This window comes from Microbacterium sp. Y547 (assembly GCF_057669785.1).
The window spans coordinates 1-225117 of the sequence record NZ_JBYHFN010000001.1 but is presented as its reverse complement, the minus strand read 5'-3'; the positions used below and the strand labels follow the sequence as shown (position 1 = coordinate 225117).

Sequence of the window (225117 nt, the reverse complement as noted above, 5' to 3'; positions counted from 1 at the left end):
CCGCGCCGCAGAACGCCGTCGACCTCGGTGCGCAGCGACGTCACGGTTTCGGGATCCAACGGCGACGGATTCTCGCGGACGAGCTCGCCCGCCGCATCGAACAGCCCCACCCACGTGCCGAGTTGTCGTGCGAGCTCGGCGAGCGTCGCGCCGAGCCCGTCGGGCCGCAGCGCCGCGAGCGAGATGGCGCGCTGCGCTGCGAGCGCCCAGCTGCGCCGCGCATAGGCCTGCGCCGCGATCGCCTCGGCGCCAGCGCGCGCGATCGCGAGGAACGGCGTGCGATAGGGCACTTCGAACAGCGGCATGCCCGTGCGCCGACACGCATCGACGAGGTCGGGCGGGATCCCCTCGCGCACGACCTCGGTGCCGAACCCGAGCGCTGCGACGCCCTGCGCATACAGGCGGTCGACGTACGCGTCGGCGGGCGTAGCCGACTCGCCCTGGAACTGCGTGCCCGTCGTGAGCAGCACGAGTCCCTCCGAGAGGAACGGTGTCGGGTCGGCGAGATCGCTCGAATGCACCCACCGGATCTCTCGGTCGAGCGTTTCGGGGTTCAGGCCTTCGCTCTCGAGTCGCAGGCGCAGATCGCGGCGCGCGAGAAGGGCGCGCAGGGTCGGCGCGGGGGCGGCGGTGGCGATGAGTTCTCCTCGTGTACCGGTCGTACAGGCCAGGCTTCAGAATGTACACGCAGGTGGGTGCGCCCGTCCGGGGGCCACCGTACGCTCGCGAGCATGATCGACACGTCCACCCTGCCTCTCGGCGGTCCCTCCCTCGCCCAGGAGCGCCGGCTCGTCACCAGCATCCCGGGTCCGCGCTCGCAGCAGCTGCTCGAACGCAAGGCGGCCGCCGTCGCAGCAGGGGTCGGTCACACCGTGCCGATCGAAGCCGTCGCGGCGGGCGGGGGCGTCGTCGTCGACGCCGACGGCAACTCGCTCATCGATCTCGGATCGGGCATCGCCGTCACGACCGTGGGCAACGCGCATCCGAAGATCGTCGCCGCCGTGCAGGAGCAGATCGCCCGGTTCAGTCACACGTGCTTCATGATTTCGCCGTACGACTCGTACGTCTCGGTCGCCGAGGCGCTCAACCGCGTCACGCCCGGTGACCACGAGAAGAAGAGCGCCCTGTTCAACTCGGGCGCCGAAGCCGTCGAGAACGCCGTCAAGATCGCCCGCAAGCACACCAACAAGACTGCCGTCGTCGCGTTCGATCACGGCTACCACGGCCGCACCAACCTCACGATGGCGCTCACCGCCAAGTCGATGCCATACAAGAGCGGGTTCGGCCCGTTCGCCGGCGAGGTGTACCGCGCGCCCATGTCGTACCCGTACCGTGACGGGCTCTCCGGCATCGACGCCGCTGAGCGTGCCATCACGCTCATCGAGAAGCAGATCGGCGCCGAGAACCTCGCCGCCGTCATCATCGAGCCCATCCAGGGCGAGGGCGGGTTCATCGTTCCCGCCGACGGGTTCTTGCAGGCGATCGTCGAGTGGTGTCACGCCAACGACGTCGTCTTCATCGCCGACGAGATCCAGACCGGCTTCGCGCGCACGGGGGAGATGTTCGCGTGTGACCGGTTCGGGGTCGTGCCCGACCTGATCACAACGGCGAAGGGGATTGCCGGTGGGCTGCCCCTGGCCGCTGTGACAGGCCGGGCCACGATCATGGACGCCGCCCACGCGGGCGGTCTCGGCGGAACGTACGGCGGCAATCCCGTCGCGTGCGCGGCCGCACTCGCCGCGATCGACGTCTTCGAGTCCGATGACATGCCCGGCCGCGCCCGCGAGATCGAGACGATCCTCACGCGCCGGCTGCGCGACCTGCAGGCCGCCGACCCGCGGATCGGTGATGTGCGCGGCTTCGGAGCGATGATCGCCGCCGAGTTCGTCGACCCCGTGACCGGTGCTCCGGACGCCGCCCTCACAGCAGCGGTCGCGAAGGCGTGCATCGCCGACGGCGTCATCGTGCTGACGTGCGGCACCTACGGCAACGTCATCCGCTTCCTTCCGCCGCTGTCCATCCCCGATGATCTGTTGAACGAGGGAATCGACGTGCTGGCCGCGGCGCTCGCCGCAGCCTGATCGTCCCGAGGCGAACCCTCACCCGCTGAAGGAGCGAGATGACTGAGATCACGCGAGATGTCGTCGTCGTCGGAGCCGGCGCAGCCGGCCTCACCGCGGCGAACGACCTGCGCAGGGCGGGGCTTTCGGTGATGGTGCTCGAGGCGCGAGACCGTGTCGGCGGGCGGCTGTGGACCGACGTCGTCGACGGGGCGACGCTCGAGATCGGCGGGCAGTGGGTGTCGCCAGACCAAGAGGCGCTGAAACAGACGATCGCCGAACTCGGCCTCCAGACGTATCCGCGCTACCGCGAGGGCGACTCGGTCTACGTCAACGCCGACGGTGAGCTCACACGGTTCACGGGCGAGATCTTCCCCGTGCCTCCTGAGACCGAGCGCGAGATGATCCGCCTCATCGACGAACTCGACGCGCTCACAGCCCAGATCGATCCGGATGCGCCGTGGCAGCACCCTGACGCGGATGCCCTCGACCGGATCTCGTTCGAGGCCTGGCTCGAACGTGCGACCCCCGATCAGGAGGCCCGCGACAACATCGGGCTCTTCATCGCGGGGGCGATGCTCACCAAGCCCGCGTATGCGTTCTCGGCGCTGCAGGCGCTGCTGATGGCCGCCAGCGCGGGCAGCTTCACCCACCTGGTCGACGCTGACTACATCCTCGACGAGCGGGTCGTCGGCGGCCTCCAGCAGGTGCCGATCCTGCTCGCCGAGCGACTCGGCGACGACGTCCGGCTCGGGCAGCCGGTGACCGAGATCCACACGAGCGACGAGGGCGTGACGGTCGTCACCGACACGGGGCTGCGGGTACGCGCACGTTACGTCGTTCTCGCGCACGCGCCGATCCTCTACCCGTGGATCGAGTTCGACCCACCTCTGCCTCGGCTCAAGCAGCAGCTTCACCAGCACCTGTCGATGGGTTTCGTCATCAAGGTGCACGCCGTCTACGACCGTCCGTTCTGGCGCGAGCAGGGGCTGTCGGGCACGGCATTCAGCCCCTACGAGTTGTCCCACGAGGCATACGACAACACCAACCACGGCGACGAGCGAGGCACGCTCGTCGGCTTCGTCTCAGACCGCAACGCCGACGACCTCTTCCGCGTCTCGGCCGACGAGCGTCGCGAGCGCATCCTCGAGTCGCTGTCGCACTATTTCGGGCCCGAGGCGAAAAACCCGCTCGTGTACTTCGAGAGCGACTGGGGCGCCGAAGAGTGGACGCGCGGTGCGTATGCCGCCAGCTTCGACCTGGGCGGACTCTCGCGCTACGGGCCCGATCTGCGGACACCGGTCGGGCGCATCTTCTTCGCGTGCTCGGATATGGCCGGCGCCGGCTATCAGCACGTGGACGGGGCGATCCGGATGGGTCACCTCGTGGCATCGGAGATCATCGAGGAGGCCCGCGCATGAGCCGGATCGTCGTCGGGTACACCGCCACGAACGCGGGCGCAGACGCCCTCGCGCTCGGCGCGCGCTTCGCGGCGGCGACGGGGGCGAGGCTCGACCTCGTCGTCGTGCTCCCCGACGAGAGTCGCAGCGTCATCACGCCCCCCGCCGCCAGTTACAGCCGTCACCTGCAGAAACAGGCCGAGGAGTGGCTTTCGGCGGCATCCGAGCGGGTTCCCGCGGGGGTGGAGCACGCGGGCCACGTGCGTTTCGCCGAGTCGTTCGCCGCCGGACTGGTCGAGGCGGCTCATGAGCTCGGGGCCGGGCAGATCGTCGTCGGCGCCGCCAATGGCGGGCGGCGCGGCCGGCACCGCCTCGGAAGCGTCGCGACCGAACTGCTTCACTTCGCCGACGTCCCGGTCATGCTCGCACCCGAGGGTGCCCGGCGCGTCGACCACGCGCTCGGGATCTCGCGAATCACGGCGGCCATCGGGCTGCGTCCCGGTGCCGACGTCCTCCTCGAGGAGAGCCTCGCGCTCGCGGCGGCGACGAGGTCCGAGCTTCGTCTGGTCTCGCTCGTTGCGATCGACCTGCCTGCCGGGATCGCCGGCAACGAATCAGCCGCGTACCACGCGGACGAAGTGCTCGTCCACGCTCGCGGCACACTGCCCAAGGGGGTCGTCGCCGAAGCCGTCGTGGGCCTCGGCGACAGCATCGAAGAGGCGGTCGCTCATCTCAGCTGGGAGCCCGGAGAACTCGCCGTCGTCGGCTCCAGCCGCCTCGCGAGGCCGCGACGGCTCTTCCTCGGGTCCACGGCGGCCAAGATGCTGCGCGAGCTGCCGGTGCCGATGGTGGTCGTTCCCCGCACGCGCAAGAAGAACAAGGACTAGGGGGCAGGAATGAGCACACCCAGCGGTGACAACGGAGTCACCACGAGGCCGGCGAAAGACACCGGGCTGTCGGCCAAAGGGCTCAGTGCGGGAACAGTGGGCCTGATCGGCGCCGTCGTCATCGGGATCTCCTGCATCGCACCGGCCTACACGCTGACCGCCGCACTCGGACCGACCGTCTCGGAGGCCGGGTTCCACGTGCCGGGGATCATCCTGCTCGGTTTCATCCCCATGCTGCTCGTCGCGTTCGGCTATCGCGAGCTGAACCGGCGGATGCCCGACTCGGGCACGTCGTTTACGTGGGCTGCCCGGGCGTTCGGCCCTTACGTGGGGTGGATGGCGGGGTGGGGGCTCGTTGCGGCGACGATCCTCGTGCTGTCAAACCTCGCCGGGATCGCGGTCGAGTTCCTCTTCCTGCTCATCGACCAGATAGCCGGCGGCTCGGGAACGATCGCCGAATGGGCCTTCAATCCGTTCATCAACGTCGCCGTCTGCCTCGTGTTCATGCTCGGAGCCACCCTGGTGTCGTACCGGGACATGCAGACGACGCAGAAGCTGCAGTACGTCCTCGTGACCTTCCAGGTGCTCGTGCTCCTGGTGTTCTCCATCACGGCGTTCGTGCATGTCGCCGGCGGAACCGCGTTCGATGCCAGCGCGGTCGACCTGTCCTGGTTCAACCCGTTCGCCGTCACACCGGCGATCGCGATCGTCGCGGGTCTGTCGCTGTCGATCTTCATCTTCTGGGGGTGGGATGTCACCCTCACCATGAACGAGGAGACGAAAGACCCCGAACGCACGCCGGGGCGGGCCGCGACCGTCACGGTGATCACGATCGTGGTGCTGTACCTGCTCATCTCGGTCGCGCTGCTCGCGTTCGCCGGAACCGGCTCCGAGGGTCTCGGGCTGGGCAACCCCGAGATCCAGGCCAACGTCTTCTTCTATCTGTCGGGGCCGATCCTCGGCCCGCTCGCCTTCCTCGTCTCGCTCGCCGTGCTCACCAGTTCGGCGTCGTCGCTGCAGTCGACCTTCGTCGGGCCGGCCCGCACGCTGCTCGCGATGGGCCACTACGGTGCGCTGCCGCCTGCGTTCGCCAAAGTGTCGCCCCGGTTCTTCACGCCCGGTTACGCCACGATCGTCTCTGCCGTGGTGGCATCCGTCTTCTACGCCATCATGCGATTCGTCAACGAGAACGTGCTGTGGGACACCATCACGACGCTCGGCATGATGATCTGCTTCTACTACGGCATCACGGCGTTCGCGTGCGTCTGGTACTTCCGCAAGCAGTGGGTCGACTCGGTGCGCAGCTTCTTCTTCACGCTGCTCTTCCCGCTCGTGGGCGGCATCGTGCTGCTGGTGCTGTTCGTCATCACGCTCGTCGAGAGCCTCGACCCCGACTACGGCAGCGGAACGGCATGGTTCGGCGTCGGCAGCGTCTTCGTGCTCGGCGTCGTGATCATCGGCCTGGGCCTGGTCGTCATGATCTGGCAGCGCGTGCGGCGACCCGCCTTCTTCCGCGGAGAGACCCTCAGTCTCGACGCTCCCGCAAGCCTTCGCCGTTCGCGCCGCTGACCGGCAGACTGTGACCACCCACCCGATCGGAGAGAGCCATGACCGACTACGCCGTCGTCAACCCCGCAACCGGTGAGACCCTCGCCACCTACCCGACGATCACCGATGATGCGTTGGATGCCGCCATCGCGCAGGCGGACGCGGCCTACCGCGCCTGGCGAGAGGTTCCCGTCGCCGAGCGAGCTGCGCGCATCCGTCGTGTCGCCGAACTTCACCGCGAACGCCGTGACGAACTCGCCGCGATCATCGTGCGTGAGATGGGCAAGCCGCTCGCCGCAGCCGAGGGCGAGGTCGACTTCGCCGCCGACATCACCGAGTACTACGCCGACCACATCGACGAGATCACGGGTGACCAGCCGATCGACATCGAGGGCGAGGGCACCGCCGTCATCCGCCGTACGCCCCTCGGAGTCCTGCTGGGCATCATGCCGTGGAACTTCCCCTACTACCAGGTGGCCCGCTTCGCGGCGCCGAACATCGCCGTGGGCAACACGATCATCCTCAAGCACGCGTCGCAGTGCCCCGAGTCGGCCGCTGCGATCGCGCAGATCTATGCGGATGCGGGCATGGGCGAGGGCGTGTACACCAACATCTACGCGACGAACGATCAGGCGGCGACCGTGATCGCCGACCGCCGCGTGCAGGGCGTCTCGGTGACCGGCTCGGAGCGCGCCGGCTCGGCCGTCGCCGAGATCGCGGGGCGCAACCTCAAGAAGGTCGCGCTGGAACTCGGCGGCTCCGATCCGTTCATCGTGCTCTCGACCGACGATCTCGACGCGACGGTCGATGCCGCCGTCCAAGCGCGCTTGGACAACACCGGCCAGTCCTGCAACGCGGCGAAGCGGTTCATCGTCGACCACGAGCTCTACGACGCGTTCCTCGAGAAGTTCGTCGAGCGGATGAGCAGCGCGACCGTCGGCGATCCTTTCGCGGAGGACACCGTCCTCGGCCCCCTCTCGTCGCGCACGGCAGCCGAGCGGCTTGCCGAGCAGGTGGATCGGGCCGTCGCGCAGGGCGCGACGCTCGTGACGGGTGGCACGCGCGACGGCGCGTACTATCCCGGCACCGTTCTGACCGGCGTCACTCCCGAGATGGACGCGTACCGCGAGGAGTTCTTCGGCCCGGTCGGCATCGTCTACAAGGTCTCGGGCGAAGACGAGGCCGTCACCCTCGCGAACGACACCCCGTACGGGCTCGGCTCGTATGTTTTCACGACCGACCGCGAGCAGGCGGAACGCATCGCCGACAAGATCGAGGCGGGCATGGTCTACGTCAACCTCGTGCTGGCCGACGAAGCCGGACTGCCGTTCGGCGGTGTCAAGCGGTCCGGAACGTCGCGCGAAATGGGCCTGCTCGCCGCCGACGAGTTCGTGAACAAGAAGCTCATCCGCGTCGGCCCCTGACCGCCGCGGCACCTCTGCCCCGCGCTGGGCGAGGCAGAGGTGTCGCAGGGCGCGAGAAAGGGGCAGGATGGGTGCATGGATGCACCGCGGGACCCCGTCGTCCGCCTGAGCGATGAACAGTGCTGGGAGCGCCTGCGCGGACAGGAGCTCGGGCGGCTCGTCACCCGCGTGGGACAGGTCATCGACATCTTTCCGGTCAACTACGTCGTCGACGGCGACGCCGTGCTGTTCCGCACGGCCGAGGGCAGCAAGCTGTTCGAGCTGACGGCCAACGACGAGGTGCTGTTCGAGGTCGACGACCACACCGAGACCGACGCGTGGAGCGTCGTGCTGCGCGGCCGCGCGCACGTGCTCGACACCTCGGCCGAGGTCGAACGGGCCGATGGGCTGGGACTCGTGCCCTGGATCCCGACGCTCAAGTACGCCTACGTGCGCGTGCAGGCGACGTCCCTCACGGGGCGCGCGTTCGAGCGCGACGAAGAACCGGACCGGTACGGCATCCAGCAGTACTGAGCCGGTTCGCAGGCGTCGAAGGCATGCCGTACACTGGTCAGTGCAGTTGAAGTCTGCATTCTTTCGCCGTGCCCGCGCTTTGGGTTCTTCTTGAAACACGGTCGCGGCGAGCGAGTGCAGCATCCTGGGATCCGAAGGATCTCTAGGGCGGTAGCTCAATTGGCAGAGCAGCGGTCTCCAAAACCGCAGGTTGCAGGTTCGATTCCTGTCCGCCCTGCGCGTCAGGGCCGTCGGCACTCACGCCGACACGCACTGATCCACGGAAGGTAAATCAGGTGACATCGATGATGCAGGACGAGCCGGGCGGCGACGTCGTCGCTTCGAGCGGCGCAACGCGCGAGAAGAAGCTCAACCCCTTCGCTCGCATCGTGCTGTTCATCCGCCAGGTCTTCGCCGAACTTCGCAAGGTCGTCACGCCGACGCGCCAGGAGCTGGTGAAGTACACCGCGGTGGTGCTCGGCTTCGTCGTCGTCATGATGGCGATCGTCTACGGCCTCGACCTGCTGTTCGTGTGGGTCACGACGGTCGTCTTCGGTATCCCCGCCTGAGCTGATTCACGACGCGGGCGGATCGTTTCCGCCCACGAATGGAAGTTAACGAAGTGTCTGAGAGATTTAACGACGACGTGGACTGGGCGACAGCCGCAGAGCAGTCCTCAGAGGACGACGAAGCCCAGGAGGGCAACATCCTTGCCGCGGAGGAGCGCTCGGTCGAGCCGGCCGAGCACGCTGCGTTGCATATCGTCGACGACGCGAACACCCAGAACCTCTCCGACAACGACGAGATCGACATCGACGACCCGGAGGCTGACGCGATCGTGAACGACGCCCTGAACATCGACGAGGCCGCAGAGGCCGAGGCTGCCGCAGAGGTCCTCAACGAGTCCATCGCCGACGAGGTTGCGGAGTTCGAGGCCGACCTCGCCGATGACGTGGAGCCCTACGACGGCCCCGACGTCAACGGCGAAGAGGACGCGCCCGAGGCCGCCGACGAGGTCGAGGCCACTGAGGCCGCGGACGAGTCCGACGACGACGAAGTCGAAGACGAAGACCCGTACGAGGCATTCCGCGCCGAGCTGCGCAGCCTGCCGGGCAAGTGGTACGTCATCCACTCCTACGCCGGCTTCGAGCGCAAGGTGAAGGCCAACATCGAGCAGCGCAAGTCGACGCTCGAGGTCGAGGACGACATCTTCCAGATCGAGGTCCCCATGGAGGACGTCGTCGAGATCAAGAACGGCCAGCGCAAGATGGTCACGCGCGTCCGGATCCCGGGCTACGTGCTCGTGCGCATGGACCTCAACGAAGACACCTGGTCGGTCGTGCGTCACACGCCCGGCGTCACAGGCTTCGTGGGCAACGCGCACAACCCGACGCCGCTGCGCTTCGAAGAGGCCTTCAACATGCTGAAGAGCCTCGTCGAGATCAAGGAGGTCGCCCCCTCGAAGGGCGGAGCCGCCTCCAAGCAGGGTTCCGTCGCCGCGTCGCGCGTCATCCCCGCCGAGATCGACTTCGAGGTCGGCGAGACGATCACGATCAAGGAGGGCTCGTTCGCGGGTCTTCCCGGCACGATCAGCGAGATCAAGCCCGAGAGCGGCAAGCTCACGGTCCTCGTCTCGCTCTTCGAGCGCGAGACCCCCGTCGAGCTGTCGTTCGACCAGGTCACCAAGCTGTAATCAGACTTCCCCGCGGTCGCTGAGCTCGTCGAAGCACCGAGGGGGAAACCGCGATCCGGAAATGCCGGATGCGCGGGAGAACCGGATGCACTCGCATCCGATTCGATGAAAGGAAAAAGGAATGGCACCGAAGAAGAAGGTGACCGGCCTGATCAAGCTTCAGATCAAGGCCGGTGCAGCCAACCCGGCGCCGCCGATCGGGCCCGCGCTCGGTCAGCATGGCGTCAACATCATGGAGTTCTGCAAGGCGTACAACGCCGCGACCGAGTCGCAGCGCGGCAACGTCATCCCCGTGGAGATCACCGTCTACGAGGACCGCAGCTTCACGTTCATCCTGAAGACCCCGCCCGCCGCCGAGCTGATCAAGAAGGCCGCCGGAGTGGGCAAGGGATCGGCCACGCCGCACACCACCAAGGTGGGCAAGCTCACGAAGGATCAGGTTCGCCAGATCGCCGAGACCAAGCAGCCTGACCTGAACGCGAACGACATCGACGCTGCGGCGAAGATCATCGCCGGCACGGCCCGCTCCATGGGCATCACGGTCGAGGGCTGAGGGGAATAGACATGGCACACAAGTCCAAGGCCTACAAGGCCGCTGCGGCGAAGATCGCCGCCGACACGTTCTACACGCCGACCGAGGCCGTCGCCCTGGCGAAGGAGACCGGTTCGTCGAAGTTCGACTCGACCGTCGAGGTCGCGCTCAAGCTCGCCGTCGACCCGCGTAAGGCCGACCAGATGGTGCGTGGCACCGTCATGCTGCCGCACGGCACGGGCAAGACCGCCCGCGTCATCGTGTTCGCGACGGGTCCGGCTGCTGAAGCCGCCATCGCCGCGGGCGCCGATGAGGTCGGCGGCGCCGAGCTCATCGCCAAGGTCGCCGACGGCTGGACCGACTTCGACGCAGCCGTGTCGACCCCCGAGCTCATGGGCCAGGTCGGTCGTCTCGGTAAGGTCCTCGGTCCCCGCGGCCTCATGCCGAACCCGAAGACCGGCACTGTCACCCCCAACGCGGCCAAGGCCGTCGAGGAGATCAAGGGCGGCAAGATCGAGTTCCGCGTCGACAAGCACGCCAACGTGCACTTCATCGTCGGCAAGGCCTCGTTTACGGCCGAGCAGCTCGATGAGAACCTCAACGCTGCTCTCGAAGAGATCGTGCGTCTGAAGCCGTCGAGTGCAAAGGGTCGCTACATCCAGAAGGGTGCCGTGTCGACCACGTTCGGCCCCGGCATCCCGCTGGACGTCAACGTCATCTGAGCCACACCACGAAGGACCTCACCTACGGGTGGGGTCCTTCGTCGTTGACGGGGGGAGGGCACTCCGTCGCACGAACCTCGAACCCGTAGGAGTCCGTGGGGGCGGCATCGGTCACGATCACCTCGTCGACCCGTGAGCCGGGCGGGCCCTCGGCCATCCATGCCAGCACCCGGTCGACCTGGGCCCCGGTTCCCTCGATCTCGGCCTCGACGCTGCCGTCGCGGCGGTTGCGGACCCAGCCCGACACGCCGGCATCGTCGGCGATGCTGCGCATCGTGTAGCGGTAGCCGACGCCCTGCACAGCGCCGCGGACGACGACATGCACGCGCTTCATCTCCCCATCGTGGCGCGGACCGGGGGCAGACTCAACCGGTCTCAGCGCATCAGCACGAGCGAGAGGCCCAGTCCGATCATGACGACGGCGATGACGGCGTCGAGCACGCGCCACGCCCTCGGTGTGGCCAGCCACCGGCTGAGGAACCGGGCGCCGAGGGCGAGCCCGAAGAACCACACGAAGCTCGCGGTGACGGCGCCAGCGGCGAACCACCAGCGCGTGTCGCCGTGCGTGCTGGCCACCGAGCCGAGAAGGAACACCGTGTCGAGGTACACGTGCGGATTGAGCCACGTGAGTGCGAGCGTCGTGAGAAGCACCGGCGCGAGCCGCGTGCGCGTGGCGGCCCCGGCGGCGGGGGCCTCGGGCTCACCCGTCGCACGGAGTGTCTCGCCGCCGGGGCGCCATGCCCGCTTGGCGGCGAGGAGCCCGTACCCGACGAGGAAGGCCGCGCCCGCCCAGCGAACGACGTCGACGAGCCACGGAACGGCCTGCAGGACGAGCCCGATGCCCGAGACGCCCAGCACGATGAGTGTCGCATCCGAGACGGCGCACACGGCCGCGACGGCGACGACGTGCTCGCGACGCAGGCCCTGTCGCAGCACGAAGAGATTCTGCGCGCCGATCGCGATGATGAGTGAGAGGCCGAGACCGAGGCCGGCGAGAAGAGAGACGAGCACGATTCGAGGCTAGAGTCTGCCGTCGGTCCATTCCAGCTCATGATTCTTCATGCCCATTAGCATGGCTGATGATGCGCATCCCGTTCGAACTCGCCGAGACCGTCGCCGTCGTCGTCGACGAGGGCACCCTCGATGCCGCGGCGCGACACCTGCACATCACCCCCTCGGCGGTGAGTCAACGCGTCAAGACCCTCGAAGAGCTGCTCGGGCGCACCGTGCTCGTGCGGTCGAAGCCGGTGCGGACAACCGCAGCCGGCGCGGCCGTGGTGCGCTTGGCGCGTCAGGCGGCGCTCCTCGAGCACGACACTCTCGCCGAGCTCGGTGCTGATCCCGACGGGGGACTGCGCACCTCGGTCGCACTCGCCGTCAACGCCGATTCGCTCGCGACGTGGTTCCTCGAACCGCTCGCACGGCTCGCCCATCGGCATCCCGTCGTGTTCGATCTGCACCGCGACGATCAGGATTTCACGGCTGGCCTGCTCGAATCGGGCACCGTCATGGGCGCCGTCACGTCGCGCGCGGAGCCCGTCGCGGGATGCCGCGTCTCGACGCTCGGAGCGATGCGGTATACGGCGGTCGCGACTCCGGCCTACGTCGCGCGGTGGTTTCCCCGCGGTCCGGATGCCGCGGCCCTGGCCGCCGCACCACGCATCGACTTCGACCGCCGAGACGATCTGCAGGGGCAATGGCTCTCCGCTCAGAGCGTCGCCGCCACCGCGCCGCCTCGTCACTACGTACCGGCGTCGAACGACTTCGCGTCGGCGACGCTGCTCGGACTCGGGTGGGCCCTGCTGCCCACGTTCCAGTCGCAAGGCCCCCTGGCCGCCGGCGACCTCGTGCCGCTCGGTGGGCCGCCCGTCGATGTGACGTTGCACTGGCAGCAGTGGAACCTGCGCTCTCCGCTCCTCGGGGCGATCGCCGATGAGATCGTCGCTGAGGGGCGCAGGGTCCTCGCCAGCGTGTGATAGGGCCCCAACATTCCGTTCGCGACATGTGGGCCGCGTAGCGTATAGACCAGCGATCGGCGGACGCCGTTGGCTCCGCGGCCCCATGGTCCCCGATCGGAAGCGCAGGTGCGTTATGACCGCTACCACCCTCGAGCCTCGGCTCGGTCCCGTCCGGCAGACCTACGCGTCTACGGAGGACTTTCCGCCCATGGCGCGGGCCTACACGGATGTGGCTCAGGTGGTGCGCGAAAGCGGCCTGCTGCGCCGGGCACCGTGGTTCTACGCCTTCGTCGGCGTCATGATCGCACTCGGCTTCGGCGGCGCCATCACCGGATTCATCCTGCTCGGCGATAGCTGGTTCCAGCTGCTGATCGCGGCTGCTCTCGGCATCCTGTTCACGCAGGTCGCCTTCCTGGCGCACGAAGCGGCCCACCGCCAGATCCTGTCATCGGGCCCGGCCAACGACCGGCTCGCCCGCCTGCTCGCGAACGGCATCGTCGGCATCAGCCTGTCGTGGTGGACGACGAAGCACACGCGTCACCACGCGAACCCCAACCGGGTCGGCAAGGACCCGGACATCGAGATCGACACGATCTCGTTCATCGAAGAGGACGCGGCCTCGGCGCGCGGTCTGCGTCGCCTGATCACCCGCAAGCAGGGCTGGCTGTTCTTCCCGCTCTTGACGCTCGAGGGCCTCAACCTGCATTACCTCGGCATGAAGCACCTGCTGAGCCGTGGCCCCGTCAAGCACCGCTGGCGCGAGCTCACCCTCGTCCTCCTGCGTTTCGCGGTCTTCGTCGGTCCCGTCTTCGTCTTCCTCCCGCTCGGAATGGCGTTCGCCTTCCTCGGTGTGCAGCTCGCCGTCTTCGGCGTCTACATGGGTGCGTCGTTCGCTCCCAACCACAAGGGAATGCCCGTCATCGCGCCGGACGCGAAGCTCGACTTCTTCACGAAGCAGGTACGCACCTCGCGCAACGTCTCGGGCGGCTGGTGGGCGACGTGGCTCATGGGCGGACTCAACTACCAGATCGAGCACCACCTGTTCCCGAGCATGCCTCGCACGCACCTCGCCAAGACGCGCGAGATCGTCATGGAGCAGTGTCGGACGCTCAACGTCCCGTACACCGAGACGACGATCCTGCAGTCCTACGGCATCGTGATCGACTACCTCAACCGGGTGGGACTGGCCGCACGCGACCCGTTCGACTGCCCGATGGTCTCGGCCTACCGCCCGTCCTGACGCCGGGTCAGTCGTCGCTGACGCGAAGGACGATCTTGCCGCGCGTGTGCCCCTGCTCCAGGAGTGCGTGTGCCGCGGGGGCATCTGACAGGTCGAAGACCTCGTCGACGTGGATCCTCAGCGCACCGGTGTCGATCAGATCGGCCATCGCCGCGAGTGCACGCCCGTCGGGGATGACCTTGTACGACGTCGCACGCACCCCCGCCGCCTGGGCCGCTGCGGCGTAGCCGGGCCAGGACCCTGTCGCGACGGGGATGTAGAGGCCGTCGGGGCGCAGGACGCCCAGCGAACGCGTGCCGGTGTCGTCGTGCACGTTGCCGATGGGGTCGATCACGACATCGACGTCGCTCACGATGTCTTCGAAGCGCGTCCTGCGGTAGTCGATGACCTCGGATGCACCCAGATCGCGCAGCCACGCGAGATTGCGCTCCGAGCCTGTCGCCGTCACGTGCGCCCCGAAGTGCGCGGCCAGCTGCACGGCGAAATGGCCCACGCCGCCCGCGCCGGCGTGGATGAGGATGCGCTGACCTTCGTTCGCCCGGGCGGCGTCGACGACGAGCCCCCACGCCGTGAGTGCCGCGAGCGGAACACCGGCGGCCTCGGCGTGCGACAGCGACGCGGGCTTGCGGGCAGCGGACAGCGAGGGGAGCACGACGTACTCGGCGTACGTGCCGCCCGAGCGCGGGAAGGGCACCATTCCGAAGACGGGCGTGCCCGGCTGCAGGGGGTGCGACTCGTACGGCGCGCGTACGACGATGCCGCTGACGTCGTAGCCGAGCGTCGAGGGGAACGACCCGATGAGCCCGGAGACGCCTGTGCCGCCGCGCGTCTTCGCGTCGATCGGGTTGATTCCGGCGGCGACGACACGCACGAGCAGCTCGCTGAGTGCGGGCGCCGGCAGGGGGAGCGTCGCCTCGCGCAGGACGGAGGGGTCACCCGGCCTATCGAACACGATCGCCCGCATGTGCTCGGGCGGGGCGGGAACAGGGGTGACGGTCATGACGGGATCCTTTCGGGCGTGAGTGAGGCGCAGCATCCAGTCAACCGGATTCCGTCGCGAGCGGGCGCGTCAGGTGCTCGGTGTCGCGCCATCCCGGAGCGTGTGAAGCAGATGCGTCAGGCGACGGATGTCGTCGAGGTCCCAGCCGCCGAGGGTCTCGGCCAGACCGGTCTCGTGCGGTGCCCGGGCCACCGCGAGGCGCTCGAGACCGAGCGCGGTCGGTGCGATGAGGCTCGAGCGGCCGTCGTCGGGGTCGCGGGTGCGGTCGACGAACCCCAGCTGTTCCAGCTCGCGGACAGTCCGGCTGACCTGGCCCTTGTCGGCGGCGAGCGCCTCGGCGAGCTCTGAGGGCGTCACACGCTCGCGCCGAACGATGGTCGTGAAGACCTTGTAGGCGCCGGGGAGCATGCCCGGGCTCATCCGCTCGGCATTGACGGCGAACTGGCGGCGCACGAGGTCGAACAGCTCGCTGAACTCGGCTTCCAACGCGCGCACGGCGTCCTTGTGCTCGGCGCTGTGCCCGGTCATCGGGGTCGTCATGACCGGCCCCCGCGACGGCGGCGCCGGGGGGCGGCATCGGACTCGACCGTCGGAATCGGCCCGGTGGCGGTGATGGCGGCCATGCCCGCTTCCGAGCCGATCGTGGCGAGATCCGCTTCACCGGCCTCGAGGCGCTCCCGCGTCGTCATACGCGTGAGCGGCACGTTCGGCAGGAAGATGATGGCGATCAGGCTCAGCACCGCGAACGGTGCGGCGATGAGGAAGGCCTGTGAGATGCCCTGCGCGTAGATGTCCTCGACGATGAGTCGGATGCTCTCGGGCAGCGTGTACACGGCGGGCATCGTGCCGGCGAACAGCTGCTGCGTGATGGCGGCACCCTCGGCTCCCAGGCCTGCCGCCGCCGCGCCGATGGCCTCTTTGCTCGACACGAACAGATCGGTGACGCTCGCAGCCAGCGCGGCGCCCATGACCGAGACGCCGATCGTGCCGCCCACGCTGCGGAAGAAGGTCACTCCCGATGAGGCGGCGCCCATCTCATCGGGGCGCGCGGTGTTCTGCACGACGAGCACGAGGTTCTGCATGGTCATGCCGACGCCTGCACCCATCAGGAACATGTAGATCGAGACGAGCACGAAGTTGGTGTCGTAGCGCAGCGTCGTGAGCATGCCCAGGCCGGCGATGAGCAGGATCGAGCCCACGACGAGGTAGCTCTTCCATGCGCCGAAGCGGCTGATCAGCTGGCCGACGACGATCGACGAGACCAGCAGTCCACCGATCATCGGCAGCGTCATGAGCCCGGCTTCGGTCGGCGTCGCGCCCCGCGCCATCTGCATGTACTGGCTGAGGAAGACCGACGACCCGAACATGGCGATGCCCGTGGCGATCGAAGCGAGCACAGAGAGGGTGAACGTGCGGTTGCGGAACATGCGCAGCGGAATGAGCGGTTCGCGCGAGCGCAGCTCGACGACGATGAACAGCGCCGTCGCGAGGGCAGAACCGCCGGCCATCAACAGGGTCTCGAGGCTCCACCAGTCATACGTCGTTCCGGCGCCGGTGATCCAGATGAGCAGCAGCGAGACGGCGGCTGTCAGCAGCACGATGCCGAGATAGTCGATGCTCGCCTTGCGCGTGCGGTTCGAGATGCCCAGCGTCCGCTGCAGCAGGAAGAGCGCGGCGATCGCGAAGGGAATCGCGATGAAGAAGTTCCAGCGCCAGCCGAAGGCGTCGGTGATGACACCGCCCAGCAGCGGACCGCCGATGGTCGCGAGCGCCATGACGGCGCCGAACAGGCCCATGTAGCGTCCGCGTTCGCGGGGGCTGATGATGTCGGCCATGATGATCTGGCTGAGAGCGGCGAGGCCACCGGCGCCCACTCCCTGTGCGGCGCGGAAGGCGATGAGCGTGCCGGGATCCTGGGCGAACCCGGCCGCGGCGGTTGCGAGCACGAAGAGCACCAGGGCGATCTGGATCAGCAGCTTGCGGTTGAACAGATCGGCGAGCTTGCCCCAGATGGGCGTCGAGATCGCCGTCGTGAGCAGCGTCGCGGTGATGACCCAGGTGAATGCCGACTGGTCCCCGCCGAGGTCGTGCACGATGACCGGGAGCGATGTCGAGACGACGGTCGAAGCGAGCATCGACACGAACATGCCGAGCAGCAGCCCGGAGAGGGCCTCGAGGACCTGCCGACGGGTCATGCCGGATTCGGTGAGAGGGGCAGCGGACGATGCCATGGCTTCCTTACAGGATCGGGTACCGCGACGCCCTCGGCGCGAAAGTTGACAAGGGTCAACTATAGGTCGTTAGTTGATGTGCGTCAACCATCCCATGGCGACGAGGCACGACGGCAGGCGTCGAGTCCCGCGAGGGGCCGGGTCGAGGTCAGTCGGCGAGCGCGAGGGCGCGGAAGGGAGCGCGTACGGGCGGGGGAGTCTGCTCGGCAGGACGCACGGCGCGCAGGTGCCGGCGGTGCAGTTCGTCGATGAGTGACGTCGCGAGGTGCACGAGCTTGGCGATCTCGGCTTCGTCGCGGTCGACCCACGCGCAGCGCGGCTCGTCGCCCACGGGCACGAAGTCGTCGTGCTGCTCCCACGCCACGAGTGTGCGCTCGGCGCCGAGCACGTGCTGCTGCCAGAAGATCTGCCGAAGGTACGTGCGCGGGATGCTGCGCCAGGCCTTGTTCGTCGTCTTGATCTCGGCGAGGGTCACGCGCCCCTGGCTGTCGACGGTGACGCCGTCGGGGGTGGCCAGATGGCGCTTCTCGACCGTCGCGTGGAACAGCGCGGACGAGGGCTGGATGCCGTGCGTCGCGGCGACCCACGCGGCGATCTCGGGTTCGCGGCGCCGGCCGTGCGCCGTGTAGGCATTGCCTGAAAAGCCGGAGCCCAGCAGCTTGGCGTCTGCGGCACGAGGGATCGCCCGCTCCGAGGTGAGCGAGGCGACGTCCGTCGCCGTGATCCCCCGTGAGCGTGCCCGCACCCACGCCACCCGGTCGCGGGAGTCCGCGACGATTCGCGCAGCGAGTTCGGGTGTCACGGCTTCGACCCTACGCCGCCCCACCGGACGGCACGGCGCGGCACGCGCGGTTCGTGATGGTTATAACCGCGCGCCCTCGATCTGTAGCCTTTGCCCGCGCCCCTAGGTACACACTGGAGAATGCCCTCCAAGAACACCGACCCCCGAGTCGAACTCGGTCGTCGTCTTGCGGCCCAGCGGTTGGCGCGGAAGCTGACCGCAGAGGGGCTCGCGGCCGTCGCCGACCTCGACGTGTCGAACATCCGAAAGATCGAGGCCGGGTCGAACCCGCAACTGGTGACGGTTCTGAAGATCGCCGGCGTGCTCGAGGTCGACATGGGTGAGCTGTTCCGCGGTATCGACCCGTATGGGCTCACCGGAGAGGATCGGCCCACGCGCGTCTCCGAGGTCGACCCGCGGTTCTGGCGGCCCCGTGACCGGATCGCCTGACGGCCGGACGGGCGCTGCGACACGGCGTGCGTTCCGAGGGGCGCGCGATTTGGTGCGCAGCGCGGTGTGACGTACCCTGGGTGAAGCCAAAGACCGCCGGTCATCGGCGTGCGTGTGAGCGCACATCGATCGAAGCTCTGCGACATGCAGGGGCCCGCGCAGGTGTCACGAACTTCTTCCAAAGCTCCGTGCGCTTGCGCCGGAGCTTTTTTGATGTCCAGACGGAAGAACCGGATGCCTGCGGCTGACGCTCCGCCATCGCGGAGCATCTCACACACATAAGGAGTGACCATGGCGCAGAAGGATGCATCGGTCGCCGAGCTCACGAAGAACTTCGAGGACTCGACTGCCGTTCTGCTGACCGAGTACCGCGGTCTGACGGTTGCTCAGCTCAAGGAGCTGCGCAACAACATCCGTCAGGACGCGGAATACGCCGTGGTGAAGAACACGCTGACCAAGATCGCCGCGAACAACGCGGGGATCACCTCGATGGACGAGGGCCTCAAGGGCCCGTCGGCCATCGCATTCGTGCACGGCGACTTCGTCGCCACTGCGAAGGCTCTGCGTGACTTCGCCAAGGCCAACCCGATGCTCGTGATCAAGGGTGGCGTTTTCGAGGGAAACCCCCTCACCGCCGACGAGGTCAACAAGTACGCCGCGCTCGAGAGCCGTGAGGTTCTGCTTGCAAAGGCTGCGGGCATGATGAAGGCGACGATGGGCAAGGCTGCCGCGACCATCGACGCGCTTCGCGAAAAGCTGGAGACCGCCGAAGCCGCGTAAGCGACTGGCGATCTCGTCTCACAAACCCCATCAATCTAGGAGATACATCATGGCCAAGCTCAACACTGAGGAACTGCTGCAGCAGTTCGCCGATCTGACCCTCGTCGAGCTCAGCGAGTTCGTCAAGGCGTTCGAGGAGAAGTTCGACGTCACCGCTGCTGCTCCCGTCGCCGTTGCCGGCGCCGCTGGCGCGGGTGGCGAGGCCGCTGCCGAGGAGGAGAAGGACTCGTTCGACGTCATCCTCGAGGCTGCCGGCGACAAGAAGATCCAGGTCATCAAGACCGTCCGCGAGCTCACCTCGCTCGGTCTCGGCGAGGCCAAGGCCGTCGTCGACGGTGCACCCAAGGCCGTCCTCGAGGGCGCGAGCAAGGAAGCCGCCGAGAAGGCCAAGGCTGCGCTCGAAGAGGCCGGCGCGACCGTCACCCTCAAGTAATCGCGATCAGCGATCTCCACGTCTTCTGACGTGACGCCGAAGACCCCCGGGTTCACCCGGGGGTCTTCGTGCATTCCGCGGTCGGGAGCGGGCGAGTATACCGATGCGGTCGCACGGCAGAAGGGGGGTTGCCGCGCGGGACGTGGGGTCCTACGGTGACCAACGTGGAAGCGATTCCGCATCGCTCCCACGACACAGCGCGCACGTACACCGTGCACCGCAACACCGAAGGGGATCGCAATGAACGCACGCACTCATAGGCGCAGTGCCGCTTCCATCGCTGCACTCGGAGCCGCCGGTCTGCTCATCGCCGGATGCGCCGGCGGTGGGGGAGACGGCGGCGGAGAGACCGTCGAGGGAGACTTCTCAGGCCAGACCCTCAAGGTCGCCGCGGCCTGGTCAGGAGCCGAACAGTCCAACTTCGAAGCGGTGCTGCAGAAGTTCTCGGAGGACACCGGCGCCCAGGTCGACTACACGAGCTTCGGTGACAACGGACCGACGTTCCTGCAGGGACAGCTCGAAGGAGGCTCGCCGCCCAACGTCGCGGTCATCGGGCAGCCGGCGCTCATGCAGTCGCTCGCTGCCGCCGGTGACCTCATTCCGCTGAGCGACGCGACCCGCAGCGCCGTCGAAGAGAACTACTCCGACAGCTGGATCGATCTCGGTTCGGTCGATGGTGAGCTGTACGGCGTGTGGTTCAAGGCCGCCAACAAGTCGACGGTCTGGTACAACGCCGACATCTACGACGAAGCGGGAGCGTCCGCCCCCGAGGACTGGGACGGCTTCCTCGAGCAGCTGCAGCTGGTTCAGGACTCCGGCTACTCCGGCATCTCGGTCGGCGCCGACGTCGGCTGGCCGCTCACCGACTGGTTCGAGAACGTCTACCTCCGCACGGCGGGGGCCGAGAAGTACGACCAGCTCACAAAACACGAGATCCCCTGGACGGATCCCTCGGTCGCCGAGGCGCTCGAGGTCATGGCGACGCTGTGGTCGAGCGATGTGCTGCAGCCCGGAGGTGCGCAGCGCACGTTCCCCGAGAGCGTCACGGCCGTGTTCGGCGCAGACCCGCAAGCGGGCACCGTGTACGAGGGGGACTTCGTCGCCGGCAACATCACCGACGACGGCAACTCCGTCGTCGGCGAGAACGCGCTGTTCTATGACTTCCCGTCGATCAACGGCTCGGCGCCCGCCGTCGTCGGCGGCGGCGACGTCGCGATCCAGTTCGTCGACGACGAGGCGACCGATGCGCTCATGCAGTACCTCGCATCGCCCGCGGCGGCCGAGATCTGGGTGCCCAACGGTGGCCTGACCTCGCCGAACCGCAATGTCGACACGTCGCTGTACCCCGATGACACGGCACGAAAGATCGCCGAGGCGCTGACGGGTGCCGAGACGTTCCGATTCGACATGTCCGACCTCACGCCGAGCGCTTTCGGAGGCACGGCCGGGACCGGGTTCTGGCAGATCATGATCGACTTCTACGCCGATCCCACCGACATCCAGGGCACGATGGAAGCCCTGGAAGCGGCAGCCGTTTCGGCGTACTGACACTCCGCCACTCAGGATCGGACACACCGTGACCGCTCTCGTCGAGACCGCAGCGGACCCGAACCGGGGGGCCGAGCCGACCGCTCGGCCCCCCGGCAAGGGCCGCCTGCGCCGCGCCCTCATCGTCGCGTCGTTCCTCGGGCCCGCACTCGTCGTCCTCGGCGCGCTCGTGGTGTATCCGATCGTCTACACCCTCATCCGGTCGTTCTACAACCAGCGCGGCGATGCGTTCGTCGGCTGGGAAAACTACGTGACGATGTTCACGAACGAGAGCACGTTCACCGCGATCCGCAACAACGTCATGTGGGTGATCGTGGCGCCGCTGGCCTGCACGATCCTCGGCCTGATCTTCGCCGTCCTCCTCGAGAAGCTGAAGTGGAAGACGGCGTTCAAGCTCATCATCTTCATGCCGATGGCGATCTCGATGCTCGCCGCCGGGGTCATCTTTCGCGGCATGTTCCAGGAGGACCCCAACCTCGGCGTCGTGAACGCGGTCATCGTGGGTGTCGACAAGGCGTTCTCGAACGAGGCGGGGTATCCCGGGGCTACCCCGCGCGAGGGCTTCGGCATCATCGCCGACCGCGGCACGATCGCATCCGAGGACGAACTCGCACCCGGCAGCGTCCAGGACTTCCCGCTCGCCGGCATCCGTCAGTCGAACCTGCCGCCCGATGCGACCCAAGCCGCCGAGGCCTCGACGCCGGGTGCCACCGAGATCGCCGGGACGGTGTTCCTCGACGTCGTCTCAGGCGGTGGGGGAGTCAACGGTGAGATCGAGGACGGCAAGAGCGGGCTGCCCGGCGTGCGGGTGGATGCCGTAGCACCGGACGGCTCGATTCGCGGATATGCCACGACCGGCGCCGACGGCACCTACCTCATCGAGGGACTCACGGAGGGCGAGACCTATCGTGTCGCCCTGCCCGCGACGAACTTCGACGAGGGCTTCCAGGGCGTCTCGTGGCTCGGCCCGTCGCTCATCAACGCCGTCATCATCCTGTCCTACATCTGGATCTGGGCGGGGTTCGCGATGGTCATGATCGCCTCGGGGCTGTCGGCGATGGACCGATCGCTCCAAGAGGCCTCGCGCATGGACGGGGCCAATGAGTGGCAGGTGTTCACGAGGATCACCGCGCCGCTTCTGGCCCCCGTGCTCGTCGTGGTGATCGTCACCCTCATCATCAACGTGCTGAAGATCTTCGACCTCGTCTACGTCATACCGCCGGGAGTCTCGAAACCGGCGGCGAACGTGATCGCCGTCGAGATGTGGACCGTCTCGTTCGGCGGGGGAAGCAACCAGGGCCTCGGCTCGGCACTGGCGCTCCTGCTGCTCATCCTCGTGCTGCCGTCGATGATCATCAACGTGCGCCGCTTCCGCGAGGAGCGCAGCCGATGAGCGCGGCGTCAGCGGACCTCAGCATCGTCCGCGGAAAGAAGACCGTCGCGCAGAGGATCGTCGGTGTCTTCACCTCGAGCATCGTCAACATCATCCTCGCGATCGTCGCGGTCTTCTGGCTCGTTCCGACGGTCGGGCTGTTCCTCACGTCGCTGCGCAGTGCGGGCGACAACGCAGGGTCGGGCTGGTGGACGGTCTTCACGAAGCCCGCCGAGCTGACGATCGAGAACTACGCCAACCTGCTCTCGAACCCCACGATCACCGGCTCGTTCTGGAACACGATCGTGATCGCGGTGCCCACGACCGTGCTGGTCGTGCTGCTCGGCGCGTGCGCCGCGTATGCGTTCGCGTGGATGCAGTTCCCCGGCCGCGACTGGCTGCTCATCGTCGTCATCATCCTGCTCGCCGTACCGCTGCAGGTGGCGCTGATCCCGCTCGCACGTCTGTTCGGCACGCTCGGGATCTTCGGCAGCGTGCTGGGAGTCATCCTCTTCCACGTGGCGTTCGGGCTGCCGTTCGCGATCTTCCTGCTGCGCAACTTCTTCACGCAGGTGCCCGCGGAACTGCTCGAGGCCGCGCGCATCGACGGTGCGGGGGACTGGCGGATCTTCTTCCAGCTCATCCTGCCGCTGGGCCTGCCCGCGATCGCCTCGCTCGCGATCTTTCAGTTCCTGTGGACGTGGAACGACATGCTCGTCGCCCTCATCTTCACGAACTCCCAGTCGCAGCCGCTGACGGTCGCGATTCAGTCCCAGCTGCGTCAGTTCGGTGCGAACATCGACGTGCTGAGCTCGGGGGCGTTCCTGTCGATGATCGTGCCGCTCATCGTCTTCTTCGCCTTCCAGCGCTACTTCGTGCAGGCGCTCCTCGCCGGCTCGCAGAAGTAAGAGAAGGAGTGCGTCAGGAAGAGCAGCCCAAGCGCGTCTGGATCGAGCGCATGGCGTCGAGTTCGGCGGTCTGGCCGTCCTTCATGCTCTGTGCGACGGCGAGGGCGCGTGGTTCGGAGCCGAGGTCGAGGAGTGCCTGTGCCATCGGTATGGCGCCCTCGTGGTGGCGGATCATCAGCTCGAGGAAGAGGCAGTCGGCCTCGCGGCCGGTCGCGTCACGCAGGGCTGAGAGCTGCTCGGGCGTCGCCATCCCCATGGCGGCCTCGGCTTCTTGCGGGGTGAGCGGCGACCCGTCGCCGTGAGCGTGGCCCTCGCCGAGGGGCGCCATCCAGGCCATCATCGTGCCGTCGGATTGCGGCAGGCCCCACTTCACGAGCCAGTCGTACATCTCGCCACGCTGGCCCGACTGCGTCGTCGCGATGTCGTACGAGAGGATGCGCACCTCGTCGTCGTCGGTCTTGCGATAGATCTCCATCGCCATCTCGATCGCCTGCGTGTGATGAGCCTGCATGTCGCGGGCGAAGCCCGCCTCGGGCGAGGTGGTGCCGGGAAGCGCGACGGACGCTGACTGCCCGAAGGTCGAGAATCGACCGATCGCGAAGGCGAGGGCCGCGATCGCGAGAGCGGCGAGCGCGATGAGCGCCCAGCGCCTTGCTCCCGAGGCGGACCCCGCCGGCTCTGTCACGACTACTGCTTGCCGGGGCCGTCAATCGCGCCGGAGCACAGGGCGCCCGGCTCGGGGACGAGGTCGGAGCGCCAGTACTCCTCGAGGAACTCCTCGATGCGGGGGTCGGCTGCATCATCGACCTTGAGCTGCTGGTTCCACGCGCTGAGCGCGATGGGCGTGTCGAGCCCCTCGAACGGCGAAAGGATCACGTAGCTCGACGGCAGCTTGCTCTTGAGCAGGTCGAGGTCCTCGCTCTGCACGGCGTCGGCGTCGTACGTGATCCACACGGCGCCGTGTTCGAGCGAGTGCACCGCGTTCTCGTTCTGCTGCGGCTCGCTGTAGATGCCGCAGTTCAGCCAGACAGAGTTGTGCGGCCCGCCGGTCGGCGGGGTCTGCTCGTACTCGACGACACCCTCGACGTGGGTCGTGGTGTTCGTGAAGGTCTCGACGCCCTCGATCTCAACGCCCTCGCTGCCGGCCGTGTACGACGCGGGGGGCGCGGGAGCGAACACGAAGGAAGCCACGATCGCACCGATCACGACGATCGCGCCGACGGAGCCGACCGTCCACCACACGAGCTTGCCGCGCTTGCGCTTGGCGAGCTGCTTCTGGTACTCGGCGAGCTTCTCCTGCCGCTTCTGCTCACGCTGCTGCTTGATCGTCAGATCGAGCTTCGCCTGCGTCGCGGGGTTGCCGCTTGTGCGCTTGTCGGAGGGGGACGGAGGAGTCGGGGACATTCGGGTGCTCTCGGCTCGGCGCCGAATCGGGCGCGGGGTGCGGACGGGTCAATACTATGCGGGTGCATGCGATGGATGTCCTGGGAACCGGCCGCGCATCCCCTGAACTCGGGTCACGCCTGCCGTGCGGCACACGGCCCGTGAGCAGCATCCGATAACATAGCTTCTCGAATCGATTCGATCGACGTCGTCCCCATTGGTGGGACGGTCGACCGCCGACTTCTTCACGCCCTGTCGGCCTTTCCGGCAGTTGCGCGCCGCCGCCTCTGAAACGAACACAATCTTGCGCGATACCGCTTCCGTCCCGGTCGTCCCCTCGACCTCGGCGCCCTCGACCGGGGCCATCCGCACGCTCGGAGCCAACCCGGCCACCGCACCGATCGTCCTGCACCCGGGCGATGCGCTCTCGACGCGCCGCCGCGTGCTCTACATCATCCTGCTCGGCGCCCTCACCGCGCTCGGCCCGTTCACCATCGACCTGTACCTGCCGGCGTTCCCCGCGCTCGAGGCCGATTTCCAGACGACGTCGACCGCCATCCAGCTCACCCTCACGGGAACGATGATCGGCTTCGCGCTGGGCCAGCTCATCGTCGGGCCGCTCAGCGACAAGGTGGGGCGCCGGATCCCGCTGCTGGCCGTCACCGCCCTCCACGTCGTCGCCAGCTCGGCGGCCGCCTTCGCCCCCACGCTCGAGCTGCTCTCGGTGACGCGCGTGCTGATGGGTGCGGGCGCTGCGGCGGGCGGCGTCGTCGCCGCCGCTGTCGTGCGTGACCTGTTCGGCGGACGCCGCCTCGTCGTCATGCTGTCCCGCCTCGCGCTCGTTTCGGGCGTCGCGCCGGTGCTCGCGCCGCTTGTCGGTTCCGCGCTGCTGCTCGTGATGCCCTGGCGCGGTATCTTCATCGTGCTCGCCGTCTACGGCGCGCTCATGCTGATCTCGGCGGTCGTGTTCATCCCCGAGACGCTCCCTCCCGCTCGGCGCAGCGAACAGGGCACGACGACCGTGTGGCAGCGCTACCGGAGCGTGCTGGGCGACCGGGTGTTCCTCGGCGTCCTCGTGATCGGCGGCATGACCTTCAGCGGGCTCTTCTCGTACCTGTCGGCGTCGTCCTTCCTGTTCCAGGGGACGTACGGCTTCGACCCGCAGCAGTACGGCCTGCTCTTCGCCGCCAACTCGATCGGCGTCGTGGTGGGCGTGCAGGCGGCCTCACGTCTCGCCGCGCGCTTCGGCCCGCAGTGGGTCATGGCGTGGTCGACCGTCGTGCTCGTCGTATCGGCATCGGCCATCGTGATCACCGATCAGCTCGGACTCGGGCTCTGGGGCACGGTCGTGCCGCTGTTCGTCTTCATGACCGCGTGCGGCTTCACCTTTCCCTGCGTGCAGGTGCTCGCACTGGACCGGCACGGCAAGGCCGCCGGAACGGCGCAGTCGATCATCGGGGCGACCAACTTCGGTGTGGCCGGACTCGTCTCGCCGCTCGTGGGGTGGATCGCCAGTGACGCCGGCATCACCGCCACGACGATGGCAGGTGTCATGGTCGGCTGCTCGGTGATCGCCGTGCTCGCGCTGTGGTTCATCGTGCGCCCGCGCACGGTCGGTCCGCTCGCGCCGTAGCGCCCCGCAGCACGCTCACCCCTCGGCCCTGACCGTGATGGCGGCGGCCGGATGAATGAGCGGTGGCTCGTGCGCGCCGACGCCGAGGGTGCAGCGCCTGCGGGCACAATGGGGGGATGCCGCAACGGAAGCTCGTCGTCCCAGGCACGGTGCCGCTCCTCGTCTGGGGTTTCGTGCTCGTGGCTCTTGCGTGCGCGCTCGGGGGGTGGGTGCTCGCGCAGGGCAACGGCCCCTTCGCCGTGGACACGTGGTGGAACGGCGTGCTGGCTGACCTCGGGGGCTCGACGCTGTCGGGGTTTTCGCTCGTGATGGCGTTTCTCGGTGGGGGGTGGTTCGGGATCTTCGTCGTGCCGCTCGGCGGCGCGCTGGTGCTCGTGCTGGTGCGACGACCGTGGTCGGCGGCGTACTTCCTCTTCGCTCAAGCCGTGTCGGCGGGGATCGTGCAGGTGCTCAAACGGACGTTCGGTCGCGCGCGGCCCGAGGACATCATCATCATCACCGACTTCGGCTCGTTCCCGTCGGGCCACGTGGCCGGTGCCGCGACGCTCGCGACGGTGCTCGTCGTGATCTTCCCGCGGGTGGCTGTTCTGGTTCTCGGCGTGGTGTGGGTGCTGCTCATGGCGCTCAGCCGGACGGTGCTGCACGCGCACTGGCTCAGTGACACCGCCGGCGGTGCGCTCATCGGCGTAGGAGCGGCGCTCCTGGTCGCCGGCGCGATGAGTCGGGTCCTCGCTCGCGAAAGGCCCGAGCAGCGCCTCGCCTCCGGTCTGTAGAGGCTGCGGGGGCGTCGCTAGGCTGTGCGCATGACCGAGCCGGACGCCGTCGCCGAAGCCGAACTCGCACGTCTGCGGGCCGAGGCAGAAGCCGCCGAAGCCCAGCTCAAGGTCGCCCAGGCCAAAGCCGCGCTCGCCGCGGCTGAGGCCCAGGCGGCGAAGGCGCGAGCGGGCATTCCCGCCCCGCCGCCCGCGCGCGGCGATCAGGAAGGAGCGGCGACGAACGAGCCCGAGGTGCCGACCGCCTCGCCCGAGTCTTCCGCCGCCGTCGACGGTGAGTCGCCGCAACCGACAGGCACCGGTCCCCTCGATGAGGCCGCCGTCGCCGCGATCGTGAAGGGCTACACCTTCGACGCCGAGACGCTCGACCTCGGCGCGCTCGTCAACACCGATCCCGTCGCGTCGGCGCAGATCCGGATCCCGATCGCCATGACGAACCGCCACGGCCTCGTCGCCGGCGCGACCGGCACGGGCAAGACCCGCACGCTCCAGGTGCTCGCCGAACAGCTCGCGGCGAAGGGGGTTCCCGTCTTCGCCGCAGACATCAAAGGCGACCTGTCGGGAGTCGCGACGCCGGGCGAGGCGAACGACAATCTCCTCGAGCGCACGCGCGCGATCGGTCAGGACTGGACGCCCGCGGCCTCGGTCACGGAGTACTTCGCGCTCGGCGGCATCGGCAAGGGCGTGCCGGTGCGCGCGACCGTGAGCGGATTCGGTCCCCTGCTGCTGAGCAAGGTACTCGGTCTCAACCAGACCCAGGAGTCCAGCCTCGGCCTCGTCTTCCACTACGCGGACCACAACGGCCTCGCCCTGGTCGACCTGTCGGATCTGAGGGCTGTGCTCACCTACCTCACGAGCGACGAGGGCAAGGCCGAGCTCAAGGAGCTCGGCGGTCTGTCTGCGGCGACGGCGGGTGTCATCCTGCGCGAGCTCATCACGTTCGCGGACGACGGCGCCGACGTCTTCTTCGGCGAGCCCGAGTTCGATGTGCGCGACTTCCTGCGCACCGCTGCCGACGGACGCGGCGTGATCAGCCTGCTCGAGGTGCCCGGCGTCATCGACAAGCCCGCTCTGTTCTCGACGTTCCTGATGTACCTGCTCGCCGAGCTCTTCGAGATTCTCCCCGAGGTCGGCGACCTCGATAAGCCGAAGCTCGTGTTCTTCTTCGACGAGGCTCATCTGCTCTTCACGGGTGCGTCGAAGGATTTCGTCGCCGCGATCACCCAGACCGTCCGGCTCATCCGATCGAAGGGCGTCGGCGTCTTCTTCGTGACGCAGACCCCCAAGGATGTGCCGGCCGCCGTGCTCGCACAACTGGGCTCGCGCATCCAGCACGCCCTGCGGGCCTTCACGCCCGATGACGCCAAGGCGCTCCGCGCCACCGTCGGCACCTACCCGAAGTCCGGCTACGACCTCGAACGCGTGCTGCAGGAGCTCGGCACGGGCGAGGCGATCGTGACGGTGATGAGTGAGAAGGGCGCGCCGACCCCCGTCGCCTGGACCCGGCTGCGCGCACCGCAGGGACTCATGTCCCCGACATCCGATCCCGCGATCGAGGCGACCGTGAAAGCCTCGCCCCTGCTGGCGGCCTACGGCACCCCGATCGACCGCGAATCGGCGCGCGAGATCCTCACCGCCAAGATGCGCGCCGCCGACGAGGCCCAGGCCGCCCGGCAGGCCGAACTCGACCGGGCGAAGATCGCCGCCGAGCTCGCCACGCAGCAGGCCGCGATCGACAAGGCACAGGCGGATGCCGACCGCAAAGCCCAGAAGGAGTACGAGCGGCTCCTCAAGAAGACGAGCGGTTCGTCGCGCACATCCAGCCGTGCACCGAAGTCCGGGCTCGAGCAGATCCTCGGATCGACGTCGACGCGGACCGTGCTGAACGGCGTCATCCGCGGGATCTTCGGCACAGGCCGCCGCTGACCCTCGCAGGTCATAGCCTGGGGGCATGGCGACGAAGCCCCCGGCATCCGATATCGACGAATCGCACCTGCGTGTCACGGAGCCCAAGCGCGCGGCCGCCGGCATTCCCGCGGTGTTGCACGCGCTGCAGGTCTCGGTCGACCAGATGGGTCTCGTGCGGTCGGCGCAAACGCTTCTGCGGATGAATCAGAAGGACGGCTTCGACTGCCCCGGCTGTGCGTGGCCCGAGGAGGACAAGCGTCACGTCGCGGAGTTCTGCGAGAACGGCGCGAAGGCCGTCGCCGAAGAGGCGACTCTGCGCCGCGCGGGGCCGGAGTTCTTCGCGGCGCACTCGATCGACGAGCTCGCGGGGCACGACGACTGGTGGCTCGGGCAGCAGGGACGGCTGACGCATCCGATGATCCTCGACGAGGGTGCGACGCACTATCGGCCGATCGAGTGGGATGACGCGCTGCGCGAGATCGCCGCTGCGATCTCGGCGCTCGACGACCCTGACGAGGCGGCGTTCTACACGTCGGGCCGGACGTCGAACGAGGCGGCGTTCCTGTATCAGCTGCTCGTGCGCGGAATCGGGACGAACAACCTGCCGGACTGCTCGAACATGTGCCACGAGTCGTCGGGCTCGGCTCTCACCGAGACGATCGGCATCGGCAAGGGCACGGTCTCGATCGAGGACATCCACGAAGCCGACCTGCTGATCGTCGCGGGGCAGAACCCGGGCACGAACCACCCGCGCATGCTCTCGGCGCTCGAGAAGGCCAAGAAGCACGGGGCGAGGATCCTCGCGGTCAACCCGCTGCCCGAAGCCGGGCTCGTGCGGTTCGAGAACCCTCAGACGCTGAAGGGGATGATCCTCGGCGGCACCGAACTCGCCGACGAGTTCGTGCAGATTCGTCTCGGCGGCGACCAGGCGCTCTTCCAGGCGATCGGCAAGCACCTGCTCGAGGCCTCGGCGGTCCCCGCCACCGATGCGCTGGACCACGAGTTCATCGCTCGGTACACGAGCGGGTTCGACGCGTACCGACAGGCGATGGCAGATGCCGCGTGGCCCGACCTGGTCGCGGCGACGGGGCTGTCCGAAGGCGAGCTGCGGCGCATCGCCGAGGTCGTGCGCGGCTCGAAAGCGACGATCGTGTGCTGGGCGATGGGACTCACGCAGCACAAGCACTCGGTGCCCATCCTGCGTGATGTCCTCAGCGTTCTGCTGCTACAGGGCAACATCGGCCGCCCGGGCGCGGGAGTGTGCCCCGTGCGCGGTCACTCCAACGTTCAGGGCGACCGCACGGTCGGCATCTACGAGAAGCCCTCGGCGGGCTTCCTCGATGCCCTCGATGCGGAGTTCGGCTTCCATGCTCCGCGCGAGCACGGGTACGACACGGTCGAGGCGATCCGGGCGATGCGCGACTCACGCGTGCGGTTCTTCATGGCGATGGGCGGCAACTTCATCTCGGCGACGCCCGACACCGCGGTCGTCGAGGCGGCCGTGGCTCGCGTCGACCTCACGGTGCAGGTCTCGACGAAGCTGAACCGCTCCCATGTCGTGACGGGCCGCCGGGCGATCATCCTGCCGACCCTCGGTCGCACCGACCGTGATGTGCGGGCCGGGCGCGAGCAGCGCGTGACCGTCGAGGACTCGATGGGCGCCGTGCACGCATCGCGCGGACGCCTCGCCCCGCCGACGGGCGACATGCTGAGCGAGGTCGCGATCGTCGCCCGGCTGTGCGGGCTGCTGTTCTCGTCGCCGGGTGCCACGGCCCGGCCCGCGCGTGCCAACGCGCCCCGCGCGGACTGGGCCGCCCTCGAGACGGACTACGCGCGCATCCGCGCGCACATCCAGCGCGTCGTGCCCGGCTTCGACGACTACGAAGCACGCATCGCGAAGGGGGCGACCCTGCGGCTGCCGAACGGTCCGCGCGACTCCCGCCGGTTCGACACGGTCGACGGGCGTGCACGGTTCACGGTCAATCCGCTCGAGTACCCCCGCATCCCGCACGGCCGCCTGCTGCTGCAGACGCTGCGCTCGCACGACCAGTACAACACCACCGTCTACGGCGCCGACGATCGCTACCGCGGCATCAGCGGGGGGCGCCGCGTCGTGCTCGTGCACGCCGACGATATCCGCGACCTGGGCTTCGCCGACGGTGAGGTCGTCGACCTCGTGTCCGAGTGGACGAACGCCGCAGGCCGGACCGAGGAGCGCACCGCCGAGGCCTTCCGCATCGTCGCCTACCCGACGCCCCGCGGCAACGCAGCGGCCTACTATCCCGAGACGAACGTGCTCGTGCCGCTGGACTCGGTCGCCGATGTGAGCGGTACGCCGACGTCGAAGTCGGTCATCGTGCGGCTGGAACGGCGCGACTCCTAGGCTGGAGCCATGTTGCGCGCCGCCGTGATCACCGTGTCCGATCGCTCCGCCGCGGGTGAGCGCGACGACGCGAGCGGGCCGGTCGCTGTCGACGCGCTGCGCGAGGCCGGGTTCGCCTGCGACGGAGCAGTGATCGTGCCTGACGGGGCCGACAGCGTCGAGCGTGCGCTGCGAAGCGCGATCGACGCGGGTGCCCGTCTCGTGGTGACCACGGGGGGAACGGGCGTGTCTCCCCGCGACGAGACGCCGGAGGGAACCGCGCGCGTCATCGAGCGGACCGTGCCGGGGATCGCCGAGGAACTGCGCCGCCGGGGCGCCGCCGAGATGCCTGCGGGCATGCTCTCGCGCGGACTCGCGGGCGTGGCGGCGGGGGCGCTGATCGTGAATCTTCCGGGGTCGCCCCGGGCCGTGGCATCCGGAATGCCCCTCGTGCTGTCTGTCGCGCGGCACGTCACCGACCAGCTCCGAGGCGAAGACCACTCATGAGCGGCCTTCGCCTCGCGCGCATCACCGACGAACCGCTCGACATCGCTGCGCACCTCGACGCGGTCGATGACGCCCGCGCGGGGGCAGTGGCGTCGTTCATCGGGCGGGTCCGCGATCATGATCCGGATGCCGCGACCGCCGTCGTCGCCCTCGAATACAGCGCCCATCCCGATGCCGAGGCGAGGCTGCATGACATCGCGTCGTCGTGCATCGGGTCGACGGGGGCGATCGTGGCCGTGTCGCACCGGGTGGGCCGGCTGGAGGTCGGCGACCTGGCGGTGGTGATCGCCGTCGCCTCGCCCCACCGAGCCGAGGCGTTCGCCGTGTGCCGCGACGTGATCGAGGCGATCAAGCGCGACCTTCCGGTGTGGAAGCGTCAGGTCGAATCCGACGGCACGACCGCGTGGAAGGGCATCGGCGGCTGACACCGCGCGCCGCGGCATCGCGCCGTGCCCCGTCAGCCGCCCGCGAACGGCGGCAGGACGTCGACGAGGTCGTCGGCGCCGAGCGGAGTGTCATCGCCCACGCGGACACCGCCGACGAGCACGGCGCAGCGGGGCAGGATGCCACCGAGTCCGGGCCGCTCATGCGCGAGCGCCGTGCGCAGGTCGCCGAGAGTCGTCTCGACGCGGGTTTCTTCGGCGCGACCGGCCATCTCCTCGGCGGCGGCGAAGTAGCGGACGCGTGCCATCACGCCGTCCAGTCCGCGGCGAGGGCCGTGATGGTCTCGACGGCGGCGCGGGTGTCCTCGGGGGTGCCGCCCGCGCGGCCCGCGACGAGTCCCGCGACGAACGCGCTGAACGGAGCGGCAGGCCGCGCGACACCGACGGCGACGTCGCGCGCGAGATCGAGGATGAGCGAGATCGGAAGGTCTTCGGGTGCCAGATCGAAGCGCTCGCGCAGGGCCGCCGCCCACTCGTCGAGGGCCTCGGGGGGAAGACTGCGGGAATCGCTCACGGTGCCTCCTCGGTCGGCCGGTGCTCGGATCGGGCTCGGGCAAGATCCTCCCACGTATCCACGTCGCGGGTGAGGGCATCATCCACGGAGATGACCGCGAGGGCGAGCCCGTCGATGAGCGCGCGGACGGGTGCGTCGCGTCCGCGGTCGGCGAGGTCGGATGCCGCCGCGCGCAGCCTCGTCGTGCGGTAGATGCCGATGAGCCACTGCGGGCGTGATGAGGTGTCCGCGAGGCACACGCCGTCGATGTCGGCGGGGAGGAGCATCATGTCGGCCACGAGCCGATGCACCGCCGCGTGGGCGGAGGGGAGATCGCACGCCAGCAGCACGGTCCACTCGGGATCGTGGTGCGCCGGCCAGGTGGCGAGCGCCGCGATGATGGCGGCCGCGGGTCCGCCGAAGGGGGGGGTCTCGCGCACCCAGGCGACGGGGAGATCGGCATCGAGCACTGGGGCGACGATCGTGACGGGGTCGGCACCGATCGCGCGCACGGCGTCGACGGCGGTGGCGAGGAGCGTGCGACCGCCCACGTCGAACAGGGGCTTCACCGCACCGCCCACGCGCGATGCGCGCCCGCCGGCGAGCAGCACGGCACCCACCGAGAGCGGCGGTCTCTGGCCGCCGGCCCGCGGCTCGCGGTCACGGGCCGGGGGCCGTTCCGAGCCGGTCATTCTTCGCCCGCGCGCACCCAGTCACCGCTCTTGCCGCCGGTCTTGCGCACGATGCGCACAGCGTCGATCGACGTGCCCTTGTCGAGGGCCTTCACCATGTCGACGATCGCGAGCGCGGCGACCGTGACCGCCGTGAGCGCTTCCATCTCGACGCCGGTGCGGTCGGCCGTACGCACGGTGGCCTCGATCGCGACGCCGTCGTCGGCGATGTCGAGATCGACCGTCGCGCCGTGCACGCCGATGACATGGGCGAGGGGCAGCAGATCGGGAGTGCGCTTGGCGGCGCTGATGCCGGAGATCCGCGCCACGGCGAGCACGTCGCCCTTGGGGACCGAGCCGTCGCGCAGGGCGGCGACGACGTGCGCCGCGCACCGGACGAACCCGCGGGCCGTCGCGGAGCGGACGGTCGGCTGCTTCTCGGTGACATCGACCATGCGGGCGCGGCCCGCGGCATCCAGGTGCGTGAAGCTCATGAGATCAGCATGACATCGACGAGATCTCCGGCTTCGACCGCCGCGACGTCGGCCGGGATCACGGCGTAGGCCTCTGCGCGGCCGAGGCCGCCGGCGAGGTGCGAGCCACCGCGTGTCACCGGCACGGCACGCCACGCCCTCGGATCCCCGCGGTCGATCGCGACGGGAAGGTACTGCGTGCGCCCGGGGGGCGTCCGCCATCCGCTCGCCGCGGGCAGCGTGATGACGGGGCGCGTGAGATCGGTCGCGCCCTGCAGGGCCAGCAGTGCGGGCCGGACGAACGCCTCGAACGACACGGCGGCGCTCACGGGGTTGCCGGGAAGGCCGAACAGCAGGACGTTCGAGGGGGTGCGGCCGAAACCCTGAGGCTTGCCCGGCTGCATCGCGAGCTTCGTGAACGTCATGACATCGCCCAGCGTGTTCTTGACGACCTCGTACGCCCCCGCACTCACACCGCCCGAGAAGACGACGAGGTCGGCGCCGAGGGCCTCGGCGGCGGCGATCGCGCGTCGCGGACCATCGCCGTCATCGGACACGCTCGTGCGCAGCACGACCTGTGCACCGGCCTCGGCCGCGAGCCCTGCGAGCAGCTCACTGTTGGACTCGGGGATCTGTCCGCGGGCGAGCACCGTGCCGGGTGCGACGAGCTCGGAGCCGGTCGAGACGACCCCGACGCGGGGGCGTCGGCTCACGGTGACCGCCGCGACCCCTGCTGCAGCCGCGGCGGCCGCCTGCAGCGCTCCGACGCGCAGTCCTGCGGGAAGCAGCTGATCGCCCGCGACGGCGTCTTCGCCGCGGCGACGGATGTGCGCCCCGACCCCCTTGGGCGCGGCCAGCACGGAGATCTCGCCGAGGGAGTGCTCGAGTCCGCCCTCGGTGTCCTCGAACGGCACGATCGCGGAGGCATCCGTCGGAACGGGGGAGCCCGTCATGATGCGTGCGGCCTCGCCCGGCCCCAGCGGGGGATCCAGAGCGGTTCCGGCGGGAAGATCGGCGACGACGCGCAGTGCGACGGGGGTACCCCTCGTCGCGCCGGCGACGTCGTCGTGGCGCACCGCGAAGCCGTCCATCGCGGAGTTGTCGAAGACCGGGATGTCGACGGCGGCGTGTACGGGGGAGCGCAGCACCGAACCGTGTGCGCGCGCCACGGGAAGCGTCTCGGTCTCGACCGGCGTCACTGCCGCGAGCACGCGCTCCAGGTGCTCGGCAACGGACGCGAGCTCCCTCACTCCGACTCACCCCGTGCGCGGTTCCACGCGTCCATCCCGCCCGCGAGCACCGACGCGTCGATCCCCGCCGCGACGAGAGCCTGCGCGGCGCGCTGCGCACGCACGCCGGCCTGGCAGACGACGACGACCGGGCCCGGTCCCGCGAGCGCCGGGTCGGCGAGGAGCCTCCCAAGGGGGATCTGGAGGCTCCCGTCGATGATGCCCGTCGCGGTCTCGTGCGGCTCGCGCACGTCGACGAGCGTTGCTCCCGAATCCCGGGCCGACGCCGCTTCGGTGGGATCCACTTGTGGGATGCGTGCGGGGACGGAGGGCGCGGCGGCACGGACGTCGGGGGCTTCCACGGGGTGGCGTCCTCCACCGCGGAGCGCCACTTCATGGACGCGACCGCGCAGCGCGTCGATGACGGCGACGCGACCGAGCAACGGTTCACCCACGCCCGTCAGCAGCTTGACGGTCTCGGTCGCCATGAGGCTCCCCGTCTGCGCGCACAGTGGTGCCAGAACGCCCACCTGTGCGCACGACGGCACGTCGCCCATCGATGCCGGCGGATAGAGGTCGGCCAGCAGCACCGGGGTGATCCCCGCGGGCGGGTGGGACCAGAAGACCGTCACCTGGGCGTGGAACTCCTGTACGACGCCCCACACGAGGGGCACGCCGAGCTCTTCGCATGCCGCGGCGACGGCTTCGCGCGTGCCGAACGTGTCGGTGCCGTCGACCACGACGTGCGCTCCGGCGAGGAGGACAGCGGCGTTGTCAGGCGTCAGCCGTTCGCGGACGGCACGCACGTGCGTCGCCGGAGACAGGTCAGCCGCCACACGGACGGCCGAATCCACCTTCGGTGCGCCGACGTCGATGACGCGGTGCATGGTCTGCCGCTGCAGATTGGATGCCTCCACGATGTCGTCGTCGATGATCGTGATCGCGCCCACCCCGGCCCCCGCGAGGGCGAGCAGAATGGCAGAGCCGAGGCCGCCCGCGCCGACGACGGCGACGTGAGCCGCTGCGAGTCGTCTCTGCCCGACGTCACCGAAGCCGACGAGCACGCGGTGCCTCGCCGTGCGCGACGCCTCGGCGTCATCGAGTGCGTCGATCGGTTCGACGAGGGGAGGGATCGCCATAGAGGCCAGGCTACGGCGCATCCGCGCGGGCAGGTCGGCTTCGGGTGCGGCCGTGTGTGTCGCCTAGTGTCGAACCGTGCGAGACAGCGAACTGGATATCACCGATATCGAACAGGTCGCCGACACCGGCGTGGTGCCCCCGCGTGAGCGCATCGACGACGCGCTCGCCGCAGCATACGCGCGAGCACGCGCCCACGATGGCGGGGAGCTGGCCGATTACATCCCCACGCTCGCCGAGGCCGACCCGGAGAGTTTCGGGCTGTGCGTCGTCGATGTCGACGGCGGATCCCACGAAGAGGGCGACACCCGCACGGCTTTCTCGATCCAGTCCATCTCGAAGGCCTTCGTCTACGCCCTGCTGTGCGAAGAGCTCGGCCACGACGAGGCGCTGGATGCCGTCGGGGTGAACAACACCGGCGGCGCCTTCGACTCCCTCCTTGCGATCGAGCTCAGAGAGGGCCATCCGGGCAATCCCATGGTCAACGCCGGCGCCATAGCGACGACGGCCATGATGCCGGGGGCGAACGGCGACGAGAAGTGGGCGCATATCCTCAGCGGGCTGTCCCGCTTCGCGGGCCGCCCGCTCGTCGTCGACGACGAGGTCTATCGCTCCGAACGCGCGACGAATCATCGCAACCGGGCGATCGCTCAGTTGCTCGAAAGCTATGGACGCATCTCGTGCGACCCGTTCGACGTCGTCGAGGTCTATACGCGCCAGTGCTCCGTGCTCGTCGACGCGCACGACCTGGCGGTCATGGCCGCGACCCTCGCGGACGGCGGCGTGAACCCGATCACGGGCGAACGGGTCGTCTCGGCGGCGGCGAGCCGCGACACGCTCGCGGCGCTCGCGGCCAGCGGGCTCTATGAGAGGTCCGGGGAGTGGCTGTTCGAGATCGGACTGCCCGGCAAGTCCGGTGTCTCGGGCGGCCTCGTCGCCATCGCACCCGGCAAGGTCGGCATCGGCGCCTACTCGCCGCCGCTGGACCCCGCCGGGAACAGCGTCCGCGGCCAGGCCGCGACGGCCTACCTGTCCCGCGTGCTCGGGCTGAACGTCTTCGCGTCGGGCTCGCACCGCAGATCCCATGCGGACGGAGAAGCCTGACGCCGAAGTCCTCGCACAGTAGGCCGGGGTTCGTACCGCAGGCACGGAGTAAACGACCATCTGGCTCCGCACCTGCGGTGGTACGGTCGCCTCGTGGACACTTTTCGCATCTCTGAAGCGGCGCGTCTTCTGGGCGTGAGTGACGACACCGTGCGGCGTTGGGTCGACGCCGACACGCTGCCGACGACGGGGGACACCCCCGCGCGGATCCCGGGTGATGCACTCGCGGCACACGCCGTCGAGCTTGCCCGTGCGGCATCCGACCCCACCGACGTGCTCTCGAGCGCCCGCAACAGATTCGTCGGTCTCGTCACGCGCGTGCAGGTCGACGGTGTCATGGCGCAGGTCGACATCCAGGCCGGTCCCCACCGTGTCGTGTCGCTGCTCTCGGCCGAGGCGGTGCGCGAGCTCGCTCTCGAGCCGGGCTCTCTCGCGGTCGCCGTCGTCAAGGCGACGACGGTCATCGTCGAAACCCCGAAGGACTGACGTGGCTCGCGTGCGCGTCGTCCGCGGCCTCATCACCGCCGCCGTGGCCCTCGGGCTGCTGACGGGGTGCGCGGTCGCCGGCGCTGTCTCAGACGACGCCGCGCAGTCCACGCCCCGCGCAGACCTGACGGGCCAGCTCAGGATCTACGCCGCGGCCTCGCTCGATGAGGCGTTCGACGAGCTCGCGGAGCGCTTCGCGGACGAGCACACGTCGCTCGAGGTTCTTCCGGTCGTCTACGACGGGTCGAGCACGCTCGCGACGCAGATCATCGAAGGAGCGCCCGCCGACGTGTTCGCCTCGGCAGACGAGCACACCATGGCCGCGATCGGCGACCTCGCCGTGAGCGCGCAGAACTTCGCCTCGAACACCCTCGTCATCGCGGTCCCGGCCGGCAACCCGGGCGACGTGACGGGCCTGCAGAGTCTCGGCGATCCCGGCCGCACAGTCGTCCTCTGCGCTCCCGACGTGCCGTGCGGAGCGGCGTCCGGGGCACTTCTCGGCAACGCCGGCGTCGCGGTCGCCCCGGCGAGTCTCGAACAGAGCGTCACGGCGGTGCTCGCCAAGGTCGCCCTCGGCGAAGCCGACGCGGGACTCGTCTACGCGACCGACGTGCGCGGGGTCACCGCCGTCGAGACGGTCCGCGCCGAGGGGGCCGACGACGTCGTCAACCGCTACCCGGTGGCCGCGCTGACCGATGCCGCCAACCCCGCCGCCGCGGCGGCATTCGTCGCGTTCCTGTCGAGCAGCCACGGACGCGCCGTGCTCGCCGATCTCGGCTTCGGATCACCGTGACTCATCACCGCGATGCGGGCGGGTTCGTGCCCCGGGTGCTCGCCGTCCCCGCGCTCGTCGGGATCGCGCTGCTCGTGCTGCCGCTGGGTGCGCTCGTGCTGCGCGTCGAGTGGTCGACCCTATGGAACGACGTCACATCGTCCGAAGCGCGGTCGGCGCTCGGGCTGTCGATGCTCACCGGACTCATCGCGACCGCCGTGTGCATCGTGCTGGGGGTGCCCCTCGCGCTCGTCATCGCGCGGGCGGGCCGGCGCACGGCAGCCCTCCTTCGCGCTGTCGTCACCGTGCCGCTCGTCCTTCCCCCGATGGTCGGCGGTGTGGCGCTGCTGTTCCTCCTCGGTCGCACGAGCCGGCTCGGCGGGCTCCTCGACGAGTGGGGAGTGCGTGTGCCGTTCACGACCGGTGCCGTCGTGCTCGCGCAGGTGTTCGTCGCACTGCCCTTCCTCGTGCTCGCGCTCGAGGGGTCGTTGCGCACGAGGGGCGTCGGGTACGAGCAGACGGCCGCCGCGCTCGGTGCGAGCCGGTGGACGATCCTCGCGCGCGTGACCCTGCCGCTCGCAGCCCCCGGGCTCGTGGCGGGGATCGTGCTGTGCTTCGCTCGCGCGATCGGCGAATTCGGCGCGACGGCACTGTTCGCCGGGAACGCTCCGGGCGTGACGCAGACGATGCCGCTCGCCATCTACTCCGCGTTCAACGGCGCGGGTGTGTCACAGGGCACGGCCGTCGCGTTGTCGCTGCTGCTGCTCGTCACGGCCGTCGGTGTGCTCCTGCTCGTGCGCGCGTGGCGAGTGGAGGCCCCCCGATGACGGGCGAGGCGCTGAACGCGCGCGTCATCGTCGAACGGCCGGGGTTCCGTCTCGACGCGCACGTGTCGGCGGCTCCGGGCGAGGTGGTTGCCCTCATGGGGCCCAGTGGCGCGGGAAAGTCGACCCTTCTCGGGGTCCTCGCGGGTCTCGTGGGGCTCGACGCGGGTCGCGTCGTGCTGGGTACTCGGGTGCTGGAGGCCGCGCCCCGGCCTCGGACGCACGTCACTCCCGCGCAGCGACGCGTCGTGCTTCTCGGGCAGGACCCGCGTCTGTTTCCGCACCTGAGCGCACAGGGGAACATCGCGTTCGGCCGGCGCGCGCAGGGTGTCTCAGCCGCCGTCGCGCGGGCCGAGGCCGATGAGTGGCTGGCGCGTGTCGGCCTCGACGGCTTGGGCGCGCGGCGTCCGGGGCAGTTGTCGGGCGGTCAGCAGCAGCGCGTGGCACTCGCGCGTGCGTTGGCGACGCGGCCGGCGGCGCTCCTGCTCGACGAGCCGCTCACGTCGCTCGATCCCGAGACGGCGGCTGAGATCCGTGCACTCCTGCACGACCAGCTCGCCGAGACCCGGACGACGGCCGTCATCGCGACGCACGACGCCGTCGACGCCGTCGCGCTCGCGGCACGACTCGTGGTGCTCGAAGGTGGCACCGTGAGCCAGTCGGGCGCGGTGCGCGATGTCCTCGGGGCACCTGGCACACGGTTCACCGCCGCTGTGGCGGGAGTCAACCGCGTGGTCGGAGCGGTGCACGCCGGACGGTTCGTCGCGGGGACGCTCGAGCTCCCGGTATCAGCGCCCGATGGTCCCGCGACGGCGGTCTTCGCACCGTCGCGCGCGCATCTCGTCAGTCCCGACGCGCGAGCGGGTGCAGGGGTGTGGTCGGCGCGCATCGCGCGGCTCGAGCACACACCCGGCGGCGTTCGCGTGCGTGTGAAAGACCCCGATATCTCGATCGACGTGTCCGCGGATGAGGCGATCGCGCGGGGACTCGCGTCCGGCAGCGACATCGTGGTCCGTGTCGCACCTGGCGCGGTGCGTCTGATCTAGCGGGCCGGCGAAGCCTTAGAAGTCTTCGCCCTCGGCCTGCGAGGGGTGACGGTCGTACCAGACCGGCACGGCGAGAAAGTCGGAAGCGTCGGAATCGTGCGTCTCAGCAGCGTGCATGAAATCCTCCAGAGGGGCGAAGCGTTCCTCCACTGTCGCCCACCTTTCCACCGCTCCCCGGGGATCTGGCGGGTAAACCCCCGGGATTATGGCTCTACGTGAAGGAAAGCCACTTCTTACGGCACGATCCGCGGCAAGACCCTGCCGGTAGGAGAGCGACGGGGGCGACCCCGCGCGGGCGGTGAGGGGTTTATCCTCGGCGTATGGCCCAGCGGGTGGCAAAGGTGCGCGAATGACCGCGGTGCCGGTGGCGATCGGCATGCGGATGCCGCACGCCGGTGCACCGGCCGACCACCCGGATGCCGGGCCGCTCACGGACACGCACGGTCGTGTCCACCGGGATCTGCGCATCTCGCTCACCGACCGCTGCTCGCTGCGCTGCACGTACTGCATGCCCGAGCAGGGCAACGAATGGCTCGCGAGATCGAGCATCCTCACCACGGACGAGATCCTCCGGGTCGCTCGCGTCGCGGCGGCGGCGGGCATTTCGACGTTCCGGCTCACCGGCGGCGAACCGCTGCTGCGTGCGGACATCGTCGACATCGTGGGCAGGCTCGCGGCTCTGCGTACGCACGCGGGCCAGCCCGTGCATGTCGCGATGACGACGAACGGCATCCGTCTGGCGGATGTGCTTCCCGCACTGCGGGCCGCGGGGCTCGCGCGGCTGAACATCTCACTCGACACGCTGCGCGCCGACCGATTCCGCGAACTGACGCGCCGCGACCGGCTCGACGACGTGCTGGCCGGCGTCGCCGCGGCGCAGCAATCGGCGCTGCGGCCGCTCAAGATCAATGCCGTCGCGATGCGCGATGTCAACGACGACGAACTCGTCGATCTCGTCGAGTTCGCGATCGCGCACGACGCGCAGATGCGCTTCATCGAGCAGATGCCGCTCGACGCCGGCCACACGTGGGATCGCTCGCGCATGGTGACGCGCGCCGAGATCCTCGACCGCCTCGCTGAGCGGTGGACACTCACCCCGCTGCCCGGCCGCGGCGGCGCTCCGGCCGAGCAGTGGATACTCGATGGTTCCACGCACTCCGTCGGCGTCATCGCCTCGGTCACGGCCCCGTTCTGCGGGGACTGCGACCGGCTGCGCCTCACCGCCGACGGTCAGCTGCGCAACTGCCTCTTCTCGACGACAGAGTACGACCTGGTGCCGGCTCTTCGGCGGGACGCGGTCGACGCTGAAACCGACATCGATCGGATGCTGCGCGCGTGCGTGCGGGGCAAGCTCCCCGGCCACGCGATCAACGACCCGTCGTTCCTGCAGCCTGCGCGCGGCATGAACGCGATCGGCGGCTGACGGCCGCGGGGCGAAACGAACGACGCGGCCTCCGGTCCGGTCGTCGCGGCTAGCATGACGCCATGGGGCGGATCACGGCGCGGCGACCGGTCACGCGGATCAGAGTGACCGCAGAGGGGACGACCGTGCGTCGGCGACCCGACACACTCGCGGTCGAGGAGCCCCTCGAGATCCGCGTCGCGGGCATGGCGCTCGCCGTCACGATGCGCACCCCCGGCAGCGACGTCGAGCTCGCCGGCGGGTTCCTCGTGTCCGAAGGCGTCATCTCGCGGGGCGACGAGTTCCGCTCGGCGATCCACTGCGGCGTCGCGTCGGCAGGCCCGGAGGCGCGCACGGCCAGTGAGAGCACCTACAACGTGCTCGACATCACTCTGGCGCCGGGCGTCGCGCCGCCCTCGCCCGACGTTGCCCGCGCGTTCTACACGACGAGCTCCTGCGGCATTTGCGGCAAGGCGTCGATCGATGCCGTCGAGACCGTGTCGTCGTACGACCTCGCGACCGACCGCACGACGGTTTCGCCCGCTGATGTCGTGGCCTTTCCCGATCGGCTGCGTGAGCAGCAGTCCGTGTTCGACAAGACCGGTGGCCTGCATGCCGCCGCGCTCTTCCACGCGGAATCCGGCGAGATGCTCGTGCTCCGCGAAGACGTCGGCCGTCACAACGCCGTCGACAAGGTCATCGGCTGGGGGCTGCTCAATGACCGGCTGCCGTTGCGCGGCACGGTGCTGCAGGTTTCGGGTCGGGCGAGCTTCGAACTCGTGCAGAAGGCCGTCATGGCCGGGATTCCGATCCTCTCCGCCGTCTCCGCGCCATCCTCGCTGGCCGTCGAACTCGCCGCCGCGTCGGGGCTGACACTCGCGGGCTTCGTGCGCGGCGACACCATGAACGTCTACACCCACCCCGAACGCCTCGCCGCTGTGCCCGTGGCCGCCGCCCCCCAGACCATCACGAGAGGCTGCTGACAGGCGCGCCTCGTAGGCTGGACGCCGTGGCATCCGTTCTGAACATCTCCGCGTATCTCTTCACGAGAATCGACGACCCCGGCGCGCTGCGCGTCGTGCTGCGCGATCGCGCCCTCGGCGCAGGGCTCAAGGGCACCATCCTGTTGGCCGAGGAGGGGATCAACGTCTTCCTCGCCGGCGATGCGGGGGCCGTGCGTGCTTTCGTCGACGAGCTCCGGCTCGACGAGCGGTTCGCCTCACTCGAGACGAAGGAGAGCTGGTCGTCGGATCAGCCCTTCGGCAAGATGCTCGTCAAAGTCAAGCGCGAGATCATCCGGATGGACCACCCCACGATCCGTCCCGCCGACGGTCGCGCGCCTGCCGTCTCACCGCAGACGCTGCGGCGCTGGCTCGACGCGGGTCACGACGACGAGGGCCGCGAGGTCGTGCTGCTCGACACCCGCAACGCCTTCGAGGTCGACTACGGCACGTTCCGCGGCGCCCTCGATTGGCGCATCGAGCGGTTCACCCAGTTTCCGGACGCTGCGGCGCGAGCGCGCGGCGACCTGCAGGACAAAACGGTCGTGAGCTTCTGCACCGGCGGCATCCGTTGCGAGAAAGCGGCGATCTACCTGCGGGAGCAGGGAGTCGACGCGCGGCAGCTCGACGGCGGCATCCTGGGCTATTTCGAGCACGTGGGAGGCGAGCACTGGGACGGCGACTGCTTCGTCTTCGACGAGCGCGAGTCGCTCACCCCCGGGCTCGCTCCGAGCGCCGTGCCCTCGGGCGTCGACGGGTGACCTCGCGGGGCTCGGCGGACTCGCGGTCCAGCCGCACTCCGGCGAGGACCAGGCCCGCACAGAATGCGCCGAGGCCGCCGGCGGCCATGTCTCCGATCGTGTCGACGTATTCGACGAAGATGTCATCGGTCACTAACTCGTAGCCGGCCCATTCGATCATCTCCCAGATGGCGCTCGCGGCGAGCCCGATCACCGTCACCAAGACGATGGGCACGCGTGCCGTGAACCCCGGGCCTCCGGGCGCGGGCACGACGCGCAGTCGAGCGAGTCCGAGATAGGCCATCGCGGCGAGGACGGCCGTGCCGATGACGTGGGCGGGGATGTCCCACCACGTGATCGTGCGGTAGAGGTCGAGGACATTGCTCCAGGCGGCCACGAGCACCGTGACGCCGTAGGTGATGTCGAACCACGCGCGCACGCCGACGAACCGCGGGACGAGCAGCGCCGGCAGGGCGAGGGCGAGGATGCCGGCATCGGTGGGCGAGAACCAGATGGCGGCGATGATGACACTCAGCACCCCGATGACGCGCACGGCGTCGGCGATGATGTCGCCGAGGCTCTGGGGCGGGCGCAGGAAGTTCTCGATCATGCCGTCGACTCGATTCGCACACGGGCTTGGACGGGGAGATGATCCGACGGCCAACCGCCGTCGATGGTGAGCGCACGAATGCCGACCTGGGCGACCTCCACTCCGGGGGTGACGGCGACCATGTCGATCCGGGCGCCGCCGGATCGCGGGCGTCGGTAGTTCGCGAACGTGCCCCACGCGGGTGTCAGACGCTCGGCGGCGGCGGTCCACGTATCGCGCAGCGATCCCTGGGCCAGCAGCGCGTGCGCCGCCGGCGAATCATGCGACGCGTTGAGATCGCCCGTCGCGATCGCGGGAAGGGCGGCCGCGCGCACGACGTGCCGGATGCGGCGGACAGCTTTCAGACGGGATGACCGCGACAGGGGGTCGAGGTGCGTGTTGACGGCAACGAACTGCGCACCGGTTGCACGGTCGCGCAGCGTCGCCTGCACCAGTACGCGGGGAGCCAGGGCGCCTCGTGACCGAGACCCGGCGACCGAGGGCGTTGACGACAGGGCCTCTTGCGCGCTGTCGAGCAGCTCGAGGCGCCGCGAATCATAGAACAGAGGGCACCCCTCTCCACGGCCACCGGCCTGACGCCCCTGCCCGATGAAGCGGTAGTGCGCCCCGAGGGCCGCGCCGATCGCGGCGGCTTGATCGGGGAGGGCCTCTTGAACGCCGAGCAGAGTGGGGCGCTCGCTGTCCAGCATTTGCTCGACGAGAGGCCTGCGCACCGACCAGCGATCGGCGCGGCGCCAGGCCAGCGCGCCGAGCCGACGCCGGACGTTGAAGGACATGACGTGCAGGTCAGGTGCCGCGACGGCGCCGATGAGCGACTCGGTCATGCGGGCCTCCTCACGGTCGTCGACGGATCCGGGCGATGCCGAGTCGGTACAGGACAATCTTCACCCAGCGTACGGGCGGGAAGTCGGCCGGCCAGTGCGCCAGCACCGTGCGAAAGCCGCGCCGCAGCCGCCGCGCGAAGGAACGACCGCTCGAGAACGGGCGCATCGACATGCCCATTCGGGCGCCGGGTAGGTAGCCGATGCGGTAGCGCTCGCCCACGTGGTACGCGAAGTCCAGATCATCGTGAAGCTCGGCGTCCGTGCGATGAACAGACGAGCAGATGCTGCGCCACACACCGCGCCGAAAGCCCAGGTTCGAGCCGAACAGGGGCAGGTGCCCGAGCGTCGGTGTCAGCACGGCGGCGTAGGCGCCGAGATAAGCGGCGGCCAGTGGAGCACGCAGCCGGGGTGGTCCGTCGATGAAGCGCGCGCCGCCGGTGAACGCGGCGATGTCGGGCCGTGCCGCGAACGCATCGGCCATCGTGGCGACCCAGCTCGTCGACGGCAGGCAGTCCGCGTCGAGGCGCAGCACGATGTCGCCCGAGGCGTGGTCGTAGCCGTAGGCGGCCGCCGCGGGGATACCAGGCTGAGCGCACGAGATCACCCGTGCCCCCGCCGCCCGGGCGACCTCCGCGGAATCGTCCGTCGAGCCGTTGTCGACGACGAGGATCTCGTCGGGGCGTCGGGACTGCGCCTCGAGCGCTCGCAGGCAGCGCGCGAGCTCGCGCGCGTCGTCCTTGACCGGGATGACGACCGAGACGGTCGAGCGTCGTGTTGCGTCAGGCCCCGCCGGGAAGCGTGGTCGCCGAGATGCGCGGCTCGTCGGGAGTCGGCGCAAGTGGTTCGTCGGGAGTGGGTGCGAGGGGCTCATCGGGGTGGGGAGGCATCGGCTCGGGCACGCTCGGGGTGCCCGGCAGCGGCGGGGTGGACATGCTCATGTGTGCTCCTCGGGGCGTGGGCCGACCCGCTGAGGGGGTCGATTCTTCCAGCATCCGCCGGATGCCCCGAAGCGACAACCCCTTGACCTCTCGAGCGGGGCGGGTTAGCTGCCGCCCGAGAGGTCAAGGCGAGCTCAGACGAGACCCTGAGCGGCGAGCCAGTCCGCCGCGATGTCAGAGGTGGACCGCTGGTCGACGGTCGATTCGACGTTGAGCGCCACGAGCGCCTCGGGGGTGAGGGCTGCGCTCACGGCGTTGATGATGTCGGCGATCTCGTCAGCGATGTCGACGTTCGCGACGGGCACGACGTGCGACGCGAGGAACAGCCCTTCGGGGTCTTCGAGCGTCACGAGCTCGTCGGTCTCGATGCGCGGGTCGGCGCTGTAGACGTTGGCCACCTGGATGTTGCCGGCGACCAGCTCGTCGACGGTCGTGTCACCCGTCGCCTGGAACTGCACGTCGACGTCGTAGACCTCGGACAGCCCGCTCGGACCGTACGGACGCTCCTCGAGCTCGGGTGCGCCGCCGAGGATGAGCCCCTCGACTCCGGCGAGATCGGCGATCGCGGTGAGACCGTTGTCCGCCGCGAACGCAGCCGTGACGTTGTAGGAGTCCTGGTCGGTCGCGGGGGACTGGTCGAGCACGGTGAGACTCTCGGGCAGGGCGTCCTGCAGGGCGGCATAGACCTCGTCGGTCGTCGTCACGGTCGCGGTGTCATCGAAGTACTGCAGCAGGTTGCCGGTGTACTCGGGGAAGAGGTCGATCGAGCCATCCTCGAGCGACGGCATGTACGCGTCGCGCTGGCCGATGCTGAACTGGCGCTCGACGTCGAAGCCGGCGTCTTCGAGTGCCTGCGCGTAGATCTCGGCGATGATCTCGTTCGAGTAGTACGCCTGCGAGCCGATCACGATCGTCGAGCTGTCACCGGTGTCGGTCGTGTCCGCGGTGTCGCCGCTGAGCGGGTCGTTCGAGGCGCAGCCGACCAGGGCGACGGCGGTGAGCGTGGCGGCGCCGAGGGCGAGCGCGGCGCGGGTACGTGCAGAGAGCATGGGTTCCTCCTGGGGTGTGGTTCAGGGTGCGGGGGCGAGCGCGGTCACCGTGGCAGACGCCCGCGGGGTGAGGCGGGTGGACAGGGTCGTGCGGGGTACGACGAAATGGGCGAGCAGAGCGAAGACGGCATCGAGCACGAGAGCAAGTGCGACGACGACGAGCGACGCCCCGAGGATCTGGTCGAAGCGCTGCAGGGGGATGCCCTGCAGGATGTAGAAGCCGAGGCCTCCGAGGCCGATGTAGGTCGCGATCGTGACGGTCGCGACGACTTGGAGCGTCGCAGAGCGCAGCCCGCCGATGAGCAGCGCGAGACCGAGCGGCACCTCGATCTTCCACAGCACCTGCCAGGGCGTCATGCCCATCGCGCGGCCGGCGTCGATGATCGTCCGGTCGATCGCCTCGATGCCGGCATAGGCGCCCGCGAGGATCGAGGGGATCGCCAGCACGACGAACGCCACGATCGCGGCCTCGGTCTTGAACGTGACGCCGAGCAGCAGCCACAGCAGCACGACGAGCCCGAGCGAGGGCAGGGCGCGTGCTCCGCCCGAGAGGAACACCGCGATCTCGCGACCCCGCCCCGTATGCCCGATCGCCCAGCCCGCGGGGATGGCGATGGCTGCCGCAATGAGCACGGAGACGAGGGTGAAGCCGAGATGCTGCGCGATCGCGGTCGGCAGGGGGAGTGACCCGGTCAGCCGGTCGGGGGAGAAGATCCACGCGAAGGCGTCGACGAACAGGTTCATACGGCGATCACCTGCTTCGTCGCCGCCGGGCGCGTCACGGCACGACGCGTCCACGGCATGAGCGCTCGCCCGAGCAGCAGGAGCAGCACGTCGATGACGAGTGCGATCACGACGACCGCGACGACGCCGACGACGGCTTCGGGGATGATACGGCGCTGCGCACCGTTGGTGAAGAGGTAGCCGAGATTGATGACGCCGATCAGGATGCCGACCGCCGCGAGGGAGATCGTGGACACCGCGGTGACCCGCAGACCAGCGAGGAAGACGGGGCCCGCCAGCGGCACATCGACCGTCCAGAACCGGCGCCAGGCGCCGAACCCGAGGGCGACCGACGCGCTGCGCGTCGTGGGATCGACCGAGGCCAGCCCCTCGGTGACCGACCGCGTCATGATCGCGACGGCATAGATCGTCAGCGCCACGATGAGGTTCGTCTCGGACAGCATGGGCACCCCGAACACCGCCGCGAGTACGGCGAAGAGGGCGAACGACGGGATCGTGTAGAGCAGCGACACCGCCGTGAGCACGAGACCCCGCAGCCGCGTGTACCGGAAAGCGAGCCACCCGAGGGGGAGTGACAGAAGGCTGCCGGCGACGATCGCGATGATGCTCTGCCGCAGGTGGTCGACCGTCAGCCGCCCGACGAGATCGAGGTTGTCGATCACCCAGGTCACGGCGGCCCCTCTGCCACGGGGTCATCCACGAGCACGCCCTGCGTGCGCCCAGCGGCGTCGACGAGCACGATGCCCCGCGACGTGCGCTTGGTGCGCAGGGCTCGCGCGCCGCGCTGGACGCCGATGAAGTCGGCCACGAAGTCGCTCGCGGGGTTTTCGATGATCTCGCTCGGGCTGCCCTGCTGAGCGATCCGCGCGCCCTTTTCGAGGATCACCACCTGATCGCCCAGCAGGAAGGCCTCGTCGATGTCGTGCGTCACGAAGACGATCGTCTTGTCGAGCTCGCGCTGCAGGCGCGACGTCTCGACCTGCAGTTCTCGGCGCACGATGGGATCGACCGCACCGAACGGCTCGTCCATCAGCAGGATGTTGGGATCGACGGCGAGAGCGCGCGCGACCCCGACGCGTTGCTGCTGGCCCCCCGACAGCTGGCTCGGGTAACGCTCAGCGAGCGCCCGGTCGAGTCCCACGACGTCCATCAGCTCGAGCGCGCGTTCGCGTGCGCGGCGACGGCGGACCCCCGTCAGCACCGGAACGGTCGCGATGTTGTCGACGACGGAGAAGTGGGGGAGCAGGCCCGCGTTCTGCAGGACGTAGCCGATGCCGCGACGAAGACGCACGGCATCTCGATCCCTGATCGGCTCGTCATCGATCGTGATCTCGCCGCTCGTGGGCTCGACGAGCCGGTTGATCATGCGCAGCAGAGTCGTCTTGCCGCAGCCCGAAGAACCGACGAGCACCGTCGTGCGGTGGGCGGGGATCACAAGACTGAAATCGTCGACGGCGAGCGTGCCGTCGGCGAACCGCTTCGAGACGGAGCGGAACTCGATCGCCATGGCGTCCTTTCGGCCTGTTCCACAAAACCACACGCCTCGGACATCGGGGAGTGCCGGGCGCAGGCTTGACGTGATCGGTGCTGATGTGCTGCGCGTCTTCCGGTCTGCACCTCGCAGATGTCGGCCGTGGGGTCTACGGTGTGCGGCATGCGAAGAAGCGAATACGACCTCGTCGTCATCGGCGCAGGGCCCGTTGGCGAGAACGTCGCCGACCGCGCCGCGCAGGGCGGGCTCTCGGTCGCGATCGTCGAGCGCGAGCTCGTCGGCGGCGAGTGTTCGTATTGGGCGTGCATACCCTCCAAGGCGCTGCTGCGTGCCGGCAGCGCCTTGAAGGCGGCACGCGACGTCGACGGTGCGCGGCAGGCGGTGTCCGGCTCCGTCGATGTCGCCGGCCTGCTCAGACGTCGTGACGCGCTGGTGAGCAACAGGGACGACGCCTCGCAGGTCGAGTGGCTCGAGAGCGCGGGCATCGACCTCGTGCGCGGGCACGGCCGACTGAGCGGCGATCGCGAGGTCACCGTGACGGATGCCGCGGGCCAGGCGACGACGCTGGTCGCGCGCCACGCGGTCGCCGTGTGCACCGGCTCGGCGGCGCTGCTTCCCGACATCCCCGGTCTCGCCGATGCGGCGCCCTGGACGAGTCGTGACGCCACGGCGGTGCGTGACGTGCCGATGTCGCTGGTGATCCTCGGCGGAGGGGTCGTCGGCGTCGAGATGGCGACCGCGTTCGCGTCGCTCGGGTGCGCCGTGACGCTCGTCGCCCGGTCCGGGCTGCTCGGCTCGTGGGAGCCGTTCGTCGGCGAGACGGTCCAGAAGTCTCTCGAGGACTCGGGCGTCGATGTGCGCACTCAGGTCGAGGTCGAGCGCGTCGCGCGCGTCGATGGCGAGGTCGTGCTGACGCTGTCGGATGGCGCCGAGGTGCGCGCGTCGCAGATCCTCGTCGCGACGGGCCGCACGCCGCGCACGCGTGACATCGGGCTCGACGTGGTCGGGCTCGAGCCCGGAGGCCGGATCGAGGTAGATGACACGATGCGCGTCGTCGGACACGACGGACTGTATGCCGTCGGCGACGTGACCGGCCGGGCTCTCCTGACCCACCAGGGCAAGTACCAGGCTCGCGCGGCGGGCGACGCGATCGCGGCGCGGGCGCGTGGCGAGGCGCTCGACGATCGTCCGTGGGGGCCTCATGTCGCCACGGCGGATCACTCGGCCGTGCCGCAGGTCGTGTTCTCCGACCCCGAGGTCGCGTCGGTCGGGCACACCGAGAAATCCGCGAAGCATGCGGGCCTGCGTGTGCGCGTGCTCGATCACGACCTCGGAGCGATCGCGGGCGCGACGACCCATGCCGACCATTACTCGGGACATGCCCGCGCGATCGTCGACGACGAACGGGGCGTCATCGTGGGCGCGACCTTCGTCGGTCCGGACATCGCTGAGATGCTGCACGCCGCGACCATCGCGGTCGTCGGCGAGGTGCCGCTCGAGCGGCTGTGGCATGCCGTGCCGGCGTTCCCGACCGTGAGCGAGGTGTGGCTGCGCTGGCTCGAGCAGTACCGGCGGCCTCAGCCGGCGGGGTAGGGCCGCTCCTTCAGCAGTATCGCGAGGTGCGCGGCGTTGCGGGCGACGTCCGCCGTCGTCTGTGCGACTTTCTCGGGTGTCTCGGGGAGGTCCTTGTAGTCCGTCGTGTGCATCGCCTCACCGTTCCAGTACACGCCGCCGAGCGGAGGGATCGTGAAGCTCAGGTCGGCCAGCGCCTGGTGGGCATCGGCCATGATGGCGTGCGCGCCGTCCTCGTTGCCGAGCACGACCGTGAGCGCGACCTTGTCGGACAGGATCGGGCGTCCCTGCGCATCGGTCTCGGACATCTCCGCGTCGAGGCGCTCCAGCACGCGCTGCGCGACGCTGGACATGTGTCCCATCCAGGTGGGCGTCGTGAAGATGAGGATGTCGGCGGCGAGGACCTTCTCACGGATGCGCGGCCACTCGTCGCCGTCACCCATGTCCTTCTCGACGCCGGGGGCCACGGCGAAGTCGACGACGCGCAGCTGTTCGCCCTTCACATCGTGGGCGGCGAGGGCATCGAGCATCTGCTGGGCGAGCAGGTCGCAGCTCGAATCGGCGGGGGACGGTTTCAGCGTGCAGTTGAGCGCGAGGGCGCGGAGCATGGTGCATCCTTCCTGTCACGTCGCACGTTACGGCGCGGGGCGAAGCGCGGCACGGGGCTTGACACGCCGCCGCGCGCGCGGCATCCGATCGTCGCGGCGATAGCGTGGCATCGATCGAGGAGGTACGCGTGGTCGGAGGGGTGATCCTGCGCGCCGTCGACCTCGCCGTGCAGCTGGCGCTCATCGCGATCGGGCTGCTGCTCATCTGGGTCGACGACGAGAGTCTGACCGTCGTCTTTCTGGTGCTGTGGTGTCTCATCGGCACCGTGTATTGGCTCGGCTCGGTCATCGCGGTCGGGGTCAGCGTGCGGCTGCGGCCCGCGGCATCCGCTCGACTGCAGCGGTTCGAGCTGCACCCGGTCGTCGCGATGATCTCGACCACGGCGACGTTCCTCACCAGTGTCGTGGGGCTCGTCGCGGTCGTGACGATCGTCGTGCTGCGCAACGACCCGGATTGGGCGGGGTGGGTCGAGCCCGTCGCCGTGTGGGCGATGCTGCTGTCGTGGGCGCTGTTCCACTGGGGTTTCGCACGCATCTACGATCGGCACTACCGCCGGGCGCCCGAGCCGCCGCTGGTGTTCCCGCGCACGCCGTCGCCGCGGCTCGTCGACTTCGTGTACTTCTCGTTCACGAACGCGACCGCCTTCTCGGTGTCCGACGTGCAGGTGGTGACGACCCGGATGCGCTGGAGCGTCGTCTGGCACACGACGCTGAGCTTCTTCCTCAATGCGCTCATCATCGTCCTGGCTTTCAGCACGATCATCAACGCGTGACCCGAGGCGCTCACCAGCCGCTGCGGGTCGGCGTGTGCCCTTCGCGTGCGTCGTCGGGCATCGCCATCTCGGCGCGGACGCCGAGAAGACGGATCTCGCGTTCCGGGTCGATCTTGCCGACCAGCCCGAGCAGTTCGCTCTCGACGACGCCGGGGTCCGTCGTCGCGGCGATCTTGTGCACGAACGTCTTCGTCGTGAAGGGGGCATAGCGCACCTTCAGGCCGACGCCGACGACGGGGCGCTGTTCGGCGGCGACGTCGGCGAGCACGTGCGCGAGCAGATGCTTCACCGCCCGCAGAACCTCGCCGGGCTCGATGAGGTTCTGCGGGAACGTCGATTCGCGGCTGTGTCCGCGTGCCACCCAGGGCGTGTCGTCCACGACCGCCGAGCCTTCACCGCGGCCGAGCTGCCGGTACCACGGGCCCATCTTCGGGCCGAACTCCGCCGCCAGCACGTCGACATCGGCCTCGGCGAGCTGACGCACCGACCGGATGCCGTGGGCTGCGAGACGCCGGGAGACCTTGGGCCCCACGCCCCACAGCGCGATCGTGTCCTTGTCGCCCATGACCTCGAGCCAGGTATCGGCCGTCAGCCGGAACACCCCGCGCGGCTTGCCGAGGTCGGTCGCGTTCTTGGCCCGCACGAGCGTGTCGCCGATCCCGACGCTGCAGTGCAGCCGGGTGCGTTCCAGGACCGCCGCCTGCACCCGCCGCGCGCACGCCTCGGGGTCGGCGGTCACGACGCCGACGAACGCTTCGTCCCAGCCGAGCACCTGCACGACGGTGCCCGGCAGTTCGCGAAGGGCGGCCATGACCTCTTCGGATGCCGCGGTGTAGGCCGGTGCGTCGACGGGAAGCAGCACGGCATCCGGTGCTTTGCGCGCCGCGACGCGCAGCGGCATCCCGGACCCGACGCCGAACTCTCGCGCCTCATACGACGCGGTCGACACGACGGCGCGCTCGGTCGGATCCCCGCGGCCGCCGACGATGACGGGCCTGCCCGCCAGTTCGGGCCGGCGCAGCACTTCGACGGCTGCGATGAACTGATCGAGGTCGACGTGCAGCACCCACGGTCGCGCGTCGTTCATACGCTCCAGTGTCGCGCTCGGGGGAGGGTGATGAAACCCCGGCGGGGGCCTGGTGCCGAGCGTCGGCATCCGTCACCATGGCGGGAGCATGAAGGTCGACCTGAAGAAGACGATCCCCTCCTACTCGGCGCGTCCGGGCGTGTTCGAGGTCGTCACGGTGCCCCCGATGGCGTACCTCATGCTTGACGGTGCGGGCGACCCGAACAGCGCTCCCGAATACGCCGATGCCGTCCGCACGATCTACGGCGTCGCTTACAAGCTGAAGTTCCTCAGCAAGCGCGAGCTCGACCGCGACTACGTCGTGCCGCCGCTCGAGGCCTTGTGGTGGGCCGATGACATGGACAGCTTCACGACGACACTCGATCCCTCGCGGTGGCAGTGGAGCCTGCTGAGTCTTGTGCCCGCTGCAGTGGGGGCCGACCTCGTCGACCGCGCTCGCGAGGGTGCGGACGCACCCCTCGGTGAGCGACTGCGCTTCGGCGAGCTGGATGAAGGGCTGTGCGTCCAGACCCTGCACATCGGGTCGTACGACGACGAAGGCCCCGTCCTCGCCGCGATGCATGACGAGTTCATCCCCAGCGAAGGCCTTCGGATGACCGGTCGCCACCACGAGATCTATCTCAGCGACCCCCGTCGCGTCGCCCCCGCCAAGCTGCGGACGATCCTGCGCCAGCCCGTGGAGCGCTCCTGAGTCTTTGCCGAGCATGACGCTGTTCGACGACGAACCCTCGGACAAAAGCACGTGAGCGATATATCGTTATATATCGGCAGGGCTATCGCGAGGAGAGTGTCATGAGCGGATCATTCATGGGCGACGGGATGGGCGGTCGCGGACGAGGACAGGGCTGGCCCACGGCCGGCATCATGGAGGCGATGGAGCAGCTGCGCGGCGCGTTCGAGCAGAAGACGGGCTCGCGGATGAGCCGAGGCGACGTTCGCACTGCGGTTCTGGCCCTGCTCGCCGAGCGCCCGATGCACGGCTACCAGATCATCCAGGAGATCACCGAGCGCAGCGGCGGAGCGTGGAAGCCGAGCCCCGGCTCGGTGTACCCGACTCTGCAGCTGCTCACCGACGAAGGTCTTGTCAGCGCCGAGGAGTCCAGCGGCCGCAAGACCTACTCGCTCACCGTCGAAGGCCGCGAGGTCGCGGATGCCGCGAGCGACCGCAGTGCGCCGTGGGAGACCCCCGGCACCGCGGACGGCGCGCGGATCACGGCGCTGCCGAAGGCCGGCGTCGAGCTCGCCCAGGCAACGGCCCAGGTCGGACGCACGGGGTCGCCTGAGCAGGTGCAGCAGGCTGTCGCCGTGCTCGACGAGGCGCGCCGCAAGCTATACGCCATCCTCGCCCAGGACTGACCGGATGCGGCTCCGCACGTCTGCTCTGCGGGAGGCTCGGTGACCGCCGCCGGTGACCTGCGTTCGCGGCAGGCGAGGATCCTGCGGTTCGCGGCGCGATACCTCGTGCAGACGTGGTGGTACGAGTTGGCGCTTCCCCGGCTGGGGCTCGCAAGGATCGCGGAACGCACGCGCGCCGCGCGCATGAGGCGCATCGCGGAGCGGTTCCACGTCTTGGCGGTCGAACTCGGCGGCCTCATGATCAAGGTCGGACAGTTCATGTCGTCGCGCCTCGATGTGCTGCCCCCCGAGATCACGAAGGTGCTCGAAGGGCTGCAGGATGAGGTTCCCCCCGTGCCGTTCCCGGCGATCCGCGCGCTCGCCGAGGCCGAGCTCGGTGTGCCGCTCGGCACGGCTTTCGCCTTCGTCGACGAGATCCCCCTCGCGGCCGCATCCCTGGGCCAGGCCCATCGTGCCGTGCTGTCGCACGCGGATGCCGCCCAATCGGGCCTCCGAGACGTCGTCGTGAAGGTGCAGCGCCCCGGGATCGACCAGGTGGTCGACGTCGACCTGACGGCGCTGCGTCGCGTCGCGCAGTGGCTGAGCCGAGTGCGCGTCGTCGCGGACCGCGTGGACGCGCCCGCCCTCGTGGAGGAGTTCGCCACCACGAGCCTCGAAGAGATCGATTACGTCCACGAGGCCGCCGGAGCAGAGCGCTTCGCGAACGACTTCGCCGGTGACGATCGTGTGAGCTCGCCCGAGACGGTGTGGGAGCGCACGACGCGGCGCGTGCTCACTCTTCAGGACGTCACAGCGATCAAGATCAACGACGTCGACGCGCTTCGGGCGGCGGGGATCGATCCGGCCGAAGTGGCGGCCGAGTTCGCAGCGGTGATGTTCGACCAGCTCTTCGTCAACGGCTACTTCCACGCCGACCCGCATCCCGGCAACGTCTTCGTCACGCCCACGCCGGGCGGGCCGCGTTCGTGGCACTTCACCTTCATCGACTTCGGCATGATGGGCGAGGTTCCCCCCGAGCTCCGCCGTGGGCTGCGACGGATCCTCGTCGCTGCCGCATCACGGGACGGCGCGGGTCTCGTCGACGGGATCCGCGACGTGGGCGTGCTGCTGCCCAATGCCGACACTGCAGAGCTTGAGCGCGCAATGACCAAGCTCTTCGCGCGTTTCGGCGGGATGGGCTTCGCACAGCTGCAAGAGGTCGACCCGCGCGAGTTCCGGGAGTTCGCCACCGAGTTCGGTGATGTCGTGCGGTCGCTGCCGTTCCAGCTGCCCGAGAACTTCCTGCTCATCATCCGAGCGATGTCGCTCACCTCGGGCATGTGCAGTTCGCTTGACCCGGCGTTCAACATCTGGGATGCCGTCGAGCCGTACGCTGCCCGGATCGTCCGCGACGAGAGCGGCAGCGCCGTGCGCGAGTTCGCGGAAGAAGCCGTCTCGACGCTCGCCGTCGCGGCACGCCTCCCCGGGCGACTGGACAAGCTCGCGACTCGGCTCGAGAGCGGCCGGCTCTCGGTCGACACCTCCGCCCTCGAGCAGCGCCTCCGGCGCATCGAGAGGGTGGGGCGACGAGCCGTCTCGGCGGTCCTCTTCGCGGGACTGCTGATCGCCGGCGCGATCCTGCTTCCGATCATCCCGCTGCTCGGCACCGTCCTGATGGCGGCATCGGCGTTCCCGCTGCTGCACGCACTGGTCGCGGGTTCGACCGACCGCCGCTGACCCGCCGTCGGGTTGCGCCCGACCGCGGAAGACGGCCCTTCGCCGCGCCGTCCGGGGGCCGGGAATCCTGACGGCTGCCGCTGTTTTCCGGGCTGCGCCCACCGGTGATCTCCGTGACGCGCCGTCTCAGTTTGACAACGGCTCGGGAAAGCCGTTGGATGACTTTATTCCACGTTGCAGGATTACAGTTCCTATTATATGAGAATGGATCGAATGTGACGGTCTCCATCAAAGATGAGCGGGGCGCCACCGTACGGGTGGCCACGGCACAGTTCTTCTCGGGCACCGACGTCTCCGCGAACCTCGCGACCGTCGTCGGATACATGCGCGAAGCGGCCGCCGTCGGCGCTCAGCTGCTGGTCACCCCCGAGAACTCCAACCGGGTGCGCGATTTCGCCGACCGCGCGGAGTGCTTCGAGCTCAGCGAGACGCTGGACGGCGCTTTCGTGAGCGGGGTGCGCGCCGCAGCGCGCGAGCTCGGCATCATGGTCGCGCTCGGCGTCGACCTGCGCGGCGAGAGTGCGCCCGATGTCTACATCACGCAGATCCTCATCGCCGCCGACGGCGAGATCCTGCACGTGCACCACAAGACGGTGTTCTGGGACTACGAGTACACCCTCTTCACCCCGGGCACGAAGGAGCTCCAGGTCATCGAGACCCCGATCGGCCGTATCGGCATGCTGCTGTGCGCCGACGGCATCGTTCCCGAGGTGCCCCGCGTGCTGGCACTCAAGGGCGCCCAGATCCTCACCAACTCGCTCAACTCCCGCGGACCCGACGAGATGCGCGTCCACGAGCCCCTGCGCGCGATCGAGAACCACGTCTGGCACGTCGCGGCGAACACCGTCGGCGGCCCGGCCGACGGCTACCCCTGGACGGGCGGATCCCAGATCATCTCGCCCACCGGCGAGATCCTCGCCAACGCCGGCGAGACCGAAGAGGGAATGGTGTGGGCCGACATCACCCCCGCGACAAGCCACCCCAAGCGTCTCGGCGCGATCGGGTCGCTCGAGGCGTTCCGTCGTCCCGACCTCTACCAGGAGCTGCTCGCCGACAACGACACGCATGTGGCGGCGGCCATGTACGGCCCTGTTCCCGACGATGCGCCCGCGCGGCCCCTGCGCGTCGCGACGCTGCAGACGTCGTGGTACCACTCCACGGAATGGACGCTCACCCGCGCCGCGATGCAGGTGGATTACGCCGCGCGTCGCGGAGCGCAGCTCGGTGTCTTCCCCGAGCTGTTCGTCCACGAACGCGGATCGATCGAGGCCGACGTCGCCGCAGCGGCCGACCTGTCCGAGCGCGCGCTGCAGATCGTGCGCGATGCGGCAGGCCGTCACGGCGTGTGGATCGTCGTCAACCTGATCGAGCGCGCCGGTGACCGCTATCACGTGACGGCATTCCTCATCGGCGACGACGGCGAGATCGCCGCACGCTACCGCAAGGTCCACCTCACCGAATCCGAGCGCGCGTGGGCGACACCGGGCGAGGACTTCGTCGTCGCCCGCACGCCCATCGGCAGCATCGGGCTGATGATCGGCGATGAGGTGTGGCTGCCCGAGGTCGCACGCATCCTGACCCTCCGCGGGGCAGAGGTCATCGCCCACCCCGCCGATTGGGACCGCCTCGAGGCCGCGACGATGGCGGCGACCGAGCGCACGGAAGAGAACCGCACTCACCTCGTCTCGGTGGCCCGCACCGACAACGCCGCGCAGTTCGGGAGCCAGGTCGTCATCGCCGACCGGTTCATCCCCGGCCAGCCCGTCGCCGTCATGCGCTATCCCACCGCGGTGTGGTCGCGCACAGGCTTCGAAGAAGACCTCTTCGTCGACCTCGACCTCACCGACGCGCACAGCAAGGTGCAGGGTCACCACCTCGACCCGCTCGCCACACGCCAGCCGCACCTCTACGGTGCATTCCTGAAGGACACCACGTCGTGATCCTGCAATCGGTCGTCAGCGGCCTCGCGATCGGCGGCATCTACGCGCTCCTCGCCGTCGCGTTCCTCCTCACCTATCGCGTGGCGGGCGTGCTCAACTTCGCGCAGGCCGAGTTCGTCATGATCGCGGCCTTCGTCGCCTCGACACTGGCCAGCGCCGGCGGCGTGCCCCTGTTCGCCGCGGCGCTCCTGGGCATCGCGGCCTCCGCCGGCATCGGTGCGCTCATGGAGCGCGTCACCTACGCCCCGCTGCGCAACGGCCCGCCCGCGTCGATGATCATCTCCACCGTCGCGGTGGGCATCATCCTGCAGCAGGCCGCCCACCTCATCTGGGGTCCCGACCCGCGCTCGCTGCCGTCGCTCGTGCCGAACATCTCGCTGGAGCTGTTCGGGAGCCGCATCAGCACGGTGTCGCTGTTCATCGTCGCCGTGTCGATCATCCTGATCATCGGGCTCAACCTTCTGCTGGCCAAGACCCGGCTGGGTCTGCAGATGCAGGCGACGTCCGTCGACTCCGACACCGCCAAGCTCATGGGCATCCGCACCGGCGGCATCGTCATCGTCGCCTTCATGATCAGCACGGCGCTCACGGGAGCCGCCGGTGTGCTGGTCGCCCCGATGTTCTCGGTCACGATCCACGTGGGCATGCTCATCGCCCTCAAGGCCTTCGCGGCGTGCGTCATCGGCGGGTTCGGCAACCTCACGGGAGCCGCCATCGCCGCCTTCGGGCTGGGCATCGTCGAGAGCCTCGCCGGCACCTTCATCGGCACCGAGAACAAAGACCTCATCGCCTTCGCTCTCATGATCGTGTTCCTCCTCGTCCGTCCTCAGGGCATCTTCGGTTCGAAAGTCGGTGAGAAGCTGTGACCACGACCATCCTCTCCCCGGCTCCGGTCGGGCAGACCAAGCTCGTCTCGATCACGTCGTGGGCGGTGTGGCCGGTTCTGCTGGCCGTCGCCGTGCTCATGCCGACCTTCATCGACAGCAACTACTGGCTTCAGGTCGCCGTCAACGCCGAGATCATGATCATCGCCGCGGTGGGCCTCTACGTCACCTTCGGTCTGTCCGGTCAGGTCTCGCTCGGTCAGGCCGGGTTCTACGCGATCGGCGGCTACACCGCCGGACTGCTCGTGACGAAGCTCAGCATGGACTACGGCATCGCCCTCGTGCTCGCAATGATCGCGAGCATCCTCGTCGGACTGGCGATCGGCATCCCGGCTCTGCGTCTCAAGGGCCACTATCTGGCGTTGGCCACCCTCGGGTTCGGCCAAGTCGTCATGCTCATCCTCGTGAACTGGTCCTGGCTGTCCGGGGGAGCGCTCGGTGTGCGGGGGATCGTCGCCCCCGTCTTCGGATTCGAGCTCGTGAAGGTCTCGGACTGGGCCATCTTCGTCGGAGTCATCGCCGTCCTGGCGATCTACGTCGTGCAGCGCATCCGTCAGTCCTCGTACGGACGAGCCATGCAGGCCGTGCGCGACAGCGGCATCGCCGCTGCCGCGATGGGCGTCTCGCTTCCGAAGGTCAAGGTGCTCGCGTTCGTCGTCGGCGCAGCCTTCGCCGGCCTCGCCGGGGCCCTCAACGCCGGCTTCGTGACCTACATCAGTCCCGGTACCTACGACCTCGCGCTGTCGGTGTCGATCCTCGCGATGGTGGTCGTCGGCGGCTCCCGCAGCCCCTGGGGAGCCGCGCTCGGCGCGATCCTGCTGACGTTCCTCCCCGAGCTGCTGCGTTCGTTCGAGGCCTACTACCTGCTCTTCTACGGCGTCCTGCTGCTGGTCATGGTCGCCTTCGTGCCGTCGGGCATCTGGGGCGTCCTGCAGTGGATCGGCCGCTTCCTGCGCGACAAGCTGCGTCGAGGTCCGAGCCTCGCTACCGAAGGAGGGACCCGATGAAGGGCGCACTGGAGGTCTCCGGCCTGGTTCGCCGATTCGGCGGCGTCACCGCGGTCGCCGGTGTCGACATGACGGTCGAGCCGGGCCAGGTGCGAGCGCTCATCGGGCCCAACGGCTCGGGCAAGTCGACGATGATCAACTGCATCTCCGGCGTCGACCGGTGGGACGAGGGCACGATCGTGCTCGACGGTGTGCCGGTCAAGCCCGCGGCATCCACCGTCGCCGCCCGCCGGGGGATCGCCCGCACGTTCCAGACGCTGCGGCTGTTCGATGACATGACGGTGCTCGAGAACGTGCTGGTGGCGATGCACGACCGGCGCGGGTACGGCCTGCTGTCGGCGATCACGGGGATGCCGCGCTACGGCAACGCCGAGAAGCGCATGCGCGGACGCGCCCTGGAGCTCCTCGACTTCGCGGGCGTCGCAGAAGACGCGCATCGTCTGGCCGGCACGCTGCCCTACGGGCACCGTCGCCTGGTCGAGATCGCCCGCGCGCTGGCATGCGATCCCGCGCTGCTGCTGCTGGACGAACCCGCAGCCGGCATGAACGACAGCGAGACGGTGCGTCTGGCGCACCTGGTGATCGAGATCGCGAAGGGTGACCTGTCGGTCGTCGTCGTCGAGCACAACATGGACTTCGTCGCCTCGGTCGCACAGCAGGTGACCGTGCTCGACAACGGCCATGTCATCGCAGAGGGCACGCCCGCACAGGTGCGTACAGACCCCGAAGTTCTGCGCGCCTATCTGGGTGCGAGTGAGGAGCAGCAGTGACCGCGATCCTCGAGGTCACCGACCTCGTTCTCAGCTATGGTGCGGCGCGCGCCGTGCGCGGACTGAGCCTCACCGTCAACGAAGGCGAAGTGGTCACGCTCATCGGCGCGAACGGCGCCGGCAAGTCCACCACCCTCAAAGGCATCGTGGGCTTGGTCAAGCCGCAGTCGGGCACCATCCGCTTCCAGGGCCGGAACGTCACCGGTCGGCGGACGGACTGGTTCGCGCGCAACGGGCTCAACCTCGTGCCTGAGGGCCGTCGCGTCTTCGCCGGCCTCACCGTCGAAGAGAACCTCGATGTGGCGGCGACGGCGAGCCGACTGCGCGGAGCAGCGCTCCGCACAGCGATCGACGAAGTCATGTCGGTCTTCCCTCGCCTGGAAGAACGGCGCAAGAGCCTCGCGTGGACGCTCTCCGGCGGCGAGCAGCAGATGCTCGCCATGGGGCGCGCGATCCTCGCCCAGCCGAAGCTCCTGCTCCTGGACGAGCCGTCGCTGGGCCTGTCGCCCAAGCTCGCCGTCGAGGTCGTCAAGCTCATCAGCGGCTACAGCCGCGATCACGGACTGTCGGTCCTGCTCGTCGAGCAGAACGCGCAGCTCGCGCTCGGCTCCTCTGATCGGGGCTATGTCATCGAGCACGGGCGCATCGCGACCGAGGGCCCCTCGGCATCGCTGATCCATGACCCCGAGGTGCGCAAGGCCTACCTCGGCTCCTGAACCGGCCGGCACGCAGGAGTGCACAGCGCGGTTTCGTCTTTCACTGACACTCACACAAAGGAACACCATGACTCGAAAGTTCACCTTCGCCGCCGTCGCCGCCCTCGCGGTGAGCGGGCTGGCGCTGTCCGGCTGCGCCGGTTCGGATGACGCGGGCTCCGGCGCCGCCGGCGAGGAGATCGTGGTCGGCGTCGCGCTGCCCACGACGGGCGGATCCGCCGTCCTCGGCGAGCCCATGAAGCACGGCATCGAGATGGCCGTCCAGGCGATCAACGACGCCGGCGGTGTCGACGGGGCCATGATCAAGGTCGTTCACGAGGACACCGGCGCCGACGACGCGACCGCCCTCAACGCCTTCAACCGGATCACCTCCTCCAACCCCGCCGCCGTGATCGGATTCCCGGTCTCGACCCAGGGCTTCGCCGTCATGACGCAGGTCGACCGCACCGGCATCCCGGTCATCGTGGGTGGCACGAACTCGAAGCTCGCCGCCGCGAGCGACTGGGCGTTCTCGATGACGTCGCACGACGGCATCACGTCGACGGCCGCTGTGGAGTTCGCCTCGCAGACGCTCGGCGTGAAGAAGGTCGCGCTGCTGCGTGAGAGCGGCGAACTGGGCACGGGGGCGGCCGAGGTCGTCAAGGACGCCGCCGACGAGTTCGGGTACGAGGTCGTCACCGACCAGATCTTCCAGACCGGCGACGTCGACATGTCGACCCAGGCCAACAACCTGCGCTCGTCGGGCGCCGAGATGCTCTTCGTCTACGGCCAGCAGGCCGACTTCATCGTCGCGGCGAACGCCCTCGCCACGGCGGGCGTGAAGATCCCGACCCTCCTGGCGGGCCTGCAGCCCGGTACGTACGCCGAACTGAACTACGACGGCTTCGAGACCATCTACAACCGCAACCAGTGTGTCCCGTCGGCTGCCACCGACGGTGCGCTGGCCGACTGGGCCGCCGCGTACGAGAGCGAGTTCGGGGCTGCCCCGACCGAGTACGCCGCAATCGCCTATGACGGCATGATGCTCCTGGGCGACGCGCTCGCTGCAGCGGGATCGACCGACCCCGAGGCCGTGCGCGACGCGCTGACCAACCTGCCCGCGAGCGAGGGCATCTGCGGTGCGCACTCCGGCAGCGAGTCCGGCCAGCTGTCCTTCGGTGTGACGATCGGACACTACGAGAACGACACGTACGTGGCTGACGAGACGCTGAGCGTGGACGTCGAGTGACACACGTCCTCATCACCGGGGGTGCGTCGGGGATCGGTCGATCCCTGGCGCACCGCCTGGCGGCGCTCGGACACCGCGTGTCGGTGCTCGATCGCGTCGCCGGGTCGGACTGGTGGCTCGCGCTGTCCGCCGGTTCGCGCGGTGTGTGGATCACGGCGGACGTCACGGACACGGATGCCGTCACCGCGGGCATCGCCGAGGCAGAAGCCGTCGCACCCCTCACGGGGCTCGCGACCTGCGCGGGCATCGTCACGAACGACAGCGTGCTCGATGTCAGCCGCGACGCGTTCACCGAGGCGATCGACATCAACGTCTGGGGTGCCCTGGGCACCGCGCAGGCGTTCGCCCGGGTCCTCTGCGGCGCGGGTCGCCCCGGGGTCATCGTCACGGTCTCTTCGACGGCAGGTCTGGGCTACGTCTCGGGGCTGGGCGTCGCCTATCACGCGTCCAAGGCGGCGCTCGTGGGGGTCACCCGGTCGATGGCCGGAGACCTCGCGCCGCACGGCATCCGCGTCTCGTGCGTGGCTCCCGGACTCGTGCGCACGCCGATGTCCGCCCATGAGCGTGACCTCCTCGGCGAGGACCTGCTGGCAGCTCGCGCCCCCGCGGGTCGGCTTGCCGAACCCGAAGAGATCGCCTCGGCGATCGCGTGGCTGCTCTCGCCCGCCGCATCCCTCGTGACAGGTCACGTGCTGCCGGTGGACGGCGGCCAGACCTCACTCGCCGTGCCGCTCGCGGGCGGCTATCCGGCACCCGTGGTCGACACGCGTGACCTCGCCCACCCCCGATCCGACACCGAGGTGTACGCATGAGCCACGTCATCATCACGGGCGGTGCATCGGGCATCGGCGCCGCGACGGCGCTCCTGCTGGCGTCCCGCGGCGTCCGGGTCTCGGTCCTGGACCGGTCCGGCCCCGAGGCCGCCGACTGGTGGAACGAGCTCGCACCCGCCCAGCGCGGAGGGTGGGAGTCCGCTGACGCAGGGGATGCCGCCGCGCTCTCGGCCGCGATGGATCGCCTCGTCGCAGGCGGTGTCACGGGTCTCGTCGCATCGGCGGGACTGTCACTCAAAGAGCCGTTCCTCGACAGCTCGCCCCAGAGCTGGCGCGACACCGTCTCGGTCAACATCATCGGCACCGCTCTGGCATGCCAGGCGGCGGCTCGGGCGATGGTGCAGGCCGGTCGGGGCGGAAGCATCGTCACGGTGTCCTCGACCGCCGCGTTCGGCTACGTCAACGGCCTGAGCGCGCAGTACCACGCGTCGAAGGGCGCGATCGCCGCCCTGACGCGGTCGCTCGCGAGCGAACTGGGCGTCTACGGCATCCGGGTCAACTCCGTCGTCCCCGGCCTCGTGCGCACTCCGCTCACCGCAATGATGCGCGAGCGCCACGGTGAAGACGCGCTGAGTGCATCGGTGCCGCTGCGCCACATCGCCGAACCGGAGGAGGTGGCCGAGGCCATCGCGTTCCTCCTCTCGCCCGATGCATCCATGATCACCGGTCACAACCTGTCGGCTGACGCCGGTCAGCTCGCCGTCGCAGGACAGCCGCTCGGCGGCTTTCCCGCCCCCCTCACACCCCGCGTTCCCCGGGTGCTCTGACACTCCGCACGCTTTCACGAAAGGTATTACGCGTGACCACTTCCTCCTCGCCCACCATCGTCGTCGCCGGCATGGGCCCGGTCGGCATGACCGCAGCCCTGAGCCTCGCACGCCAGGGTCACCAGGTGACCGTCCTCGAGGCCGGCGATGGCCTCGCCACGGAGTCCCGCGCCTCGACGTTCCACCCGCCGAGCCTGGAGATCCTCGATGATCTCGGCGTCGTCGACGAGCTGCTGGAGATCGGTCTGCGTGCGCCGGGCTTCCAGTACCGCGGCCACAGCCGCGAGCTCATCGCGCACCTGGACATGTCCGCGCTCGCGGGCGACACGCGCTTCCCGTTCCGCGTGCAGTGCGAGCAGAGCAAGCTCACCCGCATCATCCTCCGGCACCTCGAGCAGATGCCCAACGTGACGCTCCGCTTCGGTGCGCGCATCGCCCGTGTCGAGCACGGCACGGATGCCGCGCTGATCTACCTCGAGGGCGACCAGTTCGACCCGTCGTACCGGGCGGACTGGCTGATCGCCGCTGACGGCGCCAACTCGGCCGCCCGTCGTTCGCTCGGGATCGCGTTCGAGGGTGTCACCTACCCCGAGCGCTTCCTCGTCGCTTCGACCACCCACGATTTCCTCGAGGACTTCGACGACCTCGCGTACGTGAGCTACGTCTACGATCCCGAGGACTGGGGCGTCCTGCTGCGCACGCCCGAGCACTGGCGCGTGCTCTTCCCGATCCAGGACGACGAGACCGACGAGCAGGCTCGCGATCCCCAGCGCATCGAAGAGCGTCTGCAGGGCGTGATCGCCCTCGATGAGCCGTACCCCGTGCTGCACAGCACCATCTACCGCGTGCACCAGCGTCTCGCCCGAGTCTTCGCGCAGGGCCGTGTCCTCCTCGCGGGCGACGCTGCGCACATCAACAACCCCCTCGGCGGAATGGGCATGAACAGCGGCATCCACGACGCGCACGCCGCCGTGCAGGCGGTCAGCTACGCGCTGGCCGGAGGCGACGCCGAGCGTGCCGTGCAGACCTACGCGAAGGTCCGCCGCGACGCCGCCGCCGTCGATGTGCAGAAGAACACGCAGCGCAACTACGACGAGATGCGCGAGCAGGACGACACGGCGCGTCAGGGGCGCCGCGCCGAGATGGCCGAGATCGCCGCCGACCCGGTGCGGCTGCGCACCTACCTGCGGGGCACCTCGCTGCTGAACTCGTTCGAGGTCTCCCGCCGTCGCATGCGCCGCGGACTCACCCCGCTCCTGCCGGGCAGCCAGACGCCGGCGGGCGCCCAGCTGTCCGACCTGATCCGCGACACGACGCTCGACGCCGATCGCGTGCGACTGGTGACCGGCCCCGACGCACCCACCTCGCTGGATGACCTCGTCGCGCTGGCCGACTCCACGACGGTGCCGGTGATCGTCGAAGCCGCCGATCGTGCGGGGACCGCCGCCTCAGTCGAGGCTTTCGAGCGCTCGGGGATCGCGGCGGTGTACATCGCCGAGAAGGCGTCCGAGGATGCCGCCACGGTCGCCGCCGCCGTCGCAGATGCCCTGGCCGCCCGACGCGACGTGCTCGTCTTCGCCGCGATCGCCGCTTCTGACGAGGACGAGATCGTGCGCCGCGGACGGGCCTACATCGACGCCGGAGCCGACGTCCTGGTGATGCCGGTGTCCGAGACCGGTGCCCTCGAGCGCATCCACCGCGCGCTCCCCGAGGTGCCGCTGGCCGTCGCACGACGCGCGGATCTGGCCTCGCTCGACGAGCTGTACCTCGTCGGCGTCGGCCTCGTGCTCGCCGGCGTCGAGCCGGCCCTCGTCTGAGCCCGCCCCACCTAGAGATACGCAGAGAATCAGGAGTCAACCCATGACCAGTTTGACGGCACCGCGGGCGCAGTTCGGCCTCATCCTCCCCTCGACGAACACCACCGTCGAGGCGGAGTTCGCCTGGATGCGCGCCGAAGGCGTCTCTTGGCACACGGGACGCATCTACATCCCCGAGCCCGAACTCGCCGACGACGCTTCGTTCGTGACCTTCCTCGAGGGGCTGCGCACCGAGATCGGCCGCGCGGTTCGCGATGTCATCACCGCCAAGGTGGACTACCTCGTCATGGGCATGAGTGCCGAGACGTTCTGGGGCGGGAAGAACGGCGCAGCCGAGTTCGCCGCGCACATGGCGGAGCTCTCTGACGGGCTCGGTGTCACGACCGGCGCCGTGGCCGTCGATGAGGCGCTCAAGGTCTATGGCGCGAAGAAGATCGGTGTGATCACGCCGTACCAGCCGATCGGCGACCAGCAGGTGCGTGAGTTCTTCGAGCAGACCGGTTACGAGGTCTCGGGCGTGCACGGTCTCAAGTGCGATTCGGCCACGTCGATCGCCGATGTGACGCACGACCAGCTGCGCGCCGCCTTCGCCGAGGTAGACGGTGACGACGTCGACGTGCTCGTTCAGGCGGGCACGAACATGGCCTGCGCGAAGTTCGCGGCCGAACTCGAAGCCGAGCTGGGCAAGCCGGTCATCGCGATCAACACCGCGACGGTGTGGCACGCCTACCGGACGAACGGCATCGACGACAAGATCGAAGGGTTCGGCTCGCTGCTCGCTGAGCACTGAGACCGAAGAGAGGAAGCACATGTTCACCCACATCGGGATGCTCACGCTGGTCGATGACGCGACCCCGGCGCACCGTCAGGCCATCTCCGACGGACTCACCGGTCTCGTCGGCCAGATCGACGGACTGGTCGGCGTCCGCGTCGGCACCGACCTCGGGCTGACCGAGGGAAACGCGGACGTGCTGTTCCAGCTCGAGTTCGACTCGGAGGATGCCTGGCGGTCCTACGGTGCGCACCCCGCGCACAAGGCCGTCATCGTGGAGTCCATCGCCCCTGTACTCAAGAGCAAGTCGTTCGTCCAGGTGGCCGGCTTCGCCGAGGCGCGCGTGTGACCAGCGACGTCTCGCGCGAGGACTACGCCGCTGCCGGGCTGCAGGGTGTCCTGCAGCCCGGCAGTCGGCCCGCCCTCGTGGTCATCGACCCCGCCCGGGCCTACATCGACCCCGACTGCCCGCTGTACGCGGGTGTCGAGCAGCCGTGCGAGGTCATGCGCACGCTGCTCCGTGAGGCCAGGGCTGCCGGCATCCCGACCTTCGTGACGCGCGTGGAGCATGATCCCTCCCGGCGTGACGGCGGGGTCTTCGCCCGCAAGGTCCCCGCGACGAAGTGGTTCGCGCCGGACAGCCCGTTCTCGGCGTACATCGAGGGTCTCGAGCCCCAGGACGGCGACATCGAGATCGTCAAGCAGTATCCGAGCGCCTTCGCGGGCACCCACCTCGCGGCGACGCTCGCGTCGCTGGGTGTGGACACGCTCGTCATCACGGGTCTGTCCACGAGCGGGTGCGTGCGCGCGACGGCGACCGACGCCATGCAATCGGGCTTCATCCCGATCGTCGTGCGCGATGCCGTGGGGGACAGGCTGGAAGGACCCCACGAAGCCAACCTTTTCGACATCCAGGCCAAGATCGGCGAGGTCGTCTCCGTCGCAGAAGCGCGCACCATCATGGGGATCGGCGCATGACGCGCGCGGTTCTGATCACCGGCGGTGCCGGCGAGATCGGGCGCGCCCTGGCTCGGGCGTACGCCGATGAGAACACGACGGTGCACCTGGTCGACGTCGCCGACACGGTGGTCGAGGCGGCCGCCGATATCGACGGCGTCGCGTGGCGCATCGACTTGTCGCAGGCCGACGAGGTCGCCCGGCTCGGCGAGATCGAGCGCCTGGATGTCCTCGTGAACGGCGTCGGCTACTGGCCGCCCACCCCCGTGGACGCGCTGACCCCCGGTGAGTTCGCCCGCTACGTCGAAATCAATCTGACCTCGGCGTACAGCGTGACGTGGACCCTGCGCAACGCTCTGCGTGCGGCCTCGGGTGCCGTCGTGAGCCTGTCATCGGCCATCGCGATGAAAGGCCACGCCGACATGGTGCACTACGCGGCCGCGAAGGCCGGGGTGCTGGGCATGACGAAGTCGCTCGCGCTGGCGCTCGGTCCCGATGGCGTGCGGGTCAACGCCGTGGCGCCGGGCCTGGTCTCGACGGAACGCAATCGCGCCGTGTGGACGCAGGAGCAGCAGGCCGCCTTCCGCGCGACGCGTGCCCTGCCCGTCGACGTCGAGATCGATGACGTCGTCGACGCCGTGCGCTTTCTCGCCTCGCCGGCAGCGCGTGTCGTGACGGGCCAGACGCTCGTCGTCGACGGTGGCACCGTCCTGCACTGACGCGCGACGGCATCCGCGCGCCGGCTAGGGCGCGTGCGAGAGCCGGTCCTCGAGGGCGCGGCCGATATCGGCGGCACCCTCGACGATGAGCTCTCGGATCTGCAGGCGCTTCTCACCGTCGGTGCGGAACAGCGGCGCGGCGCATCCGATCGCGCCGTACGTGACGCCGCGCGCGGTGATGGGTGCGGCGACGCCCCAGATGCCCTCATCGATCTCTTCGAAGCTCTCGGCCCACCCGTCGATGGCCACGCGCTCCAGCGCCTCGGGGCGCAGGAGGGGCCGCTCGCGATCCTCGTCGGACAGGTGGTCCAGGTAGCTCGCGCGCTCGTGTGCGGGCATGGACGCCAGAAGCACGCGGGACAACGATCCGATGTGCAGCGTCATCGCCTGCCCGGGCTCGAACTGCAGACGCACCGGCCGACGCGATTCGACGCGATCCACCGTGTAGACCCGCCACCCCGATCGACGCGCGATCAGCACGGTCTCATCAGCCGCATCGCGGATGCGGCTGATGATCGGCCCGGCGACATCGCCGATCGGCGCACGACCCGCCGTCGCGGCGGCGGCGAGCGAGGAGGCCAGGTCGGTGACGCGGTACTTGTTGTCCGGCGCCGCGTCGACGAGTCCGACCTCGCGCAGCAGGCCGATGTAGCGGTAGACCATCGACGCGCCCATGCCGAGTTCTTCAGCGAGCTGGGCGACCGTCCACAGGGGGCGGCTCTCAGAGAAGCTCAGCAGGACGCTGAGGAGGCGCCGACCGCTCTCGGCTCCGGGCACGCGGCCGCCGGTTGGTGTAGCGTCCTGAGCACGAGGCATGGCCGCGAGATTAGCATATGCTGGGATTCTGATTCCCAGATTGTGTGAGGTTGCACATGCTCTACTCCGCCGTATCGCCGTCCGAGAAGCGGCGGGAGCTGCGGCGGCGGCTCACTTCGGGAGAGCTCACCGTTCTGCCGGGCGCCTTCAACGCCGTGTCCGCCCAGCTCATCGCGGGGCGCGGAGCGGCGGGGGTCTACGTCTCCGGCCACATGATCGCGGCCGATCTGGGCCTGCCTGATCTCGGGCTCACGACGATCACCGAGGTGGCCGAGCGAGGCCGCCAGATCGCCCGCATGGTGGACGTCCCCGTCCTGATCGACGCCGACACCGGTTTCGGCGAGCCCCTCAACGCCGCGCGCAGCATCCAGACTCTCGAAGAGGCCGGCATCGCCGGATGCCACATCGAAGACCAGGTCAACCCCAAGCAGTGCGGACACTCTGAGGGCATCGCCGTCGTCGACCCCGACGTCGCGGTGCGTCGCGTGCGTGCGGCAGTGGATGCCCGGCGCGATCCGGACTTCGTCATCATCGCGCGAACCGATTCCCGCGCTGTGCTGGGGCTCGACGCCGCGATCGACCGGGCTCGCGCGTTCGTGGACGCCGGGGCGGATGTCATCTTTCCCGAGGCGCTGCGCACCCCCGACGAATACGCTGCCTTCCGGCGTGCGATCGACGTGCCCCTCATGATCAATCTCAACGAGTTCGGTCGCGGAACTGCGCTGACTCAGTCCGAGGTGCGTGATCTCGGCTACGAACTGGCGATCTATCCCGTGACTCTCCTGCGCCTCGCGATGAATGCCGCCCTCCGCGGCATCGATGCGATCCTCGCTGATGGGTCGCAGCACGGGCTCCTCGCCGAGATGCAGACGAAGGACGAACTATACGACCTGCTCGGGTACGACAGCTATCGAGCGTTCGATGACGCGGTGTTCGCGGGGCGCTGATTCCGCTGCGGCGTTCTCGCACTACCGTAGAACAGGCACCACACCGACGGAGGAGTCATGGCGCGAACGAATGCCGAGGCGATCCCGGGCGCCGGCAGCGCGCGGAAGGTGTTGGACGTCCTCTTCTGCTTCACGGCTTCGCGCCCCGTGTGGTCGGCCCCCGAACTCGCGGCGCGGATCGACGTCTCGGCCGCCACGATGTATCGCTACCTGGCGCTGCTGCGCGACGTGGGAGTCCTCGACGACGACGGCAACGGGTCGTACCGCATGTCGATGCGCGTGCAGGCCTTCACCGCTGCGGCCGAAGCGGCGCGGTCGACCATGGAGACCATCGCCTTGCCGATCATGAATCGGATCCGCGACGAGGTCGATGAGACCGTCTTGCTCTCGCGCCGGGCGGGCACTCACGCCTTTTCGATCGAGCGCGTGGAATCGCGTCACCAGGTGCGGCTGCAGTTCGACATCGGCCAGCCCATGCCGCTGCACCTCGGATCGATGCCGCGTGTGCTGCTGGCAGCGATGCCGGCCGCGGAGCGCGCCGAGTACCTGGACGGAGTCTTCGGCGACGCGCCTCGCCCTGGCGAACTGACCGAGGAAGCGCTGCGCGAGGTCGCGGCCCAGGGCTACGCCCAGAGCTTCGGCGAGATCGACGATGGGATCTGGGGTGTCGCGGCCGCGATCTCCGTCGGCGGCGCGACCGGCGCCGCGCTCGGTGTGGCGGCCCCGATGTACCGGCTCGACGCCCGCCAGCGCGAGCGGATCATCGGCGTCGTGCGGGACGGTGCGCGGGAGATCTCCGAGCTCGTCGCCTTCGGGTCGCACACACGCGGATGACGAACGGGCCGCCGCGCGAGTGCGCGACGGCCCGTTGCTTCGACTGTTCGGGTCAGTCGAAGACGACGACCGAGCGGGTGATCCCGTCTGCAGTCTCGAGGGCGACCAGAGCGTCGTCGGCCTCGTCAAGAGAGATGCGAGCGGTGATCAGCTCATCCAGCAGAAGTCGTCCGTCGCGGTACATCTGCAGATAGCGCGGGATGTCGATGCGGAATCGGTTGGAGCCCATGTTCGAGCCCTGCAGGGTGCGGCCGAACGTCAGGTCGACGCCGGACACCGAGATCTGCTCGCCTTCGGGCAGCAGACCGACGATGGTCGCCGTGCCGCCGACCGCGAGCATGCGGAAGGCCGCCTCTGCAGTCACCCGCCGTCCGACCGCCTCGAAAGCGTGCTCGACGCCCCCCGAGGTCAGGTCGCGAACCTGGTCGACCTCGGTGCCGTCCGCGATCACGACGTCGGTCCCCCCGAACGCCCGAGCGGCTTCGGCCTTGACCGGGGAGCGGTCGACCGCGATGATGCGGCCGGCGCCGGCGATCCGGGCTCCCTGGATGACGTTGAGGCCGACACCACCGCAGCCGACGACGGCGACGGTCTCGCCGGGGCGGACCTTCGCGGTGTTGACGGCGGCCCCGACGCCCGTCGTGACGGCGCAGCCCACGATCGCGGCGACGTCGAGGGGGATGTCGGGGTCGACCTTGACCAGCGCCCGCTCGTGGACGAGCATCATCTCGCTGTAGCCCGAGAGGTTCACGAACTGGGAGACGGGCTGACCGTTGCGCGAGAGGCGGGGTGTGCCGCCTTCGCGGCTCAGCCCGCCCTGTGCACAGAGGTACATGCGCCCGCTCAGGCAGTACCCGCACTCGCCGCAGAAGGCCGTGAGGCAGCCGACGACGGCGTCGCCGGGTCGCAGGTACGTCACCTGCGACCCGACGGCTTCGACGATGCCGGCGCACTCGTGTCCGAGCACGAGGGGGAGCGGGAAGGTGGTCCACGTTCCCTGCCGGAAGTGCAGGTCGCTGTGGCAGACCCCGCAGGCCTTCGTGCGGACGAGGACTTCGTGGTCCCGTGGCTGGTCGAGGACGAGATCGTCGACCAGTTCCTGGGGCTGACCGACCTCGGTCAGAACGAGTGCGCGCATGCGTGACTCCTTCGAATCAGTTGATGCCGGGGAACGTCACGCGGGCGTCGTAGGCGACCCAGTCATCGACGTTGTCGGCGGTCCACTCGGCGAGGTCGGTCACGGTGAAGACCTCGGTCTCGGTCGGACGCTGCGACGAGCCGTCGACGATGGCGATGATGCGATCGGCCAGCTGCAGGCCGATCTCGGTGGGCTCGAGGTCCCACGTCGCGTGGATGGCGCCCTGGCGGATGCCGTCGATGCCCTGGCTCTCGGCGTTGAGGCCCGTCACGATGACATCGCGACCGGATGCCTGCACGGCAAGCCCGGCGCCCAGTGCGGGGCCGTCGCCCATCGTCCACATCGCGGTGAGGTTCGGGAAGCGCGTCAGCAGGTCTTCGGCGATCGGCCGTGCCGTGGCCGCGTCATCCGGGATCGCACGCTCGCGCGCGACGATCTCGAGACCCGGGCACTCCGCCTCGATCGTGTTGAGGAAGGCGTCCCAGCGCTCGGCGAGCACGGGGATGTCGACGGCTTCGATGAGGGCGATCTCGCCGGTGCCGCCGGTCTGCTCGCACATGTAGCGACCCGACAGCTCGCCGAGCTCAGTCGAGGGCAGGTCGACCTGCACGAGGACGTCTTCGTTCCCGGTGCCGCCGATCGAGTAGAGGTCGATGCCCGCGTCGGTGGCACGCTGCAGCGAGCCCTGGATCGCGTTGGGGTCGCCGGCGAGGTTGAGCACGATCGCGTCGACGCCCTGGTCGATGAACTGGTCGACCTGCGACACCTGGGCGTTGATGTCCAGCGCGGCATCGAGGAACTTGACCTCGATGCCGGCGTCGATGAGGCCGGCGGCGAGTGCTTCGTACTGGGCGCGGGCGCCTTCGATCGCGTAGTTCGCGCCCGAGATGCCGACGACGTAGGTGCCGTCGCTGTCGCCGCCCGACGATGCGCTGCCTTCGCCGGCCGGCGTCGACGAGACGCTGCACCCGGCGAGGGCGATACCGGCGACGAGCGTCATCGCCGCCGTGACCGTCCAACGACGGTGAGTGAGACGTGCCATGGATTCTCCTTGTTGGTGGTGGAACTGCTGAGTCACGTGCGATTGCGGATGCGGTCCAGCGCGATGGCGAGGACGAGGATGATGCCCGTGGCGATGCCCTGCCAGTACGACGGCACACCGGCCAGCGTGATGCCGTTCGCGATGACGCCGAGAAAGAGCACGCCGATCGCGGTGCCACCGATGTTGCCCGCGCCGCCCGAGAAGCTCGCGCCGCCGAGCAGCACGGCCGCCGCTGCAGAGAGCTCGAGGCCGAGAGCGCCGCTCACGGGTTGTGACGACGTGAGTCGTCCGGCCAGCATGATCGCGGCGATGCCCGCCGTCAGTGCGGCGATCGCGTACACCGTCAGACGGATGCGACGAACGTTCACGCCCGCGAGCCGGGCTGCCGTGGCGTTTCCACCCACGGCGTAGACCGAACGCCCGAAGCGCGTCCAGCGCATCACGATGAACGCGATGATGCCGACCGCGATGGCGATGAGCACGGGGATGGACAGCCCGTTGATCGTGCCGTCGCCGATGATCTGCACGACCGGGTAGGGCATCGTCGAGACCGGGATGCCGTTGCTCAGCACGAGCGCCGCGCCGCGGAACAGCTCCATCATGGCGAGCGTGACGACGAAGAAGTTGAACCCGCCGTAGGCGATCAGCACACCGTTGAACACCGTCCCGAGCAGCGTGCATCCGATGATCGTGAGGAGGATCGCCAGGATCGGGTCGATGCCTGAGACGAGCATCATGGCGAGCATCACGCCGCCGAGGGCCGTCATCGATCCGAGCGACAGGTCGAGCCCGCCGCTGATGATGACGAAGGTCATGCCCACCGCGATGACGAACAGCACCGAGTTCGTGCGCAGGATGTTCAGGATGTTGCCGTACGTCAGGAAGTTCTCCTGCGTCACGGCGAGGACGAGAACGAGCACGATGAGTGCGGCGCCCACACCGAGATAACGCAGGGCGAGGGACTGCAGCGAACGACGCGGTGCGGCGTTCATGATCGGCAGCGTGTCGGTCATCGGTGGGTCCCTTCTGCGGTGGCGACTTCGTGCGCCCCGGCTGCCTGATAGGCGATGAGTTCTTCCGTCGCCTCGTCCGCGGAGAACTCCGCGACGATGCGCCCGTGGAACATGACGTAGATCCGGTCGCAGACACCGAGAAGCTCGGGCAGCTCGGACGAGACGACCAGCAGGCCCATGCCCTGCGAGACGAGCTCCGCGATCTCGGCGTAGATGTCCTCCTTGGCGCCCACATCAACGCCCCGCGTGGGCTCGTCGAGCAGGAGCACGCGCGGCTTCGTCGCGAGTTCGCGGGCGATGACGACCTTCTGCTGGTTTCCGCCGGACAGCTGGGAGACGATCTGCTCGGGGCTGCTCGCCTTGATGCGCAGGCCCCGGGAGCCCTGTTCGTAGGCTTCGCGGTCGAAGCCCTTGGTGATGAACGAGAGCGGTCCGCGCTCGTTCATGAGCGCGAGGGCGGCGTTGCGCAGGATCGACCAGCCCATCACCAGGCCCTCGGCCTTTCGGTCCTCGGGCACGTAGCCGATGCCGAGTCGGTGGGCGTCGCGGGGGCTGCGGATCTGCACCGGCGCGCCATCGAGCTTGATGACGCCGCGCTTGGCCTTTCGGGTTCCCATGATCGTGCGCAGGATGGCGCTGCGGCCGCTGCCGACCAGACCCGCGATGCCGACGACTTCGCCTGAGCGCACCGTGAGGTCGATGTCGTGCAGGTGTCCGCGCGAGAGCCCCTGAATCTCCAGGACCGGTGAGCCCGGATCGACCTCGGCCTTGTGCCAGTAGTCGGCCAGATCGCGACCGACCATCATGGCGACGAGCGCGCGTTCGTTCGTGTCGGCGATGAGGGTCGCTCCGACATAGCGGCCGTCGCGCAGGACGGTCGCCCGGTCGGCGATCTCCATCACCTCTTTCATGCGGTGCGAGATGAGGGCGATCGCGACGCCTTCGTCTCGAAGACGCTCGAGCACCGCCACCAGGCGGATGACGTCGGCCTCATCCAGCGAGCTGGTGGCCTCGTCCAGAAGAAGCACGCGGGGGGTGACGACGAGGGCCTTGGCGACTTCGACGAGCTGGCGACGCCCCGTCGAGAGCGAGCTCACGGGCGCCTTCGAGTCGATGTCGAAGCCGAGGCCGTCGAGCAGGGCCTGAGCCTGACGATGCACTGCCCGCCAGCTCACCCCGCCCTTGCCGGGCAGGCGCCCGAGCATGATGTTCTCACCGACGGTGAGCGCCGGTGCGAGCTGGGGCTCCTGCTGGACCAGCGCGATGCCCAGGTCCTTGGCCTTCTTGGGGGTCAGGCTCGCGCGTGCCTCGCCGAAGACGACGAGTTCACCGGCCGTGGGCTCCTGCGAGCCGGCGATGAGGGAGAGGAACGTCGACTTGCCCGAGCCGTTCTCACCCATGACCGCGTGGATCTCTCCCGGATAGAGCTCGAGCGCCGCGTCTTTCAGGGCGACGACTCCCGGGTAAATCTTCGTGACGCCTGTGGCGCGGATGACGGGCTCGCTCATGAGCGCTGGATGCCGCCGTCGATGCTGATGATCTGACCCGTCATGAAGTCGGATCCTGCACTCGCGAGGAACACCGTCAGCGGCCCGATCTCGTCGGACTGGCCGACGCGACCGAGAGGCGTCGTGGACTCGATCGCGGTCATGACTTCGGGCAGCGAGAGCAGGTGCGAGTTGATGTCGGTCGCGAAGGCACCGGGCGCGATCGAGTTGACGGTGAGAGTCGGTGCCCATTCCCAGGCGAGGGTCTTCGTCATGGCGATGACGGCACCCTTGCTCGCCGAGTAGGCGACCCATCCTTCGCTGCCGCGGATGCCGATGTCGGAGGCGACCGTGACGAGCTTGCCGTGGCCCTGGTCGAGCATGCGCGACCCGAACGCCCGCAGCGTCGAGAAGGTGCCGTTGACGTTCGTCTTCAGGATCCGGTCGAAATCGTCGGTCGAGGTCTCTCGTGCGGGCTTGGTGAGTGAGATGCCGGCGTTGGCGAAGACGACGTCGACGCCGCCGGTCGCGTCCCAGATCTCTGCCGCGGTGCTCTCGACCGCCGCGGCGTCCGTGACGTCCAACGCGTAGGGGAGCGCGGTGCCCACGCCGTCGGCGGCGATCAGTTGCACCGTCTCATCCAGAGCGGCGAGGTCGCGGCCGGTGACGACGACGGCCGCACCGGCGAGGGCGGCTGCCCGCGCCATCGCTCGACCGAGTCCTCGGCTCGCACCGGTGACGACGACCGTCTTGCCCTCGAGCGGGCGGGTGGCAGGGTGCACGGATGCTTCGGACATCGTTGTTCGCTCCTCTTGATCCGCGGCCCCGGATCCGACTACATTCGCATCATATGCGACTGGGCTCGCAGTACTTGAGAATAGGGATGCTCAGGGGCCGGGGTCAAGAACCCGGAAATGTCGATATACAAACGAAAGCGAGCGGCCGCCATGACGATCGATCGGCAGCGATTCTTCATCAACGGTGAGTGGGTCGCCCCGGCGGACCCCTCACGCAGCATCCCGATCTACAGCTCGGTCACGGAAGAGGTGCTCGAGACCGTCCCCGCGGGCAACGCCGACGACGTCGACCGCGCCGTGCGCGCCGCGCATGCCGCGTTCCCCGCCTGGTCGGCGCTTCCGGTCGCCGAGCGCGCCGCCTATCTGCGCAAGCTCGCCGCGGGCCTGCGCGCCCGTGTCGACGACATCGCCCCCCTCATCAGCCTCGAGGTGGGCATGCCCATCGCGGGAGCACGCGGGTACCAGACGCTGCGTGCGGCCGACTTCTTCGAGATTTTCGCCGACCTCGGCGAATCGATGGTCTTCGAGGAGCGCCTCGGTGACTCCCTCATCATCAAGGAGCCCGTCGGAGTCGTCGCCGCGATCAGCCCGTCGAACTTCCCCCTGCTGCTGACCCTGGTCAAGCTCGGCCCCGCCCTCGTAACCGGCTGCACCGTGGTGGTGAAGCCGCCCGAGACGGCGCCCGGCGCCCTGTTCCACCTCGCCGAGGTGGCCGAAGAGATCGGGATGCCGCCGGGGGTCATCAACCTCATCACCGGGTACGGACCCGAGTCGGGCGAGCCTCTGGCGACGCACCCGCTCGTGGACATGATCAGCTTCACGGGCTCCACGGGCGTCGGCCGTCGTCTTCTCGAACTCGGTTCGCAGACGATCAAGCGCGCCCACCTCGAGCTGGGAGGAAAATCGGCCGCCATCGTGCTGGACGACGCCGACCTGCCGGTCGCGCTGCAGCGCGCCACCGACCAGGCCTTCACGAACGCGGGTCAGGTTTGCTTCGCGTGGTCCCGCCTGCTGGTTCCCCGTTCACGTCTCGCTGAGAGCGAGGAGATCCTGCGCGAGATCGTCGGCGCACATCGTGTCGGTGACCCGCTCGACCCCGAGACGACACTCGGTCCGATCGTCACGAGCGCTGCACGCGATCGCGTCCGCAGCTACATCGACGGTGCCATCACCGAGGGAGCGCGCGTCGTGACGGGCGGCCGCGCTCTGCCGCGCGGAATCGACCGCGGATACTTCGTCCAGCCGACGATCCTCTCCGACGTCCACAACAGCATGCGGATCGCCCAGGAGGAAGTGTTCGGCCCTGTGGTCGCCCTCATCGCCCACGACGGCGATGACGATGCCGTGCGCATCGCCAACGACTCGATCTTCGGCCTGCACGGCGCCGTGTTCTCACCCGACGAAGACCGCGCGCTCTCGGTCGCCCGGCGGATGCGCACGGGACAGGTCGACCTGAACGGCTTCAAACTCGGCGGCGAAGCGCCCTTCGGCGGGTTCAAGCAGTCCGGACTCGGCCGCGAACTCGGAGCCCACGGCATCCAGGAGTATCTCGAGGTCAAGTCGATCCAGCTCTAGCATCGCGTCGGGCCGTGCGAATCGATGCGGCCCGACGGATGCCGCCGGCTACGCCCGCACGTCGCGGCGGGGGAGCACCCACCCGGCGCGCGGGAAGTGGCAGGTGTACCCGTTCGGGTAGGTGATCAGGTAGTCCTGGTGTTCGGGCTCGGCCTCCCAGAAGGGGCCGGCCGGCTCGATCGTCGTCACGACGGGTCCGGGCCACAGGCCCGAGGCGTCGACGTCGGCAATCGTGTCGCGCGCCACCTGCTCCTGCTCGGGCGTCAGCGGGAAGATCGCCGACCGGTAGCTCGTGCCGATGTCGTTGCCCTGGCGATTGAGCGTCGACGGGTCGTGGATCTGGAAGAAGAACGCCAGGATGTCGCGGTACGACGTCTGCGCCGGGTCGAACACGACCTCGATCGCCTCGGCGTGCCCGGGGTGGTTGCGGTAGGTCGCGTGGGCGTTCTCGCCGCCCGTGTACCCGACACGCGTCGAGAGCACACCGGGCTGGCGGCGGATGAGGTCTTCCATGCCCCAGAAGCAGCCGCCCGCGAGGACGGCGGTCTCGGTGCCGGGGGTCTGGGTGATCGTGCCGGTGTCCATGGCTTCTCCTGAGCGGTGCGCGGGGGTCCTCCAGAAGTATCTCAGCCCACGGGGGGGAGGAGGGCCGGGCAGACATCAGGCAGGCTGGAACGATGGCCCTCTTCACCGACAAGCGTTCTGTTCTGCGCGCGGCGGCGGGTCTCACAGCCGCCCTGCTCGCCCTCGCCCTCCCCGCGTGCGCCGCCACGCCCGACGCACCGGCTGAGACGATTGAGATCCCTGGCACCGCCGTCGGCCGCCAGGCGCAGTGGGTGCTCGATGAGATCAACGCCGACGCCCTGAGCGATGCGGCCGAGATCGAAGAGCGGTTCGCCCCGGTCATGCTCGAGCAGGTCTCGGTCGAGGATCTGCGGTCCATCCTCGGCCAGATGCAGGACGCCAAGCCGTGGCGCGTCGAGACGTACGACGGCAGCGACGAGCAGGCGCGGGTGCGCATCGCCTCGTCGGCCGCCGACTACGACATGACCGTCTCGGTCGGCATCGACGGCCGCATGAACGGACTCTTCTTCGGCATGCCGCAGCCCGACCGCGCCCCCGCCGCGAACTGGGACGAACTGCGCACCGAGATCGAGGCCCTGCCGTACGACGCCTCGGTGCAGGTGTGGACGGTCGGCGCCGAAGCGCCCGACGAGCTGATCGGCGACGCGTCGGTCGCCCCGATCGGATCGATCTTCAAGCTGTACGTGCTCGGTGCGATCGTCGACGCCGTCGACCGGGGCCACCTCACCTGGGAGGACCCGCTCACGATCGACGGTGCCGTGCGAAGCCTCCCCAGCGGCGAACTGCAGGACCTGCCCGACGGGTCGACCGTGACCGTGCTCGAAGCAGCCCAGAAGATGATCGCGATCAGCGACAACACGGCGACCGACGCGCTCATGCGCGCGGCCGGGCGGGGCGCCGTCGAGACCGCGCTCGCCGACATGGGGCACCACGACCCCGCCCTCAACACGCCCTTCACGGCGACCCGCGAGCTCTTCTGGCTCGGCTGGGGAGACCCGTCGCTGCGCGATCGGTGGGCCGGTGCCACCGCCTCGGCCGAGCGCGAATCGATCCTCGCCGACGTGCCCGCGGGTGTGCCCGACATCGCAGACGGCGACTGGACGGTCCCCGTCTGGCAGCAGGGTCTGGACTGGTTCGCGACGCCCGAAGACATCGTGCGAGCGCACATCGCTCTCCAGGAGCGGGCAGCGACGGAATCCGGTGCGCCGGTGCGTGACATCCTGTCGGCCAATCCGGGGCTCGAACTCGGTGAGGAGTGGTCCTACGTGGGCTATAAGGGCGGCAGTTCGGTCGGCGTGCTCGCCGGGTCGTGGTACCTCGAGCGCGACGGCGCCGAACCCGTCGTCCTGACGGCTTTCGCCCGCTCTGACGACCCCGCCGTCGTCGCCGACCCGACGGCGTTCTTCGCGATCGCCGCGGATGCCGCCGCGCTGCTCATCGCTGACTGAGTGCCGACGGCGCAGAAGAGCGGTGCCCCGAGCTGTCCAGGCGACAATGGACGCATGCCCGAATCATCGAACCCGATCGCCGACCACGAGTACGTCCTGCTCACGACCTACCGCAAGACCGGCGTGCCCGTGGGTACTCCGGTGTGGATCGCGCCCGATGGTGAGGAGATGCTCGTCACGACCGGAGCCGCATCGGGCAAAGTCAAACGCCTGCGGCACACTCCGCGCGTCACACTGACCCCGTGCGACGCGCGCGGCAATCCCACGGAGGGCGCCGACTCGGTTGAAGCGACCGCCGTCGTGCGGGATGACCCCGCGACGCTGGCTCGTCTGGACCGCGCGCTCGCGGCCAAGTACGGCGTGAAGTACAAGATGCTCCGTGCGGCGCAGAAGCTCCGTCGCAGCCAGAGCGCGTCGGTCGCGCTCGTCATTCCCTCGCGGGAGAGCTGACTCAGTACCAGCCGACCGTCTGCGAGTGGCCCCACGCGTTGCACGGCGAACCGTACCGTCCCGCGATGTAACCCAGGCCCCAGGCGACCTGCGTGCTGGCGTTGGTCTGCCAGTCAGCGCCGGCGCTGGCCATCTTGCCGCCGGGGAGCGCCTGCGGAATGCCGGTCGCGCCGCTCGAGGCGTTGTAGGCCCGGTAGTTCCAGCCCGACTCCTTGTTCCACAGCGAGACGAGGCATCCGAACTGGTCGTCGCCCCACCCGTGGTTGCCGAGCATTGCACGGGCGGATGCCTGCGCGCCGGCCGGGCTGTTGTCTCCGACGGCGCCGCCGGTCGCAAAGACGGGGGCCGGTGCTGCGGGCCGGGCGGGCGCCGCAACGGCAGCGGCTGCCGCAGCGGCGGCTTCGGCTTCGGCTTCGGCCTTGAGGCGCGCCTGCTCGGCGGCCTCCTGCTCAGCCTTCAGCGCGACGGCGGCGTCAAGGCTGCCACGAAGGGCCGCGACCTCTGCCTTGACGGGGTCGATGAGCGTCGTCACTTCGTCCGCGACGGTCGACAGGAACAGCACGGCGTTCGCTTCGGCGCCGGCGTCGAGCCGCTCGGTGGCCTCGACCAGTTCGGCCGTGTCGACGACGGTGTCGGCGGCGTCGATCTCGAGGCCGGACGCGGTGATGTCGGCGGTCACCGTCTCTGCGGCGGCGATCGTGGCCTCTGCTGCGGCCAGAACATCGGTCGCTTCGCTCAGCACGTCGTCGTGGAGGTCTGCGGTCGTCGTCGCGTCGTCAAGCGGGGCGACCGACGACGCGAGCACGAAACTGCCGAAGGGCTGCGACGCCTCAACCTGAGGCGCGGGGCTCGCTGCGGTCATGCTCAGCGTGGCGACGAGGCCCACGGCGAGGGTCGCGGCGACCATCGTGGGGCGGCGGCGCGCTCGCTGGTCGGCGAGTCGACGCAGGCGGCGGGCAGGAGAAAAAGACGTGTTCGAGCGCATGAATTCTGGTTCCGTATCGGGTATTCGCGCCATCGGGTAGACGCGTCGCGCCCGTCTCCGCGAGCACAAGTCAGCGATTCTGCTCCCCGAATCTGGACGGTACGGGTGTGTTACCTGGGCGTCCCGTGTGCGCTGCTGCGGCCGAGGAAGCGGCGCGCGTGCTCTCCGTCACTGCCCGGTGGCGTCGGCGATAGCCTGGAACGATGCCGCCGGATGCCGACTCGCAGAGCGCTCGAGCGCAACTCGCGGCGCTCGCCGACGCGGTCGCCTCCGGCCGAGGGGGACGAGGTTTCGAGGCGTTCGCCGACGAGCCCACGCCGCCCGGCGCGCGCCCCGCAGCGGTGCTCATCCTGTTCGGACCGCTGGATGATCTGCCGAGCGGCCACGACGCACAGTCGACGGCGGTCACTCGTGACCTCGACGTTCTGCTGCTCGCCCGGGCGACGACGTTGCGTGCGCATCCCGGTCAGGTCGCGTTCCCCGGCGGACGCATCGATCCGCACGACGACGGCCCCGTGGGGGCGGCGTTGCGTGAATCTCAAGAGGAGACGGGCCTCGACCCCGCGGGCGTCGACGTGCTCGGTGCCCTGGAGACCACCCCGCTGGCGTTCTCGGGGCACCTCGTCACCCCCGTGCTGGGGTGGTGGCGGCATCCGTCTTCCGTTCACGCCGTGGACGCGCGGGAATCGTCGGACGTCTTCCGAGCTCCTGTCGCCGACCTGCTCGATCCCGCCAACCGCGGCTCGACGGTCGTGCGACGCGGGGGACAGCAGTTCCGCAGTCCCGGTTTTCTCGTGCCGCGCGCGGATGGCGCCGGCGACCACCTGGTGTGGGGATTCACCGGGACGCTGCTGGACGGCCTGTTCAACCGGCTCGGGTGGACCGAGACCTGGGACGCCGAGCGCGAACTGCCGCTGCCCGACATCGGCGACGACAGCGGTCGCTGACATCAGGCACGCGCGCCCACGATGAAAACACGGAAGCCCGTGACCGAATCGGTCACGGGCTTCCGCTTTCAGAGGGTCAGCCGCAGTTGGTTGCGGCGTAGCTGACGCTCGTCGACAGGTCGTTACGGTCACCGGCGGTGCCGGTGATTCCGATGTCGCCTGCGCCCAGCGTCGCGGTGCGGGTGTTGATCGAGACCGAAACGGTCTTGCCCGGCTGGACCGCCGTGAACGACTTGCCACCGTGGTCACTGGTGACCGTGATGTCCGCCGGAACGGAGTCGTTGTTCTTGACGGTGACCGAGGTGTACACCTTGCCGGCGAGGCAACGCGTGGTGACCTCGGCGTCGAGCTTGACCAGGCTCTTGTCGTAAGCGACGCGCATCAGCTCCATGAGACCGTTCGCGTACTCCTGCGACTCGGGGTGAGCTGCAGCAGCGGTCGGGTTCTCGCTCGAGAACGGAGGCTGGAACGAACGGCCGACCTCGAAGTTCCAGGCGTAGATGCCGTGCTTGTACCACAGCATGTCACCCGAGTTGCCGGCGGCCGAGTAGAGCACGTCGATGATCGGACCGGTGCGGGCCGGCGTGACCGACAGGCCGCGGTGGCGCTTGATCTCACCGAGGATGCGCTCGGAGGCTTCCCAGAAGTAGGCCTCGTCTTCGGCGCTCGGGCGCGGGGCGGGCTCGCGGCCGGGCACCTTGTACGCACCCGGCGACCACATGAAGTAGTCACCCGAGCTGTGCAGGTTCATCGAGAACTTGATGTTCGTGTGGTTCGTCGCCAGCCAGCTGATGTTGGCGGACTCCGGCTCGCTCAGCTCGGCAGGACCGGCGTAGGAGCCGCTCGTGCACGAGGTCGAGGCGCCGCTGTAACCGTCGAACAGGCTGTAGGTGTCGTAGTTGCGGTTGTTGTCGACACCCCACGAGTTGCGGGAGTTGAAGTCCGCGGTGCCCGAGATCTCGCAGTGGTTGGTCATGTTCTTGCGCTGCGACGCGAAGTCGTAGAACGAGTAGTGACCACCGTCGGGGTTGACGGACGGCAGGATCCAGATGTCGAGGTTCTCGACGAGCTTGCGAACCTCGGGGTTGGACTCGTAGTTGCGCAGCAGACGCTCGGCCGTCTCGATCGAGACGAGCGGCGGAACCCACTCACGAGCGTGCTCCTGGGCGTACGCCATGACACCCATCTTCGAGCCGTCACGCGTGGTTCCGATGCGGATGCCGTAGACCGTCTGCGGCTCGCGCGAGACGGATGCCGGCGCCGACAGGCCATCGGTGAGCGTCGCGGTCGCGGCGGCAACCGTACCCGTTCCCGCGTTGCCACGGTAGGTGTACGCGTTCACGAGCGCGGATGCAGCCTCGGAGCCGTTGATCGCGGCGACGACCTGTGCGGCCGTGCTCGTGATCGCGCCCTCGGCGTTGGTCGCAGGCGTCACCGTGATGGTGGTGCCGTCGACGGCCACGCTCAGGGGCGTGTCGGTGCCACTGGCAGCGGCGATCGAGACGACGATGCCGTTGCCACCCTCGTGGCCCCAGGCCTTCGAGTCCACGCCGACGATGCTGGCGTTGCCCGTGCCCACGATGCCCTGGGCCAGACGACGGTAACCGTTCGTCTTGTTCGGCATCTCGACGATCTCAGAGATCTCGGGGAACTCAGCCGCGAGGCTGTGGATGCGGGCGTAGAGCTCGGTCGGGGTCATGTAGGACGTGATGAAGTCCTTCTGGATGGGGCCGAACGGGTCGTCCTCATCGATGGCCAGCCAGTCGTTCACCTTCGCGGTGACGACCTCACCGGTCGGGCTCGTGATGCTGACCATGTCGGGACGGGTCTCGACGACGGCAGCGCCGCGGTGCTTGATGTAGACGCTGGCGTCCACGAAGCGCGTGATGTTCTGCTGTCCGCCCGAGCCGATCTCGGTGCCGGGGCCGCTGTCGCGACTCACGACCATCGGCGCAGTGTTGGTCTGGCCGTCGGCGAAGCGCGCCTCGACCGAGAGGTAGCCGACACCGAACGACGTGTAGTAGTCGACGCGGAGGATCTCGATGGACGACACGTCGTCCGCCTGGGCCGCCCGGCTGAACGCACGGTTCTCGGCGAGCGTCTGCGTACGGAACGCCTGACGTTCCGCGAGTGCGTCCTGCGAGTCCTGCTCGGTGTAGAGCACCGAGCCGATCGTGAAGCCACGGGCTTCGAGCGCCGCGACCTGACTCTCGGAAACGATGGCCTCGACGGTGAGGGAACCGTTGCTGTTCTCCTCGACGCCGTGGTCGAGGTCGACTCCGGTGGCGATCAGGCGGTCGAGTTCGTCGCGGTCGGCGACGGTGACCTCGACGACGTTGACGGCGTCATCGGCTTCGAGGTGCATATCGAGTGCGTCCTCGGACCCGACGGCACCGATGGGGGTCAAAGTGGTAAACAGCAGGCCGGCGAGTGCGGCGCTTACCGCCACACCTCCGACTGCTTTTCTTTTTCTGACAGCGGACAACATCAAGCATCCCCTCCTTGGGCGCGTGAACAGCATCGTGCAGCGAAGTGGGGCGGTGCGAATCGGACGTGCATCACCCCGAGGGCGACTCCCAAGCTCATCCGCGAGCGGGGGTCATCGCGTTGTCCAATGTCTATCGGTTGGATGCACCCGGGTCAAGCTATTTCTAAGTATCCGCTGTGAATCGATCTCACCGGATCGCCCAGAACAACGAGCGCCCCGCCATCAGAGTGCTGGCGCCCTCGCGGTACGAGTGGGCAACCTGCACGATCGGGTCGTCAAACGTCGGTCCTTGCCGCCCTCGATGAACCGAGGTGGCGTCACACTGCGGTATCGAGAGCCCGCACCTTCTCGAGGAGCGGCTCGGCGACTTCGGCGAGGAATTCCTCTTGACGCTCGTCGCCGATCTGCACGAGGGCGATGTCGGTGAAACCCGCCTCAAGGTAGGGGCGCACGCTTTCGGCGAGAACGTCGAGGTCGGGCCCGCACGCGATCGATTCGGCGACGTCTTCGCGGCGCACGAACTGGCTCGCCCCCTCGAAACCCGCCGGCGTCGGCAGGTCGGCGTTGACCGCCCATCCTCCGGCGAACCAGCGGAACTGGTCGTGGGCCCGGTCGATCGCAACATCGCGATCGGGGTCCCAAGAAACGGGGACCTGGCCGATCTTGCGCGACGGACCCTCGTGCGCCGAATCCCACGACTGGATGAGCGAGGCCTCGGGCTGCACGGCGATGAGGTGATCCCCCAGGGGCGCGAAGGCCTCGACCGATCGATCTCCCGAGACGGCGACGCCGATCTCCAGCGGTGTATCCGGCACGTCCCAGATGCGCGCGGAATCGACGCGGAAGTAGGTGCCGTCATACGTGAAGAGCTCGCCGGACTGCAGCTCACGGATGATCTCGATCGCCTCGACGAGCATCTCCTGGCGGGTGTCGACGCCCGGCCACCCCTCGCCCACAACATGTTCGTTGAGGCTCTCGCCCGATCCGACGCCGAGCAGGAAGCGCCCTTCGCTGAGAATCCGCATCGTCGCCGCCTTCTGGGCGACGATGGCGGGGTGGTAACGCATCGTCGGGCAGGTGACGTAGGTCATGAGCTCGACGCGCGAAGTGGCGTTCGCGACCGCCCCGAGCACGGTCCACGCGTACGGCGAGTGCCCCTGGCTCGTGAGCCACGGCGAGAAGTGGTCGCTCGATACTTCGAAGTCGAACCCCGCGTCCTCGGCGGACCGCGCGTAGCGCACGAGCTCGCGCGGACCGCTCTGCTCGGTCATGAGCGTGTAGCCGAACTTCGTCATGTCGGCGTCCTCAGCGTGTGGCGGAGCGGTTCTCGGCGCTGACCATCCACGCGAACTGCTCGAGGGACTCGAGCACGGCGTGCAGCATGTCGGCGCTCGTCGGGTCCTCTTCGTCGACGTCGTCGTGCACGTCGCGGCACGTCGCGATGGTGGCTTCGAGACGCTCGGTCACGAGGTCGACGACGTCTGTCGTGTCGATCTCGCCCTGCGGGAACTCCGGCAGGGTCGTCGTCGCGGTCACCGTGTCGCTGCGACCGTCGGGAAGGGCATGAAGCGCCCGCATCCGCTCCGCGATCGTGTCGCTGAACCCGCGCGCCGCTTCGATGATCTCGTCGAGCTGGCGGTGCGTGTCGCGGAAATTCTTGCCCACGACGTTCCAGTGCGCCTGCTTGCCCTGGCTTGCCAGTTCCACGAGGTCCACCAGCACGCGCTGCAGATTGTCGCTCAGCGTCTTGGACGCCCGGAAGCCGCTTTCGGCGTTCTGCTCGCTCGTGAGCATCGCTCCGCTGCGAGCCGGGCGTCGCTTGTTCTTCGTCGCAGACTTGTCCTTCGTCGCGTCGGTTGCGCTCTTGCTCTTCGAGCCGTTCTTCGTCGTCGTGGCCATGATGCCGTCTCCTTCGCGCGTTCCTACGGGGTGTGCTTCGACGGTAGGAGGTCGCCCGGCACAGCGCGCGGGGATTGCGGATGCCGCATCCCGGTGCTATTCAGTCGTCGCTGGAGTGGAGTCCGCGCCGCGACGACAGCACCGTGACTTCGGGGTGCTCCTCGGCGAGCAGGCGCTCGGCGCGGTCGAGCACGTCGCGAACGTGCGACGCATCCGCGGCCACGATGCTCACCCCGATGCTCGCGCGCCGGTGCAGGTCGTGCGCCCCGACTTCGGCGACGGCGACTTCGCTGCGTCGGCTCAGATCCGCCAGGATCGGGCGCAGGATCCCGCGCTTCTCCTTGAGCGATCGCACGTCGCCCAGCAGGACATCGAACTCGATCCAGCCGATCCACATGCTCGCGAGTCTGCCAGCTCATCAGGCCCCCACGGGGGGTGGCCTGCTTACGATGGAGGGAGCACCTCGACCGGAAGGAGCCGCCCGTGGTCCAGGTTCGCGTTGCCGGTATTGCGCTCGACGAGTCGGGGCAGCACGTCATGCTGCTCAAGCCGATCGATCAGCTGCCCGGCGCAGGGCGCATGCTTCCGATCTGGATCGGAGCGCTCGAGGCGACCGCGATCCTCCTCGCGATCGAGGGGGCGACCGTGCCCCGGCCGCTCGCGCACGACCTCATGAAAGGGCTCATCGAGTCCGTCGACGCGACCGTGCAGCGCACCGAGATCACGCGCATCGACGACGGCACCTACTACGCCGAGATCACGCTCGACACCCCCGGCGGCATCCGGATCATCGACGCCAGGCCCTCGGATGCCGTCGCTCTGGCGTCGCGCGCTGGGACGGGGCTGTGGGTCGCCGACGCCGTCATGGACGAAGCGGGCGTGCCGGATCTGACCGGTGACGAGCTCGATGCCGAAGAGAGCGTCGACGAGTTCAAGAAGTTTCTCAACGAGGTCGATCCCGACGATTTCCGAGGGTGACCGCGGGATCCTTCGGTCTACGCGCGCCCGTCGCGACCTTCGGTCGTGGGCTTCCATCCCAGTGACGGCGCGACGTACTTCGCGAACGACTCGACGATGCGCAGGTTCATCTCGACCCCGAGCTGGCTGGGGATGGTGAGCATGAGGGTGTCGGCCGAACGGATCGCGGCGTCATCGAGCAGCTGCTGCACGAGCTCATCGGGTTCGGCCGCGTAGCTCTGGCCGAACGTCGAGCGCATGCCGTCGATGACACCGACCTGATCGCCCTCGCGGGAGCGACCGAAGTAGAGCGCATCCTCGGGCGTCGTGATCGGGAAGATCGAGCGGCTCACCGACACGCGCGGCTCACCCGTGTGGCCCGCGTCGCGCCACGCGGCGTGGAACGCATCGATCTGCTGCGCCTGCAGTTCGTCGAAGGGCAGGCCGCGGTCCTCGGTCAGCAGCGTGGACGACATCAGGTTGACCCCGATCCGGCCCGCCCATTCCGCCGTCTCCCGCGTACCTGCGCCCCACCAGATCCGCGAGCGCAGACCGGGGGAGTGCGGCTCGATCCGCTGCCGGCCCGTGCCTGCGCCGAACGGCGACGACGGATCGCGCTCGGCCAGGCCTTCGCCTTCGATCGCCCGAAGGAACAGGTCGAAGTGCTCGCGCGCGAGATCGGCGCCGCGCGGGTCCTCTGAGCCGGTGTAGCCGAACGCCTCGTATCCGCGGACGACCGTCTCGGGTGATCCCCGGCTGACGCCGAGCGCCAGCCGTCCGCCCGAGATCAGGTCGACCGACGCCGCTTCTTCCGCGAGATACAGCGGGTTCTCGTAGCGTGTTTGTGCCCTGCGCGGACCCCGCGGTGTCCGGTTGAGCTTCGTTCGGATTTGCTGATTCAGTCAGCGGGCCAGGCGCGGCAGGCAAGCTCTCCGAGCAGGATGCTCCGCTCCTGTATGGACTTGGGATCCCAACCATCGCGCTTCGCGAGCTCCGACGTCAGGTGGAACGCGGACTGAGCGTACAAAGCCTTCTTGTCTTCGAAGCTCTTTGCCCCTGCCGAGCGATTGAGCTTCTGTTCCAGGATGGAGAGGTTTCCGAGGCTATCCACCAACTCCAACATTCCGTCCGACTTCGGTCCGCTCTTTGGGCGAATGTGCTCGATCGTGTACATGTTTGACGCCCAATCGAGGTCGGTGCGGGGGAGGTTGTTCTTCTCCGCGAAAGCGCGATCAAGCATTGCGAACACGTACTTTGCTCGCGCGACTGCGATCGAGTCATACGCCTCGATCGCTTTTCTAAGGATGGCGTCGCCGGGAATGATGCGATCAAGAATCTTACGGACCTGAGTTTGATTCACAGCGGATCCATTGGAGATTGCAATGGCAGCGTCTCCGAACGCTTGCTCCGACAACTCGTTGCCTATCCGGCCATCGAACTGGCCGCGAACTGACCACTTGGCAATCTTGACCATCAGCTTGGTCGCGTACTTTTCCTCCCACGATGTAAATGCCGCGATCAATGCAGGGAAGCTGCTCTCGAAACCAAACCGGCGAATAGCCAGAAGGGCATCCCGGACATCGGTCGAGGCTGCGCCGCTCCACTTTGGATGATCCGGTGATCGTAGTGCTTCGTAGACTTCCTGCGCACGAACGAGACGCGCTACGTACTCTTTGGCACTCGTCCCGCTTTCGACCTCAGTTTGGATTGATCGGTAGAGGCGCCGTGTGAGGATGGGGCCTTTGCGTGATGCGTACTCAAAACGGATGAACTTGACAAGTTCCTCGGGCTTCTCAAACTTGGACTCGAGGGCCACCCACTTCTCTTCCATATAGCGAACGTGTGCGCCCGCCCTGCTGAACAGATAGTTCTTCAAGAGGTCCGCGGTCGTCAGATCCGCACCTCGGTCATTGAGGGTCTCAAAGATCACGTATGCCTCCGCGAGGCCGCTAGCGACTGCGACAAGGACTTGGACGCGGCTCGCTAGCTGGGTGGCGACGGCGGTGATCTCCTTGTACTTGGCTGCTGAAGGCGCTATTTTGCGAAGGTGTTCGAGGCAAGCATCGTATGCAACGGCGATTGGGTGGTCGTTGGCAACATGTGCTCGATCGCCGCCGAGTAAGGCGAAGTACTGGTCGACGTCCTTTGGGCTGAGGATAAGCCGCTCGACTTCTGATTCGAATTCTAGGACGTAACCGCGCAGATAGTCTGAATCGACCTTGGCCGATTGTTGTGTCTTTCCGAACTCGGCTAGCAGATCGCGAATCGCAGCAAAGAGAATTGCCGTGGTGGCAAGGCGCTGCTGCCCGTCAACAATCTGTAGTCGCTCGCCGTTCGAATCTGCTCGCGCGAACACGACGGTCCCCATGAAGTAGCTCTCCTCGCGGGTGCGTGCCTGCTGCAAGTCAGACAAGTAGGCGAGGACGTGCTCACGCTTCCAGGAGTATGCACGCTGGTAACGGGGAACTTCCAGCAGCTTGTCGTGGAGAAGGTGACCCAACTGGTCATGAGTGAAGTCTGTTTCTTGGGCCATCTCTCCCCCTTGAGCTGCCAGCAGTCGTTCGGATGCTACAGGGCAGTGGGCGGGGAGGAAGAACCGCGCCATGAGACATGACGCTATGAGTTCTCGTAGCGCATGTCGATGACGCCCGTGCCGACCTCGATGCGCTCGGTGCGCGCCGCGATCGCGGCGAGGAGGGGCATCGGCGACGACTGCTGGCGCGCGAAGTGGTGCACGCGGAAGTAGCTGCCGTTGACACCGAGGTCGTCCATCGCCTGGGCGAGGTCGATCGCCTGGAGCATCGAGTCGGCTGCGGTCAGCTGACGACCCCCGCCGAGAGGGCCGTAGTGGCCGAAGGAGAGAGTGCCGAATCGCTGCATGACCGGTGCAACATCGCCCCCTCGGCACTCATTCCGGCGAAGGCGGGCGAGCACGGTCGCGTGTCAACCCCCGTCCAGCGTGTCGATGGGGCGGCTTAGGCTCGCGGCATGTCGACTCGCATCTTGATCATCGGCGGCCACGGCAAGGTCGCACTCCTGCTCGAACCGATCCTCGCTGGGCGCGGCGACACGGTGACCGCGGTCATCCGCAACCCCGACCACGAGGCCGACGTCGCCGCGACCGGCGCGACGCCGCTCGTCGCCGACATCCAGGAGTTCGACGCCGAGCAGCTGACGAACCTCGTCAGCGGCAACGATGTCGTCGTCTGGTCGGCTGGTGCCGGCGGCGGTGACCCCGCCCGCACGTACGCGGTGGATCGGGATGCCGCCATCCGATCGATGGATGCGGCCATCGCCGCGGGGGTGCGCCGCTACGTCATGGTGTCGTACTTTGGTGCAGGCCCGGACCACGGCGTCGACCCCGACAACCCGTTCTTCGCCTATGCCGAGGCCAAGGCCGCCGCAGATGCGCACCTGCGTGCGAGCGGTCTGGACTGGACGATCGTCGCCCCGAGCGCTCTGACCCTCGATGAGCCGACGGGGCGCATCGACATCGACGCTGACGATTCGGCCTCGGTCCCGCGCGGCGATGTCGCCGCCGTCATCGCCGCAGTCTTGGCCGATGACTCGACGATCGGCCGCACGATCCGCTTCAACTCCGGCGACGTGCCGATCGCTGAGGCGATCGCGGGGACCGGACTGCGCACGCGAGAGTAAGCGCGCCCGGCGCTCGCTCGGCGCGGGCTCAGGCTTCGGGCCCGCTGCTGAGGCGCCCGTGCAGACGCGCCGTCGCATCGTTCATGCCCTCGAACGCCACCGTCTTGCCGAGGTGGCGGTACTTCGTCTGGATCGCATCGAGGGCGGCGACTGTCGAGGCGTCCCACACGTGCGAGCGCGACATGTCGATGACGACCCGGTCCGGATCGTGGGAGTACTCGAACTGCGTCGTCAGATCGTTGCTCGACGCGAAGAAGAGTTCGCCGTCGACGGCGTAGTGGGCCACGGGGGCGCCGTCGGCCTCGTCGATCCGCCGCGTCACCGTGACGAAGTGCGCCACGCGGCGAGCGAAGAGGACCATCGCGGCGACGACGCCCGCACCGACCCCGATCGCGAGATTTTCGGTTCCCACCGTCATGGCGACGGTGATGAGCATGACGAGGGTCTCGCTCTTCGGCATCCGCTTGAGGGTGGATGGGCGAATGCTGTGCCAGTCGAACGTCGCGACCGAGACGACGATCATCACCGCGACGAGCGCCGCCATCGGGATGACGGCGACGATGTCACCGAGCACGAGCACGAGGAGCAGCAGGAAGACACCCGCGAGAAAAGTCGAGATGCGGGTGCGGGCGCCCGACGCCTTCACGTTGATCATCGTCTGGCCGATCATGGCGCAGCCGCCCATGCCTCCGAAGGCGCCCGAGAGGACGTTCGCGACACCCTGACCCCACGCCTCGCGCGTCTTTCGGGAGCGCGTGTCGGTGATGTCGTCGACGAGCTTCGCCGTCATGAGCGACTCGAGGAGGCCCACGACGGCCATCGCGGCCGAGAAGGGGAAGATGATGGCGAGCGTCTCCCACGTGAGGGGAACGTTCGGGACGAACAGCTCGGGCAGGCTCTCGGGGAGTTCGCCCTGATCGCCCACGGTGGGCACGTTGAGCCCGAAGGCGACGGTCGCACCGGTGAGGAGGATGATCGCGACGAGCGGCGCCGGCACGATCTTCGTCACGAGCGGCATCAGATACATGATGAACAGCCCCACCACGACGAGGGGATAGACGAGCCACGGCACGCCGATGAGATGCGGGAACTGCGCCGCGAAGACCAGGATGGCGAGCGCGTTGACGAAGCCGACCATGACGCTGCGCGGGATGAACCGCATGAGCTTCGCAACACCGAGAACGGCGAGGACGATCTGGATGACCCCGCCGAAGATGACCGTCGCGATGAAATAGTCCATGCCGTACTCGCGGGCGACGGGGGCGATGACGAGGGCGACCGCGCCCGTCGCCGCCGTGATCATGGCGGGCCGGCCCCCGAGGAACGCGATCGCCACAGCCATCACGAACGAGGAGAACAGCCCCACGCGCGGGTCGACGCCCGCGATGATCGAGAACGCGATCGACTCGGGGATCAGCGCGATCGCGACGACGAGCCCCGCCAGCACTTCGCGAGTGAGAAGGCGGGGGCTGCGCAGAGCCTGCACCACGGTCGGCTCGATCCGGTAGCGGCTTGCGGGGTCCTGCGCAGACGCGACAGCAGTCATGCGGGCTCCGTTCGGACGTGCGACAGGGGATTCACGGGTGGGAGCGCATCCTTGCGCGACGTTCGGCGAGCCTGTGAAGAGGAAGACGGCAACAGGCTCGGCGTGGCCGAATGGACTCTACCGTCACGGGCGCTCGTTCGCGCGGGCGGCCAGGGGCGAGAAGACGTCACATCGTCGACGCACGGCGAAAGCAGAACGAACGGTACCCGCCTCAGCTGATCGCTTGTTTCGCCATCGTCTGGACTTCGGCCGGGGCGAGCCTTCCCGAGGGGAAGAGGAACTGAACAAGCGCGAGCCCGATCGCCGCGCCGGCGAGCTGGGCGCCGATGAACGGCAAGGCCGACGCAGGCGCGATGCCCGCGAACGTGTCACTGAACATTCGGCCGACCGTGATCGCCGGGTTCGCGAAGCTCGTGGAGGACGTGAAGAAGTACGCCGCCCCGATGTAGCCGCCGACGGCGGGTGCGGCGAGGTGGGAGCGGCCCGTGCGGACCAGGGCGAAGATGACCACGATGAGCCCGGCCGTTGCGACGATCTCCGCGAGGAGCAGATGCCACCCAGAGCGATCGGTCGCACTCCACGCGACGGCGGGCTGGGCGAACATCAGATTCGCGAGAATGGCTCCTGCGATGCATCCGATCACCTGGGCGGGCACATAGACCGCTGCGGCGGACCAGTTTCGTCGATGCAGCGCGATGTCGACCAGGGTGACCACCGGGTTGAAATGAGCGCCCGACACGGGCGCGAAGACGAGGATCAGAACGGCAAGTCCGAATGCCGTGGCGATCGCGTTCTCGAAGAGTTGGAGTCCGACATCGTCAGGGGAGAGCTGCTGGGCTGCGATGCCGGAGCCGACGACGACGGCTGCCAGCCCGGCACTGCCGAGGAACTCTCCCGACGCGGCGCGAAGCGTTCGTTTCACGAACCGGCGAGCAGTCTCGAAACCCGGTCGAGGGCGCCCGGGACGAGGCGGAAGTAGGCCCAAGTGCCGCGCTTGCTGCGGGTCAGGAAGCCTGCCGCCGTCAGGATCTTCAGGTGGTGAGACACCGTCGGCTGACTGAGGCCGACCGGTTCGATGAGGTCGCAGACGCATGCCTCGGAGCCTGCTGAGGCCGCAACGATCGAGAGCAGACGCAGTCGGGTCGGGTCGGCAAGCGCCTTCATCGTCGCTGCGAGTTGGTCCGCGTCCTCGGCGGAGAGAGGCTCTCGGACCAGGGGACTGCGACATGCACCGGCGCTGACATCGGTGAGTTCGAGCATCGTGGCCATGCATCGACGGTAGTCGATATTGACAGGCGTCGATAGACCGCGAAGAATCAGAGATCGAAGTTCATCGATATCTGTGGAGACTGCCGTGACCCTGCTGGATCTGACCCCCCGCGTCGCCGAGTCGTCTCGGCTGTCGACGTTGCCCGTGGCGATCATCGGCGCCGGCCCGGTCGGTCTCGCGGCAGCGGCGAATCTGCTGGAGCGGCAGATCGACTTCGTGATCTTCGAAGCAGGCCGGCAGGTTGCTGCCAGCGTGCGTGAATGGGGGCATACGCGTCTGTTCTCGCCATGGAAGCACCTGGTCGACCCGGCGTCGCGTCGCCTTCTCGAGACGCAGGGATGGGAGCTTCCCGATCCGGAACGCGCGCCGACCGGCACCGAACTCGTTGAACGGTACGTTGCCCCGCTGGCAGAGATCGACGAGATCGCCACACGCACCCGCACGGCGATTGAGGTCCTAGGAGTAAGCCGCGAAGGAATGGACCGCACCCGCAGCACCGGGCGCGCGACGACGCCGTTCAGCGTGCGCATCCGTACGGAGAACGGGGGCATCGAGGACATCGCAGCGCGCGCCGTGATCGATGCGTCCGGAACGTACCGCTCGCCCAATTCCCTCTCTTCGAGCGGTCTCGAACTCATCGGGATGTCGGAGATCGCCGACCGTGTCACCCCTGCCCTGCCCGACGTGCACGGTCGCGACCGTGGCCTCTTCGCCGGGCGACATGTCACCGTGGTCGGAGCGGGCCATTCAGCCGCGAACACACTTCTCGCCCTCGCCAAGCTGGCACGGGACGAGCCCGGGACGGTGGTCTCCTGGCTGATCCGCAATTCCCAGGCTATCCGTGTCTCTTCTTCGCCTGACGACGAACTGATCGGACGCGCGAATCTGGGTAGCCGCGTCGACCGCGCGGTGCACAGCGGCCACGTCAGTCTGATCGACGGCTTCGAGATCATCCGTGCGCGACGGACCGCGGATGCGATAGAGCTGGTCGGGCAGCGACACGGCAACAGGGCGGTCCATGAGACCGACGTTGTCGTCAACGCGACCGGCTTTCGTCCTGAGCTGGCCATGCACCGGGAGATTCGGCTCGATCTCGACGAGATCGTCGAGGCGCCCAGGCGGCTCGCGCCGCTCATCGACCCGAATGTGCATTCCTGCGGCACGGTCGAGCCGCACGGTTTCCGCGAGCTCACCCACCCTGAGCACGGGTTCTTCATCGTGGGGATGAAGTCGTACGGTCGTGCGCCGACCTTCCTCCTCGCGACCGGCTACGAGCAGGTGCGTTCGGTGGCCGCCTGGCTTGCAGGTGACATGAACTCCGCATCAAAGGTGGATCTTGTCCTCCCGGCCACGGGCGTGTGCTCGACCGATCTCGGCGACGGTACGGGCGGATGCTGCTCCTGACACGGCGGCGCCGGATGCCGGCCGCCGACCGGACTGAGTCAATAGGCTGCCGTCCCCGGATCGCACCGATGGCACGTTTGAAAGGGAAGACCCGATGAATCACAAGCCGACCGTCCTGTTCGTGTGCGTGCACAACGCCGGACGTTCCCAAATGGCCGCCGGCTACCTCCGCGCGCTGGGTGGTGATGACATCGAGGTGCTCTCCGCCGGTTCTGAACCGAGGAGCAGCATCAATCCGATCGCGGTGCAGGCGATGGCTGAAGAAGGCATCGACATCGCAGGCAACAGCCCGAAGGTCCTGACAGTGGACGCGGTCCGTGAGTCCGACGTCGTGATCACCATGGGTTGCGGAGACGCATGCCCGATCTTTCCCGGCAAGCGTTACGAGGACTGGCAGCTCGACGACCCGGCCGGGCAGAGCATTGAGGCTGTGCGCCCCATTCGTGACGACATCCGTGCGCGTGTCGAGGCTCTGATTTCCGACATCCACCCTGTTCGCGGGGCGACCTGACCAATCAGCGTGGAAACGTCGCCCAGCTTCATCGTGCGGGAGGCCAGTGCGTCGGTCACGCGCGGTCGGTGGTGGCGAATCCCTTGAGAACACAGGGATCGAAATGGCGGAGGATAGGGGATTCGAACCCCTGAGGGCTTGCACCCAACACGCTTTCCAAGCGTGCGCCATAGGCCACTAGGCGAATCCTCCAGGGCCCCGGAGGGCCACGGGCTATCCTACCCTGCGCGCGCGGCCCCCGATGCGTACACGCTCCCGGGCCGCACGATGAGTGACCGCGGGGCGACGATCGCGAGCAGCCTCCGCGACGGAGGCGCGGCCGTGCGAAGCGCCGCCCGGACGGCGTCGGCGGCGTCGGTCACATCATCGCCGTGCCAATAGCCCGCGACGCGAGCGGGCGCATAGCTGGCCCGTTCTATTGCACGAACGAGCACCTCCATCGCATCGGCGGGGGCTCCGTACTCGGCGACGAGTCGGGCGGCGAATGCGCGCGGCGACTCGGTCGCCGGCACGGGGGCGCCGACGTCGATCGCGGCATCCTGCATGATGGCCCACGCGGCGGCGGTGTCGCCCGCGCGCGCGGCAGCGACGAGACGACGGCGGCGGGCTTCGCGCAAGAGGGCGGGCATCGCGAGCAGGAGCAGCACGCCGATCACGACGACGACGGCCGGGACGGCAGCGGCTGGCCCAGTGCTGGCACCGGGCAGCGCTTCATCGCGCGGATCCAACCGAGAATCGGGGGTGTCCGTCGCCGACCGGCTCGCCGACGCCGACGGACGCGGGTCTGCCTCGTCGATGTCGTCATCGGTCGGACTCGACGCGGACGACAGGAACGCCGTGGGGGAGCCGAGACCGCTCGTCGGCTCGAATCCGATCCATCCGACGCCGTCGAAGTACACCTCGGGCCACGCGTGCAGCAGCGAACTCGACACCGAATACACGGTCTCGTCGTTCTCGGCGTCATCGGTCGCCGTCCCCGGCAGGTAGCCGACGACGATGCGGCTCGGCATGTCGAGTGTGCGTGCCATCAGCGCGAACGCCGAAGAGAAATGGATGCAGTAGCCCCGCCGCACCTCGAGGAACCGTTCGACGGCCTCGACGCCCGTCCCGTCGAACCCGTCTTCGACGGGAGCATCGAGCGAGTAGCGGAAGTCGGGTCCGCGGAACCAGCGCTGCAGCGCGATGAGCGCGTCGTAGTCGTTCGCCGCGCCGGCCGTGATCTCGGCGGCGAGTTCGGCGATGACCGGCGGCATGTCCGCGGGCAGCGCCTGCGCGTCTTCGAAGACGTCGCCCGATCCCGTCGAAAGCGCGCGGATCTGTTCGAGCGTCGGACGCGGCACGCTCGCGACGACCTCATAACGCTGTCCCTGCGTCGAGCCGGTCTGGGCTACGACGGTGCGGTTGTAGGGCACGGCGGCCCACTCGCCCTCGAGCCCGCTCACCTCGACCGCGGGAAAGGTGATGGGCGCCCACATCGACGCGAGGTTGACGACCTCGACGGCGGCCGTCGTCTCGACCATGCGGATGTCCTCGGCGACGCCGAGCGCACCCAGGCCGAACTCACTGTCCAGCGGCACGGTCCGTACGCGGTCGGGCAGCCAGATGTCGCCGTCGAACCGGGACAGGGTCGTGGCGCGCAGATACGGAGCGTTTGGTTCCGTCGAACGCATCCGAAGCACCTCGGTCTCTTGCGGCCGCCGCAGATCGTCGCCCAGTTGCAGGCTCGCGTTGATGCCGGGGCCGCCGTTCAGCCCGCCACCGGCCTGCACGGCGGGCGCAGGCAGCAGGGGTGCCCCGACGACCGCGACGACGAGGGCCACGGCGGCGATGCTCAGCGCCGTCGCCGGCACGCCGGCCCGCCGCTCGATGGCGCGGGCGGCGGGAGCCTCACGCGACCGGGTTTCGGCGCGCAGCAGGAACAGGATCGCCGCCCCGAGCAGCACGAAGGACGTGATGTCGATGCGGCCCGGCACGGCGATCGCCGGAATGAGCGAGACCGCGATGATCCCGACGGATGCCAGCAGCGGCATACGCGCGGTGAGCGCGACGTGGTCCACGAGCACCGTGAGCAGGCCCAGGGCGCCGACGATGAGGAACGACAGCGCAGGCGTCGCCGGCAGCGGGGCGGCGCCGACGGCGATCTCTTCGAAGGCCTGCGTCACGAGCAGGGGCGCGACGCCGATCGTCTCGAGCGTCGGGATGACCCACAACAGGGCCGTGTCGCGCAGGAAGAGTCCCGTGAGGCACAGCACCCACACGGCGGCCTCGATGAGCGACACGGCGACCGCCGGCAGGCCACGGCGCCGGGCGATGTGCCCCGCGCCGAGCACGACGACCGCGACCCCGACGGATGCCGCGAGCCACCAGCTGCCCTGCACCATCGGCAGCACGGGCAGAAGCGCGGCGACGAGCGTGGTGAGCAGGGCGACCGTGGTGAGCAGGTCGCCGCGGCGGGCGGGTCGTGCCTCAGACGACACGGCTGGCTCCTCGCCCGACGGAGGCGCGCCACGGGTCCGCGAGGTCTCCGCCCGCTTCGAGCGCGCCGGTGTGCCAGCCGGCGTCGGCGGCCCGCTCGAGCGCGTCGCTGACCGGGGTCGTGGTGAGCAGCACGGGAAGCGAGCTGTGGTGGACGACGGGGGCCAGAGCCGCGGCATCCGCGGGATCGAGGCGCCCCACGATGACGACGACGGGGCCCGTCATGACCCCCGCGAACAGCTGCGCGATGCGCGGAAGATGGTCGTCGCGCCGGGCCGTGATCGTCGCGAAGCGCGTGAGCAGCTCGTCGATGTCGGAGGGGTCCGCGTCATCGAGCTGTTCGATCAGCACCGTGCCGTCGGAATCGATCACATCGACGGCGTAGCCGTCGCGCACGAGCCGGGCGACGACCGAGACGCACGCGGACACACCGGTCTCGAAACCCGGGTCCGCTCCCGTCTCGACGAGCGCATCCGACGACCATCGCAGCACGCTGCGGTCGAGCACGACGGTCGCTTCGGGGGTCGACTCCTGCTCCTCTTGCCGCACCATGAGCTCATTGCGGTGCGCCGTCGCGCGCCAGTGAATGCGCCGCATCGAATCGCCGGGCGCGTAGGGCCGCGCGATCAGGTTGTCGGCACCCTGTCCGAGCTGGTCGACCGCGGTGTGCAGCATGCCACCCGATTCGCCGGCGACATCGGCCAGCGCGGGCAGGTCGACGAGCGCCGGGGCAACCGTCACGACCGTTCGCTCGCGCAGGCGGATGCTGCGCCGGGCCAGCCCGAACGGGTCGCTGCAGGTCAGCGTGAGCGGTCCGATCGAGTGGATGCCGCGGCGCGCGCCCGTCGCGACATACGCCAACTGCAGCGTGCGGTTGCCGCCGTGCACACCGCCGATGAGCCCCGATCCCAACGCAGCGAACGTGCCTTCTGCGGGACCCGTCAGACCCGCCGGAAGCTCGTCGCGCCACGTTCCCGACGGCGTCGGCATGACGCTGCGCAGCCCCGCGCGCACGTCGACGTGGGTCTGGGCGCCGACCGTCACGACGTCGGGGTGCAGCGAGCGCGAGACGGCGTCGGTGCGGCGCAGCAGGTGCAGACTGCCGACGCTGGCGACGAGCACCGCGATGAGCAGCATCCCGAAGTACTGCAGCTCGACCACACCCAGCTCGGAGGCCAGCACGAAGCACGCGATCGTGAGCACGAGCGCACCCGTTCCCCGAGGGGTGAGCGGCCACAGGCGTCTCATGGTCTCGCCGTCACTGCCGCGCAGCGATCGGCACCCGCACCGTCGTGGCGATGCGCTCGAGCACGGCGGTCACGGCCTCGGTCGCGTTGCGCGCGCGCCCGGCCGACCGCGCCGGAATGAGCCGGTGGGCGAAGACCGGAGCGAGGAGACCCGTGAGGTCGTCGGGGATGACATAGCCGCGGGAATCCAGCGCCGCCCACACCTTGGCCGCGCGCACGAGCTGCAGCGTCGCGCGCGGGCTCGCGCCGAGCCGCAGATCGGGGTGGCCGCGGGTGGCGTGGGCGAGCGCAACGGCGTACTCCTCCATCGCGGGGGCGACGTGCACCGCCCGTGCCCACGCGATGAGCTGCGCGACGGTCGCGCTCGAGGCGACCGGAACGAGAGCGTCGAGCGGATTGGCCGCTTCTCTCTGACGCAGCATGAGCGCTTCGGCACGGGCATCGGGGTAGCCCATCGAGATGCGGATCATGAATCGATCGCGCTGCGCTTCGGGGAGCGCATACGTGCCCTCCATCTCGAGGGGGTTCTGCGTCGCGACGACGAGGAACGGGTGGGGAACGAAGTGCGTGCGGCCGTCCACGGTGACCTGGCGCTCCTCCATCGCCTCGAGCAGCGCCGACTGCGTCTTGGGGGAGGACCGGTTGATCTCATCCGCGATGACGATGTTCGCGAAGATCGCGCCCTGCTTGAATTCGAACTCGCGCTCGATCGGGTTGAAGACGCTCACGCCGGTGACGTCACCGGGGAGCAGGTCGGGTGTGAACTGGATACGGCGCACGCTCGCGTCGATCGATGCCGCGAGGGCCCGGGCGAGCATCGTCTTGCCGACGCCGGGCACGTCCTCGATGAGCAGGTGCCCTTCGGCGAGCAGGCACACCAGCGCCGAGCGCACCGCTTCGGGCTTGCCGTCGATCACGGTCGTCACCGACGACACGATGGCGTCGGTGATGCGCGTGAACTCCTCGCCGGTCAGGGCTTCGGCATCGGGCATGCGACCCCCACAGATGCTCTCGGGCGGGCATCGGCACCCGCACAACGATCGTAACCGCGCAGACCCGGGGGCGGGCCTGCCGGGCGAACGCCGCCTTTTGCGGCACGATGAGCGCATGAGTGAAGAAAGCGCACCGGCCCAGGCGCCCGGTCGCGGCCCGCGTGCCGTCCTCATCACCCTCCTCGTGCTCGTGGGGGTCGTCGTCGTGATCGCCATCGTGACCGTGCTGCTGCGCGGCGGTGCCGCGGAACTGGACGAGACCTCGCCTGAGGGTGTGACGCAGCGCTACACACAGGCGCTCGTCGACGGCGAAATCGAAGTCGCCGTCGCGCTGCTGGCTCCGGGAGACGGCGACTGCGGCTACTACGTGCCCGGCGGGGCGGAGTACCGCGTCACCCTCGCGGGAACCACCGTGGACGGCGACAGCGCCCGCGTGCGCGTCATGATCACGACCACATACAGCGGCGGTCTCTTCAGCGGCGGTGAGTCGCAGTCCGAAGATGTCTTCCGTCTCACTCGCATCGACGGGGACTGGCTCATCGTGTCGGCGCCCTGGCCCTTCGTCGAGTGCGACTGGAGCATGCAGTGAGAGTTCAGACGGTCGTACGCCGCGTCATCGTCTTCTTCGTCCTGTTCGCGCTCGTCTCGGTCGCCGCGATCGGCCTGAGCGGCCTTCTGTCCCGGTTGCTCGAGGCGGGAACGGTCGTCGTCGACGGCGGCGGCAGCGACATCGCCCGCTCGCTCGCCTTCGCCCTCATCGCCACCCCGCTCGCCGCGGCGCTGTGGTGGTGGGAAGCGCGTCGACTGCGCACCGAGCCCGAGGAACGCGCGTCCGTCGGGTGGGGCCTCTACCTGCTCGTCGTCACCCTGACCTCGCTCATCGTCGCCACGGTCGGATTGGGGGATGCCGCCGCCGCAGCGCTCGCCGGCCAATGGCGCCCGGGGTCCGTCTCGACGGGTGTCGTCTGGGCGGCGGTGTGGCTGCTGCATCGCGCCCTCCGTCGCAGCCCGTCCTTCGCACCGACACGGCTCGCGGTCCCGATCGTGTCGCTCTCGGCCGTGTGGGGGCTCAGCGTGGGGGCCTCCGGCGCGATCGGCGCGCTCTCTGCTCTCGTCGCGGATGCGCTGGATGGCGCGGCGGTGCTCGTGGTGACCGCCGGAACCGTCGTCGCCGTGCTGCAGGGACTCGTCTGGGCCGTGCTCGGCGCGTCGGTATGGGCATGGCACACGTACCGCGAGGGCGCGCGCACGGCGGCGGGCGGCTTCGCCGACGTCGTCCGCGTCGCGGTCACCGCCGGTTTCGCCGCCGTGGCCCTCGTCGGGGCCGGGGTGCTGCTGCAGAGCATTCTGCGCCTGCTGTTCGGCGACGGGGATGCCCGCGTCGTACTGACATCGGTCGACGACGCTCTCGCCGCCGCGCTCGTGGCCGGCATCATCAGCGTCTTCTACGGGAATCTCGCGCACCAGGCCTCACCGAAGGTGCGGCAGGCGACGCGGTTCGCGGTGGCCGGGATCGGCGTTATCGGCGCCGCGAGCGGATTCGGTGTCGTGGTGAACGCCCTGTTGGCATCGCTGACGGCGCCGATCGTGGCGACGGCGCCCCTCACCCTGCTGCTCAGCGGACTCAGCGCTCTCGTCATCGGCGCTCCCGTGTGGTGGCTCGCGTGGCGGCCTGCCCACCCGGGGCGGCAGGCGCTCGGTCCGCACGCCGACGCGCCCGTCGACGACCGCGCTCGCCGCGTCTACCTGATCATCCTGTTCGGAACCAGCGCGATCGCCGCGATCATCGCGCTCCTCGTCATCGGCTCGAGGCTGCTCGCGCTCGTCTTCGAGCCGTCCTCATCCGGTGGCGCCATCGATGCCCTGCGCGCGCCGCTGGGAGTGCTCCTTGCCACCGGGCTCGTGTTCGCGTACCACTTCGCCGTGTGGACCCGCACGCGCGCCAGCGCCTCGGATGCGCGGGAGGCGACGATCGGACGGATCCTCCTCGTCACAGGCGGGCCGCGGGGGGAGTCGCTGGCAGGTGCGATCCGAAGCAGTCTGGGTGTGCCGGTCACGCTGTGGCGTGCCGCTGAGGCGGTGCCGTTCTCCGAGCACGCGGTCGACTTCCCGGATGAGGCGCTGGCCGAGCTCGTGCAGTCGCTGGGCGGCATCACGGCGCCCCGCGTGCTCGTCATCGCGGATGCCGCGACCCCACGGATCATCCCGTTGGCGGAGTGAGCACCGCGAGGTGGGTACACTGGAGGCAGCTCTCCGCGAGGCGGCATCCAGGCCAACTCCCCCAGGACGGAAACGTAGCAAGGGTAACCAGGCTCTGCCGGGTTCGCGGAGAGTCTTACTTTTTCCCGGTGCATCCACCGCGCGCCTAGGCTGGACGAGTGGCGCAGAGCATTTACATCACGTCGGCCGAGGGTCACTCGGGTAAATCCACGATCGCCCTGGGCGTCCTGGATGCCATGAGCCGGGCGACTCCCCGGGTCGGCGTCTTCCGCGCGATCGCGCGGTCGACGGACGAACCCGACTACGTGCTGCAGATGCTGCTCGACCACGACGGCGTCGACCTGCCCTACGAGGAATGCGTCGGCGTGACGTACGACGACGTGCGGCTCGACCCGGATGCGGCCCTCGCCACGATCGTCGAGCGGTTCAAAGCCGTCGAGGCGCGCTGCGACGCCGTCGTCATCGTCGGCTCGGACTACACCGACGTCGCGAGCCCCGCCGAGCTCGGCTATAACGCGCGCATCGCGGCGAACCTCGGAGCACCCGTGCTGCTCGTGCTGAGCGGCCGCGCGGGGCAGGGCGAGCAGCTCGGAGCCTCGACGGCGCGCACCCCCGAAGAGGTCGGACAGATCGCCTCGCTCGCCCTCACCGAGCTCGCACATGGGCGCGCGGGCCTGCTTGCCGTCATCGCGAACCGAGTTGACCCCGACCGTCTCGGCCAGACCGTCGAGGCGGTCACCGCCGTCGTCGCCGCGGCGCGTGCGACCACCGAGCATCCTGCCGCCGTCTGGGCCCTGCCTGAGGACCGGTTCCTCATCGCCCCGTCGGTGCGTGGCGTGCTGCGCTCGGTCGAGGGCCGGTTCGTCAAGGGTGACCCCGATCTGCTGACCCGCGAGGTGTTGAGCGTCGTCGTCGCGGGCATGTCGATGATCAACGTGCTGCCGCGGCTCGAAGAGGGCGCGATCGTCGTGATCCCCGCGGACCGCACCGAGGTGCTGCTGGCGGCGCTGCTCGCCAACGCATCGGGCACGTTCCCGTCGCTGGCGGGCATCGTGTTGAACGGGCCCTTTCCGCTGCCCGACGCGATCGACCGGCTCATCGACGGGCTCGGTTCATCCCTGCCGATCATCGCGACCGATCTCGGCACGTATGAGACGGCCGTCCGCGTCATGCGCACGCGCGGCCGGCTCGCGGCCGATTCGCAGCGGCGCTACGACGCGGCGCTGGCGATGTTCGAGACGCACGTCGACACCGCTGAGCTGACCGAATCGCTCGGTCTGGCCCGACCCACGGTCGTGACCCCGCTCATGTTCGAGTACGAACTCGTGCAGCGCGCGCGCGCACACCCCCAGCGCATCGTGCTTCCCGAGGGTGATGACGACCGTGTGCTGCGCGCGGCCGCGCGCGTGCTGGCCAGGGGCATCGCCCACCTCACGATCCTCGGCGACGAGGCCGACGTGCGCTCGCGCGCGGTCGAGCTCGGCATCGACATCGAACGGGCCCATGTGCTCTCGCCCTTCGATCCCGATCACGTCGACATCTTCGCCCGCGAGTACGAACGCCTGCGCGCCCACAAGGGCGTGACATACGCCAAGGCCGCGGACACCGTGACCGACGTGTCGTACTTCGGCACGCTCATGGTGCATCTGGGCCTCGCCGATGGCATGGTCTCGGGCGCCGCGCACACGACGGCGCAGACGATCAGGCCCGCGTTCGAGATCATCAAGACGCGGCCCGACGTGTCGGTCGTCTCGAGCGTCTTCCTCATGGCGCTCGCCGACCGCGTGCTCGTCTACGGCGACTGCGCCGTCATCCCCGATCCGACGGCGGAGCAGCTCGCCGACATCGCGGTCTCGTCGGCGGCCACCGCGGCGCAGTTCGGGATCGAGCCGCGCATCGCGATGCTGTCGTACTCGACGGGGGAGTCGGGCTCAGGCGCTGAGGTCGAGAAGGTGCGCGCCGCGACGCGGCTCGTGCGCGAGCGCGCACCGCACCTGCTTGTCGAGGGGCCCATCCAGTACGACGCGGCGGCCGATGTCGCCGTCGCGGCAGCCAAGATGCCCGGCTCGCAGGTCGCCGGCCGCGCGACGGTCTTCGTCTTCCCCGACCTGAACACCGGCAACAACACCTACAAGGCCGTGCAGCGTTCGGCGGGTGCCGTCGCGATCGGCCCCGTGCTGCAGGGTCTCAACAAGCCGATCAACGATCTCTCGCGCGGCGCGCAGGTCGACGACATCGTGAACACGATCGCGATCACGGCGATCCAGGCGCAGGGGGAGGCGGCCGTATGAGCACGGTGCTCGTCGTCAACAGCGGGTCCTCGTCGTTCAAGTACCAGCTGATCGAGATGCAGACCGAGTCGGTCCTCGCCTCGGGGCTCGTCGAGCGGATCGGCGAAGGCGTCGGGCGCGCGGTGCACACCGTCGAAGCCGCTGTCCTCGCAGACCTCCGGGGCCCTGCACCGACCGTCGTCGAGACGACGTACGAACGCGAGCTCGCCATCCCCGACCACACCGCCGGCTTCGCTGTCATGCTCGACGCGTTCGCCGAGCACGGGCCCTCGCTCGACGAGCGGGCGCCGGTCGCCGTCGGCCACCGGGTCGTGCACGGCGGCGCACGCTTCTTCGAGCCGACCATCATCACGCCGCTCGTCGAGATCAACATCGATGAGCTGTCCGTGCTCGCCCCGCTGCACAACCCCGGCGCACTGCAGGGCATCCGCGCCGCGCGGGCCGCGTTCGCCGACATCCCGCACGTCGCGGTCTTCGACACGGCCTTCCACCAGACCCTCGCACCCGCCGCCTACACGTACGCGATCGACCGCGAGCTGGCCGCCGAGCACCGTATCCGCCGCTATGGCTTCCACGGCACGTCGCACAAGTTCGTCTCCGAGGCGGCGGCGGCCTTCGTCGGCCGTCCGCTGAGCGAGCTCACCCAGATCGTGTTCCACCTCGGCAACGGCGCATCCGTCACCGCGATCGACGGCGGACGCTCGGTCGACACGTCGATGGGCATGACTCCGCTCGAAGGCCTCGTGATGGGCACGCGATCGGGCGACATCGACCCCGCCGTGCTGCTGCAGCTGGCGCGGCGCGCGCGCATGTCGACCGACGATCTCGACACCCTGCTGAACAAGCGCTCCGGTCTGCGCGGTCTGGCCGGCGTGTCCGACATGCGCGACATCGTGCAGCGCATGGAGGCGGGGGATGCCACGGCGACCCTGGCGTTCGAGGTGTATCTGCACCGCCTGCGCGGCTATGCCGGTGCGTACCTGGCGCAGCTCGGCGGCGTCGATGTCATCTCGTTCACAGCCGGTGTCGGCGAGAACTCCGCGATCGTGCGGGCCGGCGCCCTCGCGACCCTCGGTTTCGCCGGTGTCGAGATCGATCCGGAGCGCAACGAAGGACGGGCGGGTGGTGGGAGTGAGGGGCCCCGCCGCGGCATCCGTCGCATCTCGACCGATGCCTCGCGCGTGACCGTGCTCGTGGTTCCGACCGACGAAGAACTCGAGATCGCGCGGCAGACTCTGCAGGCGACGCGGGGCTGATCGCGGGTGTCGCTGGCACCCGGTCGCGATTACGCTTGGATGACGGCGCGAAGGTGGGTCGAGCCCGTCTGCCGTTCCTCCGTCGAAGGGAACCCGTGACCACCGAGCCGCACCCCGATCTCTCCGCATACGACGCCGTTCTGTTCGATCTCGACGGCGTCCTCACCCCTACCGCCGACGTGCACATGCACGCCTGGCGGACGATGTTCGAAGAGCTGTTCGCGCAGTGGAACATCGAGCCGCCCTACAGCGACGCCGACTACTTCGCATCGCTCGACGGCAAGAAGCGGTATGACGGCGTCGCGAGCCTCCTGCGCTCGCGCGACGTCGAGGTGCCGTGGGGCGACCCGTCCGACCCCGTCGAAGCAGACACCGTGTGCGGTATCGGCAACCGCAAGAACGTCGTGTTCGAGCGCATCCTGCGTCAGGATGGCATCGCGCCCTACCCGGGCTCGCTCGCGATGCTCGACGCGCTCGACGCCGCCGGCACGCCGGTCGCGGTCGTCTCCAGCTCGAAGAACGCTGAAGAGGTGCTCACCGTCGCCGGCATCCGCGACCGCTTCCCCGTCGTGATGGACGGCGTCATCGCCGAACGCGACCACCTCGCCTCCAAGCCCGCGCCCGACGTGTTCATCGAAGCGGCCCGGATGCTGGGGGTCGATCCCGCCCGCTCCGTCGCCGTCGAAGACGCCATCAGCGGCGTCCAGTCCGCCGCCGCCGGCGGCTTCGGTCTCGTCATCGGCGTCGACCGCGGTGTCGGCGCCCCCGCCCTCATCGACGCCGGGGCAGACCTCGTCGTCTCTGACCTGCAGGAGCTCGTCCCGTGATCGATCGCGACCGCTTCCCCGTCGACCCCTGGCGACTCGTCGAGAACAGGTACTCCGACGAGGACGCGGGGGTCACCGAGACGCTGTTCTCGCTCGCCAACGGCTACCTCGGGTTGCGCGGCAACCACGCCGAAGGGCTGCACGCGCACGAGGACGGCACGTTCATCAACGGGCTGCACGAGACCTTCCAGATCCGTCACGCCGAGCAGGCGTTCGGTTTCGCCGAGGTCGGGCAGATCATCGTGAACGCTCCCGACGCCAAGGTCATGCGCCTCTACGTCGACGACGAGCCGCTGACGCTCGACATCGCCGACCTGCGCGACTACGAGCGCAGCCTCGACATGCGCGACGGCGTGCTGCGCAGATCGCTGCTGTGGATCACGCCGTCGGGCAAAGAGGTGCGGGTCGAAGATGAGCGCCTCGTCTCGTTCGACCACAAGCACCTCGCCGTCCTGCGCCTGGACGTCACGGTCCTCAACGCGGATGCACCCGTCACCATCAGCTGCCAGATGATCAACCGCCAGGACGGCGAGAACGTGTACGGCGGCAATCCGATCGTCACGAAGAAGGCCGGTTTCGACCCGCGCAAGACCGAGAAGCTCGATGCGCGCGTCCTGCAGCCGCAGGAGTACTGGCAGGAAGACGACCGCTCGGCGCTGTCGTACCGCGTGACCGAATCGGGAATGACGGTCGCCGTCGTCGCCCAGCACCTCGTCGAGACGGCGAACGAGTTCGAGACTCGCCGCCTGGTCGAGCCCGACATCGCCAAGAACGTCTTCCGCGTCCAGGCCAAGGCGGGCGTGCCGATCCGCATCACGAAGCTCGTCGGCTACCACACGTCGCGGGGCGTGCCCGCGCGCGAGCTCGTCGATCGCTCGCGCCGCACGGTCGATCGCGCCCTGAACCTCGGCGTCGACGCGATCTTCGCCGGTCAGCGCGCGTGGCTCGATGACTTCTGGAAGCGCTCTGACGTGCGCATCGGCGGCCACGACGACCTGCAGCAGGCGACGCGCTGGTGCCTCTTCCAGCTCGCGCAGGCGTCGGCCCGGGCCGACGCGCATGGCGTGCCCGCGAAGGGCATGACCGGCTCGGGATACAGCGGGCACTACTTCTGGGACACCGAGATCTACGTGCTCCCGTTCCTCACGTACACGACGCCTCTGTGGGCACGCAACGCACTGCGAATGCGCTACCTCATGCTCCCCGCGGCGCGGCGGCGCGCCTTCCAGCTGAATGAGGCGGGCGCTCTGTTCCCCTGGCGCACGATCAACGGCGAAGAGGCCTCGGCCTATTACGCCGCGGGCACGGCGCAGTTCCACATCAACGCCGACGTCTGTTATGCGCTGGCCAAGTACGTCCGCGCGACGGGCGACGTCGACTTCCTGCACCGCGAGGGCGTCGACATCGCGGTCGAGACGGCACGCCTGTGGGCGACCCTCGGGTTCTGGCGCGTCAGTGACGGCAGCATCGATGTGGAGTCCTTCCACATCCACGGCGTGACCGGTCCCGACGAGTACACGACGGTCGTCAACGACAATCTCTTCACGAACGTCATGGCGCGGTTCAACCTGCGCTTCGCCGCACGCACGGTCCGCGACATGCAGCGGGACGCTCCCGAGGCGTACCGGCTCATGGCCGAGCGCCTCGCCCTCGAGCCCGACGAGGCCGAAGCGTGGGATCGCGCCGCCGACGCGATGCACATCCCGTTCAGCCCCGCCCTGGGCATACACCCTCAGGACCACGTGTTCCTCGAGCGGGAGATCTGGGACCTCGAGAGCACGCCGCCCGACAAGCGCCCGTTGCTGCTGCACTTCCACCCGCTCGTCATCTACCGCTACCAAGTGCTCAAGCAGGCAGACGTCGTGCTGGCGCTCTTCCTGCAGGGCAATTACTTCTCGGCCGAGGACAAGCTCGCCGACTTCGAGTACTACGACCCGCTGACGACGGGCGACTCGACGCTCTCGGCGGTCGTGCAGTCGATCCTCGCGGCCGAGGTGGGCTATCAGGACCTCGCCCTGGAGTACTTCCGCCAGGCGCTGTTCGTCGATCTGGCCGACCTGCACGCCAACACCGCCGACGGTGTGCACGTCGCCTCGGCCGGGGGAGTGTGGACGGCGCTCGTCTCGGGCTTCGGCGGCATGCGTGATCACTTCGGCGAGCTGACGTTCGACCCGCGGCTGCCCGTGTCGTGGCCGTCGCTCGAGTTCGTGCTGCACTGGCACGGCACGCGCCTGGACATCGCGATCACGCACGACGAGCTGCGCGTGCGCGCGTCAGAGGGCGACCGCGTCGGCTTCAGCGTGCGGGGCAGGGCATACGTCGTCGAAGCGGGCGGAGAGCTCGTGGTGCCGCTGCACGGACAGGGGCCCGTCATCCCCGGGCGCCCGTCGCTGCAGGGGCTCGGGGAAGCGCGCCGCGAAGACGGCTCGATCCTGTCGGCCTCGGTCCCGACCGTGACGGCGTCGATCCCCATCATCGGGGCGGGCGCCGACGTCGAGTTCGGGGTCGATGTCTGAGGGCAGGTGCAAGACCGGGTGCCGGTGCACGATCAGCTTCGGTGTCCGACGTACGCCGTAGGCTAGGCGGGTGACCACAGCCCTCTATCGTCGCTACCGACCCGAGTCCTTCGGCGAGATGATCGGCCAGGCGCAGGTCACCGATCCGCTCATGACGGCGCTGCGCGGCGATCGCGTCGGTCACGCGTACCTGTTCTCGGGTCCTCGCGGCTGCGGAAAGACGACCTCGGCGCGCATCCTTGCGCGCTGCCTGAACTGTGCGCAGGGCCCGACCGACACCCCGTGCGGCACGTGCGACAGCTGTGTCGAGCTCGGCCGCGGCGGCGGCGGATCGCTCGACGTCGTCGAGATCGACGCCGCGAGCCACAACGGTGTCGACGATGCCCGCGACCTGCGCGAACGCGCGATCTTCGCGCCCGCGCGCGACCGGTTCAAGATCTTCATCCTCGACGAGGCGCACATGGTGACGCCGCAGGGCTTCAACGCCCTGCTCAAGCTCGTCGAAGAGCCGCCCGACCACGTCAAGTTCATCTTCGCGACGACCGAGCCCGAGAAGGTCATCGGCACGATCCGCTCGCGCACGCACCACTACCCCTTCCGGCTGGTTCCGCCCGCCGCGATGCTCGACTACGTGCAAGAGCTCTGCACGAGCGAGGGCGTCGAGGTCGAAGCCGGGGTTCTGCCGCTCGTCGTGCGCGCCGGCGGAGGGTCGCCGAGAGACACGCTGTCGCTGCTGGATCAGCTCATCGCGGGCTCCGACTCCGACGGCGATTCCGCCACGGTCGTTCGGTACGAGCGTGCCGTCTCGCTGCTCGGGTACACCCACGCCGAACTGCTCGACGAGGTCGCCGACGCGTTCTCGGCGAACGACGCCGCGGCCGCTTTCGCAGCGATCGACCGTGTCGTGCAGACCGGACAAGACCCCCGCCGCTTCGTCGACGACCTGCTCGAGCGACTGCGAGACCTCATCGTCATCGCCGCGACGGGGCAAGGCGCCTCGGCCGTGCTGCGCGGGCTCTCTGAAGAAGACCTCGCACGAATGACCCGTCAGGCCGAGGCATTCGGTCCGGCTCGGCTGTCGCGCACAGCCGACATCGTCGTCTCGGCGCTCGACGACATGACGGGTGCGACCTCGCCGCGCCTGCAGCTCGAGCTCATGGTCGCGCGCGTTCTCGCGAGCGGTTCGGCGGTGGCGGCCGAGTCACCCCGCGCGGCGGCCGAAGCGCGCCCAGCGGTCGCGGCCCCTGCCGCCCAGGCTGCCGCGCCTGCTCCTGCTGCGCAGGCTCCGGCTTCTGCTGCCCAGGCTCCCGCCCCTGCCGCTCAGACGCCGGCTTCTCCTGCCGCTCCTGCACCGGCCTCTCCTGCCCCTCAGGTGCCGGCTTCTCCTGCCGCTCCCGCAGGGGCGTCGGCACCGGTTGCCGAGCCCCTCGCGACGGGTCCCGTCACGCTGCAGCGCATGCAGGATGCCTGGCCCGAAGTGCTCTCGCGTCTCGAGCAGATGCGGCGCTCATCGTGGCTGATCGCGTCGGCGACGCGCGTCATCGAGCTCGACGGCGACCCCGCGGCGCCCAACATCACGCTCTCGTTCCGAAGCGCCAGCGACCTCGAGCGCTTCAAGCCGCGCGCCATGGGCGGCACCGATGCCCACGTCGACGTGCGTCAGGCGATCGCCGACACACTTGGTGTGCAGGTGCGCTTCCGCACGCGGCTCGACGGCCCGCCGCCCCCGGGGCGCGATGAGGCACCGCCCCCGTCTGACGACCCGCCGCCGCCCGACGACGACCCTTCCGATCGCCCCGGACCTTCGAACTTCGCACCCGCAGCTGAGCGTGCCCCCCAGGCACCGCCGCGCGAGCGCCCGGCGCCGCAGCGCGCGCCGCAGTCCGCGTCGCCGGTGACCGAGTGGGCCGTCGCGTCGATCCCGGCGACCCCCGACGCACCCGCTCCCGCCTCGGCGAAGGGCGGTCCCGCCGCATCGCTCGCCGTCGACGACGAGCCCGAGGACGCAGCATCCGCTCACTCGCGCACGCTCACCACGACGCTCGCGCGCGACGGCGCGGTGCTGCCACCGGCTGACGTCTCGCCCTCGATCCAGCCCGTCGACGACGAGATCGAGGCCGAGCAGCTCGACCCCGTGCCGGTCCCGCCCGTCGTCACCCCGCCTACGCCGCCCGCGCGCCGCAACGACGGCGTGCAGCGCTACGGCGAGGCCGTCGTCCGCCAGATGCTCGGTGCGACGTTCGTGCGAGAAGAGCCCTACACACCCGCGACGAAGTTCGGATAGCCCATGTACGACGGCATCGTCCAAGATCTCATCGACGAATTCGGCCGGCTTCCGGGCATCGGCCCGAAGTCGGCGCAGCGCATCACGTTCCACATCCTGCAGTCGCCGTCGTTCGACGTCTCGCGTCTCGCGCACCTGCTCAGCGAGGTGCGCGAAAAGGTGCGCTTCTGCGAAGTGTGCGGCAACGTGTCCGAACAGGATCGCTGCAGCATCTGCCGCGACCCGCGGCGCAACGCCTCGCTCATCTGCGTCGTCGAAGACGCCAAGGACGTCGCGGCGATCGAGCGCACGCGGGAGTTTCGCGGCCTCTACCACGTGCTCGGCGGCGCGATCAGCCCCATCGCCGGCATCGGCCCCGATGACCTCCGCATCACGCAGCTCATGCAGCGCCTCGCCGACGGCACGGTGCAAGAGGTCATCCTCGCGACGAACCCCAACCTCGAGGGCGAAGCGACGGCGACCTACCTCAGTCGGCTCCTGCACTCGCTCGACATCGCCGTGACACGGCTCGCATCGGGCCTGCCGGTCGGCGGCGACCTCGAATACGCCGACGAGGTCACGCTCGGTCGCGCGTTCGAAGGGCGCAGGTCGGTCGGAGGATGACCGCGGCGCTTCACCGGTTCACGCCGCGCGCCTGGGTGCTGTTCGGCGCGATGTGCCTCATCTGGGGCATGCCCTACCTCTTCATCAAGCAGGCGGTCGACTCGTACTCGCCCGCATCGGTCGTCGCGGGTCGCACCCTCATCGCAGCCTTCATCCTGCTTCCGTTCGCGATACGCCAGGGGGCGCTTCGCCCCGCGTGGAAGAAGATCGGCTGGGTGCTCGTGTTCGGCGCCGTCGAGATGGCCGGACCGTTCCTGCTGCTCAGTCACGCCGAGCAGACCCTGCCCTCCGGGCTCACGGGGCTGCTCGTCGCGACGGTGCCGCTGTTCGCCGCGATCATCGCCTTCACGGCGGGCGACCGGTCGGTGCTGAAGCCCTCGCGGATGATCGGTCTCGCGGTCGGCTTCGGCGGCGTGGCGATCATCGTCGCCGGTCCCGGCCTCGCCGTCGGCGGCACGAGCTCGCTCATCGCGATCGGAGAACTGCTGCTCGTCGCGATCGGGTACGCGATCGCCCCGTTCATCGTCGCGCACAAGCTCAAGGGCATTCCGGCGCTCGGAACCATCACGATCTCGCTCGCCGCTGTGGGGATCTTCTACCTGCCGATCGCCCTGCTCACGCAGCACGAGATGCCCACGATCGAGAGCACGACGGCGCTCATCCTGCTCGCCGTCGTCTGCACGGCCGTCGCGTTCATCGTCTTCTTCGCGCTCATCGACATCGTCGGTCCGTCGCGCGCGCCGCTGTTCACCTACGTCAACCCGGTTGTGGCGATCCTCCTCGGCGTCCTGATCCTGGGCGAGCAGCTCACCCCGGGGCTGATCGTCGGATTCCCGCTCGTGATCCTCGGATGCTGGCTCGCGGCGACCGGCGGTGCGCTGCGCGCAAAGAAGCCTCCGGGCGACCTGCCGGTCATCGCCCCGGGCTGACCCGTGCGTGTCGTTTCGCCGTCGTCGTCACATGAGCGGGGGAGCATGACGGGCTCCGTAAGATGGAGCTCTGCGCGCGGCATCCGTCCGTGCATTCCGGGGAGTTCCACGTGGCGCTGATCGTCCAGAAATACGGCGGGTCGTCTGTCGCGGATGCCGAGGGCGTCAAGCGCGTCGCCAAGCGCATCGTCGACACGCGACGCGCGGGACACGACGTCGTCGTGGCCGTGAGCGCAATGGGCGACACGACCGACGAACTGCTCGATCTCGCGAACGAGGTCGCACCGATCCCGCCGCCGCGTGAGCTGGACATGCTGCTCTCGAGCGGTGAGCGCATCTCGATGGCGCTGCTGGCGATGGCCATTCACTCGATGGGCTTCGAAGCACGATCCTTCACGGGCAGCCAAGCGGGCATGATCACCGACTCGACGCACGGCGCGGCCCGGATCGTCGATGTCACGCCGGTGCGCCTGCGCGAAGCGCTCGATGAGGGCGCGATCGTCATCGTCGCGGGCTTCCAGGGGTTCAATCGCGACACCCGCGACATCACGACGCTCGGCCGAGGCGGCACCGACACGACCGCCGTCGCGCTCGCCGCCGCGCTCAACGCCGACGCGTGTGAGATCTACAGCGACGTCGATGGTGTCTTCACCGCCGATCCCCGCGTCGTGCCGAAAGCGCGAAAGCTGCGCGCGGTCACGAGCGAAGAGATGCTCGAGCTCTCGGCGAACGGCGCGAAGGTGCTGTACATCCGCGCCGTCGAGTACGCACGCCGCCACGGCGTGCTCATCCACGCACGCTCGACATTCAGTTCGGGCGTGGGAACATACGTGCTCGGCCCGGGGATGACGATCCCCGACGGCGAAGAGGGAGAACAGATGGAAGAGCCGATCGTCGCGGGAGTCGCGACCGACCTCAGCCAGGCCAAGATCACCGTCGTCGGGGTTCCCGACGTGCCGGGCAAGGCCGCCGAGATCTTCAAGGTCGTCGCCAAGTCCGGCGCCAACGTCGACATGATCGTGCAGAACGTGTCGGCGGCGACGACGGGGCGCACCGACATCTCTTTCACGGTGCCCAAGACCGAGGCGGGCACCGCGCTGCGCGCGCTCGCGGCGGAGCAGCCCGAGATCGGGTTCGAGAACCTGCTGCACGACGACCAGATCGGAAAGCTCTCGGTCGTCGGGGCCGGCATGCGCACGCACTCGGGCGTCTCGGCGACGCTGTTCGAAGCGCTGTCGGTGGCCGGCATCAACATCGAGATGATCTCGACGTCCGAGATCCGCATCTCGGTCGTCGTGAGCGGCGACGAGCTCGTCGATGCCGCTCGCGCTGTGCACACTGCGTACGACCTCGACGGCGAGATCGAAGCGATCGTCCACGCCGGAACCGGCCGCTGAGCGGCCTGAGAGGACCCGACACCATGACGCGCATCTCCGAATCCGGAGTCTCTGTCGCCATCGTCGGCGCCACCGGCCAGGTCGGCACGGTCATGCGCGAGATCCTTCTCGAGCGCGACTTCCCGATCCGCGAGCTGCGCCTGTTCGCCACGGCCCGCTCAGCCGGCACGTCGGTCGCCTTCGGTGACAGCACCGTCGTCGTCGAAGACATCGCCACGGCAGACCCCGCTGGCATCGACATCGCCTTGTTCTCGGCCGGCGCGACCGGCAGCCGCGCGCACGCGCCCCGCTTCGCCGACGCCGGGGCGGTCGTCATCGACAATTCCAGCGCATGGCGTCTCGACCCGGATGTGCCGCTCGTGGTCAGCGAGGTCAACCCGCACGCGATCGCCGATGCCCGGCGCGGCATCATCGCCAACCCGAACTGCACGACGATGGCCGCCATGCCGGTCATGAAGGCCCTCCACGACGAGGCGGGGCTCGAGCGGCTCATCGTGAGCACGTACCAGGCCGTCAGCGGCTCGGGGCTCGCCGGTGCCGAAGAGCTGCTCGGTCAGGTCGAGGGTGTGCTCGCTCAGGGCGACACGCTCCGGCTCGTGCACGACGGCTCCGCTGTCCAGTTCCCCGAGCCCGAGAAGTACGTCGCCCCCATCGCGTTCGATGTCATCCCGCTCGCGGGCTCCATCGTGGACGACGGAGAAGACGAGACCGACGAAGAGAAGAAGCTGCGCAACGAGAGCCGCAAGATCCTCGAACTGCCCGACCTTCGCGTCGCGGGCACGTGTGTGCGCGTGCCGGTCTTCACGGGGCACTCGCTGAGCATCAACGCCGAATTCGCGCGCGACATCTCGCCCGAGCGGGCGCGCGCCGTGCTCGCCGTGGCTCCGGGAGTCGCCCTCGATGAGGTGCCGACCCCCCTGCACGCGGCGGGCAAGGACCCTAGCTTCGTGGGTCGTATCCGCGCCGACCAGTCCGCCCCCGCGGGCAAGGGCCTCGTGCTGTTCATCAGCAACGACAACCTGCGCAAGGGTGCGGCGCTGAACACCGTGCAGATCGCCGAACTCGTCGCCGCGTCGCTTCGCGGGGCAGCCCGGGCGTGAGCGATCCGGCGTGTCTGCGGACCCGCCTAGAATCGTAGGGTGACCGAACCCTTGGATGTCGTCCTCGTCGGCGGTGGCATCATGAGCGCCACCCTCGGCACTCTGCTGTCCCAGCTGCAGCCCGATTGGAAGATCGTCGTCGTCGAACGACTCGGCGATGTCGCGCTCGAAAGCTCGAACGCGTGGAACAACGCCGGAACGGGTCACGCGGCGCTGTGCGAGCTCAACTACATGCCCCAGGGCCCCGACGGCACCGTCGACCCCGCCAAGGCTGTCGCGATCAACGAGCAGTTCCAGCAAAGCCGGCAGTTCTGGTCGACGCTCGTCGAGGAGGGCGTGCTCGATGCCCCCTCGACCTTCATCAATCCCGCACCGCACATGACGTTCGTGCGCGGCGAGAAGGATGTCGCCTACCTCAAGAAGCGCTACGAAGCACTCAAGGACCAGCCTCTCTTTGCGGGCATCGAGTACAGCGAGGACTCGCGCGTCATCAACCAGTGGGCGCCGCTGCTCATGCAGAACCGCGTCGCGGGCGAGCCGTTCGCCGCCACCCGCGTGCCCGCGGGCACCGACGTCGACTTCGGTGCTCTCTCCCATCAGCTCTTCGACCACCTGCGCGACCGCGGCGTCGATGTCGTGACGAACTGCGAAGTGCGCCGCATCCGTCGTCAGAAGAACGGCCTGTGGCGCATCAACTGGCGCAACACGATCGGGCACACGCCCGGGTACACCGACGCCCGCTTCGTCTTCGTCGGCGCGGGCGGCTGGGCGCTGAAGCTGCTGCAGTCGTCGCGCATCCCCGAGATCTCGGGATACGGCGTCTTTCCCATCGGCGGGCAGTTCCTCAAGACGACCAATCCCGAGGTCGTTGCGCAGCACAAGGCGAAGGTCTACTCGCAGGCCTCGGTCGGCGCCCCGCCCATGTCGGTGCCGCACCTGGACACCCGCGTCGTCGACGGCGAGACTTCTCTGCTGTTCGGCCCGTTCGCGACCTTCAGTCCGAAGTTCCTCAAGAACGGCCGCATCACCGACATTGTGGCGCAGGTTCGCCCGGGCAACCTCTGGCCCATGATGAAGGTCGCTCTCGACAACCCCTCGCTCATCACGTACCTCGTCGGCGAGCTGATGAAGAACCACGCCAAGAAGGTCGACAGCCTGCGCACCTTCATGCCCACCGCGAAAGACGAGGACTGGACGCTCATCCAGGCCGGCCAGCGCGCACAGGTCATGAAGAAAGACCCCAAGAAGGGTGGCGTCCTGCAGTTCGGCACCGAGGTGATCACGAGCGAAGACGGCACGATCGCGGGTCTGCTCGGGGCGTCGCCGGGTGCGTCGACGGCCGTCTCGATCATGCTCGGTCTGCTCAAGACGTGCTTCCCCGAGCAACTTCCGCAGTGGGAGCCGCGCCTGCGCGAGCTCGTGCCGAGCTACGGCGAGACGCTGAACAACCGCCCCGAGGTCGCCGAAGCCGAGCTCGCCAAGACCGCGCAGACCCTCTCGATCCTGGCGTAACGCCAGGCATTCTGAGGTCGCGCTCGCGGCATCTCCGGCCCTCGCGGGGTGCTCTGGACCTGACGCGTCGCGGGTGCGTCTGCGCGCGACTACGCTCGGCACGTGGCAAAACTGTACTTCCGCTACGGAGCGATGAACTCCGGCAAGTCGACCGCCCTGCTGCAGGCGGCGTACAACTATGAGGAACGCGGTCAGCGGGTGCTGCTGGCCAAGCCCGCGATCGACACGAAGGACGTCGACCGAGTCTCGTCGCGTCTGGGGATGTCCCGCCCCGTCGACTTCCTCATCCGCCCCGATGACGATGTGCGCGCGCTGTTCGCCGGCCACCGCTCGCGACTGCGCCACGACGCCGTCGAGATGCTGATCCCCGACGCGTCGGTATCGGGCCGCGCGGCCGATGTCGCGTGCCTCCTGATCGACGAGGCGCAGTTCCTCACGCCCGCGCAGGTCGATGATCTGCTGCGCATCGTCGTGCTCGATGGCATCCCGGTGCTCGCGTACGGGATCCGCACCGATTTTCGCACCGAGGCGTTCCCCGGCTCGCGGCGCCTGCTCGAACTGGCGCACAGCCTCGAAGAGCTGAAGACGATCTGCCGGTGCGGGCGCAAGGCGCTCTTCAACGCGCGGCTCGTCGGCGGACGGTTCGTGTTCGACGGCGACCAGGTCGCGATCGACGAGCTATCGCCCGACCGCGTGACCTACGAATCCATGTGCGCGGAGTGCTATCTCAGCGAGTCCGGTGGGCGGCTCGGCTGACCGGGCCGCCGTAGGCTAGGGCCATGCGCGTTCTTCTTGCCGGCGGGGCCGGGTACATCGGAACCCACACCGCGGTCGCCCTGCTCGACGCCGGCCACGACGTCGTGCTGCTCGATGACCTCTCGGGCACGAGTCCCGTCGCCGCGGAGCGCGTCGCCGAGATCACGGGCCGGGACGTGCCTCTCGTTGTGGGGGATGCCGCCGACGACGTCGTCGTCGAGCAGGTGTTCGCCGACCACGGCCCGATCGACGCGATCGTGCACCTCGCGGCGTTCAAGGCCGTGGGGGAGTCGACGCAGAAGCCGCTCGACTACTACTCGAACAACCTCGACACGACGTTCGCCCTGCTGCGCGCGGGTATCGCGCACGGCATCCGCTCGTTCGTCTTCTCGAGCACGGGCACGGTCTACTCCGACCCCGCCGACCTGCCGTTCACCGAGCAGTCCGCGACGAGCGTCGACCTCTCGAACCCGTACAGCAAGTCCAAGCGCATGAACGAGGTCGTCCTCGCCGACGTCGCGCGGGTGAACCCCGAACTGAACGTCACGATCCTGCGCTATTTCAATCCCGTGGGCGCGCACCCGTCGGGTCTCATCGGAGAAGACCCCGCGGGCATCCCCAACAACCTCATGCCGTTCGTATCGCGCGTCGCGATCGGAACGCTCGATCGCATCGGCGTGTTCGGTGACGACTACGACACCCCCGACGGAACGGGCCTGCGCGACTACATCCACGTCGTCGACCTCGCCGAGGGCCATGTCGCGGCGCTCGAAAAGGCCGAACCCGGCTTCGCGGTCTACAACCTCGGGACGGGCGTTCCGGTCAGCGTGCTCGACCTGGTCGCCGCTTTCGAGCGTGCCGTGGGGCGGGAACTGCCCAAGAAGATCCTGGCGCGCCGGCCGGGTGATGTCGCGGCGACCTACTGCGACCCGTCGAAGGCCCGCGCCGAGCTGGACTGGCAGACGCGCCTCACGATCGACGACGCGTGTCGCGACTACTGGAACTGGCAGACGAAGAACCCCGACGGCTACGGCACCGTCTGAGCTCAGGTCGGCGCGGGCCCGGGAGCCCTCTTCGCGCGCTTCGGCGGGCGCGGTATGAGCATCGGCGTCGACCGCTGGTAGTCGGCGTAGGCCGGGTACTTCGACGACGAGATCGACTCGGTGAAGATCGTCGATCCGATGAAGAGGATCGTCAGCAGGATCGCGCCGATGATGGTCCAGTTGATCGCGCCTCCCCAGAAACCGAGGCCCGAAGCGACGGCCGCCGTCGCGCCGATCGCGTAGAACACCCACCACTGGGCCTGCTCGAAGAAGAAGTTCGGGTGACGGCTCCACGAGAACATCCCCGCGGTGAGAAAGCCCTCCGCGGTGCCGGCCTTCTTGGCCCGGTGGAAGTCCCACTGCTGCTGGTCCGCCATGAACTCCCCGACGAGGAAGCCCGCGAACAGGACCGCGAACACGACGTCCCAGACGGTGAAAGGCGCCGGGTGCTCCCACGCCATGTACGCCGGAAGCGTGATGAGCACGAGCAGGGCGTTCTGGTACAGGACGATGAAGAGCAGGTTGAAGATCTGGAACTGCCACGGCTTCATGCGACCGCGAAGGATCGCCCACCGGTAGTCCTCCATGCCGGTGTATCCGCCCTTGCGGGCGAAGTTGAAGGTGAGCCGAGCTCCCCACGCCGTGGCGAGGAGCGCCATGACGAGCAGCCGGGCCGCGTCGGCCCCGTCGGCGATCGCAGCGGCCGCGAAGATCCAGACGTAGACCACCGGGACGATAGACCACAGGCGGTCGACCCATGACGTGTCCTTCGTGATGAGCGAGGCGATCCAGCAGAAGGCGCAGGTCGCGGCGAAGACGATGAGCACGACGGTGAGCGGGTCCATGCGGTCAGGGTAGCGGCCGATCACCGTCGATCCGGCGGTGATCACGGAGTGGCGGCCGATGTAGACCACGGAGTGTTGCCGTGGTCAGACCACAGCCGCTAGTGTGGTCGGACCACAAAGGAGCCGCATGTCCGATACGACGCGCGCATGGCGCACGGTGCTCGAGCGGATCGAGGGCGAGATGCTCGACGGCACCCTCGGACCGGGCGACCGGCTGCCATCCGAGCGCGAGCTCGCCGCGACGCTCGGTGTCGGGCGCTCGAGCGTGCGCGAAGCCCTGCGCGTGCTCGAGGTCATGGGGCTTCTCCGCCTCGGCACCGGCTCTGGGCCGACAGCGGGAGCGATCATCACCGCGACCCCCCAGGGCGGGCTCTCGGCGGTCCTGCGGCTCCAGGTCGCGGCGCAGGGCTTTCCCCTCGACGACGTCGTCGCGACCCGCCTCGTGCTCGAGACCGCCGTCGTCGAGACCCTCGCCGACGCATCCGGGGCGGCGACGGCCGACGCCCACGTCGTGCTCGACGCGATGGAGCGCGCGGACCTGACGCCGGCGGAGTTTCTCGCGCTCGATGCGCAGCTGCACCTGACACTCGCCGAGGCATCCGGCAATCAGGTCATCGCCGCCATGATGACGGGCCTGCGGGCATCGATCGAGTCGTACGTGCAGGCCGGCGTCGACGGCATCGCCGACTGGCAGGCGACCGCCGCGCGCCTGCGCACCGAACACCGCGCTCTCCTGGCCGCTGTGGATGCCGGTGAGGCATCGCTCGCACGCACTCTCGTTCACGACCACATCACCGGCTACTACGCCGAAGCGGGCCTCGACCGTCCGCGCCCCTGACAGAAGGAAGCCCACCATGGTGAAACGACAGCTGCCCCGTCCCGCTGAGCTCCTCGAGCTGATGCAGTTCAAGAAGCCCGAGCTCGACGGCCGCAAGCGTCGGCTGGAGGGCGCGCTCACGATCGCCGACCTGCGCACGATCGCGAAGCGGCGCACGCCCAAGGCGGCGTTCGACTATACCGACGGTGCGGCCGAGGGAGAGCTGTCGCTGTCCCGAGCGAGGCAGGCGTTCGCGGACGTCGAGTTCCACCCTGACGTTCTGCGTCCCGCCGCGTCGGTCGACATGTCGACCGAGATCCTCGGCGGACCGTCGGCGCTCCCGTTCGGCATCGCGCCGACCGGCTTCACCCGCCTCATGCAGACCGAGGGCGAGACGGCCGGCGCGGGGGCGGCCGGGGCCGCCGGCATCCCGTTCACACTTTCGACGCTCGGCACGACCTCGATCGAGGACGTCGCGCGGGTGAACCCGCACGGGCGCAACTGGTTCCAGCTGTACGTCATGCGCGACCGCGACATCTCGTACGGACTCGTGCGCCGGGCCGCCGAGGCCGGGTTCGACACGTTGCAGTTCACGGTCGACACACCGGTCGCCGGAGCTCGCCTGCGTGACAAGCGCAACGGCTTCTCGATCCCGCCGCAGCTCACGGTCGGCACGATCATCAACGCGATCCCGCGGCCGTGGTGGTGGTTCGACTTCCTCACGACGCCCAAGCTCGAGTTCGCCTCGCTCTCGACGACGGGCGGAACCGTCGGCGAGCTTCTCGATGCCGCCATGGACCCGACGATCAGCTATGACGACCTCGCCGTCATCCGTGACCTGTGGCCCGGCAAGATCGTCGTCAAGGGCGTGCAGAACGTCGAAGATTCCCGGCGGCTCATCGATGCCGGCGTCGACGGGATCATCCTGTCGAACCATGGCGGCCGCCAGCTGGACCGTGCGCCCGTGCCTTTCCACCTGCTGCCCGAGGTTGTGCGCGAGGTGGGCAAAGACGCGACGGTCATGATCGACACGGGCATCATGAACGGTGCCGACATCGTCGCGGCGATCGCCATGGGCGCGAAGTTCACGCTCATCGGCCGCGCGTACCTGTACGGCCTCATGGCCGGCGGACGCGAGGGCGTCGACCGCACGATCGCGATCCTGCGCGGCGAGATCGAGCGCACCATGAAGCTGCTCGGCGTCTCGTCTCTCGCCGAACTCGAGCCGCGGCACGTGACGCAGCTGACCCGGCTCGTACCAGTGCGTGGGCAGGGCGTGCGCGCCTCGGTCTGAGCGCGGCTGCGGCTCAGCGCTCGGGCAGCGTCGGGATCAGCTCGTCGAGCAGCTGCGCGGTTTCTTCCCAGCCCTCGACCGCGCGGCAGCGGACGCCCATCGCGAGCACGGGGTAGTCGTTGCCGTCGGGGTCGAGGCGGTCGCCGATGAAGAGCATGTCATCGAGCGGGATGCCGGAGTGCTCGGCCAGCTTCCGCATGCCGTAAGCCTTGTCGATGCCGCGGTGGGTGATGTCGACCGACGTCGATCCCCCCGAGCGTACTTCGAGATCGGGCAGACGATCGGCGACGGCGGCGCGAAGCGTGTTCTTCTTCTCGCCTGTCGGGTCCCATGCTGATTTGGCGTCCAGCGGAGCGCGCTGGCCGAGGGCCGAGAATGTGATCTGCGACCCACGGTCCTCGAGGATGTCGCCCCACGGCTCGGACTCCCACAGGCCCAGGCGGCGCGCCTCGGACTCGACCGCCGCGAGGGCGCGCGTCTTCTCGTCGTCGGTCAGCGCGTGCGCGTAGACCGTGACCATGCCGTCCGGGGTGAGCCGGTAGTACTGCGTGCCGCACGTCGGCAGCAGGTGGAAGGCGTCGAGGCTGTGCTTCGCGGCATCCGGCAGCAGCTCGATGACCTGAGCGGTGAACTGAGCGAGCTGGCCGCCCGAAATGATCGCGACCTCGACGCGCTCGGCGAGGGCGACGAGAAGGTCACCGATACGGGGGTCGATCGCGCTCTTGGACGGCGCGAGGGTGTCGTCGAGATCGAAGGCGACGAGACGTGGTGAGCTCACGGACAGCCCTTCTGCATCGATTGACCGCATGGCCCCTTCAAACGAATCGACCGACCGCAAGCGGCCGGTCGATTCAGTTGGTCGGGGTGACAGGATTTGAACCTGCGGCCTCTTCGTCCCGAACGAAGCGCGCTACCAAGCTGCGCCACACCCCGTTACCGCTCGCACGGCAACCCCACGAGTCTACCCGATCGGCGAGCGTGCTCCGAACGGATTCAGTCGCGGGGGAGAAGTGTGAGCAGTGACGCCTCAGGACGGCAGGCGAAGCGCACCGGGGCGTAGATCGAATGCCCGAGGCCCGCGCTGACGTTGAGGGGCACGACGCGTCCGTTGTGCGCCCAGGCGCTCAGTCCGCGCGCCTGATCGAGGGGGATGTCGCAGTTCGCGACGAGGGCGCCCACTCCGGGCAGTCGCACCTGCCCGCCGTGCGTGTGACCCGCGAACAGCACGTCGGCGCCGAAGTCGATGAAAGCGTCGAGAACACGGCGGTAGGGGGCGTGCGTCACGCCGATCGTGAGGTCGGCGGCGCCGGTCTCGCGCAGTCCTGCCAGGAGCGGTGGCAGGTCGTCGAGGCGGTCCCAGTCGCGGTGCGCATCGCGCACGCCGAAGGCATCGATGCGCAGGCCACCGGCCTGCAGGGATCCGGCGGCGTTGTTCAGGTCGAGCCAGCCGAGGTCATCGCGCAGATAGGCATCGAGAGCGGCGGTGTTGAGCTCGACCTCGGTGCGCGCGGTCTTCGAGGGGCCGCTGAAGTACTTGACGGGGTTGCGCGGACTCGGCGCAGTATGGTCGTTCGAGCCGTTCACGAACACGCCCGGCACGCCGCGCAGCGGGTCGTAGGCACGGCGGATGCCGCGCAGACCGTCGCGGTGACCGAGGTTGTCGCCCGTGTCGACGACGAGGTGAGGCTCGAGTTCTGCCAGCTGAGCGATCCACTGCTGCTTGCGCTGCTGCCACGGCGCCATGTGGGCGTCCGAGATGTGCAGGACGCGCACGGGGTCGGCGCCCGCCGGGAGCACACGCACCTCGTGGGTGCGCAACGTGAACAGATAGCGTTCGATCCCGATGCCCCACAGGGCCGCTCCGGCGCCGAGCGCGCCCGCGATCCCGAGGGTCGCGAGAGCGCCCGAACGAACGGATCCCATCAGCAGCTGCGGGCGGCGTAGCTCACCGAGATCGGCGAGTTGCGATTCACGACCGAGCCGGCGGCGGGGTCTGTGGCCGTCACCCGTTGCGCGTCGCCCTCGAGGTCGGCGTTCACGGTGCACGTGCCGTCGGACACGTTGCCGAAGCCCGCGGCGCGCAGGCGGCCCTTCGCCTCATTGAGGGATGCTCCGCTCACGTCGGGCACCGACACGCCCTGACCGTTGCTCGGTCGGATTGTGACCGTGGTTCCGGCGGGCACGCGACCCGCGCCGGGATCCTGCTGCGCGATCGTGCCTGCCTCTTCGGCACCGTCGACAGCGTCGCCGACGTTGACCGAGAAGCCGGCGCCTTCGAGCTCGGCGCGTGCCTGGTCGGTGGACATGCCCACCACGTTCGGCAGGTCACGCAGCACCTGACGGGTCAGCTCGCCGTACTCGCGCGAGAACTGGTCTCCGCCGTAGAGCTCGTTGGCGGCGAACTGCGTCTGACGCGCCAGGGGATAGCGCATGTCCGCGATGCGGTAGCCATTGGCGTACTTGCGGAAGATGTCGCCGAACCCGTCGCTGTTGCCGACCCAGGCAGCGGTCGAGACGCGCGTCGAGGACTCGACCATCCAGGACTGGTACTCCTCGTGCGAACCGGTCTTGCCGAGCACGGGGGCATTCCGCGGGTTGGCACCCGAACCCGTGCCGCCGTTCATGACGCCGACGAGCGCGAGCGCGGCGGTCGAGGCGACCGCGGGCTCGAGCACGGTCGTGCACGTGCGCTCGGGGATCGGCAGCTCGACGCCGTCGAAGTCGACGACGCGGTCGATGACCTTGGGCTGGCAGTAGACGCCGTTGTTGGCGACCGTGCCGTAGGCGCCGGCCATGGCGACCGGCGAGATGTTGTCGTCACCGATCACGTTGTTCGCGTACTTCATCTCGATCGGCCGTCCGTCACCGGTCTGAACGCCCATCTTGGTGGCGATCTTCGCGATGTCGCAGAGGTCGAGCTGCTCGGCCATCGCGAGGTAGCCCGAGTTGAGCGACGTGGCGGTGAATCGCATCGGGGTGCCCACCCAGCCGCCGGCGTTGCCGAAGTTGCCGATCCTGTCGCGGGCGACGTTGACCCAGTCGCCCGTGCACGAGTTGGTCATGCGTGGGAAGACGCGGTTGACGCCGTTGATCGTCTCGTTGACCGACTTGCCGGCCTCGAGCCAGGCGAGGAGGGTGAAGAGCTTGAACGTCGAGCCGACGTTGAAGCCCTCGGACTTGCCGGTCACGTGGTCACCCGCGTAGACGAGCGACGAGTAGTTCGGGTCGCCCGAGAGGTTGGCGTCTTCGCTGAACACCGTGTTCTGCGCGATGGAGAGCACGCGCCCGTTGGTGTTGTCGATGCTGACGGTCGACGAACCCAGTCGTCCGGTCTCGCGTCCGGTCCAGCCTTCGGCCGACGTGGGCACGACCTCACGCATCGCCTGCTCGGCCGCCGCCTGCATGCGCGGGTCCATCGTGATGTAGACCTTGAGGCCGCCGCGCTGCAGCGTGCGCATGCGATCGTCGGGCGTCTCGCCGAACGCTTCGTCGGCGAGGATCGTGTTCTTGACGTACTGGCAGAAGTACGCGGCACCGCCTGCTGCGGCGCATCCGATCGTCGGTGCCTGGATATTCGGCGTGATGGGCTCGATGACGGCCGCGACGTACTCTTCGTACGTGATCTTGCCGTCGCCGAGCAAGCGGCTGAGCACGTACAGCTGGCGACCCTTCGTCGCGCTGTAGGGGTCGGCTGCCGCGACGTACTGCTCCTGCGTGATCGTGCCGTCGTTGAGGAGGGCCTTGAGCGGCCCGAACTGCGCCTCGTCGATGTCGTCGATGATGCCGTCGGCTGCCTTGTTGTAGGCATTGCCGTCGCGGTCGAAGATCGAGCCGCCGGGCTTGTCGAAGCGGTACGTGTTGGGGTTCTGCACGATGCCGGCCAGCGTCGCCGCCTGCGACACGTTGAGGTCGGCTGCCGAGACGCCGAAGTAGAAGCGCGCGGCGGCGTCGATGCCGTAGTTCTGACCGCCGAAGTTGGCGATGTTGAGGTAGCCGAGCAGGATGTCGTTCTTCGAGTACTTCTGCTCGAGCGAGATGGCGTAGCGCATCTCCTGCAGCTTGCGCTGGATGCCCTCGGCGCCCTGGGCCGTCGTGGCATCCGTCCAGCACTCGGCGAGCACCTGGTCGCGAGACTTCTCTTCGGTCGCCGTGGCGTTGGCCTCGCAGCGCTGAACGAGCACGTTCTTGACGTACTGCTGGCTGATCGACGAACCGCCCTGCGTCTCGCCACCGCCCTGCACGTTGGAAAGCACGGCGCGCGTCGTGCCGATGAGGTCGACTCCGCCGTGCTGGTAGTAGCGGGGGTCCTCTGACGAGAGGATCGAGTCGTAAAAGACGGTCGCGACCTCGTTGAACTCGACGGGGGAGCGGTTCTGGTCGTAGAACTTCGCGAACTCCTGCTCTTCGCCCGTCTCGGGGTTCGTGACGATGAGCGTCGAGGGGAGCATGAGCTTCTCGATGTCCAGGACACTCGGCAGGTTGTCGAACATGTCGAGGGCACTCGATGCGGCAGCGCCGGTGACGGCGATGGCCGGGGTGACGGTGGCGGTCACGAGAAGACCCGCGACAGCGCTCAGACCGACCAGACCCGCAAGGCCGCCGAGCACACCGGTGGCCGTTCGTTTCGTTCCAGGCATAGGGTGATCGTAAGGGAACTACCTGAGGTTTCCCCTGACGGCGCGTGCGCTTTTGCCGCTGCGATCCGGTCTTCCGCCGCTGTTCTTCTGCCTTCGAGGAGTCCGTATGACGACGTGGGAGTACCTCACCACGCCCCTGCTCATCCACAACACCGCTGCGATCCTCAACAACTGGGGCAAGCAGGGCTGGGAGCTCGTGCAGGTCGTGCCGGGTCCCGAAGGAGGCCTCGTCGCCTACTTCAAGCGTCCCACCGGCGGCGGTGCCGCCAACGCCGGACTGGATGCCGCAGCCGCCGCCTCGTCGCAGTTCGAAGGAGCCTGACATGACCGTTTCCGCCCGCCTCACCGAGCTCGGTATCGAGCTGCCCCAGGTCGTCCCGCCCGTCGCGGCGTACGTGCCCGCCAAAGCGCACGGCGACCTCGTCTACACGGCAGGTCAGCTGCCCATCGTCGCGGGGTCGCTGCTGGCGACCGGCAAGGTCGGTGAGGGCGACGGCCTGGTGACGGCTTCCGATGCGCAGGGGTATGCACGTCAGTGCGCGCTCAACGCGATCGCGGCGGCCGCTGCCGCCGTCGGCGGCGTCGACCGCCTCTCGGGCGTCGTCAAGGTCACGGGCTTCGTCGCCTCGGTGCCCGAGTTCACCGGCCAGCCCGTCGTCATCAACGGGGCGAGCGAATTGCTCGCCGAGGTCTTCGGTGACACCGGCGCTCACGCGCGCTCGGCCGTCGGCGTCTCTGCTCTGCCGCTGGATGCGCCCGTCGAGGTCGAGGTCGTCTTCTCGGTCGCGTGAGCGAGCCCGCCCGCATGCTGTGATCGCTCAACGGCAACGGGGCGTCGAAACCGTGGGGTCCCCCACTGTCTCGACGCCCCGTCGCCGTTTCTGCGTCGGGGCCGGGGCGGTCAGCGCACCTGAGCGCTGATGACCGACATCACCGCGGTGTCCGCGAGCGTCGTCGTGTCGCCGACCTCGCGACCCTCGGCGACATCGCGCAGCAGGCGCCGCATGATCTTGCCCGAGCGGGTCTTGGGCAGCTCGTCGACGATGTAGACGTCGCGCGGGCGGGCGATCGGGCCGATCTGCTCGCCGACCCACTGCCGCAGCGTCTGGGCCAGCCCTTCGGGAGAGTGCTCGGCGAGGTAGCTCTGCTTGATGATGACGAACGCTGCCACAGCCTGGCCGGTCGTCTCGTCGGACGCACCGACGACGGCCGCCTCGGCGACGGCCTCGTTGGCCACGAGCGCCGATTCGATCTCGGTCGTCGACAGGCGGTGGCCCGACACGTTCATGACGTCATCGACGCGTCCGAGCAGCCACACGTCGCCGTCGTCGTCGAGTCGGGCGCCGTCGCCGGCGAAGTAGTAGCCCTGGGACTGGAACTTCGACCAGTACGTCTCGACGAAGCGCTCGGGGTCGCCCCAGATGCCTCGCAGCATGCTCGGCCAGGGCTCCGTGACGACGAGCAGTCCGCCGTTGCCGTTGCCGACGTGCGATCCGTCCTCATCGACGACGTCGATCGAGATGCCGGGGATCGGCACCTGCGCCGAGCCCGGCTTCGTCTCGGTGATGCCCGGCAGCGCCGAGATCATCGTCGCTCCCGTCTCGGTCTGCCACCACGTGTCGATGATGGGCGCCGCCTTGCCGCCGATCACCTTGCGGTACCACATCCACGCTTCGGGGTTGATCGGCTCGCCCACCGAGCCCAGCAGGCGGATCGACGAGAGGTCGTACTTCTTGGGCACCGCGCGCCCGATCTTCATGAACGAGCGGATGGCGGTCGGAGCGGTGTAGAAGATCGTGACGCCGTACTTCTGGATGATCTCCCACCAGCGGCCGGGGTGCGGAGTGTCGGGCGTGCCTTCGTAGAGCACCTGCGTCGCGCCGTTCGCGAGCGGACCGTACGTGACGTAGGTGTGCCCCGTGACCCAGCCGATGTCGGCGGTGCACCAGAACACGTCGGTCTCGGGGTGGATGTCGTGCACGACCTTGTTCGTGAAGGCGGCCTGCGTGAGGTACCCGCCGGACGTGTGCAGGATGCCCTTGGGCTTTCCGGTCGTGCCCGAGGTGTACAGGATGAACAGCGGGTTCTCGGAGGGGAAACCCTGCGCTTCGTGCTCGGCAGAGGCCTGCGGCACGACGTCGTGCCACCAGAGGTCGCGACCCTCGGTCCACTCCACGTCGTTCTCGCCGCGGCGCACGACGAGGACGTGCTCGACGGTCTCCTGCACGCCCGAGCCGTTACGGTCGGCGAGTGCCTGATCGACGGCGGGCTTGAGGGGCGACACCTTGCCCTTGCGGTAGCCGCCGTCGGCCGTGATGACGAGCTTGGCTCCCGCGTCGTCGATGCGCGAGCGCAGGCTGTCGGCCGAGAAGCCGCCGAAGACGACGGAATGGATCGCGCCGATCCGTGCGACGGCGAGCATCGCCGCGATCGCCTCGGGGATCATCGGCAGGTAGATCGCGACCCGGTCGCCGGTCCCGACGCCGAGGTCGCCGAGCACGTTCGCGAGGCGCTTGACCTCATCGGTCAGCTCGGCATACGTCACGTCACGGGAGTCGCCCGGCTCGCCCTCCCAGTGCAGCGCGACGCGGTCGCCGTTGCCGGCTTCGACGTGCCGGTCGAGGCAGTTGTAGGCGACGTTCAGCTCGCCGTCGTCGAACCACTTCGCGAACGGCGGGTTCGACCAGTCGAGTACTTCCGTGAACGGCTTGTGCCAGTGCAGTTCGCGTGCGCGCTCTGCCCAGAAGGCATCACGGTCGGCGGCGGCCTCGTCGTACAGTTCACGCGTCGCGATCGCGTTGTCGGCGAAGGTCTCGGACGGGGCGAATCGCCGCGTCTCGTTGAGCAGGTGATCGATCTGGGTGCTCTGCGTGATGTCGCTCATGGGGCGCGCTCCTTTGCGGCGGGTGGGGTCATAGCCGGAGTCCGGCGAGCTTGACGAGGAAATCTACCCGGCGGCTCAGGGCCCCACTACCTCCGTTAGTGGGTGTCCGACACGACTGATATATCGGCGTGAATACGTCTCGAAGTATTGGGTGCCGCTCGACGAGTCGCCTATGCTCGGGTCCGGCCGAACATTGATTCTGGCAGTGGCATCGCACATCCCCCGACGCGCGGTGCCTCGGGTGGCGGCGTCCCATTCCCCCCATGGGATGCCGCCACTCCGTCGTTTCCGGCTCCTCCACAGGTGCGGAGCGCGGTGACGCTGTCCACGGATGCCGGCGGGCAAGGCGCGCCCGCGCTTCGGGTTCGTAGCGTCGGTGCATGCCGCAGGCCTTCGTCGTTCAGCCGCGATCGCGGGCTGCGGTCGGCGACGATACGGCGACGCCGCCCGATGCCCCGCGCGCGGCGGCGCGCACGCGGCATCCGGCTCTCGCGCCGTTCGCTCCGTACCTCGACGATCCCGACGTCACGGATCTGTTCGTCAACGGCGCGGCCGGTCTCTTCGTCGATCGCGGTGACGGGCCCGTCCCCGTGGGCGGGTGGCGCGCCGCCGAAGAAGACGTACGCGAGCTCGCCGTCTCGCTCATCGGGCTCGGTGGTCGCCACATCGACGATGCGACCCCGTGCGTCGACGTGCGGCTCGGCGACGGTCTGCGGGTGCACGCGGTGCTGCCGCCGGTCGCCGAGGGCACGACGATCTCGATCCGCGTGCCGAGGGTCGAGCAGGCGACCCTGGCCGAGCTCGAGGCGCGCGGCATGTTCGATGCGGCCGGGCGCGCTCAGCTCGCGTCGATCGTCGCGCGGCGCGAGAACGTGCTCGTCACCGGCGCTGCCGGTGCGGGCAAGACGACGCTGCTGGCGGCACTGCTCGCGACTGCGCCGGCGTCGGAGCGCATCGTGACGATCGAAGACGTCGCCGAACTGCGCTTCGCGCACCCGCATCACGTGCGGCTCGAAGCGCGGCAGGCCAATCTCGAGGGGGCGGGCGGCGTCGACCTCGCGCGACTCGTGCGAGAAGCGCTGCGGATGCGACCCGACCGGCTCGTGGTGGGGGAGTGCCGGGGCGCCGAAGTGCGCGAGCTGCTGACGGCGCTCAATACGGGCCACGACGGCGGCGCCGGCACCCTGCACGCCAACAGCCTCGCCGATGCGCCGGCTCGCCTCGAAGCCCTCGGCGCCCTCGCGGGACTGGGCGACAAAGCCCTCGCGCGCCAGGTCGCGAGCGCGATCGGCGTCGTCCTGCACGTGACGCGCGACGGCGACGGCACCCGGCGGCTCGCGGGACTCGGGCGCCCCGTGGTCGCTGCTGACGGGCGGCTCGCGATCGAGCTGCTGGAGGGCACGTGAAGGGCGTGGACGCGGCAGCGGTCGCCGATACCGTGCTGCGACTCGCCGTGCTCCTGCAGGCCGGCGTCGCGCCCGCCCGCGCGTGGGCTCATCTCGCCGAGACGGGCGACCCGCACGCGCTGTCGGTGCACCGCGCGCTCGAAGACGGGGTGGCCGTCACGGCCGCCCTCGCGACCGCGGCCGAGACGCCGCCCGACTCTCTTCCGAGGCGGGGGCGGGCGCGTCGGTCGGGGGTCCCACCGACCGAGCGGGCGTGGCGAGACGTCGCGGCGGCCTGGACGATCGCGACGACGGTCGGCGCGCCGCTCGCCGAGACGCTGCGCGGCCTGGCCCTCGCGCTGCGCGACGCGCAGGAGGCCGCCGATGACGTGCGCATCGCGCTCGCCGAACCCGCCGGTACGGCGAAGCTCATGGCTTGGCTCCCGCTCGTGGCCGTCGTGCTCGGCGTCGCCCTCGGCTTCGACACCGTCGCGACGCTCGTGACGAACCCGGTCGGCATCGGATGCCTCGTGGTGGGCGTCGTGCTCATGCTCGTCGCCCACCGCTGGAGCGGATCGCTCGTGCGGGCGGCCGGTGCGGCAGACGGCATCCCGGGACTCGACGCCGACCTGCTCGCGATCGCGCTGAGCGGCGGCGTCTCGATCGAGCGCGGCCGCCGGCTCGTCGAAGGTGCATCGAGTGAGCCGACCGCCGCAGCGACCGAGGGCATCCTCGCGCTGTCCGCATCGGCCGGGGTGCCCGCCGTCGAGCTGCTCCGCGCGTCGGCGGCGCTCGCCCGACATCGCGCGCGGGTCGAGGGCCGCCTTCGCTCCGCCCGCCTGTCGATGCGGCTGCTGCTGCCGCTCGGGGTCTGCACCCTGCCCGCCTTTCTTCTGCTCGGCGTTGCGCCGATGCTGCTGAGCGTCGGCACCGCGCTGCCGCTCAGTCTTTGACCGTGCCCACCGTCCTCTCGAGAAAGCAGAGTCGCCATGACCACCACGCGCCCGCCCCGCCTCACCCGCCGTCGCGCCGCCCGCCTCTTCACCGACGAATCCGGTGCAGCCACGGCCGAGTACGCGATCGCGACGATGGCAGCCGTCGCCTTTGCCGGCCTTCTCGTCGTCATCATGCGCAGCGACGAAGTGCGCGGCATCCTGACCGACCTCGTCCGTCGCGCGCTGACCGTGGCATGAGGGGGCGCGCGCTCCGCGACGACTCGGGGGCGGTTGCAGCCGAGTTCGCCGTCGCGCTGCCGGCGATCGTGCTCGTGCTGCTGCTTGCGGCGGGAACCCTCGGTGCCGCGTCGCGGCACGTGCGACTGCAGGATGCCGCCGCCGACGCCGCCCGGATCATCGCGCGCGGCGACTCGCTCGCGCGCGCGGCGGCCGGCGTCGCGACGGCCGTCCCGGGGGCGGGGGTCGCGGTGCGCGAAGACGACGACATCGTATGTGTCACCGCGACGGCGCCCGCCCTGCTCGCGCTCACCCTGACGGCGACCGGCTGCGCCCTCGCGGGTGGTCGCTGATGGCAGGGGCGCCCGCGGTCGTGGGTGTCGTCGCGGGTATCGCGCTGCTGGCCGCCGGGCTCACCGCGACGGCGGGCGCGGCGGTGTTCGGGCAGCGTCTGGCCGGCGCCGCCGACGCCGCGGCGCTCGCGGCTGCCGATACCGCCTCGGGCGCAGCAGCGGGCGTCCCGTGCGAGCGGGCGGTGCAGCTGGCGGCCCTCGGCGGCGCGACGCTGACGGCGTGCGATGTCGTCGGGCTCGTCGCGACGGTGTCGGTGCAGGCGCCCTTCGGCCCCTTCACAGGCACCGCCGCGGCGCGCGCGGGGCCTCCGCCCCAGCCCCCGTGACCACCGGCTCTCAGCGAGTGCATGGTATTTCGGCGTGTATGGTGTGCGACGTAGAAAGGACGGCTGCATTGGCACAAGGCAAGAAGCTCGTCATCGTCGAGTCCCCGACCAAGATGCGGTCGATCCAGGGATACCTCGGCGACGATTATGAGGTGCTCAGCTCAGTAGGGCACATCCGCGATCTGGCGGACCGCAAAGCCATCCCGGCCGAGCTCAAGAAGACGTCGGTCGGAAAGTACTCGATCGACATCGAGAACGGGTTCACCCCTTTCTATGTGGAGTCCGAGCGCGGCAAGAAGACCGTCGCTGAGCTCAAGCGTGCGCTGAAGGGCGCCGATGAGCTCCTCCTCGCCACTGATGAGGACCGCGAGGGCGAAGCCATCGCGTGGCACCTGCTCGAGGCGCTCAAGCCCAAGGTTCCCGTCAAGCGCATGGTCTTCCACGAGATCACGAAGGATGCAATCCGCGCCGCCGTCGAGAACACGCGCGAACTCGATGTCGCGCTCGTCGACGCTCAGGAGACGCGCCGTATCCTCGACCGCCTCTACGGCTGGGATGTCTCTGACGTGACGCGCCGCAAGGTCGGTCAGGGCACGTCGGCGGGCCGCGTGCAGTCCGCCGCCACGCGTCTGGTCGTCGATCGCGAGCGCGAGCGCATGGCCTTCATCTCGGCTTCGTACTGGGATCTCGAGGCGATCGCCGCGATCAACGAGGCGCAGGGCGCGTCGTTCACGACGCGTCTGGCCCGTCTCGGCGGTGCGCCGCTGGCTCGCGGCACCGACTTCGACGACCGCGGTGAGCTCAAGAAGGCCGTCGTCGTCCTCGACGAGGACCGCGCCCGTTCGCTCGCTGAGGCTGTGGCCTCTGTCGGCACGGCATCCGTGTCGAATCTCGAGGCCAAGCCGGGAACGCGCAGCCCCAAGCCGCCCTTCACGACGTCGACGATGCAGCAAGAGGCCGGTCGCAAGCTCTCGATGAGCGCGAAGCACGCCATGAGCGTCGCGCAGCGCCTGTATGAAAAGGGCTTCATCACCTATATGCGTACCGACTCGACGGCGCTGGGCACGCAGGCCGTGCAGGCCGCGCGAGCGCAGGCCGTCGCGCTCTACGGCGAGAAGGCCGTGCCCCTGAGCCCGCGCGTCTACCGCAGCAAGAGCAAGAACGCGCAGGAGGCGCACGAGGCGATCCGTCCCTCGGGCGATGACTTCCGCACGCCGGCGTCGGTGGCCGCGCAGCTCGATCGCGATGAGCAGCGCCTGTACGACCTCATTTGGAAGCGCACGATGGCCAGCCAGATGGCCGACGCGAAGTACGAGACGACGACCGTCACGCTCACGGTCGACGCCGGCGGCGAGCAGGCCGAGTTCACCGCATCGGGTACCGTCTACACGTTCAAGGGCTTCCTCGAGGCATATGAAGAGGGGCGCGACGAGAAGCGCGCCGACGCCGACAAGGCCGACGACCAGGCGCTTCCCGTCATGACCGTCGGCGACACGCTGCGCTTGAAGGACGTCGAGGCCAAGGGCCACGCGACGAGCCCCAAGCCCCGCTACACCGAGGCGAGCCTCGTCAAGGCGCTCGAAGAGAAGGGCATCGGTCGCCCCTCGACGTTCGCGAGCATCATCGATGTCATCCTCGACCGCGGCTATGTCACCAAGCGCGGCCAGGCGCTCGTACCCAGCTGGCTCGCGTTCAGCATCGTGCGTCTGCTCGAGCAGCACTTCGCCGACCTCGTGGACTACGACTTCACGGCGGCGCTCGAAGACGACCTCGACGCGATCGCCCGTGGCGAGCAGAAGCGTGCGGAGTGGCTGCACTCCTTCTACTTCGGCTCCGAGTCGCACACGGGCCTGCGCAAGATCATCGACAACCTCGGTGAGATCGACGCGCGCGAGCTGAACGCGACGAAGATCACCGATACGGCGACCGTGCGGTTCGGCCGCTACGGGCCGTACCTCGACGTGATCGATCCCGAGAACCCCGAGGCCGATCCGCGCCGGGTCAACCTGCCCGATGATCTCGCCCCCGACGAGCTGACGCCCGAGAAGGCGCAGGAGCTCATCGACGCGCCCGTCGCGGGAAACCGCGTGCTCGGCGAGAACCCCGAGAACGGCCGGCTCATCGTCGTCAAGGACGGCCGTTTCGGTCCGTACCTCGAAGAGGAGATCCCCGAGACCGAGGTCGCCGTCGATGAGGCGACGGGCGAGGTCACGGCGCCGAAGAAGAAGTCGACCAAGAAGGATGCCGCGCCCAAGCCGCGCCGCGCGTCGCTGTTCAAGTCGATGTCTCCCGAGACGATCGAACTCGATACGGCGCTGCAGTTGCTCGCGCTTCCTCGCGTCGTTGGCACCGACCCCGAGTCGGGCGAGGTCATCACGGCGCAGAACGGACCGTACGGCCCGTACCTCAAGAAGGGCACCGACTCGCGCACGATCGACAGCGAAGAGCTCATCTTCGACATGACGCTCGAGCAGGCTCTCGCGATCTACGCGCAGCCGAAGTACGGCGCACGCCGGGCTTCGAGCGCGCTCAAGGAGTTCGAGAACGACCCGGTGAGCGGCAAGCCGATCCGCATCCGTGACGGCCGCTTCGGCGCGTACGTGACCGACGGCGAGACGAACGTGACGATCCCGCGCGGTCAGATGCCCGACGACATCACGTACGAGATCGCCGTGCAGATGATCGCCGACAAGCGTGCGAAGGGCCCCGCGCCCAAGCGCAAGACGACGACGCGCAAGGCGCCGGCGAAGAAGAAGTGACCGCTCGGCAGGGTCAGCACACCGGCGAGCGCGGGCTGTTCGTCACGCTCGAGGGGGGCGACGGCGTCGGCAAGACGACGCAGGCGGCCCTGCTCGAGCAGTGGCTCAGCCGGCGCGGGCGCACGGTCGTGCGCACGCGCGAGCCGGGGGGCACCGAGGTCGGGGTGCTCGTGCGCGACATCGTGCTCCACCACCGGGGCGAGATCGCGCCGCGGGCTGAGGCGCTGCTGTACGCCGCCGATCGAGCGCATCACATCGAGACGCTCGTGCGCCCTGCCCTCGAGCGCGGCGACATCGTCCTCCAGGACCGTTATCTCGACTCGTCGGTGGCCTATCAGGGTGCCGGTCGAGTGCTCGGCCGCGACGAGGTGCGCGACCTGTCGCTGTGGGCGACGGGGGGTCTGCTTCCCGATCTCACGGTGCTGCTCGACCTCGACCCCGAGGTCGCGCGGGAGCGGCTGGTGGCCGACGACAAGCCCTTCGACCGGCTCGAAGCCGAGAAGAGCGCGTTCCACGCGCGCGTGCGCGAGGAGTTCCTCGCGCTGGCAGCTGCCGAGCCTGAGCGCTTCCTCGTCGTCGACGCCGCCCGGCCCCCCGACGAGATCGCGGGCCTCGTCCGCGACCGCGTCGAGGCCCTCCTCACATGAAGACCTGTCGGCGCCCCCGGCTAGGCTGACTGCATGGATGCCACGGCGATCGCGGACGCCGCGAGTGATGTCCCCTGGGGTGAGGTGTGGGGGCAGAACGATGCGCTCGCCGCGCTGCAGTCGGCGGCATCCGACCCGGCAGACATGACCCACGCGTGGCTCATCACGGGCCCGCCGGGGTCGGGGCGCTCGACGCTCGCCTACGCGTTCGCCGCGGCGCTCATCGCCGAACCCGGTGACGAGAAGGCGATGCGGCAGGTGCTCGCCGGAACGCATCCGGATCTGACGTCGTTGCGCACCGAGGGTGTCATCATCTCGATCAAAGACGCCCGCGCGCTCGTCGAGCGCTCGTACTTCGCTCCGTCGCTCGGCCGCTACCGCGTCATCGTGATGGAAGACGCCGACCGCATGGCCGAGCGCACATCGAACGTTCTGCTGAAGGCCCTTGAAGAGCCGCCCGAGCGCACGGTGTGGGTGCTGTGCGCGCCGAGTGACGCCGACCTGCTGCCCACGATCCGCTCGCGCGTGCGCACTCTGCGCCTGCGAGACCCCGACATCGCCGATGTCGCGCGGCTCATCGCGCAGCGCACGGGCGCCGATGCGGCGCTCGCCGAGCAGTCGGCGCGCCATGCGCAGCGGCACATCGGCATGGCGCAACGCCTCGCCACCGATGCTGCGGCCCGCGCGCGCCGCGACGAGACGCTGCGGTCGGTGCTCGCGGTGCGCGGCGTCGGCGACGCCGTCGATGTGGCCGGCCGCGTCGTGCAGCTCGCGACCGACGATGCCAAGGCGCTCACGGTCGAGCGCGATGAGGCTGAGCGCGAAGCGCTGCGACGCACACTGGGCATCGCCCCGGGCGCGAGTGTGCCGCCCGCCGTGCGCGCCCAGCTGTCGGCGCTCGAAGACGGGCAGAAGCGGCGCGCGACGCGCAGCCTGCGCGACGGCATCGACCGCGTGCTCACCGACCTGCAGTCGCTCTTCCGCGACGTGCTCATGATCCAGTACTCCCGCACCGACGACCTGGTGAACCGTGAACTGGTCGACGACTTGCACGCTCTGGCGGGCGCATGGTCGATCGAGCGGACGCTGGTCGTGCTCGACCGGATCTCCGAGACACGCCGCAACCTCGAACAGAACGTCGCCCCCGCCCTCGCCCTCGAGAGCATGCTCGTGACCGTCGCGAGCGGAAGGACCCCGTGACCCGTACCACCCCTGGCCGTTTCCTGCGCCGAGCCGTGACCGCCGTCGCGGTCCTTGCCGCCGCATCCGTCGCCCTGTCCGGCTGCCTCTACTCCGCGATCCCCGATCAGGACGCCCGTCCCACGACGAGTCTGTCGCCCGACGTGCAAGGGGTGCCCACCGACCTCCTGCCGTTCTATGAGCAGACGCTGACGTGGTCCGACTGCGGCGGGTTGCTGGACTGCACGACGGTGACGGCGCCGCTGGACTGGCAGAACCCCGAGGCTGCCGAGATCGAGCTGTCCGTCATCCGTCAGCGTGCGACAGGTGGCGACGAGCCGCTCGGGTCGCTCCTGACCAACCCCGGCGGCCCCGGCGCGAGCGGCATTGCGCTCGTGCGCGATGCGGTCTCTTACGCCGTCGGCAATGAGCTGGCAGCGGCCTACGACGTCATCGGCTTCGACCCGCGCGGCGTGGGGGAGTCCACCGCCGTGACGTGCTTCGACACACCAGAGATGGACGAATACCTGTTCGGCATCACGCCGGGCCAGCGCGGATCGTCCGAGTGGGAGGCCGCTCGGACGCGGTCCAACGAGGGCTTCGCCGAGGCGTGCGAGGCCAACAGCGACGGCATCCTCGCGTTCATCACGACCGACAACGCGGCGCGCGACATGGATCTGCTGCGCGCGGTGCTCGGCGATCGCACTCTCAACTACCTCGGGTATTCGTACGGCACGTTCCTCGGGGCGACGTACGCGAAGCTGTTCCCTGAACGGGTGGGGCGGATGGTGCTCGACGGCGCGATCGACCCCGCCGTCTCGGCTCTCGACGTCTCGACGACGCAGGCGCTCGGTTTCGAATCGGCGCTGCGGGCGTACATGGCCGACTGCCTCTCGGGTGGGGACTGTCCGTTCCGCGGCACCCTCGATGAGGCCATGGCAGACCTCGGCACGCTGCTCGCGAGCGTCGAGCGGCGGCCGATCGAGAACGCCGACGGCCGCATGCTCGGAGCCGACTCGCTCATGACGGCGATCATCGCCGCGCTCTACTCCACCGATTCGTGGCCCGCCCTGACGCAGGCGCTCACGGGCGTGCTCGAGGGTGATGCGCAGGCGGCGTTCCTGCTCGCCGACTTCTACTACAACCGCCAGGGCGGCGAATACCTCGACAACCAGACCGAGGCGTTCACGGCGTACAACTGCATGGACTACCCCGACGACACCACCGCTGCCGAAGAGGACGCCTCGACGGCTCGCATCGCGGCGGACGCGCCGACCATCGCTCCGTACTGGTCGGGTCCCGACCCGTGTGACTCGTGGCCGGTCGCCCCGACGGGCGTGCGCGAGCCGGTCGCGGCCGAGGGAGCCGCGCCCATCCTCGTGGTCGGCACGACGAATGACCCGGCGACTCCGTACGAGTGGTCGGTGTCGCTGGCCGAGCAGCTGTCGTCGGGAGTGCTCATCACGCGTGTCGGCGAGGGACACACGGGATTCAACAAGGGCAACGCGTGCGTCGACGACGCCGTGCTGGCGTACTTCCTCGACGGCACGGTGCCCGACTCCGACCTGCGCTGCGAGTAGTCAGCGTCGCAGCGTGCGCCGCGCGAGCGCGTTGCCGAGAAACTGCACTCCCTGCACGATCACGACGATGACGACGACGGCTGCCCAGGTCACCCACGGGTTGAACTGGCGGAACCCGTTGACGATCGCGAACTGACCGAGGCCCCCGGCGGCGACGACACCCGCCATCGCCGTCATGTCGACGAGGGCGACGACGATGAACGTGTAGCCGAGGATGAGCGGTCCGAGTGCTTCACGCGGCACGAGGCGGAACAGGATGCGCGACCTGCTCGCCCCTGCAGCGCGCGCGGCCTCGATGACGCCGGGCCGCACCGTGATGAGGTTCTGCTCGACGATGCGGCCGATCGCGAACATCGACGCGAGCGAGATCGCGAAGACGCCGAACTCGATGCCGATGCCGCGGATGCCCAGACCGCGGGCGAGCGGCTGCACGGCGGCGAGCAGGATGATGAACGGGATGGGGCGGAAGGTGTTCACGACGACGTTGAGCACGCCGAACACGACCTTGTTCGGAAACAGGCTCCCGGCGCGAGTCGCGTACAGGGCGAGGCCGAGCACGAGCCCGGCGACACCGCCGAAGACGAGGCTCAGGGTGACCATGTAGAGCGTCTCGGCTGTCGCAGACCACAGCTGCGGCAGCAGTTCGATGAGCCTATCCACGGGTGTCCTCCTCGATCAGGGGAGCGAAGCCGGATGCCGCGGCTATCGCCCGTTCGACGGCGTCTGTCTCACCGGTGACCGACAGTGTGAGATGTCCGAACACGCGGCCGCGGATGTCGTTGATGCCGCCGTGGATGAGTTCGAAGCGCACGCCGTGGGCGGCCAGAGCCGCGAAGACGTCGGACTGTGTCACATCGCCGTCGCGGATCGTGAAGGTGACCATGCGCCCCGGGTGTCGCTTTCGGAGGGTGCGCAGCTGCTCACCGCGGGGGACGTCGTCGATGATGCTCGAGACGAAGCGTCGCGTGGCCGCGCGCTGCGGCGCTGACATCACGTCGAAGACCTCGCCCTGCTCGATGATGCGTCCTTCCTCCATCACGATGACGCGGTCGGCGAGGGTGCGGATGACATCCATCTCGTGCGTGATGACGAGGATCGTCACGCCCAGGTCGCGGTTGACGCGGCGCAGCAGATCAAGCACTTCGGCTGTCGTCTCGGGGTCGAGCGCGCTCGTGGCCTCGTCGGCGAGCAGGATGCGCGGACTCGTCGCGAGGGCCCGGGCGATGCCGACGCGCTGACGCTGCCCGCCTGACAGCTGCTCGGGATGGTTCCGTGCCTTGTCGGCGAGTCCGACGAAGTCGAGCAGTTCGGCGACCCGCGCCGTGATCTCGGCCCGCGGCCGCCGCGCGATCTCGAGCGGGTACGCGACGTTGCCGGCGACGGTGCGCGAGTCGAACAGGTTGAACTGCTGGAAGATCATGCCGATGTCGCCGCGCAGGTTGCGCAGGTCGCGCTCGCGCAGACGGGTGATGTCGCGGCCGTCGATCTCGACGGTGCCCGAGGTGGGCGTCTCGAGCGCGTTCACGAGGCGCAGCACGGTGCTCTTGCCGGCTCCCGAGTAGCCGATGATCCCGCAGACCTCGCCCGCCGCGATGTCGAGGTCGACACCGTCGACGGCGGTGACGGGCACAGCGTTCTTTCCCGCGGCGGGAAAGGTCTTCGTGACCGCCGTGAGCCGGATGAGCGTCATGGGCGTCTCCTCACAGACGACGCGCGTGTGCGGCCCGCAGGGGAACGGGCCGCACACGCGAGGGTCACTGGTTGGCGCGGACGTCTTCTTCGACGGTCTCGAGCGACTCGACGAGGTCTGCCCGCGGGGTCTTCAGCAGCACGGCGGTGTCACCGGATGCCGCCTGGACGCCGTCGAGGACTGCCTGGGTGTTCTGGTAGATCTCGACGAGCTTGAGGTACGTCGGGTTGTCGACGTCGGCGGCACGCGAAGCGAAGACGTTGACGTAGGGCAGCGCGTTCGGGTCGGTCGGGTCGTCCTGCGCGATGGCGTCCGAGAACTGCAGACCCGCGTCTTCGACGAAGTCGTTGTTCACGATCGCGGCGGCGACGTCGGGGAGCGACGTGGGCGTGAGGGCGGCATCGAGTGCTTCGACGACGACCTTCGAGTCCGGCGAGACGTCGGCGACCGTCGAGAAGATCGATCCGCCGTCGGTGAGCTCGATGAGCCCGGCCGACTGCAGCACGAGAAGGCCGCGGGCCTGATTGCTCTCATCGTCGGGAACGATGACGGTGGAGCCCTCGGGGATGTCGGCGACGGAGTCGTACTGCGTCGAGTAGAGCCCGAGGGGGTAGATCGCGGTCGAGCCGATGGGCTGCAGATCGTCGCCCGCGTTGACGTTGTAGGTGCCGAGGTAGACGATGTGCTGGAACTGGTTGAGGTCCAGCTCGCCGGCGGACAGAGCGGGGTTCGGCTGCGTGTACTCGGTGAAGTCGACGATCTCGACCTCGATGCCTTCGGCCGCGGCGGCTTCGGCGTAGGTCTGCCAGTAGGGATCGCCGGCGCCGACCACGCCGATGCGCACGACGCCGACCACGCCCGCGCCGGCCTCAGCCCCGGCGTCGTCTGACGGGCCCGAGCCGCAGGCGGTGAGCAGCAGAGCGAGGGGAAGGGCCAGGGCGGCCGCGGTGGTGAATCGAGTGGACATGCGAGTGGCTCCTTGGGTCAGGCTCCGCGGGGCGGTGCAGACCGCAAGCGCGGAGCCGGTACCGCGCTCGCTTCACCGCGGAACGACTCCGAATGTACGTCGCGGGGTCGCGGCATCCGATTCGGTCGTAATACGCCGTCACGCAGGCCGTGTCACCGAGGGCCTTCCGGACCCTGTAGGATTGTCCATCGTGCGCCGCGTAAGCGAAGCGCGCCACCTTAGCTCAGATGGCAGAGCGATTCACTCGTAATGAATAGGTCAAGGGTTCGATTCCCTTAGGTGGCTCCGAGAGCGAAGGCCCTCGATCCAGCGGAGACGCAGGGTCGGGGGCCTTCGGCGTTGCCATGGTGCCTCCGCTAGCCTGAGGAGGTGAACGACCGCGCGATAGATGCCATCGCCGAGATCTTCACGTGGGTCGGCTTCGGGGGAGCGGTCGTACTGGCTCTCGCGACCCTCATCGTCTGGCTCGCCGATGGCTCATGGTCACTCACCCAGGCCGTCCTCGCCGACGAGCAGGGGCACCGCAGTGCGCGGTGGTTCGGCAGCAGTGGCCGGGTCGGTCACGCCTGGCTGAGCCCCGACCAGCAGGCTGCGCTCGAGGGGCGCGAGACGGCGGACGTCTACGTCCGTGCCGGGCGTGACGACCGGATGCGCCTCACAAAAGGGTCGCCCGCGGTGCGGTTTCTGGGATGGCTCACAGTCGGGTTCTTCGCTCTCGGCGTCATCGCGACGGTGGCATCCATCGTTTTTTTGCTGTCACGGTGAACAAGAGGGCGTATAGCTAGCTAAGCTAGCTATATGTCTTCGGCGCATCACGCGAAACTCGCTCCTTCACGTTGGCTCCGCATCGGTATTCCGGTGTTTCTCGTCCTGCTCTGGGTCGTGGGTGGGGCAATAGGTGGTCCCTACTTCGGCAAGGTCGAAGAGGTCTCCACGAACGACCGGTCCAGCTTCCTTCCCGAGAGCGCTGATGCGACTCAGGTGAACGAGCGACTCTCGGAGTTCCTGGGAGATGACACGATCCCGGCCGTCGTGATCGTCGAGTCCGACGAAGAACTCACCGAGGAGCAGTTCGCCGATCTGCAGACTCTCGCCGACGACATCGCCGCGCTCAGCGACGTGCAGGACGAGATCTCGCCGCCGATTCCCTCCGAAGACGGGGATGCGGCTCAGATCTTCGTGCCGATCGACTCGTCGGCCGATATCGGCGAAACCGTCGCCGAGATGCGAGCGCTCCTGGCCGAAAGCCTGCCCGACGGTCTCGAGGGATGGGTGACCGGGCCGGCAGGCTTCACCGCCGACCTCGTCGAGGGCTTCCTCGGCATCGACGGACTGCTGCTCGCCGTTGCTCTCATCGCCGTCTTCATCATCCTCATCATCGTCTACCGTTCGCCGCTGCTTCCGATCGTCGTGCTGCTGACGAGTGTGTTCGCGCTGTGTGTCGCGCTGCTCACGGTGTGGTGGCTCGCGTTCAACGGCATCGTCGTGCTGAACGGGCAGGTGCAAGGCATCCTGTTCATCCTCGTGATCGGTGCAGCCACGGACTATGCGCTGCTCTATGTCGCGAGATATCGAGAAGCGATCGCCGAGGGCGCAGGGCGATGGGATGCCACCGTCCGAGCCTGGCGCGGCTCGTGGGAGCCGATCCTCGCATCGGGCGGAACGGTCATCGCCGGGCTCATGTGCCTGTTGCTGTCCGACCTCGCCACGAACCGTGCGCTGGGGCCGATCGCCTCGATCGGCATCGCGTTCTCGATGCTGTCCGCCCTCACGTTCCTTCCGGCCTTGCTGGCACTCGTCGGTCGCGCGGCGTTCTGGCCGTTCGCGCCGAAGCAGGCTCTCGTGATGGTTCCCGACGACCTCAGCAAGCCCGTCAAGGGCCTCTGGCCGCGTCAGGCCCGCTTCGTGGCTCGTCACGCGCGGATCGTCTGGATCGTGTCGACGCTCGTGCTGCTCGCCGGTGCGTTCGGCGTGACACAGCTCAAGGCCGAGGGCGTTCCCTCGAGCGACCTCGTTCTGGGCGAGTCGCAGGCGCGTGACGGTCAGGCCGCTCTCGCCGAGCACTTCCCGGCAGGGTCGGGAAGCCCGGTGTACATCATCGCCCCCGAGGATGACCTGGCCGAGGTCCTCGGACTTCTCGACGAGAACGCGGGCATCGACTCGGTCTCGGCGGCATCGGAGGATTCGCCCAACGGACAGGCGCCGGTCGCGCTGGAGGACGGCGAGGTCGTCTTCTCGGCGGCAGGCCCGCCCGGAACCCCCGTGCCCGAGCCGACGATCGCCGGCGGCGATGTGCTCATCATCGCGACGCTCACCGATTCGGCTGACTCGGATGCCGCTGAAGACACCGTCCGTGAGCTGCGTGTTTCGCTGAACGACGCGCTCGGAGAGGGCGAGGCGGTCGTCGGAGGCGAGACCGCGACGGACATCGACACGAATGACACGTCGATTCGCGACCGCACGCTCATCATCCCCGTCATCCTGTTGGTCGTGCTGGGGATCCTGATCCTGCTGCTGCGCTCGATCCTGGCTCCCGTCCTGCTCATGGCGACGGTCGTGCTGTCGTTCGCCACGGCGCTGGGTGTCAGTGCGCTCGTCTTCAACGGCATCTTCGACTTCCCCGGAGCGGATCCGGCGGTGCCACTGTTCGGCTTCGTGTTCTTGGTGGCCCTCGGAATCGACTACAACATCTTCTTGATGTCGAGGGTGCGCGAGGAGTCTCTCGTGCACGGCACGCGGCGGGGCATCCTGCGGGGCCTCGTGGCCACCGGTGGCGTCATCACCTCTGCCGGGCTCGTGCTCGCGGCGACGTTCGCAGCGCTCGGGGTCATCCCGATCCTGTTCCTCGCCCAGATCGCGTTCATCGTCGCCTTCGGTGTGCTGATCGACACCTTCATCGTGCGCTCGCTGCTCGTGCCCGCCCTGTCGTATGACATCGGGCCGGCGATCTGGTGGCCGTCGAAGCTGTCGCGCAAGCCGGAGCCCGTGGCCGTCGGCGGGTCGGGAGACCCGTCGGGCGAAGCCGACGAAGACCTCGTGGGCGATGACGGGCACGCGCTGACGCGCGAGGAGTACCGGCGCACGCGCGACTCGTGAGCACGGCGCGGTTCCTTGTCGACGGTCCGAGGAGGGCCCGACGAGGAACCGCGCCGCACGCGGGGGCTATTCGCTGCCGGACTCGATGATCTCGCGCATGACCTCCAGTGAGATCTCGTCGCGCTCGCCGTCAGCCCACTCGTGCACGGTGAACGGCACGCCCAGACCCTGCAGGTAATCGACGGTCTTCTCGAGGCGGGGGACGACGCGGATGTGCTCGCTGCCGAACAGTGCCGCGGTGTAGATGGGCTGACCGTCGCGGATCGCGCGGCGCAGTTCGACGGTCGAGCGTCCGGTGAGGCGGTAGAGCGACTGGAGGACGTCGCTGCCGAAGTCGGGGGTGCCGACGAGGGTGAGCGAGAGCGAGTTCTGGGGGATGTTCACCCTCCCATCACAGCACGTGCTGCGGTGCGACGCGGTCGTCTTTCTGCTGCACCCCCCTGTGCGCGCCGCGCGCTCGGAGCGCCGACACGATCGCGACCAGATCGACGATCTCCTGCAACAGGGCGCCGATCACGGCGGGGAGGACACCGAAGGCGGCCACGATCATCAGGCCGACCGAGATGATGATGCCCATCCAGATCGACTGCAACGCGATGCGCACGGTCCGCTGCGAGACAGAGACGACGTCTGCCACGCGCGCGATCTCGTTCGAGGTGATCACCGCCGCTGCGGACTCGCTCGCGACGGTGGCCCCTCGTCCCGCCACGGCGATACCCACGTCGGCGACGGCCAGCACGGGGGCGTCGTTGATTCCGTCGCCGACCATGAGCACGGGCCGCGGTCGCATGCCCTGGACGATCTCGACCTTGGTCTGCGGGGTCATCTCGGCGTGCACCGTGCTGATGCCGACCGCGTGCGCGACGGCTTCGGCGGTCGCGGCGACATCACCGGTCACCATCGCGATCTCTGTCACGCCGGCGTCGCGAAGACGGGACACGGTGTCGGCGGCGTTGGGGCGGATCGGGTCGGACAGGATGATGACGCCCGCCAGTTTGTTTCCGACCGACACGTAGACGGCGGTCTCGCCGGCATGCAGCGCGGGGCGGACGATCGGCCCGGCGACCTCTTCGATGAACGACGGTTTTCCGACCCGCACCACGGTGCCGTCGGCGAGCGACGCGAGCACGCCGTTCGTCGCCACTTCGTCAGCGTTCGTCACTTCGGGCAGGTCGAGATGCTGTCGCTTCGCTGCGGCCACGATCGGGTCGGCGAAAACGTGCACGGAGTACTGCTCCGCGGCGGCCGCGAACCGAAGCGTGTCGGTCGCCGTGTGGGCGGCCGGGTGGATATCCACCACGTCGGCGTTGCCTTGCGTCAGAGTGCCGGTCTTGTCGAACGCGGCCGACCGCACTCGCGCGAGCGTCTCGAGCACGCCTCCGTCCTTGATGATGACGTTCAGCTTGGCTGCCGAGCTCATGCCACCCATGAAGGCCACGGGGGCGGCGATGAGCAGCGGACAGGGTGTCGCAACCACGAGCACTTCAGCGAATCGCACGGGGTCACCGCTGACGTACCAGGCGATGCCGGCGATGAGCAGCGAGACGACAGTGAACGGCACGGCGTACCGGTCGGCGAGCCGCACCATCGGCGCGCGGGAATCGACGGCTTCGGCAACCAACCGCACGATCGAGGCGTAGTTCGAATCGGCCGCCGCCCTCTGTGCGCGCATCGTGAAACTGGCGGTGCCGTTCACCGTGCCGGACAGCAAGGAGTCACCCTTGCGATAGCTCACGGGGATCGGCTCACCCGTCACCGACGATTCGTCGATCGTCGCGTGATCTGACAGCAGCACCCCGTCGACGGGGAGGATCTCGGAGGAGCGCACCAGCAGTTCGTCGCCCACCTTGACGTCTTCGACCGCGACACGTTCAACTTCGCCGGTGCGAGGGTCGATTCGGCCGGCGAACGACGGGGCTCGGTTCAGCAGCTGGTCGAGTTCACGGCTCGCCCGGCGCGCGGCCAGGTCTTCGAGCGCTTCGCCTCCGGTGAGCATCAGCGCGATGATGAGACCCGCGACGTACTCCTGCACGGCGAGGGTGGCGATCATGGCGATGACGGCGAGGACGTCGAGCCCCCACCGCCCGCGCATCAGATCTCGGACCATGCCGACCACCGTGATGGCGCTCACTACCCCGAGCACCAGATACGCGGTGACGGCGAGGGGGGTCGTCAGACCGGCTATCCAGAGCACCACCCCGGTCACCAGACCGATCACCACGAAGATCATGAGCTTGCGACTGCGAAGAAACGCCACTGTCGGTGAGGGCACTCGCGGCGACTCTTGGGCATGCGGCGTGGCGGTCTGCGCTGGCACTGCGACGCCCTCAGTCTTTCTTCGTGAGGCGATCCTGTCCGGTCCTGAGGCGAGATCACACCTGAGTCGGTGAGTGGGCGAAACGATACCTCCCCCCGGCCCCGGCGTCCACGCCCGCCGACACAGGGTCGGGCGTTGGGGGCGTTCGGGTGCGGGAGGGATGCGGGTCAGGCCGGGCCGAAGACCTTCACGTCGCCGCTGCGCACACGAGCGGCGATCACGAGCGCGAGGATCCCGAGTCCGAGAGTGCGCGCGAGGAACCCCAGCACGCCGAGGAGCACGGCCACCTCGACAACGCTCTGGGCACCGGCGGGACCGGCGAAAGCGAAGATCAGCTGGGGAAGCACTCCACCGGCGACCGATGCGAGAAGCGCCCACAGCGGCGCCCACCGCCAGGGGGCGGGAACTGTCTCCGCCCGCGCGATCTGAACGACGGCGACCAGCGCCGCGGCGAGTGAGACGAGCAGGTTCACGACGAAGACGGTCGTCAGCACGCTCTCGGCTGCACGGTATGCGTCGAGGCCTGCTTCGAACGTGGCGGCATCCATGGTGGGAAGGAGCGGCTGCGTCGCGTGGACGACGAGCGGCCACAGTGCGACGATCACCAGTGCCGTCATGCCGAGCGGGTGTCGCGCGACGACGCTCGCCCGCTCGGACAGCCCGATCGCGAACAGCAGCACCGCGGCCGCGAACACCACGTCGAGGGCGATCGCGATGGCGGGACCGGAACCGGGAAGCGCGTACTGCAACATGCCGATCACCGCGCTGAGCACGAGGCCGACGCCGCCGATCGTCCAGGTCAGCCGCACCGCTCGCATGCTCCGACCCTAGACGTAAGCCCGCTCCCATCTCCCGTCGAATGAGACTTCCGGAGAGAGCGATCTGGCTGTTGCATGGGGGAATGCACACGACGTTCACCGCAGCGGACTTCTTCGCTGCCAAGCTCGCGTTCGAGACCGACCCTTCTGACCTCGCCGCCGAGCGGGCTGGCGGTGGTGCGCCGCTCGTGATCGACGTGCGAAACGAGGCGGCGTGGCGGCAGGGGCGCATCCCCGGAGCCGTTCATATTCCTCACGCCGAACTTCGGGACCGGGTCGGCGACGTCGCTCCGGACAAGGACGCGGCGATCGTCGTGTACTGCTGGGGACCGGGCTGCAACGGCAGCACCCGCGGCGCACTCGTTCTCGCCGAACTCGGCTACACCCACGTCAAGGAGCTGATCGGCGGATTCGAGTACTGGGCTCGCGAAGGGCTTGCCGTCGTGTCGGACACGGGACGGTCTCGCCGGAAACCCGACCCGCTCACCGCCCCCGTCGCCTGAGCTCGATGGCCGGCATCCGCGGCCTGCGGATGGCCTGACGCGCGCAACGGGGGAGGGATGCGCGGATGGAAGGTGCTCTGACGGAGCTAGGCCTCGAGCACGAGCCGGTACCCCATGCCCGACTCGGTGAGCAGATGCTGCGGACGGGCCGGGTCGGCCTCGAGCTTCTTGCGCAGCTGCGCCACATAGAGCCGCAGGTAGCCCGAGTCGCTCACCTGGTCGCTTCCCCAGATCTCCTTCAGCAAGGTCTGACGCGTGACGAGGGCGCCGGGGTTACGCGCGAGAAACTCGAGCATCCGCCATTCGGTGGGGGTCAGGTGCACGCGCGCGCCGTCTCGGGTGACGGTTTTCGAGGAGAGGTCGATCGTGACACCCGCGAACGAGACCACCGACTCGCCGGCATCGGTCACAGCGCGCCGCGTCAGTGCGCGCAGCCGTGCCAGAAGCTCGTCGATCTGGAACGGCTTGGTCACGTAGTCGTCGGCTCCGGCATCCAAAGCCTCGACCTTGTCCGCCGAGCCGGTGCGACCCGACACGACGATGATCGGCGCCGAGGTCCACCCCCGCAGCGCTTCGATCACCTGCACGCCCTCCAGCCGCGGCATCCCGAGATCGAGGAGCACGATATCGGGGTGGGACTGCGCGGCGAGGGTCACGGCTGCGGCGCCGTCGTGCGCGGGGATCACGTCGTATCCGTGCGCTGACAGGGTGATGCGCAGGGCGCGGACGAGTTGCGGATCGTCGTCGGCGACGAGGATCTTCACGATTCCGCCGAGGGGAGCTCGATCACCATGGTCAGTCCTCCGCCCGGGGTGTTCTCAGGAGTGAGGGTGCCCCCCATCCCCTCGGTGAACCCCTTCGACAATGCCAGGCCCAAACCGAGCCCGGCGGCGTTGTCGGTGTCGCCGAGCCTCTGGAACGGCGCGAACACGTCGTCGCGACGGTCTTCGGGGATGCCGGCACCGTGGTCGATCACGCGCAGCTGCGCCGTGGACCCCCAGCGGCTGCTCGTGATGCGAACGCTGGTGCCCGGAGGGGCATAGCGTTCGGCGTTGGCCAGGACGTTCACAAGCACACGTTGCAGCAACACCGGGTCGGCCACGAGCGGGGGGAGAGCAGGATCCAGGGCCAGGTCGACGTCCTCCGGGCCGAGGTGGAGTTCCTCGATCGAGGCGAGAACGACGTCGGCGGCATCCACGGGGCGCAGCGACACCGCCAGCACGCCGGCCTGCACGCGGCTGACGTCGAGCAGATCGGTCACGAGGGCCGACAACGTCGCCAGGCTCTCGTGCGCCGTTTCGAGCAGCTCGCGTCGGTCCGAGGCCGAGAGGTCGTCGCCCGTCTCTCGCAGGCCGCCGATCGCGGCAACCGCGGCGGCGAGCGGGCCACGCAGGTCGTGACTGACTGCGGACAGCAGCGCGCTGCGCACCTGGTCGGTCTCGGCGAGCACTCCCGCTTCACGGGCCGTCTCGGTGAGTTCGGCGCGCTCGAGCGCCCCTCCGAGCTGAGCGACGATGACATCAAGTAGACGGCGCTCGGATGCATCCAAGGTGCCACCGTGCAGTTCGAGCGTCGCGCGGGGGGACGCGTCGCCGCCGATCGGCACCGCGATGAACTGATTGTCAGGCACCGGCTCTCCGTCGGTGACGAGCACCGCACCGTCGGCATCCAGCAGTCTCACGCCGCTCAGGCCGAACGCCTCGCGTGTGCGGCTGAGCAGAGCAGGCACGGCGCTCTCACCGCGCAGAACGCTTCCGGCGACCGAGGCCAAAAGCTCGGCCTCGGCCGTCGCGCGGTGGGCCTTGCGGGCACGGCGTGCCGCCTGATCGACGATGTAGCTGACGAGCATCGCGATGATCACGTACAGGCACAGGGCCCACAGGTGCAGGGGATCACTGACCGTCACGGTGAGCTGGGGGGCGACGAAGAGGAAGTCGAGGGTGAGCCCCGACAGCACGGCGGCGAACAGCGCGGGCCAGATGCCGCCGACGAGCGCCACGATCACTACGACGAGCTGGTAGGCCAGGACGTCCGAAGTGATCGACTCGGGCGTGCGGAACAGGTACAGCAGCCAGGTGAGCAGCGGCACGCCGACGAGGGCGACGACGAAACCCAGCACGACTCGCCGACGACTCAGGGCGCCGCCGGTCACGCGCGGGAGCACGAAGCGACCGCCCGCCGCGGCGTGCGTCACGATGTGCACGTCGATGTCGCCCGATTCGCGGATGACGGTCGCGCCGATCCCCGGCCCGGCGAGGGCGCCCAGGAGCCTTCCGCGCCGGCTCACGCCGATGACGAGCTGCGTCGCGTCGACGGACCGGGCGAACTCGACGAGTGAGCGGGGGATATCGTCGCCGACGACCTGGTGATACGTGCCGCCCAGGGCCTCGACGAGAGCGCGCTGCTCGGCGAGTGTGCTCGGCGTCGCAGCGCGCAAGCCGTCCTGGCTCGACACGTGCACAGCCAGCAGCTCGCCGCCGGCCGAGCGTGCGGCGATGCGCGCCCCCCGACGGACGAGCGTCTCGCCTTCTGCGCCGCCGGTGAGGGCGACCACGACCCGTTCGCGTGCCTGCCAGGCGCCGCGGATGCCGTGGTCCGCGCGGTACGAGCGCAGCGCGCTGTCGACCTCGTCGGCGAGCCAGAGCAGCGCGAGTTCACGCAGGGCCGTGAGGTTGCCCAGCCGGAAGTAGTTCGACAGTGCCGCATCGATCCGCTCCGCCGGATACACGACACCTGCCGAGAGACGGTCGCGCAGCGACTGCGGCGCCAGGTCGACGACTTCGATCTGATCTGCCGCCCGGATCACGGCATCCGGCACCGTTTCGCGCTGCGCGATCCCGGTGATCTGCTCGACGACGTCGTTGAGCGATTCGATGTGCTGCACGTTGACGGTCGTGATGACGTCGATGCCGGCATCCAATATCTCTTGCACGTCCTGCCAGCGCTTCTCATTGCGGGAACCCGGCGCATTGGTGTGCGCGAGCTCGTCGACGAGCGCGACGCGGGGCGACCTCTCGAGGACGGCCTCGAGGTCCATCTCGGTCAGTTCGACCCCGCGATGGGCCACGACGTGGCGCGGAAGGACCGGAAGGCCCTCGACGAGCGCGGCCGTCGCCGCCCGCCCGTGGGTTTCGACGATCGCGACGATCACGTCTTCTCCCTCGAGGAGGAGCCGCCGCCCCTCCTCGAGCATCTCGTAGGTCTTGCCGACGCCGGGCGCGGCGCCGAGCAGCACCCGCAGCCGTCCCCGCTTCATCCTCGGCCCCTTCAATCCAGCGCGTTCAGCGCCAGGTTCAGCTCCAACACGTTCACGCGCGGCTCCCCGAGGAAGCCGAGGTCGCGTGACTGGATCCTAGACCTCACGAGCGCGCTGACCTCGTCCTCTGACAAGCCCCGCGCCGCGGCGACGCGCGGCACTTGCAGCAGCGCGTACGACGGGCTGATGTGCGGGTCGAGGCCCGACGCCGACGCCGTGAGGGCATCGGCTGGGATGGCGGACTCGTCGACGCCCTCGCGGACGGCGATCGCGACTTTGCGCTCCTCGATCGCGGCGATCAGCTCGGGGTTCTCCGGTCCCCAGTTTGATCCGCCCGACGCGCTGCCGTCATAGCCGTTCCCGGCGGCTGAGGGCCGCGACTGGAAGTATTCGGCGAGCGCCTCGCCGTCCGCGCCGGTGAACGACTGACCGATGAGCGCGCTGCCGACGACGGCGCCCGAAGGGCCGTGCGCGGCCGAGCCGTTCGCCTGCCACGGCAGGGCGAGCTGGCCGATGCCCGTGATGAGGGCGGTGTAGGCGATGCCGAGCACCAGCGTGAAGACGAGCAAGGCGCGGAGGGCGACTTCGGCCGTTCGCAGGGTGGTGCGGGCGGTGGACATGCTCGAAACCTCCTCGAGGGATCAGAAACCAGGGATGGTGCTCACGACGATGTCGATGAGCTTGATGCCGATGAAGGGCGCGACGATGCCGCCGAGCCCGTAGATCGCGAGGTTGCGGCTCAGGGTCTGCGATGCGCTCGCCGGTCGGTACCTGACGCCACGGAGCGCGAGGGGGATCAGGAACACGATCACGATCGCGTTGAACACGACGGCGCTGGTGACGGCCGAAGCGGGCGAGCTCAGGTGCATCACATTCAGCACCGCGAGTCCGGGGAACACGCTCACGAACATCGCGGGGATGATCGCGAAGTACTTCGCGATGTCGTTCGCGAGTGAGAACGTCGTCAGGGCTCCGCGGGTGACGAGCAGCTGCTTTCCGATTCGCACGATTTCGATGAGCTTCGTCGGGTCGCTGTCGAGGTCGACCATGTTGCCTGCCTCTTTCGCGGCGGACGTGCCGGTGTTCATCGCGACGCCGACGTCGGCCTGCGCGAGTGCCGGTGCGTCGTTCGTGCCGTCGCCGGTCATCGCGACCAGGCTGCCGCCCTCCTGCTCCCGCTTGATGAGTGCGAGCTTGTCTTCTGGAGTGGCCTCGGCGAGGTAGTCGTCGACGCCGGCCTCGGTCGCGATCGCGGCGGCGGTGAGCGGGTTGTCGCCCGTGATCATCACGGTGCGGATGCCCATCGACCGCAGCTGCGCGAAGCGCTCGCGCAGGCCGTCTTTGACGATGTCCTTCAGATGGATGACGCCGAGCACTGCGCCGCCGCCCGCATCACGCGTGGCGACGACCAGGGGCGTGCCGCCGGACTGCGCGATGGCGTCCGTCTCGTCTGACAGCAGCGATCGCGTGCTCGAGGCAACCGGAGCACCGGATGCCTCCAGCCACGCGAGCACAGCGGATCCCGCGCCTTTTCGGATCTGTGAGCCGTCCGGCAGGTCGACGCCGCTCATCCGCGTCTGCGCCGTGAACGGCATGATGACCGCACCCGCCGGGTATTGCACCTGGATGCCGCGCGCTGCCGCCAGCTCGACGATCGAGACACCTTCCGGAGTGGGGTCGGCAAGCGACGACAGCGCCGCCGCGCGAGCGAGTTCGTCGTCGCCGACGCCGACCATCCCGACGAAGCCCGACGCCCGACGATTTCCGTACGTGATGGTTCCCGTCTTGTCGAGAAGCAGCGTCGTCACGTCGCCTGCCGCTTCGACCGCGCGCCCTGACGTGGCCAGCACGTTGCGCTGCACCAGGCGGTCCATGCCGGCGATGCCGATCGCCGAGAGAAGGGCGCCGATCGTCGTGGGGATGAGGCAGACGAGAAGAGCCACGAGCACGGGGATCGAGACGGGGGATGCCGCGTACGAGGCGATCGGGTTGAGGGTGAGCACGACGATGACGAACACGATCGACAGGCTCGCCAGAAGGACATTGAGGGCGATCTCGTTCGGCGTGCGCTGACGCGCAGCCCCCTCGACGAGCGCGATCATCCGATCGACGAACGTCTTGCCCGGCGTCGAGGTGATCTGCACGACGATGCGGTCCGAGAGCACGCGCGTACCGCCGGTGACAGCCGAGCGGTCGCCGCCGGATTCACGCACGACCGGGGCGGACTCGCCCGTGATCGCCGACTCGTCGACGCTGGCGATCCCGTGCACGATGTCGCCGTCGCCCGGGATCAGCTCTCCTGCCGTCACGATCACGACGTCGCCGAGCTTCAGCTCGGACGACGGGACCGCGACATGGTCGACTCGGTCGGCCGCGGCATCCGTTGAGGGGTCGTACGAGGTGACCCGGCGCGCCATCGTGCTCGTGCGGGTTCTGCGAAGTGACGCGGCCTGCGCCTTTCCGCGGCCCTCGGCGACGGACTCGGCGATGTTCGCGAAGAGAACCGTCAGCCACAGCCAGACGGCGATGCCCCACGTGAAGCCGAGGGGGACCGGGGTGCCGCCGGAGTCCTCGGGCCCGCCGAGGAACGGTTCGGCGATGGCGATCGCCGTCGTCAGGGACGCGCCGACCCACACGAGGAGCATCACGGGATTGGACCACAGGGCCGCGGGATTCAGCTTGCGGAAGGCGCCGGGGATCGCCGGCACGAGCTGGGACCAGCCGAACGAGCGCGCTGCCTTCTTCGAAGGCGGCGTGACCGTGCCCGGGGCGGGGGTGAGAGTGGGAGCGGACATGCGTCAGACGAGCCCTTCCGCCAGGGGACCCAGCGTGAGAAACGGAAAGTAGGTGAGGGCGGTGATGACGACCGCGACGACGGCGAGGAGGCCGACGAACTCGGGGCGGTGGGTCGGAAGCGTGCCGCTCGTCGATGGGGTGGCACCCAGCTCGGCCAGCGAACCCGCGAGGGCGAGCACGAGCACGATCGGGATGAACCGGCCGAGCAGCATCGCGACGCCGAGCGCCACATTCAGCCATGGCGTGTTCGCGGTGAGCCCCGCGAACGCCGAACCGTTGTTGTTCGACGCCGACGTGAAGGCGTAGAGCACTTCGCTCAGGCCGTGCACGCCCGGGTTCCAGATCGATGTGGACTCCATGTCGGCCCGGACACCCGGGATGGCGAAGCTCAGTGCCGTGCCGACGAGCACGAGGACCGGCGTGACCAGGATGTACAGGCTCGCGAGCTTGATCTGTGTGGGGCCGATCCTTTTGCCGAGGTACTCGGGTGTGCGGCCGACGAGCAGACCGCCCACGAACACCGCGATGACAGCGAGCACCAGCATCCCGTAGAGACCCGAGCCGGCGCCGCCGGGAGCGATCTCGCCGAGCATCATGTTGATCATCGGGATCATCCCGCCGAGCGCGGTGTAGGAGTCGTGCATCGAGTTGACCGCACCTGTCGAAGTCAGCGTGGTGGCACCGGCGAAGAGGGTCGAGCCGAAGATGCCGAACCGCACCTCCTTGCCCTCCATCGCGCCACCCGCCAGCTGGGGGGCCGTGCCCAGGCCGAGGGATTCGAGCCAGGTGACGGCCGTGATCGACACGACCGCGATCGAAGCCATCACGGCCAGGATCGCGTAGCCCTGGCGGTTGTCGCCGACCACGCGGCCGAAGGCGCGAGGCATCGCCACGGGGATCGCCAGCAGCATGAGGATCTCGAGCACGCTGGTCCCGGGGGTCGGGTTCTCGAAGGGGTGGGCGGAGTTGGCGTTGAAGAAGCCACCGCCGTTGGTGCCGAGTTCTTTGATCGCCTCCTGCGAGGCGACCGGCCCGCCCGGGAGCACCTGCGTGCCACCGGTGATCGTGCCGACCTCGGTGAAGCCGTTGAAGTTCTGGACCACCCCGGCGATCATGAGCGCGATCGCGGCGACGATCGACAGGGGAAGCAGCAGCCGAGTGATGCCGCGCACGAGGTCGACCCAGAAGTTGCCGATCGTCGACGAACCGCGCCGGGCGAACCCACGAACAAGGGCGACCGCGACCGCGATGCCGACCGCCGCCGACACGAAGTTCTGGACCGTGAGACCTGCCAGTTGCACCGTGTACCCGAGGGTCAGCTCGGGCGAGTACGACTGCCAGTTGGTGTTGGTGACGAACGAGACGGCGGTGTTGAACGCCAGCCCCTCGGGCACCGCCGGCAGTCCGAGCGAGTACGGCAGCACGGCCTGGAAACGTTGGAGCGCATAGACGAACAGCACGCCCAGGGCTGAGAAGACGAGCACGCCGCGGGCGTACGCCTGCCAGGTCTGTTCTGCGCGCGAATCGACTCCGATCACTCGGTAGACGACGCGTTCGACCCGCCAGTCTTTCTCCGAGGAGTAGACACGGGCGATCCAGTCGCCGAGCGGGCGATACAGGAGCGCGAGGACCAGCAGCACGGTCGCCGCCTGCAGGATGCCGGACCAGATCGTCGCGGCGTCCATCAGGATTTCTCAGATCGCACGAGGGCGACCACGAGGTACGCGACGGCGGCGACACCGAGGGCGGCGGCGATGATCGAGAAGACCATCATCTCTGCCCCGCTCCATCCGCAGCGTCGCGACGGCTGGAGCTTCGGTTGCTCTTCCCGATCTTCTCAGCCCCCTTGGCGATCATCCCGACCACCGCGAAGAGCGCGGCGACCGTGGCGAGGTAGATGACATCCAGCACGGGGACTCCCGGGGTTCCGCATCAGCGAATCGGACGACCGTGCGACGAGTGCCGCACGGGTGCCTTACGGCACGCATGCGATACAACACCTCCTGCTCGACCGGCAGTGCTTTCCCTACGGAATCCATACGGGCGAGCGCGCTTCACTTACGACTTCCTCGCGGCGAGGCCCCGTCAGGGCGGCGGATGCCCCGAGCGCAGCGGATCCGGGTGGGTGCACGCCGTCGTCTCGTCGCCTGACCGTCCGTAGGATGCCAGCATGGCAACCGGTCGTGCGTGGTTCGGTCTGGCGATGACGTGTGCGGTCGTGCTGCTGGCGGGGTGCGCGAGCACGGATGCGGTCAGGGACCTCAACACCACGTCGCCGTCTGGAACCTCTGCGTGCGCGGTTGCGGAGCAGCCCGGCGTGGAACCGCCAGCGGGCTGCATCACATACGACACGGATGCCAACATGGCCGCCAACGAGCTGTATCGCCAGAGGATGCCTCAGCCGGAAGCGGGGCAGGCGGCTGCAGCGGCGCTCATCGGCCCGGTGACCGACGCGCTCACGGCCCCGCGAGTCTCGGGTGCGCCGATCACCGATGAGGCGGTGCGAACCGCGTTGACGAGCGCCGGCGTTCGCGAAGACGCCATTCAGACAGATGGTCGAACCGGCTCGATCGCTTACGGCGCCGCCGTCGACGGCGGCGGCTGCGTCTTCGGGGGAGTGACGGTCGAGACGGTGTCGTCAGAGGCGGGCGGGTTCATCATGGACGGCGGCTGCCTCGCCATGAGTGGCCACTGAGCCATCGTTCAGTCATCGAGCGCCGCTACTGCGCTCGCACCCCACGCGGAGCCGCCGTCCGCGACGGGCGCGTGCCTCCTTGAGGGTTCGAGCGCGGTAATCGCGGTGAGCACAGCCGTGGGTATCGAGGTGTGCGCGACGCTACGGGTACGGGCAAGAGTCAGCGTCTGGTTGGGCCTAGGTTGAATGGGAAGTCCTGTTGCGCGCTAGGAGATGAAGCTGACGATGAATGGGGACATCCTGTCTCGGGTGCCGCTGTGGGTGGTCGGCGTAGCGATCTTGGTCGCACTGCTCCTCGCATGGGCGTTTTCGGGTGCCGCGCGTCTGCTCTTGCGCGGTCGTGCACGGCTGCGTTGGTCGACGGCTATCGTGCTGTCGATCATCGGGATCGTCGCTGGGCTCCTGCTCGCCGACCTGGTCGCACCGGATCCGCACCTCGGCAGTCCGCTCACGCTGCTGATCCCAATGTGCGTGTCGATTCTGTTCATCGCGGGTTACGGGGCGGCTGCCGCGCATTTGCAGAAGCCGGTGAGTGCCACCGTGGCAGAGCTGCTCACGACAGGGGAGTCGGGCACCGTCGAGTTCAAGTCCACTGCCCGTGTCAATCTCCGCACCGGTCAGAAGGACGAGCGGATGGAGCACGTGGTCGCCAAGACAGCGGCGGCGTTCCTCAACGCCGATGGTGGCGTGCTGCTCATCGGTGTCGACGACCATGGAACGCCCCTCGGGCTCGATTCTGACCTGGCGACGCTGAAGATCCCGGATGTCGACCGGTTCGAGTTGTGGTTGCGCGATCTGATCACGACGACGCTGGGCACGGCTGCCGCCGCGCTCGTAAAGATCGACTTCGCAGAGGTTGGCGGCGAGCCCGTCCGCACCGTCTGCCGGTTGCAGATGACTGCGTCACCGGAGCCGGTGTACCTGCGACCCGGCAGGAGCGCTCCGCCTGAACTGTGGGTTCGGGTGGGAAACTCCAGCCGTCAGCTGACTGTGGATGATGCTGCGGCTTACATCATGCAGCGCTGGCCGCTCGGACTCGGCGCGAGCGCCGCCGCTCAGGTGCGCGCTGCGGTTCGCTTCTCCGGGAACAGGTGAGCGCACCACGGGGGAGGCTCGGGCCGTACGTGGAACTTGAAAGATCTCGGCCTCCAGCTCGCTACTGAGCGCACCGAACTCCTGACTTTGGGCTCCGTAGCCGTGCCTGGTGCGCCGACGCTCGAGCTATCGATCGCTGGTCACGACGGAACCGCGCGATCGCCGGTGGTTTGTCGGGCGCCGAATGTAGGTTCGTCGCATGGTCTTTGCGAACGTCGGAACACTTGACGCGGTCCCTGGCAAGCGCGACGAACTCGTCGCTCACTTGATACGGAGGAGCAGCGTCCTTTCGGAAGTCGGCTGTATCGCGTACGAGGTGGGTACCAACGATGCCGAGCCCGACACGGTGTTTGTCGTTGAGCTCTGGAAGGATGCCGCTGCCCATCAGGCGTCCCTTGCACTTCCTGAGGTCGCAGAAACCATTGCAGAAGCACGCCCACTCCTGTCCGGGGTCTTCGGGGGATTCCACTTCGAGGTGGCTGGGTCGCCGCTACGCGACTGACTCCCGACTGCCCGCCGCGCCCGGTCCCTCACCGCACGAGGATCTGGGCTGATGTCGATCGTCTCTACGGGAGCAGATCCATCATCTGGGGTCGGGCCTTCATCGCGTGAGTCACGAGTTCGTTGCCGCTGTCGAAGACGAGCTCAAGAAGCCGTCTTCGCGAGTCGAAGCCGAGCCGGAGTTGACGGGCAGGTGAATTCTCTTCGAGATCGTCGATCCACAGCGGCCACGACGCCGCCTGGATGATGTCCTCCGGTGCGATGCCGTGCTTGAGAGCGGAGTCGTGGACCTTCACGCGGCGTACGCGGCGATTGCTTCGCGGATGAGTTCCGAGCGGGACTTGTGCTCGCGTTCAGCGCGGGCATCAAGAGCGGCGAGCTCGTCGGCGGTGAGTCGGAGCGCGACGACCTGGGCGGGCTCCGCTCCTCGGCCGGGTCGTCCGCGTCCTCGCCGTTTGAGAACCTCGACGTCGTAGCCGGCTTCAGCCTCGGCCGCCCACGCCGCAATCTGCTCCTTCGTCACTGGAACGCCGTTGATCGTCTCTTCGCCACCCATAGGGGAATCGTATTACGAAATTACGATCGGGTCTACCGCTGCACGCGCGCCCGTCGTCCTGCGAGCAACTTCTGCTGGTGGATCGTTATCTTTGACGCGTGGAAGATGACTGGATCGAACATCGCCGTTCAGATGACGGGGAACGAGTCGGATGGATGAAGCCGGTCGATGAGGGCTTCGTCGCGATCGATCTATTGGGACGTAAGCGATCTGATGCCGTGGACTGGATGCTCGCTGAGGAGACTCTCGACGCTCTCGGCCTGAGTTATCTTGCCGATCCTCACGAGTTGCGCCTCGACGACGGCACGTGGCTTCGTGTGCGGATCGCAGAAGTATCGTCCGCGGCGATAAGGGTGAAGAAAGACGACTGGGGCGACATGAACACAGACCAGATCTACTACTCGGTGTCCTTTCCCGTGACCGAAGACCGGCTTCGCCCACTTTCTCGCTGAGCGGCGTACTGCCCCGACGCCCACCCGCATCGCGAGTCCAGAAGCCGGTCGTCCAACGCGCGGAGAGTCGCGGTATCATCCGGCCACGTCGTGCACGACCTTCGTCACACCGTTGCCGTAGGCCGCCGATTCGCGGAGGCCCAAGCGCCGCTCGCTCTGAGTTGCCCCGCTGAAGATACTCTTGCCCTCGCCCAGGAGCACCGGGAAGACCAGCAGGTTATAGCGGTCGATGAGGCCCGCGTCGCTCAGGCTCCGGGCGAGCTCCCCGCTGCCATGGATGAAGTTCGCGCCGCCCTCGGTCGATTTCAGCGCGGCGACGTCGTCGACGCTGCGGAGGATATGGGTATCGCCCCACCCGTCGACAACCGCTTCATCGTTGAGCGTCGTGGAAACGACGTACTTCGGCAGCTCCGGATAGTCCGCGTGATCGGCGGACTGCGCCGGCCGAACATCAGCGCTGTCGTCTCCGCGAGCTCGCCACCCTTGAGGGCGAACGCTTCCGGAATGAACTCGGTCCGGAATACCCACCCGCCCGCTGGGTGTCCCTCGACGTCACCGCCAGGGGAATCCATCACTCCATCCGCCGAGACGAATCCCGTCCACACCAGCTCGCGCGCCATCAACCATCCCCGTCTCATCCGACGGAATCACGCATTGTCGCGGCAGTGCTCGACCATGCGCCCAGCCTAAAGTCACGAGGTGAATCGACAACCTGCTTCGGCGAGCGCGTTAGGTGTCGGTGTGTCGCCGCTGAGTGGTTGTGGCGCTGGTGGGCCGAGTGTATTGCCTCAGCTTGTCGGTTTGCGGTGCCGGGTGAGGGTGACCTTGCGACCGGCGAGGAGCGGGAGTGTGTAGGTCTTTGACGGGGGCGGGCTGACCCACATGGGCTTGCTGAGCTCGAGGTCGTTGCGGCCGAGTCGCTTGAACCAGAGTCGCACGTTGCCGTCAGGGCCTGTGTTGTTGAGTGGCCATCGCTTGACTTCGCGGACGTGTGGGCGGGGGCCGCCGTCGGTGGTGTTCATTCGGCCTTGTGCGTCCATCCACCAGATCTCGGCGTGCGTGTAGCGAACGTCTTTCTCGGTGAAGGTTGAGCCGGCAGTGATGAGCCATTCGCCGTCGATGGACTGTGCCTGGCCGGGTAGTAGTAGAGGTGAGACGGTGCCGTCACCGTCTTCGGGGTTCCAGTGACCCTTGACGACGGCACCTTCGTGGGTCGTGCCGGTGAGTATGGAGAGGTTGAGGATCGGCTGTTCGGAGGCGTTGGTGAAGGTGTAGCTGCCCGGCTGGACGCTTCTGCCGTGTGCGTCGATGTAAGGGTCAGAGAGTATCTGGTGGGTCCAGATGAGCTTGTGGGCTTCGCGGTCCCAGTACTCCTCTTCGGCACGAGCTCGAGCACGACTCTCCGCCTTCCTACCGCGCACCTCGACGACGATCGCGATGGTGGCGACCACGACGGCGAGGAGCGTGCTTACGGCGGCGAGCCATGCCGACGTGTCGCTGGTGACCACGGTGATTTCCATGTCGCCCCCCAGCGCGGTCCCCATTGCTCGAGCGAGCGTATCAGTCACTCGCTCCGCAATGCGGTGGGGACCTACCGTCACCCTGTCGAGTTCTCTGGCGCCGCACAGCAAGGGGGACCCGATCCTTGGGTGGCCGCGCGGATGCCGGTCGGTCTACGCGCCGTTCGCCTCGCCAAGCCATCGGTCGACGTCGGCGAGCTCGCTGCGGATCTTGTGTCGCTCTTCCGGGGTGAAGCATCTGACTCGCATTGCCAGGACCGCATCAGCTGCGATTGGACTCAGCCCGAATGCTCCCTGTACGGCATTTCGCAGCTCGCCGGCTCCGCCTTCGATAGTGGAGCAGATCGCAACGAGTTGTCCGAGTCAATCCAGAACCTTGAGGTACGCCGCGAGGATCTCGCGACGACCCAGCGCATTTCGTCGGTCGTCATCCACGTCGCCACGATCCCGACGCGAGTGCGACTTCTACTTGCCGAACACCCCGTCGTGGGTGCGGTAGCCGGTCGCTCAGCGGGTCGATGGGGGTTCGGACGCACTCCAGCGCCAGTCGTCGTGCGGGCGGGTCCACTCTTGTCGCTGCGGCGTCCATTCGCGGGCGACGTCGGTGAGCCAGATGGTGGAGCCGGGAGCCCAGCCGCCGATCACTGAGCCGTATTCCTCGTCGATCTCGATCAACGTGGTGGCCGCGGACAGGTAGCCGAGTGTGGTGAGGTGCACGGCATCCCACCGCGCGGCGACGCGCTCCCAATCCGGGATCAGCCACCGCCCGTCACGTCCGGTAACCCGGAACCAGTCGTGTCGTCGAGACGCGGTGACCTCCATCGGGTACTCGCGGCAGAGGTCTGCCCAGTCCTCCGGCGTCTGGATTTCGAGTGTCCGCCCCGCTCCGCGCACGGGGATGATCGTCGCGACCTCCCAGCCGAGGGAGTCTTCCACCAGCTCAAGGGCATCCGCCGGACTGCTCCGCGTCGCGAGAAGCGCCTGCGGTACCGACCACCAAGTGCCCGACCAGTTGGCGTGGATCACGGGGCCGCTCGCGTGCTGAGCGTTCCTCGTCCGCACGCTGGGCGCGGGTCCACCCCTCCAGCACGGCTGAGGGATCCCGCACCACTGGCTCGCTGTCGGCAAGCGGATGCCACTGCACTGCCCACTGTGCTGCCCCGCACGGCGCGGCGAGGTCGGGCATCGCTGTAACCAAGCACTGCGCGACGCGCCCGAGCACGTGCAGTACCGGCGGAAGTGCGGCGACGGTATCAGCGCCGTCGGGTTCCTGCCAGTAGCGCGCGAGATCCACCGACGCCTGCAGCGCCTCCCTCAGAATGTCTCCACGGATATGAGTCAGGTCGACATCGTCGATGCCCGCCGCGAGGTCATCGGCGCTGAACCTCGGATCAGGTTCCGGGTCGGAAGTATCCCCAGTGAGGCGGAGGAGCGTGCCGGGGTTCGGATCGAGCTCGTGGCCGAGCCAGAACAACGCAGTGTGCACCGTCTCATCGGTGCGGGCGGCGTACTCCAGGCACATCCGACGACCGCGCGGACCACGCAGCAGGGCATCCGCGAGATCGTCCACTGCCCCAGCTTGCCGGACAGTTGCGCATCTCCTCCACAACTGCCGGCTCGCATCGTTTGCGGCGCCTTCACCGGTCCTTGAACGAGCGAGTCGTCCGTCGGCGTTCACACGACTCGTGAACACAGCGACCTTGACGTGCTCCGACGCAGATGCCCTACCCGCGCAGCTGCCCGATGAAGGCGCCGCAAACGCACGGGGCTACCTCGGCCAAGCGAGTCGCCCAGCGAAGACCCTGACCCAAGAAGAACAGCAATGCACGCAGGCACTTTGAGTGGGCTGGCTCACGACTGTTGATATAGATGCGATCGCGCGTCAACGTGGTTGCATGGCCAGACGGCGGCATTCGCAGCAGGAATCGCGCCGCAACGCCGCCTACGCGCGTCAGAGAGAGGCGAATGAGAAGGCCGGCCGCCGCGGCGGCCCGTGAGCGTGCCGCCGAACTGCGGCGACTGCAAGCCGAAGCGACAGCCCGGCACGAGCTCGAGCTGGTGTGGGGATCTCAGCGCGACGGGCTCGCGCGTCTGCGCGACATCTCGAAGCAGCTCGACAAGCTCCACCGCGCAGAGCGGTCTCTCTTGCACGAGCGTGACAACCTCATCGATGCCCTTCGCAAGACGGACGTCTCCTGGGCGATGCTCTCGTCGTGGTCAGGCCTGAGCCGCCAAGCCATGAGCAAGCATGCAACATCCCTGACGCCTGAGGCGGGCCGGACACACCGAGTCTGAATCGGCTTCACCGGCTCCGTTCCCGGCGTCCGCTCCTTATCCTCCTTCGCTGCGCTCAGTCCGGTACCGCTCCCGCCGGGCACTGCGCCGCCTCCGCCGATTCGGCCGTTTCGTGTTCCGGCCCCACGCCGAAAGCTCGGAGGGAGGAGGACGCGACGACGCGACCGTGCCGAATCGCGTCCCAGCGACCGGTCCTTCTTGTAAAGGAGATGGAGGGCGCTGACGATGGTCTCGTCGCGGAGAGATGAGGGGGACACGATGGGCAGCATCCATCCCTACCTGACGGCCGCCGGCAAGCGGGTCTATCGCATCAGCAAGCGCAAACCCGACGGAGGTCAGGGCACACAGCGCGGGTTCCGAACGAAGCGCGATGCTGAACTCCGTCTCTTCGAACTCGAGATCTCGAGGAATCGCGGAGCGTTCGTCGACCCGGCCGACGCGCGCATCACCATCGGCGCTCTGGGGGAGGAATGGATCGCGTCACGGAGCGCCGACCTCAAGCCCTCGACGTTCCGCAGCACGGACTCCGCGTGGCGCATCCACGTTCAGCCCAAGTGGGACTCTCGACAGGTCGGCGGGATCCGCCACTCCGAGATCCAGGCCTGGATCGCGAGCCTCTCGACGACCCACAGCCCGACAACGGTGCGACGCGTGCACGAAGTGCTCGCGGGGATCCTCGACGTCGCGATGCGCGACCGGCGGATCGCGGCGAACCCCGCACGCGGTGTGAAACTCCCGCGCAAGACGTCCAAGCCGCGCGCGTACCTCGACCACACCCAGGTCGCCACACTGGCAACAGCGTCCAGCCATCCCGAACTGGTCGTGTTCCTCGCGTACACGGGCTCCGCTGGGGAGAGGCGACCGGTCTGCGGGTCAAGCACGTCGATCTCACACGGCGGCGCGTGAGCGTGGAGGAGAACGCCGTCGAAGTCGGAAGCGTCATCGAGATCGGCACGCCCAAGACCCACGAGAAGCGACAGGTCCCGTACCCGGCGTTCTTCGCCGAGGCGATGAAACGCATGGTCGGCGGCAAGACGCGGGACCAGCTCGTGTTCGGGGACGGGCAGATCCACGTGCGCCGACCCAAGTCGACGACGGGCTGGTTCAACAGCGCCGTGGCTCGCGCGCAAGCCTCGACGACGGCATCCATCGCGGGCGCCCTCGAGGCGGGGGTCGAGCCGCCGCGCCCGTTCCCGCGCGTCACGCCGCACGACCTTCGGCACACCGCGGCGTCCCTCGCGATCTCTGCCGGAGCGAACGTCAAGGCAGTGCAGCGCATGCTCGGCCACGCGTCCGCCGCAATGACTCTGGACACCTACGCCGACCTGTTCGACGACGATCTTGACGCTGTTTCGGCAGCGTTGGACGACGCTGCGAGTGGTTCAGGTGTTGTCAGATTGTTGTCACGCGGCCATTCGGATGAAGAAGAAAACGCCGCGATCCCAGTCGAGAGTAGGGATCGCGGCGTGTGAATAACGGTGGGCCCCGTGGGGCTCGAACCCACGACCCGCGGATTAAAAGTCCGATGCTCTACCGACTGAGCTAGAGGCCCGCAGCCTCCAGCCTACTTCGCCCGAGCACCCGCGCGCGCACGACAAAGCCGCCGGCGAGGACTCTCCAAAGCACACCGGCGGCTTCATCGCCCGACCGCGCCCACGCGGCCGGATGCTTGTTACTCGGCGGGCGGCATCAGCACCGTGTCGATGAGGTAGACCGTCGCGTTCGCGGTCTGCACGCCGCCGCAGATGACGCCGGCGTCGTTGACCATCCACATGTCACCCTCGCCGGTCACCTCGACGTCTTCGCCCTGCACGGTGGTGTGCGTGCCGGCGATGTCGGCGGGCTCGATCTGGCCGGGCACGACGTGGTAGGTGAGGATCGACGTGAGCAGGTCGGAGTCGGTCTTGAGGGTCTCGATCGTCGCCGCGTCGATCTTGGCGAATGCGTCGTCCACCGGAGCGAAGACGGTGAACTCGTCTCCGTTGAGCGTGTCGACGAGGTTGACGTCGGGGTTGAGCTCGCCGCTGACGGCCGAGACGAGGGTCGTCAGCATCGGGTTGTTGGATGCCGCCACCGCGACCGGGTCCATCGACATGCCTTCGATCGAGCCATCGCCCGTGGGCACGGCTTCGGCGTAGTCGGCGCAGCCGGCGCCTACGAGGTTGGCGGCGGGGTCCATCTCCATCGCCGGCGCGGATTCCTCCATCGTGGGCGTCGACATCTCTTCGGTCGGTTCGGCCGTGTCGCCGCCCATCGCACAACCCGACAGGGCGATCGCCGCACCGAACGCGAACGCGAGGCCCGCCGAGATCTTCTTCTTGCTGCTGAGCATGACATCCTCCATGTGTCTGATCTCGCCGCCGGTAGGCGACGTATATGAACTGTTCGCAGCCCTGCGCTCATCGGATCGGAAAAAGATTCAGACCCGTCGCGTCGGCGAACTCAGCCAATCCGAAAGAGCGATGCGTGCGAACAATCCCCGAACAGGGGAGGCGCATGTCGCTCATCATCATCGGTCTGCTCGGCGGGCTCATCACGGGGATCTCACCGTGCATCCTGCCGGTGCTGCCGGTCATCTTTCTCACGGGCGGCGCCCAGTCGGCCCGCTTCGAGGATGAACCCGCACCGGCCTCGCGCTGGCGGCCGTATCTGGTGATCGCAGGGCTCATCACGAGCTTCACGCTCGTCACCCTCGTCGGCTCGCTCATCCTCGGCGCCCTGGGTCTGCCGCAAGACGTGCTGCGCTGGGTCGGCATCGCCGCCCTCGTGCTGATCGGCACGGGCCTGCTCGTTCCGCGCGTCGAGCAGCTGCTCGAAAAGCCCTTCCAGAAGCTCGCGCGTCGCACCGAGGTGCGCAACCGCGGCAACGGCTACGGCGTCGGGCTCGCCCTCGGCGCCGTCTTCGTGCCCTGCGCGGGCCCCGTGCTCGCGGCCATCATCGTCGCCGGATCGACGGGACGCATCGGCTTCGACACCGTGGCCCTGACGGTCTCGTTCGCGATCGGCGTGGCCGTGCCGCTGCTGTTCTTCGCGCTCGCCGGGCGCGGCCTCATCGAACGCATCCGCGCGTTCCGCTCGCGTGAGCGCGGCTTGCGGATCGCCGCTGGCGTCGCGATGCTGGCGCTGGCCGTCGGACTCGTCTTCAACGTGCCGCAGCTGCTGCAGCGGCTCGTGCCCGACTACACCGCCGGCATCCAGCGAGAGCTCACCGACAACCCCGACGCGCGGCGCGCTCTCGACCTCGGCGGCCTCGTCACCGACGAGAACAAAGACCTCGACCAGTGCTCGAACGGCGCGACCGAACTGGAGTCGTGCGGCACGGCCCCCGGCATCCGGGGGATCGAGACGTGGCTCAACACACCCGACGGTGCAGCGATCGACCTCGACGACCTGCGGGGAGAGGTCGTGCTGATCGACTTCTGGGCGTACTCGTGCATCAACTGCCAGCGCAGCATTCCGCATGTCGTCGCGTGGGACGACGCGTATCGCGATGCGGGCCTGCGGGTCATCGGCATCCACTCGCCCGAGTATGCGTTCGAGAAGGATGCCGCCAACGTCGCCGCAGGCGCCGAGGATTTCGGCATCACCTATCCCGTCGGTCTCGACAACGATCTGGCGACCTGGACCAACTACCGCAACCGGTACTGGCCCGCGCACTACCTGATCGACGCCGAGGGCACAGTGCGCCACATCGCGTTCGGCGAGGGCAACTACGCCGCGACCGAGCAACTCATCCGCGAGTTGCTGACCCAGGCTGATCCCGGAGCCGAGCTGCCGCCCTCGACCGACGTCGAGGATGCGACGCCGCAGAGCGGCGCGCTGACCCGCGAGACGTTCCTCGGCTCGTCGAAGGACGTCAACTTCGCCGGACCCGGGCCCTACCGTGCAGGGGAGAACACCTTCGGTCTGCCCGACCCGCAACCGGCCGACTCGTTCGCCCTCGACGGCGACTGGCGCATCGAGACGCAGTACGCGACTCCTGCGACGGCGTCGGGCGGCGGCATCCGTCTGGACTTCCGTGCGCGCGACGTGCGGATGGTGCTCGCCGGCGAGGGTGAGGTGCGCGTGCGTCTCGACGACGGGGCGACCCGCGTGATCGAGGTTTCGGGCACGCCGAGGTCGTATGCGGTGGTCGACGTCGCCGATGGAGGGCGCGCGGTGCTCGAGCTCGAGGTGTCGCCGGGCGTCGAGGCCTACTCCTTCACGTTCGGGTGACACAAGAGGCCGGGGCAGAAACGGGGGAATACGGCATGCTGGTGGACATGGTGATCGACGGTATCGACGTGCCCGAGGGGGGCGCGGGTGCCGTCGATCGCGTCGGCCAACTGCTGCAGCGCGTCGCCACCGGAGACCAGGTGGCCTTCGGCCGCGTCTACGACATGCTCTCGCCCCGCGTCTTCGGTCTCATCATGCGCGTGCTCGTCGACCGCGCGCAGAGCGAAGAGGTGCTGCAAGAGGTCTTCCTCGAGATCTGGCAATCCGCCTCGCGGTTCGTTCCGAATAGAGGGCAAGGCAGGTCGTGGGTGCTCACGATCGCACATCGTCGAGCAGTCGACCGCGTGCGCGCGTCGCAGGCGTCGAGCGATCGCGATGTGCGAGCGGGAATGCGCGACCTCGGCGTTGCGTTCGATTCGGTCGCCGAGCAGGTCGAGCTGCGCGTCGAAGGACGGCGCGTCGCAACGGCGCTTGCCGAGCTGCCCGAACCGCAACGTGAAGCGCTGACCCTGGCGTATTACGGCGGATACAGTCAGAGCGAGATCGCGGTGCTCGTGGGAGCACCGCTCGGAACCATCAAGTCGAGAATGCGCGACGGCCTGTCGCGCCTGAGAATGCACCTGGGGGTGACGTCGTGAACGAGCAGGAATTCGCCGAGCTGTCGGCCGGCGCCGCACTCGGCGCGCTCTCTCACGAGGACTTCGTGGCCTTCCGCGCGGCGCTCGCCGAGCACCCGCAGTGGACATCGATCGTGGATTCGGATGCGGCAACCGCGGCCGTCCTCGCGGACGGCGTCGACCCGGTGGCCCCGCCCCTGACGATGCGCTCGACGCTCCTCGCGCGGATCAGCGGACTGCCGCAGGGTATTCCGACGCGCCCTCCGCTGCCGGTTCGCCCGGGGGCTGACAGGCCGAGCGAGTCAGCCGAGCCGGCCGTGCCGATCGCACCCGTTCCTGTGTCCGGACCCGAGGTCGACCCCGCGCCCGACATCGTGCTCGGCCCAGAGGTCGCGATCGGACCGGTGGTCGAGCCGGACGTCGGCCCCGCCGCCGAAGACGCGGAACCCGATGACGACCTCGCACTCGACGGGTCGCCGGGGCCCGACGTCGCACTCGGACCCGACGCCGGCCTCGGCCCCGCCGTCGTGCGCGATCCCGAGCCGGAGCCTGTGCGCGATCCCGAGCCGGAGCCTGTGCATGAGCCGGAGCCGGCGCCCGACCCGGCGCCCGAACCCGTGCGCGAGTCGGAACCAGGCCCGGAAACCCCGCGGGAGGCCGCGCCGCAACCCGCCAGGGAAGCGGAAGCCGCAACGGCGGACGAGCCTGCCCCGCGCACCGAGACCTTGACGTTCACGGGACTCCTGCAGACGGTCGACCCGGCGTACACGCCGGCGCCCCCGCGCGACTCCGGCGAACCGCCTCTGACGACCGCCGCCGTCCAAGCGGTGTCCCGGCGCACGTGGACCCGCGGCATCCTGGGCCTCGCGGCATCCCTCGCCGTGCTCGTCGTGCTCGGCTTCGGCGCCGTGAGCATCAACGACTGGGTCAACCGCCCGCCCGCCGCCGTCGCGCTCGCCGAGATCGAGTCGGCCCCCGATGCCCGCTCGGCCACGGTCGACATCGTCGACGGGGGAGTCGCGACGGCCCACTGGTCGGGATCCCTCGGATCAGCCGTGCTCGTCGCCGAGGGCCTTCCTCCCATCGAGGACGATGACACGTTCGAACTGTGGTTCGTCCGCGAGGGAGGCACGCCCGTCTCGGCGGGGACCTTCGACCGCGAGGGCGAGGAGACCACGGTGCTTCTGTCGGGCGACATGCACGAGGGCGACACGATCGCGGTTACGGTCGAACAGGCCGGAGGGTCGGCGAACGGCTTGCCCACGACCGATCCGATCGTCGCGATTCCCACGGCCTGACCCTGCGGCCGGCTCGGTGCGCGGCATCCCGGATCACCCGGTGCCGCGGCCTCACGTGCCGGCGCCGCCGGTACCCTTGGCGGGTGAGCGACGCGTCGAGGGATTACCACAAGCCCGTGCGAAGGCCCGCCGAACTCTTCGACCGGCTCTTCGCGGCAGATGATCCGGCCGAGGTGTCCCGGGTCGCCCATTCGACGGCGCAGGGCCTGCTCGCGCGGGCGCGCACCGACGAGTCAGGTGATGTGGTCGACCGCCTCGTGGCCTTCACGGCCGAGCACGGCATCGACGACATCGCCGAGCTGTGGTCGCGGTCGCCCGCGAAGTCGCTGCCGGGCGCGCTGTGGCGGCTGTACCTGCTGCAGCTCATGATCCACGACGACCCGCACACCGCCGCGCTCCTGTACGAGCGCGGGCGCGTCGAGATCGCCTCGGCCGACCCCGTTGTCGCGGGGGCACCCGCACCGGCGGGTCCTGATGAGCTCGTCGCCCTCATCGACACGATCCTGCGCGGCCTGTTCGAGGGGGACTTCGCCGTCGCGCTCGACCGTGCCGCCGCATTCTGTCGCGTGCACGCGTCGGGGGCGACGCACCTCGCAGACGACTACGAGCAGACCGAACCCGAACGGGCCTCGGCGTTCACGATCCGCGCCCTGCGCCTGTCGACCTATGCCGCCGACCTTGCGGCAGCCGCAGCGCTGTGGCGGCGCGACGCGCTCGTCTGACGGCCAGAACCGGATGCCGCGTGAAGCGGCGCAGAAAAGACAAGTGCCGGGCCGCAGAACGCCTCTCGGCGTGAGGCCGCTCGGAGCGGCAAAAGATGGAGCCCGGGGTTACTGCGGCCCGGCGGATCAAGTGTAACCGAGCGACGACGCGGGGGATTCCCTGGCCGTAGGCTTCAGGGCATGACCTGGCGATACGCACTCGTGATCGACCCCGCGGCATCCGAAGACACCCGCACCGACTTCTCGGGCACCTTCCGCCCCATCGAGCCCTCGGCGCCGGCCCTCAGCATCGGCGAGCTCAGCACGCAGCGCGGCGACGGGATCTTCGAGTCGATCGGTGTCGTCGACGGTCACCCGCAAGAGGTCACAGCGCACCTCGAGCGACTCGCCCACTCTGCGAACGTGTGCGACCTGCCGTACCCGAACCTCGAGCAGTGGCGCCAGGCGGTCGCCGTCGCCGCCGAGCACTGCCCGCGCGAAGGCGAAGCCGTCATCAAGCTCATCCTCAGCCGCGGCGTCGAACACGGTCCGGCGCCCACCGCCTGGGTCACGGCGGCGGATGCACCCGACAACAGCGCCGTCCGCGAGCACGGCGTGCGGCTCGTGACGCTCGACCGGGGCTACGACAGCGGCGTGCCCGACCGGGCGCCGTGGCTGCTGCTCGGCGCGAAGACGCTGTCCTACGCCGTCAACATGGCGGCCATCCGCGAAGCCCGCCGTCGCGGTGCCGACGACGCGGTCTTCGTAACGACCGACGGCTACGTGCTCGAGGCGCCCACGGCGTCGCTCATCCTGCGCCACGGCGACCGTTTTCTCACGCCCCCGCCCAACGGTTCGATCCTGCACGGCACGACGCAGCTGAGCCTGTTCGAGCACCTCGAACGACAGGGCTACGAGACGGGGTACGAGATGATCCCGATGGGAGCCCTCGGAACGGCGGATGCCGCGTGGCTCGTCTCGAGCGTGCGCCTCGCGGTTCCCGTGCGCGCGATCGACGCGGTCGAGTACGAGGTCGACACCGAGCGCACCGCGGCGTTCAACGAGTACCTGCTGTCGCCGCGGGACTGAGGGCTCAGCCGAAGCGGCCCGAGACGTAATCCTCGGTCGCCTTGACGGAGGGCGTGGTGAAGATCGTGCGGGTGTCGTCGTACTCGATGAGCTTGCCGGGCTGGCCCGTGCCGGCGATGTTGAAGAACGCCGTCTTGTCCGACACGCGTGAGGCCTGCTGCATGTTGTGCGTCACGATGACGACCGTGTAGTTGCTCTTCAGCTCGCCGATGAGCTCTTCGATCGCGTACGTCGAGATGGGGTCCAGGGCCGAGCACGGCTCATCCATCAGGATCACCTCGGGCGACACGGCGATCGCCCGCGCGATGCACAGCCGCTGCTGCTGCCCGCCCGACAGGCCCGAGCCGGGCTTGTCGAGCCGGTCCTTGACCTCGTTCCACAGGTTGGCGCCGCGCAGTGCCGATTCGACGAGCGCTTCCGAATCCGACTTCGACATGCGCCGGTTGTTGAGCTTGACGCCCGCGAGCACGTTCTCTTTGATCGACATCGTCGGGAACGGGTTCGGACGCTGGAAGACCATGCCGACCTGACGACGCACGACCACCGGGTCGACACCGTCGGCGTAGAGGTCGTTGCCGTCGAGGTAGACCTGACCTTCGACGCGTGCGCCGGGGATGACCTCGTGCATGCGATTGAGTGTGCGCAGGAAGGTCGACTTGCCGCATCCGGATGGCCCGATGAATGCCGTGACGGTGCGGGGGAGGATGTCGATGGAGACGTCTTCGACGGCGAGGAAGTCGCCGTAGTAGACGTTGAGGTTGTTGACTTCGATGCTCTTGGACACGTGGTTCCTCGGGTGGTATCGGATGCCGCGGTCAGCGGCTGAAACGCGGCGCGAACCGCTTCGCGATCAGACGGGCGATCAGGTTGAGCGCCATGACGATGATGATGAGCGTGAGCGCCCCGGCCCACGCGCGGCTCAGCGCCGCGTCGATGTTTGTTCCAGGGTTCTGGAACTGCGTGTACACGAACACCGGCAGCGTCATCATGGGCTGGTCGAACAGGTCGAGGTTCAGCGAGTTGGTGAATCCCGCGGTCAGCAGCAGCGGTGCCGTCTCGCCGATGACGCGGGCGATCGACAGCATGATGCCGGTCGTGATGCCGGCGATCGAGGTGGGCAGCACGACCTTCGCGATCGTGAGCCACTTGGGCACACCGAGCGCGTAGCTGGCTTCACGCAGCTCATTGGGCACGAGCCGCAGCATCTCTTCGCTCGAACGCACGACGACGGGGATCATGAGCACCGTGAGAGCCAAGGCGCCCATGATGCCCATGTAGCGACCGGGTCCGACGAGCAGCGTGAACAGGGCCACGATGAACAGACCCGCGACGATCGAGGGGATGCCGGTCATCACGTCGACGAAGAAGGTGATGGCCTTCGCGAGCCGGCCACGACCGTACTCGACGAGATAGATCGAGGTGAGCAGGCCGATCGGCACCGAGATGACGGTCGCGGCGAGCGTCACCAGCAGCGTGCCCCAGATGGCGTGCACGGCCCCGCCGCCCTCGCCGACGATGTTGCGCATCGAGTTCGAGAAGAACGTGAGGTCGAATCGCTGGATGCCGTCGACGACGACGGTGAACAGCAGCGACGCCAGCGGGATGAGCGCGACGGCGAAGGCGAGGCTCACGAGGATCGTCGCCGCGCGGTCGACGGCGCGGCGACGGTTCTCGACGATGACCGACATCGCGATGAACGCGATCGCGAACAGCAGGAACCCGAAGAACAGCGCGCCGGCGACGTTGAGGTCGCCCAGCGGTTCACCGATGTTGAGGATGCCGAAGAACGCGAACGTCAGCGCCATCATGACGGCGAGAATCGTCCACGGCAGCCAGCCGGGCAGCTGTCCCGCGGTGAGCGGGTTGTCGACCGTCGATGTGCGGTGGGCGGTGGTCGTGGGGGCGGTCATCAGTTGGCTCCCGAGAACTCGGCGCGGCGGTTGACGAGCCAGCGTGCGACAGCGTTGACGACGAAGGTGACGATGAACAGCACGAGGCCCGTCGCGATGAGCGCGCTCACGCCCGTGCCGTGCGCTTCGGGGAACTTCAGGGCGATGTTGGCGGGGATCGGCGTCGGGTTGGTCGAGGTGAGCAGCTCGAACGAGATGACGCCCGAGGCCGAGAGCACCATCGTGACGGCCATCGTCTCGCCCAGTGCGCGACCGAGCGCGAGCATCGCGGCCGAGACCATGCCGCCGCGCGCGAACGGGAACACCGACATGCGGATCATCTCCCAGCGGGTCGCGCCGAGCGCGAGCGCAGCCTCTTCGTGCAGCTTCGGGGTCTGCAGGAACACTTCGCGGCAGATCGCGGTCATGATCGGCAGGATCATGACGGCGAGCACGAGAGCGGCCGTGAGGATCGTGCGGCCCGTCGCCGACACCTGGCCGCTGAAGAGCGGAATCCAGCCGAGGTTCTCGTTGAGCCACACGTAGAACGGCTGGATGAAGCCCGAGAAGGTCAGCGCACCCCACAGGCCGAACACGACCGAGGGGATCGCGGCGAGCAGGTCGATCACGTAGCCGAGCAGAGAGGCGATCTTGCGCGGCGCGTAGTGCGAGATGAACAGGGCGATCCCGATACTGAGGGGCGCCGCGACGATGAGAGCGAGCACCGAGGCCCACAGGGTTCCGAAGACGAGCGGCCACACGTACGCCAGGAACGGCGTGCCGCGCAGGATCGAGTTGTCGGCGGGGTCTTCCGTCAGCGCCGGGATGCTCTGGATCGCGAGGAAGAGCGTGACGGCCGCGAGCACCAGCAGGATGATGATGCCGGCGGCCAGGGCGGTGCCCGAAAAGACGGTGTCGCCGAGCCGGCGCTTGGCGCGCGGCGCGCCGGTCACGCGGCCCGGGGGTGTGGTTGCGGTGGTCATCGTCTCCTCGTCGTGCGACGGGTCGGGGTGGTGCGTCTTCCGAGATGATGCCCCAGTCGGCACCCTTTCGGGGCCGACCGGGGCATCGGTATGCAGTTGTGGGTCAGCCGATCAGGTCGATCGCCGCGGTCAGCTGGTCGCGCAGCGAGTCCGAGATGGGCGCAGAACCGGCAGCCTCGGCGGCGACCTCCTGACCCTCGGTGCTCGTGACGAACGACAGGTACTCCTTCACGAGGCCGGCCTTGTCGGGGTTTTCGTACTGCTCGCACGCGATGAGGTAGCTCACGAGCGCGATCGGGTACGAGCCGGCCGGTGCGGCGGCGGGGTCGACGTCGAAGACGAGGTCGCCCGCGCCGCGGCCTTCGATCAGCGGCGACGAGTCGACGAGCGCGGCAGCAGCCTCGGACGAGTACGGGACGAACTCACCGGCGACGCCCACGGCGACCGTTCCCAGCGTGCCGGCCTGCGACGCGTCGGCGTAGCCGATCGTGCCGTTGCCGTTCGTGACGGCGGCGACGACGCCGGACGTGCCCTGCGCGGCTTCGCCCGAGCGCAGCGGCCACTCGTCGGACGCCTCGTGCGGCCACGCGTCCGGCGCGACGGCTTCGAGGTACGCCGTGAACGTCTCGCTCGTGCCCGAGGGGTCTGAGCGGTGCACGGGCGAGATCGCAAGGTCGGGGAGCTCGACATCGGGGTTGTCGGCAGCGATGGCTTCGTCGTTCCAGTTCGTGATCTGACCGTTGAAGATGTGCCCGATCGTCTCGGGGGTGAGGTTGAGCGAGTCGATGCCCTCGACGTTGAAGATCAGGGCGACGGGCGAGATGTAGACGGGGATCTCGACGATGTCGTCGGTCGTGCAGACGCCGTTGCCGGCGAAGCCGCCCTTGGCGATCTCCTCGTCGTTGAACGCACGGTCCGAACCGACGAAGTCGCTCGCCCCTTCGAGGAAGTTGTCACGGCCGACGCCGGAGCCGGTGGCCTGGTAGTTGATGGTGACGCCGTTGTGGGTCGTCTGGAACGAGGCGATCCACGCCTGCTCCGCGGCATCCTGTGACGATGCGCCCGTGGCGTTCAGCGTGCCGGTGAGCGAGGAACCGCCCCCGGATGACGTCGAGTCTCCGCCGGCGGCGGTCTCGTTTGCTGCGCAGCCGGTGAGAGCGAGGGCCGCGACTGCGGCGACAGCGCCCACCTGGGCGATGCGGGAGATCTTCACTGTGTGAATCCTTCACGTGTTCAGAGGTGGATGCCCTGATGAGGGGCTTCGGGTGGTGCCCGGTGCGGGGCACGCAATGAACGTAGGAGCGGACTCTTACGAGACTCCGCTCAGAAGGTGAACAGCAGGTGAACGACGCTCAGACGGCCGGTTCGTGGGTTTCGATCGCGACGATGCCGGATCCGGGGTTCTCCAGCGGCAGGTGGACCACCGAGAACCCGCCGGGATCGAGCGTCGACGCGCTGCCGAGATACGAGCCGCGCAGGGTGCCCGTCGCGAGCGCCATCTCGCTCAGGATGTCCGGAAGCACCGGACCGTGGCTGCACAGCACCGCGGGCTTGCGCGCCCGCACGCGCTGGCCGACGATCGTCCGGGGATCGGATTCGCCTCTCTCCCAGGCATCCTGACTGAGCAGAGCCGTCTCTCGAATGCCGCGATCCAGCGCTTTCGCGAGGGGTGTCACCGTCGCGACGCAGCGCGCGGCCGGGCTCGAGACGATCTTGCGCGGTCCGAACGCGCGCAGGGGGCCGACGAGATACCTCGCCTGCTTCTTGCCGCGTGCAGCGAGCGGGCGATCGGTGTCTTCGCCGTCCCACTTGTCGCGCGGAACGGCCTTGGCGTGCCTCAGCACGATGAGGGGGAACGTGCGCAGAACACCCTCGTCGACCAGGCGCATGAAGTTCTCGACGATCTCGATGTCGACGGGGTAGCTGAGCCGTTTGAGGGCCTTCGCCGGCGAGATCCACTCGAGGCCCGCGATCTCTTTGTTCGGGACGAACGTCGAGGTGCGGATCGCTGCATCCGTCGCCTCGGCGGACCAATAGTGCACGATCTTGCGGCGCTTGTTGGGCAGGACGTAATGCGAGACGCCCACGGGCACCCCGAGAACGACGCGGATGCCGGTCTCTTCGAAGATCTCGCGCGCGGCCGTCTCGGCGAGCATCTCGCCGGGATCGACCTTGCCCTTGGGCAGGCTGAAGTCGCGGTAGCGCGTGCGTGAGACGAGCAGGACCTTGAGCTTGCCGTCGATGAGCCGCCACACGACGCCCCCGGCCGCATAGAACGCGGTGTCCGTCATCGCACCACGCGGGCCCGGCGCCGGCGCCGCACCGTGCTCATGGTCTTGTCCTGCAGATCGACCAGCGGCGTGCCGTCTTCGGCGAGGTGGTGGCGCGTCCACTCACCGTCGGCGCCGAGGTGCCACGAACTCGTCGTGTCCGCCATGGCGAGATCGAACAGGTCGGTCAGCTCTTTCACGTGCTCGGGTGCGCCCACGCACACGAGTGCCTCGACGCGTCGGTCGAGGTTGCGGTGCATCATGTCGGCGCTGCCGATGTAGACCTGCGGATCGCCGTTGCTGTGGAACGCGAAGATCCGGGAGTGCTCGAGATACCGGCCGAGGATGCTGCGGACGGTGATGTTCTCGCTCATTCCCTCGACGCCGGGCTTGAGTGAGCAGATTCCGCGCACCCACACGTCAACGGGCACGCCGGCCTGGCTCGCGCGGTACAGCGCGTCGATGATCTGCTCGTCGACCATCGAGTTGACCTTGATCCGGATGCCGGAGGGCTTGCCGCTCTCGGCGTTGCGGCGCTCCTTGTCGATGAGACGCAGCAGGCCCTTGCGCAAGTGCAACGGCGCGACGAGGAGCCGCTTGAACTTCTTCTCGATCGCGTAGCCGCTCAGCTCGTTGAACAGGCGCGTGAGGTCGCGTCCCACCTGCTCGTTGCACGTGAACAGTCCGAAGTCCTCGTAGATGCGACTCGTCTTGGGGTTGTAGTTGCCCGTGCCGATGTGCGAGTAGGACCGCAACCGGCCGTCTTCCTCACGGATGACGTGCATGAGCTTGCAGTGGGTCTTCAGGCCCACGAGGCCGTACACGACGTGCACGCCCGACTTCTCGAGCTTGCGCGCCCAGACGATGTTGTTCGCCTCGTCGAAGCGGGCCTTCACCTCGACGAGCGCGAGCACCTGCTTGCCGGCCTCGGCGGCGTCGATGAGCGCCTGCACGATGGGGCTGTCGCCCGACGTGCGGTAGAGGGTCTGCTTGATGGCGAGCACCTGCGGGTCTTTCGCCGCCTGCTCGAGGAAGGCCTGCACGCTCGTCGCGAACGACTCGTACGGGTGGTGCACGAGCACGTCGGCCTTGCGGATCGCCGCGAAGAGATCGGCTCGGCCGTTCTGTTCGGCCGGCTGGAACGCCGCCGGCGTCGTCGGCAGGTGCGGGGGATAGCGCAGCTCGGGGCGGTCGAGGGCTCCGAGGGCGAAGAGTCCGCGCAGATCGAGCGGGCCGGGCAGGCGATAGACCTCGTGCTCGGTGATGTCGAGTTCGTCGAGGAGAAGCGCGAGGGTCACCTCGTCCATGTCGTCCGTGATCTCGAGACGGATGGGCGGCCCGAAGCGGCGGCGCAGCAGTTCGGCCTCGAGCGCCTGGATGAGGTTCTCGGTCTCGTCCTCTTCGATGACGACGTCTTCGTTGCGCGTCAGCCGGAACGTGTGGTGATCGAGGATCTCCATGCCGGGGAAGAGATCTTCGAGGTGCTGAGCGATGAGCACTTCGAGCGGCAGGTAGACGACGCGCTCGCGGTCGCGCGAGATCTCGACGAAGCGCGGCAGCATGGGCGGCACCTTGAGGCGCGCGAACTCCTGACGCCCCGTGCGGGCGTTGCGGATGCGGATCGCGAGATTGAGGCTCAGCCCCGAGATGTAGGGGAACGGGTGCGCCGGGTCGACCGCGAGCGGCATCAGGACGGGGAAGACCTGTTCCTGGAAGTACTCGTACAGCCGTTCGCGGTCTTCTTCGGCGATCCCGTCCCACGTGACGATCTCGATGCCGGCGTCGGCGAGGGCGGGCTTGACGAGCCCGGCCCAGACCTCGGCGTGGCGCAACTGCAACTCGTGCGCGTCGCGCGATATGTCCGAGAGCACCCCCTGCGGTGCCCGGCCGACGTTGGTGGGCACGGCGAGTCCCGTGATGATGCGGCGCTTGAGGCCGGCGACGCGCACCATGAAGAACTCGTCGAGGTTGCTCGCGAAGATGGCGAGGAAGTTCGCGCGCTCGAGCACCGGAACGGTCGGATCCTCGGCGAGCTCGAGGACGCGCTTGTTGAACGCGAGCCAGCTCAGCTCTCGGTCGAGGTACCGGTTGTCCGGCAGCTGCGCGTCGGCCGTCTCGCGGAAATCGAAGTCGTCGTCGTCCGCGTCGCCGAGCCCGGCGTCGAAGGCCTCGTCTTGCATCATGCCTTCATCATTGCAGGCGACCTGCGTCACGGCACGGACGATTCAGCGGGTGCCGCGCTCCGAGGCGGATGCCTGCCCGGGCGCGGCGGGCGCCAGCTCGTCTTCGGCCACCATGAAGCGGTATCCCACATTGCGGACGGTGCCGATGAGCTGCTCGAAGTCGCCGAGCTTGGCGCGCAGCCGCCGTACGTGCACATCGACCGTGCGCGTGCCGCCGAAGTAGTCGTAGCCCCACACTTCGCTCAGCAGCTGCTCGCGCGTGAAGACGCGCGAAGGATGCGTCGCGAAGAAATGCAGCAGCTGGAACTCCTTGAACGTCAGGTCGAGCGTCCTGCCGTGCACCTTGGCGGAGTACGACGATTCATCGATCGTGACGCCCGAGGTCTGCACGCGCTCGGGAACGTGCACGGCCGTCGCGCGCCCGATGGCGAGGCGGATGCGCGCATCGATCTCGGCGGGTCCGGCCGTCGTGATGATGACGTCGTCGAGCCCCCAATCGGGGGAGACCGCCGTGAGGCCGCCCTCGGTCACGATGAGGATCAGCGGTGCGTCCAGCCCCGTCGTCGTGAGGATCTTGCACAGCGACTTGGCGGCGACGAGATCGGTGCGCGCATCGACGAAGATGACGTCGGCGCTGGGCGCATTGACCAGGTGCGCCGGCTGAGCGGGAATCTGGCGCACGCGGTGACTGAGCAGTTCGAGCGCGGCAAGCACCGGATCGTCGGACTGCGTAGAGCTGAGAACCAGTACGTGTGCCAAGAACGTCGTCCCTCCGGGCGTGCGCCTCAGTGTACGCCCCGTGCCGCGCGGTGTTTCGTCGCGGTTGTGCGCCGGACGCGCGTCGTGGGCGACAATGGAACCGTGTCCGCCCCTGAGCTCGCCCCCCGCCGCACCGTCGTCGGCATCGTCTCGGTGTGGATCGTCGCCGCGGTCATCGGCGTCGTCGTCGGCCTCTTCGCGGTGAACGACTGGCGTGCCGCCTGGCTCGCGGTCGGAATGGGCGGATGCATCGTGCTGGCCTTCGGGATCCAGCTCGCCTCGGGACGCTCGCAGGGCTTCACACGTCGTGTCGCCGCGAGTGCGCTCGGCGCGCTCGTCGTCCTCGGCGTGATCAGCCTCGGCTTCGGCCTGGCGACGATCGTTCCCAGCTAGAGTGTGAGTCATGGATCTTCTCGCGCTCGAACTCTTCTTCGTCGGGCTCCTGGGGCTCGCGTCGCTCGCGATCGTCTTCGTGTCGGCTGTCGTCCTCAAGAGCCTGTACCGCGGCCAGCGCTGAGGCGGCCGCCGTGCTGGAGCTTCCCACCGACCTCCCCGCCGAGCTCGTGCCGCTGTCGTGGCTCATCGGCGTGTGGGAGGGGACCGGGGTCATCGACTACACCGTCGGCGACCAGCGGCTGACGGGCGAGTTCACGCACCGCGTCAGCTTCAGCCACGACGGCGGCGGCTTCTTGAACTACTCCGCGAGCGCGTGGCTCGACACCGGTGACACCGGCCTGTCGCCCCTCGTCTCCGAAGTCGGATTCTGGCGCCTCGCGATGCCGGCAACCGACGCGGATGCCGGTCCCGGGCTGCTGCCGGGGACATCCGATCGCGCCGTTCGCACGGTCGACGACGTCGAGGCGCTGCGCACCACCGAGGGCGGATTCGAGATCGAGGTCGCCCTCGTGCACTCCGACGGCATCAGCGAGCTGTACCTCGGCCGGATCACGGGGCCGCGCATCGACATCGCCACCGACGCCGTCGTGCGCCCGGCAGGCGCGAAGCAGTACGACGCCGCGACACGCATGTATGGCCTCGTCGACGGACACCTGCTCTGGGCGTGGGACATCGCCGCACTCGGCGAGGAGCTCGGCTCGCACGCCTCAGCCCGGCTCGCCAAGGTCGACTGATGTCCGAGGCATACCGGGCGGTGCCCGGCGCGGTCATCGACGAGACGGGCCTGAGGCACCTCGGCAACCCGCTCGGCGAACAGCGGGCGCTCGCCGCCGGTCGCGCTCTTGCCCCCCTCGGCGACCGCAGCGTCCTGGCCGTCGCGGGCCTCGACCGGCTCACGTGGCTCGACTCGCTGACGTCTCAGGCGCTCGCCCGCCTCGCCCCCGGTCAGAGCACCGAGATGCTCGTGCTCGACCCGCACGGGCGCGTCGAGCACGCGGCATCCGTGATCGACGACGGCGAGACGACGTGGCTCATCGTCGATCACGCCGATGTCGCGGGACTCCTCGCCTGGCTCACGCGCATGCGGTTCCGGCTGCGCGTCGAGGTGCGCGACGCGAGCGATGAGGTCGCCGTGATCGGCGGCACCCCCGCTGCCCTGGCCGCCGTGACACCCGCCGCCCCGGCCGGCGTGCCGCTCATCTGGCACGACCCGTGGCCCGAGATCGTTCCCGGAGGGTGGGGCTATGCCCTCGCCGATCCGCACCCCGGCGCCGAGCGCGACTGGGCAGAGGCCATCGTGACGCGTGACGAAGACGCGCGCATCGCCCGCGCCGCCGCGGCCGGCGAGATCACCCTCGCGGGGCTGGACGCCGTCGACGCGCTGCGCATCGCCGCATGGCGGCCACGCCGCGCCGACGTCGACGAGCGCACGATCCCGCACGAGCTCGACTGGATGCGCACCGCGGTGCACCTCAACAAGGGCTGCTACCGCGGACAGGAGACCGTCGCGAAGGTGCACAACCTGGGGCACCCCCCGCGACGCCTCGTCGCCCTGCAGCTCGACGGCAGCGGCAGTGTGCTGCCCGTGCCCGGAGCCGACGTGCTCGCCGGAGACGTCGTCGTCGGCACCGTGACCTCGGCCGCATTCCACCACGAAGAGGGACCCATCGCGCTCGCCGTCGTGCGCCGCTCGACGCCCGCCGACATCGACCTGCAGGTCGAGACGGCCGACGGGCCCGTCGCCGCGGCGCAGGAGCTCATCGTGCCGCCCGAAGCGGGGGCGGCCGCCAACGTGCCGCGCCTGACCCGCCTGTCGCGGCGCAAGGTCGTCGACCCGCCCGCCTGACCCTCACGTCGCCGGTGCGACGGCGCTCCACGGCACGGTGAGTTCGCCCAGCGGCCATCTGCGGCGCGGCCCGAGCTGCCAGCCCGCGGCATCCATCGCCTCGAGAGCCGTGCGCCAGCGGTGCACGGGCCCGAAGGGCGCGACGGCGACGGCGCGGTCCCATTCGGCATCGAGCGTGCGCAGCAGGTCGTGCACGCGCTCGCCGGCGACGTTGCGGTGGATGAGCGCCTTCGGCAGCCGTTCGGCGGCGATCGAGGGGCGTTCCAGCCCCGCGAGCCGCAGCGAGATCGTGAGGCTGCGAGGTGTGGCATCCGCATCGATCGCGACCCACGTGCACACCCGCCCCAGCTCGTCGCACGTGCCCTCGACGAGCAGTCCGCCCGGAGCGACGCGTGCGGCCATCGAGCGCCACGCCGCATCGACCTCGTGCTCGTCGTACTGGCGCAGCACGTTCATCGCGCGGATCACCGCGGCACGGCGACCGTCCGGAAGCGGAACCTCGAACCCGCCCCGCGCGAACGACACCCGTGCGTCGCGCGCGAACGACGTGCGACCCGCGCGGACGTCGGCGAGCTGCTCGAGCGCGCGGGCGACGCGCTCGGGATCGATCTCGAGACCGAGCACGTCGACGTCGGGGCGCGTGCGGGTGAGACGTGCCGCGAGCTCGAACGCCGTCACACCGCTCGCACCGAAGCCCAGATCCACCACGAGCGGATCCGCGGCCCCGCGCAGCGCAGGATGCCGCGCGATCCAGCGATCGATGCGGCGCAGCCGGTTCGTGCCGGTCGTGCCACGCGTGGCCTGCCCGACGGGACGGCGAGCGGACGACATGACTCCATCATTCCAGCCGCAGCCTCGGTAGGCTGTGACCATGAGTGCGCCCTTCACGCTGATCCTGCTTCGACACGGCCAGAGCCAGTGGAACGAGCTGAACCTCTTCACCGGCTGGGTCGATGTCCGTCTCACCGAGAAGGGCAAGGCCGAGGCCCAGCGTGGCGGCGAACTGCTCGCCGAGGCGGGTCTGCTTCCCGACGTGCTGCACACCTCGGTGCTCAGCCGCGCGATCCAGACGGCCAACATCGCGTTGGATGCCGCCGACCGGCTGTGGATCCCCGTCAAGCGCTCGTGGCGGCTGAACGAGCGCCACTACGGCGCACTGCAGGGCAAGGACAAGGCCGAGACGCTCGCCGAGTTCGGGCAGGAGCAGTTCATGCTGTGGCGCCGCTCGTTCGACGTGCCGCCGCCCCCGCTGGCCGACGACAGCGAGTGGAGCCAGGTCGGCGACCCCCGCTACGCCGGCATCGATGTGCCCCGCACCGAATCGCTCAAGCTCGTGATCGACCGGATGCTGCCGTACTGGAACGAAGAGATCGTCCCCGACCTGCGGGCCGGCAAGACCGTGCTCGTCACGGCGCACGGAAACTCGCTGCGCGGACTGGTCAAGCACCTCGACGGCATCAGCGACGACGACATCGCCGCACTGAACATCCCCACGGGGATCCCGCTCGTCTACCGGCTCGATGAGAACCTCGAGCCCATCGGCGCTGCGAAGTACCTCGACCCCGAGGCGGCCGCCGCCGGAGCCGCGGCCGTCGCGTCGCAGGGAAAGGGCTGACCTACAGCCCGGAGTCTGCCGCCGCGACGATGTCCAGCGCGTCGGTGGGCGCCGTCCAGTCACCCGTCGACAGGTAGGCGACCTTCTTCGCGACCGAGACCGCGTGGTCGGCGAACCGCTCGTGATACCGGCTCGCGAGCGTCGCGTCGACCGTGGCCGCGGCTTCGCCCTTCCACGAGTCGCTCAGGACCTTCTCGAACACCGAGGCGTGCAGCTCGTCGACCTGATCGTCGACGTTGCGGATGTCCTCGATGATCGCGAGGTCCTGCGTGCGCAGCAGATCCGTGAGGTAGCGCGCGGCGGCGACGTCGTACTCGCCCATGCGCAGGAACGTGACCTTGAGGCCCTTGGGGATCGCACGCTCGGGAAAGCGCATGCGCGTCAGCTGTGCGATGTGCTCGGCGATGTCACCCATGCGCTCGAGCGATGCGCTCATGCGCAGCGCGCCCACGACGATGCGCAGGTCGCCGGCGACCGGCTGCTGGCGGGCGAGGATCTCGATCGCGAGCTCGTCGAGCTCGAGGGCCTTCTCGTCGATGATGAAGTCGGCGTCGATGACCTCTTCGGCCAGCGCGACATCGCTCGTGCCGAACGCCCGCGTGGCTTTGTCGATCGCGACCGTGACGAGATCTGCGATCTCGACGAGGCGTCCTTGGACGTCCTCGAGCGACTGGTGGAACACTTCGCGCATGACAGCACCCTCTCTTGATCGTGGTGGCCGCTTTCGGCTCGTCCACGGCGGCACAAATAACGATCCCGGAAGATTGTCGTCGGGAAAGGTTAACGATCGGTGCCGACCCGGTGAATAGTACCTGTCCCGTGGCGTGATGGCCTCGTAGGGCCTCATCCGCGCCCGGTCGGGCCGTACTGTGGAGACATGGATCGCACGCAGCTGGCGCTGCTCGCCCTCTTCGCGGGAGTCGTCATCGGCGGCGTCCTCTCCGTCATCATCGTCGGTGCTCTGCGGGCGCGCGATCGCGCACAGGCACAGCGGTTCACCGGGATCCCCGGCGGCATGCGCGAAGTCCTGCACGGCATGGACGACGCCGCCGTCGTCGTCGACGCGTCGGGCACCGTCTCGGCGGCCTCGGCGCCCGCATCGGCGTTCGGTCTCATCGAGGGCAGCGTGCTGCCGTCCGACGAACTGCGCCACCTCGTACGGCGCGTGCGCGAGACCGGCCTCGCCGTGACCGAGAACCTGCGGCTGCGCCGCGGTGCGGGCTACCTCGAGCCGCGTCTGGTCGCGGCGCGAGCGACCCGGGTCGCGCCGCAGCTGACGCTCATCGTGCTGCGCGACATCACCGAGCGCGAACGCACCGAGCAGATGCGTCGCGACTTCGTCGCCAACACGAGCCACGAGCTGAAGACTCCCGTCGGCGCCGTGAGCCTGCTCTCCGAGGCGATCGAGTCCGCCGCCGACGACCCCGCACAGGTGCGGCACTTCGCCAGCAGGCTGACCGCCGAGGCCGCCCGGCTCGGACAGTTGACGGCGCGCATCATGAGCCTGTCGCGGCTGCAGTCCACGGATGAGCTGACCGAGGATCGCATCATCGCGATCGACGAGATCGTCGCGACGGCCGTCGACGCGCACCTCACGCAGGCCGAGGCCGCGGGCATCGAGGTCGTCCGCGGTGGCGAGCGTGGCGCGCACGTGCGGGGCGACGCCCAGATCCTCGCGGAAGCGATCGGCAACCTGCTCGTCAACGCGATCGCCTACTCGCCCCGCGGCTCGAAGGTGGGCGTCGGGGTGAAGGTGGTCGACGACGTCGTCGAGATCGCCGTGACCGATCGCGGCATCGGCATCCCCGAGGGGGAGCAGGACCGCCTGTTCGAGCGGTTCTATCGCGCCGACCCCGCGCGCGCCCGTCGCACCGGCGGAACGGGTCTCGGCCTGTCGATCGTCAAGCACGCCGTGCAGCGGCACGGCGGCGAGGTGCGCCTGTGGTCGCGGCCTGGCCGCGGGTCCACGTTTACGGTGCGCCTGCCCCTGGCCACCCCGACGGTGGACGCGCCGCGCCCCCGCCGCAAGAAGAGTCCCGCGCAAGACAGTCCGCTCGAGACGTCTGCGCAGAACGGAGAATCCGCATGACCCGCGTCTTGATCGTCGAGGACGAACCTGACCTCGCCGACCCCCTGGCCTACCTGCTGCGGCGCGAAGGCTACGAGGTCGAGATCGCCGAAGACGGCCCGTCCGCCCTCGAGGTGTTCCGTGCACGCGGCACCGACATCGTGCTGTTGGATCTCATGCTGCCGGGGATGCCGGGAACCGAGGTGTGCCGCCAGATCAGGGCCACCTCGAGTGTGCCCGTCATCATGGTGACGGCGAAGGACTCCGAAGTCGACATCGTCGTGGGGCTCGAACTGGGCGCCGACGACTACGTCACCAAGCCCTATTCGTCACGCGAGCTGCTCGCCCGGATGCGTGCCGTGCTGCGCCGTCACGTCGTGAACGAGGTCGACCTCGACGAGCGCATCCTCGACGGCGGCCGCGTCGTGCTCGACATCGATCGGCATACGGTCGCCGTCGACGGACGAGAGATCAGCATGCCGCTCAAGGAGTTCGAGCTGCTTGAGGTGCTCATGCGCAATGCGGGGCGCGTGCTCACGCGCGGTCAGCTCATCGATCGTGTGTGGGGGAGTGACTACTTCGGCGACACGAAGACGCTCGACGTGCACATCAAGCGCATCCGCTCGCGCATCGAGCAACAGCCGAGCGAGCCGACGATGCTCGTGACGGTGCGCGGTCTCGGCTACCGGTTCGAGGGCTGAGGCCCTCACTGGTGAGGCGCGACCGCGCGCTGACCGTGGGTCAGTCGCGGGGGACGAGCGGCGCGAGGTAGTCCAGGCGGCCGTCGAGGACGGGCAGGACCATGATCTGACTCTCGGCGCCATCGGTCGAGAACTGCGCGGGCACGTCGGTGCCGGGCAGCATCTCGATGCCGTCGAGCGGGATCGGCTCGAGGTCCTCGGTGCCGAAGCTGAGCGTCTCGCGCGCGGGCACCCGGATCGAGAGGTCGATCGACTCGCCTTCGCCGATCGAGAGGTTGAGGGTCTGCATCTCGTCGGTCGTGTTGATCACGGCGGCGACGAGGTTGCCGAGGTCTCCCTCGTCGTTGGCGACGATGAAGGCGTTGCGCACTTCGAGGGCACCCATCTCGTAGACGTTGACGCCCTCTGCCGCAGCGTAGGTGATCGTCGACGACTGCGGCGTGATGAAGGTGCACCCGGTGGTTCCGAGGACGACGGCGGCGCCTACGGCGAGCGACGCAATGAGGCGCGGTTTCACGGATCCTCCCAGGGTGGATGACGACATCTTTCCCATCCTATGGGGTAGCGGCCTCGCGCGTTGGTGCACCCGGCTCGCGCGGAGTGAAGGGTGGCGAGCGGCGAACCTTATCGTATGTCGGCTGTGATATCCTGGAGGTTGCCGAAAGGACATAACTGCATGCTTTTTGAGGTTGGCGAGACGGTTGTCTACCCGCACCACGGTGCCGCGACGATCATCGAGGTCAAGGAACGCGTCATCAAAGGTGAGGCGAAGAAGTACTTGAAGCTCAACGTCACGCAAGGCGATCTGATCATCGAGGTCCCCGCTGAGAACGTTGATCTCGTGGGAGTGCGCGATGTCATCGGGCAAGAGGGACTCGACCAGGTCTTCGAGGTGCTGCGTGCCCCGTTCACCGAAGAGCCCACGAACTGGTCTCGTCGGTACAAGGCGAACCTCGAGAAGCTCGCTTCGGGTGACGTCATCAAGGTGAGCGAGGTCGTCCGCGACCTGTGGCGCCGCGACCAGGACCGCGGGCTGTCGGCCGGCGAGAAGCGGATGCTGGCCAAGGCCAAGCAGATCCTCGTGTCCGAGCTCGCTCTCGCCGAGAAGACCGACGAAGAGAAGGCCGGCCTCCGGCTCGACGAGGTCCTCGCTTCCTGACATCCCGTCCCGCGATAGCGTGATTGCGTGAACATCACGCCCGTCCCGCGCGTCGCGGTCATCGTTGTCGCCGCCGGCTCCGGCTCACGGCTGGGTGCTCCGGCACCGAAGGCGTTCGTCGGGCTCGACGAGCGCACGATCCTGCGCCACGCGCTCGACCGGGTCGCTCACGTCGATGGTGCGCAGGTCGTCGTCGTGGCCCCCTCCGGCCGCGAAGGCGAAGCGCTCACGGATGCACTCGAGGCGTTCGGCGACGCGCGCGACCTCGTCTCGGTCGTGACCGGCGGCGAGACCCGGCAGGCCTCTGTCGCGGCGGGTCTTGCCGCAGTGTGGCCCGATGTCAGGGTCGTCCTGGTGCACGACGCCGCTCGCGCGCTCACGCCGCCCGCGGTCTTCGCTCGCGTCATCGTGGCGATCGACGACGGCGCCGAGGCCGCGATCCCCGTGCTCCCCGTCGTCGACACGATCAAACGCGTCGAGGGAGACGAGATCGTCGCGCCCGTCGACCGTTCGCAACTCGGGGCGGCGCAGACGCCGCAGGGGTTCCGGCGCGACCTGCTCGATGCCGTCTACCGCACGGCATCCGAGCACTTCACCGACGACGCCGCGCTGTTCGCCGCCGCGGGGCACCGCATCGCCGCCGTCGCGGGCGACGACATCGCCTTCAAGATCACGACGCCCGCCGACCTCGAGCGAGCGCGCGCCCTCGTGGCGCCCGCGCCGTCGACCGAGCACGCCGTCTCGGTGCCGCGCGTCGGCATCGGCACCGACGTGCACGGCTACGGCGGCGAGGGGTCGCTCTGGCTGGCAGGCCTCGAATGGCCGGGGGAGCCCGCGCTGTCGGGGCACTCCGACGGCGACGCCGTGGCGCACGCGATCGTCGACGCCCTGCTGTCGGCCGCGGGGCTCGGTGACATCGGCACGCACTTCGGCACGTCGCATCCCGAATACGCCGGGGCTCACGCCGACGTCTTCCTCGCCCGCACACGCGACCTGCTCGAACAGGCGGGCTGGCGGATCGGCAACGTCTCGGTGCAGGTGCAGGCCAACCGCCCGCGCTTCGCCACCCGGCGCGGCGAGGCCGAGGCGGTCTTGTCGCGCGCGCTCGGCGGCGCACCCGTCTCGGTCGCGGCCACGACGACCGACGGCTTGGGTTTCACGGGTGTCGGTGACGGAGTCGCGGCCTTCGCGGTCGCGCTCGTCGTCGTTCTCTGACCGGCCTCAGCCCTCAACGGCGAACGGACGCACGTCGCGCGGTGCACGTGAGCCCCACGCCAGCAGGGCGAGCCCGACCCCCAGCACCACCAGTCCGGCGATCGCGAGTGCAGAGAGCCGTTCGCCCAGCACGACGATGCCCAGGATGCTGGCCGTCAGCGGCTCGGCGAGAGTGAGGGTCGCCGCGGTCGCGGCCGTGAGCCCGCTCAGCCCCCACGTGAAGAGCGTGTAGGCGACGCCGATCGTGGCGACTCCGAGCCACAGGGCGAGCGCCCAGCCGCCCGCGGTGCCGAGCCACGTCAGGCTCACGAACGGCAGCACGGCCGCGCTCAGGACGGCGCCGCTCGCGCCCATCGAGCCGACGACCGTGAAAGGGTCCCAGCCCTGGTCGAGCAGGCGGCGTTGGGCGTTCGCGATGATGGCGAATGCCGCTGCCGCACCGAGCGAGGCGAGGAGACCGATCGGGTCGGTCCCGCCGACGCTGCGCGCGTCGCCGCCGAAGCCCAGCAGCGCGACGCCGACCGTGGCGACGGCGGTCGCCGTCAGCCACGTCGTGGTGGGGCGGCGGCGGGTAGTCGCCCACTCGATGAGCCCGGCGAGGATGGGCGCCGCGCCGAGGGCGACGACCGTGCCGACCGCCACGCCGTTGCGCTCCATCCCGAGGAAGACGAGCGGCTGGAACACCGTGAGGCACGCACCCGTGAGCACCATGAGCAGCAGCGGGCGCACGCCGACTCGCGGACGTACCGCCCCCGGCTCCCGCCGGGCGTGCCGCTTCGCGAGCGAGAACGCGACGATGGCGAGCACGATGCCGCCGAGCACCATCCGCACCATGCCGACCGAGAGCGCGCTCGCGTCGTCGGGGCCCAGAGCCTTGGCTGTGCCGATTGTTCCGAAGAGGACGGCGGCAGCGAGGACGGCGAGGACATGCACCCTCTAGTTCTATCGTTTCGCGGCACCCCCTCGCCGCGCGGCCCACGGGCGGGGCGAGCGCGGCCGGTAGGCTGGTGCAGTGACGATCCGCCTCTACGACACGCGCGCCCAAGCGCTGCGCGCTTTCGTACCCGAGGACCCGGACAACATCACGATGTACGTCTGCGGGCCGACGGTGCAGTCGGGTCCGCACATCGGCCATCTGCGAGGCGCGCTGAGCTTCGACCTGCTGCGCCGCTGGCTCACGCACCGCTTCGGACGCGTCACGTTCGTGCGCAACGTCACCGACATCGACGACAAGGTGCTCGCCAACGCGACGTCCGACGAGCCGTGGTGGGCATTGGCCTACCGGATGGAGCTCGCCTTCACGAACGCCTATTCGCGGATCGGCATCCTGCCGCCGACGTACGAGCCGCGGGCCACGGCATCCATTCCCCAGATGATCGAGCTCATCGAGCGGCTCATCTCGGCGGGGCACGCCTACGCGTCGACGGATGCCGCAGCGGCAGGCGACGTGTACTTCGATGTGCGCTCGTGGCCGTCGTACGGGGCACTGACGAACCAGTCGCTCGACGCGATGGAGCCGGCGACCGACGCGGATCCGCGTGGCAAGCGCGACCCTCGCGACTTCGCCCTCTGGAAGGGCGCCAAGCCCGGCGAGCCCGCGTCGGCGACGTGGGATTCGCCGTGGGGACCCGGACGCCCCGGCTGGCACATCGAGTGCTCGGCCATGTCGCGGCGGTACCTCGGGCCGTCCTTCGACATTCACGGCGGCGGGCTCGACCTGCGCTTCCCGCACCACGAGAACGAGCTGGCGCAGTCCACCGCGGCGGGCGATGCGTTCGCGCGCTACTGGGTGCACAACGGCCTGGTGACGGTGGGCGACCAGAAGATGTCGAAGTCGATCGGCAACGTCGTACTCGCCGAAGATCTGCTCGCGACGCGCGAGCCGCTCGTCGTGCGCTACGCCCTCGGCGCCGCGCACTACCGCTCGACCCTCAGCATCACCGAGGCATCCTTCGACGAGGCCGAAGCAGCCCTCGCGCGGATCGCCACGTTCATCGGACGCGCTCGCTACTCGCTGTCGGGCGCGCCGGACGAAGCGCGGATCGGTGTCGTCCCCGAGGCGTTCGCCGCCGCCCTGGATGACGACCTCGGAGTGCCGCAGGCGCTCGCCGTGCTGCACGAGACCGTGCGCCGCGGCAACGTGGCGCTCGACGCCGACGACGAGACGGCGGCCTGGACCGCCTTCACGTCCGTCGACGCGATGATCCGCCTGCTCGGGTTCGACGAGCTGGCAGGAAGCGGAACAGACGACCGCGAAGCTGAGGCGCTCGACGCGCTCATGCAGACCATGATCACGCAGCGCGCAGACGCGCGCGCTGCGAAGGACTGGGCGGCAGCCGACCGCATCCGCGACGCGATCGCGGCGGCCGGCATCGCCCTCGAAGACACACAGCAGGGCACGCGCTGGAGCATCGAGCGCGCGCCCGAGAAGGAGAACTGATGGCCAAGCCAGGGCGCCCCGGCGCAAGCAAAGGTGGCAAAGGACCCACGAAGGGAACGGGCGGCAAGAACAAGCGCTCCCTCGAGGGCCGCGGACCGACCCCGAAGGCCGAAGAACGCGCGTGGCATCCCGCGGGCAAGCGCAAGGCGGCGTCCGAGCGTCTGGCCGCAGCGGGCGGCAAGTCCAAGCCGCGCACGACCGACTCGAAGCGCCCGCAGCGGTCGAAGTCGGCAGATGACACCGAGACGGTGACAGGGCGCAACTCGGTGCTCGAGGCGCTCCGGGCCAAGATCCCCGCGACGGCGCTCTACATCGCGCAGCGCGTCGAGATGGATGACCGCGTCAAAGAGATGCTGTCGATCGCGACGCATCGCGATATCCCCGTGCTCGAGGTGATGCGTCCCGAACTGGACCGGATGGCCGGGTTCGACGGCGTGCACCAGGGCGTCGCGCTCAAGGTGCCGCCGTACGAGTACGCGCACCCGCAGGACCTGCTCGAGAACGTCATCGACACGGGCGCGGTGCCGCTGTTCGTCGCGCTGGACGGCATCACCGATCCGCGCAACCTGGGCGCCATCATCCGCTCGACGGCGGCGTTCGGCGGGCAGGGGATCATCCTGCCGCAGCGTCGCTCGGCGAGTGTCAACTCCGCCGCGTGGAAGACGAGTGCCGGCGCCGCCGCGCGCATCCCCGTCGCCCTCGCGCCGAACCTCACCACGACGCTCAAGGACTTCAAGAAGCAGGGCGTCTTCGTGCTGGGCCTCGACGGGGGCGGCGACGTTTCGCTTCCCGCGCTCGAGCTCGCCGACCGTCCCGTCGTGGTCGTCGTCGGCTCCGAGGGCAAGGGACTGTCGCGTCTGGTGACCGAGACGTGCGACCAGATCGTGTCGATCCCGATCTCGGGGGCGACCGAATCGCTCAACGCCGGCATCGCCGCCTCGGTCGCGCTGTACCAGATCGCGACGCTGCGCGCCGCGAGGAAGGACTGATCCGCATGGCTCGCATCGCCGTCATCGGGGGGACCGGCTACGCCGGGAGCCACGTCGTCGCCGAGGCCGTGCGCCGCGGACACACGGTCGTCTCGGTTGCACGCACGATCCCGTCCGACCGCATCGAGGGCGCCACGTACATCGAGGGAACCCTGCTCGACGTGCCGACGCTCATCACCGAGATCCAGGGCGTCGACGTCGTCATCTCGGCCGTCGCGGCCCGCGGCGACATGCTCGGACAGATGCGTCCGGCTCTGGCTCACCTCGTCGCCGATCTTCCCGAGGACGTGCGGGTGGGAGTCGTCGGCGGCGCCGGCGGCAGCCTCATCGCGCCCGGTGGGGAGCGTCTCGTCGACCAGCCCTCGTTCACCGAGGAGTACAAGCCCGAGGCGCTCGAGGCGATCGGTGTGCTCGAAGACCTTCAGACCACGCCCGCGTCGCGCGACTGGTTCTACGTGCATCCCGCCGGCGGATTCGGTGCGTGGGCTCCGGGCGAGCGGACGGGTACGTACCGCGACGGCGGCGACGTCCTCGTGACGGATGCCGCGGGGGAGTCCTACATCTCGGGCCCCGACCTCGGCGTGGCCGTGCTCGACGAGATCGAGAACCCCCGGCACCACCGCGAGCGGTTCACCGTCGGCTACTGACCGCCACTCGATGAGCTATCGGCGACGTCAGGCTAGACCAGGTCGCGCCAGTCGACGGCTTCTTCGTCGGGCGTGATCGGGATCGCGGCGGTGACGACGGGAACCGCCATCGTCTCGGTCGGCGGCCCCATGACGGTCGCTTCGTCGCGGCGGTGACGCAGCACGGTGTCGATGTAACTCGCGAGCACTTCGGCCAGCGGCGTCGACCGATCCTGAGCCTGCGACATGTACCAGCGGTGCTCGAGCACCTGGTGAAAGACCTCGGCCGGCTCGAGCTTGGCGCGCAGGTCCCACGGGATCGCCTTGACGACGGGTTCGAACACCCGGGTGAGCCACTCGTGGGCGACCATCTCCTCGTCGTCGCCCAGCCGTGAGATGCGGGCACGGAACTCATCGAGGTCGTTGAGCAGTCGCCGTGCCTGGTTCTCTTCGACATCGAGCCCGGTCAGTCGCAGCAGACGGCGCTGGTGGTGTCCGGCATCCACGACCTTCGGCTTGATCGACACGCGCGTGCCGTCGGTCGTCGCCTCGATCGACATCTCGCCGATGTCGAAGCCGAGGCCGTTGAGTCTGCGCACGCGCTCGGTGATGCGCCAGGCTTCGTCGGCGCGGAACGTCTCGGCCTCGGTGAGCGCGCTCCACAGCGCGCGGTACGAGCTCACGAGGCCGTCGGCGATCGCGATGGCGTCGACACCCCCTTCGAGGCGGCCGCCGGCTTCGAGATCCATGATCTCGCCGGCGATGTTGGTGCGGGCGACGTCGAGATCGTGTTCGCGCTGTCCCCGTGTCAGCCCGCCCTCATGCAGCTCGCCGGTTTCGGCGTCGACCAGGTAAGCGGCGAACGCCCCCGCGTCGCGGCGGAAGAGCGTGTTCGACAGCGATACGTCGCCCCAGAAGAAGCCGACGTTGTGCAGGCGCACGAGCAGCGCGGCGAGAGCGTCGACGAGGCGCGTGGCGGTGTCGGGGCGCAGGACCTGCGTGAACAGGGCCCGGTACGGCAGCGAGAACCGCAAGTGCGCCGTGACGAGAGCTGCCGGCAGCGGCGTGCCCAAGGCTGCGCCCGCGCGCGTCGCGTCGCCCTGCGCGGAGCTTCGAGGGGCGCGGGTCCGCCGTCCGGCGATGACGGCGACACGCTCGACGCACGGCACATCGAGACGGGCGAGGTTGCCGAGCATGTCGTACTCGCGCCGGGCCATCTCCTCGGTCGTCTCTTTCACCGCGACGACGCGGCCCGACAGGCTCGAGAAGCGCACGAGGTGGCGTGAGAGGCCCTTCGGCAGCGAGACGATCGCGCTCGAAGGCCACTCCGCGAGGGGCGTGGCCCAGGGGAGCTTGAGGAGCGCAGGGTCGACCGCGCTCGCGGTGATTCTGAGGGCGTCGGACACAGATCCTCCAAGAGCACGAAGGCGCGGGGGTCGATGTGACGGTCCCGCGCCTTCGCGATGGAATGTCAGGCTGAGACGGTCACCGTGTCGTTGAGGCGGTCGCCCGTTTCGAGGTCGAACGCGTGCACGTGACCGGGCTTGGCCGCGAGGGTCACCGTCTCGCCGGCGCTCGGGTGGATGCGACCGTCGACGCGAGCGACGATGTCGGTGCGCACACCGGCGATCTCGGAGTGGCCGTAGAGGTAGCCGTCGGCGCCGAGCTCTTCGACGAGGTCGACGACGACGCTGAGGCCGCGGCCGTCGGTGGGGCCGACCTCGATGTCCTCGGGACGCACACCGACCATGACCTGGCTGCCGTGCGCGCGGCCGACGGTGTCGCGGTCCAGCGGCACGACTTCGGTGCCGAACTTCACGCCGCCCTCGGCGAGGTCCGAGGGGAACAGGTTCATCGCGGGCGAGCCGATGAAGCCGGCGACGAAGACGTTGTTCGGGCGCTCGTACAGATCGCGGGGGGTGCCGACCTGCTGAAGCACGCCGTCCTTGAGCACGGCGATGCGGTCGCCCATCGTGAGGGCCTCGGTCTGGTCGTGCGTGACGTAGACGGTCGTGACTCCCAGACGGCGCTGCAGCGAGGCGATCTGTGTGCGGGTCTGCACGCGCAGCTTCGCGTCGAGGTTCGACAGCGGCTCGTCCATGAGGAAGACCTGGGGCTGACGCACGATCGCGCGACCCATCGCGACACGCTGACGCTGACCGCCCGAGAGCGCCTTCGGCTTGCGGGTCAGGTATTCCTCGAGGTCGAGCAGCTTGGCGGCTTCGAGCACGCGGGTCGCGCGCTCCTCTTTGTTGACGCCGGCGATCTTGAGGGCGAAGCCCATGTTCTCGGCGACGGTCATGTGCGGGTAGAGCGCGTAGTTCTGGAAGACCATGGCGATGTCGCGGTCTTTCGGCGGCACGTCGGTCACGTCGCGGTCACCGATCAGGATGCGCCCCGAATTGACCTCTTCGAGGCCCGCGAGCATGCGCAGCGAGGTGGACTTTCCGCAGCCGGACGGACCGACGAGAACCAGGAACTCGCCATCGGCGATCTCGAGGTTGAGATTGTCCACGGCAGGACGAGTGCCGCCGGGGTAGAGGCGGGTGGCGCTGTCGAACGTGACGGATGCCATTGTTTCTTCTCCTTCACCGGCAGGTACGTGCCGGACGATCCGTAGTGATGGATGAGCGGGGGCTTGCCCGCACGCCCCCCATTGGGCGCAGGGCCAGTATGTCACGGGGCACGTCGAGGGCGCTTCTGGTCATTTCCCAGGGTGGCTGGCTAGCATCGTCCTCGGCCCGATCGCCGTGAAGTCTTCCCGTTCTTCGCGTGGCTGGCCCCGCCGTTACGGCCCCGAACGCAGCGCCCCCGAAAGGTCCCATGTCCAGCGACGAGTCTTCGAACGTCCCGAGCGACCGTCGCGATGCGGTGCGCGAAAAGGCGCAGCAGGTGCAGGCGCGACAGGCGCGCACGCGACGCCTGAGGGTCGTCTCGGCCGTGGCATCCGTCGTCGCGATCGTCGCGATCGCCGCCGTCGTCGTCGCGTGGGCCATGGGCTCCGCGGTGTCCAAGCCGCAGCTGAGCCCCGCGAACGTAGCCGACGACGGCTTCGTCGTCACGAGCGTCGCCGGGATCCCGGGCGGTCCCTCGTCGGGCACCCCGACGCCGACCCCCGCTCCGGACGAAGCGGCAGCCGCGGCTGCGGATGCAGCCACGCCCGAGCCGACCGATCAGTCGGTCGTCGACATCCGCGTCTATGTCGACTACCTCTCCGCCGGATCGCGCGAGTTCCAGCTCGCGAACGCTCCGCAGCTTTCCAAGTGGGTCGGCGAGAGTGCGGCCACCCTGACCTATTACCCGGTCGCGATGCTCACGGCCAAGTCGAACGGCACGAAGTACTCGTTGCGCGCCGCGAGCGCCGCGGCCTGTGTGGCCACGCACTCTCCCGACGCGTTCTTCGCCTACAACCACGCGCTGCTCTCGCAGCAGCCCGAACTCGATTCCGACGGGTTCTCCGACGTCGTCCTGGCGGACATCGCCCAGGCGAGCGGTGTCGATTCACCCAAGGTCGTGCGCAACTGCATCGAGGAGCAGTCCTTCGTCTCGTGGGCGAAAGAGGCCACCGAGCGCGCGCTGAGCGGACTGCCCGACACCGATGGCGTGTCCCTCACGGGAACCCCCATGGTGCTCGTCAACGGCGCTCCCTATGTCGGGGCGCTCGATGACCCCAAGGAGTTCGCACAGTTCGTGCTGACGATGGCAAGCCACGCCTACTACGAGGCGACCCCCACGCCGACCCCCACCGCGACGCCGTCCGAGTAGCCCTCGGCATCCCGATAGAATGGGTGACTTCGCCGGCTTGGCGCAATTGGTAGCGCACCTAACTTGTAATTAGGGGGTTGCGGGTTCAAGTCCCGCAGCCGGCTCGTGACGGCTGACTCCCGTGGCGACGAAGGACGCTTGCCCGTCTGGATCGCCCTTCTGGGTGCTGCGATCATCGGCGCCCTGACCGCCGTGCAAGCACGCATCAACGGCGTGCTCGGCGTGCGCCTGGACGACGGCTTCGTCGCCGCCGCCGTGTCGTTCGGCTCCGGCCTGCTTCTGCTCATCGTGCTGTCGGCCGCGCTGCCCGTGGGGCGCCGCGGATTCCGCGCCCTCGCGGCGGGAGTGCGCGAGCGCAGGATCCCGTGGTGGATGCTGGCGGGCGGTGCAGCCGGAGCGCTCACGGTCGCGACGCAGGGCCTCGCGGTCGCCGTCATCGGCGTGGCGCTGTTCACAGTCGGCGTCGTCGCGGGGCAGGCCGTCAACGGGCTCGTGCTCGACCGGCTCGGCTACGGGCCGGCCGGCGTCGTCGCCGTGACCGTTCCGCGGCTTCTCGGGGGAGTGCTCGCGCTCACCGCGGTCGGCGTCTCGCTCGTGGGCGACGCCGTGCGCGGCATCCCGCTGTGGATGCTCGTCATGCCCTTCCTCGCGGGCGTCGGGATCGCGTGGCAGCAGGCGACGAACGGCCGACTGCGGCAGCGCGTGGGCACACCCCTCACCGCGACGCTCGTGAACTTCATCGGCGGAACGCTCATCCTCGTCGTCGCCGCCGCCGTGAGCGGTATCGTCTCGGGGCCGCCGCGCGCCTTCCCGACCGAACCGTGGCTCTACCTCGGCGGTGCGCTCGGGGTCACGTACATCTTCCTGTCGGCGGCGCTCGTCGCCCAGACGGGCGTGCTGCTCCTCGGCCTCGGCACCGTCGTCGGACAGCTCGTGACCTCGGTCGCGCTGGACGCGCTGTGGCCGGCGGCCGAGGGCCCCGGCCCCCTGCAGGTGAGCATCATGGTGGGAATCGCCCTGGCGTCGGTCGTCGTCGCGGTCGCACCGTGGCGACGGCGGCGTCCGCGGCACGAAGAGGGCTAGGACTTCTTCTTGCCCGCCGGCATCGGCGAGACGAAGGCTCGCGCGTCGATCTCGCGGCGGGGGCCCGCCTTCGCCGAGGGCTTGCCGCCGACGTACAGCCAGCCGAGCAGCTCTTCGCGCTTGCCGAGACCGTGCGCTTTCGCGACGGCCTTCGACCGGGTCAGCGGGCCGGTCCGCCATATGACACCCCAGCCCGCGTCGTCCAGAAGCAGGCTGAGCATGTGCGCGACGCCGGAGGCGACGGCCTCCTGCTCCCAGCGGGGCACCTTGTCGCTCTTGCGATAGCTCGCCACGACCGCGATGAGCAGCGGCGCCCGCAGCGGCTTCTGCGACGGCTCGGAGTCACCGGCAGCCTTCGCCAGGGCGGCACCCAGGCGCTCGCGGTCGGCTCCGCGCAGTTCGATCAGTCGCCACGGGCGCAGCGAGGAATGGTCGGCGACGCGCGCCGCCGCAGACACGAGCGTCAGCAGCTCTTCGTGCGTCGGAGCCTCATCGGTGACCTTCGACCACGAGCGCCGCGCGCGGACGGCATCGAGGGTCGGGCTCACGCTCCCGGAGACACCGCTCGGCGATGTGTCGTCGGCGGGGGGAGAAGCTGGGGCGGCCGTCACGCCTCGCCCTCGGGTGCGAACGAGAGCGACAGCGAGTTCATGCAGTAGCGATCGCCCGTGGGCGTGCCGAAGCCGTCGGGGAACACATGGCCCAGGTGCGAGCCGCACGCGGCACATCGCACTTCGGTGCGCACCATGCCGTGGCTGGTGTCTTCGATCAGCTCGACCGCCTCGGGGCGGACCGATTCGTAGAAGCTCGGCCACCCGCAGTGCGAATCGAACTTCGTGCCGCTGCGGAACAGCTCGGCCCCGCACGCGGCGCACGCGTACAGTCCCGCGCGGCTCTCGTCGAGCAGTTCGCCCGTCCACGCCCGCTCGGTGCCCGCCTGGCGCAGCACCGCGTACTGCTCGGGCGTCAGCTCTTCGCGCCACTGCTCGTCGGTCTTGTTGATCTCGTACGTCATGTGGGTTCTCCTCGATGCTCTTGAACATTCAACCCCAGAGGGCACGCGCCTGTTCCGACAAGACGGGCCGAGTCGCCGCGAGAATGAGGTCATGCATCCGGATGCCGCCGCCACCGTCGACCGTTACGCGCGGTTCGCCGCGGCCGAGGCTCGGGGTCGGTCGGCCCTGTACGAGGACTGGGCCGCCGGAGTGGCGCGCGACCCGGGCACGGCGGCGATCCTCGCGCGGATCCCCGCGACCCGTCGTCAGCCGCCGCTCGTGTTCGCCGTCACACGGATGCTCGGCGCACCCGAGCGGTCGTTCCCGGAGTGGGCGGCGTGGGTCGCCGACCATGCCGACGAGGTCGTGGCCGAGGCATCCGGTCGCAGCCTGCAGACCAACGAGCCGCTGCGCTGTGCCGCGCTGCTGCCCGCGCTCAGCATGATCGACGGCCCGATCGCGCTCGTCGAGGTGGGCGCGAGCGCGGGGCTGTGCCTCTACCCAGACCACTACTCGTACCGGTACGACGGGGGTCCGGATCTCGACCCGGCGACGGGGAAGTCGCCCGTCGTGCTCGCCTCGGCGGTGAGCGGTGAACCGCCGCTGCGGCTGCCTGAGATCGTGTGGCGTGCCGGCATCGACCTCGAGCCGAGGGATGCCGCAGACCCGGCCGACCGCCGGTTCCTCGCCGCCCTGGTCTGGCCGGGTGAGCACGGCCGGGCCGAGCGGATCACGGCGGCGCTGGACATCGTCGCGGCCGATCCGCCGCTGCTCGTGCACGGCGATGCGACCGAGCCCGGTGTGCTCGAGGCGCTCGTGGCGCAGGCGCCGGCGGGAGCCCGCGTCGTCGTCACGACGCCCGGGGTGCTGCCGCACATTCCCCGTCGGGGCCGCGAGCGGCTCATCGAGACGATCCGCGGGCTTGACGCCTCGTGGGTCACGATCGACCCACCGGGTCTGCATGAGGCGTGGCATCCGCCGATCGATCCCGCGACGTGGAACGGGTTCGTGCTCGGCCTCGACGGGGTGGCACTGGCGGCAGTCGACCCACTCGGGCAGAGCGTGGAGTGGCGCGCGGGCGTGACGGGGTTCGCGCGTTAGCGTGAGGGCGTGCCCCTCAGTGACCGCGATCGCGCCATCCTCACTTTCGAGGCGGAGTGGCGTCGGCACGCGGGCGCCAAAGAAGAGGCGATCCGTGCCGATCTCGGTCTCTCGCCCGCACGGTACTACCAGCTGCTCGGCCGCCTGCTCGGCACGGCCGAGGCGCAGGCCCACGATCCGATGCTCGTGAAGCGGCTGAGGCGTCTGCGCGACGCGCGTGAGCAGGCGAGGCTTCAGCGCGCGGACGGGTAGTCTCGGGGAGTGCCGAAATCGACCTTCCCGCGGGATCGCTTCGATGAGATCCCGGCAGAAGTGGGCCGAGTAGGCGCCCATCGCGCCGAGAACCCCCGCATGCGCGGCTGGGTCGTGCTGCTGTGGGCGACGCTCGCGACGATCGTGCTCATCACCGTCGGGATCTTCGGCACGCTTCTGGCATCCGGCCGCGTCGAACTCTTTCCCGCACCGGCGCCGACACCCGAGCCGACCGTGCAGGTCGAACCCGTCATCGACACGACGTACACCGTCAACGTGCTCAACGCGACGCCCGAAGAGGGCCTCGCGACCCAGCTGAAAGACGTCGTGGTCGCCGCGGGCTGGCCCGCCGACAACGTCCTGGCCAGCGGCGCCGGCAGTGACGACTTCGCCGTGACGACCGTCTTCTATCTCGACGCCGCCGACGAAGCAGCCGCGCTGGGCCTGGCAGACGTCATCGGCGGGGCCGAGATCGAGCAGAGCGAGGCGTATCAGCTCGGCGACCCTGACACCCGCCAGCTCACGATCGTCGTCGGTCTCGACCGCACGTCGACCCCTCCTGAGCCCGCGCCGACCGACTGACGGGCATGCGGCTTGCACTCGCATAGGTCGAGTGCCAGAATGAGCGTTAGCACTCCGTACGTTTGAGTGCTAATTCCGCAAGCCCACGTCCGGGAGGGACGAGACACACATGGCAAAGATCATCGCTTTCGACGAAGAGGCCCGTCGTGGCCTCGAGCGCGGCCTCAACACGCTGGCTGACGCCGTCAAGGTGACGCTCGGCCCGCGCGGTCGCAACGTCGTACTCGAGAAGAAGTGGGGCGCTCCCACGATCACGAACGACGGCGTCTCGATCGCCAAGGAGATCGAGCTCGACGACCCGTACGAGAAGATCGGCGCAGAGCTGGTCAAGGAGGTCGCGAAGAAGACCGACGACGTCGCCGGTGACGGCACGACGACGGCTACCGTCCTCGCTCAGGCACTCGTGCGTGAGGGCCTGCGCAACGTCGCAGCCGGCGCCGACCCCATCAGCCTCAAGAAGGGCATCGAGAAGGCCGTCGCGGCCATCTCCGACGAACTGCTCGCTTCGGCCAAGGAGGTCGAGACGAAGGAGGAGATCGCTGCCACCGCATCGATCTCGGCTGCTGACGAAGAAATCGGCGCACTGATCGCCGAGGCCATCGACAAGGTCGGCAAGGAAGGCGTCGTCACGGTCGAGGAGTCGCAGACCTTCGGCACCGAGCTCGAGCTCACCGAGGGCATGCGCTTCGACAAGGGCTACATCAACCCCTACTTCGTCACGGACCCCGACCGCCAGGAGGCGGTCTTCGAGGACCCGTACATCCTCATCGCGAACCAGAAGATCTCGAACATCAAGGATCTTCTCCCCATCGTCGACAAGGTGATCCAGGACGGCAAGGAGCTCGTCATCATCGCCGAGGACGTCGAGGGTGAAGCTCTCGCGACGCTCGTTCTCAACAAGATCCGCGGCATCTTCAAGTCGGTCGCCGTCAAGGCTCCCGGCTTCGGTGACCGCCGCAAGGCCCAGCTGCAGGACATCGCGATCCTCACGGGTGGACAGGTCATCACGGAAGAGGTCGGCCTCAAGCTCGAGAACGCGACGCTGGACCTGCTCGGCCGTGCCCGCAAGGTCATCGTCACGAAGGACGAGACGACGATCATCGAGGGTGTCGGCGACGCCGAGCAGATCGAAGGTCGCGTGACCCAGATCCGTCGCGAGATCGAGAACACCGACAGCGACTACGACCGCGAGAAGCTCCAGGAGCGTCTCGCCAAGCTCGCCGGCGGCGTTGCCGTCATCAAGGCGGGTGCAGCGACCGAGGTCGAGCTGAAGGAGCGCAAGCACCGCATCGAAGACGCCGTTCGCAACGCGAAGGCCGCCGTCGAAGAGGGCATCGTCGCCGGTGGTGGCGTCGCGCTCATCCAGGCCGGCAGGAAGGTCCTCGCGGGCCTGCAGCTCTCGGGTGACGAGGCGACCGGTGCGAACATCGTTCGCGTCGCGATCGAGGCGCCGCTCAAGCAGATCGCGCTGAACGCCGGTCTCGAGCCCGGTGTCGTCGCGAACAAGGTGTCCGAGCTTCCCCCGGGTCACGGCCTCAACGCCGCGACCGGCGAGTACGGCGACATGTTCGCACAGGGCATCATCGACCCGGCCAAGGTCACGCGCTCGGCGCTGCAGAACGCTGCGTCGATCGCTGGACTGTTCCTGACCACCGAGGTCGTCGTCGCCGACAAGCCCGAGAAGGCTTCGGCGATGCCCGCCGACCCGACGGGTGGCATGGACTTCTGATCCCTCGGATCAGGATCGCAGCTCGATAGCTCATAGCGAAGGGCCTCTCCCCTGGGAGAGGCCCTTCGTCGTTCCCTCAGCGGAACAGGCTCATCGAGGCCTGTTCCGCATCGGCGTACTGGCGGCCCGCCGTCGCGAGGGCGGCGTTGAGGGCGGTGAGGGAGTCTTCGACGGTGCGCTGCGTCGCGCGCCACTGCTCGACGCTGGAGTGGAACGCGGCCGATGCCGCGCCCGTCCATGACCCCTGCAACTGGGTCAGCTGGCCCATGAGCGCGGCGACCTCGGCCTGCAGCCGGTCGATCGTGCCGCGTACGGCGGTCGTGGACGAGAGGACGGCGTCGCTGTCGACGGAGAAGACGGCCATGGGACCACCCTTCGGGACGGGGCGGCCCGATACCGCCCGCTCTGCCGCAACGCTAGGCGGCGGGTCCGCCGCCCCCTGGGCCTCGGGCGCGGAACCGTGAAAGAAGGGCCAGCGGGCCCGGATGGGGAGGAACCGTCAGCTATCGGTGTCGTCGGTGATGCTCTGCGGCATGCGGGGGATCGGCTGCGTTTCGAGGTGCAGATGCTCGGCGGCATCCCGCCCCTCGGCCAGGGGAAGCGAGACCCGGAACGTCGCGCCGCCGCCGGGGGTGTCGACGACCCCGACCGAGCCGTGCAGCGCCTCGACGATCGATGCGACGATCGACAGACCGAGGCCCGATCCGCCGGTCTCACGCGTGCGCGACGTGTCCGCTCGCCAGAAACGCTGGAAGATCTTGTCCTTGATCTGGTCGGGCACGCCTTCGCCGTGGTCGATGATCTCGACCCACCCCGTGGATGCGGCGGGGTCCACGCCGACCCGCAGTTCGATGGGGGAGTCCTCGGTCGTGAAGCGCCGGGCGTTGCCGAGCAGGTTCGTCACGACCTGCCGCACGCGGTTCTCATCGCCCATCACGATCGGCTCGGGATCAGCGCGGGTGCGGGTCGGCTGCGCGGCGACGGGGGCCGTGTCCGCCGGCGGTTCGCCGGGTGCCGACTTCGGCTTTCGCCGGAGCAGCGCGGCGATCGTCGAGGTCGGGGGGCGTTTGCGCTCGCTCTCGGCAGAGTCCTCGCGCGTCGTCACGAGCGGGCGCGGGGGCTCGTGGGCGGTCGTGTCGATCACCGTGACCCGGCGGCCCGGGGCCGTTGCGCGCAGGTCGAGGGCCGCATCTCGGGCGATCGGTCGGAGGTCGACGGGCTTGATCACGACGTCGCGCCGCTCGTCGAGGCGGGCGAGGGCCAGCAGATCCTCGACGAGCAGACCCATGCGCTTGGCCTCGCTCTCGATGCGGTTCATCGACTGAGCGATGTCCTCTTCGCTGCGGATCGCGCCCATCCGGTACAGCTCGGCGTAGCCGCGCACCGTCACGAGCGGCGTGCGCAGCTCGTGGCTCGCGTCGCCGATGAAGCGCCGCATCTGCCGTACGGTCGCGTCGCGCTGGGTGATCGCGGTGTCGACGCGGCCGAGCATCGCGTTGATGGCAGTCTTGAGCCGGCCGACCTCGGTGGTCGTCGGCTCGATATCGGTCATACGCTGACCGAAGTCGCCGGCGGCGATCGCCATGGCGGTGGACTCGACCTGCCCGAGACTTCGGAACGCGAACGTCACGAGCAACCGCGTCGCGAACGCGCCCAGCACGAGCACGATGAGGGCGAGGATCGAGTAGATGCTGAGGAAGGTCGTGACGACCTGGTTGACGGGCGCCGTCGAGGCGGCGACGAGCTGCGGCACGAGCAGGCCCCCGGGCAGCTCGAGCGGTGCCACGCTCGCGCGGAACGTCGTCCGCGTCTCCTCATCGGTCAGGTCGAACGCCGTCGTGCCGTCGGCGTGGGCCTCAGGGAGCGAGTACGACGCAGGAAAGTCGGGCGCCGGATCGGTGCCGCCGGCCGAGACGATGAAGTCGCCCGACGCCTGATAGAGCGCGACGTGGTAGTCCGTGCGCGGGACGTCGTCCTTCTCGGTGGCGAAGACCATCCCGTCGGCCATCTGGATGTCGAACAGGCCCGTACCGATCTCGGTCGCCGCGACCTGCTGCACGGTGCTGTCGAGGTTGGCGATGAGCGCATTGCGCAGGAACACCGTCGCGCCCGTGCCCGTCGCGGTGAGCCCGAGGGCGAGCACCGTGACGGTCACACCGGTCACCTTGGCGCGCAGGCTCGTGCCGCGCCACCACCGGGTGACCGCGTCGGTCTGATGCGCCAAGCGGGTCCCCTCGAATCGGTCGTCGGTCAGGCGGGCTTGCCGGCCTTCAGCATGTAGCCGAAGCCGCGCTTGGTCTGGATGAGCGGCTCAGACGAGTGCGGATCGATCTTGCGACGCAGGTACGAGATGTAGCTCTCGACGATGCCCGCATCGCCGTTGAAGTCGTACTCCCACACGTGATCGAGGATCTGCGCCTTCGACAGCACGCGGTTGGGGTTGAGCATGAGGTAGCGCAGCAGCTTGAACTCGGTCGGGCTGAGGTCGATCGACACGTCGCCGACCTGCACGTCGTGCGTGTCCTGGTCCATCGTGAGCTCGCCGGCGCGGATGACCGACTCCTCGTCGGCCTGCATCGTGCGGCGCAGGATCGCCTGGATGCGCGCGACGATCTCGTCGAGGCTGAACGGCTTGGTGACGTAGTCGTCGCCCCCGGCGTTGAGACCGGCGATCTTGTCTTCGGTCTCGTCCTTCGCCGTGAGGAACAGGATCGGCGCCGTGTACCCCGCGCCCCGCAGGCGCTTGGTGACACTGAACCCGTTCATGTCGGGCAGCATGACGTCGAGGATGATCAGGTCGGGCTCCTCTTCCAGCACAGCCGAGATGGTCTGTGCTCCGTTCGAGACAGCCTTCACCTGATATCCGGCGAAGCGGAGGCTCGTGATGAGCAGGTCGCGGATGTTCGGTTCGTCGTCCACAACGAGGATGCGCGGTGCGGTCATAGGCCAATACTGGCACCGGAACCGATGCGGATGCTGAAAATCGGCGTGCGATCCGCTTTCTGGATGCATCCGGCGGACCTGCAGTCGTTACGCGGCGATGCCGTCGGCATCCAGGATCGTGTACGTGTAGCCCTGTTCGGCGAGGAAGCGCTGGCGATTCTGGGCGAAGTCCTGGTCGACGGTGTCGCGGGCGATGAGTGTATAGAAGCTCGCCGTGTTCGCGGACTTCTTGGGACGCAGCAAGCGCCCGAGGCGCTGGGCCTCTTCTTGACGCGAGCCGAACGATCCCGACACCTGGATCGCGACGGATGCCTCGGGAAGGTCGATCGAGAAGTTCGCGACCTTCGACACGACGAGCACGTCGATCTCGCCTTCGCGAAACGCCTGATAGAGCTCTTCGCGCTCGTCGACCGGCGTCGCACCGGTGATCTGCGGCGCGCCGAGGGCTTCGGAGATCACGTCGATCTGGTCGAGGTACTGCCCGATCACGAGGATGCGCTCGCCCTTGTGGCGCTCGACGAGGCGGCGCACGACGTCGATCTTCGCGGGGGCGGTGGCCGCCAGGCGATAGCGCTCGTCGTCGGCTGCCGCGGCGTATTCGAGGCGTTCGTAGGCGGGAAGATCGACGCGCACTTCGTAGCAGATGGCGGGCGAGATGAAGCCCTGGGCCTCGATCTCCTTCCACGGTGCGTCGAAGCGCTTGGGGCCGATGAGGCTGAAGACATCGCCCTCGCGGCCGTCTTCGCGCACGAGGGTGGCGGTGAGGCCGAGGCGGCGGCGGGCCTGCAGGTCGGCGGTCAGCTTGAACACCGGTGCGGGCAGCAGGTGCACCTCGTCGTAGACGATGAGTCCCCAATCGAGGGCATCGAGCAGAGCGAGGTGCGCGTACTCGCCCTTCCGCTTCGCCGTGAGGATCTGGTAGGTCGCGATCGTGACGGGCTTGACCTCTTTGACCTGGCCCGAGTACTCGCCGATCTCCTCGGGGGTGAGCGACGTGCGCTTGATCAGCTCGTCGCGCCACTGGCGGGCGCTCACGGTGTTCGTCACGAGAATGAGCGTCGTCGTCTTCGTGTCGGCCATCGCCGCGGCTCCGACGAGCGTCTTGCCGGCGCCGCAGGGGAGCACGACGACGCCCGAGCCGCCCTCGGTGAAGATGTCGACGGCCTTGCGCTGGTAGGGGCGCAGCTTCCAGTCCGCTTCCTCGAGCTCGATCGGATGCGGCGTGCCCGGCGTGTAGCCGGCGAGGTCTTCGGCGGGCCAGCCGATCCTGAGCAGCTCCTGCTTGATGTGCCCGCGCGCCCACGCATCCACGAGGAACGTGTCGGGGGACGGGCGGCCGATGAGCAGCGGCTGGATGCGCTTGTTCTTGGATACCTCGGCCAGCACGGCGGCATCCGTCGACTTGAGCACGAGGTCGCCCTCGTCGGTGCGGTCGATGACGAGGCGCCCGTAGCGGTTCACCGTCTCGCGGATGTCGATCGACACCGACGGCGGCACGGGGAAGCGCGACCACCGGTCGAGGGTCGCCAGCATGTCTTCGGCGTCGTGGCCCGCGGCGCGCGCGTTCCACAGTCCGAGGCGCGTGACGCGGTACGTGTGGATGTGCTCGGGGGCGCGCTCGAGCTCGGCGAAGATCGCGAGCTCGTGGCGGGCGTTCTCAGCGTCGGGATGGGCTACTTCGAGCAGCACCGTCCGGTCGCTCTGCACGATAAGTGGGCCGTCAGACATAGCCGTCCAGTCTAGCGTTGCCCCGGGGTGGGGCGTCGCACGGGGTCAGAGGGGCCGGACGCCCACGATGTGCGAGACGGGCAGGGTGCGTTCGATGTCGGCGGCCCGGTCCAGGCCCCGCAGGCGGCCGCCGCCGAATCCCGAGGCCTCGAGGGCGAAGACGCGCTCCGACCCGTCGGGCAGACGCACCGTGACTTCGATCAGGCCCCGCAGGCGCACGGCCTGTTCGAGTTCGCGCACGAGCCACGCGGCGTCGGTGTCGCCCTCGTGCCGGTCGCGCAGCGTCTCGATGAGGCCGGCGTAGGAGGCGATGGCGCGAGGCGGTGCGGTCGCGAGCGTGGGCGCGCGCCGGTGCAGCCACTCGGGCGCGCCCGCTGCGTCGAGCGCGATGACGGGGTACCGCGCATCGGCGAGCGACCAGTAGACGGTGTCCCGCGCGACGCGCGAGGTCAGCACCGATCCCTCGGACACGACACCCAGCGAGCGCAGCGCCTGATCCACCGCGATGGCGTCGAGCACCGCCGCATCCGCACTCTCGATGAGCGTCTTGCCGACGCGGTCGTCACGGCGCACGCGCACGAGGCCGTGGCGTGCCGCGGTGCTCTCGAGCAGGTAGTCGAGAGGCTGCGGGATGCCGGTGAGCGAGAGCCCACCGAGGAACTCGCGGATCGATCGGCCGGTCTCGCCCTCGGTCATGCCCGCCGCGAGGGATTCGGCTGTGAAGCGGTACGTCGAGGCCTGCGCCCGCGACTCGCGCTGCGCGATGCGGCGCAGGCGAAGGTCGAGGGGCGGAGAGAGGGGGCCGGGGGCGATCGCCGTCAGATCGGCCTGCAGGTAGACCTTGTCGATCTCGGCGGGCAGCTGCGCCGCGAAGGCGGCGGTGTCGAGATCGTCTCCTGCGCGGAGCCGAGCGGTCCAGACGGGCTCGGCGCCGTCGGCGGTGAGACCCCAGCGGTGCGCGATGACGCGCAGGCTTCGCGCCCGGGCGATCCAGTCGTTGTCCAGCGGGTAGGCCTCGGCCCAGTCCCGGGGATCGACGATGCCGCGGGGGGTGCGCAGCCCCTCGGGCAGACGCGCGATGAGTCCGTGCACGATCGTGGCCCAGCGGTCGAGCGTCGAGGCCCCGAGCCACGCGTCGCCGGCATCGGTGACGACCCATTCCCGGTCGACCGCCACGATGAGGTCGGCCATCGCCGCCGACGTCACGAGATCGTCGAGCTCTTCGACCGAGTGGACGGCACCGGCCTCGATCAGCCGCCGCCGGTCGACGGCGCTCACGGCGCCGGCGATCGTGCGGGTGAGGGGGGCGTGCAGGCAGGCCAGGAGCACGTCGGCGAGGGCGCCCGAGGTGGCGAACGCGCGCTCTGCGGCGGCGGCCTCGCCGCCCGTCGGCGCCTCGGGGTGGAGTGCCGTGGGGCGGAAGGCCTCGGGGTGCGCCTGCGCGGCAACGGCGAGGCGCGCCGCGACGACGGTGTAGGGGCGTCCGGTGTCGTCGCGCAGGGCGAGCCGGTCCGGCACCGGGGTGCCGTCACCGGCGGCAGCGGCGATGAGCGCGGTGCGCGGCAGGGTGGTCAGCGCACGGTCGACGGATGCCGGTTCGAGCAGAGCCGCGGCGGCGTCGTAGAAGTCCTGCCACGGGGCATTCGGTGAGACGCCGCGAGCCGCGAAGGTCTGGGCGAGGGCAGCGTCATCGCGCCGTGCCAGCCACGTCGCAAGGCCCCGCTCGTCGGAGACCACTCAGGCTCCGCGGTTGGCGCGCGCCCTGCGTACGAAGCTCGAGATCAGGATGAACAGGATCATCGCGAACGCGAGGATCGGGCCGACCCACACGACGACCGTCACCAGGGGCCAGATGCCCGACGCGAAATCGGCCTGCTCGAGCCCCGTCGCCGTGGCGATCATGATCGAGAAGAAGCTGATGATCGACACCACCAGCAAGCACAGAGCAGCGAACGCCAGAAGGCTGTCGATACGACGCGCGGGGACGTCGTCGGCGGGGGGTCGCGTGCTCATCCGGTCCAGCCTACTCTCGTCCCGCGGTGCCGTAGGCTGGAGGGTGGAGTCTTGACGACTCCGGTTCCGCCCTGCCCGCGATTCGCGGGCCGTCTACCAGCGAGGTTCGCATGCCCACCGGCAAGGTCAGGTTCTACGACGAAGAGAAGGGGTTCGGCTTCATCACGACCGATGACGGCCAGGACGTCTTCCTGCACGCCACGGCGATGCCCGCGGGAACCACGACTCTCAAGGCCGGCACGCGCCTCGAGTTCGGTGTGGCCGACGGCAAACGCGGACTGCAGGCGCTCTCGGTGCGCGTGCTCGAGGCTCCCGTGAGTCTCGCCAAGCGCTCGCGCAAGCCGGCTGACGACATGGCGATCATCGTCGAAGACCTCGTCAAGCTGCTCGATGACATCGGCGGCGACCTGCGTCGCGGCCGCTACCCGAGCGGGTCGCACGCTAAGAAGGTCGCCGCGGTGCTGCGCAAGGTCGCTGATGAACTCGACGCCTGAGCCTGACTCCGGCTCCGAGACCGATGCCGCGGCCGACGTGACACCGGATGCCGTGCTGCTCGAGTCGCACGACCTCGCGCTCGCCGCGCTCAAAGAGATCACGCCCGAGTCGACGATCGGCCCGCCCACCGGTCACCGCGTCGAGGCCGACGGCGTCGTCTCGCTGCGGTTCCAGAACCGCCTGTCCGGGTACCCCGGCTGGTACTGGACCGTGAGCCTCGCCCGCGTCGACGGTGAAGAGCCGACCGTCCTCGAGGCCGAACTGCTGCCCGGCGACGGCGCGCTGCTCGCCCCCGAGTGGGTGCCGTGGGACGAACGCCTCGCCGATTACCAGGCCGCGCAGGCCGCTGCGGCTGAGAGCGAGTCTGATTCCGCAGCCGAGTCCGGCTCTGAGTCCGATGACGACGAGGACGACGACGACATCGATGACGACGTCGATGATCTCGACGACCTGGATGCCGCGGACTTCGACGAAGACGGATCCTCGATCCTGCACGCGGGTGATGTCGACGGCGTCGACATCGACGAGCTCGATGACTCGGGTGACGACGACGATGACGACGATGACTCGGACGACGACGAGGACGACTCGGACGAGGATTCCGATGACGACGACTCTGACGACGAGGACGAGGACGAGGACGAGGACGAGGACGACGACGACTCCGACGAGGACGATTCGGACNGACGACGACTCCGACGAGGACGATTCGGATGACGACGACTCCGACGACGACGACGACGACGAGTCTGACGACGACGACTCCGACGACGACGAGTCTGATGACGACGACTCCGACGAGGACGATTCGGACGACGACGACGACGAAGACGACGATTCGGACGACGACGACGAAGACGAAGACGACTCCGACGACTGAGACCGGCTCGCGAGGAGCCGGCTCAGCCCAGCCCGAGGGCTAGGCGGTCAAGGAGTAGACGACCGCTTCGATGCAGCGGATGAGCTGGCGCACGTCGTCGGGCTCGATCGAGACGAAGGTCGCGACGCGCAGCTGATTGCGGCCGAGCTTGCGGTAGGGCTCCGTGTCGACGATGCCGTTGGCGCGCAGGATCTTCGCCACCGCGGCGGCATCGACCGAATCGTCGAAGTCGATCGTGGCGACGACGGGGGAGCGGTCGGCCGGGTCGGCGACGAACGGCGTCGCGTACGCCGACGCTTCGGCCCACGCGTAGAGGGCATCCGACGACTCGCGGGTGCGTGCATCCGCCCACTGCAGTCCACCGTTGTCGCGGATCCACCCCAGCTGGTCATCGAGCAGCAGCAGCGTCGCGAGCGCGGGGGTGTTCAGGGTCTGGTTGAGTCGGGAGTTGTCGAGGGCGTTCTTCAGGCTGAGGAACTCGGGGATGTACCGGCCGGATGCCGCGATCCGCTCGATGCGCTCGATCGCTGCCGGCGAGACGAGAGCGAACCACAGGCCGCCGTCCGAGCCGAGGTTCTTCTGCGGGGCGAAGTAGTAGACGTCGGCCTCGTGCACCGAGAAGTCGATGCCGCCCGCGGCGCTCGTCGCATCGATGACGGTCAGGGCCCCCGCGTCGCCGTGCACGCGCTCGACGGGCGCCGCGACGCCGGTCGAGGTCTCGTTGTGCGGCCACGCGTAGACATCGACGCCCTCGACGGCCTCAGCGCTCGTGCGGCTGCCCGGCTCGGCCTTGCGCACGTCGGGCGCCTCGAGCCACGGTGCGGCGGCCGCCTTGGCGAACTTTCCGCCGAACTCGCCGAACACGAGGTTCTGCGACCGGCGCTCGATGAGACCGAAGGCTGCGGCATCCCAGAAGGCGGTGGATCCGCCGTTGCCGAGGATCACTTCGTAGTCGTTGGGCAGGCGGAAGATCTCGCCGATGAGGGCGCGAACGCTGCCGACGAGGTCTTTGACCGGAGCCTGCCGGTGCGACGTGCCGAGCACGGTGGCGCCGCGGCCGGTGAGCACCTCGAGCTGGGCGGTGCGGATCTTCGATGGGCCGCACCCGAAGCGTCCGTCGGAGGGCAGGATCTCGCGGGGCAGCAGCACGTGGGACATGCGTCGAGTCTAGGGATTCCCGCGACCGTCCCTGTGCCGGTGGTGCGGGATAGGCTGGCCTTACCTGTTCATCGTTACGAGGGCGCCCGCATGACTGATCTCATTGACACCACCGAGATGTACCTGCGCACGATCCTCGAACTCGAAGAAGAGAAGATCCAGCCGCTGCGCGCTCGGATCTCGGAGCGCCTCGGCCACTCGGGTCCGACGGTGTCGCAGACCGTCGGGCGCATGGAGCGCGACGGACTCGTCGTCGTCGCCGAAGACCGCACCCTCGAACTCACCGACGAAGGCCGGCAGAAGGCCGTCGACGTCATGCGCAAGCACCGGCTCGCCGAGCGGCTGCTCTCCGACGTCATCGGGCTCGACTGGGCCTACGTGCACGACGAGGCCTGCCGCTGGGAGCACGTCATGAGCGAGCAGGTCGAGCGACGGCTCATCGAACTGCTCGGGCACCCGACCGAATCGCCCTACGGCAACCCCATCCCCGGGCTCGATCAGCTCGGCGACGTGCTGGCCGTCGAGTTCGAGCACGACGTCGTGGGTCTCGTCGCGCGCATGAACGAGGCGGGCGAGCCGATCCGCGGCACGGTGCGCCGGCTCGCCGAGCCCGCGCAGGTCGATCCCGAACTGCTGCAGCAGCTCAAGTCCGCCGGCGTTCTGCCGGGCGCGACGGGCGATTTCCGGTACAACGAGGGCTACGTGCTCGTGCAGATGGACGGCAACGACGAGGCGCTCGAGCTGCCCATCGAGATCGCCTCGCACATCTTTCTGCTCGACGCCTAGCAGGCAAGCCCAGGATTCTGCCAGGTGCGCAACGTGACAGATTCGTTACAGTCCGGTAGCCTCAAACAGTCCACAGGTGAGAAGCCCGCCGTAGGACCCCACGCGGATTGCCTCATCGGCTCGTCGTTTGCGTGGTGAAACCCGCACATCGTGCCCCGACATCGAGTGTTGACGAGCCAGCGCCCCGGCGCAGAGGCGCCGGAGGACAGCTTGGCTGAAGAGTACGATCAGACCGCGATCGAGTCGCAAGACACTGCGGTCAACCCCGCGCGACCCACTGGGCCGCGCACCTGGATCACGAAGCGCCCGACGAAGACGCGCCCGCCCCGACCGGCCTCAGTACGCCGGCACGGGCCATTGCGCAGCCTCGTCATCCTGTCGATGGTCGGAGGACTCGTCGCGACCGTGGCGATCCCTGCCTACGCCGCCAGTACGCGCCTCCCGATCGAGAGCAGCCAGACGCTGCAGCAGATGTCTGCCGTCGATGCGCAGTCGCTCGTCGTGGCCTCGGATGCCTCGGGCACCGAGCTCGCCCGCGACAGCTATTCGGCGACGACCGAAGACGAGATCAACAAGAAGAAGGCCGCTGAAGCCGCCGCCGCGCGTGCGCGCGCGCAGGCTGCCGCCGCGGCGTCGAGCGTCTCGTCGGTGCCGGTCAACATCAACCTCGTCTCGCCTGGCGCGGGCGAAGTGCGCTGGCCGATCCTGAACTTCACGAAGGGCCGCGGAATCGGCGACTCCGGCTACCACCAGGGTGTCGACCTGCTCGCTCCCGGCGGCACGCCGCTGTACGCCGCGGCATCCGGCGTCGTGCGCATCGCGCAAGAGGCGTACGGCGGATACGGCGTCGCCGTCGTCATCGACCACGTCGTCGGCGGCCAGCGCGTATCGACCCTGTACGGCCACATGACCTACGGCAGCCGCACGGTGTCCGCCGGCCAGACGGTCGAGGCGGGTCAGCTGATCGGCCTCGTCGGCTCGACCGGCAGCTCGACGGCCAACCACCTGCACTTCGAGGTGCGTGTCAACAACGGCCTCGTCGACCCGTGGGCCTGGCTCGTCGCCAACGCGGGCTGAGGCGCGCACCGCGGGTGATCGCATCCGCCGCCGTTCCATCGACTCCCCGTCGACACGACACCTCGGGTTCACCCTCAACCGGCTGCTGTGTCGGTGAGGTGGGTTAGCCTGATCCCCGACGCTGAGAGAAGCGGAGGGAGCCCATGGGCAGCATTCCTCGCATCCCCACCATGGATGCGCTAGGTCGCCTCGCCTTGCGGCATTGCACGAACGGATGCCACGGTCCCACCGTGGCGCCCAGGCGCTGTCTGTAATCGACAGCGCCTTTTTCGTACCCCGACGTCGAACTCATCGTCGCAACCGAACAACCCGAGAAGCCGTCTCGGACGTTCGAGAGGATGAGCAATGCGCACACTGGTGCTGAACGCGGGCTACGAGCCGCTCGCCGTCGTGTCGTTCAAGCGGGCCATCGTGCTCGTGCTGAACGAGAAGGCGACGGTCATCGAACTTGTCGAGGATGACCCTGTCTGGGGCGCACGCGGGGTCTATGACAGACCCGCGGTCATCCTGCTGACGCGGTACGTGCAGATGCCCGGAGCCCGGCGCGTTCCGGTGACACGGCGCGGGGTGCTGCGGCGCGACAACCACCGCTGTGCCTACTGCGGCACACCGGCCTCGACGATCGACCACGTGCTGCCGCGGTCGCGGGGTGGCGCCGATTCGTGGGAGAACCTCGTCGCGTGCTGTCTGCGCTGCAACAACATCAAGGGCGATCGCACGCCGCAGGAGATGCGGTGGGAGCTGCGACTGACCCCCGCCGTCCCGCGCGGCGGGCAGTGGACGGTGCGCGGCACCGACCGCGCCGACCCTCGTTGGGAGCCCTACCTCGCCCTCGCGGCCTGACGCCCTCGCGGTCTGGCAGCCGGGGGATGCCACAGGGCACGGCGGCGTGATGGGATGGGCGCATGACCCGAGCTCTCATCGTGATCGACATGCAGCGTGCCTTCGACGACCTCGACTTCTGGGGTGCGACGACCAACCCCGCGTGCGAGGCCAACGTCGCGGCGCTCATCACGGCGTGGACCGCCGCGGGCGACCCGATCGTCGTCGTGCGACACGACTCCACGTCGTCCGGATCGCCGCTGGCTCCGGGGCATCCCGGCAACGCGCTCGTCGACGTCGTCGACGCCGTCGACCCCGCGCTTTTCGTCACGAAGAACGTCAACTCTGCGTTCTACGGCGACCCCGATCTGCACGCCTGGTTGCAGGAGCAGGGCATCACGCAGCTCGTGCTGTGCGGCATCCAGACGAATATGTGCGTCGAGACGACGGCGCGCATGGCGGGCAACCTCGGCTACGACGTCACGGTCGCCCTCGATGCGACGCGCACGTTCGACCTGACGGGCGAGATCGCCGGCGTCGGGGTCGTCACGCGCACAGCCGACGAGCTCATGGCCTCGACGGCGCTCGTGCTGCAAGAGGGCGGCTTCGCCCGCATCGCGTCGACCGCGTCACTCGTCTGAAGGGTGGGGCCGGCGGGGTTCGTTTGCCCCATTCTGTCGTTCGATGAGGTCGATGCGCGCAATGTGAGGCAAATGAACGAGGGAGAGTTCGCGCGCGCAGAGTCTCGAACATAACTGTCGGAAGTGCGGGGTAGCGTCAGTCCACCGGATTGAAGTACTAGAACATGTGTTCTAGCCTGGTGGAATGAGGGGGATCGTGGCCGCGCAACCAGATGAGCTGGCACGACTGCGCGCTCAAGTCGAGCGGATGCAGGGGCGCAAACTCGACGCGCCCGTGCTGCCGGTGCTTCCCGCGCTGGCCGACCTCCTTCCCGGTGGGGGCCTGCGTCCCGGCAGCGCCTACTCGCTCCCGCACTCGACGTCGCTGCTGCTCGCGCTCCTCGCGCGCGCTTCGCAAGACGGCTCGTGGTGCGCAGTGATCGGCATGCCGCGCCTCGGCGCCGAAGCAGCCGAGTCGATGGGCGTCGACCTCTCCCGTCTCGTGCTCGTGCCCGACCCGGGCCGGCGCTGGCTCGCTGTCGCCGCGACGGTCGCCGACGTGCTGCCCGTCGTCGCCGTGCGTCCCGCGGGTCGCGCGCCCGACGGCGAGGTCGCCCGGCTCGCGGGCCGCCTGCGCGACCGCGGTGCCGTGCTGCTCGTGCAAGGACCCTGGCCGCAGGCCGAAGCCGTGCTCGAGCTCGGCGAGGCCGCCTGGACGGGGGTCGGCCGCGGTCACGGCTACCTCGCCGAACGCACCGTGACCGTCACCTCGGCGAGCCGCCGCTGGCCCGTCGCCCGCAAGGGGCGCATGCTGCTTCCGGATGCCGCGGGCCACGCCACCGCCGCTCCCACACGGCTCACCCGGGTCGAGCACGACACCGAACGCCCCGCGGCATGGTCGAAGGCAGGGTGACCGTGCGCACCCTCGTGCTCTGGTTCCCCGATTGGCCCGTCACCGCCCTGGCCCGGGTCGACCCCTCGGCGGGCTCTGGGGAGGGGTCGCCGGCCGAAGGGCCGCCCGCCCGCCCCATCGCCATCGTCCACGCCAACCGCGTCGTCGCGTGCTCGGCCTCGGCCCGCGCCGAGGGCGTGCGCCGGGGGCAGCGTCGCCGCGACGCGCAGTCCCGGTGCCCGTCGCTCGAGATCGTCGCGGCCGACCCGGCCCGCGATCAGCGCGCGTTCGCCCCGGTCATCGCGGGCATCGAAGAGCGCGCCCCCGGAGTCCAGCTCGTGCGCCCCGGCCTCTGCGCCCTCGCCGCCAAGGGTCCCGCCCGCTACTACGGCGGCGAAGTCGAAGCGGCGCGCGTGCTCGTCACTGCCCTCGGCGAGCTCGGCATCCGCGACGTGCGCGCGGGCATCGCCGACGGACCCTTCACCGCCGAGCAGGCTGCGATGGCGGCATCCACTCGGGCAGAGCCCGTCTTCACGGTGCCCGCCGGGGGAGCGGCCGGCTTTCTCGCTCCGCTTCCCATCACGGCGCTCGACCAGACCACCCACAGCACCGCGACCCGCGCCACCCAGCCCGACGACCTCATCAGCCTGCTCACGCGCCTGGGCATCCACACGCTCGGCGCGTTCGCGGCTATGCCCGACGAGCGCGTGCGCGAGAGGTTCGGGCCCCGTGGCATGCGTCTGCACGCGCTCGCGGGCGGGCGCGACTCGCAGCCCGTCGAGCCGCGCACACCGCCGCCCGAGCTGCACCGCGAGGTCGCGTTCGAACCGCCGATCGAGATCGCCGAGCAGGTCGCGTTCGGCATGCGCATCGCCGCCGACGAGTTCATCGCGGGGCTCGGCGCGCTCGATCTCGTCTGCACCGAACTGCGCGTCGAGCTCGTCGGCGATCGGGGTGAGCGCAGCGAGCGGGTGTGGCTGCATCCGGCGTCGTTCGATGCCTCCGCCGTCGTCGACCGGGTGCGCTGGCAGCTGGGTGAGGACTCCGAGGCGCTGCGCAGCGGCGTCACGCTCGTGCGGATCGCTCCCGAGGCGGTGGATGCCGCGGCGCATCACCGCCCCGCGATCTTCGGCTCGGGCCCCGAAGAACACGTTCACCACGCCCTCTCGCGCGTGCAGGCGATGCTCGGCCACCGCGCCGTCGCGACCCCCGCGATCGGCGGCGGTCGGTGGCTCGCCGAGCGGCAGGTGCTCGTGCCGTGGGGTGACCGCGCCGTGCTCGAGAAAGAGCGCGCGCGGCCCTGGCCGGGGAGCCTTCCCGACCCGCTGCCCACGACGGTGTTCACCGAACAGCCCACGGTCGAGGTGACGACGCTCGGCGGATACGCCGTCGAGGTCGACGACCGGGGCACCCTCTCGGCGCCGCCGGGCGTGCTCGTCGAGGGCGGCAGGCGCCGCGCGATCGAGAGCTGGGCGGGGCCGTGGCCCGTCATCGAGCGGGGGTGGGATGCCGCCCGGTCGCGCCGCGCCCACCGGTTCCAGGTCGTCGACGCCGACGGAGCCGCGTGGCTGCTCGTCTGTGAGGGCGGCGCGTGGACGGCCGAGGGGGTGTACGACTGATGGGCTTCAACAATCCGGCGGTGTCGTGGTCTGACCTCGAGCGCGTGCTGAGCGACCGGCGTCGCCCCGACAGCACGCCCGCGGGGGCCGACGGCGGTGACAGTCCCGCCTGGTCGCGCAAGCGCGGGCCGTACGTGCCGCCGCCGATCGACCGCCCCGCCGACGTCGTGCCGTACGCCGAGCTGCACGCGCACTCGTCGTATTCGTTCCTCGACGGGGCCTCTTCTCCCGAAGAGCTCGCCGAAGAGGCCGAACGGCTCGGCCTGCACGCGCTCGCCGTCACCGACCACGACGGCTTCTACGGCATCGTGCGGTTCGCCGAAGCCGCCGAGACCCGGCAGCTGGCGACCGTTTTCGGCGCCGAGCTGTCGCTGGATCTGCCCGCTCCGCAGGCGGGCCAGCCCGATCCGGTCGGTGAGCATCTGCTCGTGCTCGCGCGCGGCGAAGAGGGGTATCACCGGCTCGCCGGTGCCCTCACCCACGCCCAGTTGCGGGGCGCCGAGAAAGGGCGGCCGCGGTACGACCTCGACGAGCTGTCGGCGCAGCTGTCGGGGCATGCGGCCGTGTTGACCGGATGCCGCAAGGGCAGTGTGCGCCGCGCGCTCGGGGCATCCGGAGCCGAGGCCGCCGCGGGCGAGCTCGACCGTCTCGTGCACCTGTTCGGCCGCGACGGTGTCTATGTCGAGCTGATCGACCACGGCAGCCCGACCGATACCCGCGACAACGACGTGCTCGCCGGCCTCGCCCGCGAGAAGGGGCTGCCGACTCTCGCGACCAACAACGTGCACTACGCCGTGCCGCAGCGTCAGCTGCTGGCCGCCGCGGTCGCGGCCGTCCGCGCCAACCGGGGTCTCGACGAGCTCGACGGATGGCTGCCCGCGCACGCCGGGGCGCACCTGCGCTCGGGGGCCGAGATGGTCGAGCGGTTCGCGCGGCATCCCGATGCCGTCGCCCGCACGGTGCCGCTCGCCGATGAGCTGGCATTCCCGCTGCGGCGCGCTAAACCCGCCCTGCCGAAGCAGAAGGTGCCCGAGGGGCACACGCCGATGTCGTGGCTGCGGCATCTCGTGTGGCAGGCGGTACCGCGCAAGTATCCCGACCTGTCCGACGAGAACCGCGCCCGCATCGAGAAAGAGCTCGGCGTCATCGAGATGAAGGACTTCCCGGGCTATTTCCTGATCGTGCATGGCATCGTGCAAGAGGCTCGGCGCCGCGGCATCCTGTGTCAAGGCCGGGGGTCGGCGGCCAACAGCGCCATCTGCTATCTGCTCGACATCACCGCCGTCGACGCGATCGCCTTCGACCTGCCGTTCGAGAGGTTCCTGTCGTCGTTGCGCGATGAAGAGCCCGACATCGACGTCGATTTCGACTCCGACCGGCGTGAAGAGATCATCCAGTGGGTGTATCAGCAGTACGGGCGCGAGCGGGCGGCGCAGGTGGCGAATGTCATCCAGTACCGGCCGAAGAACGCGATCCGCGACATGGCCAAGGCGCTCGGGCATTCGCCCGGGCAGCAGGATGCCTGGTCGAAGCAGGTCGAGCGGTGGGGCGGGGCGATCGAGAGCGGCCCGGGCCATGACATCCCCGATCAGGTGCTCGAGTTCGCCGGCGAGCTGCTCAAGGCGCCGCGGCACCTCGGCATCCACTCCGGGGGGATGGTGCTCACCGACCGGCCCGTGGGTGAGGTGGTGCCGATCGAGCATGCCCGCATGGAGGGGCGCACGGTCATCCAGTGGGACAAAGACGACGCCGCCTGGATGGGCCTGGTGAAGTTCGACCTGCTGGGGCTCGGGATGCTCGCCGCACTGCAGTACTGCTTCGATATGATCCGTGCGACGACCGGCGAGGAGTGGGAGCTGTCGACGCTGCCGAAAGAAGAGAAGGCGGTCTACGACATGCTGTGCCGGGCGGATTCGATCGGGGTGTTCCAGGTCGAGTCCCGCGCGCAGATGGGGCTGCTGCCGAGGCTGCAGCCGCGGCGGTACTACGACCTCGTCATCGAGATCGCGCTGATCCGCCCTGGGCCGATCCAGGGCGGGGCGGTGCACCCGTATGTGCGGCGCAAGTTGGGGCGCGAAGAGGTCACATACGCGCATCCGAAGCTGAAGCCCGTTCTCGAGCGCACGCTCGGGGTGCCGGTCTTTCAAGAGCAGCTCATGCAGATGGCGGTCGCGATCGGTGAGGTGAGCGGTGAGGATGCCGACCTCTTGCGCCGCGCGATGGGCTCGAAGCGCGGCGTCGAACGCATCGATTCGCTCAAGACCAAGCTCTATGAGGGGATGGCCCGCAACGGCCTGGTGGGCGAAGAGGCCGACGCGATCTACGCGAAGATCCAGGCGTTCGCGAACTTCGGGTTCGCCGAGTCGCACTCGCTGTCGTTCGGGCTGCTCGTCTATGCCAGCTCGTGGATCAAGCTGCACTATCCGGCGGCGTTCCTCGCGGGGTTGCTGCGCGCGCAGCCGATGGGCTTCTATTCGCCCGCGACGCTCGTCGCCGACGCGCGCCGCCACGGCGTCGAGGTGCGCCGCCCCGACCTGCACGCCTCGCTCGTCGATGCCGCGCTCGAACCGCAGGAGTCCGCCGGTGATCGAGTGGCCGGTCCCACCGGCCTTCCCGCCTGCACGCACCGCCACCAGCCCCCCACCGGCGACTTCGACCCCACCGCTCCCGACGAGTCCGCCGCCCACCGCCGCGACGGCGCCTACGTCGTGCGCCTGGGCCTGGCCGCCATCAAGGGTATCGGCAAGAACGTGGCCACCCGCATCGTGACAGAGCGCGACGCCGCCGGCCCCTACCGTGACCAGCGCGACCTCGTCCGGCGCACGGGCCTCACGACCGCCCAGGTCGAGGCTCTCGCGACGGCGGGAGCCTTCGACTGCTTCGGCCTCACGCGCCGCGAGGCGACCTGGCTCGCCGGTGCGGCGGCGCAGGACCGCGCCGAGTTCCTGCCCGACTCGCTCGCCTTCGTGCAGCCGCCGCTATTCACCGACCCGTCGAGCTATGACGTGCTCGCCGCCGACCTGTGGGCGACGGGCGTCTCGGTCGACGATCATCCGCTCACGCACTACCGCTCCGGCCTCGATGCGCGCGGCGTGCTCACGTCGCGCGAGCTGCGCACGCACGAGCCCGACCGCCGGGTCGAAGTCGCTGGGCTCGTCACCCACCGGCAGCGGCCGGCGACGGCATCCGGAATCACGTTCCTCAACCTCGAAGACGAGCACGGCATCGTCAACGTCATCTGCTCGGTGGGGATGTGGAACCGCTATCGCCGGGTCGTGCGCGATGCGCCGGCGCTGATCGTGCGGGGCATGCTCGAGCGGTCGGTCGAGGGGGTGACGAATCTCGTCGCCGACAGATTCGAAGACCTTCGCGTCGGCGTTCACCACGCCTCAAGGGACTTCCGGTGATCCGCGGGTGCTCCGCGCCGCGGGGGAGCAGCGCCTCGGCGTAGTCTGGGCAGCGACGACGGGACACCTGTGATCGCACGATTCGAAGAGCTCGACTGGCAACCCACGCCGATCGGAGACCTCACCCTCCGGCGCCGAACCGAAGCCTCGGTGGGGCAAGAGATCTACGAGGTCAAGCTCGGCGACGAGTATCTGATGTCGAGCCTGTTCACCGTCGCCGAGGAAGCACTTGCCGACCTCGGGCTGGCCGCGGCATCGGGGGATCAGCTCACCGTGCTCGTCGGCGGACTCGGGCTCGGATACACCGCCGTCGCCGCCCTGCGCGATGAGCGGGTCTCTGCGCTGACCGTGATCGATCGGCTCGATGCCGTCATCGGCTGGCATGAGCGGATGCTGCTTCCGGCCTCGCGCGAGCTGGTCAGCGATCCGCGCACTCGCCTGGTCAGCGACGACTTCTTCGCGGTGATGCGGCGCGAGCCGGTCGATGCCGATGCGCGGTACGACGTGATCCTGCTCGACGTCGACCATTCGCCGCGGCATCAGCTGGATCCGACGCACGCCGACCTGTACACGGCCGACGGCCTGCGCGCCCTCGACCGGCACCTGACCGAGGGCGGCGTCTTCGCGCTGTGGTCAGACGACCCGCCCGACGCCGAGTTCATGGCCGAGCTCGCCCAGGTGTTCGACGACGGCGCGGCGCATGTCGTCGACTTCGACAACCCCGTCACCGGCGGAACTTCGTCGAACACGGTCTACGTCGCGAAGAGCCGCACGGTCTGATCGGGCGCTTTTGCCCCGGCGGCTGCCGCGCCTCGGTGCATCCCAGGCGCGACGAAGGCGGGCCCCGAAGGACCCGCCTCGCGAAGGTCTCAGTCCTGGGTGCCCAGTGCGAAGCGCACCGAGCCGTCCTGCGCCAGTTCGGCGTCGAGCACGCGGTCATCCAGTGCCGCGGCCGCGCCGACATCGAGGAACACGTGCGCCCCGTTCTCGGCGACGACCGTGTCGGTCGCTTCGGGCGCCGGTGCGACGCTCAGCTCGAAGCCGTCGGCGGTGCCCGTGTCGCGGATGCGCACGCCGCCCTCGTCGGGCACGTCGGGCACGCGCGAGACGATCGCCTTGACGGCTTCAGCGGCGGTGTCGGTCATGGTGAGCATGTCGGTCCTTCCGGTTGGGGCAATCGGACCGGCCACGATTCCGAGATCGACGCCCGGATGCAACCGTGCGACGGCGATCCGCCTCGATTCCCACGCAATACGGAGGAACGCCTGGTGCGCGGTCGGGCGGCGTGCCAGGGTCGTCGCATGGGCAACGCGCAGCGGTTTCTCGACGGCTATCTCGAGGCATGGCGCACGAATGAGCCGGATGCGATCCGCGCGCTCTTCACCGACGACGCCGTGTATCGCGGGTCGCCCGATGACCTCGACCCCGCTGTCGGCATCGACCGCATTCTTGAGTTCTGGAGTGACGAGCGCGACGAGCCGGGGGAGTGGATGTTCGAGGGCCACGTCGTGATGGAGACGACGGATGCCGCCGCCATCCGCGGCGTCACGACGTATGCGAGCGGCGAGAAGGTCGGCACCTACGACAACCTGTGGCTCGTGCGCTTCGCCGAAGATGGCCGCGCGAGCGAGTTCACCGAGTGGTGGATCGAGCGCAAGCACTGACGCCAGTCCGCCCGCAGAGCGCCGGTAGACTCGGTCGGGCCAGCCTCTGTAGCTCAATGGAAGAGCAGTTGCGTCCTAAGCAAACGGTTGGGGGTTCGAGTCCCTCCAGGGGCACAGTCTTTTTCGCCTCTGACCAGGGATTCTTTCCGTGGTCAGGCCACACGGAGCTTTTTTGCCCGCTTTTTGCCCGCATTCTGAAAATTCGGACGGCCGAAAACTGCCGTCTGCAACGGCCTTCGTCCGACGTCTCAGAACTCCAAAATCGGGTGTTTCGAGCGTCGTGTGCCTTGTCAAAAAACTGAGCAATCTGCTCTCTGGGGTCACGACGGTCGGGCGTAGCGGGTCTGCGGACCTGACGGCAGTGCCACCAGTGGCATGGCGTCGTTCAGTCGCGTCGCGACGGCATCCAGATCGTCGTCGAAGAGGTCGGCGTAGGTGTCGAGTGTCATTGCGGCCGAGGCGTGGCCCAGCATCCGCTGTACGGCCTTCACATTCGCGCCCGAGCTGATCGCGAGCGACGCGGTCGTGTGACGGAGGTCGTGCGGAGTGAGCCGGGGGATCGACGGGTCGAACTCCTGCGCACGCCGGACTGCGTTCGCGAACCAGCCCTTCGCGCCCGAGTTGCGCATGTGGTTGGCCCCGTCACCGAACAGCAGCCCTTCCGGGCCTTTGCCGGCGCACGCCTGCTCGATCATTGGAGCGAGCCGCGCGGGGTAGGGGACCGAGCGCTTCTCGTGCGTCTTGGGCGTGCCGACGTGAATCTCGTATGCGATCATCACCGCGTTCTCTTCGATGACGAAGCGTCGACGCAAACGGTTCACACTGCGCACACGCAGCCCCGTCGCCTCGCCCCAGCGCAGGCCCGTGTACGCCAGCGTCAGCACGAGGGTTGGGTGCGCCGAGCATGCCGCGAGCGTCGCCACCTGGTCGTGCGAGAGGTAGACGCGACGCTTACCCGGCCCGTTCCGGGGAAGGCTGCGCACATTCCGGGCTGGATTGCTCGCGAGACGCCGATCGTCGATAGCGACGTCGAGGATGCCGGCGAGCACTCCCAGAGCCCGAAGAACGACGGTGCGCGACTTCTGCGACGCGAGGTCGGACACCCAGTCCTGCACTTCGGAGCGCCGGATCGACCAGATCTCCCTGTCGGCCCATACCGGGGCGACGTGGTTCTTCCACGCCCGCTCGAGCGTCATGTAGTAAGACGGCTTCGACATCGGCGGTTGCTTGGATCGCAGCCAGCTGTCCGCGAACATTCGGACGGGAACCCGCGACAACGACGGGTCGATGTACTCTCCCTTCGACTTCGACACCGTGACCATGGAGAGATACAACTTGGCCTCCCGCATCGTCGTGAACCCACGCTTCTCCGCCTCGGTGCGATCGGGCTTGCGATAGCGCACGCGATAGCGGCGGCCCTTCACCGTTTCGTACGGAGTGATGCTGCCCATCTCGACCTCCGCTCGTGCCGGCTCGACGGTCAGTATGGGGCCAGTGTCGGACACTGGTCGGACGCCGTCAACGCCGCCGATGACAGATGTGGATAGATGATGGACGACGTCGCCAACTGGCGTTGGGGTAGAGGGGCGCCTCCCTCCGACGCCGAGATCGTAGCGATCGGTCGCGGCTCCGTTCCGGGCTTTCGCGACATAGGCTCGGTCCTCCGCTGCGCTCCGGTCCTGCGCTATTTCACGGTCCCGGCACTCCGCCGTGAGTCAAGCCCCAATGCGTGGTGTAGCCGTT

General features: G+C 68.9%; 223 protein-coding genes, 7 tRNA genes, 1 other RNA gene and 2 pseudogenes (1 of these 233 only partly in view). 136 read left to right on the top strand and 97 right to left on the bottom strand.

Annotated features, from left to right (window positions below):
- Positions 1-521 carry the 5' portion of a helix-turn-helix domain-containing protein gene (locus AC25Y0_RS01165; protein ID WP_488122531.1) on the bottom strand. Its footprint begins 889 nt before the window's first position, so the window shows 521 of its 1410 coding nt (coding positions 1-521); it begins with the start codon at positions 519-521; its stop codon lies off the left edge, out of view.
- A 210-nt stretch (positions 522-731) separates the two neighbouring features.
- Between AC25Y0_RS01165 and gabT the strand changes: the two genes are divergently transcribed.
- The 11 genes from gabT (at position 732) to rplA (ending at position 10758) form a co-directional block, all read left to right on the top strand.
- Positions 732-2081 carry a 4-aminobutyrate--2-oxoglutarate transaminase gene (gene gabT / locus AC25Y0_RS01160; RefSeq protein ID WP_488122530.1) on the top strand — a complete coding sequence of 450 codons (1350 nt, stop codon included), beginning with the start codon at positions 732-734 and terminating at the stop codon, positions 2079-2081.
- 38 nt (positions 2082-2119) lie between these two features.
- On the top strand, positions 2120-3481 hold the full coding sequence (locus AC25Y0_RS01155) for a flavin monoamine oxidase family protein (protein WP_488122529.1): 1362 nt from the start codon (positions 2120-2122) through the stop codon (positions 3479-3481).
- Positions 3478-4347, top strand: a complete 870-nt coding sequence (locus AC25Y0_RS01150; protein ID WP_488122528.1) for a universal stress protein — start codon at positions 3478-3480, stop codon at positions 4345-4347. Before AC25Y0_RS01155 ends, AC25Y0_RS01150 begins: the two co-directional genes overlap by 4 nt.
- Positions 4348-4356: 9 nt before the next feature.
- A complete protein-coding gene (locus AC25Y0_RS01145) occupies positions 4357-5916 on the top strand; it encodes an APC family permease (RefSeq protein WP_488122527.1) in 1560 nt (519 codons plus the stop codon).
- A 38-nt stretch (positions 5917-5954) separates the two neighbouring features.
- Positions 5955-7319, top strand: a complete 1365-nt coding sequence (locus tag AC25Y0_RS01140) for an NAD-dependent succinate-semialdehyde dehydrogenase (RefSeq protein WP_488122526.1) — start codon at positions 5955-5957, stop codon at positions 7317-7319.
- A 75-nt stretch (positions 7320-7394) separates the two neighbouring features.
- The gene (locus AC25Y0_RS01135) at positions 7395-7832 is read left to right on the top strand and encodes a pyridoxamine 5'-phosphate oxidase family protein (protein WP_488122525.1); all 438 of its coding nucleotides are present in this window, start codon (positions 7395-7397) and stop codon (positions 7830-7832) included.
- Positions 7833-7976: 144 nt separating this feature from the next.
- A tRNA-Trp gene (locus tag AC25Y0_RS01130) sits at positions 7977-8049 on the top strand.
- 67 nt (positions 8050-8116) lie between these two features.
- The gene (gene secE / locus AC25Y0_RS01125; RefSeq protein WP_488122865.1) at positions 8117-8380 is read left to right on the top strand and encodes a preprotein translocase subunit SecE; all 264 of its coding nucleotides are present in this window, start codon (positions 8117-8119) and stop codon (positions 8378-8380) included.
- Between the two features lie 53 nt (positions 8381-8433).
- Complete coding sequence (nusG, locus tag AC25Y0_RS01120) at positions 8434-9504, top strand: transcription termination/antitermination protein NusG (protein ID WP_488134060.1); 1071 nt, start codon at positions 8434-8436, stop codon at positions 9502-9504.
- A gap of 121 nt (positions 9505-9625) precedes the next feature.
- Positions 9626-10057 (top strand): 50S ribosomal protein L11, encoded by a 432-nt coding sequence (rplK, locus tag AC25Y0_RS01115; RefSeq protein WP_488122523.1) that lies wholly within the window; start codon positions 9626-9628, stop codon positions 10055-10057.
- Positions 10058-10068: 11 nt separating this feature from the next.
- Positions 10069-10758: a 50S ribosomal protein L1 gene (gene rplA / locus AC25Y0_RS01110; protein WP_488122522.1), complete on the top strand. Its 690-nt coding sequence runs from the start codon at positions 10069-10071 to the stop codon at positions 10756-10758.
- A gap of 22 nt (positions 10759-10780) precedes the next feature.
- Here rplA and AC25Y0_RS01105 read toward each other — a convergent pair whose 3' ends face one another.
- Positions 10781-11092, bottom strand: coding sequence for an acylphosphatase (locus AC25Y0_RS01105; RefSeq protein WP_488122521.1), 312 nt, complete (start codon positions 11090-11092; stop codon positions 10781-10783).
- A 41-nt stretch (positions 11093-11133) separates the two neighbouring features.
- Positions 11134-11769 carry an L-lysine exporter gene (gene lysE / locus AC25Y0_RS01100; RefSeq protein WP_488122520.1) on the bottom strand — a complete coding sequence of 212 codons (636 nt, stop codon included), beginning with the start codon at positions 11767-11769 and terminating at the stop codon, positions 11134-11136.
- Positions 11770-11837: 68 nt separating this feature from the next.
- Between lysE and AC25Y0_RS01095 the strand changes: the two genes are divergently transcribed.
- A complete protein-coding gene (locus tag AC25Y0_RS01095; RefSeq protein WP_488122519.1) occupies positions 11838-12734 on the top strand; it encodes a LysR family transcriptional regulator ArgP in 897 nt (298 codons plus the stop codon).
- A gap of 115 nt (positions 12735-12849) precedes the next feature.
- Entirely contained in the window at positions 12850-13956 is a 1107-nt protein-coding gene (locus tag AC25Y0_RS01090; protein ID WP_488122518.1) for a fatty acid desaturase family protein, read from the top strand.
- Between the two features lie 7 nt (positions 13957-13963).
- Here the strand turns inward: AC25Y0_RS01090 and AC25Y0_RS01085 are convergent, their stop codons facing one another.
- From AC25Y0_RS01085 to AC25Y0_RS01070, 4 genes are all read right to left on the bottom strand, one after another.
- Positions 13964-14956 (bottom strand): NADP-dependent oxidoreductase, encoded by a 993-nt coding sequence (locus tag AC25Y0_RS01085; RefSeq protein WP_488122517.1) that lies wholly within the window; start codon positions 14954-14956, stop codon positions 13964-13966.
- A 69-nt stretch (positions 14957-15025) separates the two neighbouring features.
- Positions 15026-15496 (bottom strand): MarR family winged helix-turn-helix transcriptional regulator, encoded by a 471-nt coding sequence (locus AC25Y0_RS01080; protein ID WP_488122516.1) that lies wholly within the window; start codon positions 15494-15496, stop codon positions 15026-15028.
- Positions 15493-17187, bottom strand: coding sequence for an MDR family MFS transporter (locus AC25Y0_RS01075; protein ID WP_488134059.1), 1695 nt, complete (start codon positions 17185-17187; stop codon positions 15493-15495). The genes AC25Y0_RS01080 and AC25Y0_RS01075 overlap by 4 nt, the downstream gene beginning before the upstream one ends.
- 148 nt (positions 17188-17335) lie before the next feature.
- Positions 17336-17989, bottom strand: coding sequence for a YqaJ viral recombinase family protein (locus tag AC25Y0_RS01070; RefSeq protein ID WP_488122514.1), 654 nt, complete (start codon positions 17987-17989; stop codon positions 17336-17338).
- Positions 17990-18109: 120 nt separating this feature from the next.
- On the opposite strand from AC25Y0_RS01070, the gene AC25Y0_RS01065 reads away from it, so the two are divergent.
- The 6 genes from AC25Y0_RS01065 to AC25Y0_RS01040 all read left to right on the top strand — a co-directional run bounded on the left by AC25Y0_RS01065 (position 18110) and on the right by AC25Y0_RS01040 (position 23459).
- Positions 18110-18418, top strand: coding sequence for a helix-turn-helix domain-containing protein (locus AC25Y0_RS01065; RefSeq protein WP_488122513.1), 309 nt, complete (start codon positions 18110-18112; stop codon positions 18416-18418).
- A 291-nt stretch (positions 18419-18709) separates the two neighbouring features.
- Complete coding sequence (gene rplJ, locus AC25Y0_RS01060) at positions 18710-19198, top strand: 50S ribosomal protein L10 (protein WP_488122512.1); 489 nt, start codon at positions 18710-18712, stop codon at positions 19196-19198.
- 49 nt (positions 19199-19247) lie between these two features.
- Entirely contained in the window at positions 19248-19631 is a 384-nt protein-coding gene (rplL, locus tag AC25Y0_RS01055) for a 50S ribosomal protein L7/L12 (RefSeq protein WP_488122511.1), read from the top strand.
- A gap of 240 nt (positions 19632-19871) precedes the next feature.
- Positions 19872-21179, top strand: coding sequence for an ABC transporter substrate-binding protein (locus AC25Y0_RS01050; protein ID WP_488122510.1), 1308 nt, complete (start codon positions 19872-19874; stop codon positions 21177-21179).
- A gap of 28 nt (positions 21180-21207) precedes the next feature.
- On the top strand, positions 21208-22572 hold the full coding sequence (locus tag AC25Y0_RS01045) for a carbohydrate ABC transporter permease (RefSeq protein ID WP_488122509.1): 1365 nt from the start codon (positions 21208-21210) through the stop codon (positions 22570-22572).
- On the top strand, positions 22569-23459 hold the full coding sequence (locus tag AC25Y0_RS01040) for a carbohydrate ABC transporter permease (protein WP_488122508.1): 891 nt from the start codon (positions 22569-22571) through the stop codon (positions 23457-23459). The genes AC25Y0_RS01045 and AC25Y0_RS01040 overlap by 4 nt, the downstream gene beginning before the upstream one ends.
- A 13-nt stretch (positions 23460-23472) precedes the next feature.
- Here AC25Y0_RS01040 and AC25Y0_RS01035 read toward each other — a convergent pair whose 3' ends face one another.
- Both AC25Y0_RS01035 and AC25Y0_RS01030 read right to left on the bottom strand, forming a co-directional pair.
- Positions 23473-24144, bottom strand: coding sequence for a DUF305 domain-containing protein (locus AC25Y0_RS01035; protein ID WP_488122507.1), 672 nt, complete (start codon positions 24142-24144; stop codon positions 23473-23475).
- A 2-nt stretch (positions 24145-24146) separates the two neighbouring features.
- Positions 24147-24863 (bottom strand): thioredoxin-like domain-containing protein, encoded by a 717-nt coding sequence (locus AC25Y0_RS01030; RefSeq protein ID WP_488134058.1) that lies wholly within the window; start codon positions 24861-24863, stop codon positions 24147-24149.
- Between the two features lie 283 nt (positions 24864-25146).
- Between AC25Y0_RS01030 and AC25Y0_RS01025 the strand changes: the two genes are divergently transcribed.
- From AC25Y0_RS01025 to AC25Y0_RS01000, 6 genes are all read left to right on the top strand, one after another.
- Positions 25147-26475, top strand: coding sequence for a multidrug effflux MFS transporter (locus tag AC25Y0_RS01025; protein ID WP_488122505.1), 1329 nt, complete (start codon positions 25147-25149; stop codon positions 26473-26475).
- 116 nt (positions 26476-26591) lie between these two features.
- Positions 26592-27248, top strand: coding sequence for a phosphatase PAP2 family protein (locus AC25Y0_RS01020; RefSeq protein ID WP_488134057.1), 657 nt, complete (start codon positions 26592-26594; stop codon positions 27246-27248).
- 30 nt (positions 27249-27278) lie between these two features.
- Positions 27279-29174 (top strand): helicase HerA-like domain-containing protein, encoded by a 1896-nt coding sequence (locus AC25Y0_RS01015; RefSeq protein ID WP_488122503.1) that lies wholly within the window; start codon positions 27279-27281, stop codon positions 29172-29174.
- A 25-nt stretch (positions 29175-29199) separates the two neighbouring features.
- The gene (locus AC25Y0_RS01010; protein WP_488134056.1) at positions 29200-31539 is read left to right on the top strand and encodes an FdhF/YdeP family oxidoreductase; all 2340 of its coding nucleotides are present in this window, start codon (positions 29200-29202) and stop codon (positions 31537-31539) included.
- 9 nt (positions 31540-31548) lie between these two features.
- On the top strand, positions 31549-32025 hold the full coding sequence (locus tag AC25Y0_RS01005; RefSeq protein ID WP_488122501.1) for a MogA/MoaB family molybdenum cofactor biosynthesis protein: 477 nt from the start codon (positions 31549-31551) through the stop codon (positions 32023-32025).
- On the top strand, positions 32022-32450 hold the full coding sequence (locus AC25Y0_RS01000; protein ID WP_488122500.1) for a molybdenum cofactor biosynthesis protein MoaE: 429 nt from the start codon (positions 32022-32024) through the stop codon (positions 32448-32450). The genes AC25Y0_RS01005 and AC25Y0_RS01000 overlap by 4 nt, the downstream gene beginning before the upstream one ends.
- A 32-nt stretch (positions 32451-32482) precedes the next feature.
- Here AC25Y0_RS01000 and AC25Y0_RS00995 read toward each other — a convergent pair whose 3' ends face one another.
- From AC25Y0_RS00995 to AC25Y0_RS00970, 6 genes are all read right to left on the bottom strand, one after another.
- Complete coding sequence (locus tag AC25Y0_RS00995; RefSeq protein ID WP_488122499.1) at positions 32483-32716, bottom strand: MoaD/ThiS family protein; 234 nt, start codon at positions 32714-32716, stop codon at positions 32483-32485.
- Positions 32716-32982: a DUF6457 domain-containing protein gene (locus AC25Y0_RS00990; RefSeq protein WP_488122498.1), complete on the bottom strand. Its 267-nt coding sequence runs from the start codon at positions 32980-32982 to the stop codon at positions 32716-32718. The genes AC25Y0_RS00995 and AC25Y0_RS00990 overlap by 1 nt, the downstream gene beginning before the upstream one ends.
- Complete coding sequence (gene mobA, locus AC25Y0_RS00985; RefSeq protein ID WP_488134055.1) at positions 32979-33581, bottom strand: molybdenum cofactor guanylyltransferase; 603 nt, start codon at positions 33579-33581, stop codon at positions 32979-32981. The genes AC25Y0_RS00990 and mobA overlap by 4 nt, the downstream gene beginning before the upstream one ends.
- A 68-nt stretch (positions 33582-33649) precedes the next feature.
- On the bottom strand, positions 33650-34126 hold the full coding sequence (gene moaC / locus AC25Y0_RS00980; protein ID WP_488134054.1) for a cyclic pyranopterin monophosphate synthase MoaC: 477 nt from the start codon (positions 34124-34126) through the stop codon (positions 33650-33652).
- On the bottom strand, positions 34123-35355 hold the full coding sequence (locus AC25Y0_RS00975) for a molybdopterin molybdotransferase MoeA (RefSeq protein WP_488122495.1): 1233 nt from the start codon (positions 35353-35355) through the stop codon (positions 34123-34125). The genes moaC and AC25Y0_RS00975 overlap by 4 nt, the downstream gene beginning before the upstream one ends.
- The gene (locus AC25Y0_RS00970) at positions 35352-36473 is read right to left on the bottom strand and encodes a ThiF family adenylyltransferase (RefSeq protein WP_488134053.1); all 1122 of its coding nucleotides are present in this window, start codon (positions 36471-36473) and stop codon (positions 35352-35354) included. Before AC25Y0_RS00970 ends, AC25Y0_RS00975 begins: the two co-directional genes overlap by 4 nt.
- A gap of 76 nt (positions 36474-36549) precedes the next feature.
- On the opposite strand from AC25Y0_RS00970, the gene glsA reads away from it, so the two are divergent.
- The 8 genes from glsA to AC25Y0_RS00930 all read left to right on the top strand — a co-directional run bounded on the left by glsA (position 36550) and on the right by AC25Y0_RS00930 (position 43867).
- Entirely contained in the window at positions 36550-37575 is a 1026-nt protein-coding gene (glsA, locus tag AC25Y0_RS00965; protein ID WP_488122493.1) for a glutaminase A, read from the top strand.
- Between the two features lie 93 nt (positions 37576-37668).
- Positions 37669-38061, top strand: coding sequence for a TOBE domain-containing protein (locus AC25Y0_RS00960; RefSeq protein WP_488122492.1), 393 nt, complete (start codon positions 37669-37671; stop codon positions 38059-38061).
- Position 38062: 1 nt separating this feature from the next.
- Positions 38063-38854 carry a molybdate ABC transporter substrate-binding protein gene (modA, locus tag AC25Y0_RS00955; RefSeq protein ID WP_488134052.1) on the top strand — a complete coding sequence of 264 codons (792 nt, stop codon included), beginning with the start codon at positions 38063-38065 and terminating at the stop codon, positions 38852-38854.
- Complete coding sequence (locus tag AC25Y0_RS00950) at positions 38851-39660, top strand: ABC transporter permease (protein WP_488122490.1); 810 nt, start codon at positions 38851-38853, stop codon at positions 39658-39660. Before modA ends, AC25Y0_RS00950 begins: the two co-directional genes overlap by 4 nt.
- On the top strand, positions 39657-40703 hold the full coding sequence (locus AC25Y0_RS00945; RefSeq protein ID WP_488122489.1) for a sulfate/molybdate ABC transporter ATP-binding protein: 1047 nt from the start codon (positions 39657-39659) through the stop codon (positions 40701-40703). Before AC25Y0_RS00950 ends, AC25Y0_RS00945 begins: the two co-directional genes overlap by 4 nt.
- Before the next feature lie 349 nt (positions 40704-41052).
- Positions 41053-42126: a GTP 3',8-cyclase MoaA gene (gene moaA / locus AC25Y0_RS00940; RefSeq protein ID WP_488122488.1), complete on the top strand. Its 1074-nt coding sequence runs from the start codon at positions 41053-41055 to the stop codon at positions 42124-42126.
- A 62-nt stretch (positions 42127-42188) separates the two neighbouring features.
- Positions 42189-43088: a formate dehydrogenase accessory sulfurtransferase FdhD gene (fdhD, locus tag AC25Y0_RS00935; RefSeq protein WP_488122487.1), complete on the top strand. Its 900-nt coding sequence runs from the start codon at positions 42189-42191 to the stop codon at positions 43086-43088.
- 26 nt (positions 43089-43114) lie between these two features.
- Complete coding sequence (locus AC25Y0_RS00930) at positions 43115-43867, top strand: sulfurtransferase (RefSeq protein ID WP_488122486.1); 753 nt, start codon at positions 43115-43117, stop codon at positions 43865-43867.
- On the opposite strand, the gene AC25Y0_RS00925 is transcribed toward AC25Y0_RS00930, so the two are convergent.
- From AC25Y0_RS00925 to AC25Y0_RS00890, 8 genes are all read right to left on the bottom strand, one after another.
- Positions 43818-44456, bottom strand: coding sequence for a DUF2238 domain-containing protein (locus AC25Y0_RS00925; RefSeq protein ID WP_488122485.1), 639 nt, complete (start codon positions 44454-44456; stop codon positions 43818-43820). The two genes, AC25Y0_RS00930 and AC25Y0_RS00925, sit on opposite strands and share 50 nt — an antisense overlap.
- Positions 44453-45280 carry an endonuclease/exonuclease/phosphatase family protein gene (locus AC25Y0_RS00920; protein ID WP_488122484.1) on the bottom strand — a complete coding sequence of 276 codons (828 nt, stop codon included), beginning with the start codon at positions 45278-45280 and terminating at the stop codon, positions 44453-44455. The genes AC25Y0_RS00925 and AC25Y0_RS00920 overlap by 4 nt, the downstream gene beginning before the upstream one ends.
- 10 nt (positions 45281-45290) lie before the next feature.
- Positions 45291-46118, bottom strand: a complete 828-nt coding sequence (locus AC25Y0_RS00915; RefSeq protein WP_488122483.1) for a glycosyltransferase family 2 protein — start codon at positions 46116-46118, stop codon at positions 45291-45293.
- Positions 46060-46218 carry a hypothetical protein gene (locus tag AC25Y0_RS00910; RefSeq protein ID WP_488122482.1) on the bottom strand — a complete coding sequence of 53 codons (159 nt, stop codon included), beginning with the start codon at positions 46216-46218 and terminating at the stop codon, positions 46060-46062. The genes AC25Y0_RS00915 and AC25Y0_RS00910 overlap by 59 nt, the downstream gene beginning before the upstream one ends.
- Before the next feature lie 134 nt (positions 46219-46352).
- Positions 46353-47267 carry an ABC transporter substrate-binding protein gene (locus tag AC25Y0_RS00905; RefSeq protein WP_488122481.1) on the bottom strand — a complete coding sequence of 305 codons (915 nt, stop codon included), beginning with the start codon at positions 47265-47267 and terminating at the stop codon, positions 46353-46355.
- Positions 47268-47288: 21 nt separating this feature from the next.
- The gene (locus AC25Y0_RS00900; protein WP_488122480.1) at positions 47289-48011 is read right to left on the bottom strand and encodes an ABC transporter permease; all 723 of its coding nucleotides are present in this window, start codon (positions 48009-48011) and stop codon (positions 47289-47291) included.
- The gene (locus tag AC25Y0_RS00895) at positions 48008-48682 is read right to left on the bottom strand and encodes an ABC transporter permease (protein ID WP_488122479.1); all 675 of its coding nucleotides are present in this window, start codon (positions 48680-48682) and stop codon (positions 48008-48010) included. Before AC25Y0_RS00895 ends, AC25Y0_RS00900 begins: the two co-directional genes overlap by 4 nt.
- Positions 48679-49518, bottom strand: coding sequence for an ABC transporter ATP-binding protein (locus AC25Y0_RS00890; RefSeq protein WP_488122478.1), 840 nt, complete (start codon positions 49516-49518; stop codon positions 48679-48681). The genes AC25Y0_RS00895 and AC25Y0_RS00890 overlap by 4 nt, the downstream gene beginning before the upstream one ends.
- A gap of 147 nt (positions 49519-49665) precedes the next feature.
- Between AC25Y0_RS00890 and AC25Y0_RS00885 the strand changes: the two genes are divergently transcribed.
- Complete coding sequence (locus AC25Y0_RS00885) at positions 49666-51096, top strand: dihydrolipoyl dehydrogenase family protein (protein ID WP_488134051.1); 1431 nt, start codon at positions 49666-49668, stop codon at positions 51094-51096.
- Here AC25Y0_RS00885 and AC25Y0_RS00880 read toward each other — a convergent pair.
- Complete coding sequence (locus AC25Y0_RS00880) at positions 51081-51683, bottom strand: flavodoxin family protein (protein ID WP_488122476.1); 603 nt, start codon at positions 51681-51683, stop codon at positions 51081-51083. The genes AC25Y0_RS00885 and AC25Y0_RS00880 overlap by 16 nt on opposite strands.
- Positions 51684-51787: 104 nt before the next feature.
- Between AC25Y0_RS00880 and AC25Y0_RS00875 the strand changes: the two genes are divergently transcribed.
- A complete protein-coding gene (locus AC25Y0_RS00875; RefSeq protein ID WP_488122475.1) occupies positions 51788-52456 on the top strand; it encodes a DUF1345 domain-containing protein in 669 nt (222 codons plus the stop codon).
- A 10-nt stretch (positions 52457-52466) separates the two neighbouring features.
- Here the strand turns inward: AC25Y0_RS00875 and AC25Y0_RS00870 are convergent, their stop codons facing one another.
- Entirely contained in the window at positions 52467-53543 is a 1077-nt protein-coding gene (locus AC25Y0_RS00870; protein WP_488122474.1) for a DNA polymerase IV, read from the bottom strand.
- A gap of 88 nt (positions 53544-53631) precedes the next feature.
- On the opposite strand from AC25Y0_RS00870, the gene AC25Y0_RS00865 reads away from it, so the two are divergent.
- From AC25Y0_RS00865 to AC25Y0_RS00790, 16 genes are all read left to right on the top strand, one after another.
- The gene (locus AC25Y0_RS00865) at positions 53632-54234 is read left to right on the top strand and encodes a GyrI-like domain-containing protein (RefSeq protein WP_488122473.1); all 603 of its coding nucleotides are present in this window, start codon (positions 53632-53634) and stop codon (positions 54232-54234) included.
- Between the two features lie 101 nt (positions 54235-54335).
- Positions 54336-54899, top strand: coding sequence for a PadR family transcriptional regulator (locus AC25Y0_RS00860; RefSeq protein ID WP_488122472.1), 564 nt, complete (start codon positions 54336-54338; stop codon positions 54897-54899).
- Between the two features lie 39 nt (positions 54900-54938).
- Positions 54939-56615: an ABC1 kinase family protein gene (locus AC25Y0_RS00855; RefSeq protein ID WP_488122471.1), complete on the top strand. Its 1677-nt coding sequence runs from the start codon at positions 54939-54941 to the stop codon at positions 56613-56615.
- A gap of 215 nt (positions 56616-56830) precedes the next feature.
- The gene (locus AC25Y0_RS00850; RefSeq protein WP_488122470.1) at positions 56831-58555 is read left to right on the top strand and encodes a nitrilase-related carbon-nitrogen hydrolase; all 1725 of its coding nucleotides are present in this window, start codon (positions 56831-56833) and stop codon (positions 58553-58555) included.
- Positions 58552-59421: a branched-chain amino acid ABC transporter permease gene (locus AC25Y0_RS00845; protein WP_488122469.1), complete on the top strand. Its 870-nt coding sequence runs from the start codon at positions 58552-58554 to the stop codon at positions 59419-59421. The genes AC25Y0_RS00850 and AC25Y0_RS00845 overlap by 4 nt, the downstream gene beginning before the upstream one ends.
- Positions 59418-60446 carry a branched-chain amino acid ABC transporter permease gene (locus AC25Y0_RS00840; protein WP_488122468.1) on the top strand — a complete coding sequence of 343 codons (1029 nt, stop codon included), beginning with the start codon at positions 59418-59420 and terminating at the stop codon, positions 60444-60446. Before AC25Y0_RS00845 ends, AC25Y0_RS00840 begins: the two co-directional genes overlap by 4 nt.
- Complete coding sequence (locus tag AC25Y0_RS00835; RefSeq protein WP_488122467.1) at positions 60443-61216, top strand: ABC transporter ATP-binding protein; 774 nt, start codon at positions 60443-60445, stop codon at positions 61214-61216. Before AC25Y0_RS00840 ends, AC25Y0_RS00835 begins: the two co-directional genes overlap by 4 nt.
- On the top strand, positions 61213-61932 hold the full coding sequence (locus AC25Y0_RS00830) for an ABC transporter ATP-binding protein (protein WP_488122466.1): 720 nt from the start codon (positions 61213-61215) through the stop codon (positions 61930-61932). The genes AC25Y0_RS00835 and AC25Y0_RS00830 overlap by 4 nt, the downstream gene beginning before the upstream one ends.
- Before the next feature lie 67 nt (positions 61933-61999).
- Entirely contained in the window at positions 62000-63160 is a 1161-nt protein-coding gene (locus tag AC25Y0_RS00825; RefSeq protein WP_488122465.1) for an ABC transporter substrate-binding protein, read from the top strand.
- Entirely contained in the window at positions 63157-63972 is an 816-nt protein-coding gene (locus tag AC25Y0_RS00820; protein WP_488122464.1) for an SDR family NAD(P)-dependent oxidoreductase, read from the top strand. Before AC25Y0_RS00825 ends, AC25Y0_RS00820 begins: the two co-directional genes overlap by 4 nt.
- Positions 63969-64760: an SDR family NAD(P)-dependent oxidoreductase gene (locus AC25Y0_RS00815; protein WP_488122463.1), complete on the top strand. Its 792-nt coding sequence runs from the start codon at positions 63969-63971 to the stop codon at positions 64758-64760. The genes AC25Y0_RS00820 and AC25Y0_RS00815 overlap by 4 nt, the downstream gene beginning before the upstream one ends.
- Before the next feature lie 32 nt (positions 64761-64792).
- The gene (locus tag AC25Y0_RS00810; protein WP_488122462.1) at positions 64793-66577 is read left to right on the top strand and encodes an FAD-dependent oxidoreductase; all 1785 of its coding nucleotides are present in this window, start codon (positions 64793-64795) and stop codon (positions 66575-66577) included.
- 43 nt (positions 66578-66620) lie between these two features.
- Complete coding sequence (locus tag AC25Y0_RS00805) at positions 66621-67367, top strand: maleate cis-trans isomerase family protein (RefSeq protein WP_488122461.1); 747 nt, start codon at positions 66621-66623, stop codon at positions 67365-67367.
- A 19-nt stretch (positions 67368-67386) separates the two neighbouring features.
- Entirely contained in the window at positions 67387-67698 is a 312-nt protein-coding gene (locus tag AC25Y0_RS00800; RefSeq protein ID WP_488122460.1) for a Dabb family protein, read from the top strand.
- Positions 67695-68327, top strand: a complete 633-nt coding sequence (locus tag AC25Y0_RS00795; protein ID WP_488122459.1) for an isochorismatase family protein — start codon at positions 67695-67697, stop codon at positions 68325-68327. Before AC25Y0_RS00800 ends, AC25Y0_RS00795 begins: the two co-directional genes overlap by 4 nt.
- On the top strand, positions 68324-69025 hold the full coding sequence (locus tag AC25Y0_RS00790; protein WP_488122458.1) for an SDR family NAD(P)-dependent oxidoreductase: 702 nt from the start codon (positions 68324-68326) through the stop codon (positions 69023-69025). Before AC25Y0_RS00795 ends, AC25Y0_RS00790 begins: the two co-directional genes overlap by 4 nt.
- A gap of 24 nt (positions 69026-69049) precedes the next feature.
- Here the strand turns inward: AC25Y0_RS00790 and AC25Y0_RS00785 are convergent, their stop codons facing one another.
- Positions 69050-69841, bottom strand: coding sequence for an IclR family transcriptional regulator (locus tag AC25Y0_RS00785; RefSeq protein ID WP_488122457.1), 792 nt, complete (start codon positions 69839-69841; stop codon positions 69050-69052).
- Positions 69842-69897: 56 nt separating this feature from the next.
- Between AC25Y0_RS00785 and prpB the strand changes: the two genes are divergently transcribed.
- Positions 69898-70788, top strand: coding sequence for a methylisocitrate lyase (prpB, locus tag AC25Y0_RS00780; RefSeq protein ID WP_488122456.1), 891 nt, complete (start codon positions 69898-69900; stop codon positions 70786-70788).
- Positions 70789-70845: 57 nt separating this feature from the next.
- A complete protein-coding gene (locus tag AC25Y0_RS00775) occupies positions 70846-71622 on the top strand; it encodes an IclR family transcriptional regulator (RefSeq protein ID WP_488122455.1) in 777 nt (258 codons plus the stop codon).
- A gap of 52 nt (positions 71623-71674) precedes the next feature.
- Here the strand turns inward: AC25Y0_RS00775 and AC25Y0_RS00770 are convergent, their stop codons facing one another.
- Genes AC25Y0_RS00770 through AC25Y0_RS00750 form a run of 5 tightly spaced genes read right to left on the bottom strand, consistent with a single transcriptional unit; the run spans position 71675 to position 77099 of the window.
- Positions 71675-72760: a Zn-dependent alcohol dehydrogenase gene (locus AC25Y0_RS00770; RefSeq protein ID WP_488122454.1), complete on the bottom strand. Its 1086-nt coding sequence runs from the start codon at positions 72758-72760 to the stop codon at positions 71675-71677.
- Between the two features lie 16 nt (positions 72761-72776).
- Positions 72777-73802, bottom strand: a complete 1026-nt coding sequence (locus AC25Y0_RS00765; protein WP_488122453.1) for a sugar ABC transporter substrate-binding protein — start codon at positions 73800-73802, stop codon at positions 72777-72779.
- A gap of 32 nt (positions 73803-73834) precedes the next feature.
- On the bottom strand, positions 73835-74815 hold the full coding sequence (locus tag AC25Y0_RS00760) for an ABC transporter permease (protein WP_488122452.1): 981 nt from the start codon (positions 74813-74815) through the stop codon (positions 73835-73837).
- Positions 74812-76323, bottom strand: a complete 1512-nt coding sequence (locus tag AC25Y0_RS00755; RefSeq protein ID WP_488122451.1) for a sugar ABC transporter ATP-binding protein — start codon at positions 76321-76323, stop codon at positions 74812-74814. The genes AC25Y0_RS00760 and AC25Y0_RS00755 overlap by 4 nt, the downstream gene beginning before the upstream one ends.
- On the bottom strand, positions 76320-77099 hold the full coding sequence (locus AC25Y0_RS00750) for an SDR family NAD(P)-dependent oxidoreductase (protein ID WP_488122450.1): 780 nt from the start codon (positions 77097-77099) through the stop codon (positions 76320-76322). The genes AC25Y0_RS00755 and AC25Y0_RS00750 overlap by 4 nt, the downstream gene beginning before the upstream one ends.
- Positions 77100-77249: 150 nt before the next feature.
- On the opposite strand from AC25Y0_RS00750, the gene AC25Y0_RS00745 reads away from it, so the two are divergent.
- Entirely contained in the window at positions 77250-78674 is a 1425-nt protein-coding gene (locus tag AC25Y0_RS00745; RefSeq protein ID WP_488122449.1) for an aldehyde dehydrogenase family protein, read from the top strand.
- Positions 78675-78722: 48 nt separating this feature from the next.
- Here AC25Y0_RS00745 and msrA read toward each other — a convergent pair whose 3' ends face one another.
- Positions 78723-79259: a peptide-methionine (S)-S-oxide reductase MsrA gene (gene msrA / locus AC25Y0_RS00740; RefSeq protein WP_488122448.1), complete on the bottom strand. Its 537-nt coding sequence runs from the start codon at positions 79257-79259 to the stop codon at positions 78723-78725.
- A gap of 92 nt (positions 79260-79351) precedes the next feature.
- Between msrA and AC25Y0_RS00735 the strand changes: the two genes are divergently transcribed.
- Together AC25Y0_RS00735 and AC25Y0_RS00730 are read left to right on the top strand one after the other, a co-directional pair.
- Complete coding sequence (locus AC25Y0_RS00735) at positions 79352-80707, top strand: serine hydrolase (RefSeq protein ID WP_488134050.1); 1356 nt, start codon at positions 79352-79354, stop codon at positions 80705-80707.
- Between the two features lie 54 nt (positions 80708-80761).
- A complete protein-coding gene (locus AC25Y0_RS00730; RefSeq protein WP_488134049.1) occupies positions 80762-81157 on the top strand; it encodes a PPOX class F420-dependent oxidoreductase in 396 nt (131 codons plus the stop codon).
- A gap of 1 nt (position 81158) precedes the next feature.
- Here the strand turns inward: AC25Y0_RS00730 and AC25Y0_RS00725 are convergent, their stop codons facing one another.
- Positions 81159-82142 carry an aggregation-promoting factor C-terminal-like domain-containing protein gene (locus AC25Y0_RS00725; RefSeq protein WP_488122445.1) on the bottom strand — a complete coding sequence of 328 codons (984 nt, stop codon included), beginning with the start codon at positions 82140-82142 and terminating at the stop codon, positions 81159-81161.
- A 203-nt stretch (positions 82143-82345) separates the two neighbouring features.
- Here AC25Y0_RS00725 and AC25Y0_RS00720 point away from each other — a divergent pair, with 203 nt between their 5' ends.
- Positions 82346-83089, top strand: a complete 744-nt coding sequence (locus tag AC25Y0_RS00720) for an NUDIX hydrolase (RefSeq protein ID WP_488134048.1) — start codon at positions 82346-82348, stop codon at positions 83087-83089.
- A gap of 76 nt (positions 83090-83165) precedes the next feature.
- Here the strand turns inward: AC25Y0_RS00720 and AC25Y0_RS00715 are convergent, their stop codons facing one another.
- The 4 genes from AC25Y0_RS00715 to AC25Y0_RS00700 form a co-directional block, all read right to left on the bottom strand.
- Positions 83166-85454: a M14 family zinc carboxypeptidase gene (locus AC25Y0_RS00715; protein WP_488122443.1), complete on the bottom strand. Its 2289-nt coding sequence runs from the start codon at positions 85452-85454 to the stop codon at positions 83166-83168.
- Positions 85455-85894: 440 nt separating this feature from the next.
- On the bottom strand, positions 85895-86872 hold the full coding sequence (locus AC25Y0_RS00710; RefSeq protein ID WP_488122442.1) for an LLM class F420-dependent oxidoreductase: 978 nt from the start codon (positions 86870-86872) through the stop codon (positions 85895-85897).
- Between the two features lie 10 nt (positions 86873-86882).
- On the bottom strand, positions 86883-87476 hold the full coding sequence (locus AC25Y0_RS00705) for a Dps family protein (protein WP_488122441.1): 594 nt from the start codon (positions 87474-87476) through the stop codon (positions 86883-86885).
- Positions 87477-87576: 100 nt separating this feature from the next.
- Positions 87577-87873 (bottom strand): DUF503 domain-containing protein, encoded by a 297-nt coding sequence (locus AC25Y0_RS00700; RefSeq protein WP_488134047.1) that lies wholly within the window; start codon positions 87871-87873, stop codon positions 87577-87579.
- Between the two features lie 86 nt (positions 87874-87959).
- Between AC25Y0_RS00700 and AC25Y0_RS00695 the strand changes: the two genes are divergently transcribed.
- Positions 87960-88454: a bifunctional nuclease family protein gene (locus tag AC25Y0_RS00695; protein WP_488122439.1), complete on the top strand. Its 495-nt coding sequence runs from the start codon at positions 87960-87962 to the stop codon at positions 88452-88454.
- Positions 88455-88471: 17 nt separating this feature from the next.
- On the opposite strand, the pseudogene AC25Y0_RS00690 reads toward AC25Y0_RS00695, so the two are convergent.
- The 3 genes and pseudogenes from AC25Y0_RS00690 to AC25Y0_RS00680 all read right to left on the bottom strand — a co-directional run.
- A pseudogene (locus tag AC25Y0_RS00690) lies at positions 88472-89275 on the bottom strand (LLM class flavin-dependent oxidoreductase); the annotation flags it as partial.
- Positions 89276-89331: 56 nt separating this feature from the next.
- Positions 89332-91038 (bottom strand): DUF262 domain-containing protein, encoded by a 1707-nt coding sequence (locus AC25Y0_RS00685; RefSeq protein ID WP_488134046.1) that lies wholly within the window; start codon positions 91036-91038, stop codon positions 89332-89334.
- Between the two features lie 17 nt (positions 91039-91055).
- A pseudogene (locus tag AC25Y0_RS00680) lies at positions 91056-91313 on the bottom strand (LLM class flavin-dependent oxidoreductase); the annotation flags it as partial.
- A gap of 108 nt (positions 91314-91421) precedes the next feature.
- On the opposite strand from AC25Y0_RS00680, the gene AC25Y0_RS00675 reads away from it, so the two are divergent.
- Positions 91422-92090, top strand: a complete 669-nt coding sequence (locus AC25Y0_RS00675; protein ID WP_488122437.1) for an SDR family oxidoreductase — start codon at positions 91422-91424, stop codon at positions 92088-92090.
- Positions 92091-92118: 28 nt separating this feature from the next.
- Here the strand turns inward: AC25Y0_RS00675 and AC25Y0_RS00670 are convergent, their stop codons facing one another.
- From AC25Y0_RS00670 to AC25Y0_RS00660, 3 genes are all read right to left on the bottom strand, one after another.
- On the bottom strand, positions 92119-93636 hold the full coding sequence (locus AC25Y0_RS00670) for a SulP family inorganic anion transporter (RefSeq protein ID WP_488122436.1): 1518 nt from the start codon (positions 93634-93636) through the stop codon (positions 92119-92121).
- A 211-nt stretch (positions 93637-93847) separates the two neighbouring features.
- Positions 93848-94558 carry an aquaporin gene (locus AC25Y0_RS00665; protein ID WP_488122435.1) on the bottom strand — a complete coding sequence of 237 codons (711 nt, stop codon included), beginning with the start codon at positions 94556-94558 and terminating at the stop codon, positions 93848-93850.
- On the bottom strand, positions 94555-94905 hold the full coding sequence (locus AC25Y0_RS00660) for a metalloregulator ArsR/SmtB family transcription factor (RefSeq protein WP_488122434.1): 351 nt from the start codon (positions 94903-94905) through the stop codon (positions 94555-94557). Before AC25Y0_RS00660 ends, AC25Y0_RS00665 begins: the two co-directional genes overlap by 4 nt.
- Positions 94906-94990: 85 nt before the next feature.
- Here AC25Y0_RS00660 and AC25Y0_RS00655 point away from each other — a divergent pair, with 85 nt between their 5' ends.
- Together AC25Y0_RS00655 and AC25Y0_RS00650 are read left to right on the top strand one after the other, a co-directional pair.
- The gene (locus AC25Y0_RS00655; protein WP_488122433.1) at positions 94991-96310 is read left to right on the top strand and encodes an NAD(P)-binding domain-containing protein; all 1320 of its coding nucleotides are present in this window, start codon (positions 94991-94993) and stop codon (positions 96308-96310) included.
- A 94-nt stretch (positions 96311-96404) separates the two neighbouring features.
- Entirely contained in the window at positions 96405-96821 is a 417-nt protein-coding gene (locus tag AC25Y0_RS00650; RefSeq protein WP_488122432.1) for an arsenate reductase ArsC, read from the top strand.
- A gap of 104 nt (positions 96822-96925) precedes the next feature.
- Here AC25Y0_RS00650 and AC25Y0_RS00645 read toward each other — a convergent pair.
- The 4 genes from AC25Y0_RS00645 to AC25Y0_RS00630 all read right to left on the bottom strand — a co-directional run bounded on the left by AC25Y0_RS00645 (position 96926) and on the right by AC25Y0_RS00630 (position 101535).
- Positions 96926-97013 (bottom strand) — tRNA-Ser (locus AC25Y0_RS00645).
- Positions 97014-97039: 26 nt separating this feature from the next.
- Entirely contained in the window at positions 97040-99298 is a 2259-nt protein-coding gene (locus AC25Y0_RS00640) for a transglutaminase TgpA family protein (RefSeq protein WP_488134045.1), read from the bottom strand.
- Positions 99288-100544, bottom strand: coding sequence for a DUF58 domain-containing protein (locus tag AC25Y0_RS00635; protein ID WP_488134044.1), 1257 nt, complete (start codon positions 100542-100544; stop codon positions 99288-99290). Before AC25Y0_RS00635 ends, AC25Y0_RS00640 begins: the two co-directional genes overlap by 11 nt.
- Before the next feature lie 10 nt (positions 100545-100554).
- Positions 100555-101535: an AAA family ATPase gene (locus tag AC25Y0_RS00630; protein WP_488122429.1), complete on the bottom strand. Its 981-nt coding sequence runs from the start codon at positions 101533-101535 to the stop codon at positions 100555-100557.
- A 115-nt stretch (positions 101536-101650) separates the two neighbouring features.
- Between AC25Y0_RS00630 and AC25Y0_RS00625 the strand changes: the two genes are divergently transcribed.
- From AC25Y0_RS00625 to galE, 15 genes are all read left to right on the top strand, one after another.
- A complete protein-coding gene (locus tag AC25Y0_RS00625) occupies positions 101651-102124 on the top strand; it encodes a hypothetical protein (RefSeq protein WP_488122428.1) in 474 nt (157 codons plus the stop codon).
- Positions 102121-103755: a DUF5671 domain-containing protein gene (locus tag AC25Y0_RS00620; protein ID WP_488134043.1), complete on the top strand. Its 1635-nt coding sequence runs from the start codon at positions 102121-102123 to the stop codon at positions 103753-103755. The genes AC25Y0_RS00625 and AC25Y0_RS00620 overlap by 4 nt, the downstream gene beginning before the upstream one ends.
- A 24-nt stretch (positions 103756-103779) precedes the next feature.
- Positions 103780-103876, top strand: an RNA gene (gene ffs, locus AC25Y0_RS00615) — signal recognition particle sRNA small type.
- A gap of 37 nt (positions 103877-103913) precedes the next feature.
- Positions 103914-106046 carry a phosphate acetyltransferase gene (gene pta / locus AC25Y0_RS00610; RefSeq protein WP_488134042.1) on the top strand — a complete coding sequence of 711 codons (2133 nt, stop codon included), beginning with the start codon at positions 103914-103916 and terminating at the stop codon, positions 106044-106046.
- Complete coding sequence (locus AC25Y0_RS00605; RefSeq protein ID WP_488122425.1) at positions 106043-107302, top strand: acetate/propionate family kinase; 1260 nt, start codon at positions 106043-106045, stop codon at positions 107300-107302. The genes pta and AC25Y0_RS00605 overlap by 4 nt, the downstream gene beginning before the upstream one ends.
- 95 nt (positions 107303-107397) lie before the next feature.
- Positions 107398-108129 (top strand): HAD family hydrolase, encoded by a 732-nt coding sequence (locus AC25Y0_RS00600; protein WP_488134041.1) that lies wholly within the window; start codon positions 107398-107400, stop codon positions 108127-108129.
- Positions 108126-110645: a glycoside hydrolase family 65 protein gene (locus AC25Y0_RS00595; RefSeq protein WP_488122423.1), complete on the top strand. Its 2520-nt coding sequence runs from the start codon at positions 108126-108128 to the stop codon at positions 110643-110645. The genes AC25Y0_RS00600 and AC25Y0_RS00595 overlap by 4 nt, the downstream gene beginning before the upstream one ends.
- Positions 110646-110715: 70 nt before the next feature.
- Positions 110716-112929, top strand: a complete 2214-nt coding sequence (locus AC25Y0_RS00590; protein ID WP_488122422.1) for a DNA polymerase III subunit gamma and tau — start codon at positions 110716-110718, stop codon at positions 112927-112929.
- A 3-nt stretch (positions 112930-112932) separates the two neighbouring features.
- Positions 112933-113532, top strand: coding sequence for a recombination mediator RecR (gene recR / locus AC25Y0_RS00585; RefSeq protein ID WP_488122421.1), 600 nt, complete (start codon positions 112933-112935; stop codon positions 113530-113532).
- Entirely contained in the window at positions 113529-114461 is a 933-nt protein-coding gene (locus tag AC25Y0_RS00580) for a DMT family transporter (RefSeq protein WP_488122420.1), read from the top strand. The genes recR and AC25Y0_RS00580 overlap by 4 nt, the downstream gene beginning before the upstream one ends.
- 110 nt (positions 114462-114571) lie before the next feature.
- A complete protein-coding gene (locus AC25Y0_RS00575) occupies positions 114572-115858 on the top strand; it encodes an aspartate kinase (RefSeq protein WP_488134040.1) in 1287 nt (428 codons plus the stop codon).
- Between the two features lie 23 nt (positions 115859-115881).
- Positions 115882-116958, top strand: coding sequence for an aspartate-semialdehyde dehydrogenase (locus AC25Y0_RS00570; protein WP_488134039.1), 1077 nt, complete (start codon positions 115882-115884; stop codon positions 116956-116958).
- Positions 116959-116997: 39 nt separating this feature from the next.
- Positions 116998-118470, top strand: a complete 1473-nt coding sequence (locus AC25Y0_RS00565) for a malate:quinone oxidoreductase (protein ID WP_488122417.1) — start codon at positions 116998-117000, stop codon at positions 118468-118470.
- Between the two features lie 102 nt (positions 118471-118572).
- On the top strand, positions 118573-119226 hold the full coding sequence (locus tag AC25Y0_RS00560; RefSeq protein ID WP_488134038.1) for a thymidine kinase: 654 nt from the start codon (positions 118573-118575) through the stop codon (positions 119224-119226).
- A 23-nt stretch (positions 119227-119249) separates the two neighbouring features.
- Positions 119250-120269, top strand: a complete 1020-nt coding sequence (gene galE / locus AC25Y0_RS00555; RefSeq protein WP_488122415.1) for a UDP-glucose 4-epimerase GalE — start codon at positions 119250-119252, stop codon at positions 120267-120269.
- Positions 120270-120271: 2 nt separating this feature from the next.
- Here galE and AC25Y0_RS00550 read toward each other — a convergent pair whose 3' ends face one another.
- Positions 120272-121114, bottom strand: a complete 843-nt coding sequence (locus AC25Y0_RS00550) for a DUF1295 domain-containing protein (protein ID WP_488122414.1) — start codon at positions 121112-121114, stop codon at positions 120272-120274.
- A gap of 127 nt (positions 121115-121241) precedes the next feature.
- Between AC25Y0_RS00550 and AC25Y0_RS00545 the strand changes: the two genes are divergently transcribed.
- On the top strand, positions 121242-121952 hold the full coding sequence (locus AC25Y0_RS00545; protein ID WP_488122413.1) for a FadR/GntR family transcriptional regulator: 711 nt from the start codon (positions 121242-121244) through the stop codon (positions 121950-121952).
- Between the two features lie 16 nt (positions 121953-121968).
- Positions 121969-123225 carry an alpha-hydroxy acid oxidase gene (locus AC25Y0_RS00540; protein WP_488122412.1) on the top strand — a complete coding sequence of 419 codons (1257 nt, stop codon included), beginning with the start codon at positions 121969-121971 and terminating at the stop codon, positions 123223-123225.
- A 13-nt stretch (positions 123226-123238) separates the two neighbouring features.
- Here the strand turns inward: AC25Y0_RS00540 and AC25Y0_RS00535 are convergent, their stop codons facing one another.
- The 4 genes from AC25Y0_RS00535 to AC25Y0_RS00520 all read right to left on the bottom strand — a co-directional run bounded on the left by AC25Y0_RS00535 (position 123239) and on the right by AC25Y0_RS00520 (position 127862).
- Positions 123239-124003: an HAD-IIB family hydrolase gene (locus AC25Y0_RS00535; RefSeq protein ID WP_488122411.1), complete on the bottom strand. Its 765-nt coding sequence runs from the start codon at positions 124001-124003 to the stop codon at positions 123239-123241.
- 78 nt (positions 124004-124081) lie between these two features.
- Positions 124082-124158 (bottom strand) — tRNA-Pro (locus tag AC25Y0_RS00530).
- Positions 124159-124218: 60 nt separating this feature from the next.
- Entirely contained in the window at positions 124219-125148 is a 930-nt protein-coding gene (locus AC25Y0_RS00525; protein ID WP_488134037.1) for a metallophosphoesterase, read from the bottom strand.
- Positions 125148-127862 (bottom strand): transglycosylase domain-containing protein, encoded by a 2715-nt coding sequence (locus AC25Y0_RS00520; RefSeq protein ID WP_488134036.1) that lies wholly within the window; start codon positions 127860-127862, stop codon positions 125148-125150. The genes AC25Y0_RS00525 and AC25Y0_RS00520 overlap by 1 nt, the downstream gene beginning before the upstream one ends.
- A 106-nt stretch (positions 127863-127968) precedes the next feature.
- Between AC25Y0_RS00520 and sp36 the strand changes: the two genes are divergently transcribed.
- The gene (gene sp36 / locus AC25Y0_RS00515) at positions 127969-128184 is read left to right on the top strand and encodes a Sp36 family protein (RefSeq protein WP_488122408.1); all 216 of its coding nucleotides are present in this window, start codon (positions 127969-127971) and stop codon (positions 128182-128184) included.
- Between the two features lies 1 nt (position 128185).
- Complete coding sequence (locus tag AC25Y0_RS00510) at positions 128186-128653, top strand: RidA family protein (protein ID WP_488122407.1); 468 nt, start codon at positions 128186-128188, stop codon at positions 128651-128653.
- Positions 128654-128763: 110 nt separating this feature from the next.
- Here AC25Y0_RS00510 and acs read toward each other — a convergent pair whose 3' ends face one another.
- Complete coding sequence (gene acs / locus AC25Y0_RS00505; protein WP_488122406.1) at positions 128764-130746, bottom strand: acetate--CoA ligase; 1983 nt, start codon at positions 130744-130746, stop codon at positions 128764-128766.
- Between the two features lie 380 nt (positions 130747-131126).
- Between acs and AC25Y0_RS00500 the strand changes: the two genes are divergently transcribed.
- The 9 genes from AC25Y0_RS00500 (at position 131127) to AC25Y0_RS00460 (ending at position 140147) form a co-directional block, all read left to right on the top strand.
- The gene (locus tag AC25Y0_RS00500; RefSeq protein WP_488122405.1) at positions 131127-132152 is read left to right on the top strand and encodes a TadA family conjugal transfer-associated ATPase; all 1026 of its coding nucleotides are present in this window, start codon (positions 131127-131129) and stop codon (positions 132150-132152) included.
- Positions 132149-133084 (top strand): type II secretion system F family protein, encoded by a 936-nt coding sequence (locus AC25Y0_RS00495; RefSeq protein ID WP_488122404.1) that lies wholly within the window; start codon positions 132149-132151, stop codon positions 133082-133084. Before AC25Y0_RS00500 ends, AC25Y0_RS00495 begins: the two co-directional genes overlap by 4 nt.
- 36 nt (positions 133085-133120) lie before the next feature.
- Positions 133121-133324 (top strand): DUF4244 domain-containing protein, encoded by a 204-nt coding sequence (locus AC25Y0_RS00490; protein WP_488122403.1) that lies wholly within the window; start codon positions 133121-133123, stop codon positions 133322-133324.
- Positions 133321-133656, top strand: a complete 336-nt coding sequence (locus AC25Y0_RS00485) for a TadE family type IV pilus minor pilin (RefSeq protein ID WP_488122402.1) — start codon at positions 133321-133323, stop codon at positions 133654-133656. The genes AC25Y0_RS00490 and AC25Y0_RS00485 overlap by 4 nt, the downstream gene beginning before the upstream one ends.
- A complete protein-coding gene (locus tag AC25Y0_RS00480; RefSeq protein ID WP_488122401.1) occupies positions 133656-133982 on the top strand; it encodes a helicase in 327 nt (108 codons plus the stop codon). The genes AC25Y0_RS00485 and AC25Y0_RS00480 overlap by 1 nt, the downstream gene beginning before the upstream one ends.
- 68 nt (positions 133983-134050) lie before the next feature.
- Positions 134051-136741 (top strand): type I DNA topoisomerase, encoded by a 2691-nt coding sequence (gene topA / locus AC25Y0_RS00475; RefSeq protein WP_488122400.1) that lies wholly within the window; start codon positions 134051-134053, stop codon positions 136739-136741.
- Positions 136738-137388 (top strand): dTMP kinase, encoded by a 651-nt coding sequence (gene tmk, locus AC25Y0_RS00470; protein ID WP_488134035.1) that lies wholly within the window; start codon positions 136738-136740, stop codon positions 137386-137388. The genes topA and tmk overlap by 4 nt, the downstream gene beginning before the upstream one ends.
- A 33-nt stretch (positions 137389-137421) precedes the next feature.
- Positions 137422-138588 (top strand): DNA polymerase III subunit delta', encoded by a 1167-nt coding sequence (locus tag AC25Y0_RS00465; RefSeq protein WP_488134034.1) that lies wholly within the window; start codon positions 137422-137424, stop codon positions 138586-138588.
- The gene (locus AC25Y0_RS00460; protein ID WP_488134033.1) at positions 138585-140147 is read left to right on the top strand and encodes an alpha/beta hydrolase; all 1563 of its coding nucleotides are present in this window, start codon (positions 138585-138587) and stop codon (positions 140145-140147) included. Before AC25Y0_RS00465 ends, AC25Y0_RS00460 begins: the two co-directional genes overlap by 4 nt.
- Here the strand turns inward: AC25Y0_RS00460 and AC25Y0_RS00455 are convergent, their stop codons facing one another.
- The 3 genes from AC25Y0_RS00455 to AC25Y0_RS00445 all read right to left on the bottom strand — a co-directional run bounded on the left by AC25Y0_RS00455 (position 140148) and on the right by AC25Y0_RS00445 (position 142804).
- Positions 140148-140807, bottom strand: coding sequence for a methionine ABC transporter permease (locus AC25Y0_RS00455; RefSeq protein ID WP_488122396.1), 660 nt, complete (start codon positions 140805-140807; stop codon positions 140148-140150).
- Positions 140800-141837, bottom strand: a complete 1038-nt coding sequence (locus AC25Y0_RS00450) for a methionine ABC transporter ATP-binding protein (RefSeq protein WP_488122395.1) — start codon at positions 141835-141837, stop codon at positions 140800-140802. Before AC25Y0_RS00450 ends, AC25Y0_RS00455 begins: the two co-directional genes overlap by 8 nt.
- A gap of 64 nt (positions 141838-141901) precedes the next feature.
- Positions 141902-142804: a MetQ/NlpA family ABC transporter substrate-binding protein gene (locus tag AC25Y0_RS00445; protein WP_488122394.1), complete on the bottom strand. Its 903-nt coding sequence runs from the start codon at positions 142802-142804 to the stop codon at positions 141902-141904.
- Between the two features lie 212 nt (positions 142805-143016).
- Between AC25Y0_RS00445 and AC25Y0_RS00440 the strand changes: the two genes are divergently transcribed.
- From AC25Y0_RS00440 to AC25Y0_RS00430, 3 genes are all read left to right on the top strand, one after another.
- Positions 143017-143089, top strand: a tRNA-Thr gene (locus AC25Y0_RS00440).
- 84 nt (positions 143090-143173) lie between these two features.
- A complete protein-coding gene (locus AC25Y0_RS00435) occupies positions 143174-143569 on the top strand; it encodes a hypothetical protein (RefSeq protein WP_488122393.1) in 396 nt (131 codons plus the stop codon).
- 33 nt (positions 143570-143602) lie between these two features.
- Complete coding sequence (locus AC25Y0_RS00430) at positions 143603-145900, top strand: MMPL family transporter (protein WP_488122392.1); 2298 nt, start codon at positions 143603-143605, stop codon at positions 145898-145900.
- Positions 145901-145966: 66 nt separating this feature from the next.
- On the opposite strand, the gene AC25Y0_RS00425 is transcribed toward AC25Y0_RS00430, so the two are convergent.
- The 3 genes from AC25Y0_RS00425 to AC25Y0_RS00415 all read right to left on the bottom strand — a co-directional run bounded on the left by AC25Y0_RS00425 (position 145967) and on the right by AC25Y0_RS00415 (position 149035).
- A complete protein-coding gene (locus AC25Y0_RS00425; protein ID WP_488122391.1) occupies positions 145967-146284 on the bottom strand; it encodes a hypothetical protein in 318 nt (105 codons plus the stop codon).
- Positions 146285-146291: 7 nt separating this feature from the next.
- Positions 146292-148130, bottom strand: coding sequence for a heavy metal translocating P-type ATPase (locus tag AC25Y0_RS00420; protein WP_488122864.1), 1839 nt, complete (start codon positions 148128-148130; stop codon positions 146292-146294).
- 254 nt (positions 148131-148384) lie between these two features.
- On the bottom strand, positions 148385-149035 hold the full coding sequence (locus AC25Y0_RS00415; RefSeq protein WP_488134032.1) for a hypothetical protein: 651 nt from the start codon (positions 149033-149035) through the stop codon (positions 148385-148387).
- A gap of 83 nt (positions 149036-149118) precedes the next feature.
- On the opposite strand from AC25Y0_RS00415, the gene AC25Y0_RS00410 reads away from it, so the two are divergent.
- A complete protein-coding gene (locus tag AC25Y0_RS00410; protein WP_488122389.1) occupies positions 149119-149538 on the top strand; it encodes a rhodanese-like domain-containing protein in 420 nt (139 codons plus the stop codon).
- Between the two features lie 86 nt (positions 149539-149624).
- On the opposite strand, the gene AC25Y0_RS00405 is transcribed toward AC25Y0_RS00410, so the two are convergent.
- The 6 genes from AC25Y0_RS00405 to AC25Y0_RS00380 are packed head-to-tail and all read right to left on the bottom strand — an operon-like array spanning position 149625 to position 157364.
- Positions 149625-150302 (bottom strand): response regulator, encoded by a 678-nt coding sequence (locus tag AC25Y0_RS00405; RefSeq protein ID WP_488134031.1) that lies wholly within the window; start codon positions 150300-150302, stop codon positions 149625-149627.
- Positions 150299-152794 carry a DUF4118 domain-containing protein gene (locus AC25Y0_RS00400; protein WP_488122387.1) on the bottom strand — a complete coding sequence of 832 codons (2496 nt, stop codon included), beginning with the start codon at positions 152792-152794 and terminating at the stop codon, positions 150299-150301. Before AC25Y0_RS00400 ends, AC25Y0_RS00405 begins: the two co-directional genes overlap by 4 nt.
- 11 nt (positions 152795-152805) lie before the next feature.
- Positions 152806-153414, bottom strand: a complete 609-nt coding sequence (kdpC, locus tag AC25Y0_RS00395) for a potassium-transporting ATPase subunit KdpC (RefSeq protein ID WP_488134030.1) — start codon at positions 153412-153414, stop codon at positions 152806-152808.
- A gap of 21 nt (positions 153415-153435) precedes the next feature.
- Complete coding sequence (gene kdpB / locus AC25Y0_RS00390) at positions 153436-155589, bottom strand: potassium-transporting ATPase subunit KdpB (protein ID WP_488134029.1); 2154 nt, start codon at positions 155587-155589, stop codon at positions 153436-153438.
- Positions 155590-155592: 3 nt separating this feature from the next.
- Positions 155593-157275 (bottom strand): potassium-transporting ATPase subunit KdpA, encoded by a 1683-nt coding sequence (kdpA, locus tag AC25Y0_RS00385; protein ID WP_488134028.1) that lies wholly within the window; start codon positions 157273-157275, stop codon positions 155593-155595.
- Complete coding sequence (locus tag AC25Y0_RS00380) at positions 157275-157364, bottom strand: potassium-transporting ATPase subunit F (protein ID WP_488134027.1); 90 nt, start codon at positions 157362-157364, stop codon at positions 157275-157277. Before AC25Y0_RS00380 ends, kdpA begins: the two co-directional genes overlap by 1 nt.
- Positions 157365-157760: 396 nt before the next feature.
- Here AC25Y0_RS00380 and AC25Y0_RS00375 point away from each other — a divergent pair, with 396 nt between their 5' ends.
- From AC25Y0_RS00375 to AC25Y0_RS00365, 3 genes are all read left to right on the top strand, one after another.
- Positions 157761-158285, top strand: a complete 525-nt coding sequence (locus AC25Y0_RS00375; RefSeq protein WP_488134026.1) for a hypothetical protein — start codon at positions 157761-157763, stop codon at positions 158283-158285.
- 225 nt (positions 158286-158510) lie between these two features.
- On the top strand, positions 158511-159380 hold the full coding sequence (locus tag AC25Y0_RS00370; protein ID WP_488134025.1) for an AlbA family DNA-binding domain-containing protein: 870 nt from the start codon (positions 158511-158513) through the stop codon (positions 159378-159380).
- 199 nt (positions 159381-159579) lie between these two features.
- Entirely contained in the window at positions 159580-159882 is a 303-nt protein-coding gene (locus AC25Y0_RS00365; protein WP_488134024.1) for a putative quinol monooxygenase, read from the top strand.
- Positions 159883-159946: 64 nt separating this feature from the next.
- On the opposite strand, the gene AC25Y0_RS00360 is transcribed toward AC25Y0_RS00365, so the two are convergent.
- Positions 159947-160177, bottom strand: a complete 231-nt coding sequence (locus AC25Y0_RS00360) for a toxin (protein WP_488134023.1) — start codon at positions 160175-160177, stop codon at positions 159947-159949.
- Entirely contained in the window at positions 160174-160437 is a 264-nt protein-coding gene (locus tag AC25Y0_RS00355; protein WP_488134022.1) for a ribbon-helix-helix domain-containing protein, read from the bottom strand. The genes AC25Y0_RS00360 and AC25Y0_RS00355 overlap by 4 nt, the downstream gene beginning before the upstream one ends.
- Before the next feature lie 98 nt (positions 160438-160535).
- Between AC25Y0_RS00355 and AC25Y0_RS00350 the strand changes: the two genes are divergently transcribed.
- Positions 160536-160889 carry a hypothetical protein gene (locus tag AC25Y0_RS00350; protein WP_488134021.1) on the top strand — a complete coding sequence of 118 codons (354 nt, stop codon included), beginning with the start codon at positions 160536-160538 and terminating at the stop codon, positions 160887-160889.
- A gap of 75 nt (positions 160890-160964) precedes the next feature.
- Here AC25Y0_RS00350 and AC25Y0_RS00345 read toward each other — a convergent pair whose 3' ends face one another.
- From AC25Y0_RS00345 to AC25Y0_RS00330, 4 genes are all read right to left on the bottom strand, one after another.
- Positions 160965-161417: a dihydrofolate reductase family protein gene (locus tag AC25Y0_RS00345; protein ID WP_488134020.1), complete on the bottom strand. Its 453-nt coding sequence runs from the start codon at positions 161415-161417 to the stop codon at positions 160965-160967.
- Between the two features lie 260 nt (positions 161418-161677).
- The gene (locus AC25Y0_RS00340) at positions 161678-162433 is read right to left on the bottom strand and encodes a hypothetical protein (RefSeq protein ID WP_488134019.1); all 756 of its coding nucleotides are present in this window, start codon (positions 162431-162433) and stop codon (positions 161678-161680) included.
- Between the two features lie 483 nt (positions 162434-162916).
- Positions 162917-163345, bottom strand: a complete 429-nt coding sequence (locus tag AC25Y0_RS00335; RefSeq protein ID WP_488134018.1) for a hypothetical protein — start codon at positions 163343-163345, stop codon at positions 162917-162919.
- Between the two features lie 4 nt (positions 163346-163349).
- Positions 163350-163979, bottom strand: coding sequence for a hypothetical protein (locus AC25Y0_RS00330; protein WP_488134017.1), 630 nt, complete (start codon positions 163977-163979; stop codon positions 163350-163352).
- A gap of 395 nt (positions 163980-164374) precedes the next feature.
- Here AC25Y0_RS00330 and AC25Y0_RS00325 point away from each other — a divergent pair, with 395 nt between their 5' ends.
- From AC25Y0_RS00325 to AC25Y0_RS00315, 3 genes are all read left to right on the top strand, one after another.
- Positions 164375-164704 (top strand): hypothetical protein, encoded by a 330-nt coding sequence (locus tag AC25Y0_RS00325; RefSeq protein ID WP_488134016.1) that lies wholly within the window; start codon positions 164375-164377, stop codon positions 164702-164704.
- A gap of 258 nt (positions 164705-164962) precedes the next feature.
- Positions 164963-165610, top strand: a complete 648-nt coding sequence (locus AC25Y0_RS00320) for a phage integrase central domain-containing protein (protein ID WP_488134015.1) — start codon at positions 164963-164965, stop codon at positions 165608-165610.
- Positions 165571-166176 carry a site-specific integrase gene (locus AC25Y0_RS00315; protein WP_488134165.1) on the top strand — a complete coding sequence of 202 codons (606 nt, stop codon included), beginning with the start codon at positions 165571-165573 and terminating at the stop codon, positions 166174-166176. Before AC25Y0_RS00320 ends, AC25Y0_RS00315 begins: the two co-directional genes overlap by 40 nt.
- 7 nt (positions 166177-166183) lie before the next feature.
- On the opposite strand, the gene AC25Y0_RS00310 is transcribed toward AC25Y0_RS00315, so the two are convergent.
- Positions 166184-166256: transfer RNA gene (locus AC25Y0_RS00310), tRNA-Lys, on the bottom strand.
- A gap of 120 nt (positions 166257-166376) precedes the next feature.
- On the bottom strand, positions 166377-167036 hold the full coding sequence (locus AC25Y0_RS00305; protein WP_488122375.1) for a fasciclin domain-containing protein: 660 nt from the start codon (positions 167034-167036) through the stop codon (positions 166377-166379).
- A gap of 164 nt (positions 167037-167200) precedes the next feature.
- Here AC25Y0_RS00305 and AC25Y0_RS00300 point away from each other — a divergent pair, with 164 nt between their 5' ends.
- The 5 genes from AC25Y0_RS00300 (at position 167201) to AC25Y0_RS00280 (ending at position 172624) form a co-directional block, all read left to right on the top strand.
- A complete protein-coding gene (locus AC25Y0_RS00300) occupies positions 167201-168919 on the top strand; it encodes a cytochrome c biogenesis protein CcdA (RefSeq protein WP_488134014.1) in 1719 nt (572 codons plus the stop codon).
- Between the two features lie 35 nt (positions 168920-168954).
- Complete coding sequence (sigK, locus tag AC25Y0_RS00295; protein WP_488134013.1) at positions 168955-169557, top strand: ECF RNA polymerase sigma factor SigK; 603 nt, start codon at positions 168955-168957, stop codon at positions 169555-169557.
- Positions 169554-170834 (top strand): anti-sigma factor, encoded by a 1281-nt coding sequence (locus AC25Y0_RS00290; protein WP_488134012.1) that lies wholly within the window; start codon positions 169554-169556, stop codon positions 170832-170834. Before sigK ends, AC25Y0_RS00290 begins: the two co-directional genes overlap by 4 nt.
- Positions 170835-170917: 83 nt before the next feature.
- Positions 170918-171556: a DNA-directed RNA polymerase subunit beta gene (locus AC25Y0_RS00285; RefSeq protein WP_488122371.1), complete on the top strand. Its 639-nt coding sequence runs from the start codon at positions 170918-170920 to the stop codon at positions 171554-171556.
- A gap of 180 nt (positions 171557-171736) precedes the next feature.
- The gene (locus tag AC25Y0_RS00280) at positions 171737-172624 is read left to right on the top strand and encodes an aminodeoxychorismate lyase (RefSeq protein ID WP_488122370.1); all 888 of its coding nucleotides are present in this window, start codon (positions 171737-171739) and stop codon (positions 172622-172624) included.
- Positions 172625-172628: 4 nt separating this feature from the next.
- Here AC25Y0_RS00280 and pstB read toward each other — a convergent pair whose 3' ends face one another.
- From pstB to AC25Y0_RS00245, 7 genes are all read right to left on the bottom strand, one after another.
- On the bottom strand, positions 172629-173408 hold the full coding sequence (gene pstB / locus AC25Y0_RS00275) for a phosphate ABC transporter ATP-binding protein PstB (protein ID WP_488122369.1): 780 nt from the start codon (positions 173406-173408) through the stop codon (positions 172629-172631).
- Between the two features lie 31 nt (positions 173409-173439).
- Complete coding sequence (gene pstA / locus AC25Y0_RS00270; protein WP_488122368.1) at positions 173440-174534, bottom strand: phosphate ABC transporter permease PstA; 1095 nt, start codon at positions 174532-174534, stop codon at positions 173440-173442.
- Entirely contained in the window at positions 174534-175496 is a 963-nt protein-coding gene (gene pstC / locus AC25Y0_RS00265) for a phosphate ABC transporter permease subunit PstC (RefSeq protein WP_488122367.1), read from the bottom strand. The genes pstA and pstC overlap by 1 nt, the downstream gene beginning before the upstream one ends.
- A 103-nt stretch (positions 175497-175599) precedes the next feature.
- Positions 175600-176709, bottom strand: a complete 1110-nt coding sequence (pstS, locus tag AC25Y0_RS00260; protein ID WP_488122366.1) for a phosphate ABC transporter substrate-binding protein PstS — start codon at positions 176707-176709, stop codon at positions 175600-175602.
- Between the two features lie 139 nt (positions 176710-176848).
- Positions 176849-177787 (bottom strand): NUDIX hydrolase, encoded by a 939-nt coding sequence (locus tag AC25Y0_RS00255; protein WP_488134011.1) that lies wholly within the window; start codon positions 177785-177787, stop codon positions 176849-176851.
- On the bottom strand, positions 177784-179949 hold the full coding sequence (locus tag AC25Y0_RS00250) for an RNA degradosome polyphosphate kinase (protein ID WP_488122364.1): 2166 nt from the start codon (positions 179947-179949) through the stop codon (positions 177784-177786). The genes AC25Y0_RS00255 and AC25Y0_RS00250 overlap by 4 nt, the downstream gene beginning before the upstream one ends.
- Positions 179950-179991: 42 nt before the next feature.
- A complete protein-coding gene (locus tag AC25Y0_RS00245) occupies positions 179992-180708 on the bottom strand; it encodes a response regulator transcription factor (RefSeq protein WP_488122363.1) in 717 nt (238 codons plus the stop codon).
- A gap of 102 nt (positions 180709-180810) precedes the next feature.
- Between AC25Y0_RS00245 and AC25Y0_RS00240 the strand changes: the two genes are divergently transcribed.
- From AC25Y0_RS00240 to ygfZ, 3 genes are all read left to right on the top strand, one after another.
- On the top strand, positions 180811-181101 hold the full coding sequence (locus tag AC25Y0_RS00240) for a hypothetical protein (protein ID WP_488122362.1): 291 nt from the start codon (positions 180811-180813) through the stop codon (positions 181099-181101).
- A gap of 134 nt (positions 181102-181235) precedes the next feature.
- Positions 181236-181838, top strand: a complete 603-nt coding sequence (locus AC25Y0_RS00235) for a heme-binding beta-barrel domain-containing protein (protein ID WP_488122361.1) — start codon at positions 181236-181238, stop codon at positions 181836-181838.
- The gene (gene ygfZ / locus AC25Y0_RS00230; protein WP_488122360.1) at positions 181838-182950 is read left to right on the top strand and encodes a CAF17-like 4Fe-4S cluster assembly/insertion protein YgfZ; all 1113 of its coding nucleotides are present in this window, start codon (positions 181838-181840) and stop codon (positions 182948-182950) included. Before AC25Y0_RS00235 ends, ygfZ begins: the two co-directional genes overlap by 1 nt.
- A 3-nt stretch (positions 182951-182953) precedes the next feature.
- Here ygfZ and AC25Y0_RS00225 read toward each other — a convergent pair whose 3' ends face one another.
- Entirely contained in the window at positions 182954-183781 is an 828-nt protein-coding gene (locus AC25Y0_RS00225; protein WP_488122359.1) for a class I SAM-dependent methyltransferase, read from the bottom strand.
- Positions 183782-183821: 40 nt separating this feature from the next.
- Between AC25Y0_RS00225 and AC25Y0_RS00220 the strand changes: the two genes are divergently transcribed.
- On the top strand, positions 183822-184565 hold the full coding sequence (locus AC25Y0_RS00220; protein WP_488122358.1) for a phosphoglyceromutase: 744 nt from the start codon (positions 183822-183824) through the stop codon (positions 184563-184565).
- 1 nt (position 184566) lies between these two features.
- Here the strand turns inward: AC25Y0_RS00220 and phoU are convergent, their stop codons facing one another.
- Positions 184567-185256, bottom strand: coding sequence for a phosphate signaling complex protein PhoU (phoU, locus tag AC25Y0_RS00215; RefSeq protein ID WP_488122357.1), 690 nt, complete (start codon positions 185254-185256; stop codon positions 184567-184569).
- A 186-nt stretch (positions 185257-185442) separates the two neighbouring features.
- Here phoU and AC25Y0_RS00210 point away from each other — a divergent pair, with 186 nt between their 5' ends.
- Complete coding sequence (locus tag AC25Y0_RS00210; RefSeq protein ID WP_488122356.1) at positions 185443-186654, top strand: sensor histidine kinase; 1212 nt, start codon at positions 185443-185445, stop codon at positions 186652-186654.
- Positions 186651-187334, top strand: a complete 684-nt coding sequence (locus AC25Y0_RS00205; protein WP_488122355.1) for a response regulator — start codon at positions 186651-186653, stop codon at positions 187332-187334. The genes AC25Y0_RS00210 and AC25Y0_RS00205 overlap by 4 nt, the downstream gene beginning before the upstream one ends.
- 40 nt (positions 187335-187374) lie before the next feature.
- Here AC25Y0_RS00205 and AC25Y0_RS00200 read toward each other — a convergent pair whose 3' ends face one another.
- Positions 187375-187878: a DNA modification methylase gene (locus tag AC25Y0_RS00200; RefSeq protein WP_488122354.1), complete on the bottom strand. Its 504-nt coding sequence runs from the start codon at positions 187876-187878 to the stop codon at positions 187375-187377.
- A 132-nt stretch (positions 187879-188010) separates the two neighbouring features.
- Between AC25Y0_RS00200 and AC25Y0_RS00195 the strand changes: the two genes are divergently transcribed.
- Entirely contained in the window at positions 188011-188493 is a 483-nt protein-coding gene (locus AC25Y0_RS00195; RefSeq protein ID WP_488122353.1) for a CarD family transcriptional regulator, read from the top strand.
- A gap of 27 nt (positions 188494-188520) precedes the next feature.
- The gene (ispD, locus tag AC25Y0_RS00190; RefSeq protein WP_488122352.1) at positions 188521-189708 is read left to right on the top strand and encodes a 2-C-methyl-D-erythritol 4-phosphate cytidylyltransferase; all 1188 of its coding nucleotides are present in this window, start codon (positions 188521-188523) and stop codon (positions 189706-189708) included.
- A 6-nt stretch (positions 189709-189714) separates the two neighbouring features.
- Here the strand turns inward: ispD and AC25Y0_RS00185 are convergent, their stop codons facing one another.
- A complete protein-coding gene (locus AC25Y0_RS00185) occupies positions 189715-190641 on the bottom strand; it encodes a DMT family transporter (protein WP_488122351.1) in 927 nt (308 codons plus the stop codon).
- Between the two features lie 79 nt (positions 190642-190720).
- On the opposite strand from AC25Y0_RS00185, the gene cysS reads away from it, so the two are divergent.
- The 3 genes from cysS to AC25Y0_RS00170 are packed head-to-tail and all read left to right on the top strand — an operon-like array spanning position 190721 to position 193784.
- Positions 190721-192148, top strand: coding sequence for a cysteine--tRNA ligase (cysS, locus tag AC25Y0_RS00180; RefSeq protein WP_488122350.1), 1428 nt, complete (start codon positions 190721-190723; stop codon positions 192146-192148).
- Entirely contained in the window at positions 192148-193137 is a 990-nt protein-coding gene (gene rlmB, locus AC25Y0_RS00175) for a 23S rRNA (guanosine(2251)-2'-O)-methyltransferase RlmB (RefSeq protein ID WP_488122349.1), read from the top strand. Before cysS ends, rlmB begins: the two co-directional genes overlap by 1 nt.
- Positions 193138-193142: 5 nt before the next feature.
- Entirely contained in the window at positions 193143-193784 is a 642-nt protein-coding gene (locus tag AC25Y0_RS00170) for an NAD(P)-dependent oxidoreductase (RefSeq protein ID WP_488122348.1), read from the top strand.
- Between the two features lie 32 nt (positions 193785-193816).
- Here the strand turns inward: AC25Y0_RS00170 and AC25Y0_RS00165 are convergent, their stop codons facing one another.
- The gene (locus tag AC25Y0_RS00165) at positions 193817-195169 is read right to left on the bottom strand and encodes a DUF4032 domain-containing protein (protein ID WP_488122347.1); all 1353 of its coding nucleotides are present in this window, start codon (positions 195167-195169) and stop codon (positions 193817-193819) included.
- A gap of 65 nt (positions 195170-195234) precedes the next feature.
- The gene (locus AC25Y0_RS00160; RefSeq protein ID WP_488122346.1) at positions 195235-196338 is read right to left on the bottom strand and encodes an ABC transporter ATP-binding protein; all 1104 of its coding nucleotides are present in this window, start codon (positions 196336-196338) and stop codon (positions 195235-195237) included.
- A gap of 248 nt (positions 196339-196586) precedes the next feature.
- Here AC25Y0_RS00160 and AC25Y0_RS00155 point away from each other — a divergent pair, with 248 nt between their 5' ends.
- From AC25Y0_RS00155 to AC25Y0_RS00145, 3 genes are all read left to right on the top strand, one after another.
- On the top strand, positions 196587-197528 hold the full coding sequence (locus AC25Y0_RS00155; protein WP_488134010.1) for a DsbA family protein: 942 nt from the start codon (positions 196587-196589) through the stop codon (positions 197526-197528).
- 31 nt (positions 197529-197559) lie between these two features.
- Positions 197560-197632 (top strand) — tRNA-Thr (locus AC25Y0_RS00150).
- Position 197633: 1 nt separating this feature from the next.
- Positions 197634-198611 carry a DMT family transporter gene (locus AC25Y0_RS00145; RefSeq protein ID WP_488134009.1) on the top strand — a complete coding sequence of 326 codons (978 nt, stop codon included), beginning with the start codon at positions 197634-197636 and terminating at the stop codon, positions 198609-198611.
- On the opposite strand, the gene AC25Y0_RS00140 is transcribed toward AC25Y0_RS00145, so the two are convergent.
- On the bottom strand, positions 198608-199159 hold the full coding sequence (locus AC25Y0_RS00140; protein WP_488122863.1) for a nitroreductase family protein: 552 nt from the start codon (positions 199157-199159) through the stop codon (positions 198608-198610). The genes AC25Y0_RS00145 and AC25Y0_RS00140 overlap by 4 nt on opposite strands.
- Before the next feature lie 59 nt (positions 199160-199218).
- The gene (gene msrB, locus AC25Y0_RS00135) at positions 199219-199626 is read right to left on the bottom strand and encodes a peptide-methionine (R)-S-oxide reductase MsrB (protein ID WP_488122343.1); all 408 of its coding nucleotides are present in this window, start codon (positions 199624-199626) and stop codon (positions 199219-199221) included.
- A 91-nt stretch (positions 199627-199717) separates the two neighbouring features.
- Between msrB and AC25Y0_RS00130 the strand changes: the two genes are divergently transcribed.
- The 4 genes from AC25Y0_RS00130 to groL all read left to right on the top strand — a co-directional run bounded on the left by AC25Y0_RS00130 (position 199718) and on the right by groL (position 203270).
- Entirely contained in the window at positions 199718-200707 is a 990-nt protein-coding gene (locus AC25Y0_RS00130) for a DUF2332 domain-containing protein (protein WP_488134008.1), read from the top strand.
- 9 nt (positions 200708-200716) lie between these two features.
- Positions 200717-200959, top strand: coding sequence for a DUF3263 domain-containing protein (locus tag AC25Y0_RS00125; protein WP_488134007.1), 243 nt, complete (start codon positions 200717-200719; stop codon positions 200957-200959).
- Between the two features lie 9 nt (positions 200960-200968).
- Positions 200969-201541: a LytR C-terminal domain-containing protein gene (locus tag AC25Y0_RS00120; RefSeq protein ID WP_488122340.1), complete on the top strand. Its 573-nt coding sequence runs from the start codon at positions 200969-200971 to the stop codon at positions 201539-201541.
- Between the two features lie 109 nt (positions 201542-201650).
- Positions 201651-203270, top strand: a complete 1620-nt coding sequence (gene groL / locus AC25Y0_RS00115; protein ID WP_488122339.1) for a chaperonin GroEL — start codon at positions 201651-201653, stop codon at positions 203268-203270.
- Between the two features lie 76 nt (positions 203271-203346).
- Here the strand turns inward: groL and AC25Y0_RS00110 are convergent, their stop codons facing one another.
- The 6 genes from AC25Y0_RS00110 to AC25Y0_RS00085 all read right to left on the bottom strand — a co-directional run bounded on the left by AC25Y0_RS00110 (position 203347) and on the right by AC25Y0_RS00085 (position 209954).
- Positions 203347-203634 carry a WXG100 family type VII secretion target gene (locus tag AC25Y0_RS00110; protein WP_488122338.1) on the bottom strand — a complete coding sequence of 96 codons (288 nt, stop codon included), beginning with the start codon at positions 203632-203634 and terminating at the stop codon, positions 203347-203349.
- A gap of 135 nt (positions 203635-203769) precedes the next feature.
- Positions 203770-205494: a sensor histidine kinase gene (locus AC25Y0_RS00105; protein ID WP_488122337.1), complete on the bottom strand. Its 1725-nt coding sequence runs from the start codon at positions 205492-205494 to the stop codon at positions 203770-203772.
- Positions 205495-205520: 26 nt separating this feature from the next.
- Positions 205521-206213, bottom strand: coding sequence for a response regulator transcription factor (locus tag AC25Y0_RS00100; protein ID WP_488122336.1), 693 nt, complete (start codon positions 206211-206213; stop codon positions 205521-205523).
- An 87-nt stretch (positions 206214-206300) separates the two neighbouring features.
- Positions 206301-207941, bottom strand: coding sequence for a DNA repair helicase XPB (locus tag AC25Y0_RS00095; RefSeq protein ID WP_488134006.1), 1641 nt, complete (start codon positions 207939-207941; stop codon positions 206301-206303).
- A gap of 45 nt (positions 207942-207986) precedes the next feature.
- Positions 207987-209678 carry a helicase-associated domain-containing protein gene (locus AC25Y0_RS00090; protein WP_488134005.1) on the bottom strand — a complete coding sequence of 564 codons (1692 nt, stop codon included), beginning with the start codon at positions 209676-209678 and terminating at the stop codon, positions 207987-207989.
- Positions 209679-209954: a multidrug ABC transporter ATPase gene (locus AC25Y0_RS00085; RefSeq protein WP_488122333.1), complete on the bottom strand. Its 276-nt coding sequence runs from the start codon at positions 209952-209954 to the stop codon at positions 209679-209681.
- 110 nt (positions 209955-210064) lie between these two features.
- Here AC25Y0_RS00085 and AC25Y0_RS00080 point away from each other — a divergent pair, with 110 nt between their 5' ends.
- The 3 genes from AC25Y0_RS00080 (at position 210065) to AC25Y0_RS00070 (ending at position 211372) form a co-directional block, all read left to right on the top strand.
- Positions 210065-210448: a cold-shock protein gene (locus AC25Y0_RS00080; RefSeq protein ID WP_488122332.1), complete on the top strand. Its 384-nt coding sequence runs from the start codon at positions 210065-210067 to the stop codon at positions 210446-210448.
- Positions 210345-211166: a DUF3027 domain-containing protein gene (locus tag AC25Y0_RS00075; protein WP_488134004.1), complete on the top strand. Its 822-nt coding sequence runs from the start codon at positions 210345-210347 to the stop codon at positions 211164-211166. The genes AC25Y0_RS00080 and AC25Y0_RS00075 overlap by 104 nt, the downstream gene beginning before the upstream one ends.
- Entirely contained in the window at positions 211163-211372 is a 210-nt protein-coding gene (locus tag AC25Y0_RS00070) for a hypothetical protein (RefSeq protein WP_488134003.1), read from the top strand. Before AC25Y0_RS00075 ends, AC25Y0_RS00070 begins: the two co-directional genes overlap by 4 nt.
- Here AC25Y0_RS00070 and serC read toward each other — a convergent pair.
- The gene (serC, locus tag AC25Y0_RS00065; RefSeq protein ID WP_488122330.1) at positions 211369-212487 is read right to left on the bottom strand and encodes a phosphoserine transaminase; all 1119 of its coding nucleotides are present in this window, start codon (positions 212485-212487) and stop codon (positions 211369-211371) included. The genes AC25Y0_RS00070 and serC overlap by 4 nt on opposite strands.
- Before the next feature lie 90 nt (positions 212488-212577).
- Between serC and AC25Y0_RS00060 the strand changes: the two genes are divergently transcribed.
- The 8 genes from AC25Y0_RS00060 (at position 212578) to AC25Y0_RS00025 (ending at position 222490) form a co-directional block, all read left to right on the top strand.
- The gene (locus AC25Y0_RS00060; RefSeq protein ID WP_488134002.1) at positions 212578-213273 is read left to right on the top strand and encodes an iron-dependent transcriptional repressor DtxR; all 696 of its coding nucleotides are present in this window, start codon (positions 212578-212580) and stop codon (positions 213271-213273) included.
- A 210-nt stretch (positions 213274-213483) separates the two neighbouring features.
- Positions 213484-214350 (top strand): M23 family metallopeptidase, encoded by an 867-nt coding sequence (locus AC25Y0_RS00055; RefSeq protein ID WP_488134001.1) that lies wholly within the window; start codon positions 213484-213486, stop codon positions 214348-214350.
- A gap of 345 nt (positions 214351-214695) precedes the next feature.
- Positions 214696-215193 (top strand): HNH endonuclease, encoded by a 498-nt coding sequence (locus tag AC25Y0_RS00050; RefSeq protein ID WP_488122327.1) that lies wholly within the window; start codon positions 214696-214698, stop codon positions 215191-215193.
- A 62-nt stretch (positions 215194-215255) separates the two neighbouring features.
- Positions 215256-215813 carry a cysteine hydrolase family protein gene (locus tag AC25Y0_RS00045; RefSeq protein ID WP_488122326.1) on the top strand — a complete coding sequence of 186 codons (558 nt, stop codon included), beginning with the start codon at positions 215256-215258 and terminating at the stop codon, positions 215811-215813.
- Between the two features lie 184 nt (positions 215814-215997).
- Complete coding sequence (locus AC25Y0_RS00040) at positions 215998-216705, top strand: hypothetical protein (RefSeq protein ID WP_488122325.1); 708 nt, start codon at positions 215998-216000, stop codon at positions 216703-216705.
- Positions 216687-218303, top strand: coding sequence for a DNA polymerase Y family protein (locus tag AC25Y0_RS00035; RefSeq protein WP_488134000.1), 1617 nt, complete (start codon positions 216687-216689; stop codon positions 218301-218303). Before AC25Y0_RS00040 ends, AC25Y0_RS00035 begins: the two co-directional genes overlap by 19 nt.
- Complete coding sequence (locus tag AC25Y0_RS00030) at positions 218303-221710, top strand: error-prone DNA polymerase (RefSeq protein WP_488133999.1); 3408 nt, start codon at positions 218303-218305, stop codon at positions 221708-221710. Before AC25Y0_RS00035 ends, AC25Y0_RS00030 begins: the two co-directional genes overlap by 1 nt.
- A 69-nt stretch (positions 221711-221779) precedes the next feature.
- Positions 221780-222490, top strand: a complete 711-nt coding sequence (locus AC25Y0_RS00025) for a spermidine synthase (RefSeq protein ID WP_488133998.1) — start codon at positions 221780-221782, stop codon at positions 222488-222490.
- 89 nt (positions 222491-222579) lie between these two features.
- Here AC25Y0_RS00025 and AC25Y0_RS00020 read toward each other — a convergent pair whose 3' ends face one another.
- Positions 222580-222864 (bottom strand): Fe-S cluster assembly protein HesB, encoded by a 285-nt coding sequence (locus tag AC25Y0_RS00020; RefSeq protein ID WP_488133997.1) that lies wholly within the window; start codon positions 222862-222864, stop codon positions 222580-222582.
- A 147-nt stretch (positions 222865-223011) separates the two neighbouring features.
- Here AC25Y0_RS00020 and AC25Y0_RS00015 point away from each other — a divergent pair, with 147 nt between their 5' ends.
- Together AC25Y0_RS00015 and AC25Y0_RS00010 are read left to right on the top strand one after the other, a co-directional pair.
- Entirely contained in the window at positions 223012-223374 is a 363-nt protein-coding gene (locus AC25Y0_RS00015; protein WP_488133996.1) for a nuclear transport factor 2 family protein, read from the top strand.
- Positions 223375-223416: 42 nt separating this feature from the next.
- A tRNA-Arg gene (locus AC25Y0_RS00010) sits at positions 223417-223488 on the top strand.
- A gap of 206 nt (positions 223489-223694) precedes the next feature.
- Here the strand turns inward: AC25Y0_RS00010 and AC25Y0_RS00005 are convergent.
- Positions 223695-224825 carry a tyrosine-type recombinase/integrase gene (locus AC25Y0_RS00005; protein ID WP_488133995.1) on the bottom strand — a complete coding sequence of 377 codons (1131 nt, stop codon included), beginning with the start codon at positions 224823-224825 and terminating at the stop codon, positions 223695-223697.
- Between the last annotated feature and the right edge of the window lie 292 nt (positions 224826-225117).

What these genes read in the sequence shown, in the direction of transcription:
- AC25Y0_RS01080 (WP_488122516.1), bottom strand. Translation starts at nt 15,496, where the DNA reads ATGACGACCCCGATGACCGGGCACAGCGCCGAGCACAAGGACGCCGTG.
- AC25Y0_RS00015 (WP_488133996.1), top strand. Translation starts at nt 223,012, where the DNA reads ATGGGCAACGCGCAGCGGTTTCTCGACGGCTATCTCGAGGCATGGCGC.
- prpB (WP_488122456.1), top strand. Translation starts at nt 69,898, where the DNA reads ATGCTCTACTCCGCCGTATCGCCGTCCGAGAAGCGGCGGGAGCTGCGG.
- pstA (WP_488122368.1), bottom strand. Translation starts at nt 174,534, where the DNA reads ATGACCGCCCCCACGACCACCGCCCACCGCACATCGACGGTCGACAAC.
- AC25Y0_RS00085 (WP_488122333.1), bottom strand. Translation starts at nt 209,954, where the DNA reads ATGAGCACGCGACCCCCCGCCGACGACGTCCCCGCGCGTCGTATCGAC.
- AC25Y0_RS00970 (WP_488134053.1), bottom strand. Translation starts at nt 36,473, where the DNA reads ATGGCGATCCCTCCCCTCGTCGAACCGATCGACGCACTCGATGACGCC.
- AC25Y0_RS01145 (WP_488122527.1), top strand. Translation starts at nt 4,357, where the DNA reads ATGAGCACACCCAGCGGTGACAACGGAGTCACCACGAGGCCGGCGAAA.
- rplA (WP_488122522.1), top strand. Translation starts at nt 10,069, where the DNA reads ATGGCACACAAGTCCAAGGCCTACAAGGCCGCTGCGGCGAAGATCGCC.
- AC25Y0_RS00770 (WP_488122454.1), bottom strand. Translation starts at nt 72,760, where the DNA reads ATGCGCGCACTCGTTCTGACCGAGGTCGGTCAGCCCCAGGAACTGGTC.
- AC25Y0_RS00605 (WP_488122425.1), top strand. Translation starts at nt 106,043, where the DNA reads ATGAGCACGGTGCTCGTCGTCAACAGCGGGTCCTCGTCGTTCAAGTAC.
- AC25Y0_RS00625 (WP_488122428.1), top strand. Translation starts at nt 101,651, where the DNA reads ATGAGTGAAGAAAGCGCACCGGCCCAGGCGCCCGGTCGCGGCCCGCGT.
- AC25Y0_RS01040 (WP_488122508.1), top strand. Translation starts at nt 22,569, where the DNA reads ATGAGCGCGGCGTCAGCGGACCTCAGCATCGTCCGCGGAAAGAAGACC.
- AC25Y0_RS00045 (WP_488122326.1), top strand. Translation starts at nt 215,256, where the DNA reads ATGACCCGAGCTCTCATCGTGATCGACATGCAGCGTGCCTTCGACGAC.
- AC25Y0_RS00210 (WP_488122356.1), top strand. Translation starts at nt 185,443, where the DNA reads ATGGATCGCACGCAGCTGGCGCTGCTCGCCCTCTTCGCGGGAGTCGTC.
- AC25Y0_RS00220 (WP_488122358.1), top strand. Translation starts at nt 183,822, where the DNA reads ATGAGTGCGCCCTTCACGCTGATCCTGCTTCGACACGGCCAGAGCCAG.
- AC25Y0_RS00650 (WP_488122432.1), top strand. Translation starts at nt 96,405, where the DNA reads ATGAATCACAAGCCGACCGTCCTGTTCGTGTGCGTGCACAACGCCGGA.
- rplL (WP_488122511.1), top strand. Translation starts at nt 19,248, where the DNA reads ATGGCCAAGCTCAACACTGAGGAACTGCTGCAGCAGTTCGCCGATCTG.
- kdpB (WP_488134029.1), bottom strand. Translation starts at nt 155,589, where the DNA reads ATGTCCGCTCCCACTCTCACCCCCGCCCCGGGCACGGTCACGCCGCCT.
- AC25Y0_RS01105 (WP_488122521.1), bottom strand. Translation starts at nt 11,092, where the DNA reads ATGAAGCGCGTGCATGTCGTCGTCCGCGGCGCTGTGCAGGGCGTCGGC.
- AC25Y0_RS00720 (WP_488134048.1), top strand. Translation starts at nt 82,346, where the DNA reads ATGCCGCCGGATGCCGACTCGCAGAGCGCTCGAGCGCAACTCGCGGCG.
- AC25Y0_RS00400 (WP_488122387.1), bottom strand. Translation starts at nt 152,794, where the DNA reads ATGAAGCGGGGACGGCTGCGGGTGCTGCTCGGCGCCGCGCCCGGCGTC.
- AC25Y0_RS00040 (WP_488122325.1), top strand. Translation starts at nt 215,998, where the DNA reads ATGAGGGGGATCGTGGCCGCGCAACCAGATGAGCTGGCACGACTGCGC.
- AC25Y0_RS00355 (WP_488134022.1), bottom strand. Translation starts at nt 160,437, where the DNA reads ATGGGTGGCGAAGAGACGATCAACGGCGTTCCAGTGACGAAGGAGCAG.
- gabT (WP_488122530.1), top strand. Translation starts at nt 732, where the DNA reads ATGATCGACACGTCCACCCTGCCTCTCGGCGGTCCCTCCCTCGCCCAG.
- AC25Y0_RS00205 (WP_488122355.1), top strand. Translation starts at nt 186,651, where the DNA reads ATGACCCGCGTCTTGATCGTCGAGGACGAACCTGACCTCGCCGACCCC.
- AC25Y0_RS00420 (WP_488122864.1), bottom strand. Translation starts at nt 148,130, where the DNA reads ATGATCTTCGTGGTGATCGGTCTGGTGACCGGGGTGGTGCTCTGGATA.
- AC25Y0_RS00715 (WP_488122443.1), bottom strand. Translation starts at nt 85,454, where the DNA reads ATGCACCTCGAAGCCGATGACGCCGTCAACGTCGTCGAGGTCACCGTC.
- ygfZ (WP_488122360.1), top strand. Translation starts at nt 181,838, where the DNA reads ATGTCCGAGGCATACCGGGCGGTGCCCGGCGCGGTCATCGACGAGACG.
- AC25Y0_RS00365 (WP_488134024.1), top strand. Translation starts at nt 159,580, where the DNA reads ATGGTCTTTGCGAACGTCGGAACACTTGACGCGGTCCCTGGCAAGCGC.
- moaA (WP_488122488.1), top strand. Translation starts at nt 41,053, where the DNA reads ATGACCGCGGTGCCGGTGGCGATCGGCATGCGGATGCCGCACGCCGGT.
- AC25Y0_RS00155 (WP_488134010.1), top strand. Translation starts at nt 196,587, where the DNA reads ATGTCCAGCGACGAGTCTTCGAACGTCCCGAGCGACCGTCGCGATGCG.
- AC25Y0_RS00160 (WP_488122346.1), bottom strand. Translation starts at nt 196,338, where the DNA reads ATGGCATCCGTCACGTTCGACAGCGCCACCCGCCTCTACCCCGGCGGC.
- AC25Y0_RS01065 (WP_488122513.1), top strand. Translation starts at nt 18,110, where the DNA reads ATGCCCTCCAAGAACACCGACCCCCGAGTCGAACTCGGTCGTCGTCTT.
- AC25Y0_RS00370 (WP_488134025.1), top strand. Translation starts at nt 158,511, where the DNA reads ATGAATGGGGACATCCTGTCTCGGGTGCCGCTGTGGGTGGTCGGCGTA.
- AC25Y0_RS00070 (WP_488134003.1), top strand. Translation starts at nt 211,163, where the DNA reads ATGACGACGACTCCGACGACGACGACGACGACGAGTCTGACGACGACG.
- AC25Y0_RS00520 (WP_488134036.1), bottom strand. Translation starts at nt 127,862, where the DNA reads ATGCCTGGAACGAAACGAACGGCCACCGGTGTGCTCGGCGGCCTTGCG.
- AC25Y0_RS00880 (WP_488122476.1), bottom strand. Translation starts at nt 51,683, where the DNA reads ATGCTCCGCGCCCTCGCGCTCAACTGCACGCTGAAACCGTCCCCCGCC.
- AC25Y0_RS00920 (WP_488122484.1), bottom strand. Translation starts at nt 45,280, where the DNA reads ATGACCGAGTCGCTCATCGGCGCCGTCGCGGCACCTGACCTGCACGTC.
- AC25Y0_RS00325 (WP_488134016.1), top strand. Translation starts at nt 164,375, where the DNA reads ATGAGAAGGCCGGCCGCCGCGGCGGCCCGTGAGCGTGCCGCCGAACTG.
- AC25Y0_RS00130 (WP_488134008.1), top strand. Translation starts at nt 199,718, where the DNA reads ATGCATCCGGATGCCGCCGCCACCGTCGACCGTTACGCGCGGTTCGCC.
- msrB (WP_488122343.1), bottom strand. Translation starts at nt 199,626, where the DNA reads ATGACGTACGAGATCAACAAGACCGACGAGCAGTGGCGCGAAGAGCTG.
- AC25Y0_RS00445 (WP_488122394.1), bottom strand. Translation starts at nt 142,804, where the DNA reads ATGTCCACTCGATTCACCACCGCGGCCGCCCTGGCCCTTCCCCTCGCT.
- AC25Y0_RS00675 (WP_488122437.1), top strand. Translation starts at nt 91,422, where the DNA reads ATGTCGACTCGCATCTTGATCATCGGCGGCCACGGCAAGGTCGCACTC.
- AC25Y0_RS00765 (WP_488122453.1), bottom strand. Translation starts at nt 73,802, where the DNA reads ATGGCACGTCTCACTCACCGTCGTTGGACGGTCACGGCGGCGATGACG.
- AC25Y0_RS00020 (WP_488133997.1), bottom strand. Translation starts at nt 222,864, where the DNA reads ATGCTCACCATGACCGACACCGCCGCTGAAGCCGTCAAGGCGATCGTC.
- AC25Y0_RS00380 (WP_488134027.1), bottom strand. Translation starts at nt 157,364, where the DNA reads ATGATGGTCTTCTCGATCATCGCCGCCGCCCTCGGTGTCGCCGCCGTC.
- AC25Y0_RS00760 (WP_488122452.1), bottom strand. Translation starts at nt 74,815, where the DNA reads ATGACCGACACGCTGCCGATCATGAACGCCGCACCGCGTCGTTCGCTG.
- AC25Y0_RS00305 (WP_488122375.1), bottom strand. Translation starts at nt 167,036, where the DNA reads ATGCTCAGCAGCAAGAAGAAGATCTCGGCGGGCCTCGCGTTCGCGTTC.
- AC25Y0_RS00320 (WP_488134015.1), top strand. Translation starts at nt 164,963, where the DNA reads ATGGGCAGCATCCATCCCTACCTGACGGCCGCCGGCAAGCGGGTCTAT.
- AC25Y0_RS00870 (WP_488122474.1), bottom strand. Translation starts at nt 53,543, where the DNA reads ATGAACGACGCGCGACCGTGGGTGCTGCACGTCGACCTCGATCAGTTC.
- AC25Y0_RS00410 (WP_488122389.1), top strand. Translation starts at nt 149,119, where the DNA reads ATGCACACGACGTTCACCGCAGCGGACTTCTTCGCTGCCAAGCTCGCG.
- AC25Y0_RS00200 (WP_488122354.1), bottom strand. Translation starts at nt 187,878, where the DNA reads ATGTCGTCATCCACCCTGGGAGGATCCGTGAAACCGCGCCTCATTGCG.
- serC (WP_488122330.1), bottom strand. Translation starts at nt 212,487, where the DNA reads ATGTCCCACGTGCTGCTGCCCCGCGAGATCCTGCCCTCCGACGGACGC.
- AC25Y0_RS00525 (WP_488134037.1), bottom strand. Translation starts at nt 125,148, where the DNA reads ATGGGATCCGTTCGTTCGGGCGCTCTCGCGACCCTCGGGATCGCGGGC.
- kdpC (WP_488134030.1), bottom strand. Translation starts at nt 153,414, where the DNA reads ATGTCCACCGCCCGCACCACCCTGCGAACGGCCGAAGTCGCCCTCCGC.
- AC25Y0_RS00725 (WP_488122445.1), bottom strand. Translation starts at nt 82,142, where the DNA reads ATGCGCTCGAACACGTCTTTTTCTCCTGCCCGCCGCCTGCGTCGACTC.
- AC25Y0_RS00785 (WP_488122457.1), bottom strand. Translation starts at nt 69,841, where the DNA reads ATGCCTCGTGCTCAGGACGCTACACCAACCGGCGGCCGCGTGCCCGGA.
- groL (WP_488122339.1), top strand. Translation starts at nt 201,651, where the DNA reads ATGGCAAAGATCATCGCTTTCGACGAAGAGGCCCGTCGTGGCCTCGAG.
- AC25Y0_RS00100 (WP_488122336.1), bottom strand. Translation starts at nt 206,213, where the DNA reads ATGACCGCACCGCGCATCCTCGTTGTGGACGACGAACCGAACATCCGC.
- AC25Y0_RS00050 (WP_488122327.1), top strand. Translation starts at nt 214,696, where the DNA reads ATGCGCACACTGGTGCTGAACGCGGGCTACGAGCCGCTCGCCGTCGTG.
- AC25Y0_RS00730 (WP_488134049.1), top strand. Translation starts at nt 80,762, where the DNA reads ATGCCCGAATCATCGAACCCGATCGCCGACCACGAGTACGTCCTGCTC.
- AC25Y0_RS00465 (WP_488134034.1), top strand. Translation starts at nt 137,422, where the DNA reads ATGGATGCCACGGCGATCGCGGACGCCGCGAGTGATGTCCCCTGGGGT.
- AC25Y0_RS00945 (WP_488122489.1), top strand. Translation starts at nt 39,657, where the DNA reads ATGACGGGCGAGGCGCTGAACGCGCGCGTCATCGTCGAACGGCCGGGG.
- AC25Y0_RS00490 (WP_488122403.1), top strand. Translation starts at nt 133,121, where the DNA reads ATGACCACCACGCGCCCGCCCCGCCTCACCCGCCGTCGCGCCGCCCGC.
- galE (WP_488122415.1), top strand. Translation starts at nt 119,250, where the DNA reads ATGCGCGTTCTTCTTGCCGGCGGGGCCGGGTACATCGGAACCCACACC.
- rplK (WP_488122523.1), top strand. Translation starts at nt 9,626, where the DNA reads ATGGCACCGAAGAAGAAGGTGACCGGCCTGATCAAGCTTCAGATCAAG.
- msrA (WP_488122448.1), bottom strand. Translation starts at nt 79,259, where the DNA reads ATGGACACCGGCACGATCACCCAGACCCCCGGCACCGAGACCGCCGTC.
- AC25Y0_RS01030 (WP_488134058.1), bottom strand. Translation starts at nt 24,863, where the DNA reads ATGTCCCCGACTCCTCCGTCCCCCTCCGACAAGCGCACAAGCGGCAAC.
- AC25Y0_RS00835 (WP_488122467.1), top strand. Translation starts at nt 60,443, where the DNA reads ATGAAGGGCGCACTGGAGGTCTCCGGCCTGGTTCGCCGATTCGGCGGC.
- AC25Y0_RS00885 (WP_488134051.1), top strand. Translation starts at nt 49,666, where the DNA reads ATGCGAAGAAGCGAATACGACCTCGTCGTCATCGGCGCAGGGCCCGTT.
- AC25Y0_RS00995 (WP_488122499.1), bottom strand. Translation starts at nt 32,716, where the DNA reads ATGGCACGCGTCCGCTACTTCGCCGCCGCCGAGGAGATGGCCGGTCGC.
- AC25Y0_RS00710 (WP_488122442.1), bottom strand. Translation starts at nt 86,872, where the DNA reads ATGACGAAGTTCGGCTACACGCTCATGACCGAGCAGAGCGGTCCGCGC.
- AC25Y0_RS00510 (WP_488122407.1), top strand. Translation starts at nt 128,186, where the DNA reads ATGACCGTTTCCGCCCGCCTCACCGAGCTCGGTATCGAGCTGCCCCAG.
- AC25Y0_RS00250 (WP_488122364.1), bottom strand. Translation starts at nt 179,949, where the DNA reads ATGATGCAAGACGAGGCCTTCGACGCCGGGCTCGGCGACGCGGACGAC.
- AC25Y0_RS01085 (WP_488122517.1), bottom strand. Translation starts at nt 14,956, where the DNA reads ATGACCGTCACCCCTGTTCCCGCCCCGCCCGAGCACATGCGGGCGATC.
- AC25Y0_RS00735 (WP_488134050.1), top strand. Translation starts at nt 79,352, where the DNA reads ATGGCCCTCTTCACCGACAAGCGTTCTGTTCTGCGCGCGGCGGCGGGT.
- phoU (WP_488122357.1), bottom strand. Translation starts at nt 185,256, where the DNA reads ATGCGCGAAGTGTTCCACCAGTCGCTCGAGGACGTCCAAGGACGCCTC.
- AC25Y0_RS00825 (WP_488122465.1), top strand. Translation starts at nt 62,000, where the DNA reads ATGACTCGAAAGTTCACCTTCGCCGCCGTCGCCGCCCTCGCGGTGAGC.
- sigK (WP_488134013.1), top strand. Translation starts at nt 168,955, where the DNA reads ATGCTGGTGGACATGGTGATCGACGGTATCGACGTGCCCGAGGGGGGC.
- AC25Y0_RS00755 (WP_488122451.1), bottom strand. Translation starts at nt 76,323, where the DNA reads ATGAGCGAGCCCGTCATCCGCGCCACAGGCGTCACGAAGATTTACCCG.
- AC25Y0_RS00415 (WP_488134032.1), bottom strand. Translation starts at nt 149,035, where the DNA reads ATGCGAGCGGTGCGGCTGACCTGGACGATCGGCGGCGTCGGCCTCGTG.
- AC25Y0_RS00035 (WP_488134000.1), top strand. Translation starts at nt 216,687, where the DNA reads ATGGTCGAAGGCAGGGTGACCGTGCGCACCCTCGTGCTCTGGTTCCCC.
- AC25Y0_RS00800 (WP_488122460.1), top strand. Translation starts at nt 67,387, where the DNA reads ATGTTCACCCACATCGGGATGCTCACGCTGGTCGATGACGCGACCCCG.
- AC25Y0_RS00060 (WP_488134002.1), top strand. Translation starts at nt 212,578, where the DNA reads ATGACTGATCTCATTGACACCACCGAGATGTACCTGCGCACGATCCTC.
- AC25Y0_RS00865 (WP_488122473.1), top strand. Translation starts at nt 53,632, where the DNA reads ATGAAGGTCGACCTGAAGAAGACGATCCCCTCCTACTCGGCGCGTCCG.
- AC25Y0_RS01135 (WP_488122525.1), top strand. Translation starts at nt 7,395, where the DNA reads ATGGATGCACCGCGGGACCCCGTCGTCCGCCTGAGCGATGAACAGTGC.
- pstC (WP_488122367.1), bottom strand. Translation starts at nt 175,496, where the DNA reads ATGACCACCGCAACCACACCCCCGGGCCGCGTGACCGGCGCGCCGCGC.
- AC25Y0_RS01005 (WP_488122501.1), top strand. Translation starts at nt 31,549, where the DNA reads ATGTTGCGCGCCGCCGTGATCACCGTGTCCGATCGCTCCGCCGCGGGT.
- AC25Y0_RS00080 (WP_488122332.1), top strand. Translation starts at nt 210,065, where the DNA reads ATGCCCACCGGCAAGGTCAGGTTCTACGACGAAGAGAAGGGGTTCGGC.
- AC25Y0_RS00430 (WP_488122392.1), top strand. Translation starts at nt 143,603, where the DNA reads ATGTCTTCGGCGCATCACGCGAAACTCGCTCCTTCACGTTGGCTCCGC.
- AC25Y0_RS00570 (WP_488134039.1), top strand. Translation starts at nt 115,882, where the DNA reads ATGACGCGCATCTCCGAATCCGGAGTCTCTGTCGCCATCGTCGGCGCC.
- AC25Y0_RS00255 (WP_488134011.1), bottom strand. Translation starts at nt 177,787, where the DNA reads ATGACGGACACCGCGTTCTATGCGGCCGGGGGCGTCGTGTGGCGGCTC.
- AC25Y0_RS00170 (WP_488122348.1), top strand. Translation starts at nt 193,143, where the DNA reads ATGGCTCGCATCGCCGTCATCGGGGGGACCGGCTACGCCGGGAGCCAC.
- AC25Y0_RS01010 (WP_488134056.1), top strand. Translation starts at nt 29,200, where the DNA reads ATGGCGACGAAGCCCCCGGCATCCGATATCGACGAATCGCACCTGCGT.
- AC25Y0_RS00705 (WP_488122441.1), bottom strand. Translation starts at nt 87,476, where the DNA reads ATGGCCACGACGACGAAGAACGGCTCGAAGAGCAAGAGCGCAACCGAC.
- AC25Y0_RS00910 (WP_488122482.1), bottom strand. Translation starts at nt 46,218, where the DNA reads ATGAGCATGTCCACCCCGCCGCTGCCGGGCACCCCGAGCGTGCCCGAG.
- AC25Y0_RS00805 (WP_488122461.1), top strand. Translation starts at nt 66,621, where the DNA reads ATGACCAGTTTGACGGCACCGCGGGCGCAGTTCGGCCTCATCCTCCCC.
- AC25Y0_RS00660 (WP_488122434.1), bottom strand. Translation starts at nt 94,905, where the DNA reads ATGGCCACGATGCTCGAACTCACCGATGTCAGCGCCGGTGCATGTCGC.
- kdpA (WP_488134028.1), bottom strand. Translation starts at nt 157,275, where the DNA reads ATGGACGCCGCGACGATCTGGTCCGGCATCCTGCAGGCGGCGACCGTG.
- AC25Y0_RS00540 (WP_488122412.1), top strand. Translation starts at nt 121,969, where the DNA reads ATGGTGAAACGACAGCTGCCCCGTCCCGCTGAGCTCCTCGAGCTGATG.
- AC25Y0_RS01050 (WP_488122510.1), top strand. Translation starts at nt 19,872, where the DNA reads ATGAACGCACGCACTCATAGGCGCAGTGCCGCTTCCATCGCTGCACTC.
- AC25Y0_RS00005 (WP_488133995.1), bottom strand. Translation starts at nt 224,825, where the DNA reads ATGGGCAGCATCACTCCGTACGAAACGGTGAAGGGCCGCCGCTATCGC.
- AC25Y0_RS00485 (WP_488122402.1), top strand. Translation starts at nt 133,321, where the DNA reads ATGAGGGGGCGCGCGCTCCGCGACGACTCGGGGGCGGTTGCAGCCGAG.
- secE (WP_488122865.1), top strand. Translation starts at nt 8,117, where the DNA reads ATGATGCAGGACGAGCCGGGCGGCGACGTCGTCGCTTCGAGCGGCGCA.
- AC25Y0_RS00900 (WP_488122480.1), bottom strand. Translation starts at nt 48,011, where the DNA reads ATGAACCTGTTCGTCGACGCCTTCGCGTGGATCTTCTCCCCCGACCGG.
- AC25Y0_RS00340 (WP_488134019.1), bottom strand. Translation starts at nt 162,433, where the DNA reads ATGGGGACCGCGCTGGGGGGCGACATGGAAATCACCGTGGTCACCAGC.
- AC25Y0_RS00700 (WP_488134047.1), bottom strand. Translation starts at nt 87,873, where the DNA reads ATGTGGATCGGCTGGATCGAGTTCGATGTCCTGCTGGGCGACGTGCGA.
- AC25Y0_RS01095 (WP_488122519.1), top strand. Translation starts at nt 11,838, where the DNA reads ATGATGCGCATCCCGTTCGAACTCGCCGAGACCGTCGCCGTCGTCGTC.
- AC25Y0_RS00480 (WP_488122401.1), top strand. Translation starts at nt 133,656, where the DNA reads ATGGCAGGGGCGCCCGCGGTCGTGGGTGTCGTCGCGGGTATCGCGCTG.
- AC25Y0_RS00280 (WP_488122370.1), top strand. Translation starts at nt 171,737, where the DNA reads ATGACCTGGCGATACGCACTCGTGATCGACCCCGCGGCATCCGAAGAC.
- AC25Y0_RS00685 (WP_488134046.1), bottom strand. Translation starts at nt 91,038, where the DNA reads ATGGCGCGGTTCTTCCTCCCCGCCCACTGCCCTGTAGCATCCGAACGA.
- AC25Y0_RS00225 (WP_488122359.1), bottom strand. Translation starts at nt 183,781, where the DNA reads ATGTCGTCCGCTCGCCGTCCCGTCGGGCAGGCCACGCGTGGCACGACC.
- AC25Y0_RS00300 (WP_488134014.1), top strand. Translation starts at nt 167,201, where the DNA reads ATGTCGCTCATCATCATCGGTCTGCTCGGCGGGCTCATCACGGGGATC.
- AC25Y0_RS01150 (WP_488122528.1), top strand. Translation starts at nt 3,478, where the DNA reads ATGAGCCGGATCGTCGTCGGGTACACCGCCACGAACGCGGGCGCAGAC.
- AC25Y0_RS00030 (WP_488133999.1), top strand. Translation starts at nt 218,303, where the DNA reads ATGGGCTTCAACAATCCGGCGGTGTCGTGGTCTGACCTCGAGCGCGTG.
- rplJ (WP_488122512.1), top strand. Translation starts at nt 18,710, where the DNA reads ATGGCGCAGAAGGATGCATCGGTCGCCGAGCTCACGAAGAACTTCGAG.
- AC25Y0_RS01000 (WP_488122500.1), top strand. Translation starts at nt 32,022, where the DNA reads ATGAGCGGCCTTCGCCTCGCGCGCATCACCGACGAACCGCTCGACATC.
- moaC (WP_488134054.1), bottom strand. Translation starts at nt 34,126, where the DNA reads ATGAGCTTCACGCACCTGGATGCCGCGGGCCGCGCCCGCATGGTCGAT.
- AC25Y0_RS00630 (WP_488122429.1), bottom strand. Translation starts at nt 101,535, where the DNA reads ATGCCCGATGCCGAAGCCCTGACCGGCGAGGAGTTCACGCGCATCACC.
- AC25Y0_RS00925 (WP_488122485.1), bottom strand. Translation starts at nt 44,456, where the DNA reads ATGATCGAGAACTTCCTGCGCCCGCCCCAGAGCCTCGGCGACATCATC.
- AC25Y0_RS00110 (WP_488122338.1), bottom strand. Translation starts at nt 203,634, where the DNA reads ATGGCCGTCTTCTCCGTCGACAGCGACGCCGTCCTCTCGTCCACGACC.
- AC25Y0_RS01020 (WP_488134057.1), top strand. Translation starts at nt 26,592, where the DNA reads ATGCCGCAACGGAAGCTCGTCGTCCCAGGCACGGTGCCGCTCCTCGTC.
- AC25Y0_RS01015 (WP_488122503.1), top strand. Translation starts at nt 27,279, where the DNA reads ATGACCGAGCCGGACGCCGTCGCCGAAGCCGAACTCGCACGTCTGCGG.
- AC25Y0_RS01155 (WP_488122529.1), top strand. Translation starts at nt 2,120, where the DNA reads ATGACTGAGATCACGCGAGATGTCGTCGTCGTCGGAGCCGGCGCAGCC.
- AC25Y0_RS00550 (WP_488122414.1), bottom strand. Translation starts at nt 121,114, where the DNA reads ATGGACCCGCTCACCGTCGTGCTCATCGTCTTCGCCGCGACCTGCGCC.
- AC25Y0_RS01075 (WP_488134059.1), bottom strand. Translation starts at nt 17,187, where the DNA reads ATGGCATCGTCCGCTGCCCCTCTCACCGAATCCGGCATGACCCGTCGG.
- AC25Y0_RS00750 (WP_488122450.1), bottom strand. Translation starts at nt 77,099, where the DNA reads ATGTCCGAAGCATCCGTGCACCCTGCCACCCGCCCGCTCGAGGGCAAG.
- AC25Y0_RS00580 (WP_488122420.1), top strand. Translation starts at nt 113,529, where the DNA reads ATGACCGCGGCGCTTCACCGGTTCACGCCGCGCGCCTGGGTGCTGTTC.
- acs (WP_488122406.1), bottom strand. Translation starts at nt 130,746, where the DNA reads ATGAGCGACATCACGCAGAGCACCCAGATCGATCACCTGCTCAACGAG.
- AC25Y0_RS00790 (WP_488122458.1), top strand. Translation starts at nt 68,324, where the DNA reads ATGACGCGCGCGGTTCTGATCACCGGCGGTGCCGGCGAGATCGGGCGC.
- rlmB (WP_488122349.1), top strand. Translation starts at nt 192,148, where the DNA reads ATGGCCAAGCCAGGGCGCCCCGGCGCAAGCAAAGGTGGCAAAGGACCC.
- AC25Y0_RS00905 (WP_488122481.1), bottom strand. Translation starts at nt 47,267, where the DNA reads ATGCTCTCTGCACGTACCCGCGCCGCGCTCGCCCTCGGCGCCGCCACG.
- fdhD (WP_488122487.1), top strand. Translation starts at nt 42,189, where the DNA reads ATGGGGCGGATCACGGCGCGGCGACCGGTCACGCGGATCAGAGTGACC.
- AC25Y0_RS00890 (WP_488122478.1), bottom strand. Translation starts at nt 49,518, where the DNA reads ATGGCGATCGAGTTCCGCTCCGTCTCGAAGCGGTTCGCCGACGGCACG.
- AC25Y0_RS00500 (WP_488122405.1), top strand. Translation starts at nt 131,127, where the DNA reads ATGCCGCAGGCCTTCGTCGTTCAGCCGCGATCGCGGGCTGCGGTCGGC.
- AC25Y0_RS00860 (WP_488122472.1), top strand. Translation starts at nt 54,336, where the DNA reads ATGAGCGGATCATTCATGGGCGACGGGATGGGCGGTCGCGGACGAGGA.
- AC25Y0_RS01090 (WP_488122518.1), top strand. Translation starts at nt 12,850, where the DNA reads ATGACCGCTACCACCCTCGAGCCTCGGCTCGGTCCCGTCCGGCAGACC.
- AC25Y0_RS00635 (WP_488134044.1), bottom strand. Translation starts at nt 100,544, where the DNA reads ATGAGACGCCTGTGGCCGCTCACCCCTCGGGGAACGGGTGCGCTCGTG.
- AC25Y0_RS00775 (WP_488122455.1), top strand. Translation starts at nt 70,846, where the DNA reads ATGGCGCGAACGAATGCCGAGGCGATCCCGGGCGCCGGCAGCGCGCGG.
- sp36 (WP_488122408.1), top strand. Translation starts at nt 127,969, where the DNA reads ATGACGACGTGGGAGTACCTCACCACGCCCCTGCTCATCCACAACACC.
- AC25Y0_RS00745 (WP_488122449.1), top strand. Translation starts at nt 77,250, where the DNA reads ATGACGATCGATCGGCAGCGATTCTTCATCAACGGTGAGTGGGTCGCC.
- AC25Y0_RS00670 (WP_488122436.1), bottom strand. Translation starts at nt 93,636, where the DNA reads ATGACTGCTGTCGCGTCTGCGCAGGACCCCGCAAGCCGCTACCGGATC.
- AC25Y0_RS01140 (WP_488122526.1), top strand. Translation starts at nt 5,955, where the DNA reads ATGACCGACTACGCCGTCGTCAACCCCGCAACCGGTGAGACCCTCGCC.
- AC25Y0_RS00195 (WP_488122353.1), top strand. Translation starts at nt 188,011, where the DNA reads ATGCTTTTTGAGGTTGGCGAGACGGTTGTCTACCCGCACCACGGTGCC.
- AC25Y0_RS00375 (WP_488134026.1), top strand. Translation starts at nt 157,761, where the DNA reads ATGGCAACCGGTCGTGCGTGGTTCGGTCTGGCGATGACGTGTGCGGTC.
- AC25Y0_RS00095 (WP_488134006.1), bottom strand. Translation starts at nt 207,941, where the DNA reads ATGTCTGACGGCCCACTTATCGTGCAGAGCGACCGGACGGTGCTGCTC.
- AC25Y0_RS00450 (WP_488122395.1), bottom strand. Translation starts at nt 141,837, where the DNA reads ATGACGCTCATCCGGCTCACGGCGGTCACGAAGACCTTTCCCGCCGCG.
- recR (WP_488122421.1), top strand. Translation starts at nt 112,933, where the DNA reads ATGTACGACGGCATCGTCCAAGATCTCATCGACGAATTCGGCCGGCTT.
- AC25Y0_RS00545 (WP_488122413.1), top strand. Translation starts at nt 121,242, where the DNA reads ATGTCCGATACGACGCGCGCATGGCGCACGGTGCTCGAGCGGATCGAG.
- AC25Y0_RS00815 (WP_488122463.1), top strand. Translation starts at nt 63,969, where the DNA reads ATGAGCCACGTCATCATCACGGGCGGTGCATCGGGCATCGGCGCCGCG.